Origin of the sequence: Micromonospora noduli, assembly GCF_003264475.1 — a bacterium.
GTDB lineage: Bacteria > Actinomycetota > Actinomycetes > Mycobacteriales > Micromonosporaceae > Micromonospora > Micromonospora noduli.
The window spans coordinates 112,013-341,852 of sequence record NZ_PYAC01000042.1; the positions used below are offsets into that span (position 1 = coordinate 112,013).

Sequence of the window (229,840 nt, forward strand, 5' to 3'; positions counted from 1 at the left end):
CACGGGTCCCCGCCGCTCCCCCGGTCAACCTCGCCCAATTCGGGTGACCCGCCCTGTCCCACCCCCGCCCCGCCCTGCGCCGGTGATCAAGAGCTTTGCGTCATCGCTTCCGGCGTGTCGTGACGCGAAGCTCTTGATCACCGAAGGGGTGGAGACGCCACAGCGCCGGCCCTCCCGGATGGGAGAGCCGGCGCGTGCCGCGGCGGACGGGTCAGTTGTTCGGGTCGTCGGCGCTGATGTCGGCCAGGACCGACTGCGGTTCGCGCTCGACCGCGAGGTCACCCATCGACACCAGGCCGATCAGGCGCCCGTCGTCGATCACCGGAAGTCGGCGTACGGCGTACGTCCGCATCAGGTCCGCGGCGGCCACGGCATCGTCGTACTGACTCACCGTGATCACGTCGCGAGTGGTGATCTGGCTCAACCGGGTCGAGCCCGGGTCCATGTTCTCCGCGACACCTCGGACCGTGATGTCCCGGTCCGTGACGATGCCGACCACACTGTCGCCGTCGGTCACCACCACATCGCCGATCGCACTGTCACGCATCTCCTGCGCGGCGGCGATGAGCGTGTCGTTGCCGTCCATCGTCACCAACCGGGTCGTCATGAACTCTCCGACCGTTGTCATGGTGCTCCCCTCTCGGTGTCGGCACGGCCCGTCTACCCGCCGCCGGGGAGGGGGTAACGCATACGGCCCCGGCCTATCGGCGCGGGTGCCGCAGGCGCCGCAGTTCGTAGAGGCCGCTGCTGGTCAGGCTGTAGAACGCCGGCAGCAGCAGGAAGATCACCAGCGCGAACAGCGGGCCGGTGAAGAATCCGACGAGGATCGCCAGCGCGTAGCCCAGGAGGCCGATCGCGGCCCGGGCCCGTTCGGCCGGGAAGAACCGAAGCGGCACCGTCTGGTCCAGCAGATCGTGGTGCCGGGCGAGGTAGTGGTACAGCCCCAGCCAGCTCACCGAGACCAGGACGCCGACCAGACCGTAGACGACGACGCCGGTCCGCTGGTCCGCCTGGTCGCCGTCCCGCATGGCCTGCGAGACGACCGAGGTGGCGAACGGCAGCAGCGCGGTGCTGAACAGCACTGCGAGGTTGTACCACTGGAGGGCCTTTCCGCTGTTCTCCACCCGGTTGAAGGCGGCTCGGTGGTTCAGCCAGCCCACCGCCACGTACACGTACGACGTGACATAGGCGAGGTACGCCGGCCACTGCTCGACCAGCGCGTGCAGTAGCTGACCGCGGCCGACCCGAGGCGGCTGGAGGTCGAGCACCAGCAGCGTGATGATGATGGCGAAGACCCCGTCGCTGAACGACAGCAGCCGGGAGGTTTCCCGCCGCAGGGTCGGGCCCGCGGGGCCGGTCTCGTCGCTGCTCGTGCCGGCGCCCATCGCCCACCCCCTCCCCGACGTCCCGCAACGGCAAAGCAGGGCGGTATACCCGGCGACGGGCGGCACACCCACCTACCGGCGGCGCGCACCGGCTCCGCTGCCTACCGTGGGCGGATGATGACGGGCGAGGAGGAGCTGCGGGAACTGGTTTCCGGCAGCGATTGGCTGACCCGGGCGCTGACAGTGGTGCGTGATTCCGGGCTGCCGGACGCCTGGATCGGCGCGGGCGCCCTGCGCGACCTGGTGTGGGGCGAGCGGTACGGCGACGGGTTCGACCCGGCGCGGGTCCGCGACGTGGACGTGGTCTTCTTCGACCCGGCGAGGCTGACCCGCGCCGACGACGACCGGGCCACCGCCCGGCTGGCGGGGATGTGGCCGCAGCCGCCGTGGCAGGCGCGCAACCAGGCGGCGGTGCACACCTGGTACGCGGCGAAGTTCGGCGGTGACCCGATCGAGCCGTACCGAAGCGTGGCCGAGGCGGTCGCCACCTGGCCGGAGTACGCGACAGCGGTGGCCGTCCGCCTGGACCCGACCGGCCGGCTCAAGGTCTGCGCCCCGTACGGCCTGACGGACCTGCTGGCCGGGGTGTGGCGACACAACCCGGCCCGGGTGGACGTGGCCCGGTCGCGGCAGCGGTTGGCACGGCACCGGCCGGCGCAGCGTTGGCCCGGCGTGACAGTGATCGAGCCGGGCTGATCGGCTGTGGGCGGGTCAGCCTCGGGGCGGCATCCCGTAGAGCCGCTCGACGTGCAGGCGTAGCACGATCCGCCCCTCGTCGACCATGGCCTGGCGGTACTCGTCCCAGTCGGGGTGTTCGCCGCTCAGCCCCCGGTAGAGCGCCACCAACTCCTCGACAGTCTCGTCGCCGAGTTGGGTGGCCGGCGGGGTCAGTTCGGCGCGACCCTCGACCACCGCGTACGCCCAGCCGTCCTCGCTGCTGACGTGGAAGCTGGCACGCGGGTCGCGGCGCAGGTTGGCGGTCTTGGCCCGGCCGTCGGTGACCGAGACCCGGATCAGGCCCGCGTCCCGGTCGAAGGAGTAGAGCACCGTGGACAGCTGCGGACGCCCGTCCCGCTTGATGGTGGCGAGCACGCCCATCGAGCGGCCGGCCACCAGATCGGTCAACGCCTGCTGGGTGCGGTCATCCGGCATGGTGTCCTCCAGGTTGGACGATCGTCTCCGACCCATCCAAGCACGACCTGCCGGCCGCCGCGGGCGACCACCCGGAACGGCGGGCGACCACCCGGAACGGCACCGAGCCCTCGCCGACGGACGGCGAGGGCTCGGTGAGAATTCGAGTGCCGGTCAGCGGCGCTCGGCGGCGACCAGCTCGGCGAGTTGCACCGCGTTCAGCGCGGCGCCCTTGCGCAGGTTGTCGTTGGAGCAGAACAGCGCCAGCCCGTACTCGACGGTCTCGTCGGCGCGGATCCGGCCCACGTAGGTCGGGTCCTGGCCGGCGGCCTGCAACGGCGTCGGGACGTCGGTCAGTGCCACCCCGGGCGCGTCGGCCAGCAGTTCGTGGGCGCGCTGCGGGGTGAGCGGCCGGGCGAACCGGGCGTTGATCTGGAGCGAGTGGCCGGTGAAGACCGGCACCCGGACACAGGTGCCGGACACCTTCAGGTCGGGGATCTCCAGGATCTTGCGGCTCTCGTTGCGGAGCTTCTGCTCCTCGTCGGTCTCGAACGAGCCGTCGTCGACGATCGAACCGGCCAGCGGGAGGACGTTGAAGGCGATCGGCTGAGTGAACGAGCGGGGCGCGGGGAACTCCACGGCCGACCCGTCGAAAGCAAGCCCGGCGGCGTGCTCGGCCACCTTGCGGACCTGCTCGTCCAGCTCGGCGACGCCGGCCAGCCCGGCGCCGGAGACCGCCTGGTAGGTGGAGACGACCAAGCCGACCAGGCCAGCTTCGGCGTGCAGCGGACGCAGCACCGGCATCGCGGCCATCGTGGTGCAGTTGGGGTTGGCGATGATGCCCTTGGGCCGGTCCAGGGCGGCGTGCGGGTTGACCTCGGCGACCACCAGCGGCACCTGCGGGTCCATCCGGAACGCCGACGAGTTGTCGATCACCACGGCGCCGGCCTCGGCGACCCGTGGCGCCAACTCCCGGGCCGTGCCCTTACCGGCCGAGAAGAGCACGATGTCCAGCTCGGAGTAGTCCGCGGTCGCGGCGTCCTCGACTGTCACCTCACCGTCGCGCCACGGCAGCGTACGCCCGGCGGACCGCGCCGAGGCGAACAACCGCACCTGCTCCGCTGGGAACTCCCGCTCCGCCAGCACCTGCCGCATCACGCCACCGACCTGGCCGGTGGCCCCCACAATGCCGATCCTCATGCCCGCGAGGCTACCGACCCCACCCCCGAAACCGGGACCCCTTTCCCACCCCCCGGGTCCCACCTCACACCCCGCCCTACAGCTGTCGATCAAGAGATCTGCGTCAGAAACCGTGCTCCGGATGACGCAAACCTCTTGATCAACGGCGTTTGTCGGGGGGAGGGTCAGGGGAGGAGATCTCCCAGGGCGGTGGCCTCCAGGTCGTCGCGGATCACTGCGGCGTCGCCCTCGATGACCAGGGTCAGGGCTTCCGGGTGCAGGTGGGTGGCTGCCGCCGCGGAGACCTGGTCCACGTCGGCGGAGAGCAGCGACTCGCGCAACCGCGCGTGGTAGTCGTCCGGCAGGTCGTGCACCACCAGGGTGGTCAGCGCGGAGGCGATCGCCCGAGGGCTCTGCAACTCGACCGAGAGCTGCCCGGCCCGCCAGGAGCGGGCCACCTCAAGCTCCTCCTCGGTCACCCCGGTGGCCTGGGTACGGGTGATCTCGCCCACCGCCTCGACCAGGGCCGGCGCGGTGACCGCCGTCTGCACGCCGGAGCTGACAGCGAACCGACCGAACCGCCGCGACGCGGCGAAATCGCCCCGGATGCCGTAGGTGTAGCCGTGCACCTCCCGCAGCAGGTGGTTGAGTCGGGAGGTGAACGCCCCGCCGAGCACCGTGCCGGCGAGCGTCATCGGCACGTAATCGGGGTGCGCCCGGTGTGGCGACGGGTGGCCCAGCCGCAGCGTGGACTGCACCGAGCCGGGCCGGTCCACCAGGATGATCCGGCGACCGCTGTGCAGCGGCACCTCGATGGGGCCACCCCGCTCGGCGGGGCCACCACCGGTGCCGGCGAACGCCGCGGCGGCCAGCGCGTCCAGGTCGATCCGGTCCAGGTCACCGGCGACGATCAGGGTGCCGGGGCGCAGGAACCACTCCGAGTGGAAGACCGTCACGTCCTCCACGTCCAACCCGGCGACCGACTCCGGGTCGCCGTGCATCGGCCGTCCCCAGCGGTTCTGCGCGCCGAACAGGTCGGCGCGCAACGCGGCGTCGGCCCGCGGGCCGGGGTTGGCCCAGTCCATCCGGAGCGCGGTCGCCTCGTCGTCGCGGACCCGGCGTACGTCGGCGGGGTCGAGCCGGGGCGTCCGGACCGCCTCGGCGAGCAGTTCCACGGCCGCGCTCAGCCGGTCCACCGGGATCACCACGCTGGCCTGGAACGAGTCCCAGTCCAGACCGGTCGACAAAGCGGTGCCGAGCCCTTCGACGGCGAGCGCGTACGCGGCGGCGTCCCGCTGCGCGGTCCCCTCCTCCAACGCCTTGGCCAGCACGCCGGACAGACCCTCCTTGCCGACCGGCTCCTGGCCCGCGCCCACGTCGAGCAGCAGCAGGGCCACGGCGAGGTTCTGCCCCGGCAGGTGCGCGGCGACGACCTGACCACCGGCCGCGGCGCGGCGGACCACCGGCGGGAACCGGTACGGGCGGGCGGCACCCGGGCCGGGACGGTCGGCGATCAGCGTCATGAGGTCTCCTCGGGCAGGTAGGTCAGGGTCACCCGGTCGGTGGCGAGCACGTCGGCGGCTGCCTCGGCGATCTGCTCGGCGGTGACCGCGAGCAGGGCCGGCAACTGCTCGGCGATGCGGGCCGGGTCACCGAACTGCGTGGCGTACCGGCCGAGCAGGTCCGCGCGGCCGTCGACGGTGGACAGCTGACGCCACCACCCGGTGCTGAGCAACGCCTTGGCCCGATCCAGCTCGGCGGCGGTGACCGGCACGGTGGCCAGCTCGTCGACGACCTCGGCCAGCCCCTCGGCCAGCCGCTCGGCGCTCACCCCGGGGCGGGCGGTGGCGGTGGCGATCAGCGGTGCCGGGGCATGGGCGAGGTCCACCCCGTACGCCCCGACCAGGTCCGGTTGCGCGATCCGCTCGCCGTCGGCGAGGCGCTGGTAGAGCCGGCTGCCCCGGCCGCTGCCCAGGATGGTGGCGAGCACGGTGATCACGTTGTATCCCGGGCTGCCGAACGGGTAGCTGCGGTGGGCGATGTAGACCCGTGGCGCGGGCACGTCGGCGCTCACCGACTCGACGGCCGTCTGCCCGGTGGCGGGGACGCTGCGGCCGTCCGGTGCCGGCGGGATGTCGTCGCGGGCGGGCAGCGCGCCGAAGTACTTGTCGGCGAGCGCGAACACGTCGGAGGCGGTGGCGTCGCCGACCACGGTGAGCACCGCGTTGTTCGGCGCGTAGTAGGTCTGGTGGAACGCCTGGAAGGTGGCCAGGTCGGCGGCGTTCAGGTCGGCCATCGAGCCGATCGTCGCGTGGTGGTAGGGGTGCCCCGGCGGGTAGAGCAGCGGCAGCAACCGCAGCCAGGCGTCGCCGTACGGCACGTTCTCGTAGCGCTGCCGGCGCTCGTTCTTCACCACGTCCCGCTGGTTGTCCAGCGTCTCCTGGGTGAGGGCGGGGACCAGGCCGCCCATCCGGTCGGCCTCCAACCAGAGCGCCAGCTCCAGGTGCTCGGCCGGGACCGTCTCGAAGTAGTTGGTCCGGTCCGGGTTGGTGGTGGCGTTGAGCGAGCCGCCGGAGCCCTGGATCAGCTTCATGTGCTCGGTCTTCGCCACGTTCACCGAGCCCTCGAACATCAGGTGCTCGAAGAGGTGGGCGAAACCGGTCTGCCCGGCCGGCTCGTGCCGGGAGCCGACGTCGTACCAGAGGTTGACGGCCACGGCGGGCGCGGTGCGATCCTCACTCACCACCACGCGCAGGCCGTTGTCCAGTCGGGACGTCTGAATGGGCCAGGGGTAACCGCTGTCGGGCATGCCCCCGACGCTATCCGATCTCGGAGGCGGAAAGGTGACGTGCTGTCGGTCGGCGAGCCGACCCGGGCGGCATCGGAGCCGCCGCGTGGGGTACCGGAAAGCAATGACCGTCACCCCGCCTCCGTCCCGGTCCGCCGGCCGGGCCGCCACCGCCGTCGTACGCGCCAGCACCGCACTCGGCCGGCTGCGCCGCGGCCGGTTGCTGCATCCGGCCGGTCGCTCGTTCGTCGGCGAGACGGTGATCTGGGGTACGCCCGGACCGCCCACCGGGGTCGCTCTGCTGGACCACCCCGGCCGGTACCGGACCACCATCCGGCTCTCCAAGGGGACGCCCACGCCCGGCAGTTGGCCCGATGTCCTGGGTCTCGCGCTGCGCCTGCACCGCGACGGCGGCCGGCCGTTCGACCTGCTGGTCAGCTCCAGTGGCGCGGCCCCGGTGCTGCGGAACCTGCCGCTGCCCCGACGTCGCTTCACCGGCACGTACAGCACGATCACGTACTACCGCGCGGGTCGGCGCCGCCTCTGGCTGGCCGCCCTGGCCGACCCCGACTCGGCCGACCTCGGTCGCAGCCTGGCCACGGCGGCCGCCGCGACCCGGACGGACACCCCGCGCCTGGTGCTCGCGGTCGCGTCGGCGGTGGGGCCGTGGCGGCTGGTCGGGCAGGTCAGCCTCGGCACCCAGCTCAGCGCCGCGGAGGACGCGGCGCTCGCGTTCGACCCGGTGCGCAACCTGCCACCCGAACTGCGGGTGGCAGGTCCGCTGGCCTGGCTGCGGGACCAGACCTACCGGGGGTCGCGCCGGGCCCGCGGGGCGACCGCTCAGTCCGGAGGTTCGACCGCCACCACGGTCTGATCCGAGGTACGACGCTCCAGCACCGTGTCCGGTGCGGCGTTCTGGTCCGCTTCGCGGATGTCCGAATCGGCGAGGATGGCCTCCGCCTGCGCCTCCGGGTCGTCGCTGCCCACCGCCTCCTCCTCGGGCAGGAGGTGGTGCGCGCGGGACTCCACCCGCTCCTGATCGCTCTGCTCGTGTGTCATGGCACCCCTGTTACCCCGACCGCGCCCCCGGCACGCGATCTCCCGCTCCGCATCTTGGGACGACAGGACGGGTGACCGCGTCCGGTCGGGTACGCTGGCCCGGTGACGCGTTCCTATCGATGGTTTAGGCAGCCGGCTCGCACGCCGGTGACTTCACCATGAACTGACGTCACCACGGACCGAGCCGGCTGGGCAGGAGCTGTCGTTCCTGCCCTTTTGCGTACGAGCAGCCGGCTCGTCCCGGGCACCGGCCCCGGGCACGGTCGGCGGAAGGATGCCCACCGTGACGACCCCGGAGACCGATCGGGTCAGCGATCAGCGGATCGACCGTGTCGTGCCGCTGACCACGCCCGCCCTGCTGCACCACGAGTTACCCCTGGACGCTCCGCTCGCGTCGGCCGTGTTGACCGGCCGCCGCGCGGTCGGTCGCGTGCTGGACCGCGAGGACGACCGCCTGCTGGTGGTGGTCGGCCCCTGCTCGGTGCATGACCCGGCCGCCGCCCTGGACTACGCGCAGCGTCTTCGGACGGCAGCCGACCGGCTCGCCGACGACCTGCTGATCGTCATGCGGGTCTACTTCGAGAAGCCGCGCTCCACCGTCGGTTGGAAGGGCCTGATCAACGACCCCGGCCTGGACGGCAGCGGGGACGTCAACACCGGTCTGCGGCTGGCCCGGGCGCTGCTGCTCGACGTGCTCCGCCTCGGTCTGCCGGTGGGTTGCGAGTTCCTCGACCCGATCACCCCGCAGTACATCGCGGACACGGTGGCCTGGGGCGCGATCGGTGCCCGCACCGTGGAGAGCCAGGTGCACCGCCAGCTCGCCTCCGGCCTGTCCATGCCGATCGGCATGAAGAACCGCCCGGACGGCAGCATCGGCACGGCCGTGGACGCGATCCGCGCCGCCGGTGTGCCGCACGTCTTCCCCGGCATCGACTTCTCCGGCACTCCGGCGATCATGCACACCCGGGGCAACACCGACGGGCACCTGGTGTTGCGCGGTGGGGGCGGCCGACCGAACTACGACGCCGAGTCGGTCGCCGGGGCACTCGACCTGCTCCGTGCCGCCGACCTGCCGGAGCGGCTGGTGATCGACGCCAGTCACGCCAACAGCGGCAAGGACCACCGCAACCAGCCGCTGGTCGCCGCGGACGTGGCCGCCCAACTGGCCGCCGGCCAGCGGGGGATCACCGGCGTGATGCTGGAGTCGTTCCTGCTGCCCGGTCGGCAGGAGCTCGACCCGACCCGGGAGCTGGAGTACGGCCGGTCGGTCACCGACGCCTGCCTGGGCTGGGACGACACCGCCGAGGTGCTCGACCACCTCGCCTCGGCCGTGCGGGCCCGTCGGGCCACCCTGCCGACGACGGTGTGACCGCCGACACCACCACCTGCGGAACACGAGCGGGGGTCGGCTCGTTGACTGGAGTGTCGGTGTGTCCAGTGTCCCCGGGCCTCACCTAAATAGCCTTCGCGGAATACCGTCCGGCTGGAGCCGCGTAGTGCCACTCGCCGAGAGGCGACCTGCACACCGACACCAGCGCCGCCCCCGGCCCACAAGGCCGGGGGCGGCGCTGTTTGTATTCGGCGAACCCCACGGACCCGACCGAGAGCGCAGGCCGCCGGGGTGACGTTTGACCGATTCCGCCCCGGGTAGCTGATCGACGTGACCGACGACGCATCCGTGGCCGACGAGCCGGACACCCAGGCCCTCGACGACCTGCTCGACGACATCTTCCGGGCGCAGGAGCGGGTCACCCAGGCGGAGATCTATCGCCGGGCGGTGGCCGCCGAGCTTCCACCGGACCTGCTCGCCCGCATCGACGCGCTTCCCGAGGGCGAGTACGCGGTGGACGAGGCCAGCGACCTGCTGGGCGGTTCCATCGGCTGAGCGACCTGGGCGGCACCATCGCGTGAATGACCGCAGGAGGGACACCGACATGACGCACCACGAGGACCACGACGAGAAGGTGCCGGCGCTGGGTCAGCCCCCGAAGGGCAGGGACACCACGCCCGAGCCGGACTTCGCCAACGAGCACGACCGCACGGCGGTGGACCGGGACATCATCACCGGGGCGGACGAGGACGAACGGGAGCCGGAGTCGCCGCACGGTTGGTCCGGCATGCAACGTTGAGGCGTACGCGAAAGGGGGGCCGGTGTCTACCGGCCCCCCTTTTCGCGTCCTGCTCGTCAGTCGTCGTCCTGGTGCCCACCCTCGGCGGCCTGCTGCGCCGTCGCGTACGCCATCTGGAGGAAGTCGGACGCGGCGACCGCCGTCAGCGCGGTGGCCACCAGGCGGGTGAGCCGGGGCGCGAGCACCAGGCCACCGGTCAGCCCGGTGGCCACCCAGACCGCCAGGCAGAACGGGCAGCTCAGCAGCTCGCCGATGGCGTGCCGGGTGGGGCTGCCCGAGTCGCGGACCTGCTCCATCACCTCGCCGCTGCCGATCGGATGGTCGTAGCGGGTGAACGGCGCCCGCAACGGGCTGGTCACCGCGTCCTTGGACAGCAACCGGCTCAGCTTGTGCGTGGCGATGGAGAGCAGCACCACGTCGGACGGCGCGGGACGCTCCGGCACCGGTCGGCCGGTCGCCTTGACCAGGCCGGCGAGAGCTCCGGTCACCCCGGCGTAGGCACCCATCGCCACCAGGTAGCCACCGAGCGGCCGGTGCTCGTGCGGCGCGTACGCCCGGCGCAGCCGGGCCGCCTTCTGTCGCAGGCCAGTGTCGCTCACCCGATCTCCTCACGTGTCGTGGTGGTGCGGGAACGGCGTCCCGCGCGGCCGGCTCAGCCGGCCTGGAGGTTGTCGGCGACCTCGCGTACCAGGTTGGTGAGCGCTTCGTCGGCCAGCTGGTCCGGACCGGGCCCGCCGGACCCGTCGGCCAGGTCGAGCTGAATCCGGGCGCCACCGGAATCGGCCGGCTCCACCCGGATCTCGGCGGACCAGTCGTCGGTGTCGCCGTCGCCCCAGCGGGCGCGCAGCTCCTCGCCGCTGATCTCCGCGGCAGGGCTGCCGTCGCCGCGCAGCGGCTCGGGCAGCCAGGCCGAGGCACGGTCGGGGTCGGTGGCCGTGCTGAAGACCACCTCGGGTGGCGCGGACATGCCGCGCACAGCGCGCGCCGGCATCAGGCGTCCCGCAGACGGCTGGGATCGACCTCGCGACCCGGGTGCCGGGCCAGGTACTCGGTCTCCAGCTCCGCGGTGCGCCGCAGGTGGTTCGCGAGTGCGGAGTCTGCCGCGTGCCGCAGGGTGTCCAGGCGGGTCCGGTGCAGGCTGTGCATCTCGCGGATCAGGTCCTCGTCGGTCAGCTCCGTCGGGTCGATGCCGAGGTCGCCGTCGAGGCCGGGAGCACCGGCCGGGTCGGCGAGCTGATCGCCGCCCCACTCGGGCACCCGCTGCTCCGGGCTCATATCCGCACTGCCGTTGGACGCGAAGCCGTCCTCACGTACCGATCCGGTCATGATCGCCCCCCTTGATCTCGTTTGGGCTGGCGTCTAGACGATTGCCCAGGCGTGGTGATGCCAAACCAAGCCGGCGAGGCGGGGACTACGACACGGTGTCGGAGACCGGTAGCGCCCCCGGTACCCTCAATGTCATGAGGCGGCTCTGGACCCCGGCGTGGATCGCACGCCACGTGGCCATGGTCGTGCTGGTCGTGGGCTTCCTCGGGCTGGGCTGGTGGCAGATCAGCCGGGCCACCGCCGGCAACAGCCTGAGCTGGGGGTACGCGGTCGAGTGGCCGATCTTCGCCGGCTTCGTGGTCTACGTCTGGTGGCGTGAGGTGAAGCTGGCCCGCCGCAAGGCGGCGGAGGCCGACGCGCCGCCCGCGGATCCGGCCGTCGAGCCGGCGCCGGCGGTCACCGCCGGGTCCCGACCGGCGGTACGCCGACCGGTACGGGTGTCCCGGACGCCGGCCACCGGCGATGCCGTCGAGGACACCGACCTGGCCGCCTACAACCACTACCTGTCATGGTTGAACGCCAATCCGGGCGCCCGGCCCGGTGACTATCCCGGCTGAGCCGGGCTCGGAAGGACGGACGAAGGTGGGCGCTGCCCTTACCCGGTACCGCGTGATCGCCTGGATCGTGGGCGTGGTGCTGATCCTGCTGGTCGTGATCGGCATGCCACTGAAGTACGCGTTCGACAACCCGGTCGTCGTGGAGACGATCGGGCCGGCGCACGGCTTCCTCTACATGATCTACCTGGTGGCCGCGTTCGACCTGAGCCGCCGAGCCGACTGGCCGCTGAAGCGGATGCTGCTGGTGATGCTGGCCGGCACGGTGCCGTTCGTCTCGTTCTACGCCGAGCGCCGGGTCAGCGCCTGGGTGGCCGCACCGCAGCAGGAACGGGCTCCGGAGCCGGTCGCCCGCTGAGCTTGCTGAGCGGCCGGTGGGCCGACGCGGCTCCGGCCCACCGGCGCCGGGTCAACGGTTGGGCCGCCACGGGTCCGCTTCCGCGAGCGGGTCGACCCAACTGCCGTAGCGGTTGACCTCCCGGGCCCGCAGCAGCGACCGGGTGACCTGGCCGAACTGCCGTTCGTCGTCGGCGCTGAAGAGCAGCACCTCCGAGCCTTGGTACCACCCCCACAGTTCGTGCGGCGGTGGGCGCCAGCGATCGCCGACCAGGGCGAGAGCGGCCGGGAGCAGGAACACCGCGCCGAGGATCAGGTACGCCTCGGCGGTGAGGCGTTGCAGACCGCCGGTGAAGCCGAGGAGCACCCCCACACCGCTGAGCATGCTGGCGGTGATGACCACGGCCCGGACGGCGATCCGGTCGTGCGGACCCCGGGTGGTACGCAGATGGGTCAGGTCGGCGACCCGGTAACTGTTCCGACCGACCGTGAACCGGTCGACGGTCACGATGATGCCGGGCCGCGCGTACAGCAGGGTCGACCGGGCGCCCGGCACCGTTCGCGGCGGTCGCGTCTTTGCGCCTTCACGATTCACGGTTCCTCCCGAAGGGGACGGTTGGCCGAGTGGACCTGCTGGCGACAGTCATCGCTGCCTGTCGACGGGATTCCCGGCTCCGGACTTCATTGTGTTGCGGCACCGCCAGTCGACCTGGGCATTTACCGGGTCCCGACAGCTCGTCACGACCGGGTGACATCGCCGAGAAACAGCATCCATTTCAGGTTTTATCGGTTATGGCCGCCAGGAATCCGGCGGCATACGCCGGGAACGACGAAAGTCGTATATCAGTCAGTAGGCCGCTAAAAGGGCGATGTTCCCTCGTTCGCAGGTGTCATCAGCCACGATGGCGCCACCCAGCCCAGGGGCCCGAGCCGTAACTCTGCCAACTTTCGCCCCTGCTTCAACTGCGAGCGACATCCGTCCCGGGTTAGGTTGGGCGAGCCGGTCCGGCCCAGTGCCGTCCGCCCGGATGGCCCCGGCCGGTGTCGTCGAGGGCGTCAGCAGCCCCGGCGGCCGTGGGAGAGGGGCCTTCCGCTCTTGTCATCCCTGAGAAATCTGCTGCGCACCGTGGCGCTGGTCGGCATGTCGGCCGCGCTGATCGCCCCGACGGCGGTGGCCCAGGCCGAGCCGTCCCCCGCCGACCTGACCCGCCGGATCGAGACGTCCTCGGCCGAGTTGGAGCGGGTCGTCGAGTCGTACAACAAACTGCGTGAGGAGATCAAGACAAACGAGGCCGCCGTGGCCCGATTACAGACCCGCATCGGCCCGCTCGAACAGCAGGTCGAGCAGAGCCGGGCCGACGTGGCGGAGCTCGCCTCCACCGCGTACAAGAGTGGCGGCCTGCGCACCGCGGACGCCCTGCTGCGCCCGGGCGGCTCGGCCGCGCTGCTGGATCGGCTCGGCACGATCGAGCAGTTGACCCGCCAGCGGCAGGAGCGCATCTCCGGTTTCACTGCCGACCAGCAGCGGCTGCTCGACGAGAAGGCCCGCCTGGGCGCGACCTTGACCCGGCAGGCCGCACAGGCGCGTCAGCTCGCCACGGGTAAGAAGCAGATCGAGCAGGACCTGGCAAAGCTGTACGAGCTGCGCCGGCAGGCGTACGGGGCCGCCACCGAGCGACCCGAGCCCAAGGCGGCGACGACCGAGGCAAAGAACGTGCCCGCCGTGTCCGGCGCTGCCGGCACCGCGGTGCGTTACGCCTTCGGCGCGATCGGCAAGCCGTACGTCTGGGCGGCCGACGGGCCGAACGGCTACGACTGTTCCGGCCTGACCTCGGCGGCCTGGCGGGCGGCCGGGAAGTCCCTTCCGCACAACACCCGGATGCAGTGGAGCGCGGTCGCCCACATCGGGCGGGGCGAACTACGCCCGGGCGACCTGGTCTTCTACAGCGGGCTCGGGCACGTCGCCCTCTACGTGGGCGACGGTCAGGTGATCGACGCGCCCAGCGCCGGTCGCAACGTACTCAAGCGTGGCATGAACATGATGTCCATCCAGGGTTACGGCCGGGTCCGCTAACCACGATCGGAAACGGCGAACGGCCGGCGTCCCCCTATCGGACGCCGGCCGTTCGCCGTCATTACTACCAGGTCAGGCTGCTTGCAGCCCCTCCGCCCGAGCCAGCTCGCGGAGCCGGCCGAGGGCCTGGATCTCCAGCTGCCGGATCCGCTCGCGGGACAGCGAGAACCGGGACGCGACCTCGGTGAGCGAGTGCTCCCGGCCGTCCTCCAGCCCGTAGCGGGCCCGCATGATGCCGGCGGACCGGTCGTCGAGGTGGTTGAGCAGCCCCTCGATGCGCTGCCGCTCCAGGCCGCTGAGGACGATGTCCTCCGGCGACGGCGCGTCACTGTCGGCGACCAGGTCACCGAGGTTCGTGTCGCCGTCGTCGCCCACCGGGGTGTCCAGCGAAACGGTGTCCTGTGACCAGCGGCGCAGCTCGTTCACCCGCTCGACGGTGACGCCGAGGGCGTTGGCGATCTGCTCCGGCTCCGGGTCGCTGCCCAGCTCACGGGTCAACTGCCGGGCCACGTTGCGCATCCGGTTGACGTCCTCCACCAGGTGCACCGGTAGACGGACGGTGCGCTCCTGCTGGGCGATCGCCCGGCTGATCGCCTGCCGAATCCACCAGGTGGCGTAGGTGGAGAACTTGTAGCCACGCTCGTAGTCGAACTTCTCGACCGCCCGGACGAGGCCGGTGTTGCCCTCCTGGATCAGGTCCAGCATGGGCATCCCCGAGCGCACGTAGCGCCGGGCGATCGACACGACCAGTCGGAGGTTGGCGCGGATGAAGAGGTCCTTCGCCCGCTCCCCCTCGACGACCAGCCACTCCAGGTCGGCCCGGTCGACACCGGCGGGAACGGCTTCCTCACCGAGCAGGTGCTCGGCGTAGAGGCCGGCCTCGATCGCCTTGGAGAGATCGACCTCCTTGGCGGCGTCCAGCAGTGGCGTCCGGGAGATCTCGTGCAGGTAGACGCCGACCAGGTCGCGCTCCTCGGCAACCTCGTCGGTTCGCATGCCGATGTTCTTGTCCACGTTGCCCACGGTCCCCTCGCTCGCGCCGGTTGCCCGGTTCCTTGCCATTCCCCACACCTGTCAGCCCCTGGTAACTTCTGCTGTGCCGATCGGTGCTGACACCTACACAACAGATGAGACGTGTCGGGGATTCCTCGTCGTGAGTCGAAAGTGTCACGAATGCCTGAGTAGTAGCTGAGAGCACGGTCCATGTTTGCTGTCAGCACCCCATCGGGTGGCTCGCCACTGGGCACCACGTACGGGTTACCGCACCATGGCAACACCGCCCGCCGTGGGGGCACAGCGACCCGGGTCACCACCGCGATGCGATCCTGGTCACTGCCAGATACGCACCCGTGGACCGGTTGGTTCATTCACGGGGGTGTTATTACCCCCCGGCCAGATGAACAATCCGAGGGCCCGTTCGCTTCCCGGCCCGGGTGGCGCTAGGAGGCGAGCAGGGCGAGGGCGCCGCGCACCTGGTCGGCCGAGCGGGCCAGCGCGGCCCGGGCGGCGTCGATCTCGGCGCCCGAGACGAGGGCGACGAGCGCCGTCTTCAGGTCACCGTCGGCCTCGGTGAGGGCCTGCCGGCAGAGTTCCTCCGAGCAACCGGTGGCCTCGACCAGAATCGAGATCATTCGTCCGCGGAGTTTCGCGTTGGTGGCCACCATATCGATCATGAGGTTCGAGTAGACCCGCCCCAGGCGCACCATGACGGCGGTCGAGAACGTGTTGAGCACCAACTTCTGCGCTGTGCCCGCCTTCATCCGGGTCGACCCCGTGACCACCTCGGGTCCGGTGTCCACCCCGATGAACACGTCGACCGACCGGGCGGCCTCCGCCTCCGGATTGGCGCAGAGCAGCACCGTAGAGGCGCCCTTGGCGCGGGCCGAGGCAAGCGCCCCGAGGACGTACGGGGTGCGTCCGCTGGCCGCCAGACCAACCACCAGGTCCCCGGCCCGTACACAACTGGCCGCTTCGACCGCGCCGCCCCGGTCGTCGTCCTCGGCGTCCTCGACGGCCCGCCACATGGCGTCCGGGCCTCCCGCGAGGTGCGCGCAGAACCAGTGTCGGGGCGAGTTGAAGGTGGGGGCCAGTTCGGCCGCGTCGAGCACACCCAGTCGGCCGGAGGTGCCGGCCCCGAAGTAGTGCACCCGGTGGCCGCCGCGAAGCGCCGCGACCGCCAGGTCGACGGTGGTGGCGATCTCGTCGAGCACCGCGGCGACCGCCGCGGGCACCCGCCGGTCCGCCTCGTTGATCACGGTGAGGACGTCCCGGGTCGACATCAGGTCCAGGTCGACGCTGAGCGGGTTACGCCGTTCGGTGGGGGCACCCACCCGGACCGTGGGGCGAGCGGGTCGTGCGGGCATCTCCGCACCGGCCGTCATGCCCGCCTCCGGTTGGCACCCACCCGGTGCGACTGGACCGCCTCGGCGGTCGCCTCCAGGGCCTTGCGGGCCCGGGCCCGGTTGCGGGCGGCCACCCCGACGAAAAGGCAGTCGACAACGGTGAGCTGGGCCAGCCGGCTGGCCGTCGCGCCGGAGCGGTAGGTGGTCTCCCGGGCCGCCGTGGTCAACACGAAGTCCGCCACGTCGGTGATCGGCGAGCGCGGGAAGTTGGTCAGCGCCACTGTCGCGGCACCGCGGGTACGGGCCTGCTCCAGCACCTCGATCACGTCCGAGGTGGTGCCGGTGTGCGAGATGCCGATCGCCACGTCTCCCCGGCCCAGGAGAGCGGCCGAGGTCAGCGCGGTGTGCACGTCCGGGAAGTAGAAGGCGATCCGGCCGATGCGGTGCAGCTTCTGCTGGAAGTCCGAGGCGACGAACCCACTGGCGCCGGCACCGTAGATGTCGATCCGACCGGCACCGCTGATCGCCTCGACCACCTGCTCGCAGACGGCGGGGTCGAGTTGCTCGGCGGTCTCCTCGACGGCGCGGGCGTCGTTGAACGCGATGGTGGCGATGATCTGGGCGAGGTCGGCGCCGGGCGGGATGTCACCGCCGACCACTCGGGCGTCCGGTGGCTCGATCCGGCGGGCGGCCTCGGCGGCGAGGCGGATGCGCAGTTGGGGGTAACCGTCCATGCCGACCGAACGGCAGAACCGGATGACGGTCGCCTCGGATGTCTCGGCTGCGGTGGCGAGGTCGGTGATTGTCCGACGGGCGGCGGCCGCCGGGTCGGAGACCACCAACCGGGCGACCCGCTGCTCGGCGGGCGACAGCGATGGCAACAGCCCACTGATGTGGACGATCAGCCCACCGGGCTCGTGACTCGCAGAAATCTTCGCACTCTTCGCCACGGATGAAACTTACTTTCACCAGGCGTGAGCGTCAACTATGACTGTCCGAGGTGGGGGAAACTTCGATCGCCGGGATCACCGGTCCCGCACAGCCTGCCACTTCCCCAGGATCGCCGCCTCATCCGCCGGGTCCAGTCCACCCTGCCGGACGGCCGCCGGGTGCGCGGCCATCCAGGACGCTGTCGCCCGAACGGTATCGGCCAGCGGACGGACCGTCAGACCGGCGTCCAGGGCCGGCCGGACGTCCCGGTCCATCAGGCCGGCGGTCTCCGGCAGCCGCACCCAGAGTGGCAGCGCCCGCTCCCCCGACCACTCGCGTACGTCGTTGGACAGCAGGAACTCCTGGTCGACCCAGGTGAAGGCCGGCTCGGCGATGCCCAGCCCGGCGGCCACCCCGGCCAACATTTCGGCCCGGGACATCGCCGGACCGCTGCCGTCGTACGTGCCGCCGAGGCGGGTGCCGGCGGCGTGCAACAGCCAACCGGCCAGATCGGCGACGTCCACGAACTGCACCCGATCGGTCGGGTGCCCGGGGGCCAGCACCTCGCCACCGGCCGACAGCCGCCGCACCCAGTACGGGAAACGATCGCTCGGATCCTCCGCCCCGACGATCAGCCCCGCCCGGCAGATGAACGAACGGTCCACGCCCATCCGCTCCCGGACCAGCTCCTCGATGCTCACCTTGCACTCGCCGTACCAGCGGTGGTCCGGGCCGACCGGACCGTCCACGTCCGGCGGGGCCGGCGCCAGGATCGGCGCGTCCGCAGCGGTCTGGCCCGGGGTGGTGTAGTCCGCGTACACCGAGATCGTCGACACGAACGACCAGTGGCCGACGTGGTCGGCGAGCGCGGACAGGGCGTGCCGGGCGTGGCTGATCTGGCGGGTCACGTCGACCACGGCATCGAAGCCCGCGGCGGCGAGCGGGACGAGCGACTCGGGATCATCGCGGTCGGCCGCCACGAACCGCGCCCCGGCCGGCGCCGCCCCGGACACGCCCCGGGCCGCGCAGGTCACCTCGTGCCCCTGTTCGACGGCGAGCCGTGCCGTCGCCCGACCGAGGAACCGGGTGCCACCGAGAATGAGGATCCGCATCCGCCGATCCTGCGCCCCCAAGGTCCGAACATCCCAACCAATCTGCCGACGGCAGACCTCGATCATGAAGTTGTTGCCACTCAGCTCGGCGTGTCACGGCAACAACTTCATGATCGACGGAGGGGCTCGAAGGGGCGGGGCACTAGCGTGGGGCGTATGGGACAGGGCAGCGTGTTGGTTACCGGGGGTTCCGGCGGGCTCGGCGGGGCGGTCGTGACCGCGTTCGTCGAGGCGGGCTGGCGGGTGGTCGTACCGGAGCGGAAAGCCCGGCCCGGGTCGGAGCCGGCGGCGGCCGGACTGGTCCGGGTGGTCGCGGACCTGGGCGAGCCGGCGGGTGCGGCGCAGGCGGTCGAGGCCGCGGCCGGCGAACCGGCGGCGCCACTGCGCGCGGTGGTAAACCTCGTCGGGGGGTACGCCAGCGGCGGGTTGGTGCACGAGACGCCGGTCGATGAGTTCGAGCGGATGCTCACCGTCAACCTGCGGCCGACCTACCTGGTCACCCAGGCCGCGCTCCCGCACCTGGTGGCGTCCGGCGGCGGCGCGGTGGTCTGCGTCTCGGCCCGCGCGGCGGTCACCCCGTTCCGCGGCGCGGCCGGCTACTCGACGGCCAAGGCGGCGGTTCTGGCCTTCGCCAACGCGGTCGCGGTGGAGTACCGGTCGCAGAACGTGCGCTGCAACACCGTGCTGCCCAGCGTCATCGACACCCCGGCGAACCGGGCGGCCCAGCCCGACGCCGACCATTCCCGCTGGGTTACTCCCGCCGAGATCGCGCCGGTGATCCGGTTCCTCGCGTCGGCCGATTCCGCCCCGACCAGTGGCGCCACAGTGCCGGTCTACGGGCGGGCCTGAACCACCACCGGGCCGACGTCCTCTCCGCCCGAGGCGGACGACGGTAGCCAGGTCTCCAGGTGCGCCTGAATCTGCTCGGTCACCTCCTCGGCCGGGCGGCCCGCGTCCACCAGCACGAAGCTGGGGTACTCGGGCAGTGCCCGGTAGGCGGTGTCGGCGGCCGTCAGCCACCCCATCGTCTCGTGGTCGGTGCCGCGTTCCTCGATGCGCCGGTACGCCTCCGCCGGGTCGACGGCGAGCAGGAAGGTCACCTGCGGCGTCGGGAACAGCCGGTAGCCGGCCCGGGCGAGCCGCTCCCAGCGCTGCCCGCCGTGCGCCCGGATGCTCGCGTACTGGCAGGCCGAGTAGCGGTCCATCACCGCCGTCCGGCCGGTGAGCAGACAGCTGAGCAGGGCGATGGCGATGGCCAGCCAGCGCAGCACCGACTCCACGGCCAGCACGCCGTCGCGACCGACGAGCCGTTGGGCGTCCGGCCGACCGAGGCGTTGGGCGAGCCGGCCGAGCCAGCGGCGGCCACTGGCGTTGCGGCGGTAGGTGGCGGGGCGTCCGGCGGCGGTCAGCGCGTCGGCCAGCCGGTGTGCCTGCGTGGTCTTGCCCGAACCGTCGATCCCGATCAGGGCGACGGTGCGCAATCGGGCCTTGCGTCGTCGCATCCCCGATGATCTGGCCACTCTCCACAGGTTATCCGACCCACGCACCTGGTCCGCGCGGTTTGTGGTGGTTCATCCCTGTTGACGCCCGACCGAGACACCACCAGGTGTGGACGACCGGAATGCCGGGTACCGGAGTTTGAAATCCAACCGCCGGTCCACCAACACGACGACGGAGGAACCAGATGGCTGAGCGCGGAGACGAGAGTCTTGTGCACACCCTCAAGAAGGTCGCCGCCGTGCTCAAGCAGTCTGAGATTCCGTTCGCCCTGGGCGGCAGCTTCGCGGTCTACGCCCACGGGGGCCACTCCAGTGATCACGACGTCGACTTCCTGATCCGGGAGGCCGACGTGGAAGAGGCACTGGAGGCCCTGGTGGCCGCCGGCTTCATCGCCGAGCGTCCGCCGGAGGACTGGTTGGTGAAGGTCTTCGACGACGGCCGGATGGTGGACCTCATCCACCGGCCGATCGAGACTCCGGTGACCGAGGAGACGTTCGCCGACACGGTCATCCGACCGGTGGACGCGATTCACATGCCGGTGCTGTCCGCGACCCAGCTGATGGTGCACAAACTGCTCAGCTTCTCCCAGCACTACTGCGACTTCGCCCGCGGTCTGCCGCTGGCCCGCTCGCTGCGGGAGCAGATCGACTGGGAACGGGTACGCAAGGAGACGCAGCACTCGCCGTACGCCGAGGCGTTCCTGGTGCTGCTGGACCGGCTGGAGGTGGTGCCGGCCGCCGGCACCCAGCCAGGAGAGGGGACATCGTGACCCACCATCGCGACATCGGCGCCGGGCCACCGGACGAATACGTCGAGGCGGAGATCCAACGGTTGCTCGTCGAGGACCCCGCCGTCGCCGAACAGGGGATCACAGTGGTTCGACGGGAACGCGCCCTCGTGCTCTACGGCGAGGTGGAGAGTCCGCACCGGCGGGAGGAGATCCTGCGTCGGGTGTCCGAGCGCTTCCCGGACGTGCCGATCACCAGCGACATCGGGGTGATCCGCGCCCAGGCGCCCACGGAGATCGAGCAACTGCCCTGAGGGAGGTTCCATGGTGATCCGGATTGCCGCTGTGGGCGACGTGCATCTGGACGAGGACGTGGTCGGCCGGTTCCGACCGGCGCTGGAGGAACTGCCGGAGTGCGCCGATGTGCTGCTGCTGGCCGGGGACCTGACCCGGCACGGCACCGAGGCCGAGGCGCGCTGCGTGGCAGAGGAGTTCGGTGGGTTGGCCGTACCGGTGGTGACAGTGCTGGGCAACCACGACCACCAGTGTGACCAGGTGCCACAGGTGGTCAAGGTGCTGGAGGACGCAGGCATCACAGTGCTGGAGGGCAACGGCGTCGTGCTGGACTGCGCGGGTGGCCGGCTCGGCATCGCCGGCGTCAAGGGCTTCGGCGGCGGGTTCGCCGGGCGGTGCGCCAGTGACTTCGGCGAGCCGGAGATGAAGGCCTTCGTGCGGACCACCACCGACAGCGCGGACCGTCTCGGTGCGGCGCTGCGCTCACTGGACTGCGACATGCTGGTCGCGCTCACCCACTACTCGCCGGTGCCGGACACGCTGGCCGGCGAGCCGTTGGAGATCTACCCGTTCCTGGGGTCGTACCAGTTGGGGCAGGCGATCGACTCGGCGCCCACGGCGCTCGCCGTGCACGGGCACGCGCACGCCGGCACCGAGCGCGGCACGACCCCCGGCGGGGTACGCGTCCGCAACGTCGCGCACCCGGTGATCAAGCAGGCGTACAGCGTCTTTCACGTTGGCGATCAACTCGACACCGACCAGGTTTCCCCGATCGGCCAGTCGGGTAGTCAGAGGTCATGGAGCTGATTCTCTGGATTCTCGCAGTCGTACTCGTGGTCGCCGGCATCCTCGCGCTGTTCCGCCGGCAGATCCTGTGGGGCATCGTCCTCATCGTCGTCGGGCTGTTGGTCGGCCCGGGTGGTGTCAGCATCTTCAATTAGCGCTCATACGCCTTAAAACCGGGACCCGCCGGGGTCGCCGCGACCGAAGCTTCGTCCTCCCGACAGAAGCATCGGCCGTGGCGACCCCGGCGCTTTTTCGTGGCTGGCCGGCCTCGTGAACCGCCCTCCCGCTCGGCGGTTTGAGCCGACCCCGAGGGGAAATATCTCGACGATGGAGATATCTCAGGACGCGCCGGCGGCCTCCGGGCGGCGAGCGTGGTGGGCCCTCGCCGGTTTCGCGGCCGCGGTCTTCGTCGCCGCCGCGATCGGCGGGCTGGGCGTGCAGGGCACCACCGCGGAGTACGCGAGCCTGCGGCAGCCGAGCTGGGCCCCGCCCTCGTGGCTGTTCGGCCCGGTCTGGTCGCTGCTCTACGCGCTGATCGCGGTGGCCGGCTGGCTGGTCTGGCGCCGGGTCGGCTTCTCCCCCGCCCTCTGGGCGTGGACCGCCCAACTGGTGCTCAACGCGATCTGGACCCCGCTGTTCTTCGGCGCCGGGCAGTACGGGCTGGCGTTCGCCGAGATCGTGCTGATGTGGCTGGCGATCGGCCTGACGGTGATGCTGTTCGCCCGGGTGTCCCGGGTGGCGACGGCACTGATGCTGCCGTACTGGGCCTGGGTCACCTTCGCCGCCGCGTTGAACCTGTCGATCTGGCAGCTGAACAACTGACCGCACGGTCCCCGGCGGCGGCGTCCGCCGGGGACCGTGGCCGTCACCAGGTCAGCAGCGAGGCACGCCGGGGATGTACCCGTCGGAGCCGGTGTACACGTACGCGTCCGCGATGTAGCGGCCGGAGCCGATCCGGTCCCAGATCGAGCTGGTGCCGTACGTGCCGGTGACCGTGGTGCCGCTGGTCTGGCAGGCGATGGTCACCCGGGTGCCGTCGGCGACGGTGCCCACCGAGGCGTACCCGGTGCCGGGGCCGGAGCGGACGATCAGCGGCGTGCCACTGGTGTCGACAGTGCCGTTGCCGCTGCCCGAAGCGCACCCGTTGTTACTGGTGTAGCTCTTGCTGCCCCAGTACAGCGCGAGGGTGCCGTTGAAGCGCACCTGGATGTCGGCGCCGTTGAGGCGCTGCTCGTAGTGCAGGTGGGGGCCGGTCGAGCCGCCGGTGCTGCCGACCCAACCGAGCACCTTGCCGTACCCGACCGTCTGCCCGACCGAGACGTTGAAGCCGTTGAGGTGCGCGTAGTAGGTGCTGTAACCGCCGCCGTGGTTGATCCGGACGTACTTGCCGTAGCTGGTGCCACCGAGGTCGGTAACCCGGTCGACAGTGCCGGGGGCGCTGGCGACCACCGGGTCGCCGAGATCGTCGGTGCGGTTGAAGTCGACCGCGTACGCCGGGCTGTGGTCCGACCGGGTCTGCCCGGACCAGGACTGGCCGCACGGGAACGGCACCTTGAAGGTCGGCGCGGCCAGGGCCGGGGTCGCCGGCACCAACGCTCCCCCGACGAAGAGACCCGTAACCAGCAGGCTGATCCACCGCTTTCGCATACAGCTCCTCCTATGTCGAAAACCTTCGATCCGAGGGGCCTAGCCTGACAGATATCGTCAATCTTCGAAAGAGTCCCCAGCTTGTCCCGGGAGCGCGCCTACCAGGCAGACCGCAGGTTTCCGGATTGTTACTCGCTCGTGTCTGACAGGGGGTGGACCGGGCCGGATGCAAGCGCTTACATGTGTGCACGCCCAATCGGACCGGCGACAGGTCACCAGCACGACCGCGCCGGCTAGGAAGGAGGACGGCATGGCGGTCTTTACCAGACCACGCCAGGCCTTCGTGATCGCCGGTGTACTCGGGCTGGCGCTCAGCGCCACCGCCTGCGGTACCGGCGACGACAAGAAGAGCAGCAAAGCGGGCTCCGCGGAGTGCGCCGCATACGAGAAGTACCAGGGTCACGACGGCAAGAAGGTCTCCATCTACGCGTCCATCCGTGACGCCGAGGCCGACCTGCTGGAGCGGTCGTGGTCGCAGTTCACCGACTGCACCGGCATCGAGATCGACTACGAGGGCAGCGGCGAGTTCGAGGCGCAGCTCCCCGTTCGGGTCGACGGTGGCAACGCCCCCGACATCGCCTTCGTGCCGCAGCCGGGCCTGGTGAAGCGTTTCGCGGACGCCGGCAAGCTGAAGTCCCTCGGCGCCGACACCAAGGCCCTCGCCGAGCAGAACATGCCGGCCGACTGGCTGAAGTACGGCACCGTGAACGGGACGCTCTACGGCGTGCCCCTCGGCGCCAACGTGAAGTCCTTCGTCTGGTACTCGCCGAAGACGTTCAAGGAGAAGGGCTGGGAGGTCCCGACCACCTGGGACCAGCTCATCGCCCTGAGCGACAAGATCGCCGCCAGCGGCATCAAGCCGTGGTGCGCGGGCGTCGAGTCCGGTGACGCCACCGGCTGGCCGGCCACCGACTGGATCGAGGACGTGGTCCTGCGTACGCAGGGTCCCGAGGTCTACGACCAGTGGACCACCCACACCATCCCGTTCAACGACCCGAAGATCGTCGACGCGGTCGACCGCGCCGGCAGCATCCTCAAGAACGAGAAGTACGTCAACGGCGGCTTCGGCGGCGTCAAGAGCATCACCACCACCGCCTTCCAGGAGGCGGGCCTGCCGGTGACCACCGGCAAGTGCGCGATGCACCGACAGGCGTCGTTCTACGCCAACCAGTTCCCCGAGGGCACCAAGGTGGCCGAGGACGGCGACGCGTTCGCCTTCTACTTCCCGACCATCGACCCGTCCAAGGGCAAGCCGGTGCTGGGCGCAGGCGAGTTCGTCGTCGGCTACGCCGACCGTCCCGAGGTCCAGGCCGTGCAGACCTACCTCGTCTCGGCGGAGTACGTGAACAGCCGCGCGAAGCTCGGCAACTGGGTCACGGCGAACAACAAGCTGGACATCGCCAACGTCGCCAGCCCGATCGACAAGCTCTCCGTCCAGATCCTCCAGGACAAGACGGGCACCTTCCGCTTCGACGGATCCGACCTGATGCCGGCCGGCGTCGGCGCGGGAACGTTCTGGAAGGGCATGGTCGAGTGGCTGAACGGCAAGGCGACCGCCCCGGTGCTCCAGGGCATCGAGAGCAGCTGGCCTAAGTGATCCCCGGCGGTGGCCCGGTCCGTTGACGCGGGCCGGGCCACCGGCCGAGGTGGACCCGGAAGGGAGGGTTGATGGAGTTCGACTTCGCCGATCAGCAGCCGAAGCTCCTCATGCTGATGTACGGACTGGTCGCCTTCGTGCTGGTGGTGGGTGGTCTCCTACTGCTGCTCGACGTGGTGCCGGCCTGGTTCGCCCGGCGACGGGAGGCGCAGCTCGTCGCCGCCTCGGTGGGCGGTGCTCCACTTCCCCGTCGGCCCAAGCAGCGGGAGGGGATTTTCGCGCTCTTCTTCCTGCTGCCGACGCTGTTGCTGCTCACCATCGGTCTGGTCGTGCCGGCCATCCGCACCGTGCTGCTCTCCCTGATGAACAGGACCAGCACGGAGTGGGTCGGGTTGGACAACTTCGGCTGGATGTTCTCTGACGACGCGATCGTCCGGGTTCTGGTCAACACCCTGGTCTGGGTGCTCCTGGTCCCGCTGGTGGCGACCGGCTTCGGCCTGATCTATGCCGTACTGGTGGACAAGGCCCGGTTCGAGGCCGTGGCCAAGTCACTGATCTTCCTGCCGATGGCCATCTCCTTCGTCGGCGCCAGCATCATCTGGAAGTTCGTCTACGCCTACCGAGGTGAGGGCGACCAGATCGGTCTGCTCAACCAGATCGTGGTCAGCCTGGGCGGTGAGCCCAAGCAGTGGCTGCTCGAATCGCCACTGAACACGCTGCTGCTGATCGTCATCATGGTCTGGATCCAGGCCGGCTTCGCCATGGTGGTGCTCTCCGCCGCGATCAAGGCGATCCCCGGTGACATCGTCGAGGCCGCCCGGCTCGACGGGGTCAGCCCGTGGCAGATGTTCTGGCAGATCACCATGCCGAGCATCCGACCGGCGTTGATCGTCGTGATGGTGACCCTCACGATCGCCACGCTCAAGGTCTTCGACATCGTCCGGACCTCGACGAACGGCAACTACGACACCAGCGTGATCGCCAACGAGATGTACAACCAGGCGTTCCGGTACAGCGAGAACGGGCGGGGTTCCGCGCTCGCGGTCTTCCTCTTCATCCTGGTCATCCCGGTCGTGATCTACCAGATCCGTAACCTCCGTCAACAGCGGGAGGGCTGAGATGACCACCGCAACGCCCACCGTCGCCGCCGGCACCCAGAAGACCGACGGCACCCCGACCACCACGGCCGGCCGGGTCCGCAAGCGGTTGAACAGCCGCACCGCGACGCTCGTCTCGATCGTCATCGCGGTGGTCTGGACCATCCCGACCTTCGGCCTGCTCGTCTCCTCCCTCCGCCCGGAGGACGAGATCAAGACCACCGGCTGGTGGACCTCGTTCACCAACCCGCAGTTCACCTTCGAGAACTACGAGCAGGTCCTGTTCGGGCGGTCGGCTTCCTCCGGGCAGCTCGCCGGTTCCTTCATCAACTCCCTGGCGATCACCATCCCGTCGGTGCTCTTCCCGCTCGCCTTCGCGTGCCTCGCCGCGTACGCGCTCGCGTGGATCAACTTCCGCGGCCGGGACTGGGTCTACATCGCGATCTTCGCGTTGCAGATCGTGCCGTTGCAGATGGCCCTGGTGCCGCTGCTGAGGTTCTTCTCCACCGGGGTCACCCTCGGCGGCGTCACGCTGATGCCGGCCTGGGACCTGGTCGACGAGCAGAAGTTCGCCCAGGTGTGGTTCGCCCACACCTGCTTCGCGCTTCCGTTCGCCGTCTTCCTGCTGCACAACTTCATCTCGCAACTGCCGGGGGACCTGATGGAGGCGGCCCGGGTCGACGGGGCCACCCACCCGAAGATCTTCCGCACCATCGTGCTGCCGCTGATCACCCCGGCGCTGGCGGCGTTCGGCATCTTCCAGTTCCTCTGGGTCTGGAACGACCTGCTGGTCGCGCTGATCTTCGCGGGCGGCAGCGACGAGACCGCTCCGCTCACCGTCCGGCTCGCGGAGATGGCCGGCACCCGGGGCAACGAGTGGCAGCGCCTGACGGCCGGTGCGTTCGTCAGCATCGTCATACCGCTCATCGTGTTCCTGTCCCTGCAGCGCTTCTTCGTGCGAGGTCTGCTCGCCGGCAGCGTCAAGGGCTGACCCCCGCGTCCGCCGCCGCCTGACCCCTCGGGCGGCGGCGGACGCTCCGGGCACCGAGCGGGGGAAACCGTGACGAGGATCGATGATGTGGCCCGGCTGGCCGGGGTGTCCACGGCCACCGTCTCGCGGGCGCTGCGCGGACTGCCGACGGTCTCGGCCGCCACCCGGCGCCGGGTACTCGCCGCCGCCGAGCAACTCGACTACGAGGTCTCGCCGAGCGCGTCCCGACTCGCCGGCGGCCGGACCGGCACGGTTGCGGTGGTGGTCCCCCGGATCACCCGCTGGTTCTTCAGCACCGTCGTCGAGGCGGTCGAGGAGTACCTCCACCAGTCCGGCTACGACCTGCTGCTCTACAACCTGGGCGGCCGGGAGCAGGTCCGCCAGCGGGTTCTGCGTACGGCCAACCTGCACAAGCGGGTGGACGCCATGATGCTGGTCGCCACGCCCCTGCGCCCGGCCGACCTGACCGCGCTGGCCACCCTGGAACTGCCCGGAGTCACCATCAGCTCGGGCAGCAGGGTGCCCAACTGGCCGTGCGTACGGATCGACGACGTGGCGGCCGCGCGGGTCGCGACCAAGCATCTGATCGACCTCGGCCATCACCGGATCGCCCACATCTCCGGCGACCCGGACGACGAGTTGGCGTTCACCACCCACCTGGACCGGCGCCGGGGCTACCAGGCGGCGTTACGCTCCGCCGGCCTGCGACCCGACCCCACCCTGGACATCGAGTCCACCTTCACCATCGACGGCGGCAACCGGGCCACCGCCGAGCTGCTGGCCCGCGGCGAGCCACCGACCGCGATCGTCGCCGCCTGCGACGAGATGGCGATGGGCGCGATGACCGCCCTGCGCGACGTCGGACTGCGGGTACCGCAGGACGTCAGCGTGGTCGGCATCGACGACCACGACCTGGCCGGTGTGCTCGGGCTCAGCACCGTCGCCCAGCCCGCCGCCGAGCAGGGCCGGCTGGCCGCCCAGATGCTGCTCGACCCGCTCGGGGCCCGACCGCCGGCCCCCATCGTCAGTCAACGGGGTGCCGGTTGCGACACTCCGGTGGTCCTGCCCACTCGGTTGGTGGTCCGGGATTCGACCGCACCGCCCCGGGCACACTGAAATCCAAACACCGCAACACGGGAGACGACCCTGAACACCGACCCGACGCAGCAGACCCCCTCCGGTCAACCGGCCACCGGCTGGTGGACCGAGGCCGCCATCTACCAGATCTACCCCCGCTCGTTCGCCGACTCGGACGGAGACGGAATCGGTGACCTGCCCGGCATCACCGCCCGCCTCGACCACCTGGTCGAGCTGGGCGTGGACGCGGTGTGGCTCTCCCCGTTCTACCCCTCGCCGCAGGCCGACGCGGGCTACGACGTGGCCGACTACCGCGACATCGACCCGCTGTTCGGCACCCTCGCCGACGCGGACAAGCTGATCGCCGAGGCCCGGTCCCGCAACCTGCGGGTGATCGTCGACCTGGTCCCGAACCACACCTCCTCGGCGCATCGCTGGTTCCGGGCCGCGCTGCCGGCCGCGCCGGGCAGCGCGGAACGGTCGCGCTACATCTTCCGGGACGGCCGCGGCCCGGCCGGCGACCAGCCGCCGAACGACTGGCAGAGCGTCTTCGGTGGTCCGGCCTGGACCCGGACGGTCGACGCCGACGGGCAGCCCGGCCAGTGGTACCTGCACCTGTTCGACACCGGGCAGCCCGACCTCAACTGGGACAACCCGGAGGTGCACGCGGAGTTCCTGGACGTGCTGCGCTTCTGGCTGGACCGCGGCGTGGACGGCTTCCGGGTCGACGTGGCACACGGCCTCATCAAGCAGGCCGACCTGGCCGACTGGCAGGAGCCGCAGGAGATCCTCTCCGGCAACGAGATCGACAAGCCCCGCCCGCCGATGTGGGACCAGGACGGCGTGCACGAGATCTACCGGCAGTGGCGGCAGGTCCTGGACAGCTACCCCGGCGAGCGGGTGCTGGTCGCCGAGGCCTGGGTGGAACCGGCCGAGCGGCTGGCCCGCTACGTCCGCCCGGACGAGATGCACCAGGCGTTCAACTTCGAGTACCTGCTCGCCGCGTGGAGCGCACCGGCCCAGTACGCGGTGATCACCCGTTCGTTGGAGGCGACCGACTCGGTCGGCGCGCCGACCACCTGGGTGCTGTCCAACCACGACGTGGTGCGGCACGCCTCCCGGCTCGGCCTGCCGGTCGGCACCGTACGCCCCAACGGCATCGGCATCGGCGACCCGCAGCCGGACGCCGCACTCGGTCTGCGCCGGGCCCGGGCGGCGACCCTGCTGATGCTGGCGCTGCCCGGCTCGGCCTACCTCTACCAGGGTGAGGAGCTGGGGCTGCCCGAGCACACCACCCTGCCCGACGAGGCCCGGCAGGACCCGACCTGGGTCCGCAGCGGGCACACCCAGCGCGGCCGGGACGGCTGCCGGGTGCCGATCCCGTGGGAGGCCGACGCCCCGTCGTACGGCTTCGGGCCCACCGACGCGAGCTGGTTGCCCCAGCCCGCGCTCTGGGCGGAGTACGCGCTGGACCGCCAACGCGACGTGCCCGGTTCGACGTACGAGCTGTACCGCGCGGCGTTGCGGTTGCGGCGTGCCCACGGGCTGGGTCGCGGCACCCTGGAGTGGTTGTCCTCCGGCGACGAGGTGCTGAGCTTCCGCAATGGTGAGCTGACCGTGCTGACCAACTTCGGTGCCGCCCCGGTGCCGCTGCCGGCCGGCGCCGAGGTGCTCGCCGCCAGCGCGCCCCTGGACGACGACGGCGCGGTCCCGGCCGACGTGACCGTCTGGCTGCGAGGCTGATCTCGCGCCGACCGGCCCGTCCCGCCGAGCGGTACTCGCGGGCGGGCCGGTTGGGGCGGACCAGCCCGCTGTGGAGCTGATGTCGTAAACGATTCACGCCCCGCGCCCGCAGGCGGTGCCCGCACCGCCCGCACCCTCAAGATCGCGCTATTTCCAGGATGTAGTGGCCTCGGCCCACCGGAAGGCAACGAGAACCAGGAAGTAGCGCGATCTTGAGAGGCGCGAGGGCGCGGCCGCGTCAGAGGCGGTCGGCTCGGGTGTGCAGCAGGTCGTGCACGTTGTCGATGTCCGCCGGTGAGGTTCGCGAGGCGAGCCAGTACATGACGCCGGTCGGGATGAAGAAGAGCTGGAACGCGGCCAGCCCGACGGCGAAGTTCAGCGGTGGCGGGAATGCCGCTCGCAGCGCCTGGAAGGCCACCCCGACCAGCCCGTTGCCGGCCGCGCGACCGACCCCGTTGACCAGGTTGCCCAGGCTGTAGACAGTGCCCCGATGCTCCGGTGGGTTGACGTCGGCGATCAACGCGAACCAGTTCGGCGAGTTTGCCGAGGTCAACGCGAGCGCCACGATCGCGGTGAGCAGGCTCAGCCCGACCGACGGCTCGGTGAACACACTGGCCAGTACCGCACCCACCACCGCGCCGCCACCCGCGCCGTCCGGCACGTCGATGGTCACCGGAACGAAGAACAACACCAGGTAGAACGGCAGCGCGGCGAGGATGCCGATCGAGGCGACGAGTGCCCGCCCTCGCGGGGTACGGCGTTGTACTGCGTCACCGATCAGCCCACCCACGATGGACAGCACCCCACCGAGCTGGAACAGGGTGGCGAAGACGCTGCCCACCACCACAGCGGTCGACGTGGAGTAGCCCTGAGCCTCGGCCCGTTCGGCGAAGAGCACCGGCAGCCAGACCAGCGAGCCGAACGCGGCCTGCGCGGTCAGACCCTGCAGGATCAGCCACCGGTTGGTCCGCCGGGCCAGGATGCGCGGCAGGTCGGCGCGGCTGATCCGGTAGTCGTACTCGGCGCCGGCGTCCAACCTGCCGGCCAGTTCCGGCTCGCTCTGGCCACGCCGGATGTCGTACGTGAACAGGTAGGCCAGCGTGGCGACCAGGCCGACGCCGGTCAACAGCAGGAACGGCCGCCGCCAGTCGGCCGCCCCGAGCAGCCCGCCGACGAGCGTGCCCGCGAGGGTGCCGACCCCCTGGGAGAGCCCCCAGAAACTCATCACCAGCCCGCGCCGGGTCGGTGAGATCAGGTCGGTGACCACGGAGAAGCCCACCGAGCCGACCGCGCCGAGGCCGACCGCCGCGACCAGTTGCGCGGCCAGGAACGTCAGGTAGCCGCCGGCGAGCGCGCTACCGCCGGTGCCCGCCGCCCAGAGCAGTGTGCCCACCATGAGCAGCGGTTTGCGGTTGGTGCGGTCCCCGACGTACGCCCAGCCGACCGCCGCTACCGCACTGACCAGGAAACTGACCGCGGTGACCACGCCGAGCAGCCGCCCGGACACGTCGAAGGCGTCGGAGATCGGGCCGTACAGCGGGGGGACCAGCCCGATCGCCACGTTGTCCAGCGAGGCGAGCAGCACGAACACCACGACGCTGTACAACCGGTGGGCCGGCCCACCGCCCCGACCGTGCGGGCGCAGGCCGGGCCCGCCACTGGTCACCGTCATGACCGGCAGCCAACCAGACCGCGTGAAGGAGGTCGTCACGCGGGTGGGTGCCGGTCACCGTCGACCGGCACCCACCCGCGTCGATCCCGACGGTCACCGCCGGTCGAGCACCAACCCGCGCGCCGCGGCGTACTGGTCGCGCACGGCGGGGACGGCCGCCGTCGCGTACTCCTCGGTGCCCTCGACCGCCCAGAGCGGCGGCTCGGCGCCGCCCAGGGCTACCCAGGCGGCCTGCCGGGCGGCGCCGTCGGCGACGTACTCCCCGGCTGGCGGGACAACGACCGGGCAGCCGAAGACCTGCGGCGCGATCTGACGCACCGCGGCCGACCGTGCCCCTCCGCCGACCAGGATGACCCGGCGGGCGGTGGCACCCTGCGCGGTCAACGCGTCCAGCCCGTCGGCGAGCGCGCAGAGCATGCCCTCCACGGCGGCCCGCGCCAGGTGCGCGGGGGTCGACGTGCGCAGAGTAAGGCCGTGCACCGCGCCGGTGGCGAGCGGTCGGTTCGGCGTCCGCTCACCCTCCAGATAGGGCACCATGACCAGCCCGTCCGCTCCGGCTGGCGCGGAGAGCGCCAGCTCGGCCAGCTCGTCCAGGTTGACGCCGAGCATCGCGGCGGCGGCGTCCAGCACCCGGGCCGCGTTGAGCGTGCAGACCAGGGGCAGGAAACGGCCGGACGCGTCGGCGAAGCCCGCGACGGTGCCGCTCTCGTCGGCGGCCGGCACGTCGGCGACGCTGAACACGGTGCCGGAGGTGCCGATCGAGACGACCACGTCACCCGGGCCGGCGCCGACGCCCAGCGCGGCGGCGGCGTTGTCCCCGGTGCCCGCGCCGAGCAGCGCTCCGCCCGGCCCGCCGAGGCCGTCGGCGAGCTTGCCCGCCGACTCGGCCGGACCGAGCACCTCGGGCACCACCAACCGCCGACCGAAGCCGCGCTCCAGCAGGTCCAGTCGGTAGTCGCCGGTAGCCGGCGACCAGTAACCGGTGCCGCTGGCGTCGCCCCGGTCGGTGCGCAGCGCGCCCAACCCCGGTGCGCCGGCCAGCCGCCAGGTCAGCCAGTCGTGTGGCAGGCAGACAGCGGCCACCCGGGCAGCCAGCTCCGGTTCGTGCCTGGCCAGCCATCGCAGTTTGGTGATGGTGAAGCTGGCCACCGGCACGCTGCCGGTGGCCTCGGCCCAGAACCGACTCCCGGCCGAGCCGCCGCCGGCCTCCTCGATGAGGTCGGCGGCGGCGTCGGCGGATCGGGTGTCGTTCCACAGCAGCGCCGGGCGGACCACCCGGCCGTCCTCGTCGAGACACACCATGCCGTGCTGCTGGCCGGCGACGGAGATCGCCGCCACGTCGGCCAACCCGCCGGCCTGGTCGGCGGCGCTACGTAGCGCCTGCCACCAGGCTTCCGGGTCAACCTCCGTGCCGTCCGGGTGCGGTGCCCGGCCCTGCCGGAGCAGGGCGCCGGTCTCCGCGTCCCGGATCACCACCTTGCAGGACTGGGTGGACGAGTCAACGCCTGCGACCAACGGCATGGCGGGGCCTCAGCGGGCGCCGAGCAGGTGCTCGACGGCGAGCTGGTTGAGCCGGACGAAGGCGAAGCCCCGGGCGGCCACCGCGTCCACGTCGACGTCCTCGAACGCGGAGCGGTCGGCCAGGAGCTCCTCGTAGCCCTCGCCGTCGCCGAGCGTCGGCGTGCTCAGCTCGCCGACCTTGCTGGCGGCGAGCGCCTCGACCACCTCGGGGTCGGCACGGAACGCCGCTGCCCGCTCCTTGAGCAGCAGGTAGGTGCTCATGTTGGCCGCCGCGGAGGCCCACACCCCCTCCATGTCCTCGGTGCGGGACGGCTTGTAGTCGAAGTGCCGGGGGCCGTCGTAGGCCGGCCCGCCGTTGGGGCCGCCGTTCTCCAGGAGGTCCACCAGGGCGAACGCGTTCATCAGGTCACCGTGGCCGAAGACCAGGTCCTGGTCGTACTTGATGCCGCGCTGGCCGTTGAGGTCCAGGTGGAACAGCTTGCCCTGCCAGAGCGCCTGGGCGATGCCGTGGGCGTAGTTGAGCCCGGCCATCTGCTCGTGGCCGACCTCCGGGTTGAGGCCGACCAGCTCCGGGTGGGCCAGCTGGGAGATGAAACCGAGCGCGTGCCCGATGGTCGGCAGCAGGATGTCGCCGCGCGGCTCGTTGGGCTTGGGCTCCAGGGCGAACCGCAGGTTGTAGCCCTTGTCGATCGAGTACTGGGTGAGCAGGTCCACGGCCTCGCGGTAGCGGTCCAGGGCGGCCCGGACGTCCTTGGCAAGGTCGTACTCGGAGCCCTCGCGACCACCCCACATGACGAAGGTGCTGGCACCCAGCTCGGCGGCCAGGTCGACCTGACGAAGCACCTTGCGCAGCGCGTAGCGGCGGACGTCGCGGTCGTTGCTGGTGAAGCCGCCGTCCTTGAAGATCGGGTGGGTGAAGAGGTTGGTGGTGACCATCGGCACCACCAGGCCGGTCTCGTCGAGGGCCTTGCGGAACCGGGCGATGTGCTGGTCACGGGTGGCCGCGTCGACGCCGAACGGGATCAGGTCGTCGTCGTGGAAGGTGATGCCGTACGCGCCCAGCTCGGCGAGCCGGTGCACTGCCTCGACCGCATCGAGCTCGGGACGGGTGGCGTCACCGAACGGGTCGCGGGCCTGCCAGCCCACGGTCCAGAGCCCGAAGGAGAACTTGTCGGCGGGGGTGGGACGGGGTGCCATGAGCAACCTCCGGGGTGGTGTTGTCCGCTATTTGTTCAGCGATTGAATTATTTGCCCACCCTATGGCACTGTCAAGGGGTGAGCCTCACCCACGCCCCGGCCGGCGCAGTCCGTCAGGGCAGCCTGCGCGAGCTCAACCTCGCCCTGGTCCTCGGCCGGATCGCCACGGCCGACCGACCTCCCTCCCGCGCCGACCTGGCGACCGCGACCGGCCTGACCAGAGCCACCGTGTCCGCGGTGGTCGAGGACCTGCTCGCCGGCCGGCTGGTCAGCGAGTCCGACCCCGCGCCCCGCTCGGGCGCCGGCCGACCGGCGCGCGGGCTGGTCCTGGCCGATCAGGGGCCGGCCGGGCTCGGCCTGGAGGTCAACGTGGACTACCTGGCGGTCTGCGTGGTGGACCTCGCCGGCCAGGTCCGGCACCGCACGGTGCACCGGGCCGACCTGCGCCCGGTGGCCCCCGCCGACGCCCTGGCCCGCCTGGTCGAGATGGCCGGGGCAGCCCGCGAGGACGCTGCCCGGCACGGCCTCACCCTGGTCGGGGCCGCGCTCGCGGTGCCCGGCCTGGTGGACGACGCCGGGCTGGTCCGGCTCGCGCCGAACCTCGGCTGGCGTGACGTGCCGGTGCCCGCGCTGCTCGCCGAGCACCCTCCGCTGATCGAGCAGGTGCCCGGCGTCCCCGCACTGGTCGTGGACAACGAGGCCAACCTCGCCGCGCTCGGCGAGCTGCACTCGCAGCCACCCGGCCCGTCCAGCTTCCTGCACATCTCCGGAGAGGTGGGCATCGGCGCCGGCATCGTGCTGGACGGCGCGCTGTTTCGCGGCGTACGCGGGTGGAGCGGCGAGATCGGGCACCTTCCGGTGCACCCCGAGGGCCGTCCGTGCCGCTGCGGCGGGCAGGGCTGCCTGGAGCAGTACGCCGGCCAGGAGGCGATCGTGACCGCCGCAGGGCTGGCCCGGGCGGAGCTTCCCGCGGACACCGCGACGGCCCGGTTGGCCGAGTTGGCCGAGGCCGGCGACGCCGACGCGCTGCGGGCGCTGCACGACGCCGGGACGGCGCTCGGCGTCGCGGTGGCCGGCGTCGTCAACCTGCTCGACCTGGACACCGTGGTGCTCGGTGGCGGTTACGCGGCGCTCGCGCCCTGGCTGTGCCCCCCGGTCCTCGCCGAGATCGGTGCCCGGGTGCTCACCGCGGCCTGGTCACCGGTCACGGTCCGCCCGTCGACGCTCGGCGCGGAGGCCGCCGCGGTAGGCGCCGCCGGCTCGGTGGTACGCAGGATCGTCGCCCAGCCCGCCGGCTGGCTGGCCCGCGCCGGCTGATCGCCACCCCGCACCGTGCGCCACTGTCGGAGAGAATCGGTATCCTTGCTCTCAGGCAACGATCCCCGGTGAGGAGTCGAGAAGCAGCATGCGCACACGTCGTCAGACGCGAGCCGGCGTCCGGCGGTGACCACGACCCAGCAACCCGGCGGCATCCCGTTGCCGGCCGACGAACGGTTGGCCCGGGAGCTGCTCGACGGGCTCGCCGAGGCAGTGCTGACAACGGACGGGACCGGTCGGGTCACCCTGGTCAACGCCATGGCGGCCGAGTTGATCCCGGAGATCGACGCCGGCACCGAGCTGGCCGGTTGCTCGGTGGCAGCCCTGGCCCGGGCGGTCGCCAACGGCGCTGACCGCTTCGACGCCGACCACCACGGCCGGCGACTGCGCGGCGTCCGACGGCAACTCGCCGGCTCCCGGTGGGCGTGGTATGTCCGCGACGTCACCGAGGAGCACGCCCGCGCCGACGCCCTGCTCGCCGAACGCTCCCGCACCGCCTTCCTCGCCCAGGCCGGCAGTCGGCTGGCGCTGGCCCTGCACCGGGACCAGGTCCTCCTGGCCACCACCACGCTCGCCGTTCCCTACCTGGCCGACGTCGCCGTGGCACTGCCCCGGCCGACCGTGCCGGCCGAGCCGCACCCCCGATGGATCCGGTACGCCGACGGCGAACCCGCCCCGATCACCGGTCTGGCCAGCCCCGCGCTGACCAGCTCCGTGCCCGGGCTGGCCGAAGCGCTGGCCGGCGACCGGGCCGAGCCGGGCCCCTGGCCGGACGCCCCGCTCGCCGACCTGGCCGACCTGCTGCCGCCCGAGTTCGGCCCCACGGGCATGGTGCTGGTCAGCCCGCTGCTCAGCGCCAGCGGGTCGGCCGGTGCGCTGCTGCTCATCCGTCGGTCCGGGCGGGCCGGCTTCGACCCGCGCGACGTGGAGCTGGCCCGGGAGTTCGCCGCCCGCGCGGGCGCGGCGCTGGCCACGGCCGACCTGCACGGTGAGCAGGCCCACCTGGCCCGGGTCCTGCAAACCAGTCTGCTCCCGCCCGAGCTGCCCGTCGTGCCCGGCGTGAGCATGGCCGGCGGTTACCGGGCAGCGGGCGACAGCCTGCGCATCGGCGGCGACTTCTACGAGGTGTTCCCGCACCCGCGCGGCGCCCTGTTCGCGCTCGGCGACGTGTGCGGCAAGGGCGTGGGCGCGGCGGTGCTGACCGGCCGGGTCCGCCAGTCGTTGCAGACGCTGAGGCTCGTCGAGCAACGCCCGCTGGAGCTGATCCAGCTGCTCAACCAGGCGCTGTTCGACGCGCCGGACGCGGCACGGCGCAACCAGTTCACCACCCTGTTGCTCGGTTCCCTGGACCGGGGGCCGGCCGGGCTGGACGTCCGCATCGCCGGCGGGGGTCACCCGGCGCCACTGCTGGTCACCGCCGACGGCACTGTCACCCCGGTCCCGGTCGGGGGCATGCCGGTGGGGGCGCTGACGGCCGCACGGTTCGCCGAGACCCGGGTGCACCTCGATCCGGGCGATCTGCTGCTCGCGTACACCGATGGGGTGACCGAGGCTCGCGGCCCGCGCGACGCGGCGATGTTCGGCGAGGCCCGGCTGCGGGCCACGCTCGCGTCGGCGGCCGGGCAACCGCCCGCGGCGCTGATCGACCGGGTGCTCCGCGCGGTCGACGACTGGCTGGGCGGGCAGGCCCACGACGACATCGCGATGCTGGCCGTGGGCGCGTCGGCGTCGGCATGACCGGCGGGTGCCGGCCCCGCCGGCTTGATCAGGCGGTACGGGCCACCGGTGGGTCGCCGGCCGGCCATTCCCGGGTGGTGCCGACCGATCGTTCCGGACCGCCCGACGAACCCGTCCACCCCGTTCGGGTCTGCCGACCCGCATCGTCCGACCAGTCCGCCGACCGCCCACCGGGCCGGTCCGGGTCGTTCGGCCAGTCCCCCTGGCCCGTCGACTCATCCGACGTCGGCGCGTTCTGCGTCTGCTGACGGCGGGCGGTCTCGTCGAACTCCCGCATCCCGCTCAGCAGCGCGTCGCGGCCCTCCCGGCTCATCCCGGCCAACACGGCGGCGAGTTGGGCCTGGCGGTCGGTCCGCAGCTGGGCGAGGAGCCGGCGGGCCTCCGGGGTGAGGTGCAGCGAGATCTCCCGCCGGTCGAAGCGGCCCGGCTCGCGCTCCAGCATGCCGGCGGCGACCAGCCGATCGCAGAGGCGGCTGGCGGAGCTGAGCAGCATGTCGAGTCGGGTGGCGAGCCGACGCAGGTTGATCCCGTCGTACTGCTCCACCACCATCACCGCCCGCAACTGGGCACCGGACACGCGGTTGGCGGTCCCCTCCCGGGCAGACTCCCAGATGCCCAGCAGGGCAGCGGCTGCTGCATCCAGCGCGGCAGCCATACTCGTCTCAGGGTCCGTCGGACGGTTCAGTTCGGCCATGGTGGCCCGAGAGTACTCCGAACCTCCTGGTGGTCGAGCTTTCAGTGAAGGACTGACGATGAGCGAACCGGTCAATCGGGCACGGCGTGCCCTGAACGAGACACCAGCTGACCGGCTCGTCGGTGGGATCGGGGACGTGCTCGCCCAGTCGTACGGGATCACCGACGTCGAGCTCTATCAGGTCGACTACCGACTCGCGGAGCTACTGCCTCTCACCGACGGTCACTCGATCACGAACCCCGGGCACCCGGCCTGGCGCGCCTTCGACCACCAGTCGCCGATACTGACCGACGGCACCGCCTGGTTCCCGGTCACCATGCGTGGCGAGCGTCGAGGGGTGCTGTGCCTGTCGCCCGTTCCGGACGACCGGGACGTCGTCGCCGACCTGGCCGACATCGCCACCGCGCTCGCCCACGAGGTGGCGGCGGTCTCCGCCGGCACCGACGTCTATCTGGCGGCCCGGCGCACCCAACGCCTCACCCTGGCCGCCGAGATGCAGTGGGACCTGCTCCCCGGCCGCAGCCGGATCCGTCCCTCGTTCAGCCTGGCCGGGCAGTTGGAGCCGGCGTACGCGGTGCGCGGCGACAGCTTCGACTGGTCCGACGACGGCGAACGGGTCTGGTTGTCCACCATCAACGGCACCGGTGAGGGGGTGGCCGCCTCCCTGCTCACCTCGCTGGCCACCCACGCGCTGCGCAACGCGCGTCGGGCCGGGCTGAGCCTGGCCGACCAGGCCGCCCTCGCCGATCAGGCCATCTACGACCTGTACCGGGGCGAGCAGCACCTCTCCGCGTTGCTGATGGAGTTGGACCTGCGCTCCGGGATGATGACAGTGGTGGACGCCGGGTCACCCCGACTGGTCCTGCTCCGCGACGGGGACGTCACCGAGCAGCCGCTGGAGGCTCAGTTCCCGCTGGGCATGTTCGAGGCGACCGACTACCACGAGCAGAAGTTCCCGCTGGAGCGCGGCGACCGGGTGTTCGTGGTCAGCGACGGGGTTGTGGAGGCCACCGGTCAGGACGTGCGCTACGGCGAGACGGCGCTGGACCGGTTCCTGCGGCGGACCGGGCCGATGGCCCCCCTGGACGCCGTCCGGTCGCTGATCGGTGATCTGCGCGCGTTCGTGGCCGGTGACCTGGTCGACGACGCGGTGGTCGTCTGCCTGGACTGGACCGGCCCGCAGCCGTGAGCGGTGGTCAGTACGCGCCGCGGCCGTTCAGCACCGCGCCGAAGGTCTTCCAGAGGATGGTGAGGTCGGCGGCGAGGGACCAGTTCTCCACGTAGTAGAGGTCGAGCCGGATGCCGTCCTCCCAGCTCAGGTCGGAGCGGCCACTGACCTGCCACAGGCCGGTCATGCCGGGCTTGACCAGCAGCCGCCGGGCCACGTCGCCGTCGTAGCGGGCCACCTCCGAGGGCAGCGGCGGGCGGGGCCCGACGAGGCTCATCTGCCCCAGCAGCACGTTGACCAGTTGCGGCAGCTCGTCCAGTGACCATTTGCGCAGCAGCCGGCCAACACGGGTCACCCGGGGGTCGTGGCGCATCTTGAACATCAGGCCGTCGGTCTCGTTGCGCGCGGTCAACTCGGCGAGCAGCGCATCCGCGTTCACCACCATGGTGCGGAACTTGAACACGCCGAACTCCTGCCCGCCCCGGCCGACCCGGACCTGCCGGAACAGCACCGGGCCCCGGCTGTCCACTTTGATGGCCAGGGCGATGAACGCGATCAGCGGCAGTAGCACCGCCAGCGCCAGCGACGAGACGGACCGGTCGACGAAACCTTTCACCAGCTTGCGGACCCCGCGGAACTCGGGCGCCTCGACGTGGATCAGCGGCAGGCCGGCGACCGGGCGGGTGTGGATGCGCGGGCCGGCGACGTCGGTCAGCGCGGGTGCCACGACCAGGTCGATGCCGGTCCCCTCCAACTGCCAGCCGAGGCGGCGCAGCCGGGTCGCGGTCAGCTCACCGGATGCGGTCACCGCGACCGTGTCCGCGCCGATCGCGGTGGCGGCCTCCGGGATGCCCCGGAACGACCCCACCACCGGCACGTCACCCAGCCGCTGCGCCACCGGCGCGAGCAGCGCGTCCGGGATGCAGGCACCCACCACCTGGTAACCGGCGTACGGCTCACGGCGCAGCGTGTGGACCAGCTCCAACACGTGGGCGGTGTCGCCGACCACCAGCACCTTGCGGGACCAGCCGGCGCCCAGCGAGCGGGCCCGGTGCAGTCGCTTGCGGGCGGCGAACCGCGCCACCTCCAGCCCGACGGTGCCCACCGCGAAGGAGATGCCCAGGAAGCCCCGGGAGACGCCGACGTCGGCGATGTAGCCGATGATGGCGATCGCCCCGGCCAGGCGCAGGCTGGCTGAGCTGACCCGCCGGTACTCGTCCGCCCCGTAGCCGATCACCCGGTCGTCGTAGCAGCCGAGCGCCTTGAGCGAGATCAGCCAGGCCAGCACCAACCCGGGGGCGACCAGCACGTACGGAATCTCCGAGCCGGTCGGCTCGTCGTCACCGAAACGGGCGACGTACCCGATCAGCAACGCGATGATGAGGATTGTGGTGTCCAGCACCACCAGGACCCGGACGTAGGATCGTTCGTCGGCGCGCGCCACCAACCCGGCGCGTCGACCGTCCGGCTCCGCCGACGTGGCGGGGGTCAACAGTGTCGCCACGCTCACCGGCCCTCCCACTCTATACAGGATGGCCCCGGCCGACGTGTCGGACCGAAGGCGGACCGACTATGCCGGAACAGTCGACATCCTGCCTTGACAACTATGACTGCCGATTGCTTCCGACGTATTGCCGTCACTTTTCTTCAACAACCTGATGGCCGAAAAGGGGCCTGCCACACCGAATCGACGGTACGGCAGGCCCCTGGACGTCTGAGTGTCAGCTCAGCGCGGCGCTGGCGGACGCCGTGCGATGGCGCTGAGGAAGATGCTGCCGATCTCGCTCGGGTCCTTGGTGACGAAGACGTCGCCACCGGTGACCTTGGTGATCGACTCCAGCTCTGCCTTGCTGACGCCCTCGCCGATACCGATCATGATGACCTGGACCGGCCGCTCCGGGTCGGCGAGCTGCTTGAGCTTGGCGAGCAGCTGCTGCTGGTTGAGGCCGTTGTTGTCCTCGTTCTTGCCGTCGGTGAACAGCACGATCGAGTTGACCCGGCCGGGCTGCCAGTTCTCCTGGACCGCCTGGTACGCGGCCAGCATCGTGTCGTAGAGGCCGGTGTCGCCGCTGGAAGGCTTGACGGTGGCGAGCGCCCCCTCCAACTGGGCCCGCTGGCCGGAGAGCGGCCCGATCGGGACCAGCTCCCGGTAGTCCCGGTTGCCGACGAGCTGGGTGGAGAAGGTCCACAGACCGATCGACCAGGAGTCGTCGAAGAGGCCGAGGCCGCGGCGGGCCGCGTCGACTGTGACCTCCTCCCGGCTGCGGTTGTTGGCGCTGGGCACCGGGTCCTTCATCGAGCCGGAGACGTCGATGACGGCGAGCATCCGTCCGGACTGGGTGGCGATCGACCAACTGGAGACGACCCGCTGGATGGCGGCCGGGTCGAGGCCACCCGCCGCGGTGCCGCCGTTCGCCGGTGCGGTCGGCGCGCCGCCGGACGGGCTCGGAGCACCCTGCGGCGCCTTGAAACCCTCGCCCCAGTTGCCGTCCGGCGCGCGCAGCGACTGCGCAGCGAGCCGGTCACGGAAGGTCGGGCTGGTGAGCAGCTCGAACAGCACCTTGGCGGCCGACGCCTTGCTCGGCTCGATGCCGGGCAGCACCGCGTACGGGTAGTCCAGCGGCATCGGCGCCGGCTCCATGTAGAGCGCGGCGAGCGGCACCGGCGGCTTCTTGCTGTTGTACGCCATCACGTCTTCTTCGGACAGCGCCGCCGCGCCGAGACCACTGGCGATGGACGTCGCGTCGTTGGCCGTCGGGAAGCGGGCCAGCAGGTCGTTGCGGAGCGAGGAGCGCCCGGTGGCCAGTGCGCGGAGCGCGCCGACGGTGTTGCGCTGGGCGTCGCCGCCGGCGCCGTTGGCAGCGGCGGTCAGCGAGAGCAGACCGGACAGGCCCGCGGCGTCGCGGGTCGGCTCGACGATCCCGGTCCGCAGTGGCGCGCCGGTGTTGGTGACCTGCTTGAGCAGGTCGGTCCAGGTGAACTTCTTGTCCGGCCAGCCCAGCCGGGTGGCGATCGGCTCGGGCATCGCGACGACGATCGGGCTGCGCGCGATGGAGGCGCCGTTGGTCGGAGCGAACGCTGTCGCGTCCTTCTTCAACCGCAGCAGCCAGGTGGAGGAGTCGGGCACCCAGACGTCCGGGCTGACGGCGGTGCCACTGGCCTGCCCCACACCGGCCAGCACAGCGCCGTGCTTGGCCGCCACCACTGCCGCCACGTCGACCGGGTCGGACGCGGACACGTCGACGCGGATGCAGGTCGGGCCCACCGCGGCGCCATCCTTGACCCACTGGGACGCGGCGGCGTCCACCGCTGGCGCGAGTTCGGAGGCGACCGCCACGGCGAGTCGGATCTCTCCCGAGCAGCTGGGCTGAATCAACTCCTGATAGCCGAACCACGCGCCCGTCGTCACGACGAGCACCCCCGCCGTTGCGGCGGCGGCGGCTAGGTGGAGTTTCGAACGCATGCGATGGCGGCCTGCTGACACGGTGACCATCTTGCGTACTAGGTGCCGTCTCTGCCACATCCGTTCGGACTAAAGTTACGGAGGAGAAACAGTTGACCACCTTTTTGCAACACAGAGTGACGTGGCAGCCCCGTGGCGTTGCCAAATCAGTGCAGCGCTCACGTCTCTAAACCATCGTTCAGGGCAGTACGCACGTCGGGCTCGGCACCGGCACCGGCTCGCCGACCGCCTCCGGGACGCCGGTGCCGGTGTCGCGCCGGAACACCCGCACCATGTCCGCCCGCTCGTCGGCGACGTAGAGGTGCTCCCCGATGAGGGCGAAGTGCCGAGGCCACTCCCCGCCGGTGTCCACTTCGGCCACCAGCTCGGGCAGCTCCCCGGCCACTGTGAAGACGGCCACGGTCCCCACCCCACGATTGGCGACGTAGAGGAACCGGCCGTCCGGGGTGACCGCGACCTCCGACGGCTGGACGTGACCGGCGCGCTCGCTCGCCTCGACCCGCCCGCGCTGGTGCAACGCGCCGTCGTCGGTCAGCTCGTAGGCGGTGATCGAGGCGTCCAGCTCCCCGACGAGGTAGCAGCGCCGTCCATCGGGGTGCCGGGCCAGGTGCCGGGGGCCGGTGCCGGGCTTCGTACGCAACCGGGGCGCACGCGGCACCAGTCGTCCGGTCGCCTCGTCCAGGTCGTACCGGTAGACCGAGTCGGTGCCGAGATCCACGCCGAAGATCGGCCCCTGGCCCACCCCGGGCGAGACCATGTGGGCGTGGGCGTGGTCCTGGCGCTCCGGGTCGGGGCCGTGCCCCTCGTGCACCACCAGGTCGGTGCGCTCGCCGGGCACGCCCTGCGGATCGAGTGGGAAGACCGCGATGCTGCCGCTGCCGTAGTTGGCCGCCAGCAGGTGACCCCCGCCGGGCAGCACCGCCAGGTGGCAGGGCTCGGCGCCGCCGGTCGACCGACTGCCGAGCGGGTCCAGCGCGCCGTCCGCCCCGACCTGCCAGGCGCTGATCTCGCCGTCCGTCAGCTCGTTGACCGCGTAGAGCACCGGCTGGCTGGGGTGCCGCACCAGGAAGGAGGGGGACGGGGTGGCTGCCACCGTGCCGAGCGGGGTCAGCGCCCCGGTCCTCGGGTCGCGGCGAGCGGCGACGATGCCGCTGCCCCGCCCGCCGCTCTGCGCGGTGTAACCCCCGATGTGGACGACCTCACCTTGACCGCTCACGCCCAACTCCTCCGCCGGCATCCTTGGTTGATCCAACCAGAGGCTGCCCGCGTTGCCCGCCCGTTAACCGGCTTTCCGGCCCGGATCTCAGGCCGCCGGCACCGGCTCGCCGCGCTGTCGCGCGACGTGCTCCACCAGAGAGATCAAAACCATCTTTCCGGACTGCCGGTCCCGGGCGTCGCAGAGCACCATCGGCACGTCCGGGTCCAGGTCGAGCGCTCGGCGTACGGTCTCCAGGTTGAACCGGCGGGAGTCGTCGAAACAGTTCACGCCCACCACGAACGGGATTCCCCGCTGTTCGAAGTAGTCGATGGAGGGGAAGCAGTCGGCCAACCGCCGGGTGTCGGCGAGCACCACCGCGCCGAGCGCGCCGAAGGCCAGCTCGTCCCAGAGGAACCAGAACCGGTCCTGGCCCGGCGTGCCGAACAGGTAGACCTGAAGGTCGTCGTTGATGGTGATTCGGCCGAAGTCCATCGCCACGGTGGTGGTGGACTTGCCCTCCACGCCGGAGATGTCGTCGGTGCCGATCCCGGCACCGGTGAGCACCTCTTCGGTCTGCAACGGACGGACCTCGCTCAGGGCACTCACCAAGGTCGTCTTGCCAGCCCCGAAGCCTCCCGCGATGAGGATCTTCAGTGCCAGCGGGATGGTGGTGCTGGTGCCCACCTGGTCATAGTGCACGGAGTCCACTGACCACCGCCTTGAGGATGTCGTCGTCGGGAAGGATGCCGGCGGCCGGCGGCTCGTGCACCGCGACCAGGCCCTCGGCGAGGAGATCACCGAGCAGTACCCGGACCACGCCGACCGCGAGGTCCAGTTCGGCTGCCAGTTCGGCCACCGACACCGGCCGGTGGGCCAACGTGACCAGCCGTCGATGCTCAGGCAGCAGATGCGAATGGCTTGTCGCGTCGACGTCCGAACCGGCCAACACGAACGCGACCAGGTTGAAATCGTCGACGGCGGAGCGTACCCGGCCTCCGGTGAGCGTGTACGGGCGCATCACCGGGCCGGCGTCACCGTCCAGCCACTCGTGCTGCGGCCCGGGCGGCTCAGTCCGCATCTCCGGCACCCGCTGCCGATCGGGCCGGCGCGGCGAGGCTCTCTCCCACCCGGATCACCAGCATCGCCATCTCGTAGGCGACCAGCCCGATGTCCGCGTCGGCGTCGCTCACCACGGCCAGGCAGGCACCCTGCCCGGCGGCCGTGACGAAGAGGTACGCCGCCTCCATCTCCACCACTGTCTGCCGGACCGGGCCACCGTCCACGTGCCGGCTGGCGCCTCGGGCGAGGCTGGAGAAACCGGCGGCGAGCGCACAGAGGTGTTCGGCGTCGGAGCGCTCCAGCTCGGCCGAGCAGCCGAGCAGCAGGCCGTCGGCGGAGAGCACCACCGCCTCGCGGGCGGCTGGTACCCGTTGCACCAGTTCGTCGAGCAACCAGTCCAGGCCGGCGCTCTGCTTCGTCGAATGCCGCACTAGGCGTCCCTCTCAGTCACGGTCGGGGGTTCGGGGGTCGTCGGCGGGTCGGTGGGTGCCGCCGGGACCGTCGGACCGGTTGGCGCCGCCGGACCGGTTGGCGCCGTCGGACCGGTTGGCGCCGCCGGACCGGTTGGCGCCGTCGGACCGGTTGGCGCCGTCGGACCGGTTGGCGCCGTCGGACCGGTTGGCGCCGTCGGACCGGTTGGCGCCGTCGGGGTGATGGCGGTGGCGCGTCCGCGCGCCGTGCCGGCCTGGAGCGCCGCCATCACCTGACGGACCTCCTCGGGCGAGCGGGGCGACGGCGTGTCGGTGACGGTGGACCGAGGCTGGACGGCGGGGGTACGACGTCGCACCCGGCGGGGCAGGCCATCCAGCTCGTCGTCTGGCTCGTCAGGAGTCGCCGAGCCCTCGTCGCGCCCATTGGCGGGCGGGATGGCCGAGGTCGGCGCTCCGGTGGGTGGGGCGGGCGGGGCGGTGCTGGCGGACGGGGCCGTCGGCGGGCGGGTACGGGGACGGGTCACGGTGCCCCGGCGCGCCGTCCGAGCCAGCCGCCGGCTCGGGTCGGCCGATGCGGTGCCGAGCGTGGCGGGGTCGGGGCCGGCCGGCGGCTCGGTGGTGACCAGGTCGCCGGGGACCAGCACCACGGCTGTCACGCCACCCTCCCCGGATGGGCGCAACCGCACCCGTACGCCGTGCCGGGCCGCCAGCCGGGCCACCACGAACAGACCGAGTCGGGCGCTCTGCGCCGGGTCGAACTCGGGCGAGCTGGCCAGCCGGGTGTTGGCGGTCTCCAGTGCCGCGTCGGACATGCCCAGCCCCTGATCGGTGATCTCCAGGGCGTACCCGTTGGCCACCTGCGCCCCGGTGACGGTGACCCGGGTGTCCGGCGGGGAGAAGGCGGTGGCGTTCTCGACCAGCTCGGCGAGCAGGTGGATGATGTCGCCGACCGCCCGCCCCAGCACGCCGGCCGGCTGCACGGCCTTGACGTCCACCCGTTCGTACGCCTCGACCTCGGAGATCGCGCCGCGGATCAGGTCGACCATCGCGACCGGGTTCCGCCAACCCCGGCCAGGCGCGGAGCCGGCGAGGATGACCAGATCCTCGGCGTGCCGGCGCAGCCGGGTGGCCAGATGGTCGACCTGGAACAGCTCGGCCAGCTCGTCCGGGTCCTCGCTACGCCGCTCCATCCGGTCCAGCAGATGCAGCTGGCGGTGCACCAGGCTCTGGCTCCGTCGGGCGATGTTGAGGAAGACCTCGTTGAGCCCGCGACGCAGGGTGACCTCGTCCACCGCGGCCTGGACGGCGGTGCGCTGCACCTCGGTGAAGGCGCGCCCGACCTCGCCGATCTCGTCGTGGCCGTACTCCAGCGGCGGCGCCTCCCGGGCGACGTCGACCTGCTCGCCCCGGCGCAGCCGGGCCACCACGTCGGGCAGCCGGTGCTCGGCCAGCTCCAGCGCGGCGGTGCGGACGCCGCTGAGCCGACGGACCAGGGTGCGGCCGACCCGCAGGGCCACCAGCACCGAGACGACCACCGCGACGAGCCCGAGTACGCCGGCGGCGGCCAGCCGCACCAGGATGCGGACCGCCATCGGCACCGAACGGTCGGTGAGAGCGTCGGCCTCGGACAGTTCGAAGTCCCGCAACTGCTGCTGCACCGCGTCCTGGCTGGCCTGCCAGGACGCCGCGTCGACAGTCGGCCGGCCGGACCGGTTGGGTACGACCAGCGCGTCCTGCATGCTGCGCAGCCGGGTGAACGCCTCACTCTCGGTCAACCGTTGGTACGCGACCCGGCTGCTCTCGGGCAGGTCGGCCACGGCGCTCTCGGTGAGCCACCGTTGGTTGCCGATGGCCTGTACGAGCTGGGTGTGCTCCCCCTCGGCGAACCGTCCGGCGGTCAGTGCGCCGGCCAGCAGCGCGTCGCTCTGGCCGAGCAGTTCCCGGGAGCGACCCAGCGCGGTGAGCGCCAAGGCCTGCCGGTTGATGTCGGGGTCGGTCAGGGTCGCCATGCCGGCGAACGCCTGGAAGGCCGCGGAGACCATGCCGCTGTAGAGGCCGATCGCGCCGGCCCGGTCCACCTTGCGCTCGTCGATGAACTTCCGCCCGTCGGGTAGCGCCGCCAGTGCGTTGACCAGCTGGTCGACCCGGGTTTCCAGCAGGTCGTCGGCGGCGTCGCGCAGCGGTTCCCCGTCCACCCGGCGGCGCAGCTCGGCGACCGCCCGATCGGTGCGCCCGCGCTGCTCGGCGAGTGCGGGCAGCTCGGTACTGCCGGCGAGCTGCACCGCCGAGAGTCGGCGTTCCCGTTGCAGCTCGGTGACCACTGTCTCGCCGGGGCGACCCAGGTCGTACAACAGGGTGCGGGCGGAGAGCAGGTTCAGGGCGGGACCGAAGGTCAGCGTGGTCGCGAAGATCCACAGCGCCAGGAGCGCGGTCACCGGCGCGACGACCAACGCGGTCAGCTTCGAGCGGATCGGCCAGTCGCGGGTTTTCATCAGACCTCGCCCGTACAGGGTGGCAGGAGGGGTGCCGGCACCGCCGGGCACCGCGCCTGCCGGCTGCGCGCCCGGCCGCGTCGCCGGGCACCGGCGCGGGCGCCTTGGGCAGGATACGTAATCGGAGGCTGTTTCACTACCGCCCGTGTCTTCACCGTGTCTTCACCGCCCAAGCGCCTCTTCTGGGATGAATCAGGTTCTGGCCGGTGAGTAGTTGGGCCCCTCGTCAGGAAAGTACCTCGGATCGGGATTGGCGATCACTGCGCGGAGGGAATAGCAGATGACGAAGGAGGAGCCCATGTCGCCCACGCAGATAGTCGTCATCGTGCTCGTCGTGCTGGTGATCGTCGCGGTGCTGGCCGTGGCCGCCCGCTCGCTCAACAACCGCCGGGCCCTGCGCAACCGGTTCGGACCGGAGTACGACCGGGTGGTGGCGGAACAGGACAGTCGGTCCGCCGCGGAGCGCGAACTGCGCGACCGGGAACGCCGGCATGCCGAGCTCACACTCACCCCACTCACCCCGGAATCCCGAGCCCGGTACGCCGCCGCCTGGGAGGAACTCCAGGTCCGCTTCATCGACTCCCCGGGCGAGACCGTGGGCGACGCGGACGTTCTGGTCACCCGCCTCATCGAGGAGCAGGGCTATCCGACCGGTGACTTCTCCGACCAGATCGCCCACCTTTCCGTCGAGCACGCCCGCACGCTGACCAACTACCGGGACGCGCACGAGATCCACCTGCGCAACTCCCGGGGCGAGGCCAGCACCGAGGAGCTGCGGCAGGCGGTCGTGCACTACCGCGCACTCTTCGCCGACCTGCTGGGCGAGGAGCCGGTCGGCCACCACACGCCCGAACAGCGCCACCACCCGGACCACGACTCCACGAGCCGCTGAGGAGGCCACCGATGCGCCAGGAAGAGCAGCAGGTGAGCAACGACCACCCGGAGGCCGTCCGGTCCGCGCCCGTGCCGGTACCCCCGGCCGGCGACCGGGCCGGTCGCTCCGACGTCCCGGAGGACGCCCTCGACGACCGGGGCACCTTCGACGACCAGGCCGCCGTCCATGAGCGGGCCGACGACACCGATCGGGACGCCGCGTACGACCCGGCCGACGACGAGCTGACCGACGACTCCGACCCGCGCCACCGGCGCGACGACCGGTCCACCGATGAGGGCGGTTTCCACGAGCCGGGGCCGCTGCCGACGACATTCGGCGCCACCACGGTGGCCGACGCGGTGGCCGCCTCCGCGCTGGCCAGCCCGCACCCACAGGATCAGCCGGACCCGAGGGCCGAGCGGACCGCCCAGCCGGGCGACGGTGCCGAGGACGGTGAGCGGGAGGGTCTGCGCGCCGACCCCACCGCGGAGCTGCACCGCCGCGACGCGTACGTCGACGACAGCGCGGACGTCGACGACCCCACCGACCTGGACGACCGCGCCGACGCCGACACCTCCGCGCGGACCGTCGTCCCGCCGGGGAGCACGAACGGTGACCCGGAGCGGCGCGGCGATCTGACCGGCGACCGGGATGCCGCGGCAGCTGGCGCGGCCGGCTACGGCAGCGCGACACCGGAGATGGTCGACCCGGACGCGGACGGCGAACCGGTCCCCGGCGACGACACCAGCCCCACGCTGGAGTCCGCCGGAACATCCCGACCCGCCGGGTCGACGGTCGCGGCCGAGCCGGCCACGCTCCTCGACACGGACACCGCGCAGGGCTTCCGGGACCGCTGGCGGGACGTGCAGCTGCGTTTCGTCGACGACCCGCAGGCGGCTGCCGGCGAGGCGCAGTCGCTGGTGGAGGAGGCCATCCAGGCCCTCTCCTCGGCGCTGGCCGCCCAGAAGAACACGTTGGGCGGTTGGCAGGACGCCGGCTCGGCCGACACCGAGCAACTGCGGATGGCGGTCCGCAACTACCGGGACTTCCTGGACCGCGTACTCGGTCGCTGAGTCACCCGACGCACACTGGCGCCCCGGCCGGAAACGGCCGGGGCGCCCTCTTGCGTGCCGATCGCCGCAGAGCACACCAGATCGCCCGAAGGGCCCGAACACGGCCGGTTCCGACCCTCCGGGAGTGAAACCGCGCGGACGGGGTAATAGGGCGCCCGCGCGCACCAACGAGCGCGGACGTCGGGAGCGAGGGGTGGACGGGATGGACGGCGACGGTCTTCGGCTCAACATGAACGGCCTGGACTACCTGATCCTGGCGCTGTACTTCGTCACCGTCCTCGGGGTCGGCTTCGCCGCGCGCCGGGCCATCCGGACCAGCGTCGACTTCTTCCTCTCCGGCCGCTCCCTGCCGGCCTGGGTGACCGGTCTCGCCTTCGTCTCGGCGAACCTGGGCGCGTTGGAGATCATCGGAATGGCCGCCAACGGGGCCCAGTACGGCGTGATGACGGTCCACTACTACTGGATCGGCGCGGTCCCGGCGATGGTCTTCCTGGGCATCGTGATGATGCCCTTCTACTACGGCTCCAAGGTCCGCAGCGTGCCCGAATACCTGCGGCTGCGGTTCAACCGCCCCACCCACCTGCTCAACGCGATCAGCTTCGCCGTCGCCCAGGTGCTGATCGCCGGCGTGAACCTGTACGCGCTGGCCCTCGTCATGCAGGCGCTGCTCGGCTGGCCGCTCTGGACGGCGATCGTGGTCGGCGCGGCGATCGTGCTGGCGTACATCACCATCGGCGGCCTGTCCGGGGCGATCTACAACGAGGTGCTGCAGTTCTTCGTCATCCTGGCCGGCCTCATCCCGGTCACCGTGATCGGCCTGGTCAAGGTCGGCGGGTGGAACGGCCTGATGGACGCGGTCGGCGACACCAAACTCGGCGAGGCTGGCCTGCACGCGTGGCAGGACACCGGCAGCACGGCCAACCCGCTGGGCGCGCACTGGATCGGCATCGTTTTCGGCCTCGGCTTCGTGCTGTCGTTCGGCTACTGGACGACGAACTTCGCCGAGGTGCAGCGTGCCCTCTCGGCGAAGAACATGAGCGCCGCCCGGCGTACGCCGATCATCGCCGCGTACCCGAAGCTGTTCATCCCCCTGGTCACCGTCATCCCCGGCCTGGTGGCCCTGGTGACTGTGAAGGGCCTCGGCGCGGAGAGCGGCGACCTGCAGTACAACAACGCCATCCCGCTGCTGATGCGCGACCTGCTCCCCAACGGCGTCCTCGGGGTGGCGGTCACCGGCCTGCTCGCCTCGTTCATGGCCGGCATGGCGGCCAACGTGAGCGGCTTCAACACCGTCTTCACCTACGACATCTGGCAGGCGTACATCCGCCGCGACCGGTCGGACGAGTACTACCTGCGGGTCGGCCGGTGGGCGACGGTCGCCGCCGTGGTGATCGGGATCGGCACCGCGTTCATCGCGGCCGGGTTCAGCAACATCATGAACTACATCCAGGCGCTCTTCTCCGTCTTCAACGCGCCGCTGTTCGCCACCTTCATCATCGGCATGTTCTGGAAGCGGATGACCGCGCTGGCCGGCTTCTGGTCGCTGCTGCTGGGCACCCTGGTGTCGCTGAGCCTCTACCTGCTCTACAAGGGCGGGGTGGTCGATTTCAACTCCGACCTGGAGGAGAGCTTCTGGGGTGCCGGTCTGGCGTTCGTCACGGCGGTGGTGGTCGCCGCGATCGTCACTCCGCTCACCTCACCCAAGCGGGACGAGGAACTGCGCGGGCTGGTGTACGGCATGGGCGGCGTCGACCTGAAGGGCGACCTGCTCGCCGGGGACGCCGCCTGGTACCGCTCCCCGGTGCTGCTCGGTCTGATCGCGGTCGCGCTGGCCGCCCTCTTCTACATCCCGGTCTTCTAAGGAAAGGGGTCGGCAGATGAGCAACGATGGCCAGCCGGCACAGGACCCGCTGATCGACGAGGCGCAGGCGGAGCAGCGGCGCTCCGCAGCGGCCCGGCTGTTCGACATCCGCCGGGTGATCGGCGGCCTCTTCGTCGCGTACGGGGTCATCGTGACGCTGATCGGCGTCTTCGACAGCCGGGCCGAGATCGACAAGGCCGAAGGCGTACGGATCAACCTGTGGGCCGGGCTGACGATGCTCGTGTTCGGTCTGCTCATGCTGCTCTGGCAGTGGTGGCGCCCAGCGGAAGCGCCGGCCCCGAACGAGCAGCAGCCCGACGCCTGACCACCTGACGCACGGCGTGAGCACGGCCCGGCCGGACCGCCGGGCCGTGCGGCATGAGCGCGGCACGAAGGGGTACGTGGGGGAAATCAGGCACCGTGTCGGACACAGGAGGCAGCACCATGACCGATCGCGATCGCCAACCGCCGCTGGAGGACAGCCCCGAGGTGGCCTCGGCGGTGGACGATGACGCCACCGTGCCGCAGTTGCGGACCGGAGGTGGCCCGGACCGGGACACACCGGGCTTCGCCGAGCCTCGCAGTCGACCGGACGACCTCGCACCGGACACCGACGAGCTGATCGGTGACCCCTACGCCGCCGGCACCGGGGCGACCGGGACGGGCACCGGCGCTGGCGGGGACAACATCCGCACCGGGGGCGAACAGCCCTGGGAGCCGGAGGACCTGGTGATGGCCCGGGGGCAGGATCTGACACCGGAGAACCTGGAGAAGGCCCGCCGTGACCTGGCCGAGCAGGGCCGGGCGGCGATCGAACGCACAGTGCCCTGATCGGGGCCGGAAAGGGGGGGTCCCCGGCCCGACCTGTGACGGTCGAGCCGGGGACCCGGGGGGAACCTGCTGCCAACAGTGCCTCACCAACCACCGGCAGCGGGTTGGTGCGTGAGCTACCCGATCAGAGCGCCGGGTAGGCGTTGCGCATGAGCTCCTGGAACTGGGCGGAGAACCAGGCACCGGAGATCGGTGCGTTGGCCAGCGCCCCGGACGGGTTGTTGCCGTTGCGGGCGTTGCCGCCGTACGTCGGGTCGCACATCCGGTCGAAGCCCTTGCCCTCGTTGTTCGGGATCTCCTTGCTGGAGCCGTCCGACTCACCCGGCGGCTTCACCCAGACGTAGGCGTCGATGCCCGTCGCCGGGTTGGCCCGCGGCCGCTCGCCGAGGCCGGCGCCGGCCTGGTTGCACCAGTTGCCGAGGTGGGCCCGACGGTCGATGCGACCCCCGTTGACGTACGTGTCGACGCTGGTCGTGGCGCCCGGCCCGGTGGGCCGCGCGGAGCCACCCCAACCGTTGCGGGACGTGTCGATCAGCATGCCGATGTTGGAGTTGAAGCCGACTGAGACCAGCTTGGTACGGAACGCCTGGGCGAAGGACAGCTCGTCGACGTAGAAGTTCCAGTCGACCCACTTGGACTGCCGCACCGTCTGGCCGTTCACGTTGTCGGTGACCTTGAAGTACGGCTCAGTCAGCGCCGAGTAGTTCGCGGTGTTGGTGATGAACCCGTGCACGTTGTTGACGGTGCTGCCGGAGGCGACCGCAGCGGTCTTCAGGATGTCGGCGGTCGGGCCGAAGTTGGAGTCCCAGCCGAGCCAGCCGTGGTGTCCGGCATCGATGTAGTTGTAGACGTTGCCGATGGCGCCGAGCTTGGCGAGGGCGTAGCCCACACCGTTGACGTACGCGCCGTTGGCCTTGACCGTGTCGCACATGACAGTGCCGCCGGGCTGGCCGGACGTGTTGGTGACCAGGTTCGGCAGCGAGTCGATCTCGATGACGTTGATGATCCGCAGGCTGCTGTACTTCGACTCACCCTGGATCGCGGCGATCGGGTCGATGTACTGGGCCTTGTACTTCGGCAGCTCGTCCGGGCCCAGCTCACCGTTGGAGGCGAGCGCGGAGCAGTCCCGGCCGGGCAGGTTGTAGATCACGAACTGGATGTAGCCCGCGCCCTGGCGCAGCGCCTCGTCCAGGTGCTGACGGACCCCGAAGGCTCCGTTGGAGCTGCTGTCCGGCGTGCCGTTGATCGCGGCGATCCGGTCCAGCCAGACGGCGGTGGGGTTGTTGGAGACCCGGCTTCCGCCGGCCTCGGCGTCCGCCTTGGCCTTCCACTCCGGGTTCACGTAGCCGCGCACCCCGACGTACGGGTTGTCGACCTTGGTGCCGGGCGGCGGCGTGGTGGGCGGGTCGGTCGGCGGATCGGTCGGCGGATCGGTCGGCGGGTCAGTGGGCGGGTCGGTCGGCGGCGTGGTGCCACCGTTGCAGACCACGCCGTTCAGCGTGAACGAGGTCGGCTTCGGGTTGCTGCCGCTCCACGCGCCGTTGAAGCCGATGCTCGTCGAGGCGCCGGTGGCCAGGGTGCCGTTGTAGGACAGGCTCCGGGCGGTGACCTGGCTGCCGGACTGAGTGAACGTGGCCGACCAGCCCTGCTGCACCCGCTGGCTGGAGTTGGCGAAGGTCCAGCCCAACGTCCAGCCGTTCAGCGGGTCGCCGACGTTCTTGATGGTGACGCTCGCGGTGAAACCGCCGGGCCAGTCGTTGCTCGTGTACGCGATGTCGCACTGCGTCGCGGCCTGCGCCGCGGTAACCGGAATCGTTACGAGCCCACCGGCGACCAGGGCACCCGCGCCGGCGAGCGCGAGGGCCCGGCGTGGGCCGGATAGCCTTCTCCACACATTCATGCCACTGATCTCCTTGGGCGAGACCGGGCCCACGTACGGCCCGGCGGGACGGCCCGATGGGCGTCCTGCACGGACGGCCGTCGGCGCCACGGGATTCTTTGGGGGGCGCCCGACCCGGACGGGCGATGGTGGTGGTGGTGCCCGACCGAGGCGTCGGCCGGTCGATCGGCGGCGGGTGCGTCGCCCGGTGACCCGGGTGCCCTCGACTCCCCTGCCTGCACGGTATGGCTCTCTTGAACCGCGTTCGCCGATTCTTGCATGGGAGCGCTTCCATGGCAATGGCTCGATGCGTTGGCGGGGCCGTTTCGGACGATACCTCCGAGCGCGCCCGACTGACACGGGTGGTCCGGACCCGCCGCAACCCGATGGGCGGGCAGGTCGGGCGCAGGGGGCGCGGAACACCGTGCGGGACCCACAAGGTCCCGCGACGCCCGAGACGACGCTGGGCGCGGCGAAAGCCGCGTAGCACCCCTTCGCCTCTTACTTGGATCAAAGGTAAAACGCGAATCTTTCACTTCATAAGTCATGAAACGGTCTAACGTCGGTCTTAGCTCGGTTGTCGCCGAGCTCAGGACAACAGGGATGGAGTGACGCAGGTCATGGCTAAGAAGATGCTCGGGAAGGTCGTTGCGGGCGCCGCGCTCGGCGGCGCGTCGCTCCTGGTGTTCGCACCGGGGATCGCGTTCGCCGACGGCCACGACGACGGCAAGGTCTACGCCAAGCCGCATGTCGTCAAGGCTGGCGACGAGGTCAAGCTCCTCGAGATCTGCCCGGATCGGCAGGAGCACGCGTACGTGTGGTCCAAGGTCACCGGCAAGGTCAAGCTCAAGCCGGCGCATGAAGACCGGGGCGAGGACCGCGAGTGGCGCGAGGAGGAGAACTCCTCCGATCACGACAAGGGCAAGGACGAGAACGGCAAGGACGAGAACGGCAAGGACCACGAGGGCAAGGACGAGAACGGCAAGGACGACAAGGGCAAGGACCACGAGGGCAAGGACGAGAACGGCAAGGACGAGCACGGCAAGGACGACAACGGCAAGGACCACGAGGGCAAGGACGAGAACGGCAAGGGTGGCCAGGGTGGCGGCGCCGCCGCCGACGCCTATGGCGACGAGGGCAGCAAGGACTGGAAGGGCGAGGAGCACGGCCAGGACGCCGAAGAGGGCCGTGACAAGAAGGACTGGGACTCCAAGGACGAAGACAAGAAGGACTGGGAGTCCAAGGACGAGCACGGCTCGGACTACGGCTCGGACAAGGGCTGGGAGTCCAAGGACGAGCACGGCTCCGAGTACGGCTCGGACGAGCGCGGAAGCTACGGCAAGGACGAGCACGGCTCCGAGTACGGCTCGGACAAGGGCTGGGAGTCCAAGGACGAGCACGGCTCCGAGTACGGCTCGGACAAGGGCTGGGAGTCCAAGGACGAGCACGGCTCCGAGTACGGCTCGGACGAGCGCGGCGGCTACGGCAAGGACGAGCGCGGCTCGGACGAGCGTGACGGTTACGGCAAGGACGAGCGTGGCTCGGACGAGCGTGGCCGGGACGAGCGTGGCTCGGACGAGCGTGGCTCGGACGAGCGTGGCCGGCACGAGGAGCGCGAGTTTGTCTACTACGGCGAAGCCAAGGTCGACAAGGACGCCAAGCCGGGTCGCTACGAGCTCAAGGGCTCCTGCGGCGAGGGCGAGCTCGTCGTGCTGCCGCACGGCGGTGTCGACGGCGGTGACGGCGGGGTCAGCACCGGTACCGACCGGGGTCTGGCCACCGGCGGGGCGGGCCTGCTCGGCGCTGCCGCGCTGGGCGGGATCGTGCTGATGCGTCGTCGGCGGACCGATGGTTCGCTCGTCTGACGTGACGGCGACACCGGCCGGCGGCCGCCACGGGAAACCGTGGCGTGCCGCCGGCACGGCCGTCGTCGTCACCATGGCCATGATCGGTGCCGGCATGATCGGCGCTTCCCTGAAGACCACGCCCACTCCGCGACCGCCGCAGCCGCTGGCCCAGGCCGGCCCCGAGGCGACCGCACCGGCGAGCACCGCCGACGATGCCTCGCTCGACGGGCAGGCGGTCGGTCAGGGGGCGGCCGGGTTGGCCCGTTCAGCACCGACCAGCATCGAGATCCCCCGGATCGGCGTCGACGCGACGATCATGTCGTTGGGCACCAACCCGGACGGCACCGTCCAGGTCCCTCCGCTGGACAAGGCCGACCAGGCCGGGTGGTACGAGCCCGGTGCGAGCCCCGGCGAGACGGGTAACGCGGTCATCGTCGGGCACGTGGACTCGGCGGTGCTCGGTCCGGCCGTCTTCTTCGACCTCGGCGCTCTCACCCCCGGCGACACCGTCACCGTGCGCCGCGCCGACGGAGTGCCGGCCACCTTCACTGTCGACTCGGTGAAGTCGTACCCGAAGACGGCCTTTCCCACCGAGTTGGTGTACGGACCGAGTGACCGGCCCAGCCTGCGGGTGGTCACCTGCGGTGGCCAGTTCGACCAGGCCGCGAAGAGCTACCCGGACAACATCGTCGTCTTCGCCACCCTGGCGGCGTGACCTACGACGAACGAGACGCGGTCCGGCCGGTCGGGTCACCCCGACCGGCCGGACCGCGTCCGGTGTACCTGACTCAGGCGGCCGCGGAGGTCCGTACCAGGGTGCGGATCTGGCGCAGCAGCACCGACAGGGCGGCGAGGTCCGCCCGCGACTCGTCGAACTCACCCATCGCCCGCCGGGCCCGGTGGATCGAGGTGGCGTTCGACTGCTCCCACTGCTGCACCCGCTCGTGCGGCGGCAGGTCGCCCGGGGTGGAGTCGAGTACCTCCGCGGTGAGCGCGGCCAGCGCGGCGTACAGGTCGTAACGCAGCGCCATCCGGGCCAACGTCTGCCAGCGGTCCTCCCGCGGCAGCAGGGAGATCTTCGACAGCAGCGAGTCCACCCGGAACAGGTCCGACAGCACGAAGTAGACCGAGGCCACCTCGCTGACGTCCCGCCCACTGGCGTTCGCGGTCTCCACCACGTCCATCAGACCGAAGCTGTACATCAGCCGGGTGGCCCGCTCCGCAAGCTCGCGGGGTAGCCCACGCTCGGTCATCGAGTCCATGTGCGCGGCGAGGCCCTGGCGCTCGTTGCCGTAGAACAGCTCTTCAAGCCCCGGCAGCAGCCGGGTGACCCCGTCGCGCAGCCGGGCGATCTCGGCCGGCACGTCGATCGGCGAACGCCGGTTGGAGACCAGCCACCGCACGGCCCGGTCGAGCAGCCGGCGGGTGTCCAAGTAGACGCTGGTCTGCAGCTCCGGCGCGACCTTGTTGTCCAGCGCCTCGACCGCGTCCCACAGGTCACGCAGGCCGAACACCTCGCTGACCACCACGTACGCCCGGATCACGTCGGCCGCGCTGGCCGCCGTCTCCTCGACCACCCGGAAGATGAACGAGATGCCACCCCGGTTGATCGCCTCGTTGACCAGCACGGTGGTGACGATGTCCCGGCGCAGCCGGTGCCGACCCATCCGGTCGGCGAACCGCTCGCGCATCGGCGTCGGGAAGTAGTTGACCAGGACGTCGGTCGTCCACTCCTCGTCGGCCAACCCCTCGGTGAGGATCTCCCGCTCCAGGACGATCTTCACGTACGCGAGCAGCACGGCGAACTCCGGTGCGGTCAGCCCGGACTCGCTGCGGACCGCCAACTCCTCGTCCGGAGGCAGCGCCTCCAACGCCCGGTCCAACCCGCCCGACCGCTCCAACTCGTTGATCATCCGGCGGTGCACCGGCAGCAGCGAGGCGGCCTGGGCCTGGGCGTTGTTGATCGCCCGAGCCTGGTCGTAGTTGTCCCGCAGCACCAGCTCCGCGACCTCGTCGGTCATCCCGGCCAGCAGCTCGTCCCGCTCGGCCGTGGTCAACTCGCCGTCGGCCACCGCCGTGTTGAGTAGGATCTTGATGTTCACCTCGTGGTCGGAGGTGTCCACCCCGGCCGCGTTGTCGATGAAGTCCGTGTAGATCCGGCCACCGGTCAACGCGTACTCGATCCGGCCGAGCTGGGTCCAGCCCAGGTTGCCGCCCTCGCCGGCCACCCGGCAGCGCAGGTTGCGCCCGTCCACCCGGATCGCGTCGTTGGACTTGTCGCCCACCTCGGCGTTGGTCTGGGTGGAGGCCTTGACGTAGGTGCCGATGCCACCGTTCCAGAACAGGTCAACCGGGGCGGTGACGATCGCCTTCATCAGGTCCTGCGGCGACAACTGCGTGACGTCGTCGTCCAGGCCGATCGCCGCCCGGACCTGCGGCGTGATCGGGATGGACTTCGCGGTACGCGGGAAGATGCCGCCACCTGCCGAGATCAGCTCCGGGTTGTAGTCCTCCCAGGAGGAACGGGGCAGGTCGAACAGCCGTCGACGCTCCGTGTACGAGGTGGCGGCGTCCGGCTCCGGGTCGAGGAAGATGTGCCGGTGGTCGAAGGCGGCCACCAGCCGGATGTGCTCGGAGAGCAGCATTCCGTTGCCGAACACGTCGCCGGACATGTCGCCGACGCCGACCACTGTGAAGTCCTGGGTCTGGGTGTCCAGGCCCAACTCACGGAAGTGCCGCTTGACCGACTCCCAGGCGCCCCGGGCGGTGATGCCCATCTTCTTGTGGTCGTAGCCGGCGGATCCGCCGGACGCGAACGCGTCGCCCATCCAGAAGTTGTGGTTCTTGGAGATCTCGTTGGCGATGTCGGAGAACGTCGCGGTGCCCTTGTCGGCCGCCACGACCAGGTACGGATCGTCGCCGTCGTGCCGGACCACGTCCTCGGGCGGCACGATCTGCCCGCTGACGATGTTGTCGGTGACGTCCAGCATCGCGCCGACGAACTCCTGGTAGCAGGCGACCGCCTCGTCCCGGTCACCCGGCTTCTGCTTCAACACGAAGCCGCCCTTGGCGCCGACCGGCACGATCACGGTGTTCTTCACCATCTGCGCCTTGACCAGGCCCAGCACCTCGGTACGGAAGTCCTCCCGACGGTCGGACCACCGCAACCCGCCCCGGGCCACCGGCCCGAACCGCAGGTGCACACCCTCGAAGCGCGGCGAGTAGACGAAGATCTCGAACTTCGGTCGCGGCGCGGGCAGGTCCGGGATGGCCTGCGGGTCGAGCTTGAACGCCACGTACGCCTTCGGCCGCCCGTCGGCGCGCTTCTGGTAGAAGCTGGTCCGCAGGGTCGCCTCGATCAGCGTCAGGTACGAGCGCAGGATCCGGTCCTGGTCGAGGCTCGCCACGTCGTCCAGCGCGCCCCGGATCGTCTCCACCAGCTCACCGCTGCGCTGCTGCCGCTGCTCGGTGCTCAACTCGCCCGGCGCGAACCGGGTCTCGAAGAGCTCCACCAGCAACGCGGCGAGCTTCGGGTACGCGATGAAGGTCTGCTCCATGTAGTCCTGCGAGAAGACCGTGCCGGCCTGCCGCAGGTACTTCGCGTACGCCCGCAGCACCACCACCTGCCGCCAGGTCAGCCCGCCGCGCAGCACCAGCTCGTTGAACCGGTCCACCTCGGCCTCGCCGCGCCAGGCAGCCGCGAAGGCGTTCTCCACGTGCGGGCGCACCTCGGCCAGCTCGTGATGCCCCTCGGGCAGCATGAGGCCGAAGTCGTACAGGTAGACCCGACCGTCGATCCGGTCCACCTCGTACGGGTGCTCGTCGACCACCCGTACGCCGAGCGAGTGCAGCACCGGCAGCACCGCGGAGAGCATCATCGGCTCGCCGTACCGGTAGACCTTGAACCGGACGTCCATCGCCTCGGCCAGGTCGGCTCCCGGTACCCGGGTGCCCGGCCGGGGCGCCAACTGCTTGCGGAACAGGTGCATCTCCAGCTGGCCGGGCTCCTCCAGCAGCTCCAGCTTCGCCAGGTCCTTCATCGCCTCGTACGGCGTGTGCCCGTCCTTGTAGCCCTCCGGGAACGCGTCGGCGTACCGGGTGAACAGGTGCTTGGCCTGCTCGTCGCCGAGCTTGCGCTCCAGCACCAACCGGTAGTCGTCGTCCCAGAGCCGGGTGGCGTCGGCCAACTCCTCGGCGAGCAGGTCGGCGTCGATGTCGCCGGGTGGCCGCGTCGGGTCGGTACGGACGATGAAGTGCACCCGAGCCAGCATCGACTCGGTGACCCGGGTGGTGTAGTCCACCCCGACACCGTTCAGCTCACGCAGCAGGATGTCCTGCATGCGCAGCCGGTTCTGGGTGGTGAACCGGTCCCGGGGCAGGTAGATCAGGCAGGAGATGAACCGCCCGTACGCGTCCCGCCGCAGGAAGACCCGCAGCTGCCGGCGGCCGGCCATCCGCAGCACGCCGACCACCGCGTGGTACAGGTCGTCGGTCTTGATCTGGAACAGCTCGTCGCGCGGGTAGGTCTCCAGGATCTGGATCAGATCCTTGCCCGAGTGGCTGCGCTGGCTCAGGCCGGAGCGGTCCAGCACCTCGGCCACCTTGCGGCGTACCACCGGCAGCTCGCGGACGCTGGTCCGGTAGGCGGCGGTCGAGAACAGGCCCAGGAAGCGACGCTCACCAATCACGTCACCGTCGGAGTTGAAGATCTTGAAGCCGATGTAGTCCAGGTACGCCGAGCGGTGCACGGTGGCACGCGAGTTGGCCTTGGTGATGATCAACAGGCGCTTCTCCAGCACCTTCTCGTGCGCCTCGGGCGTCATCGAGGCCAGCGACCGCGCGTCCGGCGAATCGGAGCGCAGAATGCCCAGACCAGTGCCGAGCACCGCCTCCAACGCCTTGCCGTCGACCGGGTCGGCGGCGTCGCCGCCGCCGGCGTCCACCAACCGGTACTCGCGGTAACCGAGGAAGGTGAAGTGGTCCTGGGCGAGCCACCGCAGCAGCTCCACCGAGTCGGTGATGTCCTTTTCCGGCACCGGTGGGCGGTTGTCGGAGGTACGGGCGGACGCCAGCTCGTCGGCGAGCGCGAGGGCACGCTGACGCATCTTCGGCCAGTCCTCCACCGCCTCCCGCACGTCGGTGAGCACCCGCTGCAACTCACGGCGCAACCGGTCCCGTTCGGCCGCGTCCCGGACCGGGTCGATCTCGATCCGCATCCAGCTCTCGATGATGTCGCCGGCGATCGCGTCGTCCGGTTCCACATCCGCGGAGACCTCGGTGAGCCGACCCAGCGGCTCCCGCCGCACCACCACCAGCGGGTGCACCAGCAGGTGCACGTCGAGGTGGTACGAGTTGAGCAGCGCCGTCACCGAGTCGACCAGGAACGGCATGTCGTCCGTGACGATCTCGACGACCGTGTGGTGCTGGTCCGCGTGCGGTTCGTGGATTCGCAGCTTCAACTCGCCCGGCACCCGCTGCTGGGCGAGATCCCGGTGTGCCCGGGCCGCGTCGAGCATCTCTTCCGCCGTGAAGCCGACCAGCTCCTCGTCCGGTGCGAACCGCCAGAAACGGCCGACAAGTGTCGCCGCGTCGTGGTCGTCCCCCGCGAGCGCGACGGCCTGGGCCACCAGGCGCTCCGCGTTGGGGACGGGTTCGTCGAGCTCGGCGTCCTCCACGTCGTCGGCCAGCGCCTCGGCTGGCAGACCCAGATCGTAGATGGTGTCGATGCTCGACCCGGTCAGCCCGGTGACTCCCGTGTCGAGTCGGCCGTAGCCGTCCCCGTCGGTCGCCGAATCGAAGCTGTCATCGTCCCGGCCGGAGTCATCCTGCCGGAGGTCGGGTTCCGGTTTGATCGCCGGACGCCGGTCCATCGGTGCCACTCCCCTCGACCCACCGCGTTGTGGGTCACTCTGCCGCCCAGCCTAGGCCCTGCCGCTCTGCGCCTTCGTCGGCGGACCACTGGCCAGACGTCCGGATCGGGACTTTGTCCTTTCACCCGTTGCGGGTCCGAGGTTGGCCGGCTGCGGGATACCCCGCCACGCGATGTTCATCACACGGGCGCGGCCCGTCTTTGAGCGCGGCCGAGCGCCTGGGGGACGTTGGGGACGGCGTTCCCGTACTACCGTGCGAGGGCAGTCCGAGATCGGAAGGACCAGCTTCATGCCCTTGTCGTACCCCCGGCCCCACCGGCCGAACCCCGCCCGCCGGCTCGCCGCCGCCGTCACCACGGCGCTGCTCGCGGCGGGTGTCCTGGTCGGTTGTTCCGGTGACGACGGGCCGCAGCGCACCGTCGACGCCTTCCTCGCGGGCTGGCGCAGCGGTGATCTCCAGGCGGTCGGTCTGATCGACCCGCTCGGCTCGAAACTGCCGTCGGCCGACGTGGCGCGCGAGATCAAGGACCTCTCCGGTGAGCTGGCGTCCACCCCGCCCAAGCTGACGCGTCGCGGCGAGCCGAAGATCACGAAGGACATCGCCACCACGACCGTCCAGGTGGAGTGGACCCTGCCCGGTCAGACCCGTTGGGCGTACGACCGGGAGGTGCGGCTCGCCCACGGCGACGACGACCAGTGGCAGGTGATCTGGGAGCCGAAGGTGGTGCACGAGCAGCTCACCAAGGGCGATCGGTTGGCGCTGCGGCGCGACCCCGGTGCCCGCGCCGCCGTGCTGGACAACGCCGGAAAACCGCTGGTGACCCCGCGCCCGGTGGTCCGGGTGGGTGTGCAGCCCAACGGGGTCACCGACCTCAAGAAGCTCGTCAAGGACCTCGACGCGGCGTTCAAGGCCATCCGCCCGGCGCTGGTCCCCGGCGTCGACCTGGCCGACCTGCCCGACCGGGTGGCCAAGGCCGAGCCGGGCGCATTCGTCGAGGTGGTGTCGCTCCGCGAGGAGGCATACCGGCAGATCAAGCCCCGGATCTACGACCTGCCCGGCACCAAGTTCATCTCCGACAAGATCGACCTGGCGCCCACCCGCGAGTTCGCCCGCGCGCTGCTCGGCACTGTCGACCAGGCGCAGGCCGACGACCTCGCCGCGCACCCCGACCGGTACGTCGTCGGCGATCTGGTGGGGCACGGCGGGCTACAGGGCCGCTACGACGAACGACTGCGCGGCGGGCCCGGGCTGACCGTGGTGGTCGAGCGTCCGGCCGAGGGCGGCAAACTCGAACCCACCGGCGCCGAGCTGTTCCGCCGGGAGCCGCAGCCCGGGCAGGCGCTGAAGACGACGCTGGACGTCGCCGTTCAGAACTCGGCCGACGGGGCACTGCGCGCCGAGCCGCGCCGGTCCGCCCTGGTGGCGATCCGGATCAGCGACGGCGCCGTGCTCGCCGCGGCGAACGGCCCCGGTCCGGCCGGGGAGAATCTGGCCTTCGACGCCCAGGTGCCTCCGGGCTCCACGTTCAAGATGGTCAGCACGCTGGGCCTGCTGGACCGGGGTGCGGTGACGCTGGACGGGCCGGTGGACTGCAAGAAGACCTTCACTGTGGACGGCCGGTCCTTCAAGAACTCCGACAACTTCGAGCTCGGCTCGGTGCCGTTCCGCACCGACTTCGCCAAGTCCTGCAACACGGCGTTCGCCGCGCTGGCCCCGAAGCTCGGCGGCGACGGGCTGGCAGCCGCCGGTCGCTCGCTGGGCCTGGAGGGTCAGTGGGACCTCGGCACGGACGCCTTCACCGGCAAGGTCTCGACGGGCGGCAGCCTGGCCGAGCAGGCCGCCGCGTCGTTCGGGCAGGGCACCACGCTGGTCAGCCCGCTCGCCATGGCCGGCGCCACCGCCGCCGTCGCCCGCGGCCGCTTCGAGCAGCCGAAGCTGCTGATCGACCCGGCGCCGGCCAAGCCGGCCCCGGCAGGCGAGCAGCTCAAGCCGGAGTCCGTCAAGGCGCTGCGCACGATGATGCGCGAGGTGGTCACCGCCGGCACCGGCAGCGCGCTCAAGGATGTGCCGGGCGAGGTGTACGGCAAGACCGGCACCGCCGAGTACGACGACAACCCGGCGCACACCCACGCCTGGTTCGTCGGCTGGCGGGGCGACGTGGCGTTCGCCGTCTTCGTGGAGAAGGGCGGGGCCAGCACCGCCTCGGCCGTCCCGATCGCCGAGCGCTTCCTCCGCGCTCTCCCAACCCCCTGACCCCACCACCCGGGGCTCTGCCGGGCGCCCGCGGGGCCCTGGGCTGTCCGGGGCACCACCGGGCGTCCGGCCATCGCCCCGGGGCCAACGCGCGGCGCCCGGCCTTGATCCACTCGGTTTCGCTGAAACTGCGGTGTCCGAGCCACTCGGACAGTCCGGAGTCACTGAAACCGAGTCGATCAAGGCTAGGGGGCCGAGGGTCGGGTCAGGCGGTGTCGGCTTCGTGCCTTTCGGGCGGGTTCTGCGCCGACGGGGCGGCGGTGCGTCGCAGGAGACCTGGGCCGGCCGACGCCGGCGGGCCGACCGGTTCGCGCTCGACCAGGGGCGCGACACTGGCCGCGACGCCCGATGGCTCGGAGTGGGCCCGTCCGCCCGTGCGGGGCGACTCCCCCTCGGCCGGGACGTCGTACGGCACCGCGGCCACCGGCGAACCGACGCCGGGGACACCAACGCCGGCAGGCCCGACATCGGCAGACCCGAGCCCAGTAGGCCCGACATCGGCGGGGTCGATGTCAGCGGCGTCGGTGTCAGCGGGGAATTCAAGCCTCGCAACCCGCTCAGCACCGTCGAGCCCGTCAAGCCTGACCAGCCCGTCGAGCCGCTCGGCACGGTTGGGACGCTCGGCACGGTCGAGCCGCTCGGCGCGGTCGGAGCGATCCGTGGTGGCGGTCGCGGCCCGGCCGTTGCCGCGCCGCGGGGAGGGCGTGGGCCGGGCCGACAGCAGTCGGGGCGGCACGGCTTCCGGGGCGGTCACCGGTGCCAGACCGGCGACCACCGTGTTGACGATCTCGGCCGCGTACGAGCCGTCCGGGTCGTAGTCGGGGTCGAAGACGGTCAGCTCCACGCCGAGGCAGTGCGGGGTGTCGACCAGGCCGGCGAGCAGGATCTCCAGCTCGGCGAAGGCGATTCCACCCGGGTCGGGGGCGTCCACGGCGGGCATTACCGCCGGGTCGAGCACGTCCACGTCGATGTGCACCCAGTAACCCGCGCAGTCGGCGAGTTGCTCGTGCGCCCACTGGGCCGTCCGGGCGGCTCCTTCGGCGCGCAGCGCCGGCACCGGTCGGGTGGTGATCCCGGCGGCCTGGAGGTCGAGCCGGTATTCGTCCTGGGCGCGAATGCCGAGCACCACCACGTCGATGTCGCGGAAGTAGGGCCGACGGCCCTCCAGCGCGGCCAGGTCGGCCTGCCCTCGCCCGGTGACCAGGGCCAGGTCCTCACCGGCGGCGGCGCCGACGTAGGAGGCGTTGCCGGGGTGCCGGAAGTCGGAGTGCCCGTCGACGAAGACCAGCCCGATCCGCCCGCCGACGGCCTCGCCGAGGCGGTGCATGGCCAGGGCCGAGCCGAGGAGCACGGAGCAGTCGCCCCCGAGCACGACCGGGAACTCACCCCGGTCGATGATCGAGCCGATGCGCTCGGCGAGGGCCAACGAGTAGTCGGCGATCTCCCGGGCGTGGCACACCCCGTCGCCGGGCCGCCAGTCGCCCGGGTCGTAACGGGCGGGAGTGACACAGCCGGCGTCGCGGGCGCGGAGCCGGGCCAGCAGGTCGTGGTCGCGCAGCGCCCCGGGCGCCTTGGCGCAACCCGGGACCGACGTGGGCGTCGGCGGCCGTAGACCGAGATTTGTCGGCGCGTCGAGGACGGCGATCCGGCGCATCATGAGCTCCCGTCCTCGGTGGTCGGGCGGGCCGGCCGGAACGCCGGCCCGCGCTGGCGTGCTACGAACTCAGAACAGGGCGCTGGCCAGGGCCCGACGTGCCGAGGCGACCGCCGGATCGTCCGGGCCGGCGATGGAGAAGAGCGAGACCAGGTGCTGGCGAACCGTCTCACGGTCCTCACCGGCGGTGCGCCGGACCAGACCGACGAGCCGGGCGTACGCCTGCTCGGCCAGCCCGCTGAGCACCTCGATGTCGGCGGCCAGCAGTTGGGCGGCGACGTCGTCGGGGGCGCTCTCGGCGGCGGCCAGCGCGGCGGACGGGTCGGCGCCGGCCACCCGGCGGGCCACCCCGACCTGGGCCAGCCCCGCCGTGGCCGCGGCGTCCGCCGGGGCGTCGGCGAGGATCTTCTTGTACGCCTGCTCGGCGGCGTCCAGATCGCCGCTCATCAGCGCGTCGTCCGCCTCGTCGAGGCGGGGGTCCTCCGGCTCGGCGACGGTCACGCCACCGGCCTTGAGCACGGCCTGGAGCCACTGCCGCAGCTGAGCCTCGGGAACCACTCCGGAGAAGGCGTCGACCGGCTGGCCGCCGACGACCGCGTAGACCATGGGGATGCCCTGCACCCGGAACATCTGGGCGATTCGGGGATTTTCCTGCACGTCGACCCGGGCCAGCACCCAGGCGCCGCCGCCCTCGGCGTTCAGCCGCTCCAGGACCGGGGCGAACTCGTCGCTCTCCGGGAAGCCGGCCGCACCGAAGAACACGACGACGGGCGTGGCCATCGAGCGTTCGAGCACGTCGGACTGAATTGTCGCCTCGGTGACGTCCACGATGGCGGTGTCACCGCCGGCGGTGGGCGCGCCGGGGGCGCCGTTGGACGGGCCGCCCTGCGGGGGCGTGCCGGGGCGGGTACTTGCTGGTGCGGGGCCACGCAGCGTGCTGAGGTCGACCGCGCCGCGGGTGAAGATCGACGAGGTGATCCGTGGGTCGCTCATGGTTACCTAGTCTCGCACGTGAGCCCCCGATCTCAGCTCACCCGCAACCCCGACGTTGCAACTCTCACGCCCCGTCCCCACCCCCCGCGATCTTGCACATTCTGTCGCCGGTACGCCGCATTCATGCCTTATGTCGGCGCACAAACTGCAAGATCGCGGAGGGGTGGTGGTGGGGGGTTAGAAGCGGGCTGGCTCTCGGTAGGTGCCCCACTCGGCGCGCAGGGCGTCGCAGATCTCGCCCAGGGTCGCCTCGGCGCGGACCGCGTCGAGCATGGCGGGGATCATGTTCTCGTCGGTCCGGCTCGCCTCGATCATCCGGGTCACCGCCGCGCGGACCGCTGACTCGTCCCGCGCGCTCTTGCGCTCGGCGAGCACCCGGCGCTGCTCCAGCTCCACCTCGTGCGAGATGCGCAGGATCTCCAGCTCCTTGGCGACCGTGCCGGTGTGGCAGTTGACCCCGACGATCTTCTTGTCACCCTTTTCGAGGGCCTGCTGGTAGACGAAGGCCGACTCGGCGATGTGCCCGGTGAACCAGCCGTCCTCGATACCGCGCAGGATGCCCGAGGTCATCGGGCCGATCTGGTGTGGCCCGTCTCCGCCGAGCTGCCGGATCCGGGCGAAGATCTCCTCCGCCTCGGCCTCGATCTTGTCGGTCAACGCCTCGACGTACCAGGAGCCGCCGAGCGGGTCGGCCACGTTGACCACACCGGTCTCCTCCATCAACACCTGCTGAGTACGCAGGGCGATCTCGGCCGACTCGTCGGTGGGCAGCGCCAGGGTCTCGTCCAGCGCGTTGGTGTGCAGCGAGTTCGTGCCGCCGAGCACCGCCGCGAGAGCCTCGACGGCGGTGCGTACGACGTTGTTGACCGGCTGCTGCGCGGTCAGCGACACCCCGGCGGTCTGGGTGTGGAACCGCAGCCACAGGGCCTTCTCGCTGGTCGCGCCGTAGACGTCACGCAGCCAACGGGCCCAGATCCGGCGGGCGGCGCGGAACTTGGCGATCTCCTCGAAGAAGTCGAGGTGCGAGTCGAAGAAGAAGCTCAGCCCCGGCGCGAAGACGTTCACGTCCAGCCCACGCGAGAGGCCCAGCTCGACGTAGCCGAAGCCGTCCGCCAGGGTGTACGCCAGCTCCTGTGCAGCGGTCGAGCCGGCCTCACGGATGTGGTAGCCGGAGACCGACAGCGGCTTGTAGCGCGGGATCTCCCGGGCGCAGTACTCCATCAGGTCGCCGATCAGGCGCAGGTGCGGCTCCGGGTCGAAGAGCCACTCCTTCTGCGCGATGTACTCCTTGAAGATGTCGGTCTGCAGGGTGCCGTCCAGCTTGGACAGGTCGGCGCCCTGCCGCTCGGCGGCGACCAGGTACATGCAGAACACCGGCACTGCCGGACCGGAGATGGTCATCGAGGTGGTCACGCCGGCCAGGTCGATGCCGTCGAAGAGCGCCTGCATGTCGGTGGCGGTGTCGATGGCCACGCCGCAGTGGCCGACCTCGCCGAGCGCCTGCGGGTCGTCCGAGTCGCGGCCCATCAGCGTCGGCATGTCGAACGCCACGGAGAGGCCGCCGCCGCCGGCGCCGAGGATCATCTTGTAGCGCTCGTTGGTCTGCTGGGCGTTGCCGAAGCCGGCGAACTGCCGGATCGTCCAGGTCCGACCGCGGTAACCGGTGGGATACAAACCCCGGGTGTACGGATACTCGCCCGGCCAACCAATCCGTTCGAAGCCCGGATAGGTGGCGCCCTCCGGCGGCCCGTACACCGGCTCCACCGGCATGCCGGAGAGCGTGGTGAAGTCCGCGTCCCGCTTGCGCGCGGCGTCGTACCGGGCCTGCCAGCGCGCCCGTCCGGCGTCGATCTCGTCGGCGTCCATGAGCAGGGCTCCTCCTCGGGTCCTCGACTGCACGTCGAGTGTAAGGCCCCTACCTGAACGATCGCTAAGTCAGGCCGTACCGGCGAGTAACGTGCGATCTGGACGCCCCGCTACGCGCTACGGGGTCGGTCCACCCATCGCCACGTCGTCGACCCGGATGTTGACCTCGTCGACCCGCAGCCCGAACGCCTCGATCGTCTCCGTCACCTGAGCGCGTACCTGACTGGTGATCTCCGGTACCGGCCGACCTGCCTCAATCACCAACACCAGGTTGACCACGGCGGCGTCCCCCGTGACGTGGGCCGAGCAACCCCGCCGGGCGTCACCCACCTGGTCCAGCCCGACCCGGTCGAGAACCGCGTTGAAGAACCGGGCGACGTCCCCGCCCAGGTCGGCCACGCCGGGCACCGCGCGGGCCGCCGCGACGGCGATCTTCTCGATCACCTCGTCGGCGACCTGCGTCGTCCCGCCAGCCGGCACCGACGCCCTGGTCAGCTCCCGCGTTGCTTCCAGGTCCACAGTCGCTCCCTGCTCCTCGTACCACCGCGTCTGGGCACGTCCGGCCCCGGTGAAGACGGGGCGGTGCGAGCCTACTGGGACGATGCCGTCCCGGGATGTTCCTGGCGGACGGTCCGGCAGCCGTCTGGCCGTCGGGCAGCCACGTCTCAGGCTCCGGCTGCCGCCCCCGGCTGGTTCAGCTCGATGTCGTCCACAGTGACGTTGACCTGGGTGACCGTCAGGCCGTACTTCTCCACCGCCTCGATCACCGCGGCCCGCACCGCCTCGGTCACGTCGGCCACGACGTGACCGGCGTCGATCACCAGGACCACGTTGATGACGGCCGAGCCGCCCTTCACGTCGGCCGACACGCCCCGCCGAGCGTCGCCCACCTCGTCCAGGCCGATCTTGTCCAGCACACTGTTGAAGAACCGGGAAACATCACCGCCGAGATCGGCGACACCGGGCACGGCACGAGCGGCCGTACCGGCGATCTTCTCCACGACCTCGTCGGAAACCGACGTGACACCCCGGGCCGCGCCCGTCACGGGCTGCACTGCGCCGGCGTTCTCCACCGCGTCCGTCATGATCACATCTCCCCTGGTCCCCGTGCACTGTGGACCGACCGGCTCGTCAGCCCGCTTCGCGGAAGCCCCGCTTGCGGCCACGCGCGGCGAGCCTACTAAAACCAGAGCGACCTTCGCTTGCGGGCGTGCGGCGCGCACGGGCGACGGCGACGGTCCGTACCGGACAGTGCCGAGCGGGTCCTCCAGGTGGCCGCGCCGGCCGGCGGTTCCCCGGGTCAGCGCGCGAGCTGGGCGAGCAACTCGTCAGCCGCCGTGTACGGGTCGGTCGCGCCCTCGGCAACCTTGGTGGCGAGCGTGGCCAACTCCGTACCGTCGCGCAGTGAGCCGATCCGCGCGCGGAGGGTGCCGAGCGCGATCGCCTCGATCTCGGCGGCGGCCCGCGCCTCCTGGCGGCGGCGCAGCTCGCCGTGCTCGACCAGCCAGCCCCGGTGCTTGTCGATGGCGGCGGCGATGTCGTCGATGCCCTCGCCCCGGGCGGCGACCGACCGGACCACCTGGGGCCGCCACTGCCCCGGCCCGCGCTCACCGAGTGCGATCATGCCCTGGATGTCACGGACGGTGGCGTCGACGCCGTCCCGGTCCGCCTTGTTGACCACGAACACGTCGGCGATCTCCAGGATGCCGGCCTTGACCGCCTGGATCGCGTCGCCCATCCCGGGTGCGAGCAGCACCAGCGTCGTGTCGGCGAGCGAGGCGACCTCCACCTCGGCCTGCCCGACGCCGACCGTCTCGACAAGCACCACGTCGCAGCCCGCGCCCTCCAGCACCCGGACCGCCTGCGGCGTGGCCGCGGCCAGCCCGCCGAGGTGCCCCCGGCTGGACATCGACCGGATGTAGACGCCCGGATCGGTGGCGTGGTCCTGCATCCGCACCCGGTCACCGAGGATCGCTCCGCCGGTGAACGGGCTGGACGGGTCGACCGCCAGCACGCCCACCCGGTGCCCGCGCGCCCGCAGCGCCCGGACCAGCTCGTTCGTGGTGGTCGACTTGCCCACCCCGGGTGAACCGGTCAGCCCGACCACCTGGGCCTGCCCGGCGTACGGCGCCAGCGCCGCGGCGATCTCCGGCAACAGCGCGTCACCGTTCTCCACCAGCGTGATCAGGCGAGCCACCGCGCGGGGGTCGCCCGCGCGGGCCCGCTCGACCAGCAGCGGTACGTCCCGGCTGCGGCGCACCGACGTGGTGCCCGCTGCCGGGACGTGCTCAGCCTCGCTCACTGCGTCATCCCTGTTCGCGACTGCGGGGCTCGCAGGACCGGCTCACTCCTCGCGCTCACTGGCTGGTCTCGGCCTTGCCCGGCACGTGGATGATCAGCGCGTCGCCCTGGCCACCGCCGCCACACAGCGCGGCCGCGCCGGTGCCACCGCCACGCCGCTTCAACTCCAGGGCGAGGGTGAGCACGAGACGCGCGCCGGACATGCCGATCGGGTGCCCCAGCGCGATCGCGCCGCCGTTGACGTTGACCTTGTCCGGGCTGATCCCGAGGTCCCGGGTGGACTGGACACCGACCTGCGCGAACGCCTCATTGATCTCGATGAGGTCCAGGTCCGCAACGCTCAGGCCACCCTTCTTCAGGGCGTGGTTGATGGCGTTGGACGGCTGCGAGTGCAGGGAGTTGTCCGGGCCCGCCACGTTGCCGTGCGCACCGATCTCGGCCAGCCAGGTCAGCCCCAGCTCCTTCGCCTTGGCCTTGCTCATCACGAGCACCGCGGCGGCGCCGTCGGAGATCGGCGACGAACTGCCGGCGGTGATGGTGCCGTCCTTGGCGAAGGCGGGGCGCAGCTTGGCCAGCGACTCGACTGTGGTGTCCGGGCGGATGCCCTCGTCCTCGCTGATCACCAGCGGGTCACCCTTGCGCTGCGGGATGACCACCGGGGCGATCTCGTCGGCGAAGTGGCCGTTCTTCTGCGCTGCGGCGGCCCGCTGGTGGCTGGCGGCGGCGAAGGCGTCCTGCTCCGCGCGGGAGATGCCGTGCTTGGCACCGAGCCGCTCGGTCGACTCGCCCATCGAGCAGCAGTCCCAGGCGTCGCTGAGCCCGTCGTGTGCCATGTGGTCCTTGACCACCACGTCGCCGTACTTGTAGCCGGTGCGCTGGCCCATCAGCAGGTGCGGGGCGTTGGTCATCGACTCCATGCCACCGGCCACCACGATGTCGAACTCGCCGGCCCGGATCAACTGGTCGGCAAGGGCGATCGCGTCCAGGCCGGAGAGGCAGACCTTGTTGATGGTCAGCGCCGGCACGGACATCGGCACGCCGGCCTCGACCGCCGCCTGCCGAGCCGGGATCTGACCGGTGCCGGCCTGCAACACCTGCCCCATGATCACGTACTGGACCTGGTCCGGGCTGACGCCGGCACGCTCCAGCGCCGCCTTGATGGCGATCCCGCCGAGCTTCGTGGCCGGGAGGTCCTTGAGGTTGCCCAGCAGCCGGCCCATCGGGGTCCGCGCGCCGCTGACGATCACCGAAGCCATGCCTGCCTCCGAAGGGGTGCCGAGCTGTACGCCTTAACGATTGTTCGGCCAGACTAGCGCCATGGCAGAGAACTCCCCCGTCGAGCCCGGTGCGGACTACGTCACAGACATCGGGCTTCGCAAGATTGACCACGTCGGGATCGCCGTGGCCGACCTCGACGCCGCGATCGACTTCTACCAGCGGACGTTCGGGATGCGCTGCGTCCACGTGGAGACCAACACCGAGCAGGGCGTTCGGGAAGCGATGCTGGCCGTCGGGCCCACCACCGAGGGTGGCTGCGTGCAGCTGCTCGCCCCGCTCACCCCGGAGTCGACCATCGCGAAGTTCCTGGACCGCAACGGGCCGGGCGTGCAGCAGGTCGCGTACACCGTGGTGGACATCGACGTGGCCTGCGCGGCGCTACGTGAGCGCGGCATGCGCCTGCTCTACGACGCTCCGAGGCGTGGCACCGCGGACAGCCGGATCAACTTCGTGCACCCCAAGGATGCCGGTGGCGTCCTCGTCGAACTGGTCCAACCCGCCCCCACCCCCCACTGACCCTCCGGCCCCACCCCCACCCCTCGTTGATCAAGAGGTTTGCGTCATCCCGCGCCGCAGAGATGACCGAAAGCTCTTGATCAACGAGAGGCGGCGTCCGGTGCGCGCACGTCAGTGCGCGGTTGGCGGGGTGGTTGGACACCTTCACGCATCGGCGGATGCAGTTTTTCACAGAGGGCTTCCCGGCCTAGCTACCGTTCAGTAACGTCCGGCCCCACAGGAGCGCGACCGGTGCCGGATGTGTCGAATGCCGACATGGCGGTCGTGCCCACCGGCGCCGACGATGGCAGCACCCGGGCCCGTGCGGGTGCGGATGAACCGGAGGTCACCGTGCAGGACATCCTCGAAGCGATCATGGCGGCGGAGGAATCGAACGATCCGGACCGCGAACTCGCCGGCCTCGCCGGGCTGCCCGTACCGGAGAGCTACCGGGGCGTGGTGGTCCGCGCCGAGGAGGCCCGGATGTTCGACGGCATGGCCACCCGGGACAAGGACCCGCGCAAGGCCCTGCACGTGCAGGAGGTGCCGACGCCGGAGCTGGCGCCGGGCGAGGCGCTGGTCGCGGTGATGGCCAGCGCGATCAACTACAACACGGTGTGGACCAGCATCTTCGAGCCGGTGTCCACCTTCAAGTTCCTCCAGCGCTACGGCCGGGTCTCCGAGCTGACCCGTCGGCACGACCTGCCGTACCACGTGGTCGGCTCGGACGCGGCCGGCGTGGTGCTGCGCACCGGCCCGGGGGTGACCCGGTGGGCCGCCGGCGACGAGGTGGTCGCGCACTGCCTCTCCGTGGAGCTGGAGGACGCGGCCGGGCACGACGACACCATGCTCGACCCGCAACAGCGGATCTGGGGCTTCGAGACGAACTTCGGCGGGCTGGCCGAGCTGGCCATCGTCAAGGCCAACCAGCTGATGCCCAAGCCGCGGCACCTGAGCTGGGAGGAGGCGGCCAGCCCGGGGCTGGTCAACTCCACCGCGTACCGGCAGCTCGTCTCGCACCACGGCGCCAACATGAAGCAGGGCGACGTCGTGCTGATCTGGGGTGCCTCTGGCGGCCTCGGCGGTTACGCCACCCAGATGGCGCTCAACGGCGGCGCGATTCCGGTCTGCGTGGTGTCCTCGCCGGAGAAGGCCGAGCTGTGCCGCAAGATGGGCGCGGAGCTGGTCATCGACCGGGCCGCGGAGGGCTTCCGCTTCTGGAAGGACGAGGAGACCCAGGACCCGGACGAGTGGCGGCGCTTCGGCGAACGGATTCGCGAGCTGACCAGCGGCGAGGACCCGGACATCGTGTTCGAGCACCCGGGTCGGGAGACGTTCGGCGCCAGCGTCTACGTGGCCCGGCGCGGTGGGACCATCGTCACCTGCGCCTCCACCAGCGGCTTCCTGCACCAGTACGACAACCGCTACCTGTGGATGCACCTCAAGCGGATCGTGGGCAGCCACTTCGCCAACTACCACGAGGCGTGGCAGGCCAATCGCCTGGTCGCGCTCGGCAAGGTGCACCCCACGGTCTCCCGCACCTACCCGCTGGAGCAGACCGGCCAGGCCGCGTACGAGGTGCACCGCAACGCCCACCAGGGCAAGGTCGGCGTGCGCTGCCTCGCACCGACTGACGGGCTGGGCGTGCGCGACGGGGAGTTGCGGGCCCGGCACGAGGACGCGATCAACCGGTTCCGGGGGCACTGAGCGGCACCGCCGGTCCGGGGTCACTGAGCGGCGCTGCCGGCCCGGGGTCACTGACCGGCGCCGCCGGCCCTCGGGGGCACCGACCGGCGTCCGGAGCGCCGGGGCGGGTCCCGGCCGGACGGTGGAACGCTGGATGACCATTGCGCTGATCGCTCATTGTTCTTCCGCCCCCATTAGCGGATAAGCCACCCGGATCGAACAAAGGGCCTCGGGGTAACCCCGGGGCCCTTTTCCGCGTCACGCTGCGTGGCGTCCGACCCGCCGGGACCTGCCAAGATCGCCGATTGGTCCAACCTGGCCGATCGCGGGAGTTGACCATGTAAAGAGGGCACGAAAGCTTCGCACCGCTCTTGCGAAGCACCCTGGGGCGTCTGCCAGTATGTCCCAATGCCCCAGCAGCAGTCCTCCCCTCTCGCGTTCTTCGATAACGCGAACTCGCAGCCAGATTTCACCGTTGGCCTGCGCGGATACAACACTCATCAGGTCGACGACTTCCTCGGCCGGATGACCGCCGCGCTGACCCAGTCCGAGCAGGCCCGTGCCGAGGCCGAGCAGCGGATGAACGACGCCCAGCGTCGGCTCCGCCAGGCCGAGCAGCGCATGAGTGCGCTGGAGCAGAAGCTCACCGACACGAACAAGCAGCTCGAAGAGAACAGCCGACCCACCCTCTCCGGGCTCGGCACGCGCGTTGAGCAGATCCTCCGGCTCGCCGAGGAGCAGGCCAACGACCACCGCAACGAGGCCAAGCGCGAGTCGGAGGGCATCCTCTCCGCCGCCCGCCTCGAGGCCCGCGAGATCACCGACAAGGCCCGCGCCGAGGCCGCCGCCATGAAGGCGAGCGCCGAGCGCGAGGCGGGCAACCTGCGTACGGCCGCCGAGCGGGAGGCCGCCGAGGTCCGGGTGCAGGCACGCCGCGAGGCCGACACGCTGCGCGCCGACGCCGACCGGGAGACCAAGCAGCTGCGTACGGTCACCGCGCACGAGGTGGCCGAGCTGAAGTCGACAGTCGAGCGGGAGGTCGCCACCCTGCGGGCCACCGCCGAGCGGGAGATCACCCAGCAGCGGGCGAAGGCCGCCCGCGAAGCTGAGGAGAAGCGCGCCGAGGCGACCAAGCTGCTCACCGATGCGCGCGACAAGCGCGACAAGGACCTGCAGGCCCTGGAGCTCCAGCTGGCCGAGCGGCGGGAGAAGGCCGAGCGCGAGGAGTCCGAGCGGCACGCCGCGCAGGTCGCGCAGACCCAGAAGATGGTCAGCGAGGCCGAGCAGCGTGCCCGGGCCGCGCAGGAGCGGGCCAAGGAGATCGAGCAGCGCGCCGAGGCGCGGCGGGTCGAGTCGGAGCGCAACGCCGCCGAGACTGTCGACAAGGCCAAGGCCCACTCGGAGAAGACCCTCAACGAGGCGAAGGCCGAGTCGCAGCGCCTGCTCACCGAGGCCCGCACCGAGGCGGAGCTGACCACGCAGGCCGCCCGCCGCGAGGTCGAGGACCTCACCCGGCAGAAGGACGCTGTCACGTCGCAGCTGGGTCAGATGCTCTCCGGCCTCGCCGGCATCGTTCCGGGAATGCCGGCGCAGGCCGCTCCGGCTGCCAAGCCGGAGGCAGCAAAGAAGACCGATGGCGGTCAGGAGCGGGTGCCCGCGGAGACCGCCGGCTGACGCGAGGGCGTCAGGTCGGGGCATCGACGGCGCGAGGTGACACCGGGTAACCGGTGCCACCTCGCGCCGTATGCGTTTCCTAACCCCTGGTATTCGCTGACCGCAACGGAGTGAAGTAGCTCCCACAAGGCCCGTCCGTATCGCCCCAGCAGGGCCCGTTGCGTGTGAGGATGGGGGCATGTCGCACGGCGAGGAACTGTTCGCTCTCGGCGGGGACGTGACGACGGAGCCCAGCTTCGAGTCCGCTCTGCGGGGGTATGAGAAGAAACAGGTCGACCGTTATGTCGCACGTGCTGAGCACGAGATCGCGACCCTCGCCTCCGAACGGGAACAGGCGTACACACAGATCCACAAGCTCGCCGGCCAGGTCGAGGTTCTCCAGCGCGACCTGACCCAGGTGCGCAAGCAGATGAACGTGGTCGACCGGGCGTCGTTCCGGCACCTCGGCCCGCGGGTCGAGTCGATCCTCACTCTCGCTGAGGAGCAGGCCGAGCAGATCCTCGCCGACGCGAACGGGGAGATCGAGGCGCGTCGTGCCGCGGCCGAGCACATCATCGAGGAGGCCCGCGAGCAGGCCGCGCGGGCTCTGAAGGACTTCGAGATCGCCCTCGCCGCCCGACGCGCGGAGGAGGAGCGGCACAGCGCCGCCCAGCGGGCCGAGGCGGACGCGACCCTGCGGGCGGCCAAGGACGAGTCGGCGCAGTTGCGCAAGGCGGCGCAGGACGCGCTGGCGAAGGCCCAGCAGGAGGCCACCCAGCTGCGGGATTCCGCCAAGGAGATCCACACCCGGGCCCAGCAGGAGGCCACCAAGCTGCGCGAGACGGCCCGCGAGACGCTGGCCAACGCCCGGCAGGAGGCCAGCGATCTGCGGGATGCCGCCAAGGAGGTGCACGCCAAGGCGCTTCAGGAGGCCAAGCGGCTCACCGACACGGCGACCGAGGCCGGTCGGGCCACCCATGCCAAGGCGCAGCAGGAGGCCAAGCAGATCATCGACGACGCGTCGATGGCGGGTCGGGCCACCCGCGCGAAGGCGCAGCAGGAGGCCGAGCGGCTGACGACGCAGGCCACCGAGTCGGCGAAGCGCAGCCGCGCCGAGACCGAGGCGTACGTGCAGCGAATGCGCACCGAGACCGAGGCGTACGTGCAGCACACCCGGGCACAGACCCAGCAGGAGCTGGGCGCGTGGCGGGCCGGGGTGGAGCAGGAGGTCAACTCCCGTCGGGAGGCGGCCGACCGGGAGTTGGCGCAGCGACGGTCCGCGGCCGAGCAGGAGTTCGCCAAGCGCCGCGACGAGCTGGACAAGCAACACGCGGCGCGCCAGCAGGAGCTGGAGGCTGGGCTCGCCAGCCGTCAGCAGGAGCTGGAGAACGGGTTCACCACCCGTCGGGACGAGCTGGAAAACGAATACTCCACCCGGAAGAACGAGCTGGAGACCGAGTACACGGCTCGCAAGAACGAGATCGAGCAGGGCGCGGCCGGCGTCCGCCAGGCGGCCGAGCAGGACGCGGCGGCGCTGCGCCAGCGGTCCGAGGCGGAGGCCGCCGAGCTGCTGAGCCGGGCCGAGACCGAGGCCAGCGACAAGCGCCGCAAGGCCGACGAGCATGTCGCTGCGTCGCGGCGGCAGTTCGAGGAGTACGCGGCCACCACGCAGCAGCACCTTGCCACCACTCAGCAGCACCTGGCGGCGACCCAGCAGGAGTCGGCGGCGGGCCGTCAGCAGTTGGCCCAGGTGATGTTGGAGATCGCCCAGGCCCAGCAGCAGTTGGCGGATCTGCGGCAGGAGACCTGGAAGGCGCGGCAGGAGTCCGACGAGCTCCAGCGTCAGATGTCCGAGCTGCGGTTGCAGAGTGTCGCCGGTCCGATCGACGGGCCGACCGCGCCGGCCGGAGACGCCAGCGCGAACGGAGACGTGCCCGGTGGTGGGGACGACGGCGTGAGCGTTTCCGCCGGCGCGGCCGCGGGTTCGGGTACGGGCACCGGGGGTTCGGGTACGGGCACCGGGCTGAAGACGGAGCCCGCCGACACCAGGCAGCCGGTGAACGCAGGCGCGGAAGAGTCCGGGCAGTCCACGACCCGGCCGGTGGCCGAGCCGGTGACCACCGTGGATGGCGGGACGGCGAGCGCCGGGGTGGACGGGGAGCCGACCGTGGCCGCCGTTCCGGGCGAGGGTGGCCGGGGCGCCAAGCCCACCAAGATCACTAGCACCGGTGAGAACGGCAAGCGACCCAGCAAGCCGACCACCGACGAGCGCAGCGCCAAGCCCAGCAAGGTCACCATCGACAAGGAGTGACGGGCACCCGCCCGCCGAAGCTTCGAAATCTTGGACACTTTCCGTCAACCGCCGACGGAAAGTGTCCAAGATTCATTTCTGCGTCGGGTGGCGTAGGGGCGGGGCGGGGGTCCAGCCGGCTGCGATGAGGGCGCGTCGGACGGTGTCGGCGACCTCGTCCGGGCGGGCGCGGACCAGCCAGGCCGGGAAGCGCAGAATGCGGTCGCCGCTGTTCCAGACGTCGTTCTGTGGACGCATGTCGGCCGCCCACTGCTTGACGTCCATGTGGTGCGCGCCGTCGATCTCCACCTGCACCCGCCACTCCCGCCAGTACGCGTCCAGCCAGCGGTTCCGGCCGGCCGCGTCGACCCGGTGCTCCTGCAGGTCCGGGGCGGGCAGCCGGTGCCGGCGGCACAGCCGCAGGAAGTCGATCTCCGAGAGCGCCTGTGCGCCGCCCGCGATGTCGCTGATGGTCAGCCCGATCAGCCGCCGACGGAGGGCTCGAGGGAGGACGTCGAGCACCGCCTGCAACTCCTCGGGCAGCACCCGGCGTTGCTGGCAACCGGCGGCCAGAACCGACTGCGCCTCGTCCACGCCGGCCGCCCAGCCCGCCGCGTCCACCAGGGCCCGCGCCGTCGTGGTGCGCGGTGGGCGGGCACGTTGGAGATGGGCCTCGGGGAGAACCGTCGTGCGGTGGACCAGGACGGCGGGCATGTCGATCGGAAGTCGACGCAGGGTGGCCCGCGCGGCACGGCGGGCTGCCGGCACCAGCACGTGCAGCGGCTCGCGTCGCAGTCCTCGTACCCCGGCCTCGGCGGCGGCGGACACCCCGGCCAGCACCGCCCCCGGCCCGGCCGCCAGCACCGCCACCCAGAGTTGTTGGTCGCGGGTGAGTCGGCCGTTGCCGGCCAGCAGGATCCCGCGGCAGATCGACCGCCACCGACCGGAGCGAATCCGGCCCCGCACCCGCCCCTCGCTGGGCAACCCGGCGACCTGCGCGGTCGTCAGCACGCCCGCCTGCTCGAAGGCGAGCCAGTCGAGTGCGTCGGCGTCATCGGCGGGCAGCATCCGGACAGCTTTCGCCGTTACGCGCCGCCCCACCACCAGATCTTGGACAGTTTCCGTTACGGCCTAACGGAAACTGTCCAAGATCTGCACGGATTTGGCGGCGTCCGGGGTGGGTGTGGTCCTCGTCGAACTCCGCCTTGAGCAGCAGCCGGGCTTCCGCGCAGGGCCACTGCCGGCCGTTGGCCCGGCAGCACCGCGCAGGTTGCAGCGGGATGTGCGGCGTCCGCGCGCCGCCGGGTCGGGCAACACGGGGTACGGCCCGAGTCGCGCATTGATGGTCGAGCAGATCGGCCGATGGTCGTCTCGATGCCACCACCGGGCTGCCGTCGGCGAGCCGTTGCTCCACGACCGCCCCCACCGGAGACCTTTCCGGACCGTTCAATCCGGCCCGAGATGCCGACAGTGGTTGGGTGGGGCACATGGAGCACCAGATTGACGGTCTCGTGGTCGATGGCGACCATGAGGTGGCTACGCTGCTGGCGCATTGGGAGATGATCAGAAACGGTGCGTTGTCTCGCCGCCAGTCGATCAAGCTGATGAAGGAAGTTGTGACCTGATGGACCTGACCGGCGCGCTCTGGCGCACGTCCAGCCGTAGCGGCAACGGAGAGTGTGTCGAGGTGGCGGACAATCTGCCCGGGGTCGTGGGGGTGCGGGACAGCAAGGACCCGGCCGGTCCGGTGCTGGTGTTCGCGCCCGCCGCGTGGCGGGCGTTCGTGGCCGTCGCCCGTCGTCCGACGGCCTGAGCCGGGAGGTCCCTGGTGCCACAGCACGACCCGTCCGGCGACGAGCCGGACGTGACCCCCGGTCCCCCGCCAGCGGAAACCCCACAGCCGGCGGAGACGCCACCGTCGGCGGAAGCGCAGCCGACGGAGGCGCAGCCGGCATCGTCAGCGGCAACGCCACCCCCGGTGCCGGTCCCCGTCCCGGGGGTCGACCCGGATGAGCCGCCGGCGGTCCCGTCCGGAAAGTTCGGCACACCGGGGCGGCCACTGCGCCGCAGCAGCTTCCTGCTCGGCTTCACCGGTGCGCTGGGCGTGCTGCTGGCGTACACCCTCTATCTGGGGATTCGCAATGCCGGCGGCATCCTCGTGCTGGTGGTGATCGCGCTCTTCCTCGCGGTCGGCCTCAACCCGGCGGTGGTCCGACTGGGCCGGTGGGGTGTGCCGCACGGCCTGGCGGTGGCGGGGGTCGCCCTGACGGTGGTGCTGCTGCTCTGCGGCGGCATCGTGGCGCTGGTCCCGCCGATCGTCACCCAGTCGGGGCAGTTCATCGACCAGATCCCGAGCTTGCTCGACGAGTTGCGCCGCAACCCGACGGTCAATGACCTGGTGGAGCGGTACGACGTGGTGGAGCGGGTGCAGGGCGCGGCCAACGCGGAGACGGTCGGACGGGCGCTCGGCGGCGTGCTGGGCGGCGCACAACTGATCTTCGGCACGGTGTTCCGGACGCTGACCGTGCTGGTGCTGACCATCTACTTCCTGGCCTACTTCGACAAGCTGCGCTCGCTGGGCTACTCGTTGGTGCCCCGGTCGCGGCGGCAGCGGGTGCAGCTGATCGGTGACGAGATACTGGCCAAGGTTGGCGCCTACATGGTCGGCGCGCTGAGCATCGCGGTGCTGGCCGGCGCGACCACCTTCGTCTTCGCGCTGATCGTCGACCTGCCGTACCCGTTCGCGCTGGCCGTGGTGGTCGCGGTGACCGACCTGATCCCGCAGATCGGCGCCACCCTGGGCGCGGTGATCGTGAGTCTGGTCGGCTTCGCCGCCGACCTGCCCACCGGCATCGCCTGCGCGGTCTTCTTCCTCATCTACCAGCAGGTGGAGAACTACCTCATCTACCCGAAGGTGATGCGGCGTTCGGTGGAGGTCAACGAGGTGGCCGCCCTGCTGGCCGCGCTGCTCGGGGTGGCGCTGCTGGGTGTGGTGGGCGCGCTGATCGCCATCCCCACGGTGGCCGCGCTGCAACTGATCCTGCGCGAGGTGGTGCTGCCCCGCCAGGAGCGCCGCTGAGCGTCAGCCCGCCTGACCGGCGGCCAGGCGCCGGCGGACGGGCGGGTCAGTCCGCCTTGGTGGCGGCCGGGCCGGGGACTGGGGTGTCGGCGAAGGCGGCCACCGTCCGGTCGGCGTACGCGCTGACGTCGCCGGCCTCCATCGGGCCGTCCCAGGTTGTCGGCAGCGGCACCTCGACGACCGGGTTGACCCGCCGGACGATCTCGTCGAGCACCGTCTCCGCGTCGCCCACCCACAGGTGCTTGGCACCCGGAACCCCGACCACCTCGGCCTGCGGCACCGCGGCGAACCGCTCCCGCGCCTCGGTGGGGCGCAGGTAGTCGTCGAACTCCGGCACCAGCGCCACCAGCGGTCGACCCGAGTTGGCCCAGGTGGCCAGGTCCTCGGGGGCGGAGAAGCGCAGCGGCGGCGAGAGCAGGATCGCCCCGGCGATCGCCGGGTCGCAGCCGTACTTCAGCGCCAGGTCGGTGCCGAACGACCAGCCGACGAGCCAGATGTTGGGCAGCTCGGCGAACTCCGCGTACTCGATGGCGGCGGCCACGTCGTACCGCTCGCCCACCGCGCCGTCGAAGGCTCCCTCGCTGGTGCCGCGCACGCTGCTGGTGCCCCGGGTGTTGAACCGCAGCACCGCCAGGTCGGCCAGCGCGGGCAGCCGCCAGGCTGCCTTGCGGAACACGTGGCTGTCCATCATTCCGCCGTGGGTCGGTAGCGGGTGCAGGCAGACCAGGGTGGCCACCGGCGGCCGGTCGGCCGGCAGGGCCAGCTCACCGACCAGTCGCAGACCGTCGGCGGTGTGCAGCTCGATGTCCTCCCGGCGGCCGGGCAGGATCGACGACGCGCGGATCGCTGTGCTCACCGCCCAAGTCTGTCGTGAAGTCGCCGCCGCCGCCCGCCCAGGCACGAACAGGGTGACCCAGGTCGCTACCGGGCAGGTCGCCAAGCCCCTTACGCGGCAGCGCTCCGGGCCTGGTCGCTCAGTAGCGCGGGGAGCCCCGGCCACGCTGCACCGCCGGGCCGCGCCGGTCCCGGGCCTGCCAGCAGCCGCTGTGCCAGTGCCGCCGGTCGGTCAGGTCACCCAGGCCGTCCGCAGGCCAGGCCACCAGGTGCGCCACCCCGGGCCGGATCTCCTGGTTACAGCCGGGGCAGCGGTACGTCTTGACCGACGCGCCCGCGCCGATGCCGCGTACCTGCCAGGCACCGTCGGTCCACTGCTGGACCGAGGCGACGCCCTGCCGGACCCGGTCGGCGTCCAGGTTGGCGTTCTCGTCCCGGCGAGGGCGATTGCGACGGGGGCTCACAGTCACCAAGGTTACGGTCACTCCCAGCTCGCCGGCTCGCCACGGTCGTCGGCGACCCGGAGCCCGCCGATAACCGTGCTGACCTCCGCGTCCGTGGGCGACCGCTCCCAGCGGTTCTCGTGCCCCATGGACAGCAGGGTGTTCGGAATGCCGAGCACGTGCCAGAAGTCGCCCATGTCGAACACCGGCCTGCCGGCGATCCTGCGATTGGCCTTGGCCCGGTCGGGCGAGGATGGGCGGGGTAAGTAGGTGAGCCGCACCGGCAAGGTGGCGGCGCCCTGGAGAGCGACAGTCAACGCCGCTTCGGTGTGGTCCGAAGCCGCAACGGCCATCTGGGTCGGCGTCGTCATTCCCCCCACGTTCACGATGCGGGGCCAGGACAGTTGCCGCACCGCCACCTCGCACGCGCTGATCCGGGCACCCGGGGGCAGAGCGGTCAGTTGGATCGGCGCGACACAGCGGCGGGCTTCGTCGAACCGGAGCGCCGCCGCCGCCCGGCGGACCTCGGCGCCGGTCTCCCCGAGAGCCGCGACCCGGACGTACAGGCCCGGGACGGGCTGCCAGCGCAGCACCCAACCCTTCGTGACCCTGTCGAGCTGACGGATCACCCCGTTGTACCTCGATGCGGCGTCGAGGCCCTGGCCGGGCGAGGCAAGGTCCTTGTCGCTGGTGACGGCGCCCGCTTTGTCGGGGCCGATGTCACGAAGCTGGCTCGGATCACCGATCTCGGCGGTCCGTGGGTCCGCGGCAACGATCACCATCGCCTGCACGCCGTCACCCAGGTCCAGTCGCATGCTCTCGACCTGGGCCGCGGAGCGCCAGGCGACCGGCTTCGCCGCTGTCGGATCGACCCCGAAGTGCAGCAACCGTGGGTCCGTGCCGATCAGGGCGGGGCGCTCCGCTGCCCCCGGAACCCCCGGTGCCCGAGGCGGTGTGACCACTACCGGGCTGGGCGTGACGGCCGGCTGCGGCGGCGCGGCCGACGGCGTACGCACTGCCACACCGGCCCCGAGCAGCACCGCGACACCGAGGGCTGCCCCGATGACGGCACGTCGCCGCCGCCGACGGGCCCGTCCCCCGTTCACCGCTGCCGTCAGCAGGCTGTTGGTGTCCACGGGCCCGTCGGCCTGCTCCCGGAGTGCCCTGGCGATCCGCTCGTCGAGGTCGGTCACGGCCGGCTCCCGTTCGTCGTGGGAACGCCGTGGCGCTCCCGCAGCTGGCTGAGCGCCCGCATCGCGTGGGTGCGGACGGTGACCGGGGAACAGCCGAGAATCTGGGCGATCGTCGGGTCGTCGAGGTCCTCGTAGTAGCGCAACACGAGCACCGCGCGCTGCCGGTCGGGCAGGCCGAGGATCAGCCGCCACATCTCGTCCCGGTCGGCCGCATCGCCGCCCAGGTCCCCGCGCCCCGGCCGGTCGGCGAACTCGGCAGTGGCCAACTCCCTGCTGGATCGGCGGCGCCACCAGGAGGTGTTGGCGTTGACCAGCATCCGGCGCACGTAGACGTCCGGGTGGTCGGCGCGGGCGATTTTCCGCCAGTGCACGTAGGCGCGCGCCAACACGTCCTGGGTGAGGTCCTCGGCGCGGTGTTCGTCACCGGTCAGCAGCCGGGCCAGCCGGACGAGCGCCGGCCCGCGCGTGCTGACGTATTCCTCGAAGGTCACACCACTCAGACGCCGTCACCGGCGCCCACTGTTGACACCGGTCAGCGGTGCGAGTGGTCGCGGAAGCCGCGGCGGGTCTTGCGGCCCAGGTAGCCGGCGGTGACCAGGTGCTCCAGCAGCGGCGCGGGCGCGAAGCCCGGCTCGCGCAGTTCCAGGTACAGCTCGCGCTGGATGGCCAGGGAGACGTCCAGCCCGACCACGTCGAGCAGCTCGAACGGGCCCATCGGGTAGCCGCAGCCCAACTTCATGGCGTGGTCGATGTCGTCGGCCGTCGAGTAGCTGGCCTCCAGCATCTTCACCGCGTCGTTCAGGTACGGGAAGAGGAGAGCGTTGACGATGAAGCCGGACCGGTCGCCGCAGACCACACCGGTCTTGCCGAGCGCGGCGCAGACGGCGCGGGCGGTGGCGGTGGCCTCCGGGGAGGTGCGGATGGTGCGGACGACCTCGACCAGCGGCATGACCGGGGCCGGGTTGAAGAAGTGCAGCCCCACCACGTCGGCCGGCCGGTGGGTGGCCATCGCCACGTCGATCACCGGCAGCGACGAGGTGGTGGTGGCCAGCACCACGCCCGGCTTGCAGATCTCGTCGAGGCTGGCGAAGAGTGCCTTCTTGACGCTGAGCTCCTCGACGACCGCCTCGACCACCAGGTCGACGTCGGCGAGATGGTCGAGCGTGGCGGACCAGCTGATCCGGCCCAGGGCGGCGTCCCGGTCGGCCTCGGAGAGCTTGCCGCGCACCACGCCCTTGTTCAGCGAGGTCTTCACCGCCTCGCAGACCTTCGCTGACTTCTCCATGCCACGGGTCACCGAGACGACCTCGTAGCCGGCCTTCGCGAAGACCTCGATGATCCCGGTGGCCATCGTTCCGGAGCCGACCACGCCGACCTTCGCGATGGCGCGCGCGCCGTCGGCGAGCGCGCCGTCCGTGGCCAGCGGCGTCGCCTCATCCGGTACGACCACCGGGGAGCCGGGCCGTTCGTAGGTGTAGAAGCCCCGGCCCGACTTCCGGCCGAGCAGCCCTGCCGTCACCATCTGCTTGAGCAGCGGCACCGGGGCGTGGCGGCGGTCCCGCCCGCCGCGCCGGTACATGGTGTCCAGGATCTCGTACGCGGTGTCCAGGCCGATCAGGTCCATCAACGCCAGCGGGCCCATCGGCAGGCCGCAGCCGAGCTTCATGGCGGCGTCGATGTCCTCCCGGGTCGCGTAGTGCGACTCGAACATGCCGACCGCGTGGTTGAGGTAGCCGAAGAGCAACGCGTTGGCGATGAAGCCGGCCCGGTCGTTGATGGTGACGTCGACCTTGCCGAGCCGGGCGCAGAGCGCCTCCACGTCGGCGACCACCTCGGGTGCGGTGACGACAGTGCGGACCACCTCGACCAGCTTCATGACCGGGGCCGGGTTGAAGAAGTGGATGCCGATCACCTGGTTGGGTCGGCTGGTGGCGACGGAGATCTCGGTGACGCTCAACGACGAGGTGTTGGTGGCGAGGATCGTCTCCGGGCGGCAGACCCGGTCCAGTTCCGCGAAGATCCGCTGCTTGAGGTCCAGGTGCTCGGGCACCGCCTCGATGACCAGGTCGACGGAGTGCAGCGCGTCCAGCCCGACCGCGAAGTGCACCCGCTCGTGCAGGGCGTCGCGGTCCGCCTCGGCGAGCTTGCCCTTGGCGACCGCCCGGTCGGTGGAGCCCTTCAGGGTGGCCCGACCGCGCTCCAGCGCCGGCGCGGAGATTTCCACTGCCACCACGTCGATGCCGTTGCGGGCGAAGACCTCGACGATGCCGGCACCCATGGTGCCCAGCCCCACCACACCCACGGTGCTGAACTCGCGCGCCACGACCGGCCTCCCCAGAGACTCCGCACGGCCACTGAACGGCCGCTAAGGTTATGCGCGCGAGTCTGCCACGTGACGGTGAGTTGTCGAGACGCCGTGGCATATTTCACCCACGGCCCAGCGGCGCAGCTACCCGGCCGACACGCTGGTCAGGGCCAACAACTCCGCGACGAACTCCGCCGGGCGCTCCAGGTGCGGGCTGTGCCCACAACCGGGCAACACCACCTCGTGGTACGCGCCGCCGGCCGCCGCGTACCGGTCGAGCACCGCCCGGGTCTGGCCGACCATCGGCTGCGGTGGGCAGGCGTCAGCGCCGGGCCAGCCGGGCACGAGATCCAGCGAACCCAGGTACGCCAGGTCGAAGAGCGAGGTGTCCGAGACGATGACGTCGACGTCTCCGCGCACCCAGGTGACCGGCGGTTTCTCGGCGACGGCCACCAGCTCGTCGGCGAGCCGGAACCAGGTGGGCGCGAGCGCGTTGAGCACCCCGCGCTCCCCCGGAGCGGTGCCCGGCCAGTTCTCCGACGGCACCGCCGTGCCCGGGTAGTTGTCGTCACCGGTGGCGGTGGAGAGCACGGTGTCCAGCAGCAGTTCCTCGTCCTCGACCAGAGAGGCGGGATCGGCCACATAGGTGGCTCGCAGCACGGCACGCGGGCTGGCCGGCGCGTCCGAGCTCCGGTCACCGGCCGCGAGGCGGGCGACGAAGTCCGGGTTCGCCGTGCCGGCGCCGGTGCCGGCGAAGTCGGGGGTGGTCGGCGTGCCGGTCAGGTCACGGGTGCCACCGAAGCCGTACGGGGAGACCGGTGCGGCGAGCAGCAGCGCCCCCACGCGCTGCGGATGGTCGACCAGCAGGCGCATCGCCACCCCACCGCCGAGGGAGTGCCCGACCACCACCGGGCGCGCGTCGGCGTCGAAGAGCGTCGGGTCGTCCAGCAGGGCCGCCACGTCGTCGGCGAAGTCCCGCAGGCCCCGGGTGGCGTCCACCGGGGCGGTCGCGGAGTCGCCGTACCCCCGCAGGTCGGGGGCGACCACCCGCAGCGTCGGTGGCAGACGGCGGACCAGCGGCTCCCAGAACAGCGCGGACGAGCAGTTGCCGTGGATCAGCAGCACGGGTATGCCGTCCGGCGGGCCGGCCACCCGTACCGCCTGAGTGATGCCGTTCGCCGTCACGGTCCGCTGCTCGGTCTCCATCCGCGGCATGGTGCCACGGGTGTCCCCACCGGTCCAGGTGTCGGGCCGCCACCCAACGGAGCTACCCGGTGTGGCAGGCCGCCAGATCAGCGACGCGAGCCGGGTGGCGCGGCCAGCGGCAGCGGCAGCGTCGGTCGGACGTCGCGCCGGGACGAGCCGAAGCTGAGCCCCACCGGGTCGGTGAGCGCCACCCCGGGGTCGAACAGGCGCAGTTCGGTGCGGCCCAGCCGGATCACGTCGCCGTCGGAGAGTCGTTCCACAGCGGTGATCCGCCGGTCGTTGAGCCAGGTGCCGTTCGTGGAGCCCAGGTCCCGCAGGGACGGGCCCTCCGGTGCCAGCCACACCTCGGCGTGGCGACGGCTCAGGTGTGGGTCGTTGATGACCACCTGACCTGTCGGCGCTCGGCCGATCACCTGTATCTCGGCTCGCATACGAAAGCTCGCGCCGCGCATCGGTCCACCCGCGACCGTCAACAGCGGCATCAGTTCCGGATGTTCCTCCATGGACAGTCAGCCCTCCACCCCACACCGTCACTCCGCGCGTCAGCTTGCCATCAGACGGTAGTCGTCAATACCGACCGGCCGGTCAGCCTCTCGTCACCTCCCGGCCACCTGCCGTTCGACGATTCGGGCGGGCCCCATCCGTCATCAACGCCCTGACCTGCACTGATCAACGATCGGCCGGGCTGATGCGACGCCGGCCCCCCGGCCCCGAATCGGGGACCCTACCGGTGAGTAATCCTCGGGTCTAGACTTCCGCCATGACGGCAGTGCATATCCCGGGCGTTCCGGTCATCGACGCGGGTCAGTTGGTTTCCACCAGCCCGGCGACCGGCGCTGAGGCCGGGCGCCTCCCGGTCGCCACCGACGCCGACGTGCGGCAGGCCGTCGACCGCGCCCGTGCCGCCGGCGACTGGTGGGCGGGTCTCGGCTTCACCGGCCGCCGCCAGCGGATGCTGCGGTGGCGTGCCCTGCTCGCCAAGCGCATCGAGCAGTTGGCCGAGTTGGTGCACGTCGAGGGCGGGAAGCCGACCGCCGACGCCATCGTCGAGATCGTCACCGCGATCGAGCACATCGACTGGGCCGCCCGCAACGCCGGCCGCGTGCTCGGTCCACGTCGGGTGCGGTCCCGGCTCATCCTCGCCGAGTTCTCCGGCCACCTCGAATACCAGCCGCACGGGGTGGTCGGCGTGATCGGGCCGTGGAACTATCCGGTCTTCACGCCGATCGGCTCCGCCGCGTACGCCCTCGCCGCCGGCAACGCCGTAGTGCTCAAGCCGAGCGAGTACACGCCCGCCGTCGGCCAGTGGCTGGTGGACAGCTTCGCCGAGGTGGTGCCCGAGCAGCCGGTGTTCACCGCAGTGCACGGGCTGGGCGACGTGGGTGCGGCACTGTGCCGCTCCGGCGTCAACAAGCTGGCGTTCACCGGCTCCACCGCCACCGCCCGAAAGGTGATGGCCGCCTGCGCCGAGACGCTGACCCCGATGCTCATCGAGGGCGGCGGCAAGGACGCCATGATCGTGGACAGCGACGCCGACCTGGACGCGGCCGCCGAGGCGTGCGTCTGGGGCGGCATGACCAACGCCGGCCAGACCTGCATCGGCATCGAGCGGGTGTACGCGGTCGACGCCGTCTTCGACGCCTTCGTCGACAAGGTGGTGACCCGCGCCGGTCGGCTGACGGTCGGGCCGGAGGGCACCGACATCGGCCCGATCACCATGCCCAGGCAGATCGACGTGATCCGCCGGCACATCGACGCCGCGATCACGTCCGGCGGGCGCGCCGTACTCGGCGGCCCGAGCGCCGTACAGCCGCCGTACGTCCACCCCACAGTGCTGGTGGACGTACCGGAGGAGTCGGCCGCCGTCCGCGAGGAGACCTTCGGTCCCACGCTGACCATCAGCCGGGTCCGCGACGCCGACGAGGCAGTCACCCGCGCCAACGCCCTGTCGTACGGCCTCGGGGGTTCGGTCTTCGGCCGGCGGCGTGCGGTGGCCACCGCCCGGCGACTGCGCTCCGGGATGGCGTCGATCAACTCCACGCTGACCTTCGCCGGCATGTCCACCCTGCCGTTCGGCGGTGTGGGTGACTCCGGCTTCGGGCGGATTCACGGGGAGGACGGCCTGCGTGAGTTCGGTCGGGCCAAGGCGATCACCCGACGTCGTGCCCGGTCACTGCTGCCGTCGATGACCTTCGAGCGCACCCCGGCCGACGTGGCCCGACTCGTCAAGGCCATCAAGGTCATGTACGGAAGGTAAGTGTCGGATAACCGATCATCAACAAGGATCGGTGTATCCACATGTTTATACACCGTGGTCACGGCGGTACATTGCGTTAAATGGGCCCCAATCGATTGCGCTACCGCCTTGTCGACAGTGACCAGTCGTGGAGCGCCCGACGGCGTCGGCACCGCTCGGACTGGTTGGCGCGCACCTTTCCGGACATCGGCGACATGCACGTGGTCGACCTCGGTGGTCGGCTCGGCACCTGGCACCGCGCCACCGTCCGACCGGCCCGGGTGACAGTCGTCAACCTGGAGCAGCCGCCCGCCGTCGTTCCGGAATGGGCCCACGTCGAGCAGGCCGACGCCTGCGACCTGCCCCCGCACCTCACCAAGGGCAGCTACGACCTGGTCTTCTCGAACTCGGTGCTGGAGCATGTGGGCGGGCACGAACGCCGGATCCGCTTCGCCGCCGCCGCCCGCTCACTGGCCGACCGGCACTGGGTGCAGACGCCCTACCGCTACTTCCCCATCGAGCCACACTGGATCGCGCCCGGCATGCAGTTCCTGCCGGTACGACTGCGCACCGCGTTCGCCCGACGTTGGCCGTTGGGGCACAAGCCGACGCGCAGCCACGACGCCGCCATCCACCAGGTGCTCTGGACCGAGTTGTTGGACCGCTCGCAGATGCGCCACTACTTCCCGGACTCGACAATGCTGGTGGAGCGGGTGTTCGGTCTGCCGAAGTCACTGATCGCGGTGCGCAACGGGTAGGACGCCCTCAGAAGAGGGTCAGCTCGTCCTTCACGATGCCGCGCAGCTTGTCGTAGTCCACGACCACACACCGGATGCCCCGGTCGGTGGCGAGCACCCGGGCCTGCGGCTTGATCTCCTGGGCGGCGAAGACCCCGACGACGGGGCTGAGCAGCGGGTCACGGTTCATCAGTTCGAGATAACGGGTCAACTGCTCCACCCCGTCGATGTCGCCACGCCGTTTGACCTCGACGGCGACCGAGCCCGAGTTGGCATCCCGGCACAGCAGGTCGACCGGGCCGATGGCCGTCATGTACTCGCGGCGGACCAGCGTGAACCCCTCACCAAGGGCACCCGGGTTGGCGGCCAGCAACTCCTGCAGGTGCGCCTCCACCCCGTCCTTGCGCAGGCCCGGATCCACACCCAGCTCGTACGAGGTGTCCTGGAAGATCTCCTCCAGGGTGATCCGCAGCTCCTCGCCAGCCTTGTTGACGACCCGCCACACACCGGGGGCCTCCTCCAACCGACACGGCGGGCTCATCCAGTTCAACGGCTTGTACGCACGGTCGTCGGCATGAATGGACACCGACCCGTCCGCCTTCACCATCAGCAACCGGGTGGCCAGCGGCAGGTGAGCCGAGAGCCGTCCGACATAGTCCACCGAGCACTTCGCAATGACCAACCGCACCCGACGAGGGTAGCCGAGCACCCCCCGGTCGCCAGCGAGCGGCACTGGCGCGTCGATGCGATGCTGAGACCGTGTTCGAAGTCCTCACCGGCACCGGTCTCGCCGCCTCGGCGGGGCTGAACGCCTACATACCCCTGCTCATCCTCGGTCTACTCGGCCGTTACACCGACCTGATCGACCTGCCCAGCGGCTGGACCTGGCTCGGCAACGGCTGGGTCATCGCCATCATGGCCGTGCTTCTCGCCGTGGAGATGGTCGCGGACAAGGTGCCAGTGGTCGACCACATCAACGACGTGGTGCAGACCGTGGTCCGACCCACCGCCGGTGGCCTGGCCTTCGGCGCCGGCTCCTCGTCGGAGACGGTGACGGTCAGCGACCCGGGGAGCTTCTTCTCCTCCCACCAGTGGGTGCCGGTCGTCACCGGCGTACTGCTGGCGTTGGGCGTGCACCTGCTCAAGTCCGCGGCCCGCCCGGTGATCAACGCGACCACCGCCGGGATCGGCGCCCCGGTCGCCAGCACCGCCGAGGACGCCACCAGCGTGGTGGTCTCCCTGGTGGCGATCATCCTGCCGGTACTGGTGCTCGTCGTCCTGGTCGGCCTGGTGTTCTTCACCTTCTGGTTCTTCCGTCGTCGATCCGAACGACGCCGCGAACGAGAGGCCGCCCGCGCCGCCGGCTTCCGCGTCTGACGCGGCGGATCGGCGGCCCGCCATACCTCGGCTTCGGGGGTCGACAAAAGCCTAGGATCGGGGCAAGAACCTAGAGGAGGTCGGCATGACCGCAGCGTTGGAGATGCCCCGAGTCCAGGAATGTGTGGTCGCCGCGTGCGCGTACAACCAGTCGGGTGACTGCCACGCCTTCGCGATCACCATCGGCAACATGGATCACGCCCACTGCCACACCTTCGTCGAGTCGCCCGTCCGTGGCGGCGTGGAGAGCCTGATCGCGCAGGTGGGCGCCTGCCAGCGCGCCGACTGCCGGCACAACGAGCAGCTGGAGTGCCACGCGGCGTCGATCAGGGTCGGTCCGGACAACGACATGGCCGACTGCATGACCTACTCCGGCCGCTGACCCACGCCGGCCGACCACCCACGCCGGGCGCTGACCCATGTCGGCCGGCGACCGGCCGGGACAGCGTGCGATCAGGGCAGGTCGTTGGCGTGACGGATGACCGTCACCAGGTCGTCGATGATGCCGGTGAGGGCGAAGTCCTTCGGGGTGAAGACCCGGGCGACCCCGGCCGCCCGGAGGGTGTCCGCGTCACTGGCCGGGATGATGCCGCCCACCACCACCGGCAGGTCCGGCCGGCCGGCGGCGCGTAGCCCGTCGAGCACCGCGGGCACGGCGGCCAGGTGCGACCCGGAGAGCACGGAGAGCCCGACCAGGTCGACGTCCTCCTCGACGGCGGCGGCGACGATCTGCCCTGCGGTCAACCGGATGCCCTGGTAGACGACCTCGAAGCCAGCGTCGCGGGCGCGTACCGCGATCTGCTCCGCGCCGTTGGAGTGCCCGTCCAGGCCCGGCTTGCCGACCAGCAGCCGCAGCCGGCCGCTGCCCAGCTCCCGCGCGGTGGCGGTGACCCGCTCGCGGACCGCCACGAGGCCCGGCTCCCCACCGCCGCCGGTGGCGCCGGCCAGGCCGGTCGGCGCCCGGTACTCGCCGAAGACCTGGCGCAGCGCGCCGGCCCACTCGCCGGTGGTCACTCCGGCCCGCACGCACTCCACTGTGGCCGGCATCAGGTTGGTGGTGGTCGCGGCATCCGCGCGCAGCCGGGCCAGCGCCGCGTCGACGACCGTCGCGTCCCGGTCGGCCCGCCACCGGCGTACGCCGTCCACGGCGGCCGCCTCGACCGCGGGATCGACCTGCTCGACGGCGTCCGCGCCGGCGGCGGTCAGCGGGGAGGGTTCGGTCTCGGTGTACCGGTTGACCCCGACCACCACGTCGGCACCGGACTCCATCCGCCGACGGCGCTCGGCCAGCGACGCGACCAACGCGCTCTTGAGGTAGCCGGTCTCCACGGCGGCAACGACGCCGCCCAGCTCCAACACCTTGTCCAGCTCGACCCGCGCCCCGGCGACGACCTCGTCGACCAGCGCGGTCATCACGTGCGAGCCGGCGAAGAGGTCGGGATATTCGAGCAGATCCGACTCGTACGCCAGGACCTGCTGCATCCGCAGCGACCACTGCTGGTCCCACGGGCGGGGCAGGCCGAGCGCCTCGTTCCAGGCGGGCAGTTGGACAGCGCGGGCCCGGGCGTCGCGGGACATCGTCACGCCGAGCATCTCCAGCACGATGCGCTGGATGTTGTTCTCCGGCTGCGCCTCGGTGAGGCCGAGCGAGTTGACCTGCACCCCGTAGCGGAACCGCCGTTGTCTGGCGTCGGTGACCCCGTACCGGTCCCGGGTGATCTCGTCCCAGAGCACGCCGAACGCGCGCATCTTGGCGATCTCCTCGACGAAGCGCACCCCGGCGTTGACGAAGAACGAGATCCGCTGGACCACGTCACCCATCCGCTCGGCCGGCACCTGGCCGGAGTCCCGGACCGCGTCGAGCACGGCGACCGCGGTGGCCAGCGCGAAGCCGACCTCCTGCACGGGCGTGGCGCCGGCCTCCTGGAGGTGGTACGAGCAGATGTTGACCGGGTTCCACCGGGGCATCTCGCGCAGCGTGTACGCCACCACGTCGGCGGTGAGCCGCAGCGACGCCGCCGGCGGAAAGATGTAGGTACCCCGGGACAGGTACTCCTTGATGATGTCGTTCTGGGTGGTGCCGGCGCAGCGGGCCAGGTCGGCGCCCTGCTCCAGCCCGACGGTGCCGTAGAGGGCGAGCAGCCACATCGCCGGGGCGTTGATGGTCATCGAGGTGTTCGTGTCGGCGAGCGGGAGACAGTCGAAGAGCGCCCGCATGTCGCCGAGGTGAGCCACCGGCACGCCGACCCGCCCGACCTCGCCGGAGGCGAGTTCGTGGTCCGGGTCGTACCCGGTCTGGGTGGGCAGGTCGAAGGCGACCGACAGGCCGGTCTGCCCCTTCGCCAGATTGCGGCGGAAGAGGGCGTTGGTCGCAGCGGCCGACGAGTGGCCGGCGTAGGTGCGCATCACCCACGGGCGGTCCCGCTCGGGCAGTCGCCCCGGGAATGCCGTCTCATCCATGGCCGGAGTCTAAGTTACCGTTCAGTAAAAGGAGCTGTGGAAAACCACACAGGTCCATGTCGGGGACGTCCGGGTGTCACGTACGCGCAGTGGCGCGGACCACCACACCCCGGGCAACAGGCCTTGTGGCCAGGGCGCACACTTGACGCCATGGATGACGAGCTGGCCATCTCCGTTCGGGGGCTGCGCAAGGCGTACGGCGACAACGTGGCGGTGGCGGGCGTGGATCTGGACGTCCACCGCGGCGAGGTGTTCGCGTTGCTCGGCCCGAACGGCGCCGGCAAGACCACCACGGTGGAGATCCTGGAGGGTTACCGCCGCCGGGACGCCGGCGAGGTCTCCGTGCTCGGCACGGACCCGGCCCACCCGGACGCTGACTGGCGGTCCCGGGTCGGCATCGTGCTCCAGGGCACCGGCGAGTTCGACGAGCTGACCGTGGCCGAGGTGATCCGGCACTTCTCCGGCTTCTACCCCGACGCGGACGACCCGGACAAGGTGATCGAGCGGGTCGGGCTGGCCGACAAGGCGAAGGCCCGGACGCACACCCTCTCCGGCGGGCAGAAGCGCCGCCTGGACGTGGCCCTGGGCATCATCGGCCGTCCCGAGCTGCTCTTCCTCGACGAGCCGACCACCGGTTTCGACCCGGAGGCCCGCCGTGAGTTCTGGGAGCTGATCCGCGATCTCGCCGCGGCCGGCACCACCATCGTGCTCACCACCCACTACCTGGACGAGGCCGAGGCCCTCGCCGACCGGGTCGGCGTGATCGCCGACGGCCGGCTGGTCGAGGTCGCCGCGCCCAATCGGCTGGGCAATCGGCAGGAGGCCCTCGCGACGGTCTCCTGGCGTACCCCGGAAGGGACGCTGGAAAGCGCGCAGAGCGCGACGCCGACGGCCTTCGTGGCCGACCTCGCCGCGCGCTACGGCGGCGAGGTCCCCGGGCTCACGGTGACCCGGCCGACCCTGGAGGACGTCTACCTCACCATGATCGGACACGCGCGATGACGACCACGACGAAGCCGGCGACGCCGGTCACCGCGACCCGCGGCCGGCGGCCGGGTGCCGGCGCGCTCGCCCTGCGCCAGGGCCGACTGGAGATCACCCAGTTCCTGCGCAGCCGGGAGTCGGTGGTCTTCACGATGGGCTTCCCCATCATCATGATCCTGATCTTCGCGTCGATCTTCGACGGCACGATCGGCGGCGGGGTCAAGTTCACCCAGTACTTCATCACCGGCATGATCGCGACCGGCCTGATGACGGTGAGCTTCCAGAACCTCGGCATCTGGATCCCGATCGAACGGGACCGGGGCGTGCTCAAGCGCTACCGGGGCACTCCGATGCCGAAGTGGGTCTGGTTCGCCGGCAAAGTGATCATGGTGGTGGCGATCGGGATCGCCGAGACGGTCCTGCTGCTGGCCGTCGCGGTGGCGCTGTTCGACCTCGACCTGCCGGGCACCGCCGCGAAGTGGTTCACCTTCGGCTGGGTCGCCGTGCTCGGGGTGACCGCGTGCACCCTGTGCGGCATCGCGATCTCGTCGCTGGCCCGCACCGCCCGCAGCGGCTCGGCGGTGGTCACCCCGGTGGCCCTGGTGCTCCAGTTCATCTCCGGGGTGTTCTTCGTCTTCACCGACCTGCCCACCTGGATGCAGCAGGTGGCGGCGCTGTTCCCGCTCAAGTGGATGTGCCAGGGGCTGCGGTCGGTGTTCCTGCCGGAGAGCTTCGGCGCCCAGGAGCCGGGCGGCTCGTTCGAGCTGGGCCGGGTGGCGGTGGTGCTGGCCCTGTGGTGCGTGATCGGTGTGGTGCTCTGCCTGACCACCTTCCGCTGGACCACCAAGCGCGACGGCTGACCCCTTTCCGGGGCCACCGATCCGCCCCGGGGCTGCCAGACTCTGACGATGGCCGCTCGACCGACCCGGCGCGGGCTCCTGCTCGCGGGGGCAGGGGCGACGGCGCTGGCGGTCGGGGTCGGCTGGACGGCCCGCGACCTGATCCGCCCGTCGCCGACGCGACCCGTCCCCCCGGACGCGCCAGCCGGCGACGAGCGAGTGGTCAGCCGCCCGTCCACCGCACGTGGCCGCTCGGTCGACTTCTACACCGCCGTCCCGGACGGGCACGGCGACGGTCAGGGGTTGCCGGTCTGCCTGGTGCTGCACGGCGCGTCCACCACCGCACGGGACTTTCCCGGGCTCGGCCTGGGGCGCTTCCTGACCGACGCGGTGCGTCGGGGCGCGCCGCCGTTCGTACTCGCCGGAGCGACCGGCGACCGCCTCTCCTGGCGCCCCACCGGCCGGGACGACCCGCAGCGGATGGTGCGTGAGGAGTTGCCGGCCTGGTGCTCCGAGCGGGGCTTCGACGCCACCCGACTGGCGGCCTGGGGCTGGTCCATGGGGGGCTTCGGCTCGCTGTTGCTCGCCGCCACCTGGCCGGGGCTGCTCCGGGCGGTGGCGGCCTTCTCCCCCGCCGTCGCGCCCGATGATGCCGTCTTCGCCGGTGTCGACCGGCTGCGCGGCACTCCGCTGGGCCTCTGGTGCGGCCGCCAGGACGACTTCCTCGCCGACGTGCAGGCGCTGGAGCGAGCCCTTCCCGAGCCGGCCGCCCGAGCCGAGTACGCCGACGGCGGGCACGACTTCCGGTACTGGGGCTCGGTCATACCCGCTGCCCTCGACTTCGTCGCGGCGGCGCTGGCCGCGCCGCCCGGCCCGAACTGAGCTGACCGCGGGGGCCCGCGAACGGGCCCCCGCAGCTGCCGGTCTCAGTAGGTGTAGAAGCCCTTACCGGTCTTGCGGCCCAGGTCGCCGGCGGTGACCATGCGCTGGAGCAGCTCCGGCGGGAAGAACTTCTCGTCGGCGGTGTCGGTGTAGATGTTCTTCGAGGCGTGCAGCAGCACGTCCACGCCGGTCAGATCGGTGGTGGCCAGCGGACCCATCGCGTGCCCGAAGCCCAGCCGGCAGGCGGTGTCCAGGTCCTCCGCGGACACCACCCCGGACTCGACCAGCTTGACCGCCTCCATCACCAGGGCGGAGATCAGCCGGGTGGTGACGAAGCCGGCGATGTCCCGGTTGACCACGACGACCGTCTTACCGATCTCCTCGGCGAAGGCCCGCGCGGTGTCCAGCGTGGCGTCGCTGGTCTTGTAACCGCGCACCAGCTCGCAGAGCTGCATCATCGGCACCGGGGAGAAGAAATGGGTGCCGACCACCGCCTCGGGCCGCTCGGTCACCGCGGCGATCTGGGTGACCGGGATCGCCGAGGTGTTGGTGGCGAGCACCGCGTCCGACTTGCAGATCTTGTCCAGGGCGCGGAACACCTCGTGCTTGATCTCCAGCCGCTCGAAGACCGCCTCGACCACGATGTCCGCGTCCGCCGCCGCCTCCAGGTCGGTGGTCGGCGTGATCCGAGCCAGCGTCGCCTCGACCTCGGACGCCTCGATCTTGCCCTTCTCGGCGAACTTCTCCAGTGACTTCCGAATGCCGCCCAGACCCCGGGTGGTGGCCGCGTCGTCCAGGTCGCGCAGCGTCACCTGCCAGCCCGCCTGCGCCGCCACCTGGGCGATGCCGGAACCCATCAACCCGGCCCCGACGACCGCGAGTCGACCCGCCATCTGCTTCTCCCTCGCTGCGATTGAGTGCCTGCCTGCACCCTAGTCGGCGAGCCTGAACGATGGCTAAGTGGCGGTCGGGCCGGGTCGTGGGCCCTCAGATCTCCAGTGCCGGCTCCTCCGGCGTGGTGCCCCGCTCGACCGCCACCCCGAGCGCACGCAGGTCGGCCACGAAGTCCGGGTAGCCCCGGTCGACATGATGCACGTGGGAGACCTCGGTGACCCCCTCCGCGCAGAGCCCAGCGATGATCAACCCCGCTCCGGCCCGGATGTCGGTGGCCCGCACCGGGGCACCGGAGAGCCGATGCCGGCCCCGGACCACAGCGTGATGCCCGTCGGTCTTGATGTCCGCGCCGAGCCGCATCATCTCGTTGGCGAACATGAACCGGCCGTCGAAGATGTTCTCGGTGATCAGGGAGGCGCCGTCGCTGACGGCCGCCAGCCCGATCGCCATCGGCAGCAGATCGGTGGCGAAGCCGGGGTACGGCAGCGTCACCACGTCCACCGCCCGGGGCCGCTCGTCCATACGTACGCGGAAGCCGTCTCCCCGGGTTTCCACCAGCGCGCCGGCGGCCACCACCTTGTCCAGGGCGATCTCCAGGAAGGCCGGGTCCAGCCCGGTCACCGTCACGTCGCCCCGGGTCATCGCCGCGCCGAACGCCCAGGTGCCTGCGACGATCCGGTCCCCCACCGTGGCGTGGCGCACCGGACGCAGACCGGGCACACCGGTGATGCGCAACGTCGACGTGCCCGCGCCGACGATGCGCGCGCCCATCTGGTTGAGCATCGTGCAGATGTCGACGATCTCCGGCTCCCGGGCCGCGTTGTCGATCATCGTGGTGCCCTGGGCCAGCACCGCCGCCATCACCAGGTTCTCGGTCGCGCCGACGCTGGGGAAATCCAGCACGATGTCCGCGCCACGCAGCCCGTGCGGGGCGGAGGCGATGACGAACCCGTGCTCACCGGAGATCTCCGCGCCCATCCGGGTCAGCCCGGAGATGTGCATGTCCAACCCCCGCGACCCGATCGCGTCGCCGCCGGGATGGGCCACCCGCACGTACCCCCGACGGGCCAGCAACGGGCCGAGCACGCAGATCGACGCGCGCAACCGTCGGACCAGGTCGTAGTCGGCCTCCGCGCCCGGCTGCTCGGGTACGTCGATCGTCACCGACCGGGACCGGGCCACGCCGCCACGGGCGACCATCGGGTCGACCGGGTCGTCCGCGTCGAACTGGACGTCGCAGCCCAGCCGACGCAGCACCTCTCCCATGATCGCGATGTCGGTGATCCGGGGGACGTTGGTGATCACACTGCGGCCGGGCGCGAGCAGCGCGGCGGCCATCAGCTTCAACGCCGAGTTCTTGGCACCGACCACGTGCACGGTGCCGGACAGTCGGGCGTCACCGCGTACCCGGATGACGTCGACATCGTTGACCGCCGAATCGCCGGCGTCGCCGGGGCCCACCACCACCGGCCAGCCGGCGGTGCTGTCCGGCCGCGCCGGGATCGTCAGGTCGGGAATCCGTAGGCTGTGCGTCATGGCCGTCCACCTCACGCGCATCTACACCAAGGCCGGCGACGCCGGCATGACCAGGCTGAGCAACAACGAGCAGGTGCCGAAGACCGATCCACGGATCGCCGCGTACGCGGATGTCGACGAGTGCAACGCGGCGATCGGCGTCGCGCTCGCGCTGGGGAACCTCGACGAGGAGCTTCGCGGCGTGCTGGGGTCGGTGCAGAACGACCTGTTCGACGTCGGCGCCGACCTGTCAACCCCGGTCGAGCCGGAGCCGAAGTACCCGCCGCTGCGGGTGACCGAGGAGTACGTCGAGCGCCTGGAGGGCTGGTGCGACGAGTACAACGCACGCCTGAGCAAGCTCGACTCCTTCATCCTCCCCGGCGGCACCGCAGGTGCGGCGCTGCTGCACGTGGCGCGGACCGTCGCCCGGCGTGCCGAACGGGCAGCGTGGGCGCTGGTCAGCCACGATCCGGAACGAACCAGCACGCTCCCGGCAAAGTATCTCAACCGGCTCTCCGATCTGCTCTTTATCCTGTCAAGAACGGCAAATCCGGCAGGAGACGTGCTATGGGTGCCGGGCGGCAAGCGCTGAACGTCGGCGCTCCGCACCACGTCGAGGTCTGGTTTCCCACTCTGCCCGCCACCACGCGTAGCCAGGGCCGCCTCCTCCACGAGCCAGGCCGACCAGCACCCTGACTCCTCGGCGAGCCCGGCCGACCAGCGCCTAGATCAACTCCGGTTCCTTGATGTCGGGCCATCCCAGCCACCAGAACACCCCGGCATCAAGAAAACCGAGTCGATCACCAGCCCGGCGCGCTAGCCGCGGAGGCCGGCGCGATGCGCGGAGGCCGGCGCGCTGCGCGAACCGAGGAGGCAGGACCCAGCCGCATCGGTAACGGCAGGTGATCAAAGCCCGCCGCGAGCCAGCGGACAGTGCCCAACGAAGGGTTTCCGGGGGAGCCCGCCCGGCGCAGGGATCAAGCCTGACCGCCCGGAGCCGGGCGGGCTCCCCCGGAAACCCCAAGAGCGACCACAGAAGCCAAGAGCAACCACAGAAGAGCCGATCAGGCAGCCGGCCAGTCCTGGGAGGCCATACGCGGCGAGACCGCCCCCGGAGGGGCGGCCTCGAGCCAGGAGAGAAAACCGGTCACTGTCGATCGCGCCATGGCGATCTCCACCGGTGCGTGGTTACTGGTACAGCGGAGGATCACCCAGTCGGCCGGCATGGAGAACCGTTCCTGACCTTCGGGCAACCGGCGGCGCTCCACGGCCAGCCCTTTGCGGGAGAGCACCCGCTTGGGCCGGATCGCGAAGCTGAACATCCGGTACCAGCGCAGCTCGTCACCGGCGAACCGGCCGAAGCCGGGCGACCAGCCGCGGCCGTCGAGCATGGTGGAGACCCGGACGCTGAGTCGGATGATGCCACCGCTGCGGGTGACCAGAGCTCGCCGGACGAAGAGTGTCAGAAGCGCGCCGAGGATGACGACAACGCCGATTCCGAATCCTTCGACGATCTCCATCCCCGGTGTGGCTCAGCGGCTCTGCGCGGAGACCGGGGTTGCGCTCTCGGCCAGCACGGTGACACCGTCGGCGCTCACCGAGAGGAAGCCGCCGGCCACGTCGTAGGCGACCTGCTCGCCGCCGGCGAGCTTGATGCGTACCTGGCCGGGCTCGGCGAGCTGGCCGAGTAGCGGCGCGTGCCCCGGCAGGACACCGAGCTCGCCTTCGGTCGTCCGGGCGACGACCATCTCGGCGTCACCGGACCAGACCTTCTCCTCGACGGCGACGAGCTCGACGTGAAGCTGCTGTGCCACGCTGTCTCCTTGCTGCGGCTACGGATTGCCGAAAGTCTAGCCTGACGACGCGGCGCGCCCAACGCGGGTGGGGACAACGCCGACCTGACTACTTGGCCTTGTTGACGAATTCCGGGTGCTCCAGCAGGAACGGGTCGAGTTGCTCGTTGTGCAGAGCGGTGAAGAAGTCCGGAACACCTTCCTGGAACTGCTCGCCCAGGTACTTACTACCCTCGAAAACCCCGCCACCGGGCAGCTTGATCATCTCGATGGTGTTCGGGCGGATGTCCTTCAGGGCGAGCCCGAAGTCCACAACGCTGTTGCCCCGGCCGCTGAAGATCAACGACTGGCCGGCGGCGCGGAGCACCTTGTCCAGCTTGATCGGGTTGGACACCACGTCGGCGCTGAACGCCTGACCGACCATGGCCTTGACGAACTGCTGCTGGTGGCGCTGCCGGCCGTAGTCGGAATCCGGAACGCCGTTCTTCGGGTAGCGCTGCCGGACGTAGTCCAGCGCCTGCCACCCACTCAGGTGCCGGTTGCCCTTCTTGTAGAGCGCCTGCGGGCCGACGTAGCCCTCACCACGGGTGTTGCCCGGCCGCGCCTTGCCGTCCGGCTGCTTGTGCTCGGACTTCACGTCGCGCTCGATGTACATGTCGACACCGCCCATGGCGTCGACGATCTTCTGGAAGCCGGTGAAGTTGATGATCGCGCCGGCGTCGAAGCGCTTGATGCCGGTCACGTTCTGCACCGTGGTGGCCAACAGCTCGAAGCCCCGTGCCGCGTCCGGGTTGGCCCCCGGCACCTTGCTGCCGAACGACATCGCGGCGTTGATCTTCGTGGTCTCGCCCGGGAAGTCGGCCCGCTTGAACGCCGGGATCCGCACGTAGAGGTCGCGGGGCAGCGAGAACAGGTAGGCCCGGTCCATCGAGGCCGGCACGTGCAGCACCATGATCGAGTCGGCCAGCGGCGCGGCCGTCGGCGTACGCGGGTCGATGCCGACGAGCAGGATGTTGAGCGGACCCTTGATGTCACTCTTCTTCACCTGGGCGCCCGCCGCCTGGTCGCCGAAGAGGTCGGCCTTGCCGACGGACCCCTCGTAGCGGGCCATGAGCACCTCGGTGCCGACCAGCACGGCGCCGCTGAGCACGGTCAGCACGGTGCCGAACACCGTGCAGATCCTGGCCCACCGCGGCACGCCTCGCCAGATGGACGGCTTGCGGCCACTCTTGCCGGCCTTACCCACGAGCAGCTCCGTTCGTTACGCCCACGACGAGGAAGACGGGCGCACGTCGTCGAAAGGTTGCAAAGATCAACGCTCGTTCACGTGAGCGCGGAACGAACCGTAGCTCGGGACCCTCCGGAGTGACGACCACGAGTAACGGACCGCGACGATGGTAGGACGCGAACATGAACAAAAGACTGCCCCGGCATTGCCGGGGCAGTCTTTTTGCTACGGGTCGGACGAGAGCTGGGTCAGCTCTTCATCAGCTCCTCAGCCTTGCGCTCCAGGTCCTCGAGACCGCCGCACATGAAGAACGCCTGCTCGGGGAAGTGATCGTACTCACCCTCGCTGATCTTGCGGAACGCCTCGATGGTCTCCTTGATCGGGACCGTCGAGCCCGGCACACCGGTGAACTGCTCCGCCGCGTAGGTGTTCTGCGAGAGGAAGCGCTCGATCCGCCGCGCGCGCTGCACGGTGATCTTGTCTTCCTCGGAGAGCTCCTCGATGCCGAGGATGGCGATGATGTCCTGCAGGTCGCGGTAACGCTGCAGGATCCGCTTCACCTCGGTGGCAACCTGGAAGTGCTCGTTGCCGACGAACTCCGGGGCGAGGATCCGGGACGAGGACGCCAGCGGGTCCACGGCCGGGTAGATGCCCTTGTCGGAGATCGACCGCTCCAGGTTGGTGGTCGCGTCCAGGTGGGCGAACGTGGTGGCCGGGGCGGGGTCGGTGTAGTCGTCCGCCGGCACGTAGATCGCCTGCATGGACGTGATGGCCTGGCCCCGGACGGAGGTGATCCGCTCCTGGAGCTCGCCCATCTCGTCGGCCAGGGTCGGCTGGTAACCCACGGCGCTCGGCATACGGCCGAGCAGGGTGGACACCTCCGAACCGGCCTGCGTGAAGCGGAAGATGTTGTCGATGAAGAGCAGCACCTCCTGCTTCTTCACGTCCCGGAAGTACTCGGCCATGGTCAGCGCGGAGAGCGCCACCCGCAGCCGGGTGCCCGGCGGCTCGTCCATCTGGCCGTAGACCAGCGCGGTCTTGTCGATGACGCCGGACTCGGTCATCTCGGCGATGAGGTCGTTGCCCTCACGGGTGCGCTCACCCACGCCGGCGAAGACCGAGGTACCACCGAAGTTGCGGGCGACCCGCGTGATCATCTCCTGGATGAGCACCGTCTTGCCCACGCCCGCGCCGCCGAACAGGCCGATCTTGCCGCCCTTGACGTACGGGGCGAGCAGGTCGATGACCTTGATGCCGGTCTCCAGCATCTCGGTCTTCGGCTCAAGGTCCGCGAAGGCCGGGGCCTTGCGGTGGATGCCCCACCGGTCGTCGGCCTCGAACGTCTCGCCCTCGGCGAGGTTGAGCACCTCGCCGATCGCGTTGAACACCTTGCCCTTGACCGCGTCGCCCACCGGCACCGTGATCGGCTCGCCGCGGTCGCGCACCTCGGCGCCACGGACCAGGCCGTCGGTCGGCTGCATCGAGATGGCACGGACCAGGTTGTCACCCAGGTGCTGGGCAACCTCCAGGGTCAGCGTCTTCTCACCGCCGGACAGGTTCACCTTCACGTTCAAGGCGTTGAACAGGGGCGGCATGGCGTCGCGCGGGAATTCGGCGTCGACGACCGGGCCGATGACCCGGACCACGCGACCCGTGGCCGTCTTGGTCTCTACTGGTGCAGTCATCACACTTCACTTCCCGACGCGGCCAGCGCGTTGGCGCCGCCGACGATCTCGCTGATCTCCTGGGTGATCCCGGCCTGGCGAGCCGAGTTCATCTCGCGCGTGTACTTCTCGATCATCTCTTCGGCGTTGTCGGTGGCGCTCTTCATCGCCCGCCGACGCGACGCCGACTCACTCGCCGCCGACTCGATCAACGCCGCGTAGATCCGCGTGTTGATGTACCTCGGCAGGAGCGCGTCGAGCAGCGCCTCCGCCTCCGGCTCGAACTCGTACGCCGGCAGCAACCCCTCGGAGCGCGGCCGGTCCTCCACCTGCATCGGACCGATGACCTTGGTGACCGGGCTCTGCGTCATGAGCGAGTGGAACTCGGTGTAGACGATGTGCAACTCGTCGACGCCGAGCACCCCGTCCGCTCCGGCACCGCCGTCGACGTCGTCCGCACCGGCGGTGAACGCCTTGATCAGCGTCTCACCAACGGTACGGGCGTCCTCGAACGACGGCTGCTCGCTGAAGCCGGTCCAGTTCGCCTCGATCGGCCGCTCGCGGAACCGGTAGAACCCGACGCCCTTACGCCCGATGACGTAGAGCACCGGCTCCTTGCCGTCCGCCTTGAGCCGCGCGATCAGCGACTCCGCCATCCTGATCGCGTTGGAGCTGTAACCGCCGGCCAGGCCACGGTCGCTGGTGACCAACAGGACGCCGGCCCGCCGCACCCGCTCACGCGGGGTGAGCAGCGGGTGGTCGATCCGCGCGTTGGACGCCAGCGCCGTGAGCACACCGGTGATGGCCTGGGCGTACGGCAGGGACGCCTGCACCCGGGCCTGAGCCTTGGCGATCCGGCTCGTCGCCACGAGCTCCATCGCCTTGGTGATCTTCTTCATCGACTTCGCCGAGCGGATCCGTTGACGAAGAACGCGTACCTGGGCCGCCATGGGATCAGCTCTCGGCCGGGCGGTCGGTCGCGCCGTCGCGGAAGCGGGTCACCGTCTCGCGGTTCTCGTCGCCCTCAAGCGGCGCGGCCGGCGCGTCGTTGACCTTGCGCTCGTCCTCCTTGCCGAGGAAGACCTGCTTGAACTCGGCGATCGCGCTGTCCAGCGAGCCGATGATGTCATCGTTCCACTGGTTGTCGGCGATGCCGGCCAGCACACCCTGGTGCTTGTGCCGCAGGTACTGGAGGAACTCCGACTCGAAGCGCCGGACCTCGCCCACCGGAATGTCGTCCAGCTTGCCCTCGGTGCCGGCCCAGACCGAGACGACCTGCTCCTGCACCGGGAACGGCGAGTAGTTCGGCTGCTTGAGCAGCTCCACCAGGCGCGAACCGCGGTCCAGCTGGGCACGGGAGGCCCGGTCCAGGTCGGAGGCGAAGGCGGCGAACGCCTCCAGCTCGCGGTACTGGGCCAGGTTGAGCCGCAGCGAACCGGCGACCTTCTTCATCGGCTTCACCTGCGCGGCGCCACCGACCCGGGAGACCGAGGTACCGACGTTGATCGCCGGACGGACGCCCTGGTTGAACAGGTCGGTCTCCAGGAAGATCTGGCCGTCGGTGATCGAGATGACGTTGGTCGGGATGAAGGCCGAGATGTCGTTGGCCTTCGTCTCGATGATCGGCAGACCGGTCATCGAGCCGCCACCCAGCTCGTCGGAGAGCTTCGCGCAGCGCTCCAGCAGGCGGGAGTGCAGGTAGAAGACGTCACCCGGGTACGCCTCACGGCCCGGCGGGCGACGCAGCAGCAGCGACACGGCGCGGTACGCCTCGGCCTGCTTGCTCAGGTCGTCGAAGACGATCAGGACGTGCTTGCCGCCGTACATCCAGTGCTGCCCGATGGACGAGCCGGTGTACGGGGCGAGGTACTTGAAGCCAGCCGGGTCGGAGGCCGGCGAGGCGACGATGGTGGTGTACTCCATCGCGCCCGCCTCCTCGAGCTGCCCCTTGATGGAGGCGATCGTGGAGGCCTTCTGGCCGATGGCGACGTAGATGCAGCGAACCTGCTTCTTCGGGTCGCCGGTGCGCCAGTTGTCCCGCTGGTTGAGGATGGCGTCCAGGGCGACGGTCGTCTTACCGGTCTTCCGGTCACCGATGATCAGCTGCCGCTGACCCCGACCGATCGGGGTCATCGCGTCGATGGCCTTGATACCGGTCTGCAGCGGCTCGTCGACGGACTGCCGGGACATCACGTTCGGAGCCTGCAGCTCCAGCTCGCGGAAGCCCTCGTTGGCGATGTCGCCGAGCGCGTCGATCGGCTCACCGAGCGCGTTCACCACGCGGCCGAGGAAGGCGTCGCCGACCGGAACGGAGAGAACCCGCTCGGTGCGCTTGACGCGCTGCCCCTCCTCCAGCTTGGCGGAGTCACCGAGAACGACGACACCGATCTCCCGTACGTCGAGGTTCAACGCCACGCCGAGCGTGCCGTCCTCGAACTCCAGGAGCTCGTTGGTCATGGTCGAGGGCAGGCCCTCGACGTGGGCGATACCGTCACCGGTGTCGGCGACGGTGCCGACCTCCTCGCGGGAGACGTCGGACGAGTAGGAAGAGACGTAGCGCTCCAGGGCGCCGCGGATCTCCTCCGTCGAGATGGTCAGCTCGGCCATCCTCTGCTTCCTTAAAATTCAGGGGCCCGGGATACCTAGTACCGACCGGTCCGAATGGCGTCTGTCAATCCGGGCGCTGAGCGGTCCAGCCACCCCGACGCTGGGCGGCGGAGCCGCTCAGCCGCGGGGCGGCGAAGCCGATCAGCGCTTCGCGAGCGCGTTGCGGGTCTCGTTGAGGCGGCGCAGGACGGTGCCGTCGTACAGGTCGGAGCCGACCCGCACGCTCACGCCACCCAGGACGTGGGGGTCGACCGTCTGCTTGACGGAGACCTCTCGACCGTATATCGCGGCGAGGCTCACACCCAGCCGGCGCTCCTCCTCGTCACTCAACGGGGCCGCCACGGTGACGTACGCCACCTGACGGTCCCGCCGTTCGGCGGCGAGTTCCACGAGCCGGGTCAGCGATCCGCTGAAGGAACGCCCCCCGAAGCCGGCAAGCGCCACCTCGATGAGGCGGACGGTGGCCAGGTGGGCCTTGCCGGAGAGCAGCTCGCCGACCAGGACCCCCCGCCGGTCCACCGGGACCGCGGGGTTGGACAGCACCGCCGAGAGCTCGGGCTGGCCGGCGACGACCTGCCCGAAGCGGAACAACTCGTCCTCGACCTCGCCGAGATCGCCGGAGGCCTCGGTGCTGGCCAGTGCCGCCTCCACGCCGAGCCGCTCGACGCCGTCGAGCAACTCCGACGGCGCCGACCAACGGCCGGAGACCAGCGCGGCGAGCAGGTCGAGCGCGCCGTCACCGATCTTGCCGCGCAGCATCCCGCCGAGCAGTTCGGCGCGGTCAGCGCCGGACCGGGCCGGGTCCGAGAGGGCCCGGCGCAGCCGCGGCTCGCGCCGCAGCAGCCCGGCAACGGCGAGCAGGTCGTTGGCGGTGTGTGCCACCGTGACCGCGTCGGTGCCGCGGACGTACGCGTCGAGGCGCTCGGCCCCGGCCTTGTACGACTCCCGGCTGGCGGCCTGCATCAGCGGGCCCCCGTGCTCTCGAGACCGCTCAGGAACCGGTCGACGGTGCCCTTGCGCCGTGCCTCGTCGGCCAGCGACTCGCCAACGATCTTGCTGGCCAGGTCCACCGCGATCGTGCCGACCTCCGCGCGCAGCTCGCGCACGATGGTGGCCCGCTCGGCGGCGAGCGCGTCCTTGCCCGCCTGGATGACCCGGTCGGACTCTTCCCGCGCCTTGGCGAGGATGTCCTGCCGGATGCCCTCGGCGTCGGCCCGCGCGTCGTCACGGATCTTGGCGGCGTCGGTCCGGGCCTCAGCGAGCTGGGCACGGTACTGCTCGAGCAGCTGGTTCGCCTCGGCCTGGGCGGCCTCGGCGCGCTTGATGCCGCCCTCGATCGCGTCGACCCGAGCCTGGAACGTCTGCTCCATGCGCGGGAAGACGAACTTCATCAGCACGAAGCAGAGCACGGCGAAGGCGACCGTGCCGACCACGATCTCCTGCCAGATCGGAATGATCGGGTTGTGGTCTGACTCACCACCCTCGGCGGCGAGGAGGAACAACATGGGTGACCTCCCGGTCGGAAGGGGCGGGATCAGCCGGCCCAGATGAAGCCGAAGGCGATGCCGAACAGCGCGAGCGCCTCGATGACGGCGAAGCCGATCCAGACGTACGGCAGGGTCATGCGCGACGACTCGGGCTGCCGGGCGGTCGACTGGATGTAGGCGGCGAAGACCAGGCCAACGCCGATGCCCGGGCCGATGGCGGCGAGACCGTAGCCGATGGCAGCGGTGCTACCGGTGACCTCGGCGAGAACGCTAGCGTCCATTGGTGTGGTTCCTCCTGGTTATCACGCGTGACTCTCACGCGGGACGACAACGGTTGGTGCGTGGATCAGTGCTCTTCGGCGAGCGCACCCTGGATGTAGCTGGCGCTCAGCACGGTGAAGACGTATGCCTGCAGGACGATGACCAGCGCCTCGAGGAGGGTCAGCGCCACTGTCATCACCCAGGAGACCACCGAGATCGGCGCCAGCCAGGCGTTGGCGTTGAGCATCGCGAAGCCGCCGAGCGTGAAGACCAGCAGGAGCATGTGGCCGGCGAACATGTTCGCGAAGAGACGAACGGCCAGCGAGAACGGCCGGATGATGAAGGTCGAGAACGCCTCGATCGGGATCAGCAGCGGCAGGATGTACCACGGTGCCGGGGGGATCAGGGCGTGCTTGAAGTATTTACCGAAGCCGTGGTGCCGGATGCCGATGTAGTTGAACAGCACGTAGCTGATCACCGCGAGGATCGCCGGGAAGGCGATGTGCGAGTTCGGCGAGATCTGGAAGAGCGGAATGATCGCGAACGCGTTCGTCACCAACACGAAGCAGAACAGCGTCGTGAAGTAGGGAGCGAAACGCACGCCCTGGTGACCGATCATGTCGACCGAGATGTTGTTCCGGACGAAGCCGTAGATCGACTCGGCGAACCACTGCTTCTTGGTCGGCACCAACTTCGGGTTCCGATAGGTCGCCAGGAAGAAGATGATCAGAAAGCCGACCGCGACCCAGATCATCAGCGTGAACTTGGTGAACCACGGGGCGTTCTCCACACCCCAGGGCACGATCGCGGGCAGGTAGAAGTCGTCCACACTGGGTGGGAATGCCGCCTGGCCCGCTGCCAGAACGTTCGCCTGTCCGAACACCGTGTCCCTTCCTAAGTAGGCGTGCCGAGCCGACGGACGACGAGGATGATCCCCCCGGTCACGCCGAGCACGACGCCGATCCCGGTGGCGACGCCACCGGTATCGAGCCACTGGTCGACCAGCCAGCCGATGAAACCCCACACGAGCATTCCTCCGATGAGGTAGCTGAGCGCGGTCCAACCCTGACCGGCGCCGGACGGATAATCGTCCGGTTCACCGGCGGGACGGGGGGTTTGGTCACCAGCCATGACGGGGCGAACGATATCAGCCGGGAAGACGAGGCTGTGCCTCACCCCCCGCACAACCGTCGTTGTGTGGGCTTCTCGTGGGCGCCGTCGTCTGTGGGCACGCTACTCCCCTTCCGCCCGTCGGAAAATGACCGGAGGCCGACACATTGCGGCGCGTCCGCTGGTTGGGACGACCGCCAGGTCAGCCGCGCGGCCGGCGAGCATGCACCGCGGTCAGCCACCAGAGGTGCACCGCTGTCCACACTGCCACCCCGGCGACGATGCCAAGGCAGAGAGGGATCAAACCGGGCCAACCGGTCGACGCCACCGCCACCAGCACCACGCCCAGCAGGCTGAACTTCAGCACGTACAGGCCCACCCCGAGCGGCAGCAGCAACTGCGGGTTGACCTGGTCGGCCCGGGCCAGCACCACGGTGGTGAGGGTGTAGCTGAGCACCGTGACGCCCACGCCGACCGCCGCGCCGAGCGCGGCCGTCACGCCACCGGTCACCCCGCCCACCACCGCGGCGACCGCGGCGAGCGCCGCCGACGCGCCCAACAGCACCGGCAGGTGCCGCAGCCGCCACCGTCGGTCGGTGTCCGGCTCGACCACCCCGGGCTCAGCCACGGGGGTACGCCGGGAACGCCGCGACCAGCTCGGACACCTCGGCACCGAGCCGGGTCAACTCGTCGGCCCCGCCCGGAGCACCGGGATCGGTGCGCACCGCACGGGCGATCAGCGTCGCCACCTGGCGCAGCTCCCCCTCGCGCATCCCCTGTGTGGTGACACTCGGCGTGCCCACCCGGATGCCGGAGGCCACCATCGGCGGCTGCGGGTCGTACGGGATGGCGTTCTTGTTCAGGGTGATCGACGCGGCGTCGCAGCGACGCTCGGCCTCGGCGCCGGTCACCCCCAGCTCCCGCAGGTCGATCAGGGCGAGGTGGGTGTCGGTGCCACCGGAGACCGGGCGCATCCCCTCGTCGGCCAGCCCGGCGGCGAGCGCCTGGGCGTTGCTGACCACCTGCCGGGCGTACGTCTGGAACTCCGGCTGGGCGGCCTCGCGCAGCGCGACCGCCTTGGCGGCGACCGCGTGCATCAGCGGGCCGCCCTGGGTGAACGGGAAGACGGCCTTGTCGATCCGCTGGGCCAGCGACTCGCGGCACAGGATCATGCCGCCGCGCGGCCCACGCAGCACCTTGTGGGTGGTGGCGCAGACGACATCGGCGTACGGCACCGGGGACGGGATGGCCCGACCGGCGACCAGGCCGATGAAGTGCGCCGCGTCCACCATCAGGTACGCGCCGACCTCGTCGGCGATCTCCCGGAACCGCGCGAAGTCGATCAGGCGCGGGTACGCGGTGGCCCCACAGATGATCATCTTGGGTCGGTGCGCGCGCGCCAGATCCCGTACCTCGTCGTAGTCGATCTGCTCGGTGTCCGGCCGGACCGGGTAGCCGACCGGGTGGAACCACTTGCCGGAGAAGTTCACCCGGCTGCCGTGGGTGAGGTGCCCGCCGTGCGGCAGGTCCATCGCCAGCACCGTGTCCCCCGGCTGCACCAACGCGGCGTACGCGGCCAGGTTGGCGCTCGCCCCGGAGTGCGGCTGGAGGTTGGCGTGCTCGGCCCCGAAGAGCTCCTTGGCCCGGGCGATGCCGATCTCCTCGGCCCGGTCCACCTCGGCGCAGCCGCCGTAGTAGCGCCGACCCGGGTAACCCTCGGCGTACTTGTTGGTCAGCGTCGAACCGAGCGCGGCCAGCACCGCCGGCGAGGTCAGGTTCTCGCTGGCGATGAGCTGCAACCCGCCGCGCAACCGGTCCAACTCGCCGAGGACCACCCCGGCGATCTCCGGGTCGGTGGCCCTGAGCTGCGCGAAATCAGGCCCCCAGAAGGTGCTCGTCTCGGTCTCCACAGCGAACGAGTCTAGGGGGCCCCAGACTGGGACCTGTGAGATGCCTCGTCACCGGAGCGACCGGCTACATCGGCGGGCGGCTGACGCCGCTGTTGCTCGCCGACGGGCACACCGTGCGTTGCCTCGCCCGCAAGGCGGTGCGGCTGCGCGACGTGCCCTGGGCCTCGGCGGCCGAAATCGTCGAAGGAGACCTGAGTCGACCGGAGACGCTGGCCGCCGCGTTCGCCGACGTGGACGTCGCGTACTTCCTGGTGCACTCGTTGGGCCGGTCCGACTTCGAGGCGGTCGACCGGACGGCGGCGACCAACTTCGCGGCGGCGGCGCGCGCGGCCGGCGTACGGCGGATCGTCTACCTGGGCGGTCCGTTGCCGGCGACCGACGCGGTCCCCTCGCCGCACCTGCGCTCCCGGGCCGAGGTGGGCCGGATCCTGCTGGGCAGCGGGGTGCCTACGGCAGTGCTCCGCGCCGCAGTGATCATCGGGTCCGGCTCGGCGTCGTTCGAGATGCTGCGGTACCTGACCGAGCGGCTACCGGCCATGATCACGCCACGCTGGGTAGGCAACCGGATCCAGCCGATCGCGGTCCGCGACGTGCTGAGCTACCTGGTCGGCTGCACCGCCCTGCCGGAGGAGGTCAACCGGGGCTTCGACATCGGCGGACCGGACGTGCTCACCTTCCGCGAGATGATGCAGCGCTACGCCCGGGTGGCCGGGCTGCGCCGGCGGATCATCGTGCCGGTCCGGGTGCTCACCCCGTCGCTCTCCTCGCACTGGGTCGGTCTGATCACCCCGGTGCCGAACAAGATCGCCCGCCCGCTGGTGGAGAGCCTGATCCAGGAGGCGGTAGCGGACGAACACGACATCGCCCGCTACGTCCCGGACCCGCCGGGTGGGCTGACCGGCTTCGACGACGCGGTGGCGCTGGCGCTGACCAAGGTGCGCGACGCCCAGGTGGAGACCCGCTGGTCGACCGCGAGCGGCCCGGACGCACCCGCCGAGCCGCTGCCCACCGACCCGGTGTGGTCCGGTGGCACCGCCTACACCGACGTCCGGGAGCGGACGGTGGACGCGCCACCCGCGGCCCTCTGGCGGGTCGTCGAGGGCGTCGGCGGCGAACACGGCTGGTACTCGTTCCCCCTCGCCTGGTCGATCCGCGGCTGGCTGGACCGGCTGGTCGGCGGGGTCGGGCTGCGCCGGGGCCGACGCGACCCGCACCGCCTCCAGGTCGGCGAGGCGCTGGACTTCTGGCGGGTCGAGGAGATCGTCCCGGGCGAGTTGCTGCGACTGCGCGCCGAGATGCGGCTACCCGGCCGGGCCTGGCTGGAAATGCGGGTACTGCCGGCCGACGACGGCCGCAGCCGCTACCAGCAACGCGCCGTCTTCCTGCCGCGCGGCCTGCCGGGGCACGCCTACTGGAAGTCGGTGGCCCCGTTCCACGCGGTGGTCTTCGGCGGAATGGCCCGCAACATAGCCCGCAACGCCGAACAACCCCGCTGACCGCCGTGGGTCAGTTGCCGGCTTGGGGTTGGGTTTGGAAGGCGGTTCGTTCGCTCGGCGGGACGAAGTCGCGGACCGGTTGGTCGCGCAGGGCGAAGGCGAGCACCTCGCCGACCGCGTTCACCATCTGGGCCTGCACCGCCTGACCGACCGCGTCCCGCGGATCGTCCGGGTTCGCGGCCATCGAGGCGACAGCGAGCTGCGGCGTGAACGCCACCACCGTCTCCGTCTCGTACCGTTCCGAACTGCCGGTCTTGCCCGCCACCGGACGGCCGAGCTTCGCCCGCAACCCGGGTGCGGTGGCGCCGTCGCAGCGTCCGTACATCGACTGGTCGCCGACCGGACAGCGGGCCGCGTCGGTGGCCGCCCGCGCCACGTCGGGGTCGAGCACCTGTCGGCAGTCCGGCTTGGCGGCGTCGACCGGCCGGCCGCCCGAGTCGGTGATCGAGACCACCGGCAGCGGCGCACACCAGGTCCCCTCGGCCGCCACCGTGGCGTACGCGCTGGCCAGGTCCAACGGGGTGGTCGCTGCCACGCCCAGGGTGAACGGACCCCAGTCCTTCGCGCCGTAACGGGCCAGCTTGGCGTCGGACTCGGCCCGCAGCACGATGCCGAGCCGCTCGGCCATCTCCACCACCCGGTCGGCGCCGACCTTCTCGGTGAGCCAGGCGAAGTACGTGTTCACCGAGCGACCGAACGCGCTCCACATGGTGCGGGGCCCGTCCATCGACGACGGGCTGGAGTTCGCCGGGCACCACCGTCCGTCGCAGCTCGCTCCCCCGGTCACCGGGAAGCGGGTGAGCAACTGGGTCGGCGCCACGAAGTCGGTCGACAGCGGCAGGCCGGACTCCAGCGCGGCCAGCAGGGTGAAGAGCTTGAACGTCGAGCCGCCCTGGTACCCCTCGATCGCGCCGCCGCCGGCGATCAACTGGTTGACGGTGTTCGGGCGGTTCTTCTGCCCGACCGGGTTGTCCGCCACGCTGTAGGCGCGGTTCACCGACATCGCCAGCACCCGCCCGGTGCCCGGTTGCACCACTGCGGTGGGCACCGCCTCGGCCCTGGTCGTCGGATAGATCTTCCGCACCTGCTCGGTGGTGGCCCGCTGTACCCCCGGGTCCAGCGACGACACGATGGAGAAGCCGCCCCGGCGCAGCGTGCGCTGCCGCTCGTCGGCGGTCGCCCCGAACGCGGACTGGCTGCTCCACCAGCGGGTGAACCAGTCGCAGAAGAAGCCCCAGTCGTTGTGGGCGTCGGGCACGCCCGTGCAGTCGTTCGGGGTCTCGCTGGGCCGCAGTTGCAGCGGTTCGGCGCGCGCCGCCGCCGCCGCGTCCGCCGGCACCTGCCCCGACTCCACCAGCCGCTCCAACACGTACGACCGACGGGCCACCGCGCTGTCGGCGTCGCCGTTGATCGGATCGTCGCTGTCCGGCGAACGCACCAGACCGGCGAGCAGTGCCGCCTGGGCCAGGGTCAGCTCGGCCGGGGAGCGGGAGAAGTACCGTTTGCTGGCCGCCGCGATGCCGTACGCCCCGGCACCGAAGTAGGCGATGTTGAGGTAGCGGGTCAGGATCTCGTCCTTGTCGAGTTCCCGCTCCAACGCCAGCGCGTACCGCATCTCCTGGAGCTTGCGGACGGTGGTGAGTTCGGTGGCGGCGTCCCGCTGCGCCTCTGTCAGTCGGGGATCGTTGCTGAGCACGTTGCGGACGTACTGCATGGTCAGCGTGGAGGCGCCCTGCCGGGTCCGGCCGTCGCGCTTGTTGACTGTGAACGCGCGCACCACGCCCCGCAGGTCGACCCCGCTGTGCTGGTAGAACCGGACGTCCTCGGCGGCCACGATCGCCTGGCGCATCACGGGAGCCACCTCGTGCAGCGGCACGTCCACGCGGTCCTCCTGGTAGAAGGAGGTGATCACTGTGGTGCCGTCGTTGGCGTAGAGGTTGGAGCGCTGCGCGGTGGGCGGCGTCCGGAGTGTGTTCGGCAGCTCCGAGTACGGCGTCGACAGGGCGCTGAAGCCGATCCCGAGGACCAGGGCCGCGGGTAGGGCGGCGGCGGCCAGCACCAGACCGGCCAGCACTCCGGCGATCACCACGGTCAGCAGTTTGTCGAGTTGGGCCCGGATCATCAGCTCTCCCCGCAGGAGCCGGTCACGCTAGGACCCGTTCAGAATGACCCGGAACGCCCCTTTAGCCCTGGGTTTTCCCCAAACCCGGAGGAAACTCGCGCCACGCTCAGGGCAGCAGCGCGCCGGCCAGCGGGTGGACCGTCTCCTCGATCTCGTCGGCGACCCGGCTGAAGCACTGGTCGCCACGACCCCACGGGTCGTCCAGATCATCGGTGGCCAGCGCCGAGGCGCCCAGCCGCGCGTCGTGCGCCGCCGCCACCAGCGCCACCCCCCGGGCGTACACGGCCTCCGGGGTGGCGTCACCCGGCGGCAGCGCGGCGGCGTCCACCGCGGCCAGCAGCCGGCCGAACTCGCCCAGCACGAACGTGCGGGCCGCCGCGTCCGGACGAAGCGCCACCACGTACTCCTGCTGGTCGGCGGTGGCGGTCAGGACCAGGTCGGCGGCGTCGATGTGGTCCGAGCGCAGCTTGCGCGCGGCGAACCCGGCCACGTCCCCACCACGGCCGGTGACCTGCCGTGCCGCCGGCGGGTTCATCTCCTCGCCAGCGTGCCAGCCACCCGTGCCGGCGCTGTGGCTGTGCACCAACTCCTCGGCCTGGGCCGGGTCCTGCGAACGCCGGGTCAGCCGCTCCCGCACCGCCAGGGCGAGCAGCCGCTCCGCCATCGGCGAGCGGCAGATGTTGCCCATGCAGACGTGCAGAACAGTGAACGGGGGCACTCAGACCGCCCGACCGTCGACGAGATCCGGAACCACGTCACGCAGCTTCTCCAGCGGGATCGCCCCGGCCCGCAGCAGCTGCGGCACCTCACCGGTCAGATCCACGATCGTGCTGGGCACCGGGTCCGGGCAGGGGCCGGCCTCCAGATAGGCCCGCACCGAGTAGCTGAGCTGGTCACGCGCCTCGTCGGCGGTGACCGCGGCCGGCTGGCCGGTCTTGTTGGCCGACGAGACCGCCATCGGGCCGGTCTCGCGCAGCACCTCCAACGCCACCGGGTGCAGCGGCATCCGCACCGCCACCGTGCCGGTCTTGTCGCCCAGGTCCCACTGCAGGCTCGGCGAGTGCTCGACCACGATCGTCAGGGCACCCGGCCAGAACGCCTCCACGAGGTCCCGTGCGGCAGTGGGCAGCGAGAAGACCAACCCGTCCAGGGTGTGCCGCGAGCCGATCAGCACCGGCGGCGGCATCTGCCGGCCCCGGCCCTTGGCATCGAGCAGCGCCTTCACCGCGTACGGGGTGAACGCGTCCGCGCCGATCCCATACACGGTGTCCGTCGGAAGAACGACCAGCTCGCCGTTCTTGACCGCCTCGATCGCCGCAGCGATGCCGCGGTCCCGATCGGCGGGCGACCGGCAGTCGTAGAGCATCACGAGGAGTCAGTCTGCCACGCCGCCCCGATCGGGGCGTGCTGGCCGTCCGCCCGTCGGGACGCGGTCGCGTAGCGGGGACGCCCGGTGAGGTCCAGATGCTCCGCCACGGCGGTGAAGCCGCCGTCCCGGGCGAGCAGCTCGGGCACCGCCGCGCCGTGGGTGTCATCGTGCTCGACGCCGAACACGCCCCCCGGGCGCAACAGCACCGCCGCCCGGGCGACGACCGGCCGGATCACCACCAGACCGTCCGCGCCGCCGAAGACCGCCTCCGCCGGGTCGTGACCGGCCACCTCCGGCGGGACCACCACGTCGTCCGGCACGTACGGCGGGTTGCACAGCAGCACGTCCACCCGGCCCACCAGCTCGGCCAGCAGGTCCGGCGCTGTCACATCGGCCTCGACGACCTCGATCGGCCGGTCTCCCGCCGCGGCGCGCTCCGCCGCGTTGCGCCGCAACCAGGCCAGCGCCGCCGGGGACCGCTCCACCGCGATCACCCGCGCTCCCGGCAGCTCCTGAGCCAACGCCAGGGCGATCGCGCCCGAGCCGCTGCACAGGTCCACCACCACCGGGTCGGGCCGGCCCTGCGCCTGCTCGACACCCCAGCCGGCCAACAGCTCGGTCTCCGGCCGGGGCACGAAGACACCCGGGCCGACCGACAGCTCCAGGTGCCGGAACCCGGCCCGACCGGTCAGGTGCTGCAACGGCTCGCGCGCGGCGCGGCGGCGCGTCAACTCGTCGAGCCGCACCAGCTGGTCGTCGTTGAGGTCGTCGGCGAGAGCCAACCGACCCCGGGGAACCCCGAGCACGTACGCCGCCAGCAACTCGGCCTCCACCCGGGCGGAGCCGACCCCGGCGGCGGCGAGCGCGCGGGCCGCTCGGGTCACCGCGGCGGACGGCCGGGTGGGGCCTGTCCCTTCGGGGGGGTGTTGCGGCAAAGTACTCACGACATAATCATGAAGCGTCGCGGGCGGCGTGACGAACAGGTGCGCCCAGGCGCGCACGACAGGAGGTTGGCGGGTGGGCTGGCTCGACCGGGTCGATGACCAGGTTGACGCCCTGACGCACGCCCGGGCGTTGCAGGAGGCCAGCCGCTCCGCGGAGGCGTACGTCCTGCTGGAGCGTGTGATCCGCACCACCAACGACCCGGCAGCGCGAGCGGACGCGATGGTGCAGCGCCTCTCCGCGCTGATCAATCTCGGTCGGACAGCGGAGTTCACCCGGGCCATCGAGGAGGCGTCGGCGGCGGTCCGCGACCTCGCCGAGCCCTATCTGCACGGTCACCTCAACGCGCTGGCCGCGCTCGCCGCGCACCACCAGGGCGCACTGGACCGCTGTGTCATGCACCTCGTCCGGGCGGCCCGGGCGCTGGGCGCCGTCGCCGACCCGGACCGGGACACCGCCTGGGGCTGGCACGACCTGGCCATGGCCTACAGCTACCTCAGCTTCCACGGGTACGCCCTGGGGGCCATCGAGCGGGCCCGGCAGCTCGGGCTGACCGCCGGGATCCCGGAGGAGACGTTCGCCGCGCCGGGCATCCGGCTGCGCAACGCCGTGGCCCTGGACCACAACGGCGACAGCGACGGTTGTCTGCGGGTGCTCCGGGACGTGGCCGCCGACCTCACCCGCTTCGTCCGAGCCGGCCGGGCCAGCCAGCTACGCCCGAGCAGCCTCGCCGCGTACGGCTACGCGGCGGCCCGACAGGCCGCGCTCGGCGACCAGGTGGCGACCGAAGGCCCCGAGCCGGCCCGGTTGATCACCCACGGCGGGGACAGCGCCCGCGCCCGTGACCTGCGTCAGCTCGGGCAGGTGTGCCTCGCCGTCGCCGACGGTCGGCCGATCGAGGCGGTCGCCCGACTGGACACCGTCCAGGTCTCCAACGAGACGCTCGGGGCGGCCGAGCCGGCCCGGCTGCGCAGCATCGCGTTGACCCGCGCCGGGGACCACCTGGCGGCGCACCGGGCCGACCGATTGGCGTTCCGGCTCGCCGCGCAACGCAACGACCGGCTGCGCGACGTCTACATCGACGGCATCGCCGCCCGCATCGACCACGAGGAGATGCGCCGCGAGGCGGCACGCTTCGAGGGTGAGGCGTTGACCGACCCGCTCACCGGGCTGCCCAACCGCCGCCGGTTGGAGCGCTACATCACGGCCGTGGTCACCCGCGGCGATCGGGTGGTGATCGGCGTCTGCGACTTGGACGGCTTCAAGGCGGTCAACACCCGGCACGGGCACCACTCGGGCGACCTGGTGCTGCAACGCATCGCCGGTGTGATCAACCGGGTGATGCGTCGGGGCGACTTCGTGGCCCGCTACGGCGGTGACGAATTCGTGGTGGTGCTGCCGGACACCGGCATGACCGAGGCCGCCGAGGTGGCCCGCCGGATCGAGGCCGCGGTCCGCCTGGAGGACTGGGAGTCGTTGGTCCCCGGCACCCCGGTCGGGGTCAGCATCGGCTTCGCCGAGGTCTCCGGTGGCAGCGGGCTACGCGACGCGCTCAGCGTCGCGTTCGAGCAGGCCGACCGCGAAATGCTCCGCGCCAAGACCCGCCCCCGCGCGAGCTGACCCTCCGGGCTGGCATCGAGACGCGCTGCGGCTCGACGCCGCGGTCAGCGGCGGGTCAGCTCGGTGTCGCCGGCGAGCCGGGCGGCGCGGTCGGCCTCGGTGAGGGCGTCCAGCACCCCGTCCAGCTCGCCGCCGAGTGCCAGATCCAGGTTGTACGCGGTGTAGCCGATCCGGTGATCGGTGATCCGGTTCTGCGGGAAGTTGTAGGTGCGGATCCGCTCCGAGCGGTCCACGGTGCGCACCTGCGCCTTGCGCGCGTCCGAGGCGGCGGCGTCGGCCTGCTCCTGGGCGGCCGCGAGCAGCCGGGCCCGCAGGATCCGCATCGCCTGCTCCCGGTTCTGCAACTGGGACTTCTCGTTCTGGCAGGAGACGACGATGCCGGTCGGCAGGTGGGTGATCCGCACCGCCGAGTCGGTGGTGTTCACCGACTGGCCACCCGGACCGGACGAGCGGAACACGTCGATGCGCAGTTCGTTCTGGTCGATCGTGACGTCGACGTCCTCGGCCTCCGGCAGCACCAGCACCCCGGCGGCGCTGGTGTGGATCCGGCCCTGCGACTCGGTCACCGGGACACGCTGCACCCGGTGCACGCCGCCCTCCCACTTGAGCCGCGACCAGACGCCGTTGCCGCCGTCCGGCACACCCTTGGTCTTGATCGCCAGGGAGACGTCCTTGACCCCGCCGAGGTCGGAATCCTGTGCGTCGATCACCTCGGTGACCCAGCCGTGCCGCTCGGCGTACCGGGTGTACATCCGCAGCAGGTCACCGGCGAACAGCGCCGACTCCTCACCGCCCTCACCGGCCTTGATCTCGACGATCACGTCCTTGGCGTCGTGCGGGTCGCGCGGAATGAGCAGCTCGGCGAGCCGCTCCTCCAGCACCGGCAGGGAGCCGGCGATGGCGTCCGCCTCAGCCGCGAAGGACGGGTCCTCGGCGGCCAGCTCGCGAGCCGCGACCAGATCGGCGCGGGCCTGCTCCAACTCGTCGGCGGCCTTGTGCAGCGGCACGAGCTCGGCGTACCGGCGACCGACCCTGCGCGCGGTGGCCTGGTCGGCGTGGATGGCCGGATCGGCCAACCGCTTCTCCAGCTCCGCGTACTCGTCGAGAAGGCCGGCCAGACGCTCGCTGCTCATGCTGCGGATGCTCCTTCGACGGTGCGCGACGACCCGGGCCGGGGCCGGGGGGCCAGCGGCCGGGCGAAAACGGAGGAAAATGCGGACGGCGCCCGCATCCGGCGAAAAACCGGACGCGGGCGCCGAACGAGGAGTTACTTGGCCTTCTTGGCCTGAACCTTGGCGTACTTCTGCTGGAACTTCGCGACCCGGCCGGCGGTGTCGAGAACGCGCTGCTTACCGGTGTAGAACGGGTGGCAGGCGCTGCAGGTCTCGGCGTGGATCGCCCCGCCCTTGGCGGTGCTGCGGGTCGTGAACGTGTTGCCACAGGAGCAGCTGACCTCGGTGGTCACGTACTCCGGGTGGATGTTTGCCTTCATCTCGCCTCGGTCCTCTCGTTGGTGGTCGCCGGGTCGCCGTCATCGCTCGTCGCGCCGTACGCGACGGGCTCGGGCGTGAACCGGAACCGGTGGCCGATTGACCAGTGTGCCATGGGCCTGAGCCGACCCGGTAGTCGGGCCGCACACCTCGTCCGGCATCGTCAACACGTGCCTACCCGTCCGCATTCCCGCCGGCCAACGGGGCATTCGCGCACCCGGCGGATCGCCGCCAGGTACCCCGGCCGGGGTACGCCCGTCGAGCCGGAGGTGCGTCGTTGACCCGCCTGATCGCCACCCGGGGACTGCCCGCCTCGGGCAAGACGACGTTCGCCCGCACGCTCCAGCCCTCAGTGGTCCGGGTCAACCGGGACGACCTGCGCCGGATGCTGCACGGCGAGCGGCTCTTCACCCAGTGGGCCGAGGCCCAGGTGACCGTCGTCCAACGGGCCCAGGTCGAGGCGTTGCTGCGGGCCCGCGCGGACGTCTGCGTGGACGACACCAACCTGCGCTCACGGACGCTGCGTGACTGGGCCGAGTTGGCCGCCCGCCACGGCGCGGACTTCGAGGTGCACGACTTCACCGACGTGCCGCTGGACGAGTGTCTGCGCCGCGACGCCGCCCGGCCGGCCGCCGACCAGGTCGGCGCGGACGCGATCCGCCGGCTGCACGAGCGGTACCTGGAGGGTCGGGAGTTGCCGTTGCCGGTGCCGCAGGCCCGTACCGGACGCCCCGCCGTGGTGCACCCGCCGTCGACCGAGCCACCGGAGATCGTCCTGGTGGACATCGACGGCACCGTCGCGCTGGCCGTCTCCCGCAGCCCGTACGACATGACCCGGGTGGGCCAGGACGAGCCGAACACGGCGGTGATCGCGGCGGTCCGGGCGATGCACGCCGCCGGGTACGGGGTGGTCTTCTGCTCCGGGCGGGACGCCTCCGCCCGCGCGGCCACCGAGGCGTGGCTGGCCCGGCACGTACGAGTGCCCTACCTGGGCCTGCACCTGCGGGCCGTCGGCGACTCCCGGAAGGACTCGATCGTCAAGCGGGAGATCTACGACCGGGAGATCCGGGACCGTTACCGGGTGGCGGGTGTCTTCGACGACCGCGTCCAGGTGGTCCAGATGTGGCGATCCCTCGGTCTCACCGTCTTTCAGGTGGCCGACGGCGACTTCTGAGGTGTCCGGACGGGCCCCTCGCGTGGGGGCCCGTCCGGACAGTTCACCCGGTGACGGTGATGGTGGCCTCGGCACGGGCGCCGTTGACCTCGACCGTCAGGCGTATCGGCGCGCCGGGCCGCAGTGCCGTCAGGGTGCCGGTGGCCGGATCGAATCGGGCGGTGTGCCAGGGGCGCACCCCGGCCGCCGAGCCGACGTGCACTCCCGGCGAGGCCGACCAGTCGGCGCTGACCGGTGCGGCCACCGGGACCGTACGCCCGCCGGGCTGGGTCAGCGTGGCGGTGACCGCCGCGGGGGTGCCGACCGTGACGCTGGCCGGGGCGGCCACCGTGAGGCGGTCGGCGTGCGCGTGGAACTCAGCGTCCACCCAGCGCGGGCCCTCGGCGAGCGGGTTACGACGGGCCCGGTCGGCCTCGGCCGCGGTCACCGGGTCCACGCCGAACTCCGTCCAGCCGGTGAAGCCGCCCTGGTCGGCAGGGGTGGACGGCGTCTTGCCCGCGTTGCCGTTGATCACGTACGGCACCCCGTCCACCCGGTCGGCGTGGAAGGTGCCGACGTGCCCGCCCACGAACAGCGCGCCCTTGCCGGTGCGGTGCTGGAAGTCGGCCAGCCACTGCTCCAGCAGCGCCGCCTCCTTGCGGTCGCCGAGCTGGCTGGCCTGCGCCGGGCTGGGGTCGCGCGGCGGGTGGTGGTGCAGGACGACGACCGAACCCACGCGCCGGTCGGTGGCCGCCGCGTCCAGCGTCTCGCGCAGCATCCGTACCTGGTCGAAGCCTCCGCCGCGCAGCGTCCCGGTGGACGAGTTCAACGTGACGAACCGGGTGCCGTTGTGGTCGAACACCCGGGAGGTGGCACCGAACACGGCCGCGAAGTTGCTGATCGGGGCGCCCATGATCTCGTGGTTGCCGGGCACGTAGTACCAGGGCAGCGCGTCGCCCAACTCCTCGTCGAGGATCCGCCGGGCCAGCGCGAAGTCGGCCGGGTAGGCGGTGTCCACGAAGTCGCCGTTGATCAGGAGGAAGTCCGGCCGGGCCGCCCGCACCTCGCGCAACGTCCGCCGGGCCTGGGCGACCAGGTCGCTGTCCGGGTCGGCGGCGACGAACTGGGCGTCGGAGAGCACCGCGAACCGCCACGGCGCGCCGTCCACAGTGCCGTCGCGGACCACCACCCGATCGGTACGCGGGGCCACCTCCGGCACGTCGACAGTCGGGGGCACCTTCGCCACCAGGTCGTCGATGATCACCTCGCTGGTGTACTGCGCCGCGGCGTTCGTCTCGGCCACGTAGAAACGGCGTACCCGCACCGGGTACTGCACCCCGGCCGGCACCGCGAACTCCACGTACCGCCAGCCGGTCCAGGTGATCAGCGGGCCACGCAGCACGTGTTGGGTGTCCTGGGCGTCGTGCAGGTGCAGGCTGGGCCACTCCCCGGTGCCGTTGCCGTGGATCCACATCCCGAAGGCCTGCGGCTGACCGGGCACCTCGATCCAGTCGGGCGGGTCGGCGTACGCGGCCCGCGTGCCGGTGGACTGGCTGAAGTCGTACGACATTCGGAGGCCGGTGCCGGTGTGCCCGGGCGCCGGCGCGACCGAACCGCTGGCGCGGGCCTGACTGAACCGCCAGGTCGCGGCGTCGTCGAAACCGGCGACCGGCACGTCGGTCAGCCCGACGGTGACCGGCAGGACAGCGCTCGTGCGTCCGACGTGAACGGTCACCAGGCCCGAGCCGGTGTCCCGCAACGCGGCGATGGACAGGTTGCCGTCCCCGGTGGGGGTGATCCGCAGCAGGTCCCGGTCGTAGTCGACTGTGAGGTCGGCCGGCTCGATCGGTGCGGTGTTGCCTTCGGCGTCGTACCCGACCACACCGACCACCGCGTTACCGTCCCGGCCGGTCAGCCCGACCCGCGGCGCGGTGGTGCCGATCCGGGCCAGCGGGCCGAGCACCGTGAGGTTCAGCGAGCCGGTGACGTGCCCCCGTGCGGCGATGACCGTGCTGGCCCCCGGTACGCCGGCGCGGAACACGCCGTCACGGCCGACCCGGCCGCGTACCGCCGGGGTCGCCCGCCAGGTGGGGGCGCCGGCCGCCGGGCCGTACGTCTCGTCGTAGCCGGATGCGGTGAGGGTGCGGGTCAGCCCCGGGAAGACCCGGTCGGGCCGCCCACCTCGCACCGGTGATACGCCGGGGGCGGCGGTGGGGTCGCTGGCCGTCTCGACCCAGTAGCCGGTGAGTCGCCCGCTCCCCTTCGGGGCATAGATGGCCAGGCCGTTGGGCACGGCCCGCTCGCTGCCGTCGGAGGGGCCGTTCTCCAGCTGCACTGCGGGTGCGCCCGGCTCCCGGGCCAGCAGTGTGGACGATCCGCCACCATCCAGGTTGAGCGCGTGGTGGGCGCCCAGCTCGGCCATCATCCGGCCCATCTCGGTCTGCGTCACGCCGCGGCTGTCGACCTGGCGGCCGTCCACCGTCAGCATGATCATCTTTTGACCGTCAGAGCTGAACCCGACGGCGGTGCGGGGGGCGAGGGTCGGGTCGGCGATGCTCTGCACGACGCCGTCGCGGACCAGGACGTTGCCGCCCCCGACCGCCGCGTGCAGGGTGCTGCCGTCGGAAGGCTTCGGCCGCCAGGCCACCGCCACCGGGTCACCGGGGCGCAGGGCGGCCAGCGCGTCCGCGCCGAGGTCTCGGCCGAGCAGCACGGTGCTGCCTGCGACGATCGGGCCGCTACCGGCCACGCTTCCCACCGCGGCCACCCGACCGCCGGTCACTGTGACCTCGACCACCCGGGCCGCGCCCTCCACGGCACGCTGCCGGGAGTACGTCCCCCACAGCTCGGTGAAGGCGCCGATGCCGTCGGCCTGCACCATGTTGTTGAACTGGGTCAGCGGGACCGCCCCGGTGGGCAGTGTGGCGCTGCCGTCGAAGTTCACCTCGATCACCCGCCCGAGCCCGTTGGTGGTGACCGCCACCGCGTTGCGGTGACCGCTGACCCCCGACTGGATCAGCTCGCCGTTCCGGACGCCGACGCCCTGGGCGGCGCCGGAGTTGTTGATGTCGAAGAAGTCACCGTTGACCGCGGCGACCGCGTGCGACTGGTCCACCGCCTTTCGCAGCGGCTCGGCTCGGCTGACCGCGCCGGAGTTGACGTAGTCGACGGTGGAGCCGCCGGCCAGGTCGGTGGTGAGCGCGTCGGCGCGCAGCCAGCCCTCGGCGTCGTACCTGTCGAAGGACGTCAGCTGGACCCCCGGCGCGACCGGCCGGGTGGCCTTCGTGGTCTCCAGCCCGCCGGCCGGCTCCACACCGCCAGCGTCGGCGGTCGGGGCGGTCGCGACTGTCGGGGCGGCGGCCAGGCTGACCGAGCCGGCCGGGCGGGAGGACGCGGGCGGCGCGTCCTCGGCGATGGTGGGTGAGGCCACTGACGATGAGGCCACGGTGGGCAGGTCGATGGTGGGCGCGGCGGTGGCCGGCGGCGACAGGGCCAGGGCGAGCAGCGGCGTCAGCAGCAGGACGCCGGTGCGGCGGGCGGATCGTCTGCGGGTACGCATGGACGACAGTCAACCCGGATATGAATAGAAGTTTCAATACCTGTCGACTGAACCGAAGGAAAATTCCAACAACTCGGCGCGCGGGCATCGGTTCCGTTGGCGTCGTCCCCGGCCCGTTGCGACTCCCACCGATCGCAGGCGCCGGGCCGGCCACCCCCTCCCGGGCAAAGGCGACGAGGTACATGACGAAGGGGCACGGCCGCGATGGCCGTGCCCCTACGTCGTCACCCCGGGATGGTTACTCCCCCGGCGTCGACTTCGCGATCTGCATCAGGAACTCGATGTTCGTGCGGGACTGCTTGAGCCGGTCCAGCAGGAGATCCATCGCGGCCTGCGAGTCCAGCGAGTGCAGCACCTTCCGGAGCTTGTGGATGATGGCCAGCTCTTCCGGTGCGAGCAGGACCTCTTCCTTACGCGTACCGGACGGGTTGATGTCGATGGCCGGGAAGGTCCGCTTGTCGGCGATCTTCCGGTCCAGCTTCAACTCGGCGTTGCCGGTGCCCTTGAACTCCTCGAAGATGACCGTGTCCGCCATGGACCCGGTCTCCACCAGCGCCGTGGCGATGATGGTCAGCGACCCGCCGTTCTCGATGTTGCGGGCCGCGCCGAGGAAGCGCTTCGGCGGGTAGAGCGCGGTGGAGTCGATACCACCCGACATGATCCGGCCGCTGGCCGGCGCCGCCAGGTTGTACGACCGACCGAGCCGGGTCACCGAGTCGAGCAGCACGACGACGTCGTGCCCAAGCTCGACGAGGCGCTTGGCCCGCTCGATGGCCAACTCCGCCACCGTGGTGTGGTCCTGCGGCGGACGGTCGAACGTGGCCGCGATGACCTCGCCCTTGATCGACCGCTGCATGTCGGTGACCTCTTCAGGCCGCTCGTCCACCAGCACCACCATCAGGTGGCACTCCGGGTTGTTGCGGGTGATCGCGTTCGCGATCGCCTGCAGCACCATCGTCTTACCCGCCTTGGGCGGAGACTGGATGAGTGCCCGCTGGCCCTTGCCGATCGGCATGACCAGGTCGATGACCCGGGTGGTCAGGATGTGCGGCTCGGTCTCCAGCCGCAGGCGCTCCTGCGGGTAGAGCGGGGTGAGCTTGTAGAACTCCGGACGACGCCGGGCCTCCTCCGGCTCCATCCCGTTGATCGTGTCCAGCCGCATCAGCGGGTTGTACTTGTCGCGCCGCTGGTCGCCGCTGTTGCCGCCCTCTCGGGCCGCCCGCACCGCACCGGTGATCGCGTCACCGCGGCGCAGGCCGTACTTCTTGATCTGGGACATCGAGACGTACACGTCGTTCGGGCCGGCCAGGTAACCGGTCGTCCGCACGAAGGCGTAGTTGTCGAGCACGTCGATGATGCCGGCCACCGGGACGAGCACGTCGTCCTCGTTGACCTGCGGCTCACGCCCGCCGGTGTCGGCACCGGTCTCGGTGCGCTCGCCGCGCCCACGGCGACGGTCCCGGAAACGGCTGCGCCGGCCGCGCCGGCCGCCGCCCTCGTCGTCGTCGTCGCTGTCCCGCTCGACACGCTGACCACGGTCGTTGCGGTCGTTGCGGTCACCGCGATCGGGTCGGTCGTTGCGCTCGGCACGCTCGCCCCGGTCGGAACGCTCGCCCCGGTCGTTGCGCTCGGCACGCTCGCCACGCTCACCACGATCGGAACGCTCGCCCCGGTCGTTGCGCTCGCCACGATCGGCACGCTCGCCCCGGTCAGCACGCTCGGTACGGTCGGCACGCTCGGTACGGTCGGCACGCTCGGTCCGCTCGCCCCGGTCGGCACGCTCGCCCCGGTCGGCACGCTCGGTCCGCTCGCCCCGGTCGGCACGCTCGGTCCGCTCGCCCCGGTCGGCACGCTCGGTCCGCTCGCCCCGGTCGGCACGCTCGGTCCGCTCGCCCCGGTCGGCACGCTCGCCCCGGTCAGCACGCTCGGCGCGCTCCGGACGCTCGGCCCGCTCGCGGCGGTTCTCGCCACGGTCGGCCCGCTCGCCGGCTTCCGCCTCGTCGGTCCGAGCCTCGGTCGCCCGCGCCTCGGTCGCCCGTGCCTCAGCGGGGCGAGCCTCGGTGGTACGGGCCTCTGCCGTTGCGGTCCGGCTCCGCCGGGTGCGGCTACGGCCCTCGGTCTCGGCGGCCGGCTCGGCCGGCGCCTGCTCGGCACCGCGTCCTTCGGCTGCCGGCCGGTCGGCGGTCTCCCGCACCTCGGCGCGCACCCCCTCGCGGGTCGGGGCGGCCGCGGCCGCGACCTCGGCCCGTGGTCGAGGGGTCCCGGCGGCGTTGCCGCCCTGCCGCTCGGAAATCGCGGCGATCAGCTCGCCCTTGCGCATGCGAGCCGTGCCGGAGATGCCGAGCGACGCAGCCAGGCTCTGCAGCTCTGGCAGCAGCATCGCCGACAGACCGGTGCCGCTACGCCGACGACGGGCGGGAGCGGCGGCGGTGGCATCGCCAGCGACGTTGGAAACATCCGACGTCACGTCGGTGGTGTCGCTCAATGGATTCCTTCCCTCGATAAGGCCGGGACTGCCCGGAGTCGGAGCTCAGGTGGCCGGGCGGCCTCGGTGCACCCGCCTCGCAAGGACGCGTCGCGGGAGTCTGTGACACAGCAGCCGGTCGGTATCCCGACTCACCAACGTCGGTGAGCAGGTCTCGCCGTCTGCGGCGACCTGTGGAAACTGCGGTGCGGCGTGGGCCTTTGGCAGGGGTAGACGGGCTGACCGCCGAGAGCTTCGGGGGTGCGCCGCCCCGCAGGAGATCGCGTGCTTCGCGGCTGTGCTAGGTCTAGAGCGTAATCAACTCTTCCGACCTGCGGCAACAGGGTCCCGCTCGGCGTGTCCAAGTCTACCCCGCGCGACCCGCGCGCCGCTGACGTCTATCGGTAACTGCCAGATCTCCCAGTCTGTTCCCACTGGGAAGCCCGCTGGAGGCTGGCTGAGCGCCAGCACAGTCGGCCCCGCCCCACTGACCACAGCTGCCACATCGGCCGCTCGTAACGCGCTGACCAGGGCAGACGTGCCTGGCATCCCGGCTGCGCGGTAATCCTGATGGAGCCGGTCGACGGTGGCCGGCAGCAGCAGGGTCGGATCCGTGGTGAGCGCGTGCACCAGCAGTGCTGCCCGCCCGGCGGTCAACGCGGCGTCACCGTGCGGCACGGTTGCCGGCAGAGCGGCCCGCGCGGTCGCGGTCAACCCGCGTTCCGCCGGAACGAAAACAGTGGGCCGCACCGCGGCGGCGACCGGCAGGGAGACCGCCCGGGCGCCGCCCGGCTCGGACCAGGCCACTGTGAAACCGCCGAGCAGGCACGGCGCCACATTGTCGGGGTGGCCCTCGATCTCGGCGGCCAGCCGCAGCGCGCCGGCGTCGTCGAGGCGGTGCTCCCCATCAACGACCAGGGCACGGGCCAGCAGCACCCCGGCGACGATCGCGGCCGACGAGGAGCCCAGCCCGCGTGCCTGGGGGATCCGGTTGACGCACTCCACGCTCAGCCCCGCGGGGTGGGCCCCGAGCACGTCGAACGCGGCGCGCATGGCCCGCACCACCAGGTGCCGGTCGTCGTCGGGCAGCTCACCGGCGCCCTGCCCGGTCACTGTCACCCGGACACCACCCGAGGCGACCTCGGCCGCCACGTCGTCGTAGAGCCCGAGGGCGAGACCCAGCGCGTCGAAGCCCGGGCCCAGGTTGGCGCTGGTCGCCGGGACGCGGACCCGGACCGGCTCGGCGGTGAAGTTCGTCGGCACGCGCTCATGCTAGGGCTCGGGACCGACGAACCGGTTCCGAGCCCGCTGCCTGGGACCGCAGAGTTCAGCCGGCGGGGTCCGGGACCGGCTCGACGGCCGGATCGGTGAGCGACAGCCGGCGGGTGGCGATCCGCCAGCCCACCGCGTACACGAGGGTGATCAGACCGCAGCCGGCGAGCACCACCCGTTCGTCGACCGAGTCCACCACCAGGGCCACCGCCAGTTGACTCACCGAGATCGCCAGCGTCGCCAGCATCATGTCGGTGGCGAAGACGCGGCCCCGCAGCCGGTCCGGAACCTCACCCTGAAGGGCGAAGTTCGACATCACCCAGTTGCTGCCTCCCGCGAAGTGCGCCACGAAGACCAGCAGCAGCACCAGCGGAAACCATCGCACCACCGAGGTGCCCAGGTAGGACAGGCCGTAGAGCGACATGGACAGCGCGAGCCCGGGCAGTAGCCAGGCCCGGTTGGTCAACACCCGGCGCATCAGGATCGGGCCCACCAACGCTCCCGCGCCGCGTACCGCGAAGAGCAGTCCGGCACCGAGAGGGCCGACACCGTACACGCCGGCCAGCAGCGGAAACACGGTCAACACGCCATTGCCCAGGCCCACCGCGGACTTGACGGTGACCAGCGCGAGCACGCGGGGCCGGTGACCGATGTAGCCGAGCGCCTCGCGGACCGCCGACCAGGTCCGCTGGGCCGGTTGGTCGGCGTCCCGGGGCGCCTGCAACGGCCGGCGGATCCGGGTGGCGAGGGCCGCAGCCGCCGCGAGGCCCGCCGCCGCGACCCAGAAGCAGACGTACGGGCCGGCAGCGGTGCTGAGCACGCCACCGAGCGACGCACCGACCACTGTCATGGTGCCCCAGGCCGAGCCGGCGACGGCGTTGCCAGCGGCGAGTTCGTGCGGCTCCAGAACGTTGGGCAGGGCGGCCTGGGCGGCCGGCGAGTAGAACGCCTTCGCGACCGCCACCACGCCGATCGCGACCAGCGCCAGCCACGCCGTTCCGGCGTTGCGCACACCGAGCAGCAGCAGCACGCCCGCCAGCGCGGCCACGTTCGCGGCGATCATGATCTTCCGGCGGTCGAAGCGGTCGGCGATCGTGCCGGTGTACGGCAGCAGCAACGCCACGATGCCGGTGTCGACCGCCAACACCAGCGCGCCCCAGACGCCGCTGCCGGTCAGGTGCGGCAGCAGCACCAGCAGCGGCACCATGACGAACCAGTCGGCGCCGAAGACCACCAGCTCGGCGAGGAAGAGGTTGCGGAAGCTCCGATTGCCGGTCAGAACCGAGAGGGTGGACGCCACGGAGCGCGACCCTACCTGGTCGTCGTCGAAGCCATACCCGCTCCCAGCAGCGCCGAGACCGTGACGAAGGTGTAGCCGCGCGACCGTAGCCCGTTGATCATGTCGGTCAGCCCTCGCAGTGCGACCAGCCGTCGGCGCGCCCCCACATCGTGGCCGAGCACGATCGTTCCCGGTCGGACCGCGGCCACGATCCGTCGGGCGTGACCGGCCGGATCGTCGGGGAACTCGCGCTCCACCATCTGCAACGACCAGAGCACCAGGCGATAGTCCAGCCGGGCCGCCGCGTGCAGCACCGCCCCGCCCAGGTGGCCGTACGGCGGGCGGAGGAGCGCCGGCGGCAGCCCGGTCAGGTCGGCGATCGCGTCGTGGCTGCGGCGCAGGTCGTCGTACGCCTCGGCGGCGTCCAGTGCGGCCAGGTCCCGGTGCTCCCAGCTGTGGTTTCCCACCTCGTGCCCGGCGAGCCGGTCGCGGACGACGTCGGCGTGCCGGCGGACCTGCGCCCCGACCATGAAGAAGGTGGCCGGAACCCGGTGCTGGGCCAGAGTGTCGAGCACCATGGGAGTCCACTGTGGTGCCGGGCCGTCGTCGAAGGTGAGGGCCACCAGGCGCTGGTTGGTCCGCCCCGACCAGACGACCTCCAGCGCGCCGCTGCCGACGTCCTGCTGGCCGTTACCGAGGGTGGTGCCGGCAGGGCCGCCGGCGATCGGCGTCCGGCGATGGGTGATCCGCCACGCCTCCGACGTCCCGGCACCGATGGCCACGCCGCCCACCACCAGCAGGCCACGGCGCAGCAGATCGCGCCGTCCCCACCCGCGCGCGCCCTCGGCCATCCGCCCGCCCTCGCTTCACCCACACCCCCACCTGCCTACGAGGAGTATGCAAGAAGTTACACAAAGTGTGGGGTCGTCGAGTCGGAGTGTTTTCGGTCGAATGAACCTGGAACGCCCCCGGCGAAAAATCCGCCGGGGGCGTTCCGAACCACGCTGCGACCTACTCGGTCGGCTCCGCCGGAGGCAGCGGCGAGGTACGGCTACGCGGCAGCCGCAGCACCTCGAACTGGTCCGTGCCCTCCACCAACGCGGCCGACGGCGCGGGCCGCCCGGCCGGCTGCACACCCTCGGCCGCGACCGGGGCGGGCGCGCCGCTCGGCACCGCGACCTGGTTCGGCGCTGGCACCTCGTCGGCCTCCGTCGTGGTCACCGCCGACCCTCCGGAGCGCCGCCGTGCGCGCCGAGCCCGCAGCGACTCCTTGGTGTGCTCCACCATCGTGTACAGCGTCGGCACCAGGATCAGCGTGAGCAGCGTCGAGCTGAGCAGACCACCGATCACCACGACCGCCAGCGGCTGAGAGATGAAGCCGCCCTCACCGGTCAACCCGAACGCCATCGGCAGCAGCGCGAAGATGGTCGCCACCGCCGTCATCAGGATCGGGCGCAGCCGGCGACGGCCGCCTTCGACCACCGCCTCCCGGACCCCCATGCCCTGTGCTCGGTACTGGTTGATCAGGTCGAGCAACACGATCGCGTTGGTCACCACGATGCCGACCAGCATCAGCACGCCGATCAGCGCCGGCACACCGAGCGGCGTCCCGGTGATCAACAGCAGACCGATCGCACCGGTCGCCGCGAACGGGATGGAGATCAGCAGGATCAGCGCCTGGGTGAGGCTGCGGAACGTGGCCACCATGATCAGGAAGACGATGGCGATCGCGGCCAGCACCGCCAGGCCCAGGTCCGCGAAGGCATCCGCCTGATCCGCGCTGACACCGCCGATGGTGAAGCTCGCACCCGGCACATTGATGCCGTCCAGACGCTTCTGCAACTCCTGGCTGGTCGCGCCCAGGTTCGAGCCGGTCGCCGCGCCGGTCACCGACACGCTGCGCTCACCGTCGATCCGGGTGACCTGCTGTGGGCCTTCGCCCTGAGTGACCTTCGCGATGTCGCCCAGCTTCACCGGACCAACCGGCAGTGCCCGCAGCTCCTCCACGGTCACCGGCGGCTGCGTGCCCAACCGCAGCACCACGTTCTGCTGCTGGCCGTCGAGCGCGACCTGGCCCAGCGGCGCTCCCCGGAACGCCTGCGACACGAGCTGCCCCACGGCGGCCTCGGTGAGCCCGACCCGACCGGCGGCGACCCGGTCGACCACCACGTCGACCCGCGGCACCCGCGCGGCAAGGCTGGTGGACACGTCCTCGACGTCCGGGACCCCCGCCATCGCGGCCCGCGCCTCCTCGGCGGCCCGGGTCAGCGCCTCCGGGTCGCTGGCCTGGACGATCACCTCCAGCTGGCTGGTCGACGCCTCCTGCCCGCCACCGAAGCTGATCTCACCCACACCGGCGCCGAGCTTGTCGAACTCCTTGCGCAGCACCTCACGCATCTGCTTCGCGTCGGTGTCACCGTCGAGCGCCAGCGACCAGCTGGCGACGTTGTTGCCGCCGCCGCCCGCCCACGGGTTGTCCCCGCCGCCCGCGGTCACCTGGTACGTCTCGACACCGTCGGTGCGGGACAGCACCGACTCGACCTGCTTGGCCGCCGCGTCGGTGGCCGCCAGGCCACTGCCGGCCGGCAGCTCCTGGCTCATGTTGAGGGTGTCCTGGCCGGAGTCGTCCAGGAAGTTGGTCTCCAACTTCTGCGCCAGACCGAAGGTGCCGAAGAGCACCAGCAGGCCGAGCCCGACGGTGATCCAACGGGTCGACCGCTTGCGAGTGGCGAACCCGATCACCGGCAGGTACGCCCGCTGCAACGGGCTGCGCAGCTCCTTCTCCTCCGCGGCGTGCCGTACCGCCTCGTCGTCCGCGGTGCCGCCGCGCGGCTTGAGGAACCAGTACGCGAGGACCGGGATCACGGTCAGCGACACCAGCAGCGAGGCGAGCAGGGCCACCGTCACAGTGATCGCGAACGGCGCGAAGAGCTGACCCACGAACCCGCCGACCAGCGCGATCGGCGCGAACACCGCCACCGTGGTGAGGGTGGACGCGGTCACCGCACCGGCGACCTCGCGGACGCCGGTGATGATGGCGTGCCGTTTCTCCTCGCCGTACTCCAGGTGTCGTTTGATGTTCTCCAACACCACGATCGAGTCGTCGACCACCCGACCCACCGCGATGGTCAACGCGCCGAGGGTGAGCAGGTTGAGCGAGTAGTCACCGATCCACAGGGCGATCAGCGCCACCAGCACGGAGAGCGGGATGGAGACCGCGGTGACCACCGTCGAGCGCACCGACAGCAGGAAGACCAGGATGACGATGACCGCCATCACGAGGCCCAGCAGACCCTCCGTGGTCAGCGACTCGATCGACTTCTCGACGAACGGCGCCTGGTCGAAGACCACTGTCAGCTCCGCGCCGGAGGCGTCCTTCAGGTCGTCGAGCCGGTCCCGGATCTCGTGCGAGATCTCCACGGCGTTGCCGTCCGGTGCCGCGGTGACCGCGATACCGAGGCTGTCCTTGCCGTTGGTCCGGGTGATTGCCGTGGCCGGGGCGAGCTGCTGCTCGACCGTCGCCACGTCACCGAGGCGAACGGGTGCCGCAGCCGGGACGACCACGATGCCGCGCAGCTCCTCCAGGGTGGAGATCGGGGTGCCGACCTGCACCGGGAGGGCCAGCGCGCCGTCGGTCACCGCGCCGGCCGGAACCGCCACGCCGTTGGTCTTCAGCGCCGCGCCGATCGCCGTCGGCTGAATCTTCGCGGCGGCCATCTTCGCCGGGTCCGGGGTGACCACCACGACGTCGTCGCGGGTGCCGGTCACCTCGACCGTGCGTACCCCCTCGATGCCCTCCAGCTCCGGCACCACTGTCGCGCGCAGCTTCTCGGCGAGTGCCCGCTCGTCCGCTGTGCCGGCCGCGGCCAGCACCACCGCCGGAAGGTCGTCGGTACTACCCGCGATGACCTGCGGGTCGACGCCCTCCGGCAGTTGGGCGTCGATCCGGCTCAACGCGGTCTGCATCTTGTTGACCACGTCGTCGAGGTCGGTGCCGAACTCGTACGTCACCTGGACGGTGGCCGCCCCCTCGCGGGAGGTGGAGGTGACCTGGTCCAGCCCCGGGATGCCCTGGAGGGCGTTCTCGATCGGCTCGGTCACCTGCGACTCGACGATCTCGGGGCCGGCGCCGGGGTAGGGAGCCACGATGAACGCGGCCGGGAACTCGAGCGACGGCAGCAGTTGCTGCTTCAGCGACGGCACGGCGAACACTCCGAACACCGTGGTCACCACCGCGATGAGGGCAATCAGCCCTCGGTTGGCGAGGCTGAATCTGGCGAGCAGCGACATCGGCCTGGCTCACTCCTGAACGAGAATGCGGGCGGGGATACCCGAAAGTGTGCCGGACTCGCATACCCCGACCCCCGCCGCCCCCGGGCCGCACCGCCGTCCAGCTACCCGCCGTCGGTCACCACCCGGACGGCGGCGCGCTCAGGCCAGGTCGAGGGCGCGCGCCGCGGCCAGCGGGTCGTTCGCGATGGTCACCGGCGCCGGCGCGGTGGAGATCGCCCACTCCGGGTCCTTCAGCCCGTGGCCGGTCACCGTGCAGACCACCGTGGAACCGGGCGGCACCGCGCCCGCCGCGGCCTGCTGCAGCAGGCCGGCCACGCTGGCCGCGCTGCCCAGCTCGACGAAGACCCCCACCTCACGGGCGAGCAGACGGTACGCGGAGAGGATCTCCCGGTCGGTCACCGACTCGATCAGGCCACCGGAGGCGTCCCGGGCATCCAACGCCTTGGTCCAGCTCGCCGGGTTGCCGATCCGGATCGCGGTGGCGATGGTCGACGGCTCCGGCACCACCTGACCGGTCACGATCGGGGCCGCCCCGGCGGCCTGGAAGCCGTACATCTTCGGGGTGCGGGTGGTGGCGCCGGCGGCCAACTCCTCCGCGTATCCCATCCAGTACGCGGAGATGTTGCCGGCGTTGCCGACCGGCAGGCAGTGGATGTCGGGCGCGTCACCGAGCGCCTCGACGATCTCGAAGGCGGCGGTCTTCTGGCCGTGCAGCCGGTCGATGTTGACCGAGTTGACCAACGCGACCGGGTAGTCCTGGGCGAGCTTGGCGGCAGTCGCGAGGCAGTCGTCGAAGTTGCCGTTCACCTGGAGCAGCTTCGCGCCGTGCACCAGCGCCTGGGCCAGCTTGCCCAGCGCGATCTTGCCTTGCGGCACCAGCACGGCGCAGGTCAATCCGGCCCGGGCCGCGTACGCCGCGGCGGAGGCGCTGGTGTTGCCGGTGGAGGCGCAGATGATGGCCTTGTTGCCGGCCTCGACCGCCTTGGACACCGCGAGGGTCATCCCCCGGTCCTTGAAGGAGCCGGTCGGGTTGGCGCCCTCCACCTTGAGGTGCACGTCGCAACCGAGCCGGGCGGACAGCACCGGCGCCGGCAACAGCGGGGTGTTGCCCTCGTGCAGCGTCACGACCGGCGTGGCCGCGGTGACCGGCAGCCGATCCCGGTACGCCTCGATCAGACCCCGCCACATGTCGCTCTCCTCGCCTCTACCGCCGCGCCCACCCGATTGTCAGGGCCACCTTGGACCAGCCCGCTGGAGTGGTCAATGGCACACCCCGGCTTACCCACCTGGCGGGACGCGCGAGCCACCCCGTCGATGATGCAACGACTCAGGCGCCGCCCTCGACCCGCAGCACACTGGTCACCGAACGGACAATGTCCAGACCGCGCAGCTCACCGACGGTCGCGGCGAGCGCGGCGTCCGGTGCCACATGCGTGACGATGACCAACTCGGCGTCGCCGTCGCGGCCCGCCGGCCCGCCCGCCGAACCCTGCCGCACCGTCGCGATCGACACGTCGTGCCGGGCGAACACGCTCGCCACCGAGGCCAGCACACCCGGGCGGTCGGCCACGTCGAGGCTCACGTGGTAGCGGGTCAACGCCTCACCCATCGGCCGGACCGCGAGGTCCGCGTACGCGCTCTCGCTGGCCGCGCGCACCCCGGCGAGCCGGTTGCGGGACACCGCGACCACGTCACCGAGCACCGCGCTGGCGGTGGGCGCGCCACCGGCGCCCCGACCGTAGAACATCAACTGCCCGGCCGCGTCCGCCTCCACGAAGACCGCGTTGAACGCGTCCCCGACGCTGGCCAGCGGGTGGCTGCGCGGGATCATCGCCGGGTGCACCCGGACGCTGACCGTCTCCCGGCCGGTGGGGTCGACACCCCGGGCCGCGATGCAGAGCAGTTTGATCGTGCAGCCCATCGCCTGGGCGCTGGCCATGTCCGCGGCGGTCACCTCGGTGATGCCCTCACGGTGCACGTCGGCGGCGCCGACCCGGGTGTGGAACGCCAGCGAGGCGAGGATCGCCGCCTTCGCCGCCGCGTCGAAGCCCTCCACGTCGGCGGTCGGATCGGCCTCCGCGTACCCCAGGGCGGTGGCCTCTTCAAGAGCCTCGGCGAAGCCGGCGCCGGTCGCGTCCATCGCGGAGAGGATGAAGTTGGTGGTGCCGTTGACGATGCCGGTGACCCGGTTGATCCGATCGCCGTGCAGCGACTCCCGTAGCGGACGCAGCAGCGGGATGGCCCCGGCCACTGACGCCTCGTAGTAGAGGTCGCCGCCGCCCTCGGCCGCCGCCTCGTGCAGGGCCACGCCGTCCTCGGCGAGCAGCGCCTTGTTGGCGGTGACCACGCTCTTGCCGGCGCGCAGCGCCTCGACCAGCCAACTCCGGGCCGGCTCGATGCCACCGATCACCTCGATCACCACGTCCACGTCGTCGCGCTTGATCAGGCCAAGCGCGTCGGTGGTGAACAGGTCCTCGTCGACCGGCAGGTCACCTCGGTCGCGGCCGAGCCGACGGACGGCGATGCCGGCGATCTCCAGCGGAGCGCCGATCCGTGCCGTGAGGTCGGCCGACTGCTCGTGCAGCAGCCGGACCACCTCCTGGCCGACAGTGCCACAGCCGAGCAGCGCCAAGCGCACAGGTGACGTCATCCAACATCCAATGCGAGCAGGTCCTCTTCGGTTTCCCGCCGGACGATCAGGCGCGCCTGGCCGTCGCGCACCGCGACCACCGGTGGCCGGGGCACATGGTTGTAGTTGCTGGCCATGCTTCGGCAGTACGCACCAGTGCCGGGCACTGCGACAAGATCTCCGGGCTGCACGTCGGCGGGCAGGAATTCATCCTTCACCACGATGTCCCCGGACTCACAATGCTTTCCCACCACGCGGGCGAGCAACGGCTGCGCGGTCGAGGCCCGCGAGGCCAGCGTCGCCGAGTAGGACGCGTCGTAGAGGGCGGTGCGGATGTTGTCGCTCATCCCGCCGTCGACGCTGACGTACGTCCGGAGGCCGTCGAGGTCCTTGACCGTGCCGACCTCGTAGAGGGTGAACACGGCCGGCCCGACGATGGCCCGGCCCGGCTCGATCGACAGGTGCGGCACGGCCAGGTTCTCCGCCGCGCACTCCGAATCAACGATCTTGCGAAGCCGCTTGGCCAGATCCTGCGGGGTCGCCGGGTCGTCCTGGGTGGTGTACGCGATGCCGAAGCCGCCGCCCAGGTCCAGCTCGGGCAGCTCCACTCCGCGCGCGTCGCGGATCTGCGCCTGAAGGGCGAGCACCCGCCGGGCCGAGACCTCGAAGCCGCTGGCGTCGAAGATCTGCGAGCCGATGTGCGAGTGCAGCCCGCGCAGCTCCAGCACGCCCTCGTCGAGGATCTTGAACGCGGCGTTGGCGGCGGCACCGCCGGCCAGCGAGAAGCCGAACTTCTGGTCCTCGTGGGCGGTGGCGATGAACTCGTGGGTGTGCGCCTCGACGCCCACAGTGACCCGCACCAGCACCCGGGGCCGGACCCCGCGCTCGCGGGCCAGCGCGGTGAGCCGGTCGATCTCGGTGAACGAGTCGACGATGATCCGGCCCACCCCGGCGTCCAGCGCCCGGCCCAGCTCGGCGACCGACTTGTTGTTGCCGTGAAAGCCGATCCGCTCCGGCGGCATTCCGGCCGACAGCGCGGTGGCCAGCTCGCCACCGGTGCAGACGTCCAGGTGCAGCCCCTCCTCGGCGATCATCCGGACCACCGCCCGGCAGAGGAACGCCTTGCCCGCGTAGAACACGTCCTCGGTCGGGAAGGCCGCCCGGAAGTCGCGGCAGCGCGAGCGCAGGTCGGCCTCGTCGAGGACGTACACCGGGGTGCCGAACTCGGCCGCGATGTCGCGGACGCTCAGGCCCGCGACGGCGACCGCGCCGTCGGCGCCACGCGTCACCGACCGCGGCCACAGCGCCGGCACGAGGGCGTTGACGTCGGCCGGGGTACGCAGCCAGGCCGGCCCCTGGTTGCTGATGTCCGCGTGCAGCGCACCGGCCTCATGAGCCCTCATGTCACATCCTCTCGGGTGCGGAGACGCCGAGCAGGTGCAGGCCGTTGGCGATCACCGTGCGGGTGGCGTTGTTGAGCCAAAGCCGAGCGCGGTGCAGGTCGGTGATCTCCTCGTCGCCCAGCGGCAGCACCCGGCAGTTGTCGTAGAACCGGTGGTAGGAGGCGGCGACGCTCTCCTCCAGGTAGCGGGCCACCCGGTGCGGCTCCCGCAGCTCGGCGGCCGTCGCCACCACCGCGGGGAACTGGGCGAGGGCCTTGAGCAGCTCGTTCTCCTTCTCGTGGTCGAGCAGCTCGGGGCGGAACGCGTCGGCGTCGCCCGGAACCAGCCCCACCTCGGCGGCGTTGCGGGCCACGCCCGCCGTCCGGGCTGCCACGTACTGCACGTAGTAGACCGGGTTGTCGCGGGTCGCCCGGGTCCACAGCTCGATGTCGATGTCGATCGGGGAGTCGCTGGAGTAACGGGCCAACGCGTAGCGGGAGGCGTCCACGCCGATCGCGTCGACCAGGTCCTCCAGGGTGATCACGGTGCCGGCCCGCTTGCTCATCCGCATCGGGGCGCCGTCGCGCAGCAGGTTGACCAGCTGCCCGATGAGGATCTCCAGGTTGCGCTCCGGGTCGTCGCCGAAGCAGGCGGACATCGCCTTCATCCGGCCGATGTAGCCGTGGTGGTCGGCGCCCAGCATGATCACGACCCGATCGAAGCCGCGCTCGCGCTTGTCCAGGTAGTAGGCGCAGTCCGCGGCGAAGTACGTCCACTCGCCGTTGGACTTGCGCAGCACCCGGTCCTTGTCGTCGCCGAAGTCGGTGGTGCGCAGCCAGGTGGCGCCCTCGGACTCGTAGAGGTGCCCCTGCTGGCGCAGCCGGTTCAACGCCAGGTCGAGCTCACCCCGGTCGTGCAGGTCCTTCTCGTTGAAGTAGGTGTCGAACTCCACCCCGAAGTCGCGCAGCGAGGTGCGGATCTCGTCGAACATCAGCGCGACGCCCTCGACCCGGAAGACCTCCTGGGCGGCGTCGTCGTCGAGCGAGCGCACCTCCGGCCGGCGGGCCTGCACCTCGCTGGCGATCTCGGCGATGTACGCCCCGCCGTAGCCGTCCTCCGGCGCCGACTCACCCTTCGCGGCGGCGAGCAGCGACCGGGCGAACCGGTCGATCTGCGAACCGGCGTCGTTGAAGTAGTACTCCGTGCCGACATCGGCGCCGGTGGCCCGCAGCAGCCGGCTCAGCGCGTCACCGACGGCCGCCCAGCGGACCCCGCCGATGTGCACCGGCCCGGTCGGGTTGGCCGAGACGAACTCCAGGTTGATCCTCTCGCCGGCGAGCCGGTCGCTGCGGCCGTACTCCGCGCCGGTCTCGACGATCACCCGCGCGAGCTGACCGGCCGCGGCGGCGTCGAGGCGGATGTTCAGGAAGCCAGGCCCGGCGATTTCCACCGATTTGACCCCCGGTGCCCGGCCCAGCTCGTCGGCCAGGGCCGTCGCCAGTTCCCGGGGCGGAACGCCCACCTTCTTGCTCAACTGCAGCGCGAGCGTCGAGGCGTAGTCGCCGTGCTCGGGGTTGCGCGGTCGCTCCACCACCGTGCTCGCCGGCAGCGCGGCGCGGTCCAGCCCACGCTGCTCGAAGACGGCGTGGGCGGCGGCAAGGACGACCGAGGCTAGTTCTGCAGGAGTCACCCAACCATGTTATCGGGGGTAGACTCGGGCACTCGGCGGCTCCCCTGCGCGTCATCCGGCCCGCCACTCCCCTGACCGACCGACTTGACGAGGCACGATGAGCATCAGCACCCCGGGTGGCCCTGAGCGCCGCCCGACCGTGGTCAGCACCGGCAAGAAGCCGGCCGCGGGCCGGCCGGCGTCCGGCGCCAAGGCCGGTTCCGGCAAGCCGACGGGCTCCCCCCGGGCCGGGGGCAAGGGCCCGCGCAAGCCGGTCACCCCGGTCAAGGTGAGCCAGGGCCGCGCGTGGGGGCCGATCGCGCTCTTCGTCGCGGTTGGCGTGCTCGCGGCCGGCATCATCGGTTACGGCGCCTGGGCGTCGTTCCAGGGCTCCAAGCCGTGGGACAAGCGGGCCAACGCCATCGACGGCATCGCCAACATCCGCAAGTCCGACCCGGACAGCCTGAAGTACGAGTCGCACAAGTCGGGCCCTCTGACCTGGAACTACTCGCCGCCGGTGGGCGGGGTGCACAACGCCGCCTGGCAGAACTGCATGGGCGACGTGTACGACGCCCCCATCGCCAACGAGCACGCGGTGCACAGCCTGGAGCACGGCGCGGTGTGGATCACCTACCGCCCGGACCTGCCCAAGGACCAGGTCGACAAGCTCGCCAGCAAGGTGCGCGGCGTCGAGAAGACGCTGATGAGCCCGTACGAGGGCCTGGACAAGCCGATCTCACTTCAGGCCTGGGGCTACCAGCTCAAGGTCGACAACGCTGACGACTCGCGGATCGACGAGTTCATCAAGGACCTGCGGGTGAACGCCTCCGTCGAGGGCCCGACGGCGCTCTGCAACACCGGCATCACCGCCACCGGCACCACGCCGCGTGAACTCCAGCAGCAGCCCACCCAGTAAGGACGGCAATGACCGCTCCGGCAACCACCGACAGCGAGTACGACGAGATCCCGGCCGCCCCGGACGAGGGCGGCCGGGCCCCGGCGTCGCGCTACGGCGTGCTGGCGCTCGCCATCATGCTGGTGGTGGGGCTCCTCCTCGGGTACGCGGGCGGTCTGCTCACCCCACGGATCACCCGACCCGGTGACGCCTCGGTCGAGGCGGGCTTCGCCCGGGACATGACGACCCACCACGCGCAGGCGGTGGAGATGAGCCTGATCGCGTACCGGTCGGCCACCCTCCCCGAGGTGCGGCAGATCGCCGTCGACATCGCCACCGGGCAGCAGGGCGAGATCGGCGCGATGCAGACCTGGCTGCGCGAATGGGGCCTCAGCCCGACCGGGTCCAAGCCGCCGATGTCGTGGATGTCCGACGGGGCCACCGTCAAGGACGGTCTGATGCCGGGCATGGCCACGCCGCAACAGATGACCGCCCTGCGCAACGCTCAGGGCATCGAGGTCGACCGGCAGTTCCTGACCCTGATGTACGACCACCACCTGGGCGGCATCCACATGATCGACGCGGCGCTCGGCGCGACCGACAACGCCGAGGTGCTGCGGGTGGCGAACACCATGAAGGCCACCCAGCAGACCGAGTTGAACAACCTCCGGCAGCTCCAGGCGCAGGCCAAGGGCTGACCGACCGGACGGCGCACCCGGCCCGCGTCCCCGCTGCTCCGTGGCGGTGACGCGGGCCGCACCGTGCCGACACAACGCACCACGCCGCTCGACCTGCGCCGCCCGCCACCGACGCGAGCCCTCGCCCCCGCCGGGGCCCCAGCGCAAGCCCCGGCCTTGATCGACTCGGCTTTCAGGAAACCGGGCGGTCGACGCCATCGGGACACCCCGGTTTCCAAGAACCCGAGTCGATCAAGGCGGCCACCCGTCGTGTATGACCTGAACACCCCTCTCGTCCCTTGTGGGCGTTTTGCGTGGCACAGGCGATTACGTTGCTTAGAGAGTTTTCTCCCCACATATCGTGACCAGTTGCGATTCGGGCTCGTTGCCCAAGACGTGGGGGTTGCACTCAGAGACGCACGGCGCTCGGTCACCAGTTGGTGCCGACGCCACACCATCGGTGGTGACGGGGCGGTGGCAGCCGTCCGTCGCGGACAGCGGCAGGGCGAGCCGGGAATGCTCAGCCGCGAACAGGAACTCGAGTTGATCGACACGCTGCGGGGCGTCCATCCCGACGAGTTCGGCCTGGACGAGGAGCTGTGGACGCGGCAGAGCCTCACCACGCTCATCCAGCGGCGCTTCGAGCTGCCACTGGACACCGGCGCGGTCGGGGCGTACCTGCGGGCCTGGGGGTTGGGTCCGCGGGAGCCGCGCGAGCGGGCCTGCGGGCTCTGCGTCAGCGCGGTCGAGCGTTGGGTCCGCAGCGAGTACCCGGGGATCACCCGGGCCGCCCAGGAGCACCTCGCGGAGGTCTACTGGATCGGCCGGGTCCGGCTGCGCGGCACGATGCCGGCCGCCGACGTGATCTCCGCTGTCTCGTCCCGCGGTCGGGTGCGCTTCATGATCACTACGCCGACGGTGGACCCGCCGCTCCCCCGCGACTTCGTGCTGCGGCTCAGTGGCGAGGAGCAGCGCACCGTCCACCTGATCGTGGACGGCTCCTGGCCGCGCAACGAGTGGCCGCGCCGGCTCCCTCGGCGAATCGTCCTGCACCCGCTGCCCAGCTGCGGGCGGGTGGTAGCCGCCTGAGCACCGGGTGGGCCGGTCCGACACGATCGGCTCACCCGATACCGATTCGGCGTACGCAGGGGAGGTTTGCTAGTCTTCTCCAGTCGCTGAGCCCCCGTAGCTCAGGGGATAGAGCACCGCCCTCCGGAGGCGGGGGCGCAGGTTCGAATCCTGCCGGGGGCACACTTGCTAAAAAGTTCGACCAGCACCAGGGGCTCCTGACCAGAAATTCGGTCAGGGGCCTTCATCGTGTTGGTGGAACATCCGCCAGAATGTCGATCATGCTGTTTCTCGGTCTGCTCCTCGCCGCGCTGGCTGGGGCGGTCATCGCGACCGTCCTCACCGTCCGTGGCTTCCGCGCGATGCTCAGGAACAGCGAACGATCGGGTCGCGTGCGCACCGCCGCGCTGCTCGTCGGCGCGGGTGCCGTCGCCCTGTACGCCTGGGGTCTGCTCCACCTCGGCTACGCGGTGATGCAGGCCGAGGACGGTGGCGCCGGATCCGCCCCGGTCGGACCCTGTCGCCAGGCCGGACCACAGGTGGCGAGCCGGGTCGTCGATTACGACATCAGCTTCCTACCGCTCCACTTCGAGTGCCGCCTCAGCGGTGGCGGCACGTACGTCACCTCGTCCGTGCCCGGATACGTCAACCCGGGCACGGCCGGCCTCGGTCTGGTCGCCGCCACCTGCGGAGTCCTCGCCACCACGACGGCTCGGCGCGCCCGACAAGCGGTGACGTGAGCGCGGCCGGAGGCGGCCGGTCAGGTGCCGACGTACGCCGCCAGGTGCTCGCCGGTGAGGGTGGAGCGGGCGGCGACGAGGTCCGCAGGTGTGCCCTCGAAGACGATCCGGCCACCGTCGTGGCCGGCGCCGGGACCGATATCGATGATCCAGTCGGCGTGCGCCATGACCGCCTGGTGGTGTTCGATGACGATCACTGACTTGCCGGCGTCGACCAGGCGGTCGAGCAGGCCGAGCAGTTGCTCGACGTCGGCCAGGTGCAGGCCGGTGGTCGGCTCGTCGAGGACGTAGACGCCGCCCTTCTCAGCCATGTGAGTGGCCAGCTTGAGCCGTTGCCGCTCCCCGCCGGAGAGAGTCGTGAGCGGCTGCCCCAGGCTCAGGTAACCGAGCCCGACGTCGGCGAGCCGGTCGAGGATGGCGTGCGCTGCCGGCGTACGCGCCTCGCCGGCGCCGAAGAACTTCTCGGCCTCCGTCACCGACATCGCAAGCACCTCGCTGATGTCGCGACCGCCGAAGCGGTATTCCAGCACTGATGCCTGGAACCGCTTGCCCTCGCAGTCCTCGCAGGGTGCGGCGACGCCCGCCATCATCCCCAGGTCGGTGTAGATGACGCCAGCGCCGTTGCAGCTCGGGCAGGCACCCTCGGAGTTGGCGCTGAACAACGCCGGCTTCACCCCGTTGGCCTTCGCGAACGCCTTACGGATCGGGTCGAGCAACCCGGTGTACGTGGCCGGGTTGCTGCGCCGTGAACCGCGGATCGCACCCTGGTCGATCGAAACGACGCCCGCGCCGGCTGGAATCGAGGAGTGCACGAGCGAACTCTTGCCGGAGCCGGCGACGCCGGTCACGACGACGAGCACCCCGAGGGGTACGTCGACGTTCACGTCCTGGAGGTTGTTGGCCGTGGCGCCCCGGATCTCCAGCTTGCCGGTGGGCGTCCGCACCGTCTCCTTGAGAGCCGCCCGGTCGTCGAGGTGGCGACCGGTGATGGTGCCGCTGGCCCGCAGACCTTCCACGGTGCCCTCGTAGCAGACGGTCCCGCCCTCCGTGCCCGCGCCGGGCCCGAGGTCGACGACGTGGTCGGCGATGGCGATGGCCTCCGGCTTGTGCTCCACGACCAACACGGTGTTGCCCTTGTCGCGCAGCTGGAGCAACAGCTCGTTCATCCGTTGGATGTCGTGCGGGTGCAGCCCGATCGTCGGCTCGTCGAAGACGTAGGTGACGTCGGTGAGCGAGGAGCCGAGGTGGCGGATCATCTTGGTGCGCTGCGCCTCACCGCCGGAGAGGGTGCCCGACGGTCGATCGAGCGACAGGTAGCCCAGCCCGATCTCCTCGAACGAGTCGAGGAGGTGTTGCAGGCCGGCCAGCAACGGGGTCACCGACGGCTCTTCGATCCCGCGCACCCAGGCGGCCAGGTCGCTGATCTGCATCGCGCACGCGTCGGCGATGTTCTTGCCCTTGATCTTCGACGACCGGGCCTCCTTGCTGAGCCGGGTGCCGGCACACTCGGGGCAGGTAGTGAAGGTCACCGCGCGCTCCACGAAGGCGCGGATGTGCGGCTGCAACGCGTCGATGTCCTTGGCGAGGAAGGACTTCTGGATCGACGGGATCAGGCCCGCGTACGTCAGGTTGATCCCGTCGATTTTGATCTTGGTGGGCTCCCGGTGGAGCAGGTCTTGCAGTTCCCGCTTGTTGAACTTGGCGATCGGCTTGTCCGGGTCGAAGTAGCCGCAGCCCCGGAAGATCCGGCCGTACCAGCCCTCCATGCTGTAACCCGGGATGGTGATCGCGCCCTCGTTGAGCGAGAGGTTGTCGTCGTAGAGCGCCGACAGGTCGATGTCGGTCACCGCACCCATGCCCTCGCACCGCGGGCACATGCCGCCGAGACGGTTGAAGGTCGCCTTTTCGGTCTTCGTCTTGCCGGCGCCGCGATCGACGGTGATCGCCCCGGTCGCCTTCACCGAGGGAACATTGAAGGAGTACGCGTTGGGCGAGCCGATGTGCGGCTGCCCGAGCCGGCTGAACAGGATGCGCAGCATCGCGTTGGCGTCGGTGGCGGTGCCGACGGTGGAGCGGGAGTTGGCACCCATCCGCTCCTGGTCCACGATGATCGCCGTGGTCAGGCCATCCAGCAGGTCGACCTCCGGCCGCGCCAACGTCGGCATGAAGCCCTGCACGAAGGCGCTGTAGGTCTCGTTGATCATCCGCTGCGACTCGGCCGCGATGGTGCCGAACACCAGCGAACTCTTGCCGGAGCCGGAGACACCAGTGAACACCGTCAGTCGCCGCTTCGGGATCTCGACGCTGACGTCCTTGAGGTTGTTCACCCGCGCGCCCTGCACCCGGATCAGGTCGTGGCTGTCGGCGACGTGCGGCGCGGACGGCTGGCTGGCCGTGCTCATCGTGACTCCATCTGTCGGTCGCGCAGGACTCAGCGCACTTCCTGGATGCGGACCATGTTGCCCGACGGGTCCCGGAAGGCGCAGTCGCGCACGCCGTACGGCTGCTCGGTCGGCTCCTGGACGACCTCGGCGTCGCTGGCCTCCAGCTTGGCGAAGGTGGCGTCGAGGTCGGTGGTGGCGAGGTTGACGCCGAAGTAGCTGCCCTTGGCCATCAGCTCAAGGATGGTCTGCCGCTCGTCGTCGGTGATGCCCGGATTGGCGGCCGGCGGGTGCAGGACGATGGCCGTGCTGGGCTGGCCGGGCGGCCCCACCGTGATCCACCGCATCCCCTCGTACCCGACGTCGAGGCGGACCTCGAAGCCGAGGATGTCGCGGTAGAAGACCATCGAGGCCTCCGGATCGGTGTGCGGAAGAAAACTCGAGTGAATGGTGATGTCCATGCTGGTCACGCTAGTTGCGGCTCGGTGGCCCGCGCTTCTCGATTCCTGACCGGTCTGGTCACCTGCTTCGCCACGCACGACGGTATCCCTGCCGTCGCCTGCGCCGCCTGCCGCCGGTAGACGCTGGGCGGCACGCCGACCAGCTCGGTGAAGCGGGTGCTGAAGGTGCCCAACGACGAACAACCGACCGCGAAACAGACGTCGGTGACGCTCAGGTCGCCACGGCGCAACAGGGCCATCGCCCGCTCGATCCGTCGGGTCATCAGGTAGCTGTACGGAGATTCGCCATAGGCGAGGCGGAACTCGCGGCTGAGGTGCCCGGCCGACATGTGCGCGCCACGGGCGAGCGCCTCGACGTCCAACGGCTTCGCGTACTCCCGGTCGATCCGGTCGCGGACCCGGCGCAGCCGCGCCAGGTCGGCCAGTCGCTGGGTCGCGTCGGCTTTGCTGCTCACCTGCGAAATCGTGCCACAACCCACCGACAATCGGCCGCCCGCCGGGCGCGAGCGGGGTCGATCCGGGGCCGAGCACGGGCCGAGCCGGGGGCCGACGCGCCGGTCAGCCGGCCTCGCGGCGGGCGCGGGCCCGGCGCTTCCCCTCATGCATGGCCTGCACCCTGGCCACTGGGATGGTCCGGCCCTCGGCAACCAGGTCGGCGGGGAGCGACTGCGGGGCCGGCATCAGCGCGGCCCACGGGTCGCCGTCGGCGAGCAGTGCGGGCGCGGTCCGGATGGTGAAGTCGGCGGGGGTCACCTCGGTCAGGTCGGCCCAGTCGACGGGGAACGAGACCGGCATCCCCGGGCGCAGGCGAGGGCTGTACGCGGCTGCCACTGTCGCCCCGCCCGCCCGGGTGGCGTCCACGAAGACCCGGCCACCCCGGTCCTCCTTGATGTACGCCGTGGTGGCCAGCGCCGGGTCGAGCCGCTCGGCGCGGACGGCGAGCGCCCGGGTGGCGGCGGCCAACTCCTCGGCCGTCGGTTCGTCCGTCACCGGCACGAAGACGTGCACACCCTTGGCGCCGCTGGTCTTGACGGCACCGGCCAGGCCGGCATCGGCGAGCGCCTGACGGACCAGCAGGGCGGCGGCGACCGCCGCGCGGAACCCGTCGCCGTCCGGCGGGTCCAGGTCGAGGACCAGGTGGGTCGGGCGGTGCAGATCCGCCACGGTGGCCAGCGTCGGGTGGTACTCCACCGCCCGCTGGTTGGCGAACCAGAGCAGGGTGCGGCGGTCGTCGCAGAGGGCGTACGAGATCTCCCGATGCGACGCCTCCGCCCAGACCGGCGCCCGGCCGACCCAGTCCGGGGTGTAGCGGGGCAGGTTCTTCTGCATGAACGGCGGCTGGCCGGGGCGGACCCTGATCACCGAGAGCGGTCGGCCCCGCAGCTGCGGGAGGAGCCGGTCCCGGACCGCGTCGAGGTAGTCCACCAGGTCACGCTTTGTCGCGTCATCGCGGTCGGACAACGGCTGGTCCAGGTTGGTCAGGGCCACGCCGTCCCGGGTCTCGTCAGCCTCGCTCACCCGACCACCCTCCCGGCCTGAGTGCCGTCGGTCAACCGGACGTGCCGATCGGTTCCGGCGGGCCGGGTACCAGGCAACCTGCTCAGCGCCACCAGCAACCGCCGGCCATCCCGAAGACCAGCATCGCCGGGAACACGTCGACGAGGTAGGCGCCGTCGGTGGGCAGCCAGCAAGAAACGCCTTGCTCTGCCATTTCCATTTGTGATCATGTGCCCAATGAGATTCTTTCCCGCTACTGCGGACTCCACCGCCCTGGACCGTGCCGCCGCGTACCCGGCCGACGGTCCCATCACCGCCCTGACCGCTGAGAAGATCCGCGAGGAGCTCGGTGCCAACCAGTTCCGCCCGGAATGGGTCTGGCTTGCCGAGGACGAGAACGGGTACATCCTTGCCCGTGCACTCTGGTGGGGTCGTGCCGACAGCGAGCGCCCCATAGCGCTCGATTGCCTCCAGGTCCGTTCCACCGTTGGCGATCCGGTCGCCGTCGCCACCAGGCTCCTTGACGCCGCGCATGCCGCCTTCGGCGCGCGGCCGCTGTACAACATCTCCCTCCCAACGGACTGGAGCAGCCGACCGGAACTGAGCGAGGCAGTGGCCTGGCGTCGCGAGGCGGGCCTGCGCACCGGGCTGAGCCGGGAGATTCAGCGCCTGCGCTACGAGTGGACTCCGGCGGCGGGACTGCCCGGGGCCGGCGGTCGGCTGACGTTCCGCGAGGGCAGCGACGAGGAGTTCCTGGAGGCCTTCGTCCGGGTGTCGGGCGACAGCCTCGACGAGGCCACCCGTGACGAGCTGCGCAGAAAGAGCGCCAGGCAGCTGGCCGAGGAGGACATGAAGTTCTACCTCGACTGCCCGGGTGAGCGCTCCTGGTGGAGGCTTGCGGAGCTGCCCGACGGCACTCTCGCTGGCCTGGCCGTCCCGTCAGCGACCCCGTACAACCGCAACGTCGGGTATCTCGGTGTCGTACCCGAGCAGCGCGGCAAGGGACTGATCGACGAGATCCTCGCCGAGATCACCCGCTTCCACGCGACCGAACGCGCCGAGCGCATCACCGCGACCACGGACACTACGAACATCCCGATGGCCGCCGCCTTCGACCGCGCCAACTACGAGGTGACGGAGATCCGTATGGTTCTGGAGGCTTCGGGGGCCGAATGACGTGCCGACGGGAACGGCGTTCCACCACCACGAGCCGCAATTCGTCATTAGCCCCGTCAGCGGCAGGACAAGGCATGACGCCGCCGGTGTCGTCCCCCTGCCTGGGTCGTCCCAGGCGGTAGCCGAGGCGTTGCTGAACGTGTTCAACTCGCGGCGACGCCGTCGGTCAACCGGACGCGGCGCTCGGGTACGGATCGGTTTCGGCGCCCACCGTGGCCGGCCCCGACGGATCAGTGTCCGGCCCGGGGTGGACTGGGCGTCGGGGCAGTGCCGTCACGGCGACAAGTGACGCGGTGACCACCAGACCGGCGGCCACGGCGAACGCGGTCCGGTATCCGCCGGCGAGCGCGGCGGTCTCGGCCCAGCCGGCGGCCCGCAGCCCGTCGCTGCGGGTGGCGGCCAGGGTGGCCAGCGCGGCCAGGCCGACCGCTCCGCCGACCTGTTGGGTGGTGTTGGCCAGGCCGGAGGCGAGCCCGGCGTCGGTGTCGGTCGCGCCGGCCATGGCGACTGTGGTGACCGCCGGCAGGGTCAGGCCGCCGGCCACCCCGAAGATCAACATCGCGGGGAGTACGTCCGCGACGTAGGCGCCGTCGGCGGGCAGCCGGGCGAGCAGGAGGAAACCGACGGTCGCCAGGCCGAGCCCGACCAGCAGAACCATCCGGGCACCGAAGCGGGCGATCAGCCGACCGGCCAGGCCGAGCGAGACCACGGCGATCACGACCGGGGTGGGCAGGAAGGCCCAGCCGGTCGCGGCGGCGTCCAGCCCCAGCACCAGTTGCAGCTCCACGGCGAGCAGGAACTGGAACCCGAAGTACGCGCAGACCATGAGGAACTGGACGGCGTTCGCCGCCACCAGGCCCGGGACGCGCAGCACCCGGGACGGCACCAGCGGGGCCGCCGCCACGCGTTGGCGCAGCGCGAACCCGCCGAGCAGCAGCGCCGCGAGGGCCACCGCGCCGAGCGTCCGAGGGCTGGTCCAGCCGTGCTCTCCCGTTCCGACGATGCCCAACACGGCGGCCATCAGACCGGCGGTGGCGAGAAGCGCGCCGGGCAGGTCCAGGCCGGCGCGCAGGCCGACCCCTCGTTCGGCCGGGAGCCGGCGGACGGCAGCGATGAGGATGGCCGCCCCGATCGGCACGTTGACCAGGAAGATCGTCCGCCACCCGGCGGCCTGGGTGAGCACCCCTCCGGCGACCGTGCCGACCGACGCACCGGCCGCGCCGGTGAAGCTGAAGACGGCGATGGCGCGGGCCCGCTCGGCCGCTTCGGGGTAGAGCCGGACGATCATGCCGAGGCTGACCGCCATGGCCAACGCGCCGCCGACGCCCTGCCCGAACCGTGCGCCCACCAGCAGGGCCGGCCCGGTGGCGACCGCGCAGGCCAGCGAGGCCACTGTGAACAGCGCGACGCCGGCCAGGAAGACCCTGCGCCGGCCCAGCAGGTCACCGAGCCGGCCGGCGAGCAGCAGCAGCCCGCCGAACGCGACCAGGTAGGCGTTCACCACCCAGGCCAGGCCGGCGGCGCTGAAGCCCAGGTCGCGTTGGATGGCGGGCAGCGCCACCGCGACGACGGTGCCATCCAGGATGATCATCAGGCTGCCGGCGCAGAGCACCAGCAACGCCGGCCAACGGGATGGGACGACACGCTCCACGAGACCCTCCTTGGTGCACGGTTTGTTACCGAGGTCATCGTCTGTGACCATGAACCGGAGCGGAAGGAGGCACTTTGATGTCCCAGAGGAACAGCGATGTGTCCGCGCTGGTCGAGGCCGAGCTGACCTGCGCGGCCGAGAACGTGCCGTTCACCCCGGGTCAGGCCCGGGCGTGCACCGTCCGCGAGGTGCTCGACCGGGTCGGCGGCAAGTGGAGCATTGGCATCCTGGTCGCCGCCTCGCACGGGCCGGTGCGCTTCACCGAGCTGGAGCGGCACATCGAGGGCATCAGCCGCCGGATGCTCACGCTGACGCTGCGCAACCTGGAACGGGACGGCCTGCTGCACCGCACGGTCTACCCGACCGTTCCGCCCAAGGTCGAGTACACCGCCACCCCGATGGCGCTGGAGCTATACGAGTCGCTGGTCGCGCTGACCAGCTGGGCCGAGCGGCACCGCCGGGCCATCGCCGAGGCGCGGACCAGGTACGACGCCCAGCACGCGGGATAAACCGACCAGTGGTGTGGTGAACGCCACCGCTTCCATCTGACCGATCGGTCAGGGTCTGACCGATCGGTCAGGCATGCTGGTCTGCGGGAGGTGGACCGGCCATGGTCAGAGCGGTGTCCGACACGCACGGTGAGATTCTCGCCGCGGCGGCTCGGCAGTTCACGGTGACCGGCTACCGGGGCACCTCTCTGCAGGACATCGCCCGTGAGGTCGGCTGTTCCAAGGCGACAGTGCTCTACCACTTCGCCAACAAGGAAGCCCTGCTCGCCGAGCTGATGGCCCCCGCGATCGAGGTGCTCCGCAGCCTCGACGAGCAGCTCACCGGCCTGACCGGAGCGGCCGCCCAGGAGGTCGCCGCACAGGGCTTCGTCGACCTCGCAGTCCGGTTCCGGCAGGAGATCGCGGTACTGCGCGGCGAGTTCCCGGAGCTGCTGTGCCAGCCGGCCTTCGCGCACATCCAGGAGATCTCCGACCGGCTGCGCGACGCGTTGGCCGGGCACTCCGACCGGCCGGGCGCCCGGATCGCCGCGCTGGTGCTGCTCGCCGGCATCTCCGAGGCGTGCGGCGAGTTCGCCGACATCACCGACGACGAACTGCGCCTCGCCCTGCTCACCCTCGTCCGACGGGCCGTCGAACCCGTCGACGCACTCCCGCCCCAACAACCCACGACCGAGGACAAGGACTCCTGATGGCCACCCTGCTCTACCGGCTCGGCCGGGGCGCGTTGCGCCGGCGACGGCTCGTCGTCGCGCTCTGGCTCGTCGTACTCGTCGTCGCCGGCCTGGCCGCGGCGACCCTGCGCGGCCCGACGGCGAGCAACTTCACCATGCCCGGCACCGAGAGCCAGCGCGCCCTCGACCTGCTGGCCAACCAGTTCCCCGCGGCCAGCGGCGCCACCGGCACCATCGCGGTAAAGGCGCCCGCCGACGGCCAACTGGCCACCCCGCAGGGTCAGGCAGTGGTGCAGGAGCTCGTCCAGGAGGCCTCGACACTGCCCGGCGTGGTCGGCGCGGTCAACCCGCTCCAGGTCGGCGCGGTCTCACCCAACGGCCGGTACGCGCTGGTCCAGGTTCAGTTCGCCACCGGCGGCGACGAGGTGACCGACGAGCAGCGCACCGCGTACGAGGAGGTCGGCGCCTCCGCCGAGGCGAAGGGTTGGCAGGTCGCCCCGGGCGGCGAGGTGCTGGGTGGTGAGCCGGAGATCGGCTCGACCGAGGCGCTCGGCGTGCTGGTCGCCGCGATCGTCCTGATCATCACGTTCGGTTCCCTGGTCGCCGCCGGCATGACGATGCTCAACGCGCTGATCGGCGTGGGCGTCGGCATGGCCGGTCTGTTCGCGCTGAGCGGTGTCGTCGAGTTGACCAGCACCGCGCCGATCCTGGCGCTGATGCTCGGCCTCGCCGTCGGCATCGACTACTCGTTGTTCATCACCTCCCGGCACCGACAGAACCTGCTCGAAGGCCTGTCTCCGGAGGAGGCGGTCGGCCGGGCCGTGGGCACCGCCGGCTCCGCTGTCGTCTTCGCGGGCGCCACAGTGGTCATCGCCCTCGCCGGCCTGGCCGTGGTGAACATTCCGTTCCTCACCGTGATGGGTCTCGCCGCCGCCGGTACGGTCACCATCGCCGTGCTCGTGGCGATCACCCTCCAGCCCGCACTGCTCGGCTTCGCCGGCAACCGGGTGCTCCCGCGCCGGCTGCGCTCCACTGTCGCCTCCGCCGCGCCGGGTGAGCCGGTGGGCGAAGAGACGCTGCCGGTCGAGGACCGCTCCGGGTTCGGCTTCCGCTGGGCGCGGTTCGTCACCCGCTTCCGGGTGCCGGTCATCCTGGTCTCGCTGCTCGGCCTGGGGCTGCTCGCGCTGCCCACGCCGGACATGCGGCTGGCCCTGCCGGACGCCAGCACGGCGACCGTGGGCTCCCCGGCCCGGGTGGCGAGCGACCTCACCACCGAGGGCTTCGGTCCCGGCTTCACCGGCCGGCTCGCGGTGGTCGTGGCGGGCGACGACGCGCAGGCGACCGCAGCCGCGGTGCCGCAGGTGACCGCGATGATCCAGCGCACCGAGAACGTCCTCGCGGTGGCGCCACCGCAGCTGAGTCCCGACGGTCGGACCGCTCTGCTCGGCGTGGTGCCGAAGACCGGCCCGACCGACGAGGCCACCGAGACCCTGGTGCACGACGTCCGCGACGCGGTCGGCGGGGTCAAGGGCGCCGAGGTGCTGCTCACCGGCGCCACGGCGATCGGAATCGACGTCTCGGAGAAGCTCTCCGACGCGCTGCCGATCTACCTGCTGCTGGTCGTCGGGCTCTCGGTACTGCTGCTGATGCTGGTGTTCCGCTCGCTGCTGGTGCCGCTCAAGGCGGCGCTGGGCTTCCTGCTCACCGTGGCCGCCACGTTCGGCATCACGGTGGCGATCTTCCAGCAGGGCCACCTCGCCGACCTGGTCGGCCTGGACAGCCCGGCCCCGCTGGTCAGCTTCCTGCCCATCCTGCTGATCGGCATCCTGTTCGGCCTGGCCATGGACTACGAGGTGTTCCTGGTCTCCCGGATGCGGGAGGACTTCGTGCACGGCGAGACCGCCCGTGAGGCCACGATCAGCGGCATGGGCCACGGTGCCCGGGTGGTCACCGCCGCCGCGCTGATCATGATGTCCGTCTTCGGCGGCTTCGTGTTCCTCGACGACCCGATCATCAAGTCGATGGGCTTCGCGCTCGCCATCGGCGTGGCAATCGACGCGTTCGTGGTCCGGATGACCATCGTCCCGGCGGTGATGTCCCTGCTCGGCGACCGTGCCTGGTGGCTCCCCCGCTGGCTCAACCGCGCCCTGCCCAACGTGGACATCGAGGGCGAGGGCCTGCGCGAACACCTGGAGGACCGGACCCCCACGAGGGTCTGACCCACCCGAAGGTGGAGGTGTGGTGCCCGGTGGGCACCACACCTCCACTGCGTCAGACGCCCGCCGGGTAGGTTTCCATCTCGCCGGGGGCCGCTGGCACCGGTAGCGGGTGCAGGGCCGTGGTGTCGTCGCACCAGATGAAGGCGTCATAGCGGTCGCCGAGCCGGGTGGGCACGTAGTTGCCCCAGGACTCGAACGACGGGTCGTAGACGACCCCGATCGCCCGGTGGTCAACGGTCTCGGTGACCCAGCCCGGCTGGTCGTCACCGCCGAAGATCAGCACCGCCCGCTCCGGCATCAACTCGTGCAACCGCCGCTCGATCGAGCCCTCCCGAGCCGGGGGCACCACCATCGCCTCGGGCGGCGAGCCCCAGCGGGGCGCGGCGATCACCGTGCCGCGGTAGCTGCCGAAGCCGACCAGGGCCACCGCGTCCTCGCCGTGCCGCTCCCGGGCCAACTGACCAATGTTGATCATCCCGTCGGCGGCCATGTCCGTGGCCCGCGCATCCCCGACGTGCGTGTTGTGCGCCCAGACGATGCCCCGGGCGTCGGGACCGTAGCGGTCCAGCAGCCGGTCCAGGGTGTCCTGCATGTGGGTGTCGCGGATGTTCCACGAGTCCGGCCCGCCGGCCACCATCGCCCGGTAGTACCGCTCGGCGCCGGCCACCACCTCCGCGTTCTGCCAGGCCGAGAAGCGGTCCGGCCCGTCGGAGAGGGCGTGTTCGCGGGTCCGGGCGAGCAACCGGACAACCTCCTCCTCGCACCGGGCGGAGACGAACCGGCTGGCCGCGCCGTACTCCTCGACCCTCTTGCCGTACGGCTCGAAACACCGGTACGCGTCCTGCGCCGCCTCCAGCGACTTCGGGTCCTCCTCCCCCAGGTAGTCGAAGATCGCCTGCATCGACTCCCAGAGGCTGTACACGTCGAGGCCGTGGAACCCGGACCGTTGCTCCTCCGGCCGCTCCACGTTCCAGGCCCGCAGCCAACTGGCGAACCGGGCCACCTCGGCATTGGCCCACATCCAGGTCGGCCATCGCTCAAACTGGTTGAGTGCGACCTGCGGTTCGAGCGCGCCGCCCGGCGCAGCCGTCACCGACCGGTGCACCCGGTCGCAGTCGGGCCAGTCACCCTCCACGGCGACGAAGGAGAAACCGCACTCCGCGATCAACCGGCGGGTGAGCTGCTCGCGCAACCGGTAGTAGTCGTAACTGCCGTGGGTGGACTCACCGATCATCACCACCCTGGCGTTCCGGACGCGCTCCAGCAACGGGTCGAAATCGCTCGGCGCGCCGAGCCGCTGAACCAGCATGTCAGCGGCTACCCGGCCGCCGTTGCGGCAAACCGCGCGCGCGTCGCGGGCGACACGCCGGCCGCCGGGCCGTCGTGGGCCCCAACCAAGCCGGTGTACGACCACCGCGAGCGGGTAGCCGGCCGACATGACCGTCACCGGGGTTCAGTTGCAGGAGTACCTCGCCGGGCTCGACTACCCGGTCTCCCGCGAGGACCTGATCCGCTGGGGTCAGGAGAACGGGGCCAGCACGGCGATGTTGCAGATGCTCCAGGCCCTACCACCCGAGCAGTTCAACTCCCCCGACGAGCTGAACGCCGCCCTCTCCACCCCCACCTGACCGGCCCAACCCCGCCCGGCCCCGGCCCGGCCCGAGCCTGGCCCGGGGATCAAGAGGTTTGCGTCATGCCGAGCGGTGTGCCGTGACGCAAACCTCTTGATCAACCTGGGCTGGCGGGGTGGGGGTGGGGTGGGGTTAGGGGATCTGGATTGTGCGGGCTTCTGCTCGGGCGGTTTCGGCGGCGGCGAGGATGGCGACGACCTCGCGGCCGAAGCGGACGTCGCAACGGTGGTCCCGGGTGCCGGCCTGAACCTGCTCGACGAGCTGGTCGATGGCGACGCCGAACGCGGTGGCGGCGTCGTTCTCGCCGAACGGGACGTTCTCGATGCCGTTCTCGCCGTAGAACACGAACTCCCGGGCCATCGACTCGGTCGGGGCATCCAGGGAGAGCGAGGCGCTGCTCGTGGCACCGCCCTCGTGGGTGAGCAGCAGATGCACCATCCCGCTCGGGCCGTCCATCGCCGCCACCTGCGTCACGCGGCCCAGCACCGGCAGGAGGATGGAGAGCGCGTGCGGGGCAATGTCCCAGAGCGCCCCGTGCTCCCGACGCCACAACGAGCCGCCGTACGGGCTGCCGTCCTGGAAGATCGAGGCGAACGCGGTGGTCCGGCCGTGCTGCCAGCCCCCGGCGGCGGCGGTCGCGGCGAGGAACGCGGTCACGTTCGGCTGGAACCGCTGGGTGAAGAAGACGACCGAGGCGACCCCGGACTCCTCGGCGGCGGCCACGACCCGGTCGGCGTCGGCCACGCTGAGCGCCAGCGGCTTGTCCAGCAGCAGGTGTCGACCGGCGCGGGCGGCCCGGACGGCGATGTCGGCCTGGATGTCCGGCGGCAGCGCGACGGCGATCGCCTCGCACTGCTCGATCAGCGCGTCGACGTCGGCGTAGGCGGGCACCCCGTACCGTTCGGCCAGCGCGGAGGCCCGCTCCGGGTTGCGACCCCACACACCGACGAGCTCCGCGTCGGGATGTGCGTGCAGCGCCTTCCCGTGCGTCTCGATCGCCCAGTGACCGGTGCCGAACAAGCCGAACCGCAGCACGTGTACCTCCGCTGTTTCCCCGCACCGCGGCAACGCCACGGACGTGATCCACGCTAGTCGCCCGGGCGGCCATGACGGCGGCGGGTTCGACCAATCGAAGCAGCTCACCTTCATTTCCGGGTCGGTGGTCGAGCTACCGCCCGGCTGTCGGCGCAGCGGTCCGCCCGTGGTCTGCCGGCACCGCCTGCACCGCTCTCGGTAGCGTCAGGTCCGATCGCCGCCAGACGCACCAGGTGCGGCGAGGCAGTCTCGACGGCATGCAGAGCACGAATCCAGCGACCACCAGCGGTGTCGCGACGTTCGACCACTGGTACGACTTCACCGAGGGCGGCCCGGTGCACCGCGCGCTGCTGCCGTTTCCGTCGACAGCGCCCGCCCCGTTCGAGGTCGCTCGCTGGTCGGTGGCCCCGAACACCTCAAACGACCTCGACGTCCATCGGTCTCGTGAGGTGTGGATCATCGTGTCCGGGACGGGAACCTTGACGTTCGCCGACCAGACGGGCGTCCTGCGGGCCGGCGACGTCGCGGCGTTCGACAGCAGGGTGCCGCACCAGATTCGGAACGACGGACCGGACCCGCTCGTTGCCATCTCCGTCTACTGGCTGCAAACAGACGACTGACGCCCACCCGAGAGGCGTGGGCACCGGGACTGCGGGCACCTCGACGGGCGCGCGTCACACGCGGAGAGGCAGGGCACCCCTTTACTACGACGGTTAGTAGGCTGTGCCGGTGACCGAGGCAACGACCGGGTGGTGCCGGTGACCAGCGTGGGCGCCGACTCTCCGGTGAACGGGATCGTCGCGACCGTGCCGATCGTGCTGTCGCTGCTCGTGGCGGTGTGGGCACTGGTGGCGGCGGTACGCCACCGGCCGCCGGACCGGGTGCAGTTCGTCGGTCTGGCCGTACTCGAAGTGGCGTTGCTGGTGTTGAGCGTGCTGGCGCTCGTCGCGGTCGGCGGCGGGGATCGGCCCGGCGAGCCCGGCGCCTTCTTCGGCTACCTGGTCACGCTGGTGTGCCTGCCGCCACTGGCCTGGGTGCTGGCCCGGATGGAACCGACCCGCTGGGGCTCGGCGATCGTGTGCGCGGTCTGCCTGGTGGCCCCGGTGGTGGTGGTCCGGTTGCAGCAGACCTGGGAGGTGCTCGGTGGTTGAGACAGGATCGGCTCGGCAGCGTACGAACTCCGGCCCGGGTCGGCTGTTGATCGCGGTCTACCTGCTCTTCGCGATCGCGGCGACGAGTCGGGCGGGTCTGCAGCTCGCCACCAAGTTCGACGAGGCGCCGGTGGCGTACCTGCTCTCCGGGGTGGCCGCGCTCATCTACATCGTGGCGGCGGTGGGGTTGGCCCGCGCCGGGCACACCGGCCGTCGGGTAGCGCTGGCGTGCTGCTCGGTCGAGCTGGTCGGTGTGGTCGCGGTCGGCATCCTGAGCCTGGTCGACAAGGACCTCTTCCCGGACGAGACGGTCTGGTCGCAGTTCGGCAGCGGGTACGGCTACATCCCACTGGTGCTGCCGGTGCTCGGCCTGATCTGGCTCTGGCGCACCCGCCGCGCACCCGCCTGATCCGCCGCACCCGCTGACCCGCCGCGCACCTGCGCCCGATCGGGCGCAGACCGGCGACGAGGGCGCCGGCTCACCTGCCGGAGCGCCCTCGTCGAAAGTACGGGTCAGTCCCGTGGGCCACCCGCGACGTAGATGACCTGACCGGAGACGAAGCCTGCGCCCTCGCTCGCCAGGAACGAGATGGTGTGCGCGACGTCCTCCGGCCGGCCCGGGCGACGTACCGGGATCTCGGCGGCGGCGTGCTTCTGGAAGTCCTCGAAGTCGACCTTCATGCGGGCCGCGGTGGCCGCGGTCATGTCGGTGACGATGAAGCCGGGCGCGACCGCGTTCACTGTCACCCCGAACGGGCCCAGCTCGATGGCGAGCGTCTTGGTGAAGCCCTGCAGACCGGCCTTGGCGGCGGCGTAGTTCGCCTGGCCCCGGTTGCCCAGCGCGGAGGTGCTGGAGAGGTTGACGATCCGCCCCCACTTCCGGTCCACCATGTGCTTCTGGGCGGCCTGGCTGAACAGGAACGCGCCGCGCAGGTGCACGCCCATCACCGTGTCCCAGTCGGCGTTGGTCATCTTGAACAGCAGGTTGTCGCGGAGCACACCGGCGTTGTTGACCAGCACTGTGGGTGCGCCCAGCTCGGCGGCGACCCGGCTCACCGCCGCCTCGACCTGGTCCCGGTCGGACACGTCGGCGCCCACCCCGAGCGCCCGGCCACCGGCACCGGCGATGGCGTCCACCGTCTCCTTGGTGGCCGCCTCCTCGATGTCGACCACGGCGACAGCCATTCCGTCGGCGGCCAGCCGTCGGGCGGTGGCCGCGCCGATGCCGCGTGCGGCTCCGGTGACGATGGCGACGCGGGACTCCTCCGACATGATTACCTCCCGGTAACTTGGGGTCGATCGGAGGAGCTTAACCTCAACAGGCCGACCCTCGGCATAGGCGAATCCACCGGTATCCGTAGCCGGAGACCTTCACCGCACCGAGCTTGCCCAACTCTCCGTAGCCACGGTCGGCGAGCACGTCGATCGGCAGGTCGGCCTCCGGTTCGAGGCTGCTGAGATCCACCTCGACGTCGTCGGTGCCCAGGTTGTGCACGAAGACCATCGTCCCGGTCGGCCCGTCCGCCCGGTGCGTCAGCACGCCGGGCGGCACCGGCACGTCGATATGGCTGGTCGAGCCGGAGCCGATCTCCGGCGCCTCCCGCAGCGTACGGATCATGCGCTCGAACCAGGCGAGCAGCGACTTGGCGTCGCTGCGCTGGGCGGTGACGTTGACGTTCTGGTAGCCGAACTCACCCTTGTCGATCACCGGGCGGACCAGCTTCTCCGGGTCCGCCGTGGAGAAGCCGGCATTCGGCTGGTACGACCACTGCATCGGCGTACGGATCGCGTCCCGACCGCGCAGCGACAGGTCCTCGCCCATCCCGATCTCCTCGCCGTAGCGCAGAACCGGCGTGCCGCGCATCGAGAACTGCAGGGCGTACGCCAGCTCGATGCGCCGTCGGTCGTTGCCGAGCATCGGGGCGAGCCGGCGACGGATGCCCCGGTCGTAGATGCGCATGTTCTCGTCCGGGCCGAACTCGGCGTACACCTGGTTGCGCTGTTCGGTCGTCAGCCGGGACAGGTCGATCTCGTCGTGGTTGCGCAGGAAGGTGGCCCACTGCCCGCCGACCGGCAGCTTCGGGGTGTCGTGCAACGCGTCGATCAGCTGCTCCGGGTCCTGCCGGGCCAGGGAGAGCATGAGTCGACCGTTGAGCATGAAGTCGAAGAGCATGTGGATCCGGTTGCCGGAACCGCTGGCGTCGCCGAAGAACGTCGGTAGCTGGTCCGGCTCGACGTTCGCCTCGGCCAGCAGGACGGCGTCGCCGCGACGCCACTGGATGTGCTGGCGCATCTCGGTGAGGAACTCGAAGTCCTTCGGGGAGTTCGGGTTGCCCGGCTCGGTCAGCTCGATGATGAACGGCACCGCGTCCATCCGGAAGCCGGAGACGCCGAGCTGGAGCCAGAACGACATGATCTTCTTGATCTCGTCCCGGACCTGCGGATTGGCGAAGTTGAGGTCCGGCTGGAACTTGTAGAACCGGTGGTAGAACCACGCCTTGGCGGTCCGGTCGTAGCTCCAGGTCTCGTTCTGCTCGCCGGGGAAGACCATGCCCTGGTGCCGGTCGTCCGGTTCGGTGTCGGACCAGACGTACCAGTCCCGGTAGGGCGAGTCCGGCGAGGAGCGGGCGGACTGGAACCACGGGTGCTCGTCGGAGGTGTGGTTGACCACCAGGTCGATGATCACGCGGATGCCCCGGTTCTGCGCCTGGTGCAGCAGCTCGGCGAAGTCGCCCAGCGTGCCGAAGCGCGGGTCCACGTTGTAGAAGTCGGTGGCGTCGTAGCCGTCGTCGCGGTTGGGCGACGGGTGGATCGGGTGCAGCCACAGGCAGGTCACCCCGAGTCGGGCCAGGTAGTCCAGCCTCCCGATCAGCCCACGGATGTCACCGACCCCGTCGCCGTCGGAGTCGGCGTACGTGTCGATGTCGAGGCAGTAGACGACGGCTTCGGAATACCAACGGTCACCCATGCCGAAGGAACATCTCCGTTCGATCACCGCGGCAAACCCGTCCGGCGGGCGCCGGGCGGCGCGCGGCGTTAGTTACCGTGCCGGTCATGGAGAACGACCTCGTACCGCCGAGCGAACTGTTGGACTGGTCCCGGGGCAGCTGGCTGCACCCGCCGGTACGCGTCGAGGAGGGCCCGGCCGGCGAGTTGGTCGTCGAGCCGGCCGCGGACAGCGACTTCTGGCGTCGGACCAGCTACGGCTTCGTGCACGACAACGGCCCGGCCCTGCTGGCGCCGCTGCCGGTGGGAGCCGCCATGGAGGTGAGCTTCCGGCTCGACTTCTCGGCGCAGTTCGACCAGGCCGGTGCGTTCGTCCGCGTCGACGAACGGACCTGGACCAAGGCCGGTGTGGAGATCAGCGACGGCGAGGTGCAGCTCGGCGCGGTGGTGACCCGGGAGTTCTCCGACTGGTCGGTGGGGCCGGTGCCGGAGTGGGCGGGCCGGGAGGTGACAGTCCGGGTCAGCCGGGCCGGCGACGCGCTGACCATCCGCGCCCGGGTCGACGACGAGCCGTGGCAACTGGTCCGGCTCGCCCCGCTGGACCCGACGGCCGAGGCCGTCGCCGGCCCGTTCTGCTGCGCGCCGTCCCGCGCCGGTCTGACAGTGGTGTTCACCGGTTGGCGGCAGGGACCGGCGGACACCGCACTGCACCCGGAGCACTGAGTGCAGGTGTAGTTCGGGGCCCGCTGGGTATGACCCTCCGATCCCCGACAGCCGACCGGAAGGACGACCATGGCGTACGCCCAGGCTGGCGACCCGTCCGAGTTCACCGGGTTGACCGGCTGGGTGGCCTCGGTGATCGAGGTGATGGGCCCGGTCGGCGTGGCGCTGCTGGTGGCGCTGGAGAGCATTGTTCCGCCGATCCCCAGCGAGATCGTGCTGGCGCTCGCCGGTTTCCTGGCCCACGAGGGCAAGTTCAACGTCGTCGTCGTGGTGCTGGCCGCGACGGTCGGCTCGCTGGTCGGCGCGTTGGTGCTCTACTGGCTGGGCGCGGCGCTGGGCGAGGAGCGGCTCAAGCGCTGGCTGGACCACATCCCGTTGGTGGACAGCGACGACCTGGAGAAGGCCGACAAGTGGTTCGAGCGGCACGGTCGGTGGGCGGTGCTGATCGGCCGGGTGGTGCCGGTGGTCCGCAGCCTGGTTTCCGTGCCGGCCGGGGCCAACCGGATGCCGCTGGGTGAGTTCATCCTGCTCACCACCATCGGCAGCGGGGTGTGGAACGGTCTCATCGTGGGCGCGGGTTACGCGCTCGGGAGCCGTTGGCAGGACGTCGAGCGCTACAGCGACTGGTTCAACTACGCGATCGTCGCCGTCTTCGTCGTGATGGTGGCCAGTTGGGTGATCCGCAAGGTTCGCAAGCGTCGGGCACGCGACGACCGGCGGTCGGTGACCGCCGGTCGCTGATCCGCGTCCCGCTCAGCCGAACTGGGCGCTGATCGACGTGAACTCCCACGTGTTCTGTGCGATGCCGGAGCAGTTGGAGACGACGCCCCCGCCCGGACACGGCCGGTCCCGGTTGACCGACCAGAACGTGAACCGGCTCAGCCCGCGTGCCTTCGCCCAGTCACGGACCTGGGTCCAGGTGGCCGGTGAGGTCAGCTCCTGCTGGTCGGAGAGCCCGTTCATCCCGGAGATGCCCATGTGGGCGTACGCCGTCGCGTCGGACCAACCGAAGGCCGTCTTCAGCGTGTTCTTCAGCCCCTCGGCGGCGTTGACGGTGCTCTGGTACATGTTGGCCCCGCCACCAAAGTCGAACGGCATGATCGTGAAGGTGTCGATGTTGACGCCCAGCGCGGCGGCCTGGTTGATCAGCCGGGTGCCGTAGTACGACGGGCCGGTGGTCGTGGTGCCGAACGTGATGATGGTCTTCAGCCCCGGGTTGTTCTGCTTGACGATCTTCAGCGCGCCGAGGATCCGGTCCTGCACGACCTCGTTCTCGAACTCGTCGCTGTTCTCGATGTCGATGTCGATCGCCTTGAGCCCGAACGCGTTGATCACCTGCTGGTACGCCCCGGCCAGGGCACTGGCCGATGAGCAGTTCGGGCCGAGCTTGTTGCCGCTCCAACCGCCGATGGACGGGATCACGTCGCCGCCGGCCGCCCGGATGGCCGCGATGGTGTTGGCGTGCGCGCCCCCCGTGAGCGGGCCACCGCCGTCCCAGGCCGGGGTGCAGCCACCGCCGGAGAGCACGAACGCGATGGTGAACCACTTCACGCCGGTCGCCGACATGACCGTCGCCGGGGCGGGCGGGTCACCCCAGCCCGGGTAGAGGTAGGGGGCGACGGCCATCGAACCGCCGCCACCGGTGCACCCGGTGGTGCTCGCGGCGACCGCCGTCGACCGCGCCGACTCCCCCGCGGAGTTGTACGCGGCGACCGTGTAGCTGTGCGCCGAGCAGGCGGCCAGGCCGGAGACGGTCGTCGAGGTGCCGGTGACGGTGGCGCGGACCGTCGAGCCCTCGTACACGCGGTAGCCGGTCACCGTGCCGCCGACGGCGTTCCAGGCCAGCGAGACCGCCGAAGCGGTGGTGCCGGTGACGCGCAGGCCGCCCGGAGTGCCGGGGGCACCTGGTGGGGTGGTCGGGCCGCCCGCGCAGGGCGAACCGTTGACAGTGCAGTTGGTGGGGTCACCGGTGCCGGCGACGATGAAGCCGAACGAGGTGCTCGCGCCAGCCCCCAGCGCGCCGTTCCAGGACTGGTTTCGGGCGGTCACGTGCTGACCCGAACTGCTCACCAGGGCGTCCCACGCCGACCCGACCGTGCTGCCGGCGGGCAGGTCGAACTGAACGTCCCAGGAGGTGATTGCCGTGGACGTGTTGTTGGTGACGGTGAACTTCGCCTCGTACCCGCTGCTCCAGCTGCTGGTGCGGGCGAAGGCGGCGGTGGCGGCGGACGCGGCCTGCGGTGCCACGACGGTGGCCGCCACAAGTGCGGCGGCCAGCGCGACGGCGAAGGTCGCCGCGCGGGGGGATCGGAGTTTCATGGTGGCCTCCAGGGACCGGTGTGGTGGGGGGTTTCGCCTGCGTCGTCGAGCGGCGCTCGGCGCGGGCGGATGGTGCCGATGCCCTGCGCGGCCGGGCGGGGTGCCGGCCGCGCAGGTGGTGGCGCCGACGCCGGTGCGGGCGTCGGCACTGCTCAGGGCAGGGTGTCCAGGTGCGGGGCCACAGTGCGGGCGAAGCCGTTGCCGTTGCTGACGTCCCAGTTCACCGACCAGGTCATCGCGCCCCGGATGCCGGGATAGGTGCGCGGCGGCCGGAAGCTGCCGCAGTTGGTGCCCCGGGCCAGGCAGTCCAGGGCGGCGTTGACCACGCTGGGCGCGACGATGCCACCGCCGGCCGCCCCCGCTCCGGCGGGCAGGCCGAGACCGACCTGGTCGGGGCGCAGCCCGGCCTCCAACTGGATGCAGGCCAACGCGACGATGAAGTTCACGGTGCCCTGGCCGTACGCGGCGTTCTGGTCGCAGCCGAGCATCGCGCCAGAGTTGTAGTACTGGGTGTTGACGACGGTGAGGATGTCCTTGATGTCGAGCGCCAGCTTGAAGTAGCCACCGGCCGGGTTCTGCATGTCGATGGTCTGCGGCGCCATCGCGATGATCAGCCCCGACCCGACAGTGGCCCGCAGCGCGCGTAGCGCCTGCGCCATGTATGTGGGGTTGAGCCCGTTCTCCAGGTCGATGTCGATCCCGTCGAAGCCGTAGCGGGCGATCAACGCGGCGGCCGTGTCGGCGAACGCGGTGGCCGAGGCGGCGTTGTTCACGGTGACCCGGCCGGTCTCGCCACCGACGGAGAGGATGACCCGCTTGCCCCGGCTGTGCAGGGTGCGCACGTCGGCGGTGAAGTCCGCGTCGGTGTAGCCGCCCAGCGCGGCGGCCAGGCCGGGGTCGATGCCGAAGGTGAGCGCTCCCGGCGTCGCGGTGGCCTCGGCGAAGGCGACCGCCACCAGGTCGTACTCGGCGGGCACGTCGCGTAGCCGCAGCTCGACGGCGGGGTTGTCGAAGTTGTGCCAGTAACCGGTGAGCAGGTGCTTCGGCAGTCCACCGGTGGGCGGGTCGGTCGGCGGGGTCGTCGGGGGCGGCGTGGTGGGCGGTGGGGTGGTGGGCGGCGGCGTGGTGGGCGGGGTGCCGCCGCCGCAGGACGCGCCGTTGAGCTGGCAGCCGCCCGGTGAGCCGGAGCCGCTGGCCAGGAAGCCGAAGGAGACCGACGCGCCCGGGGCGATCGTGCCGTTCCAGGACCTGTTGGTGAAGGTGTGCCGCTGGCCGGACGAGCTGAGCAACGCGTCCCAGTAGCTGCCGAGGGTGGTGCCGGACGGCAGGTCGAAGGCGAGGCTCCAGCCGTTGATGGTCGAGCTGCCGCCGTTGGTGATGGTGTACTTCCCCTCCCAGCCGGAGCCCCAGTCGGCGGTCTTGACGAAGCCGGCGGTGGCCCCGGCGGCGTACGCGGGCAGCGCCACCCAGGCCGCGCCGAGTGTCGCCGCCAGGGCGGCGACGAGGGACAGGACAAGGGATCTGGCAGGCTTCATGCGACCCTCCACGCCCGGCAACGGGCATCCATGGACGTCAACGTCACTGCTAATTATTAAGACAGTTAACTGTTTCTGTCCAGGGGTGGCCCGGGTGAGCGGACCTCCCGTCGCGCGGGCGGCGCGACGGGAGGCCGCAGGGCGTCCGCCTCAGCGGCGGAAGGTGAACCAGTTGACGTTGACGAAGTCGTTGGGCTGGCCGCTGGTGAAGGTGAGATAGACGGTGTGCCGGCCCGTCACCCCGCCGCCGACGTTGCCGGGCACCGAGCGCCAGCTCTGCCAGCCGCCGGTGTTGCCGACCGCGAAGCTGCCGATGGGAGCCGCGGTCGGGCTGTCCAGCCGCACCTCCACCAGACCGCTCACCCCGCCCGCCGCGCCGGACGCGACCCGGGCCACGAAGTCGCGAGGCCCGCTGGAGCCGAACTCGACGCCGTCGTAGCGCGCCCAGTCCCCGTTACGCAGGGCGGCGATGTTCTGCCCGCCCTCGGCGCACGCCTCGACAGCCACCCCGTTCTGGGCGTTGAACGACTCGGCCTGGAGCTGCCCGTACGCGTCCCTCGTCCCGCCCGGCGGCGGGGTGGTCGGCGGCGGCGTGGTCCCGCCACCCCGGCGGTACACGGCCACGTAGTCGACCAGCATCGGTCGACCCGGGATGGTCGCCGCGGTCGGCGTGCCGCTGCCGGCCACCCCGTTCGGGAAGGCGCCGCCCATCGCCACGTTGAGCAGCAGGAAGTAGCCGGCGTGCGAGGTCATCTGCGACCAGGCTGACGCACCGACCTGACTCTGCGTCACGGTGTGGTAGAGCTGCCCGTCGACGTACCAGCGCAGTTGCTGGGGACTGATCGAGGCGTCCCACTCGAACCGGTACGTGTGGAACGCCGACTGGCAGCTGGCGCCCGGGCAGGCCCGGGACGCACCGAGGCCGTTCGACTCGTTGCAGGGTCCGCCCGGGGCCACGCCGCAGTGCAGCACGCCCCAGACGGAGTTGATGCCGTTGACGTTCTCCATCACGTCGAACTCGCCGATGCCCGGCCAGTTCTGGTAGTTGCCCCGGTAGGGCGCGCCCAGCGCCCAGAACGCCGGCCAGTAGCCGGACGCCGCCGCACCTGTGACGTTCGGCATCTGGATCCGGCCCTCGATCGCCAGCACGCCGCCAGCCGGGGCCTTGAAATCGCTGCGCACGGTCTCGATCCGGGCGGAGGTCCAGCCTCCCCCTCCGTCGCGCAGCGGCGTGATCCGCAGGTTGCCGCCGCCGTCGTGGCTCACGTTGGCGGTGCTGGCGGTGTAGTTCTGGATCTCGCCGGTGCCCCAGTTGCCCGGGCCGCCCGGGTAGTTGTGCCCCGTGTCGATGATCCAGTTGGCGGCCGACGGCAGGGTGCCGGCCGCGCCGGTGAAGTCGTCGCTCCAGACCGTGCTCCAGCCGGCGGGCGGTGGCGGGACGGCGGCCTGCGCGGTCATGGTGACGCCGGCCAGGGCGATGGTGGTAGCTGCGAGCAGGACGGACGCCAACAGTCGGCGGCGGACGGGTGGGGCGGCGGTGACCGCCAGGGGAGGTGGCATTGACATGCCTCTCTGCGGGGGACGGATCGAGAGAGCGCTCTCTCAGAGTTGTACGTCCCGTCAACACAGTTGTCAACGTCGATCTGTGTCGGCCGCTGGAGTTGCCTGCGGGCGGCGGAGCACCGCCTGCTCAAGGGCCGACCACACGCTCGTGGTCACCAGGTAGATCACCGCGGCGAGCGGCAGCACCAGCGCCACCAGCACGGTCGTGAACGGCAGCAGGGGCAGCAGCCGGCCGAGCGTGGCCGCCCCCGGCCCCTCGGTCGGCGTACCGGCCACCGTGCCCACCGCCGCCGACGCCCGGCGGGCCCGCCGGGACGACCACCAGGCCACCACCAGCAACACCAATAGCAGTACGCCGAACAGCGGTCCGGCCGCACCGGCCAGCCCGTCGCTGAGATGGTGACCCAGTGGCACGCCGGCCAACCGCTCGTCCAGCAACCCGGTGCCGCCCTCACTGGTGCTGAACAACCGGTACAGCACCAGCAGGAACGGTGCCTGGATGAGCAGCGGCAGGCAGCCGGCGATCGGGTTCGCGCCGGCCTCGCGGTACAACGTGAACACCTCGCGCTGAAGCGTCGCCGGGTCGTCCGCGTACCGCTTCTGAAGGTCACGCACCTGTGGGGCGAGCGCCGCGCGGCGCCGCTCGCCACGGACCTGCGCGACGGTCAGCGGCGAGATCAGCAGGCGGACGGCGACGGTGAAGAGCACGATGGCGGCGGCGGTCGCTCCGCCGCCGGCCAGTGGTTCGAGCAACTCGGTGAGCCAGGACAACGCGCTGCCGGCAGCGGCGACAGTGTCGTGCAGTGGTGCGAAGGCAAGCATGGGAAACCCCTCGGTCCGATTCCGGTGAGGCCCTCCCCCCGGCGGTATCCGCTCAGCAAGGGGGGCCGGTGACGGCGGGATCGGCCGCGCGGCGGCGAGGCGCTACGCGGCCGAGGGGCGCCCCGGGGCACGGGGACGAGGACGACCGGCCGCATCCGGGTCGATCTGGCGAGGCATTCGGCGACTTCGGGAGCGGGCCCGCAGGCCGGCCCACCGCGGCCCGGCACCGGGCGCGCCCGCCCGGTCGTGCACCCGGGCCGCCAGCACCACCGCGAGCAGCACCAGTGCGGTCAACGCGGCGCCCGCCAGCAGGTCGGCCGGTCGGCCCGCGAGCACTGTGAGCTGGGCGTACGCGGACATCCACGCGACCCCGACATAGCCCAGCAGCACCGGCACGGGCTCAGCATAGGACCCGCTGTCACGTCATCCAGCCGAATCCGGCGGCCCGCCCCGAGTACGACCCGCCGCCGCCACGTTTCCCGGCATCGCCACGTTGGGTAACCAACGGCGGACCAACGCGGACGGACCGCGGACGGCAGGAACGGACGGGTGATGTCGATGACCGGTCAGGTGGCGGAGGCGCCCAGCGACATGGCTGCGGCGACCGGGTTGCTCACCGTGGGTGTCGAGGAGGAGTTTTTGCTCGTCGACCCGCACACCGGGGCCGCGGTTCCGGCCGTGGACCTGGTCATGGAGCAGGTGCCGGCCGAACTTCGCGGGCAGGTCGAGCGGGAGTTCCAGACCAGTCAGATCGAGATCGGCAGCCCGCCCGGCCTGGAGCTCTCGTCGATCCGGCACTCCCTCGGGGTCCTGCGTCGGGCGCTCTCCGACGCCGCCGAGAAGGCCGGCGTACGCCTGCTCGCCATCGGCACCGGCCCGGTGGACGGCCCGGTGCCGCCGGTGGTGGACAAGCCCCGCTTCGACCGGATGATCGAGCGCTTCCGGCTGCTCGTCCCCGGCCCCGGCAACAACGGCATGCACGTACACGTCGGGGTGCCCGACCCGGACACCGGCGTGCAGGTGCTCAACCACGTACGGCCGTGGCTGCCGATGCTGCACGCGGTGACCACCAACTCACCGTTCTCCCGGGGCGAGGACACCGGCTACGCCAGTTGGCGCTCGGTGGAGTGGGAGCGCTGGCCGTCGGTGGCGCCGACGCCGTTCCTGGAGTCGCACGAGCACTACCAGCGACTGATCCGCCAGTTGATCTCCAGCGGGGTGATGCTCGACGAGGGGATGCTCTACTGGTACGCCCGCCTGTCGGCGAAGTACCCGACGGTGGAGCTGCGGATCGGCGACGTCTGCCCGTCGGTGGACGACGCGGTGCTGGTCGCCGCGCTGGTCCGGGCGCTGGTGGCCACCGCCATGGCGGATGTCGAGGCCGGCCGGCCGGCGTTGCAGACCGACCACCACCTGCTGGTCGGCGCGCACTGGCGGGCCGCCCATGACGGGCTGGAAGGCGAGGCCGTCGACGTCACCAACGGCGAGCTGCGCCCGGCGTGGGAACTGTTGGACCGGTTCGTGGAGCGGATGCGGCCGGCGCTGGAGCAGCACGGCGACTGGGCCGAGGTGACCGACCTGCTGGGTGGGTTGCGCCGGCACGGCAGCGGCGCGGCGCGGCAGCGCGCGGTGTTCGAGCGCACCGGCCGACTCACCGACGTGGTGCAGGACGTCGCACGGCAGACCCGCGGCTGATCACCGCGTGACAGGATGAACCCGTGGCGCAACGGCTGATCGTCATCGGCGGGGACGCCGCCGGAATGTCGGCGGCGTCCCAGGCCCGACGCCGCCGTGACCGCGGCGACCTGGAGATCGTGGTCTTCGAGCGGGGCCACTTCACCTCCTACTCGGCGTGCGGCATCCCGTACTGGATCAGCGGCCTGGTGCCCGGCCCCGAGGCGTTGATCGCCCGGGGCCCGGAGACGTTCCGCACCGAGTACGCGATGGACGTCCGGATGCGCCACGAGGTCACGGCCATCGACCTGGAACGCCGCGAGGTCGTGGCACGGGACCTGAAGGGCGGCGGCGAGGTCCGCGAACGCTTCGACGACCTGATGTACGCCACCGGCGCGGTGCCGGTGAAACCGTCGTGGGCGATCACCGACGCGGGCGGCGTGTTCGGCATGCAGACCCTCGACGACGGTGCGGCGCTACGCGACTGGTTGGACGCCGACCCGCAGCCGCGCCGGGCCGTGGTGGTCGGCGGCGGGTACATCGGCGTCGAGATCGCCGAAGCCCTGATCCAACGCGGCCTCTCGGTGACCCTGGTCGAAGCCGGCGAGCAGCCCATGTCGACTGTCGACAGCGACATGGGCGAGCTGGTCGCCGAGGCGATGCGCGGCCTCGGCATCACAATCCGCGGCAGCCTGCCGGTGAGCGGCCTGGAGGAGCGGGACGGCCGGGTGTCCGCCGTGGTCACCGCCGAGGGGCCGATTCCGACCGACGTCGTGGTCATGGGTCTGGGCGTACGCCCCAACACCGCGCTCGCGGAAGCGGCCGGGCTGCCCCTCGGGCCGACCGGCGCGATCCGGGTGGACCGCCGGATGCGGGTGCCCGGGCACCCCGGGGTCTGGGCGGCCGGTGACTGCGTGGAGACCCTGCACCGGGTCAGCGGATTGCCGGTGCACGTGCCGCTCGGCACGCACGCCAACAAGCAGGGCCGGGTCGCCGGAATCAACATCGGTGGCGGGTACGCCACCTTCACGGGCGTGATCGGCACGGCGGTGACAAAGGTCTGCGACCTGGAGGTGGGTCGGACGGGTCTGCGCGAGCGCGACGCCACGGCTGCCGGTTTCGAATTCGTGTCGGTGATCGCCGAGTCGACCAACCGGGCCGGCTACTACCCGGGTGCCCGGCCGATGACGGTCAAGCTGATCGCCGAGCGTCCCAGCGGCCGGTTGCTCGGCGCGCAGATCGTCGGTTGGTCCGAGGCTGCCAAACGGATCGACTCGCTGGCCGTGGCGCTGTGGAACGGCATGACGGTGGACGATATGACGCAGCTGGACCTGGGCTACGCTCCGCCGTACGCGCCGGTGTGGGATCCGGTGCTCATCGCCGCCCGAAAAGCGGTCGACGCGCTCGCCGCCCTCGACCGTTGACCCGCGCCCGCCGTGGAGGACCACCCCGTGACCCAGACCCCGACCCGGCCGACCGTGCGTCGGCGTCCCACGATGGTCGACGTGGCCCGGCGGGCCGACGTCAGCCTGAAGACGGTCTCCCGGGTCGTCAACGACGAGCCGGTGGGGCAGGAGTTGGTCGGCCGGGTGCTGGCCGCGATCGCCGAGCTGGGCTTCCGGCGCAACGACATCGCTCGTAACCTGCGCTCCCGGCAGCTCAACGCCACCGTCGGGCTGCTGATCGAGGAGATCGCCAACCCGTTCTACGCGACCATCGCCAGCGTCGCCGCCGAGATCGCCGCCGCCCACGGCACCATGCTGATCACCGCGTCGTCGGAGGAGGACCCGGAGCGGGAACGCGCCCTGCTCCAGGACTTCACCCAGCGTCGGGTCGACGGCCTGCTTGTGGTGCCGGCGGGGCTCGACCACTCGTTCCTGCGTCGCGAGGTCGAGCTGGGCATGCCTGTGGTGTTTTTGGACCGGCCGCCGCAGGGGCTGCAGGCCGACGCCGTGCTGTTGGACAACCGGGGCGGCAGCCACGCCGGGGTGAGCGCGCTGCTCGACGAGGGGCACCGACGGGTGGGGCTGCTGCTGGGCGCTCCGAGCGTGCCCACGATGCGGGAGCGGCTGGCCGGGGCACGGGCGGCGCTGGACGCTGCCGGGGTCGAGCCGGACGAGTCGTTGATCCGTGAGCGGCTCATCGCTCCCGAGGAGGCCGGCCGGGCGGTCGCCGCGCTGCTCGACCTTCCGGAGCCGCCCACCGCGTTCTTCTGCGCCAACAACCGGCTCACCGTCGGCGCGCTCCAGGAGCTGCACCGGAGGGGCAGTGACGCCGCGCTGGTCGGCTTCGACGACTTCGAGCTGGCCCACCTGATGCCCCGACCGCTGACCGTCGTCGCGTACGACACCCGGGAGCTGGCGAGGGTCGCCACCGAGCGACTGTTCCAACGAGTAGCCGGCGACGACACCCCACCCTCCACCACGGTCCTGCCCACCAGACTGCTGAAGCGCGGCCTGGCCTAAGCGGCCTCGAGCAGTGCTTCCACCTCGGCGCGGGTCGGTGGGTTGGCGCCTCGGCGGGCGCAGGTCAGCGCGGCCACAGTGGCGGCCTGTCGGAGCACCGCACCCCACTGCGGCCCGGTCACTGCGGCGAGCCGGTCGGCCGGGCGGTCGCCGAGCGCGTCGAGGTCGGCCAGTGCGGCCAGCAGGCCACCGGTGAACGAGTCGCCGGCACCGACGGTGTCGACCACCGTGGTGCGGACCGCCGGCTCCTCGTGCAGCGAGCCGTCCGGCGCGAGCAGCCAGGCGCCATCCCCGCCCCGGGTCACCACGGCGCAGGACACACCGGCCGTACGCCATTCGGTCATCACGTCGGCCACCGAACGGTCCGGGTAGAGCCAGGCCAGGTCCTCGTCGCTGGCCTTGACCAGGTGCGCGAGGCGAATCTGCCGGCGTACCCGCTCCTGCTCCGCCGCCCGGTCGGTGACGATGCTCGGGCGCAGGTTGAGGTCGATGGAGACGGTGAGCCCGTCGCGCTGACGTTCCCGGGCGAGCAGGCCCTCCAGCGCCTCCGCGCCGGGTGCCAACGCGAGCGCCAGGGAGCCGCTGTGCAGCGCGATCGCCGGTGACCCGGCCAGCTCGGGCAGCTCCTGCGGCGTCCACTGCCAGTCCGCGGCACCGGCCAGCCGGAACTCGTAGCTGGCCTGCCCGGCGGCGTTCAGAGTGGCCACCGCCACCGACGTGGGCTCCTCGGCGCGCACCGCCCACTCCAGGTCCACCCGGTTGGCGCTCAGATGCTCGACGAGTTGCCGACCGTAGTCGTCGCTGGCGAGCCGGGCCAGCAGCCGTACCGGCTGGTCGAGCCGGGCCAGGGTGACCGCGACGTTCGCCGGGGAGCCACCGGGCACGGCCCGCTGCCCCTCGGCGGTGACGACCAGGTCGATCAGCGCCTCACCCGCGACGACGATCACGCGGTCACCTCCCCCGGTGCGAGCGGGCCGGGGCCCCCGAGCCCGTCGGCCGCGCGGGACAGCAGTACCGCCTGGTAGGCGTGGTAGACGTCCGGTCGGCCGTGCCAGACCGTGTCGGCGGGCAGGTTCTGCGCGTCCAACTCGTGCCGCCATCCGGTCTGGTCGATGAGACTGCGGCGGGCGTACGCCCAGAAGACCCGGTACCAGTCGAGGTAGACCGTGTCCCCGGTACGGCGGTGCAGAGTGATCGCCGCGCCGATGGCCTCGGCGAGAACCCAGTGCATCCGGGAGCGCACCACCGGCCGGTCGTCCCAGTCGATGGTGTAGACGAAGCCGTCCGCGCCGTCGACCGCCCAGCCGCGCCGCACGGCCGCGGCGAACAGGGCGCGGGCGTCGGTGAGCAGCCAGCGGGGTGGCTGCGGCAGCACCGCCTCCAACTCCAGCAGCAGCCGGGCCCACTCCAGCCAGTGCCCGATCGTGGAGCCGTACGGTCGGAACGGGTCGGCGGGCTGGTCCCGGTTGTAGTCGGGCAGCGGCGTCCAGTCGGTGGTGAAGTGCTCGGGCAGCCGCCAGTCGTGTCGGGCCGCCTCACCGTGCACGAGGTGGGTGGCGATCCGCAGGGCCCGGTCGGCCCAGCTCGCGTCGCCGGTGGCGGCGGCAGCGGCGAGGAAAGCCTCGACCATGTGCATGCTGCTGTTGGCGCCCCGGTAGTCCTCGGTGACCGTCCAGTCCCGGTTCCACGATTCGCGGACCGCGCCGGCGTCGTCGTCCCAGAACCGGTCCCGCACGACGGTCAGCACGTCGGCGAGCAGCCGGTCCGCGCCGGGCCGTCCGGCGCGCGCGGCGCTGGAGGCGGCGAGCAGCACGAACGCGTGGTCGTAGCCGGCCTTGCGGTCGTTGACTGGCACTTCCTGCTGGTCCACCGCGCCGAACCAGCCGCCGTACCTGTCGTCACGCAGCAGCGTGCTGAGCGCGGCGATCCCGTGGTCGACCAGGGCGGCGGCGTCCGGATCGCCGTTGCGGTGGGCGAGGGCGGCCACGTGGGTCATCCGGCAGGTGATCCAGGTGTGGATCGGTTCGCCGCGATCCGGGGTGCGGTCGTCGGTGAGCCACCAGAAGCCGCCCTCGGGCCGGACCGAGCGGCGGGCGGTGTCGAGCAGCGTCCGGGTCTGGTCGACGAGGAACTCGTCCAGATCGGGCAGGTCTGGTGACCCCACCGGAGCAGGGGTCGTTGCGGCGTCGGATCGGGGCACGTCGGTCATTTCAGCTGGTCACCGTCGGGTAGGAAAGGGACATACGGCCAGGATCGGCGGACGGACCGGGTCCGCGCCGCAAAACCGCCAACGGTACGCCACGAATCGACTGGCCAGGGTCGGCACGCGGCGGGAGGCTTTTCCTCCCATTTGCCCGTTGACATCGTTGTCACCGTTCAACCCTGCTCTGGCAGCCGGCCGACTGTCAATTCCGGCTGCGTCACACCGCGACGGGGACGGCCGCCCGGCTGTTGCGACGTCCGCGCCCCCACATCCATCAGGCGCCCCCGAGGTCGACCAGGCCGATCTCGGCGGGGGGAAGGTCTTGGACGTCCGGGCCAGCACGCAGGCCATCGAGCATGAGGGTCAGATAGCGGTCCACGCTGCGCTGGGTGAGCTCGGCGCGTAGGCCGGGTAGTGGCCGCAGCAGCAGCGCCATCATGAGGGTCAGGTCGCCGGCGTCCACGTCGGGACGCAGGTCGCCGTCGGCTTGGGCGCGGCGGACGAGCCGGTCGAGGATCTTCAGCAGGGCTTGACGGAGCCGCTGCTCCTCGGGCTCGGCGTGCAGCTCTTCCCAGGTGCTGGTGAACCAGATCGACAGCCAGGTGGCCAGCCTCAGCTCGGCGGCTGCGCGGCGGACGAAGCGTGCGAGCGCCTGCCACGCGTCCGGCTCCTCGTCTTCGGCGTCGCGAGCGATGGCGACTACGCGGTCGAAGCCGTCCAGCGCGACCCCGCGCACCAGAGCCTCACGGTCGGGGAATCGGCGATAGAGGGTGGCGGCCCCGACACCGGCGCGGCGGGCCACCTCCTCCATCGGCACTTCGACACCGCGTTCGGCGATGAGTGCGCGGGCCGCCTCGATGATCTGCTCGCGGTTGTGCCTGGCGTCCGCCCGGAGCCTGGGGCTCTCGTTCTCCACCTGACCAGTATACGGATGCGACTCTCTCACTTACACTTCCTAAACGGAGGAACTTCCCTCACTTAGGAGGCCGATGATGGACATAAGGGCAGCGATGAGGCAGACGTTGCACAGAATCGGGCACCACGGGCGCGTCGCAGCCGACGTGGAGACGCTGTTCGCACTGCATCAGGCCTGGCGGCACGCCGTGCCGTACGAGAACCTCGACATCCAGCTCGGCCGGCCGATCGGTCTCGATGCGGAGGCGCTCTTCGACAAGCTCGTGCGGCGGCGGCGCGGCGGTTACTGCTACGAGCAGAACGCCGGCCTGGCCATGCTGCTACGTCTGGCCGGCTTCCAGGTGACGATGGTGGAGGCCGCAGTCACGCGCGCTACCCGCGGCGAGGCGATGTGGGGCAACCACAACGCTCTGCTGGTCGACCTCGGTGGCCGAGGCTGGCTGGCCGACGCCGGCATCGGCGACGGATTCGTCCAGCCGCTGCCGATGCGGGAGGGGCCCCACATTCAGGGAAGCCTGACCTACCGGCTTGAGCGGCTCGATCCGGATACCTGGCGCTTCCACCACCACCCCGGCGGAACCATCGCCTCCTACGACTTCCGCTTGCGGCCACGGGAGATCGGCGACTTCGCCGCCCACTCCCGGGAGATGTCCACGTCCCCCGCCTCGGCGTACGTCACCACGCTCATGGCCGCTCGGCCGAGCGCGGACCACACACTGGTCCTGCTGTCCCGGACGCTGCGCCGGTTGGGCGCCGACGCCAGCACCCCCCACACGATCGCCGACGTCGACGAGTTCGCCAGAACGCTGTCCACTGACTTCCTCGTACCCCTCGACGACCTCGGCCCGGACGGCATCGCCCACCTCTGGCACAAGACAGGCACCCAGGACGACCTGTGGCGCACACGCGTCCGCAACACCACCTGAGCAACCGGGACGGCCCTCGACGTCGGCGCAGCCGGGTGTCGTGACGGTCGTTCCCCCTCACCTACCCGGCACCTCGGCCGGGCTGTGTTCAGTAGTAGTCGTCGATCGGCTGGCGTGCCTCGTCGAACAGCGCCGGCCCCTCGTAGCGGACCGGGGGCAGCGGTGGGGTGGCCGGCTTGACCTCCTCGAACTGCTCGGTGGACAGCGCGTACACCACCCGCCCGAGGCCGGACCGGTCGATCGCCGTCGCGCACATCGCGCAGGGCTGGCAACTGGTGAACATGGTGGTGCCGGCGGCGACCTCGGGGGAGAGTTCCCGAGCCGCCCAGCGGGCCAGCTTCAACTCCGGATGGGCGCTGATGTCCGCGTCGGAGACCACTGTGTTGTGGTCCTCGATCAGGACGACGCCGGCCGCGTCGACCAGCAAAGAGCCGAACGGCCGTTCGCCGGAAGCCCCCGCCCGCCTCGCGATTTCCACTGCGTGGCGGAGAAACTTCTCGTCGTCGGGGGTCATCGGTCCTCCTGGGTTGCGTGATGTGCGGCCACGGCCGCAAGGGTCCGCCAGGCGCGTTCGGGCTGGCGGATCTCGGTCAGGTCGCCGTTGAACGGGTCCAGCACCACCGTCTCCGCGCCGAGCGCACGAAGCTGGTCGAGGTCGGCGACGATCTGATCGATGGTGCCGACACCGGCGAGCCGGTCCGGGTCGGTGATCGGTTCCCGGGTCTCCTGAAGCGCGATCCGCGGCACCAACGCGGGCACCGGACGACCCAACTCGTCAGCGATGTCCGTCAGCCGTCCGACAGCCTCGGCCAGCCGTGCCGGCGTGACCCGCAGCGGGTGCCAGGCGTCACCGAGCAGTACCGCGCGCCGCATGCCGGCCTCGCTGTTGCCACCGACCCAGATCGGGATCGCAGCCGTGTCGTAGTCGTCGGTGTCCTGCCATGCCTCGCGCATGGTGTGCAGGTACTCGTCGGTCAGCGCCCCGCGCTGCCGGAACGGCACGCCGAGCGCCTCGAACTCCTGCCGGGCCCAGCCGACGCCGACACCGAGAACGAGCCGGCCGCCGCTGAGCCGGTTGAGGTTCGCCGCCATCCGGGCGGTGAGCAGCGGGTGCCGGTACGGGACGATGAGCACAGTGGTGCCCAGCCGAACCCGGCTGGTCACCCCGGCCAGCCAGGACAGCGTGGTGAACGGCTCGTAGAACGGCGCCGGATACTGCTCGGCCACGTCTGCGGTCACCACGATGTGATCGGAGACCATCAACAGGTCGAAACCGAGACCCTCCACCGTCTGCGCCCACCGACGCAGGACGTCGGGGTCGGTGCCCGGGGCGAAGTTCGGTACGTTCACGCCAATCTGCACCCGTCCACGCTAGCCACTGTGGACCGGTGTGTGAACGCCGTGGCCCGGCTGAATCACCTGGCAGCCGACACGAATCGCCGTACGACTCAGGAGCGCCGGATGGATCTGCCCGAGGGACTCGACTGGGTACGCCGATCACCGGCCGGTCGCGCCTGGCTAGCCGCACTCCCGACGTGGCTGACGGAGTGCGCCGAACGGTGGTCGCTGCGGGTCGGCCCGCCCTTCCGGCAGGCGTACGCGTCACTGGCGCTCCCCGCCCACCTGCCCGACGGTACGACGGCGGTGCTGAAACTCCAGTACCCCGACGAGGAAAGCCGGCACGAGGCCGACGCCCTGGCCCACTGGGACGGCGACGCGGCGATCCGCCTGCTCGCCCACGACCCCGGGCGGCGTGCCCTGCTGCTCGAACGCTGCCAGCCCGGCACTCCCCTGCACGACCTTCCGCCGGACCGAGCGCTGGACGTGGTGATCGGACTGCTCCCCCGGCTCTGGCGACCGGCCGGCGCGCCGTTCACCCCGCTGGCACAGGAGGCCGCCGGTTGGATCAACCGGATGCCCAGGGCCTGGGAACGGGCCGGCCGACCGTACGAGCGACGGCTGCTCGACGCGGCGCTCGACCTGCTCACCGGCCTGGCGTCGAGCCAGGGCGAGCAGGTGCTGGTCAACCAGGACCTGCACGCCGGCAACATCCTCGCCGCCGACGCGCTCGCCGCCGACCGAGGGCCGTGGCTGGCGATCGACCCGAAGCCGCTGACCGGGGAACGGGAGTTCTCGGTCGTACCGATGGTGCGCGGCCCGGAGTTGGGCCACTCACCGGCCGCCGTCCGGCATCGGCTGCACCGGCTCAGCACCGGACTGGGGCTGGACCCCGAACGGGTCCGAGGTTGGACGATCGGGCACACGCTGGCCTGGAGCGTCGCCGACGACACAGTCTTCCCCGAGAAGATCGAAGTGGTCCGCTGGCTGCTCGACACCGACTGAGCTCCGGCTCGGCCCGACCCAGCTCCGCGATCTTGCACTCGCTGTCCCGACCCAAGGTGCATATCCACCCATGCCAACAACAGAAACTGCAAGATCGCCGCGAGGCGGGCACCGGGGCGCGGGACGGGCAGGGCGGTTCAGCCGGCCTGGCAGGTACGGCACCAGTACAGGTTGCGGCCCGCCAACTCGCCGCGACTGACCTCGGTGCCGCAGACGTGGCAGGGCGCTCCCGGGCGGCGGTAGGCGTACACCTCGCCGCCGTGCCGGTCCACCCGCGCCGGCCGGCCCATCGCCTCCGGCAGGTGCGCGTCGCGGACCGTGTCGATCCGGCCGTGCTCGACCGCGAGCCGCATCAAGCCGACCAGGTCGCCCCAGAGCGCGTCCCAGCCGGTCCGGGTCAACTGTCGGCCGGGCATCGTCGGCGGCAGCCCCGCCCGGAACAGCGCCTCGGTCACGAAGATCAAACCGGTGCCGGCCACCACCGACTGGTCCAGCAGCAGCGCGGCGAGAGGGGTGGGGCTGCGGGCGATCCGGGCGTACGCCCGCTCCGGGTCGGCGTCGGCGCGCAACGGGTCCGGCCCGAGGCGGTCCCGCAGCGCGGCCACCTCGGGTGGGGTGAGCAGCTCACAGGCCGTCGGCCCGCGCAGGTCGAGCCAGTGCCGGTCGCTGGCCAGCCGTAGTCGCACCTGCCCGATCGGTTCCGGCGGCTCCCCCGGCCCGTCGGTGAACTTGCCGTACAACCCGAGGTGTACGTGCAACGTCAGCTCGCCGGCGTAGTGGTGCAGCAGGTGCTTCCCGTACGCCTCGGTGCCTTCCAGCACCGTCCCGGAGAGCCGGGCGGCACCCTCGGCGAAGCGGCCCTGCGGGCTGGCGACGTGCAGCTTGTCCCCGGCGAACAACTCGGCGTGCCGGGCCGCCAGGCGATGGATCGTGTGTCCCTCTGGCACAGGTGCCAAGGATAGCCAGCCCCGCCCGAGGGGAGCGCGCTGCTCGGCTCGGGCCTGCCGCCGCCTCGACCGACCCAGTCCTCGCCACGTCGATCCACTCGGTCCCTGCGGCGTTGATCGACTCGGGCTCCAGGACACCGCGGTGTTGCAAAGAGCGGGACACCCCGACTTCCAGGAAGGCGAGTCGATCAAGGCCGGACCCAACCGGGACCAGGGCCGGTCAAGGCCGGTCTCGGCGGCCGTACCCAGGATTGGTGTCAGGAAACGCCCAGGTGGGTATTTGAGGGCCGACACCGCGTGGGTGCCACCCTTTCCGTCGGCCACCACGCATTCATCAGGAGGTGTGTAGTGGTCAGGATTCCTTCGCTGTCCCGCCGGTCCGAGCCGGCACCGACGCGGGACGAGAACCTCGACGGCCGCGTTGACGGCCGCGACACCCCGGTCACCGAGACCGGTCAGTCCGACGACAGCGTCGGCCGCCCGGTGGTCACCGACCGGGACGCCGACCAGACGACGTACCGCAGCGCTGGCGCGACCGGCGGCCAGACCAGCGAGGCCGAGCGGCGGGCCAACGAGCGGGCGGCGGTGGCCCGAGCCGCCACCGCGCGACCGGTGGAGACCGAGTCGCGGGGCACCGCTTCCCGCCCGGTCGCACCCGAGCCCGTGAACGGCGGCACGGCACGGCCGGTCGCACCCGAGCCGGTGAACGGCACGACCAGCCCGGTCACACCCGAGCCCCGCACCGGCACCGCCAACAAGGTGGAGACCGGGTCCCGGCCCACCGTCGCCCCGACCACGGCGCGCGCCGCCGAGCGGGATGCCGACCTCGACAGCACCACCCGTCGGCCCGACACCACCGACCGGGTCACCACCGACCGCCCGGTCGACCCGACCCCGGGCGTGAGCACGCCCGAGCCGCCGGTGACGCGTGGCCCGAAGCCGCGGGCCAGCCTGCTCGCCACCCTCGGCCTGATCGTGTCGGTCGCCGGCGCGATGTTCGTGCTGACCGGCACCTTGGCCGGGTACGGCATCGGGCTCGGCGCGTTCGGTGCGGTGCTCGCGGTGCTCGGCCTGATGGCCACCCGCCGTCGGCATGTCGCCGGCAAGACCGACGCGCTCTTCGGCGTGCTGATCGGGCTGGCCGCGGTCGTGATCGGGGTGCTCGCGATGACCGGCCAGTTCGACTGGCCAACCACCGACGGCGACTGGGTGCCGCGCTTCCGAGAGTGGCTTGACTCACAGTTTGTGGATCGTTTCTAGCGGGCACTGTTCCGCTCGCCGGTGATGCACCGGCGAACAGCCGGCGGTTCGCCGGCAGCCCGATCTCATCCGGTGGTTCACCGGCCGGGCGACACCCTTTCAGGGGCGGCGGTTCGCCGCCCCTGAAGTGTTTCCGGGGCCAGGCCCGAAACACAACTCCCGCCCCAGATGGGCCCCCAACGCAATGATTCACAGTTGGAGAGCGCCCAGACGCAACGAATATTCGGTCTGCGCAACTCTCGGTGGTGGATCCTGCCGCTGACGCCGCATACCGTTGAGCAACGGCGCCAGCCCGTGGGCCACGGTGGCCGGGCGCGCCCGACCCCTGGGAGCAGGACAATGACGATGGACGCCACCAGCCAGCGCCTGTTGATGTGCCGGCCGACGTACTTCGCCGTCGATTACGCGATCAACCCCTGGATGGACCCGAGCGCGCCGGTCGACGCCGCGCTGGCCGTCCGGCAGTGGGAGCAGCTGCGCCAGACGTACCTTGACCTGGGCCACACCGTCGAGGAGATCACTCCGGTGCCCGGCCTGCCCGACATGGTCTTCGCCGCCAACGGCGGCACCGTGATCGACGGCAAGGCGATGGCCGTGCAGTTCCGCGACCCGCAGCGCGCCGACGAGGCGCCGGCGTACCGGGCCTGGTTCGAGGCCGCCGGCTTCGAGATGTACGACCCGAAGCACGTCAACGAGGGCGAGGGCGACGTCCTGCTGGCCGGTGACCACCTGCTGGCCGGCACCGGCTTCCGCACGGCGCACGCCGCACACGCCCAGTTGCAGGAGGTCTTCGGCTACCCGGTGATCACCATGCAGCTTGTCGACCCGCGCTTCTACCACCTGGACACCGCGTTGACAGTGCTCGACGAGCGGACCGTGGCGTACCTGCCGGAGGCGTTCTCCCCGGGCAGCCAGGCTGTGCTGCGCCGGCTCTTCCCCGACGCGGTGCACGCCACCATGGCCGACGCCGAGGTGCTGGGGCTGAACGCGGTCAGCGACGGGCGGCACGTGGTGCTGCCCGCGCAGGCCACCGACCTGGCCGCCAAGCTGCGCGACCGGGGCTACGAGACCATCGGGGTCGACCTGTCCGAGCTACGTAAGGCCGGCGGCGGACCGAAGTGCTGCACGCTGCGACTCCGTCAGGGAAAGGCAAGCAAGTGATAGTGGATGACAAGCTGCGTACGCCGGGAGCGGTCCGGGACGCCGAGCGCTGGACTGCGCACAACTACCACCCGCTGCCGGTGGTTATCTCGTCCGCCGAGGGCGCCTGGCTCACCGACGTGGACGGCCGCCGCTACCTGGACTGCCTGGCCGGCTACTCGGCGCTGAACTTCGGCCACCGGCATCCGCAGCTGATCGCCGCCGCGCACGCCCAACTGGACCGGCTGACGCTGACCAGCCGGGCGTTCATCCACGACCAGTTCGCCGACTTCTGCCGGGAGCTGGCCGAGCTGTGCGGCAAGGACCTCGTGCTGCCGATGAACACCGGCGCCGAGGCGGTGGAGACCGGGATCAAGGTGGCCCGCAAGTGGGGCTACCAGGTCAAGGGCGTGGCCGCCGGGCAGGCCAACATCGTGGTCGCCGAGGGCAACTTCCACGGGCGGACCACCACCATCGTGAGCTTCTCCACCGACGAGGACGCCCGCGCCGACTTCGGGCCGTACACCCCGGGGTTCACTGTCGTGCCGTATGGCGACCTGGACGCGCTGACCGCCGCGATCGACGAGAACACAGTGGCCGTGCTGCTGGAGCCGATCCAGGGCGAGCAGGGTGTGGTGGTGCCGCCGGAGGGTTACCTGCCGGGTGTACGCCAGGTCTGCACCGAGCGCAACGTGCTGTTCATCGCCGACGAGATCCAGTCGGGTCTGGGACGTACCGGCGCGACCTTCGCCTGTGACCACGAGGGCGTCGTGCCGGACATGTACCTGCTCGGCAAGGCGCTCGGCGGCGGCATCGTGCCGGTCTCCGCGGTGGCCGCGAACGCCGACGTGCTCGGCGTGCTCAAGCCCGGCCAGCACGGCTCCACCTTCGGCGGCAACCCGCTCGCCTGCGCGGTGGCGATCGAGGTGGTCCGGCTGCTGGCCACCGGCGAGTTCCAGCGCCGCTCGGCCGAGCTGGGTGAGCGGCTGCGGGCCGGCCTGGAAGGGCTGGTCGGCAAGGGCCTCGTGGGGGTACGCGTCCGTGGCCTGTGGGCCGGTCTGGACATCGACCCGGCGCTGATGAGCGGTCGGGAGGCGTGTGAGCGGCTCGCCGCGCGCGGAGTCCTCGCCAAGGACACCCACGGCTCCACCATCCGGCTCGCCCCGCCGCTGGTGATCACCGAGGAGGAGATCGACCTGGCGGTGACCCAGCTGGCCGAGGTGCTGGCCGGCTGACCCGGGAACGTGGTGAAAGGCGGGCGTCGGGGTTCCGGCGCCCGCCTTTCGTGTCAGGGGCGGGGTAGGCGCATGGCCATGGTCGGGGCCTCGGCCATCACCGAGGTGGGGGTGAACGGGGCGCCGGTGGGCAACTCCTCGGCCCGACCGATCTGCACCCCCGGATACAGCTCCACCATGTCGTTCTCGCCCAGCACCCGGGACTGCTGCGGGGCCAGCGGGATCCGGTCGGACTCGGCCATCGAACCGGCCGGGCGGATGCCGGAGCCGTTGGTGCTGACGTCGGTCACGATGACCTCGCCGACCCGCAGCTCGAAGCGGACGTGACCACGACTGATCCAGCGACGGGCCTCGTCGTTGAGCCACTGCCCGAGCATGATCCCGCCGTCCTGCTCCGGAGCCCGACCGGCCACGATCGGCTGCTCCTCGCTGAGCACGAACCGCCGCCGGACCAGGCCGCCGACGCGCACCGCGAGCACCTCGGTACGCGGACGCGGGCCGCCGTCACCGAGCCGTACGCCGTGCCGCGGGCAGGTCGGCACGCCGTTGCGCAGGGCGGGCGGCGGCTGCGCGGCGGGGCTGCGGTCTGCGCCCCCGGCCAGGTCGGCGAACGCGCCACCCCCACCACCGCCGCCGAACAGCGCGCAGCCCGACTCCGGGCAGCGCCACTGGCGGGCCAGCAGCTTGACGCCGGTCGGCGACCGCTTGCCGGCCACCGGCGAGTGCCCTCCACCGACGTGCGCGATGAACACCGGCCCGCCGGCGCCCGGCACCGGCGCGACCACCCGACCGGGCTGCTCGACCAGCCACGGGAACCGCCCGCGCAACCCGTCGAAGCGGACCCGGCTGAGCACCGGCAGACCGAGCAGGTCGGCGACCTCCAACATCCGGTCACCCGGGTTGTCGAGCACCTCGACGAGCCCGTCGTCGGCCCAGCGGCGGACGACCATCCGCTCGTTCGAGGTGAGGTCGGCGTCGGAGAGCAACGCCCGGTGTACCACCGCGTAGACCTGGACGCTGTCCTCCTCCAACTCGCGGGAGAGCGCGTCGATGACCATGCCGAGGCGGAGCAGGCTAGCCGGCCGACCACCGTCGATGTCCTGGTAGCGGATCACCTCGGCCAGATCGACCACGGCTCGGGCCAGTGACGGGTCCGTGCAGACCCGACCCTCGATGGCATCCAGAACCTTGCTGATCTCGAATCTCATGCCGCACTCCGGACGATGTCGTCAATTCGCCGGGCCAGCTCGATGTCCCGGTGGGTGACCCCACCGGCCGAGTGCGTGACACAGCGGAAGGTCAGGGTCCGCCATCGGATGTCGATGTCGGGATGGTGGTCGAGCTCCTCGGCCACCGTCGCCACCCGGTCCACCACCGCGATGGCCGCCGGGAAACTGCCGAGCTGCGCGGTACGACCGATGCCGGTCGGGTCACCCGACCAGTCGGGCAACCGGCTCAGCTCTTCTCGCACCGCGTCCGCGGTGAGCAGGTCTGCCATGACCAGACCCTACCGGTGGGACGGCTGGCTGACCGGACGTGCTCCCTCGAGCCCAGGGTCTCCTGCCGGCGGTGCCGGCCAGAAACGCGACGGCGGGGCGGCATCATCAGATGCCGCCCCGCCGATCAGTATCGCGTCAGCCGCGCAGCGGCCGTGCTGTTCAGCCGCGCAGCGGCCGCCCCACCTCGTGCAGGTGACCGAGCGCCTGCCGGTACGACTCGACCAGCCCGGTCTCGGCGTACGGGATGCCCTGCTCGACGCAGTAGGCCCGCACGATCGGCTGGGCCCGGCGCAGGTTGGCGCGCGGCATGTTCGGGAAGAGGTGGTGCTCGATCTGGTAGTTGAGACCGCCGAGCGTGGTGTCCACCAGCCGGCTGCCGCGCACGTTGCGGGAGGTCAGCACCTGCTTACGCAGGAAGTCCAGCTCGTCCTCGGCGGTCGGCATCGGCATGCCCTTGTGGTTCGGCGCGAACGCGCAGCCCATGTAGAGGCCCCACAGCGCCTGGTGCACGACGGCAAAGAGCAGCGCCTTGACCGGGGACATGACCGCCAACAGCAGCGCCACGTAGGCGGCGGTGTGCGCGACGAGCAACGCCGCCTCGACCGCCCGGTGCCGCATCGGGACGGCGTACTTGCCGTCCTCCCGGCCGACGATCGCCTTGATGCTCGCCACGTGCAGGCTCAGACCCTCGAGCAGCAGCATCGGGAAGAAGAAGTACGCCTGCCGCTGAGCCATCCAACGGCCGAACCCCCTGGTCTCCAACGCCTGCTCGGGCGTCCACACCAGGGCCCCCGCGCCGACGTCCGGATCCTCGTCCTCGTGGTTCGGGTTGGCGTGGTGCCGGTTGTGCTTGTCGACCCACCAGCCGTAGCTGATCCCCACCGCCACGTTGCCGGCGAACAGCCCCACCACCTCGCTCGGGCCACGCCGACGGAACATCTGGCGGTGCCCGGCGTCGTGACCGAGGAACGCGACCTGGGTGGTGGCCACGGCCATCAGGGCCGCGAGCGGAAGCTGCCACCAGGAGTCACCGAGCAGGAACACGGCCACCCAGCCGGCCACGAACGCACCGAGGGTGAGCACGATGCGGGTGACATACCAGCCGGGGCGCCGCTCCAGCAGGCCCGCCTGGCTGATCCGTCGGGACAACTGTGCGTAGTCACTACCTCGCCGTCGTACCGGCGGTTCCGCCACCGCTCCGAGCGCCATCGCTGCTCCCGTTCCGCTTGCGCCCGTACCGGGGTGGTTCGGGCTTAATGTCAAGTCTCCCGATCGCAGTAGCGGTGAGTAACCCCGACAACCCCCGAATGGGGGGTAGGGCAGGCCCTACCCCCCATTGGTTCGACTCAGCTCAGTCGACCCACCGCGGCGCGCAGTCGAGCCAGGTCACGTCGCCGCCGCTCGTAGGTTGCGGCGAGCCCGACCAGCGCCAGCCCGCCGACTCCCAGGTAGATCCACCGGGGCAGCAGATCCCACCCCCGGGCCAGCTCGTGCAGCGCCAACAGCGTCAGCACCCCGCCGCCGAGCAGCACCGGCGCCTGCCACCGGCGGGTCGCGCCGGCCAGCACCGCGCCGGTCGCCGCCGCGCCGAGGAGCAGTCGCCGCCACGGCTGCGGGTCCGCCCCGGCCAGCACCGACACGAGGCTGGGCAGCAACGCCGCGACCAGCCCCGGGCCGAGGGCCGGCCAGCTGGTCAGCCCCGGCCGGGTACGCAGCGCCAACAGACCCCCTCCGACGGCGAGCGCTGCGGCCGGCAGGGTGTACGCCTCCAGCACTGTCACCCCACCGGCGGCCAGCAGCACCCAGGCCCCGAGCAACTCGCTGCCGGCGGCGATCCCGGCGAACGTCCACCGCCGACCGGCGGGTTCGCCCCGGCGCAGCAGTCGCAGCGCCACTGCGACACCCCAGAGCACGCAGACGGTGGCGAGGTGCCGGGCCGCCTCGACGGCGAGCACCGCCGCCACCAGCGCGACGGCCTGCGCGGTAGCGTCCAGCACCCGTCCCAGCCGGACCCGCGCCGGGATGACCGCCGCGGCGGCAAGCACCAACGCGGCCACCGCCAACAGCGGGTACGTGGCAGCCCGCAACGGCAGCCCAGCGGCGAGCGGGGCGGTCACCGCCAACGCGGACGCCGCGCCCACGGCGGCAAGACAACCGGCGACCCGTACCTCGAACCGGCGCGCCCCGGCGGCGACCGCTACCGCCGCCACCAGCAACGCCCCCTCGGCCGCGAGCGTCCCGGCGCGGGTGGCCAGCAGACCGAGCACACCGGAGGCCACCAGCACCACGCCCACCGGCACCGCGACCGGTGCGAGCGCCGGGCGGGCCGCCGCCAGCGCGGTGAACAGCAACGCCGCCAGGCCGGCGAGCAGAACGGCGGCCGGCAGCACCGGCCACGGCGCGCCGATCGCGATGAGCAGCACCGGCAGCGCCGCCGCGACGAACGGCAGCGCGGGCGGCACCGGCCGGCCGACCCGCCGACCGGCCAGCGCGCCGGCCAGCGCCAACACGACCAGCGCGAACCCGACCGGGAGCACCGACGGGTCGGCGACGACAGTGGGCACCCCCGACCACACCCGGTTCCCGCCGCCGTAGGGCGACCCGAGCGCGGTCAGCACCGTCGGCAGGGCCGCCAGGACGGCGACCACCGCCAGCGTTCCGCCGGCCGCCAGCAACAGCGCCGACCGGGCCGACTCGCGCCCGTCGGCCGCCGGCCGGTCCCCGAGGGCCGACTGGTCGGCGGCGCTCGCCGACGGCAGCAGGTAGACGACGAACGCGACACCCAGCGCAGCCAGCGCCGCGTACAGAACGAGCGGCTCGTCACCCGCCCCGACCAGCGGCGCGAGGCCGGGCACGGTCACCGCGGCGACGGCGCCGATCACCGCGTACCCGATCAGCTCCACCCGGTGGCGGCGGGCCGCGAGCGCCGCGACCAGCGACAGCCCGGCGACGGCCAGCGCGAGCCGGGCCTGCCACCACGGCGGCCCGCCCGCAGCGAACATCGCCACCGCCGCGATCCCGGGCAGCGCGAGCTGCCCGAACAGCAGACCCACACCGGCCACCTCCCGGTACGCGCCGGCCCCCCGTCGGACGGCCAGTGCCAGCCCGACCACGGCGAGCACGCCGAGCGCCACCAGGGCACCGGTCGGGGCGGCCAGGGCGACCACCAGCCCGTGCCCGAGCAGGACGGCACCGCCGAGGGCACGGGTGCGCAGGGCGACCGGTGGGGTGCTCGGGCGGGCCAGCACGGCGAGCAGCAGCGCGACCCCGCCGACCAGGTCGACGGCCACCACCTGAGGCCAGGAGGCCGACCAGCCGGCGGGTACGGCGAACAGCACCGCCACCGCGCCGGCCGTGGCGAGCACCGCCCGCGCGCCACGGGGCAGCAGGAGCGCCGTCGCGCCGATCGCCAGCGCAACCGCGGGTGCCAGCTGCCAACCCCAGCGCAGGTCCGGCCCTGTCCCAGCCCCGCCCCAGGGCGGCAGCGACCGGCCGACGGCGGCGACCGCCAGCCCAATGGTGATCAACACGGTGACCTGCGCCGTGCCCGCCGCGACGAACAGCGCGCCGGCCCGTGGGCCGGTCCGCCAACCGCCGCCACCGTCCACCGCCGCCACCGCCGGCAGGAGCCGCACGGCGGCGGCCATCCCGAGCGCCACCGTCGCCGTCGCGAGCAGCAGCACTGACGGCCGCAGCTCCGCCACCGGACGCAGCAGGGCGGCGGCGAGCACCGGCACCAGCAGCCCGGCCGCCACCGCCCGCAGCGCCCGCCCCCCGACGAGCCAGGCCGCACCGAACCCGGTCAGCGCGACCAGCAAGAGCGGCACCCCGGCCAGCAGTGGCGAGCCCCCCGCCCGCCCACCGACCAGCGGCACCACCGCGCACGCCGAGGCGCCCACCAGCGCGCCGACGTGACCGGCGCCGGCCAGGACCCGGCCGACGAGCTGCGCCGCCCCTCCCCGGCCACGCAGCGCGACCAGCACCGCCAGGTTCAGCGACGCCACCCCGAGCACTACCAACGCCCACCCCGCCGCACCCAGCCCGGCCTCGGCGGCGAGCAGCGGCAACACCGGCTGAGCGGCCACCAGGGCGGCGAACCAGGGCCCCGTCAACCCGCTCCACCGGCCGTACGCCACGGCGACCGCCGCGCTGGCCCCCCCGACCAGCGCGGCGTACCGGCTGCCCGGCCAGCCGGTCACTTCGACCAGGTCCACCGACCAGGCCGCGTAACCGTCCAGCACCACCAGCAGCAACCCCACCGCGGCGAACGTCTCCGCCGTACCGCGCAGCCCTCGGCGGACCGCCAGCAGCGGTACGCCCAGCGCGAGCGCTGTGAACGCCACCAGGATCAACGCCCGCCCGGCGACCCCCACCGCCGCCCAGGCGACAGCTGTGAACACCACCGCCGCGGTGCCCAGCAGGAGTCCACCGAGGACGAAGAGCAGACCTTGGACCGTCCGGGTCGAGGTCTCCGCCGCACCCGGCCGCGTATCCGTCGCGACCCCGGGACCCGGGCCGATGAACGGCGTCGGACCGACGACAGGCGCCGGGCGCGCCACGACCGAGGCCGCCAACCCTGCGCGGACGACCGAGGCCAGTTCGGCCCGCCGCCCGGACACTGTCGACAGCCGTCCGGCCAGCTCGGTGTACGCGCGGCGAGCCCGCTCCACCTGCGGCTCAAGCTCGGCGACCTCCCGGCTCAGCCGAACCACCTCAGCGGCAATCGGGTCGGGCGCGCGATGGCAGCCGGAGCAACCGGCGCTCAGATCGGCCGGCGCACCGCAGGCGGGGCAGGGGTAACGGGTGTCGTCCACCGGGTCATCATCGACAACCGACCGGCGTGCGACCCAGAGTGCGCGTACTCAGGATCGGGTGTGCTCGTACACCCAGGTGGCGTAGTCGGGGTTGCCGCTCTCCACCCTGGACACCAGGATCTCCGGCACCTCGTACGGGTGGCTGACCCGGATCTGGTCCAGCAACGCGGTGAGCCGATCCGGTGCGGTCTTGAACTGCACCGACCACTCGGTGCTCGTCTCCATCCCGGACCGCCACCAGTAGGTGCTGTCCACCTGACCACCCACCTGGGCGCAGGCGGCGAGCCTGCCGGCGACGGCCGCAGCCGCCAGCACGTCGGCGACCGAACGCGCATCCACCACCGTTGTCACCACGCAGATCTCGTCCACGCCCGCACCCTACGCGGACATCTACCGATTAGCGGCGATCCAGGCATCAATCTGCGCCCACCAATCGAAGAGCCAGTCGATGCGTTGCTGCCGTCCGGTCGGTACGTCCTCCGGCGGCACGGACCAGAACCGCATCACGATCCGCTTGTCCATCGGCAGTTCCCGCCACACGTCGGCGACGGTCAGCATCCGGTCCAGCCCGGTGTGGGCGACGAAGATGACCCCGGCGTCCGGTGCGGCGTCCAGCGCGGCGAGCATCCCACCGGGCTGCGGGGCGAGCACGTGGCGCATCCGCTCGGCGCGCAGGGCCATCCATTCCAGGCCGAGGGAGCGCAGCCGGGCGATGGCGCGCAGCCGTCGCCGGGGGGTGAAGTTGCCGCCCTCGGGGAAGATCACGAACGCGTCGTTGTCGTCCAGGCCGGTGGCGAGGTGCCCGATCTGGCGTACCGTCTCCTCGCCGCGCTCCGGAGTCGGCGCGATGAACCGGTTGGGCAGCCGGTTGAGCAGCACGTCGATCGCCGGATCCCACTGGAGGCTGTCCTTGAGGACGATCCGTGGCTCGCGGTGGAACCAGTTGACCAGCCCGTGGATCAGGATGAACGAGTCGCCCGGCCCGGCGTGCCGACAGAGCACCAGCTCGGGCCGGCCGGGCAGCGCGGTGTCCGGGTCGGTGCCCACGACGTCGATGCGCAACCGCAGTGTCCAACGTGCCTGCCAGAACAGCACCCGCAGGAACCAGCCGGCCAGCACGTAGTGCGCGCGCTGGAAGGCCGGCGACCGGGTCCGCCAGCCGAAGCCGGAGACGACCCAGAGCAGGAAGAGCGCGAGCAGCGCGGCGGCGTCCCAGACCAGGTAGAAGCAGCCGATCCAGAGCAGTCGCAGCGGGCGCAACCGGCCCGGGACCAGCGGGGACGCGGCTGCGGCGAGCAGCGCCCAGATCGGCAACGTGGTGACCACGAGGAAGGCGAGCAGCACGACGGCGGGGGCGATCAGCAGCCGACGCAGCCACCGGGGAGGCAGCGGCATCAACGCTCCAGGTGGGTGGCGAGGTAGCGCCGGGAGGCGGTGTACGCGCGGCTGATCCGCCGTCCCACCGCCGCCATGTCGCGGTACGCCCAGGGTGTGTCGTCGCGTGGGTTGAGCCCGCCGGTCGGCAGGACGTGCACCTCCACCCCCTCCGGCAGAGCCGCCATCTCCCGGAAGAAGCGGTGCCGGCGGGAGATCTCGAACGCGACCTGCGCGATCTCCCACGGCCGACGGGGCGGGGTCAGGTCCCGTTCGATCCGACCCACCTGGAGGACGTAGATCCGGCGGGCGCCGACGGCCACCGCCTCGCCGATGGGGATGGAGTTGACAATGCCGCCGTCCACGTAGTGCGCGCCGTCGATCTGCATCGGCGGGAGCAGGCCCGGCACCGAGGCCGACGCCATCACCGCCGGCACCACCGGGCCGCTGTCGAACCAGTGCTCGGCGGCCCGCTCGATGTGTGCGGCGCAGCACCGGAACGGAACCCGCAGATCGGCGAAGGTGGTGTCCACCCCCAGCTCGTTCTCCAACAGGCGGCGCAGCGGCCGGGGTGAGTGCAGGTGGGTGCGGGCGGCGAAGCGGCGCAACTGCCGGGCGACCGAGTCGCCGTACACCTCGCTCGCCTCCGGTGAGGCCCAGAGCCGGACCAGCCGGTCGGTCACCGCCTCGGACGGATCGGCGGCGACCAGCGCGCCGTTGACCGCGCCGATCGAGGTGCCGAGGACCATGTCGGGTTGGATGCCGGCCCGGAACAGGGCACGCAACATGCCGACCTCGACCGCGCCGAGCACTCCCCCGCCGCCGAGCACGAACGCCACCGGTCCCCCCGCCATGTCTCTCATCCTGGCACGGGCCCGCCGCCGACCGGTGGGCCGCTGTCGACCGGCGGTCAGCGCACGGCAGGCACCGTCCGTCGACGGCTGGTGGCTACGGCGTTGACAGGCAGGACGCATTCGCGCAACCTGATACCGCTCCCACCCCTGAGGCAGGTGCGATCCGTGAAGGCAGCACTGCATCCGGGCCGGTTGCTGGCTCGCAGATACCGACTTCTGGACCAGATCGGCGCCGGCGGCATGTCGGTCATCTGGCGTGCCCGGGACGAGGTACTGGACCGGGTGGTCGCGCTGAAGGTGCTCGCCCCGTCACTCGCCGCCGACGCGCGGTTCCGGGGCATGGTGCGCGAGGAGGCACGGGCTGCCGCCCAGTTGGTGCACCCGCACCTGACCTCCGTGCACGACTACGGCGAGACGGTCGACCCGGACGGCTCGATCACCTCGTTCGTGGTGATGGAGCTGCTCAGCGGCGAGGAGTTGAAGCTGCGGCTCACCGAGGGGCCGTTGCCGTGGACCGAGGCGGTCCAGGTGGGCGCGCAGGTGGCGGACGCGTTGGCCGCCGCGCACCGGCTCGGCATCGTGCACCGGGACATCACCCCGGCCAACGTGATGATGACCGGGACGGGCGTCAAGGTCCTCGACTTCGGCATCGCCACCCGGATCGGCGCACCCGATGAGGACGAGGACGGCGAGACCTTCGGCACCCCGGCGTACGTCGCCCCGGAACGCCTCGACGGCGCGCCGGCCCAACCGTCCACCGACGTCTACTCGCTCGGCGTGCTGCTGCACGAGGCGCTCACCGGCCGGGTCCCGTATCCGGCGGACACCTGGGAGCAGCTCAGCGCAGCCTTGGCCAGTGGTCCGCCGCCGACGCTGGCCGACCTACCGGACCTGCCCGCACCGGTGGCCCAGATCTGCCTGCGCAGCCTCGCCCGGAACCCTGCCGATCGGCCGACCGCCCGGCAGGTCGCCACCGCGCTCCGCGACCACTCGCTGCCCGCCGAGCCCCCGACGGCGACCATCCGGGTGCCCACCCAGCCCCTGCCACCACAGTCGCCCGTCATCGCGGCGGCCAGCCCTCCGGCGGCGGCACGACTGGATCCAGACACCTCGGACGGCGGGACCTCCTCCGGCCTGGGCGAGCCGGCGACCGGGTCCGGCTGGTCGCGGCGGCGGCTGGTGTTGCTGCTGGTGCTGGCCGTCGGGGTGACGCTGGCCGGGGTGGCCCTGCTGCCCGAACAGCAGCCGACCCGCCGGGCGCAGCCCTCCGCCGGGCCGGTGACGGCCCCGTCGACCGACCCGCCGGCCCCCGAGTCGTCCGCGCCGATCACGTCGACCCCGCCGACCGCGGCGCCGACGACGAAGCCGACCACCGGGGCGCCCACCTCGAACCCAGGCACCCTGACCGAGGTCGCGAACCGGGTCGACGGGTTGATCGGCGCCGGCCTGAGCGCCGGCGAGATCCGCGACGACGTTGCCCTCGACCTGCGAAACGAGCTGCGCAACCTGACCGTGGCGGTCAGCTCCGGCCGCGAAGAGCTGGCACCGCCGGTGGCCCGACTGCGCGCGAAGGTCGCCGTCCGTCTCGGTGAGGGCGGCATCAGCCCGGCGTACGCCTCTCGGCTCGACGCCGCCATCGCCGAGCTGGGCGCGACCGGAGCCTGACCCGGCGGAGACCGGTGGGTCAGCGCACCGGCACCCGGGCCGGTTCACGGACGTCGTGCCGGCCGAGGGCGAAGCGCCGATAGACCTCCGCGTAGCCGCTCGCCATCCGCTCGACCGAGAAGTTCCGCGCGACGTGCGCCACGCAGTCCTCCGGGTCGAGTCGCTCCGCCGCGAGCAACGCCGCGGGTAGCTCCTCCGACCGTTCGACGACGAGCCCGGTCAGCCCCGGCCGCACCAGCTCCGGCACCGCACCTCGGTTGAGCGCGACCACCGGCGTGCCGGTGGCCATCGCCTCCAGCATCACCATGCCGAACGGCTCGTCCCACTGGATGGGCATGATCAGGCAGCGCGCGTCGACAAGCATCCGCAGCGTCGTCGCGCGGTCCGCGTTGAGCACGACTGTCACGTCGTCGTCGACCATCGGCGCGACGACCTGCTCGTAGTAGCGACGCTCGGCCGGCTCATTGCACTTGCCGGCCAACAGCAGGGGCAGTCCGGCCGCCCGGCACGCCCGGATGGCGGTGTCCGGGCCCTTGTCCGGGCTGAACCGGGCCAGCCACAGCACCGGCCCCGCGCCGGGCGTGTGCTTGCGCGGGAAGCCGCGGATGTCGAGCGCGTTGTGCACCGTGCCGGCCCAGGGCAGGTTCGGGTTCAGCCGGCGCTGAGCGTGCGAGATGGCCACCAGTGCGACGCCCGCGTCGATGTCGCTCAGCACGTCGCCGTACTCCCCCACGGGGTTGCCGTGCACGGTCGCGACCGTCGGCACGGCCCGGCGGCCGGCGACCAGCGGACCGATCGTGGTGTGGTCGTGGATCACGTCGAAGTCGGCCGGGCTGATCAGCCGATTCACCCGGGCCAGATGTGCCAGCTCGGGCAGTGACTCGCCGAGCCGCTCGTACTGGACCTCGGCCACCGTGGAGACGAAGCCGCCGGCCGCCGTGCCGTGGTCATCTCCGGCGCCGAACAGGGTCACCGAGTGCCCCTGCTCGCAGAGTGCGTCCACCAGGGCGGCGACGACCTGTTCAAGGCCGCCGTAGCCGGGCGGCGGTACGGACAACCACGGCGGAACCACCATCGCGATGCGCAGCGACCGCTCCTCAGGGCGGCCCGCAGGCGGGTGGTTCACGGCCACGAGTCCTCCCCGTTGCTCCCCCGGTGCGGCGGCACCGCCGGTCGGCGGCGGTTTCCCGATGGCGTCCCGGGTAAACCGGACATGGCGGACGATCACCCGCCCACCAGGAGTTGGTCGTGGACCACCCGCACCCCGGGCGCGGACCACGCCACCCGCTCGACCTGATCGCGTTCCCACCAGGAACGGACCACGCCGGCGAGGACCAGCGTGTCGCCGTCCACCTCGACGGTCACCCGCTCGCCGCCGAGCGTGCGCAGCAGCGCCCGCTGGACGTCCCGCCGCAACCGCTCGGCAGCCGGTGGCGCCGCGGGTCGTACCTCGATCAGGTTGGTGATCCCCCGTACGCCGTCGAGCCGGCGCACCTCGCCCTCGGCGGCCCGCCGCTGCCACCCGAACTCGACCTCACCGCGCAGCATCAGCCAGCCGTTGGCCACTGTCACGTCCAGCCGTTCGGCGGGCACGAAGCTGTCCCACTCCAAGGCGCGGGTGGCGGCGTTGGCGACCTCGGCGTCGGTACGCCCAGGAGTGCCGGGAAGCCGCACCTCCATCTCGTCGGCCACCGCCCGTACGCCGCGAACCCGCTGTGCGCACCGCGTCGCGGCCCAGCCGCGGGCGGCACCGTCCACGAATCCGGTCAGGGTGACCACTCCCTGGTCGACTGTCACCCCGATCTCGTTCGGTTGCAGCCGGGCGTCCCAGGCCAGCTCGGCCAGAACGTCGCGTTGGATCCGCTGGTCGTCGCGGACACCCACCATCTCGGTCATGGCACCCCACCCCCGGTTCCGGTCGTCGCCCTCCGAACCTGCCGGGCGGACGGGTGACGGCGGTTCACCCGATCCGGGTGAACCGCCGTCCGGGCGGAAAGAAGCGGCGGGTGACGGAGCCGACCCCCTCGGCCCCGCCACCCGCCGCCGGAGGGAGGAAGCAGGTTCAGATAACTGGTCAGGACGTTTCGGCGAGCGTCACGGTCGCCGACTTCTCGACACCGTTGCGCTTGAACTGCACCTCGACCCGGTCGCCGACCTTGCCGGCCTGCACCGCGCCAACCAGGTCGTCCGAGTCGTTGACGGGCTTGTCGCCGAACTTGGTGACGACGTCGCCGCGCTGGAGGCCGGCCTTCTCCGCCGGGCTGCCCGGGGTGACCGACGCGACGAGGGCGCCGCCGCCCTCGGCCTGGTTGACGCCGACTCCGAGGGACGGGTGGCTGACCTTCTCGCCCCGCTGGAGCTTGCCCGCGACGTCCTTGGCCTTGTTGCTGGGGATGGCGAACCCGACACCGATGTTGCCGGTGCTCTGCCCGGAGGTCGCGATGGCGGTGTTGACGCCGATCACCTCACCCCGGGTGTTGACCAGCGCACCACCGGAGTTGCCGGGGTTGATCGGCGCGTCCGTCTGGAGCAGGCCGGAGATCGAGCTGACCGGCTGGCTCTGCTGCTGGGTCGGGTCCTGCGGCTGCCCCTCACCGGCCCGGATGGTGCGGTCCCGGGCGCTGAGGATGCCCGAGGTCACCGAACCCTGCAGACCGAGCGGGCTGCCCAGGGCCAGCACCTGGTCGCCGACCTGCATGGCGTCGCTGTCGCCGAACTTGGCCGGCTTGAGGTCGTTCACCCCGTTGGCCTTCACCACGGCCAGGTCGGTCTTCGGGTCGGTGCCGATGATCTTCGCGTCGGCGGTCTTGCCGTCGGCGAAGACCACCCGCACGGCGTCGCCGGCGGCGGACGCGACCACGTGGTTGTTGGTCAGCACGTACCCGTCGGCGCTGAGCACCACTCCGGAGCCCTCACCGCTGTCGGTGGTGATCGAGACGACGCTGTCCTGCACCGACGCGGCGATCTTCGGCAGGTCGGCGCCATTGATCACGGGAGCCGCGGAGTAGGTGCGGGTGATGCCACCGCCGTCGCCGTCGAGGGCGAGCGCGAGCGCCCCACCGGCAACACCGGAACCGAGCATCAGGGCGAACACCGCGACACCGGCACCGGCGAACTTGGCGATCCGACCCGGCCGGGGGCCGCTGCCGGGCGGCGCGACCTGCGGGCCCCACGGCGGGACCGGCTGGCCCGGGTGGTGCGGGTGCTGTCCGGGGTGCTGGGCGTGCTGCCCGGGGTGCTGCTGGTGCTGGGCGTACGGCATCCCCGGCTGGCCCCCGCCGGCCCAGCCGGACTGCTGGCCCGGGTACCAGGGAGCACCGGGGTAGTGGCCGGCGGCCGGCTGTGGGTAGCCGGGCTGGCCGGGCGCCGGGTGACCGGAGACCGGGTACGGCGGCGCGGAAGGGGTGGCGGCCGGGCGCTCGTAGCCGGTCGACGGCTCGTACCCGGTCGGCTGAGCGGCGGCCGGCGGGCCGGCGGGCGCGGAGGAGCCGGTGTACCCGGCCGGGGTGACGGCGGTGGTCTCGGCGTCACCGGTGGGGGCGGCGACCGTCGGGTCGCCGCCGGTCGAGACGACCGGTACGGGAGTGGTCGGGGAGTCGGACTGCACGCGCTCGTCGCGCGGCAGCTCGGCGGTGGGGTGCGACGGCTCGGCGTCGGTGGGGGCCGGCCGGCGCTGCGGGTCGGACTCGAACTCGGTCATGGCACTACCTTCTCCCCCGGCACTGCAATCAACCTGGAACCGTCCTGGAAGTTGGCTGAAAGTCACTCGCCCGCTCCGTCGACCTGCGGCAGCAGCGGCAGCCGAACCCGGAAGGTGGCCCCGCCGCCGGGCGTCTCGGCCACCTCGACCGAGCCGTGGTGGGCGGCGACCAGCGCCGCCACGATGGCCAGGCCGAGGCCGGTGCCGGTGTTGCCGTCGGCCCGTCGGGTACGGGCCGCGTCGGCCCGGTAGAACCGCTCGAAGACGCGTTCCGCCTGCTCGGCCGAGAGGCCGGGGCCGGTGTCGGCCACCTCCACGATGGCGAAGCCACCCGGTTCGGCGCGCAGCCGTACCCGGATCTCGGCCTCCGGTGGGGTGTGGGTGAGCGCGTTGGTGACCAGGTTGCCGATCACCTGCCGTAGTCGCGCGTCGTCGGCGGAGACGACGAGTGGGCCCGATTCGGGCGCGATCTCCAGCTCGATCCGCCGGTCCGGTGCCATCGCCCGGGCGGCCTGCACCGCGTCGGAGGCGAGCACCGGCAGCTCCACCGGGGTGAGCGAGAGCGGCCGTTCCATGTCCAACCGGGCGAGCAGCAGCAGGTCCTCCACCAGCAGCCCCATCCGGGCCGCCTCGTCCTCGATGCGGCGCAGCAGACCGGCGGTCTGCTCCGGCGCACGGGCGGCACCCTGCCGGTACAGCTCGGCGAAGCCACGGATGGTGGTGAGCGGAGTCCGCAGCTCGTGGGAGGCGTCGGCGACGAACTGCCGCATCCGCTCCTCGGAGCGGATGGCCCGCGCCTCGGACGCCTGAGCGGCGGCGGCGGCGTCCCGGGCGGCGCTCTCCGCCCACCGGGCCGAGGTCTCCGACGCGGCTCGGGCGGTGAACGCCGCCTCGATCTGGGTGAGCATCGCGTTCAGCGCACGGGAGAGCCGGCCCAGCTCCGAGGTCGGCTCGGCCTGGCCCTCCTCCGGGTCGGGCACCCGGCGGGTCAGGTCACCGCCGGCGATCGCGGCGGCGGTCTGTTCGATCTCGACGAGGGGCTTGAGGCTGGTCCGGACGATCGCCGCGCCGACCGAGGCCAGCATGATCAGCACTGCGCCACCGACCAGGAGGTCTATCCAGACGAGCTGCTTCACCGCCCGGTCCACGTCGGTGAGCGGCTGACCCACGGCCAGCACCGAGCCGTCCGGTTGAGCCGCGTAGTAGACCCGCCACCGGGTGAGGCGATCGTGTGAGATGACGGTGCGCGGCTCGCCCTCCGCCGCCTCGAAGTCCTTGCGGCTGGCAGGAAACGTGGGCAGCTGTTCAGGGTCGAAGTTTCGCTTGTCGTACTGGGGGTCGTACACCCGCTGCTCGTCGGCCACGATCACGACGTAGTCGCTGGGCAGCATCGCGTTGACCTCACCGCTGCGCAACTTCAGAAGCAGCTGGCCGAGGCCCTGGGCTGTCGACCGGACCTGCCCGTCGACCTGGCCCTCCAGGTAGTTGCGGAGGAAGTAGGCGGTCAGCGAGCTGATCACCAGAAGCGCGACGGCGACCAGTGCGAGCACCGAGGTGACCAGTTTCACCCGCAGCGGAACGCTGCGGACCCGCCCTTTCGCCTGCTGGACCGCGTTCACGCCGCCGGCTTGCGCAGCACGTAGCCGACGCCGCGAAGAGTGTGGATCAGCCGGGGTTGGGTGGTGTCGACCTTGCGCCGCAGGTACGAGATGTAGGACTCGACGATGTTGTCGTCGCCCCGGAAGTCGTAGTTCCAGACGTGGTCGAGGATCTGCGCCTTGGAGAGCACTCGGTTGGCGTTGAGCATCAGGTACCGCAGCAGCTTGAACTCGGTCGGCGAGAGCTGCACCCGCTGGCCGGCGCGGTGCACCTCGTGGGTCTCCTCGTCCAACTCCAGGTCCGCGAAGGTGAGCCGGGACGGGGCCTGCTCGCCGGTAGTGGTGCGGCGCAGCACGGCGCGGATCCGGGCGGTCAGTTCCTCCAGGCTGAACGGCTTCGTGACGTAGTCGTCGCCGCCCAGGGTCAGCCCACGGATCTTGTCGTCGGTGGCGTCCCGGGCGGTCAGGAACACCACCGGGGTACGCGTGCCGCCCTCGCGGAGCATCCGGATGACCTCGAAGCCGTCAAGGTCGGGGAGCATCACGTCGAGCACCACCAGGTCGGGCCGGTGATCCTTGGCGGCGTTGAGCGCGGCGCTCCCACTTGTCGCGGTGGCCACGTCGAAGCCCGCGAACCGCAGGCTCGCGGAGAGCAGTTCGAGGATGTTGGGGTCGTCCTCGACGACGAGCAGTCGCGCCTCGGTCTGGGTAGCGGGCATGCGCCCATCATCGGTGACTTCACTGCGCCAGCGCTGGACGCTTCCTGCAAAAAGGCTGTGAGTCGCCGGCCGTCCGGCGACGCCGGTCAGCGCAGCAGGCGACGCAGCCCGTCGAGGGCGCCGTCGAGAAGCCGGATCGCGGTGCGCAACTGGGTGTCGCTGAACTGTCGGGCGCGCATCAGCCGGCCCACCTCGGCGGTGAACGCGGCCAGCCGCTGGTTCAACTCGTCGAGCAGCTCGGCCTGCGGCCCTCCGGTCGCCGCCGGGCGGGGCGGCGGCGCGGGCGCCTCCCACCGGGCCCGCCGGGTCTGCCGGGTGGCCTCGCTCAGCTCCCGCTTGAGGTCGCGTGCCGACCCGCGTACCTCGCTGCGGATCTCGCCGGCCAGGCTGGAGAGGTCCGCCACGGAGGCCGCGATGTCCGTTTCCAACGCGGTCAACTCGCCGGCCCGCTGGCGCAGCTCCGCCCGACCGGCATCGGTGATGTCGTACGTCTTGCGGCCGCCGGCCGCGGTGTGGCTGACCAGACCCTCGACCTCCAGCCGTTGCAGGCGGGGGTAGATGGTGCCGGCGCTGGGCGCGTACAGCCCGAGGAAGCGGTCCTCCAGCAGGCGGATCAGCTCGTAGCCGTGCTTCGGGCCGTCGTCGAGGAGCTTGAGCAGGTAGAGCCGGAGCCGCCCGTGGCTGAACACGGCGGTCACGGCAGCTCCTCTGCATCGTCGTCGACGGCTCGGGCGAGCAGGGCGATGCTCCCCGAGGTCGCGGAAGCCCAGAGCTTACCGTCGCCGGCGCCGAGCACCCCCTCGCTGCTGGGCAGTGGGAACGTCGAGGTGCGTAGCTGCGGAAAGCCGCTGGTGATCCGGCCGGAGGCGGTGTTCAGCTGGACGGCGAGGTCGCTGTCCGCGCGGACCCGGACGGTGATGCTGCCCGAGATGGTGGTCAACCGGATCTCGCTGCGCCGGGGGTTGTCCAGATCGCAGGTGATGGCGCCGGAGACGGTCTGTGCCCGTACCCGGTCGGCGGCGCTGTCGGCGAGGATCACCTCCCCGGAGACCGTCTCCACTGTGAGGTCGCCGCGGACGCCGAGCGCCTCGACCGGCCCCGAGGTGAGCTTCGCGGAGGTGCTGCCGCGCAGCCCCATCAGGGTGATCTGGCCGGCGACGACGTTGGCGGTGGTCTGCCGGCGCAGGCCGGAGGCGACCAGCGAGCCCGCGACCAGGCCCAGATCGGCGAGGACGTCGGCGGGCACGGCGATGGAGACGTCCACCCGGGGATAGCGGTGGATCATCCGGAACCAGCGCAGGACGTCCGACCAGCCCCGACCGCGTTCCTGGCGGATGCTGAGCCGACCGTCGGTGTGGTCGATCAGGACCGGCCGACGGCCGACCTGGGTCACGTCGATCCGGGTCGGCCCGTCGGTGGCGACCACGTTGAGCCGCCCACTGATCAGTCGAACGTCCAGCCGGACGACCGGAGCGTCAACTGTGAGCCGTTGTGGGCTCTCGATCGTCCATCCGGCCATGGCGTTCCCCTCTCGACGACGCGCGGAAGGCACGCCGAACAGGAGGAGAATGTAACGCGATATATCGCGATACCACAAGACAGGTCGCGAGTTGGTCGCCGGCCCGGCGGTCGGCGTGCTCTCCTCAGGCCGCCAGGCCCAGCTCGCGATCAGCAGGCAGAGCCGGCGCGGGAACGGCCGGGGTCACCGCCGGCACCGGCCGCAGCCGGGCCCGCGCCACGGCCCCCGCCGTCGGCACCAGGTGTACGGCCGACTCGGCGGCCCGGGCCAGCAACCGCCGATCGGCGTCACGGGCCGGGTGCAGCGCGGCGGCGATCGTCACCGATACCACCAGCTCCCGCGCCGCGACCACCCGTGCCACCGAGCGCAGCAGGGTGTCCGCACCGATGAAGGCGGCTGCCGTGGTGGTAGACCCGGTGGTCGCACAGCAATAGGTGAGCCGCAGCGGAACCACCGGGCTGCCCGTGTCGATGGCCGCCTGGAACATCGCGGGCCGGAACCCACCGCCGGGGCGGCAGTCGGTGGCACCGTTCCCGGCACACCACGTCGTACCCTCCGGAAAGACCGCCACCGACCGCCCGGCGCGCAGCGTGTCGGCGACCCGGGCGACGGTCCTCGGCAGCGTCAGCGGCCGGGCCCGGTCCACGAAGACCGTGCCCGCCGCCGCGGCCAGCAGACCGACCACCGGCCAGGACCGGATCTCCCGTTTCGCCACCATCCGGGTGGGCGCGACCGCCAGCACCGCGAGGATGTCCAGCCAGGAGACATGGTTGGCGACCAGCAGCGCGCGCCGCCGGGGCAACCGACCCCGGACCACGAGGCGGACGCCGAAGGCGCGCGCGGTGGCCCGCGCCCAGCCGCTGACCAGCGCCTGCCGTTCCCGAGTGGGAAGCACGGGCAGCAGCAGCACCACCGGGATCCCGGTCAGCAACATGCCGAGCGCGGCGACCAGCCGGAGCACCCGGCGGGCCACCGGCACCGTGGGCACCTCGCCGGCCGTCGGCAGGCAGTCGTCGTCGCAACCCGAGGCGGGGCGCCACAGGTCGCGCGGCACGGCGGTCACCGCTGCTCCCCGCCGAGGAAGTGCCGCAGGTAGCGCGGGTTCATCCGGTCCAGAGAGAAGAGGACGTAGAAGTCCGCGCACCCGAAGTCGCTGTCGTACGACGGCTCGCCGCAGATCCACGCGCCGAGCCGGAGGTAGCCACGCAGCAGCGGCGGAACCGCCACCCGCCCGGCCGGGGCGACGGCGACCGGGCCGGCGGCAGCCGCCTCGGTGAACCAGGGCCGCAAGGGGCGGACCCGCAGCGGCGGCGGTGACAGGTGCCGGGCCCGGGCCTGCGTCCACACCTCGGCCACCGTCCGCCCACCGTCAGCCACCGGCACCGAGGCGCAGCCGCCGAGCCAGCGGGAGCCGCGCAGGTGCAGGTACCGGATGATGCCGGCCCACATCAGGTTGATCACCGCGCCGGAGCGGTGGTCCGGGTGCACGCAGGACCGACCCGCCTCGACCAGGTCGTCGCGGAGCGGGTCGAGCGGGCTCAGGTCGAACTCGTCCTCGGCGTAGCGCCGGGTGGTGCGCCCCGGCGGCAGCAGCCGGTACGTGCCGACCACCTCGCCGGTGCTGTCCTCGCGGACGATCAGGTGGTCGCAGTACGCGTCGAAGGGGTCGACGTCCAACCCGGCCTCGCCGGGGAGGGTGGCGCCGAGCTCGGTGGCGAACACCTCGTGGCGCAGGCGTTGCGCGGCCGCGACCTGGGTGGGGTCGTCGGCGATCAGCAGGGTGTATCCGCTGGTCTTCAGGGGTGTGCCAGCGGCATGCAGAACGGCCATGGGATCTGTGTAGGTGCCCGGGTTGCCATCCACGGGGACCACTGGTGTCGATCGGATGAACGCCGGCAGGCGAGACCGCTAGCGACCCCCGGCGCGGACCGTGCGAGGCTGCCGGACCAGGCCGGCGAAGGCGCCGACACGCACCACCGGAGGTCGACGATGCGCATCGAAACCCGCTACAACGGGCCCGCCGGTTCCGGCAACGGCGGCTGGAGCGCGGGGATCTTCGCCGCCGAGGCGGGCGGCAGCGGGCCGGTCGAGGTGACGCTGCGCCGGCCACCACCGCTCGAGACCGAGCTGACAGTGGTCGACGGCGAGGTCCGGGACCCGGCTGGCGAACTGGTGGCCGAGGTGCGCCCGGCCGGGGTGATCGATGCCGTCGTACCCCCGGTCGACCTGGAGACGGCGGTGGCCGCCGCGGCCCGCTACCCCGGCCTGGTCGAGCATCCGTTCCCCAGCTGTTACGTCTGCGGGCCGCAGCGGGCCGACGGGCTGCGGATCTTCCCCGGCCGGCTGCCCGATGGCCGGACCGCCGCACCCTTCCGCGCGCCCGCAGAGGTCAGCGCGGCCACGATCTGGGCTGCGCTGGACTGCCCCGGTGGTTGGGCGGTGCTCGCGCCGGGCCGCCCGTACCTGCTGGGCCGGATCGCCGCCGTGGTCGCGGCGCTGCCCGGGCCGGGCGACGAGTGCGTGGTGACCGGGGCGTTGCTGCGCGTCGATGGGCGCAAGGCGCTCGTGCACACCAGCCTGTACGGCCCGGACGGGTCGTTGCTCGGCGCGGCGCGGGCAACCTGGATCGCCCGCTGAACCCCTGCCGTAGTCCGCAGGGATGAGTCGCATCCACCCCGCGACGGAGGCAAACGTACTGACCGCGCCTGATTGACCTTGTTGCCACGGGCCGTCACGCTGTGCCACGGCGTACCTCGACGCCACACACGGGAGGAGAACGATGACTGACGGGCAGCGAAGCCCCACCAGCGACGGTCAGATCGTGGTGTCCGGTCTGACAAAGCAGTACAAGAACGTCCGGGCGGTGAACAACCTGTCCTTCACCGTGGCGCCGGGACGGGTGACCGGCTTCCTCGGCCCGAACGGCGCAGGCAAGACCACCACGCTGCGCATGCTGCTGAATCTGGTCACGCCGACCGCCGGCACGGCCACCATCAGCGGCCAGCGGTACGCCGACCTCGCCAACCCGCTGCGGCAGGTCGGCGCGGTGCTGGAGGCGTCCAGCGCGCACAAGGGCCGCACCGGCATCAACCACCTCCGGGTCATCTGCGCGGCGGCCGGGCTGCCCAAGCAGCGGGCCGACGAGGCGTTGGCCCTGGTCGGGCTCACCCCGGCGGCGAAGCGCAAGTTCAAGGGTTACTCGCTGGGCATGAAGCAGCGGCTCGGCATCGCCGCCGCGATGCTCGGTGACCCCCGCGTGCTGATCCTCGACGAGCCTGCCAACGGGCTGGACCCGGAGGGCATCCGGTGGATGCGTGGGTTCCTCAAGAACCTCGCCCACGAGGGTCGTACGGTGCTGGTCTCCAGCCACCTGTTGTCGGAGATGCAGCTCCTCGCCGACGACGTGGTGATCATCGCGGCCGGGCAGTTGGTCCGGCAGGGTCCGGTCGACCAGGTGCTCGGGTCGATGGCCCAGGGCGCCCGGGTCCGGGTCCGCACCCCGCAGGCCGAGGCGTTGACCGCCGCCCTCAAGGCGCAGTCGGCGACCATCGAGACCGACGAGCAGGGCGTGCTGCTGGTCGGCGGGGTGGACGCCCCGACGATCGGCCGGTCCGCCCTCGCGGCCGGGGTCGAGCTGCACGAACTGACCACCGAACGGCCCGATCTGGAACGGGTCTTCCTGGAGCTGACGGCCGGAAAGGCGGGCATCCGATGAACCTGGTCCGATCCGAGCTACTCAAGATCCGTACCACCAGCACCTGGTGGTGGCTGGCCCTCGGCGCGTTCCTCTCGATCGCCCTGGCGTTCGCGATCAACGCGTGGCTGTTCGTCACGACGCTCGGCGGCGACGCCGAAGAGATCGGCGTCAGCGCCGAGCAGGCGACCGCGCCGGCGCAGGCGGCGAACCTCTACACCTCGGGCCAGTACCTCGGGCTGATGTTCGTGATGCTCATCGGCATCCTGATGGTCACCAACGAGTTCTTCCACCAGACCGCGACCACGACGTTCCTGACGACTCCCCGGCGAACGTCGGTCATCGTCAGCAAGCTCGTCGCGGCCAGCCTGCTCGGCTTCATGTTCTGGCTGGCGACCACGCTCATCGACCTGGCCGCCGGCGCGATCTTCCTGTCCGCGAACGACTACGGCACTCAGCTCGGTGAGTGGCCGGTGCAGCGGGCGCTGTTGTTCAACCTGCTGGCCTACGCCATCTGGACGATCCTCGGGGTGGGCATCGGCACGCTGATCACCAACCAGCTCGGTGCGGTGATCACGGCGGCGGTGCTCTATCTGATCGGCACCCAGGTGGTGGGTCTGCTGTTCCTGCTCCTGTCGAACGTGCTCGACAGCCAGGCGGTGCTCAAGTGGCAGGTGATCTGGCCCGCTGTGGCGTCCCAGGTCATGATCACGGAGGGCACCTCGGAGTTCACACCGTCCTGGTGGGTCGGTGCCCTGGTGCTGATCGGCTACGCGCTGGTCAGCGGAATCGCCGGAGTTCTGCTCACCCGGCGGCGCGACATCGCCTGATGGCGTCTGCGACCCCGGAGCGGCGCCGACAGGCTGGCCGCTCCGGGGTCGGGCGTCACCCTCGGCGACCGGCCGCGCGAGGCCGGGTGTTACCAGTTCGACACGGTGCGCGCAGGCGTTGCTGAACTTCTGGCATCTTCTGTGAAACCGGCCACGGGACCGAGGCGGAAATGCCTGCGGGATCGGTACGGCGTAGCCTGGGAGCCGTCTAGTCCGTGCTCCTAATCGGGCGCGACGGACCCACCGCGTGCCACACAAACCCGCGTGAAAGAGGCGATTACCGGCCGTGTCGACCCAGCAGACTTCGCAGGAGAACCCACTGGCGGGTTTCGGCCCGAATGAGTGGATCGTCGAGGAGATGTACCAGCGTTACCTCGCCGACCCATCGAGCGTCGATTCGGCCTGGCACGACTTCTTCGCCGACTACCGACCGGCACCGGGCGCGGGCACCCCGCGCGGCGCCGAATCCTCGGACAAGCCGGCCGCCGCCCCGGAGCCGGACGGTCAGCCGGAGGCAGCCGCCACGGTTGCCCAGCCGAGCGCCCCGGCCAAGCCGGCGACCGCTAGCAAGCCGGCCGCCGCCCAGCCGGCGCCGGCCAAGCCCGCCGCTGCGGCCACACCGAAGGCCACGCCGGAGAAGACCGCTCCGGCCAAGCCGGCCGCCAAGGCCGCCGCGCCGAGTGCCGACGGCCCGCAGACCACGCCGTTGCGGGGCGTCGCGGCGAAGATCGTCCAGAACATGGACGCGTCGCTGAGCGTGCCCACCGCGACCAGCGTGCGCGCGGTCCCGGCCAAGCTGCTGGTGGACAACCGCATCGTGATCAACAACCACCTCGCCCGTGGGCGGGGCGGCAAGGTCAGCTTCACCCACCTGGTCGGCTACGCGCTGGTGCGCGCGCTGGTCCAGCACCCCGAGATGAACAACTCCTTCACCGAGGCCAACGGCAAGCCGGCGGTGCTCCGCCCGGCACACGTCAACCTCGGCATCGCGATCGACCTCGCCAAGCCGGACGGCAGCCGCAACCTGGTGGTCCCCTCCATCAAGGGCTGCGAGCAGATGGACTTCCGGCAGTTCTGGCAGGCGTACGAGGACGTGGTCCGACGGGCGCGGCGCAACGAGCTGACCATGGAGGACTACTCCGGCACCACGATCTCCCTGACCAACCCGGGCGGCATCGGCACCGTGCACTCGATGCCGCGGCTCATGCAGGGGCAGAGCGCGATCATCGGCGTCGGCGCGATGGAGTACCCGGCCCCCTACCAGGGGATGTCCGAGGCCACCCTGGCCGAGCTGGCGGTCAGCAAGATCATCACGCTGACCAGCACGTACGACCACCGGATCATCCAGGGCGCGCAGTCCGGCGAGTTCCTCAAGGTGATGCACGAGCTGATCCTGGGCGAGCACGGCTTCTACGACCAGATCTTCACCGCGCTGCGCATTCCGTACGAGCCGGTGCGCTGGATGCGCGATGTCGCTGTCAACTCCGAGGGTCAGATCAACAAGACCGCCCGGGTGCACGAGCTGATCCACGCGTACCGGGTGCGCGGTCACCTGATGGCCGACACCGACCCGCTGGAATTCAAGATCCGCAAGCACCCCGACCTGGACGTCCTCCAGCACGGGCTCACCCTGTGGGACCTGGACCGCGAGTTCCCGGTCAACGGCTTCGCCGGCCGGCAGCGGATGAAGCTGCGCGAGATCCTCGGCGTGCTGCGCGACTCGTACTGCCGCCGCGTCGGCATCGAGTACATGCACATCCAGGACCCGGAGGAGCGGCGCTGGGTCCAGGAACGGATCGAGCGCAAGTACGAGAAGCCGTCCGCCGACGAGCAGAAGCACGTGCTCAACCGGCTCAACGCCGCCGAGGCGTTCGAGACCTTCCTGCAGACGAAGTACGTCGGCCAGAAGCGCTTCTCGCTGGAGGGCGGCGAGTCGCTGATCCCGCTGCTCGGCGAGGTGCTGGAGTCATCCGCCGAGAACGGGCTGGACGAGGTCGTCATCGGCATGGCCCACCGGGGTCGGCTCAACGTGCTGGCCAACATCGTCGGCAAGCCGTACGAGAAGATCTTCTCGGAGTTCGAGGGTCACCTGGACCCGCGCTCGACGCAGGGCTCCGGCGACGTGAAGTACCACCTGGGTCAGAACGGCAAGTTCACCACCCCCGACGGCGAGCACGCGGTCAAGGTGTCGGTGGTGGCCAACCCGTCGCACCTGGAGGCCGTCGACCCGGTGCTGGAGGGCATCGTCCGGGCCAAGCAGGACCGGATCGACCTCAAGCTGGAGGGCTACACCGTGCTGCCGCTGGCGGTGCACGGTGACGCCGCCTTCGCCGGGCAGGGCGTGGTCGCCGAGACCCTCAACCTGTCGCAGCTGCGCGGCTACCGCACCGGCGGCACCGTGCACGTGGTGGTGAACAACCAGGTCGGCTTCACCACCGCCCCGGAGTACAGCCGGTCCAGCCTCTACAGCACCGACGTGGCCCGGATGATCCAGGCGCCGATCTTCCACGTCAACGGCGACGACCCGGAGGCCGTGGTCCGGGTGGCCCGGCTGGCGTTCGAATACCGGCAGACGTTCAACAAGGACGTTGTGATCGACATGGTCTGCTACCGCCGGCGCGGGCACAACGAGGGCGACGACCCGTCGATGTCCAACCCCCAGATGTACAAGATCATTGACTCGAAGCGCTCGGTCCGCAAGCTCTACACCGAGGAGCTGATCGGTCGCGGTGACATCACCGTGGAGGACGCGGAGGAGCTGCTGCGCGACTACCAGGCGCAGCTGGAGAAGGTCTTCAAGGCCACCCGGGACGCCGCCTCGGCACCGCGCCAGCTCAACCGGCCGCGCCGCGAGGAGGAGCCGGAGCCGCAGGTCGACACCGCCACCGACGCGTCAGTGGTCAAGGCCATCGGCGAGGCGCACATCAACCTGCCGGAGGGCTTCACCCCGCACAAGCGGATCCAGCAGCTGCTGGACCGGCGGGCCAAGATGTCCGTCGAGGGCAACATCGACTGGGGCTTCGGCGAGATCATCGCGCTCGGGGCGTTGCTGCACGACGGGGTCACCGTCCGGCTCGCCGGACAGGACTCTCGTCGCGGCACGTTCGTCCAGCGGCACGCCTCGGTGGTCGACTCCCGCACCGGCGACGACTACCTGCCGCTGAAGTCGCTCACCGGCGACGGCGACCGCTCCCGGTTCTTCGTGCACGACTCGCTGCTCAGCGAGTACGCGGCGATGGGCTTCGAGTACGGCTACTCGGTGGAGAACATCAACGCCCTCGTCGCCTGGGAGGCCCAGTTCGGCGACTTCGTCAACGGCGCCCAGTCGGTGATCGACGAGTTCATCTCGTCCGGTGAGGTGAAGTGGGGCCAGCGCTCCGCCATCACCCTGCTGCTGCCGCACGGCCACGAGGGTCAGGGCCCGGACCACACCTCCGGTCGGCCGGAGCGGTTCCTGCAGATGTGCGCCGAGGACAACATGCGGGTGTCCATCCCGACGACCCCGGCGAACTACTTCCACCTGCTGCGCCGCCAGGCCCTGTCGCCCAAGCGCAAGCCGCTGGTGGTGTTCACGCCGAAGTCGCTGCTGCGGCACAAGCTCTGCGTCTCGTCGGTGGAGGACTTCACCACCGGCACCTTCCAGCCGGTGCTGCGCGACACTGCCGCCCCGGCGCCGGAGGCGGTGAAGCGGGTGCTGCTCTGCTCCGGCAAGGTCTACTACGACCTGTTCCAGGCCCGGCAGGAGCGCGGCGTCACCGACACCGCGATCCTCCGGCTGGAGCAGCTGTACCCGCTGCCGGTGGAGGAGATCCGGGCCGCCCTCGCGCAGTTCCCGAACGCCGAGGACTTCGCCTGGGTGCAGGAGGAGCCGGCCAACCAGGGTGGCTGGTCGTTCGTCGCGCTCAACCTGCTGGAGCACCTCACGGACGTTCGGCTGCGGCGGATCTCCCGCCCGGCCGCGGCCGCCCCGGCGGTCGGCTCGGCCAAGACCCACGAGGTCGAGCAGAACGCGCTGATCGAGGCGGCTCTCCCCCGCCCGTGACCTGACCTGAGCACGGAAACCGGGGCAGGGCCGTTTCACCACGGTCCTGCCCCGGCTCTCGTAGGTCCGCTGGTCCACCCACCGGCCGGTTGACCATCCACCCACCACCCGCCCGGCCCGAGCCGGGCCGAGCACGAGGACGTACCCCATGTACTTCACCGACCGTGGCATCGAGGAGCTGGTCGAGCGCCGGGGCGAGGAGCAGGTGACCCTGGAGTGGCTCGGCGAGCGCCTGCGCGACTTCGTCGACCTCAACCCCGACTTCGAAACCCCCATCGAGCGTCTGGCCACCTACCTGGCCCGCCTAGACGATCCCGACGACGAAGACGCCTAACCCCCACCCCACCCCACCCCCGGCCCCCACCCCCGCGCGTTGATCATGAAGTTGTCCGCGCGTGTCGTCGGCGTGTCGGGCGATAACTCCATGATCACCGGGGCGGGGGGTCGGGGCCGCAGGACCGCAGGGGCCGGGGGCGGAGGGGCGGGGGGCGGGGGCAGGGTCGGACGGCCCGGGTGGGGGGCCTCGCGATCTTCTAGGGTGGGTACGTGGCTCGCAGCGTGTATCTGACCAGCGTCGGTTCGGGTGGAGGCAAGTCGACGATCGCCCTCGGGCTCGCCGAGTTGCTGTCCCGCCAGGTCGGACGGATCGGCGTGTTCCGGCCGTTGGTGGTCGACACCGGCCAGGACCCGATCCTCGCCCTGCTGAGCGAGCGTTACCGGGTCGAGGTGCCGCTGTCCGAACTGGCCGGGGCGAGCTACGCCGAGGCTTCGGCGCTGGTCGCCGACGGCCGACGGGAGCAGCTCATCTCCGCCATCGTCGAGCGCTACCGGGCGGTGGAGCGGCAGTGCCCGGCGGTGGTCGTGGTGGGCAGTGACTTCGACGAGCCGGGCGACCCGGCCCACCCCCGGGAACTGGCCTTCAACGCCCGGCTGGCCACCGAGTTCGGCAGCGTGGTGGTGCCGGTGGTGGACGGCTTCGGGCAGGAGCCGGCGGCGGTCGCGTCGGCGATGCGGGGGGCGTACCACGATCTGGCCGACCTCGGCGCGACGGTGCTCGCGGTGATCGCCAACCGGGTGACCGAGCCGATGACGCTGCCCGACCTGCCGGTCCCCGCGTACGCCATCCCGGAGGTGCCGAGCGTGTCCGCGCCGACGGTGGCCGAGGTGGCGGCGGCGCTCGGTGCCACCCTGCTGGCCGGGGACGACGCCGCGCTCGGTCGCGACGTGCTGGACTTCGTGGTCGGCGCGGCGCACGTGCCGACCCTGCTGGGCCACCTCACCGAGGGCGCCCTGGTGATCACCCCTGGGGACCGGGCCGACCTGCTCGTCGCCGCGAGCGCCGCGCACGTGGCCGGGCAGGTGTCGGTGGCCGGGCTGGTGCTCACCCTCGGCGAACAGCCCGACCCCAGGGTGATGCGGCTGGTGGAGGGCCTCAACACCGGGTTGGCGGTGCTCTCCGTGCGTCTCGACAGCTACGACACGGTGGCCGCGTCCAGTCGCATCGAGGGCCGGCCCAGCGCGTCCAATCCCCGCAAGGTGGAGGCCGCGCTCGGCGCGTTCGAGCGCTGTGTGGACACCGACGACCTGGCCCGTCGGCTGCGGGTCAGCCGGTCGGCGCGGGTCACCCCACTGATGTTCGAGAACGAGCTGATCGACCGTGCCCGCTCGAAGCCCCGGCCCCTGGTGTTGCCGGAGGGCACCGACGAGCGGATCCTGCGCGCGGCGGAGATCCTGCTACGGCGTGGAGTGGCCGAGCTGACGGTGCTCGGCCGGCCGGACGACATCGCCCGGCGCACCCGGGAGCTGGGCATCGACCTCGGCGACATGCGGGTGGTCGACCCGGGCACCAGCGAGTGGCGCGACGACTTCGCCGCCGAGTACGCCCGGCTGCGCGCCCACCGGGGCGTCACCGCCGAGTTGGCGCACGACATCGTTGCGCAGCCCAACTACTTCGGCACCCTGATGGTGGCCACCGGCCGAGCCGACGGCATGGTCTCCGGCGCCACGCACACCACCGCCGCGACCATCCGGCCGGCGTTCGAGATCATCCGTACGCTCCCGGACGTCTCGGTGGCCTCCAGCGTCTTCTTCATGCTGCTCGCCGACCGGGTGCTGGTCTACGGCGACTGCGCGGTCAACCGCGACCCGGACGCGGCCCAGCTCGCCGACATCGCGATCTCGTCGGCCGACACCGCCGCCCGGTTCGGCATCGAACCCCGGGTGGCGATGCTGTCGTACTCGACCGGCAGCTCCGGCGCGGGCGCCGACGTGGAGAAGGTCGCCGCGGCCACCGCGCTGGTCCGGGAGCGCCGGCCCGACCTGCTTGTCGAGGGGCCCATCCAGTACGACGCGGCGATCGACCCGGCGGTGGCGGCCACGAAGCTGCCCGACAGTCCCGTCGCCGGGCACGCCACCGTCTTCATCTTCCCGGACCTGAACACCGGCAACAACACGTACAAGGCGGTGCAGCGCTCCGCCGGGGCGGTCGCCGTCGGCCCGGTCATGCAGGGCCTGCGGCGGCCGGTGAACGACCTGTCGCGGGGCGCCACGGTGCCGGACATCGTCAACACGGTGGCGATCACCGCCATCCAGGCGGCCACCGAGGAGGCGTCGTGAGTCAGGTGCTGGTGCTCAACTGCGGGTCGTCGTCGGTGAAGTGGCGCCGCTACGACGGTGACCGGGCACTCGACCACGGCACCGTCGAGCGGATCGGTGAGCCCGGTGGCGGCCCGGCGGACCACACCGAGGCGGTCCGGCAGATCCTGGACGGGCTCGACCTGACCGGGCTGGCGGCGGTCGGACACCGGGTGGTGCACGGTGGCCGGACGTTCAGCGCACCGGTACTGGTCGACGACGCGGTGCTGGCCGCGATCAAGGATCTGGTGCCGCTCGCCCCACTGCACAACCCGGCCAACCTGGCCGGCATCGAGGTGGCCCGCGCGGCGCTGCCGGACGTCCCGCAGGTCGCCGTCTTCGACACCGCGTTCCACCACACCCTGCCGGAGGCCGCCGCGACGTACGCGATCGACCGGGACACCGCCGAGCGGTACGACATCCGCCGGTACGGCTTTCACGGCACCTCACACGCGTACGTGTCCCGGCGCACCGCGGAGCTGCTGGGCCGCCCGTACGAACAGGTCAACACGATCACCCTGCACCTGGGCAACGGGGCCAGCGCCTGCGCGGTGGCGAACGGTCGCAGCGTCGCCACCTCGATGGGCATGTCCCCGTTGCAGGGGCTGGTGATGGGCACCCGCAGCGGCGACGTGGACCCGACCGTGATCTTCCACCTGCGCCGCGAGGGCGGGCTGTCGGTGGACGACATCGACGACCTGCTCAACCACCGCAGTGGCCTGCTCGGGCTGACCGGGGTCAACGACATGCGCGAGGTGCTCCAACGCCGGGCGGCCGGTGACCGGGCGGCGGCGCTGGCCTTCGACGTGTACTGCCGGCGGATCACCGAGTACGTCGGGGCGTACTACGCGCTGCTCGGCCGGGTCGACGCGATCACCTTCACCGCCGGGGTCGGCGAGCACGCCGCGCCGGTGCGGGCCGCCGCGTTGGCCGGGCTGGGCCGGCTCGGCATCGCCGTGGACGAAGCCCGCAACAACGGCGAGGGCGACCGGCTGATCTCCCCCGATGGCGCCGAGGTGAGCGTCTGCGTCATCCGCACCGACGAGGAGCGGGAAATCGCCAGGCAGACCCGGGACGTGGTCGGGGCGGCCTGACGCCACTGAGGCGCGCACCCCCGGGAGGCCCGAGGGTGCGCGCGAGTCGGTGAAGCCCGTTCAGTACGGCCGCAGCCAGGCGACCTGATCGGTGCGGCGCCAGCCAGGCGACTCGGTCAGCCGGTCGCCAGCCAGGCGACGAGTGCCACCAGCACCACGACGACCACCGCCGCACCGATGATGAGCGGCAGACGGGACGGGGCCTCCGTCGGCGCCGCAGTCTCCGGCGTCTGGTTGAAGGCGCGGAACGCCTCGGTGTTGCCGCTGGGGTCCGTGTAGTTCTCAGGCATGCCGGTGACCCTAGCGAAGCTGGTGACGCGGCACCGTCCCCGGCCGGCGGCGTCCCAGGGGTGGACCCGGCCGGCGGAGGTGACCCGACCGGGTGGCGGATGCACCCGAGCCGGACGGCGGGGCCGCTACGCCCGCCCGGGCACCTACCGTGGAACGATGGGGGCGGGCCGGCTGATGGCCGTACTGGTGACAGCGCTGCTTGCCGGTTGTGCGCCGGCCACGGCCACGGCCGGCGGGGCCACCGGGCCGGTGTCGGCGCGTCGGGCGCCCGAGGGGTCGTACGCCGTCGGCGTGCGTACGCTCACCCTCGATCCGCGCTCGGCGCGCCCCCTGCCGGTGACGATCTGGTACCCGGCGTCGACCGATCAGGTGGCGGCCGGACGGTTCCCGGTGGTGATCTACAGCCACGGGCTGGGCAGCCTGCCCGAGCTGCACGCCGGCCTGACCACCCGCTGGGCGGGGGCCGGTTTCGTGGTGGCCGCACCGGCGTACCCGCACACCCGGCAGGGCGCCGCGAACTTCACCCGGGCCGACGTACGCCACCAGCCGGCCGACGCCTGGCGACTGATCCGGTTTCTGGGCGGCCTCGACCGGAGCCCTGTCGATCCCCTCGCCGGGCACCTCGACCTGACCTCGGTCGCCGCCGCCGGCCACTCGGCGGGCGGCTTCACCACCTCCGGCATGTTCAGCGAGGGCCACCCGGCCCGGCTACGCGCCGGCATCGTGATCGCCGGCGGTGGGCTGCCGGGCAGCTTCGCCGGACCGGCCGCGCCGGTGCTCTTCGTGCACGGCACGGCCGACCCGGTGGTGCCGGTGACGGTCGGCCGGGCCGCGTACGCGCGCACCCCCGGGCCGGCCGCGTTCCTCAGCCTGCTCGGCCAGGACCACGGCGCGTACCTCACACCGGGCCATCCGGGCTTCGCCCCGGTCCTCGCCACCACCACCGACTTCCTGCGCTGGACCCTCTACGGCGACCGGGCCGCCGGTGCCCGCCTCCCCGCCGACGCCCACTCCCCCACAGTGACCCGTTACGAGTCCCGCCCGGCCCACTGACCCGGCCGACACCGGTACGGTCTTGCGGTGGACGAGCTTGCGCGCCGGCAGTTGGCGAGCATCGCCGAGGTGCTCGCGGTGGCAGGGGCGGTCGGCATCCCGGTGTGGTTGCGCGGCGGCTGGGCGATGGACTTCCAGCTCGGTACGGTGACCCGCCCGCACCTGGACGTCGACTGGTACTGCTGGCGCGACGACGCGGACCGGCTGGCCGACCTGCTGCTGGCCCGGGGCTGGCTTCCCGACCCGCGAATGCCGGTGGAGTCGCAGCTCGACCTGTTCGCCGCCGACGTGGAGGTCAGCTTCGCGTACCTGGGTCGCGACGCCGCCGGCCGACCGACGGTCGGTGCCGGATCCTGGGCCGGCACCCCGCTGCCGGCCGGGATGCTGGACGCCCCACCCGGCCGGATCGGCCCGCTCACCGCGCCGACCATATCGGTGGCGGCCCAGATCGAGTTCAAGCAGATGTACCCGGTCTGGATGCCGGAACGTCCCCGCCGCCCGAAGGACGCCGACGACCTGGCCCGGCTGCGCGCCGGTCCTGCTCAAGCAGATCCTCGTAGAGCCCGACCTTGAAGGTGATCAGATCCAGGCTCTGGGTGAGCCTGTCGATCTGGGAGGTGACGCGACCGTGGTGCTCGCGCAGGAGCGCGAGCCGTTCCTCCTCGTTACCGGTGCCTTCCCGGACGAGGTCGGTGTACCGGCGGAGCGCGGGCAGGGGCATGCCGGAGGCGCGGAGGATGATGCAGACGGTCAGCCAGTCCACGTCGTCCTGGGTGTAGCTGCGACGCCCGCCCGGCCCCCGGCGTACGGGACTGACGAAGAGGCCCTCCTGCTCGTAGAAGCGGAGGGTGTGCACGCTCAAGCCGGTGCGTTCGGCGATCTGCCCGATGCTCAGACTCGCGGTGACCTCAGCCATGCCGAGCAGGGTAACGAGGGGTTGACCTAGAGCCGACTCAAGCTCCTAGGGTGCGTGCCAGCTGATCATTACTGAATCACCCAAGGGAGCATCGGCATGCGCTATCGCACGCTCGGCGGCACCGGCATCGAGGTCAGCACCCACTGCCTCGGGACCATGATGTTCGGTGCCGTCGGCAACCCCGACCACGACGACTGCGTCCGCATCATCCACACCGCCCTCGACCAGGGCATCAACGTCGTCGACACCGCCGACATGTACGGCCGGGGTGAGTCCGAGGAGATCGTGGGCAAGGCGCTGCGGGGGCGCCGGGACGACGTCGTGCTGGCCACCAAGGTGCACTTTCCGATGGGCGAGGGGCCCAATCAGGGTGGCAACTCGCGGCGGTGGATCCTCAAGGCCGTCGAGGGCAGCCTGCGACGGTTGAACACCGACTGGATCGACCTCTACCAGATCCACCGTCCCGACCCCTCGACCGACATCGAGGAGACCCTCTCGGTGCTCACCGACCTGGTCCGCGACGGAAAGATCCGCGCCTTCGGCTGCTCGACCTTCCCGGCCGAGGAGATCGTCGAGGCGCACCAGGTGTCCGAGCGTCGTGGCCTCGGACGCCTGCGCACCGAGCAGCCGCCGTACTCGATCCTGGCCCGCGGCGTCGAGGCGTCGACCCTCCCGGTCTGCCAGCGCTACGGCATGGGGGTGCTGGTCTGGAGCCCGCTCGCCTTCGGGTTCCTCAGCGGCAAGTACCGCAGGGACCAGCCCATCGACCTGTCGACCGGGCGGGCCGTGCTCCGGCCGGCGCAGTTCGACCCCACGATCGCCGAGAACGCCGCCAAGCTCGACATCGTGGAACAGCTCGTCGACCTCGCGGCGAGCATCGGCTGCACGCTTCCGCAGCTCGCCATCGCCTTCACCGTGGCCCATCCGGCCGTCAGCTCGGCAATCATCGGACCGCGAACCATGCCGCAACTGGAGGACCTACTCAAGGGCGCCACGCTCACCCTGGACGACGCGACCCTCGACCGGATCGACGAGATCGTTCCGCCCGGAACGAACCGGTACAACCCCAACGCCGCCTTTCCTCTGCGCGCGCTGACCGACACCGCACGACGGCGACGCCCGCTCGCCGAACGTGCTGCGGCCTGATACCGGCCGCCGGGCAGCGCTAGGTGAGTCGACGGGCACACCGCGTTGAAGTCCACCGGGCACGTCAGCGGGGCAGGGCACAATTGGATTCATGCCACGTCGCGTCACCCCCGCCCTGCTGGCCAGCGCCGTGCTCATGGCCGGTCTGGTCGGCTGCTCGGCGGACGCCAGGAAGACCGAGGGCCAGCAGGCGCCCGTCGAACCACCACCCGCAGCCACACCGACACCGCAGGTGCCCGCGGGCAAGGCCCCGCAGCGCGCCTTCGCGGTCGGCGTACGCCAGCTCAAGCTGAACCGGGACGGCCGCGCGCTGCCGACGACGCTCTGGTACCCGGCGGCCGGGCAGTCCGGCGGCGCGGCCAAGCGGTCGGCGACCGCGGCGGAGGGCCGGTTTCCGGTGGTGATGTTCAGTCACGGCCTGGGTGGGCGGCCGGACGACTACGCCACGCTGCTGACCCGCTGGGCGGCGGCGGGTTTCGTGGTGGCCGCGCCGACGTTCCCGCACACCTCGCGGGGCGCTGACAACAACGTCCTCGACGTGCTCAACCAGCCCGCCGATGTGTCGTACGCGTTGGACCAGGTGCTGGCGTTGAACGGCAAGGCCGACGACGCGTTGCGCGGCCGGTTGGACAGCGAGCGGGTGGCTGCGGCTGGGCACTCGGCGGGCGGGGTGACCACCATCGGCCTGTTCACCGCGAGCCGCGACGAGCGACTGGACGCGGGTGTGGTGTTCGCGGGCACGGCGCTCGGCGTGGGCACCGCGTTCGCCGGCGCTGCCGCACCGCAACTGTTCGTGCACGGCGAGTTGGACGAGGTGGTCGAGTACGCGGCGGGCAGGGCCGCGTACGACAAGGTGCCCTGGCCGAAGGCGATGCTGAGCCTGCCCAAGGGCGACCACGGGCGGGCGCTGCTCAGCGACGGCGCGACGCTGCGGGTCGTCTCGGACACGTCTGTCGAGTTCCTGCGCTGGTCGCTCTACGGCGACGCGGACGCCAGGAAGCGCATCCCCACCGACGCGACGCGCGGCGACATCGCCACCTTCGACGACCACCTCTGAGGCCCGCCCGCGCCGTGCGCCTTAGCCGCTCCGGCCGCCACAAGATCGTGCAGTAACCAGGAAATAGTGGCCTCCCACGACGCGGAGGCCACTATTTCCATGATGTTGCGCGATCTTGCGGCGGGGCCAGGCCGCGCCAGGTCAGACAAGGCCGGGCGGCGGCGATGCGGTGCGCGTCAGGCGGTGTGGTCGATGACGACCTTGCCGAAGGCGTCGCCGGAGTGCAGTCGGGCGAAGGCGTCCTCGACCCGGCTGAACGGGATGACGCTGTCCACCACCGGGCGCACCTCGTTGTCGGAGCAGAACGCCAGCAGCTCGTACAGCTCGCCGGGCGTGCCCATCGAGGTGCCCAGGATCTCCAGCTGCATGGCGAAGACCCGGCGCAGGTTGACCGACGGCTCGTGCCCGGCGGTCGCGCCGGAGACCACGATCCGGGCCATCGGCGCGGCCGACTTCAGCGAGTGGTCGAAGGTGGCCGCGCCGACCGTCTCGATCACCACGTCCACCCGCTCCGGCAGCCGGGCACCGGGCTCCACGGCGATGGCGCCGAGGGCCGAGATCCGGTCCCGCTTTACGGCGTCGCGGCTGGTCGCGTACACCCGCTTGCCCATCGCGACGGCGAGCGCGACGGCCGCGGTGGCCACGCCACCGCCCGCGCCCTGGACCAGCACGCTGTCGGCGTCCGCGACGCGGCCCTTGGTGGTCAACATCCGCCACGCGGTCAGCCAGGCCGTGGGCAGGCACGCCGCGTCGGTCGCCGCCATGCCATCGGGCAGCGGGATCAGATTCGAGCGGGGTACGGCCACCCGCTCGGCGAGCGTCCCGGCGAAGTGCTCGGAGAGGATGGACACCCCGCGCGGGTCACCCGGCGTGACGACCACCGGGTACACGACCACCGGGCGTCCCTCCGGGTCCAGCCCGACCGCGTCGCAGCCGAGGATCATCGGCAGCTGGGCCTCGGTGAGACCCACCCCGCGCAGCGACCAGAGGTCGTGGTGGTTGAGCGAGGTGGCCCGCAACTGCACGGTCACCCAGTCGTCGGCCGGAGGGGTCGGCTCGGGCCGCTCACCGACGGTGAGCGCGGCGAGCGGATCGGCATCGTCGAAACGGGAGGCAAAGGCAGCACGCATGATCGGCACGGTAACAAGCTGAGGGCTCGTTAAGAAGCTGTGCGCGCAGGCCGGCGGCGCATGCTGCGCCGGAGCGCCCCCGGCCCACGCGTGCGCACAGGCCGGCGGCGCAGAGCGCCCCCGGTCATGTGCGCTTACCGGCGGGCGACGCCGTCGCGGCGGGCGGCTTCGGCGACCGCCTCGGCCACGGCCGGCGCGACGCGCGGGTCGAGCGGGGACGGAACGATCGCGTCGGCGGTCAGGGAATCGGCCACCACGCCGGCGATGGCGTCCGCGGCGGCGACCTTCATCGCCTCGGTGATCCGCGTGGCACCGGCATCGAGCGCACCGCGGAACACACCGGGGAAGGCCAGCACGTTGTTGATCTGGTTGGGGTAGTCGCTGCGCCCGGTGGCGACCACCGCGACGTGCCGGGCGGCCACCTCGGGGTGCACCTCGGGGGTCGGGTTCGCCAGCGCGAACACGATCCCGCCGGGCGCCATCCCGGCCACCGCCGCTTCGGGGATCTGCCCGCCGGAGACCCCGACCAGCACGTCCGCGCCGCGCAACGCCTCGGTGATGTCGCCTTGGCGGCCGTCGGCGTTGGTGCTCGCCGCCAGCTCAGCCTTGGTGCCGGTGAGCTCGGTGCGGTGCCGGCCGATGATCCCCTTGGAGTCACAGACCACCACCTGGTCGGGGTTGACGCCCCCGGCGATCAGCATCTTCGTCACGGCCACGCCGGCCGCGCCCGCGCCGCTCACCGCCACCCGCAGATCACCGAGCTTGCGGTCGAGCAACGTCGCGGCGTTGCGCAGCGCGGCGAGCACCACGATGGCGGTGCCGTGCTGGTCGTCGTGGAAGACCGGGATGTCCAGCGCCTCGTCGAGCCGACGCTCGATCTCGAAGCAGCGCGGCGCGCTGATGTCCTCCAGGTTGATCCCACCGAACGAGGGCGCCAGCGCCCGCACCACCGCGACGATCTCGTCCACGTCCTGGGTGTCCAGGCACACCGGCACCGCGTCCACCCCGGCGAACTGCTTGAACAGCACCGCCTTGCCCTCCATCACCGGCAGCGCGGCCCGGGGACCGATGTTGCCCAGCCCGAGCACCGCCGAGCCGTCGGTGACCACCGCGACCGTGTGCGACACCCAGGTGTAGTCGTCCACCAGGGCGGGGTCGGCGGCGATCGCCTCACACACCCGGGCCACCCCCGGGGTGTACGCCAGGGAGAGGTCCTCCCGGCTGGTGAGCGGCACGGTCGAGGTGACGGCCATCTTGCCGCCCCGGTGCAGCAGGAAGACGGGATCAGCGGGGTCCACGGTGGACGAAGGCATGGTGGTGACTCCAGGATCTGTCGAGCAGATGTGAGGCGGCCGGCCCCGCCGCGAGGTGGGCGGCGAGCGGTGGCACGCGGTGCGGGGGGTCACCCGGGCACTTTCCGAGCATAGTGTCGACACCACCCCTCGGATGTGAGCAGGGTCATAACTGACGACGGGGTACCCGCCCGGGGCGCGGCCAGTAGCGGGCCACCACGCGTCCTCGTACGTCGGCCACCCCGTACGCCCGGGAGTCGTCGGTGATCAGGTCGTTGTCGCCGCGCAGCCACCAGCCGCCGTCCTGCGGCCGGACCGCACGCTTCACCACCAGCAGATCGGGGCGGGTCCGGAAGACCGCGACCACCACGTCGCCGGCTCGGATCGGGCGGCCACCGGGACGAACCAGTACCGCGTCACCGTGCCGCAGGGTCGGGGCCATGGACGGCCCGGTCACCAGAACGGCGGTCAGCGGCCTCCGCAGCCGGGGCACCTCAGCCGGGTGATCGGCGGCCACTGGTTTCACCTCCACCCGGTTCGGGGAGCATTCCCAGGAGTAATGTCGCCTTTGATCATCGCAAACTTCCCATGGAGGATCCCGATGCGACTTCCGCGCATCCTTGCGCCCCGCGTCACCGCGAGCGCTCACTGCGACCTGCCGTGCGGTGTCTACGACCCGGCTCAGGCCCGGATCGAGGCCGAATCGGTCAAAATGATCTGCGAGAAGTACCAGGCGAACACCGACCCGGAGTTCCGCACCCGCGCCATCATCATCAAGGAGCAGCGCGCCGAGCTGGTCAAGCACCACCTCTGGGTGCTGTGGACCGACTACTTCAAGCCGCCGCACTTCGAGAAGTACCCGAACCTGCACAGCCTGTTCAACGAGGCCACCAAGCTCGCCGGCGCCGGTGGCGTCAAGGGCAGCCTCGACCCGGCCACCGCCGACAAGCTGCTCGCGAAGATCGACGAGATCTCGAAGATCTTCTGGGAGACCAAGAAGGCGTGACCTCCCCGGTCATCCCGACGATCCGGCCGGCACGTCCCGAGGACGTGCCGGCCGTCGTCGCCATGGTGCACGAGTTGGCCGAGTACGAGCGTGCCGCGGAGCAGTGCCACCTCACCGCCGAGCAACTGACCTCGGCGCTGTTCACGACTGCTCCGGCGCTCTTCGGTCACGTCGCGGTGGACGAGCGCGACGAGCCGGTCGGCTTCGCGTTGTGGTTCCTCAACTTCTCCACCTGGGCCGGCGTGCACGGCATACACCTGGAGGACCTCTATGTCCGGCCGGCCGCCCGGGGCACCGGAGCCGGTCGACTTCTGCTCGCCGCGCTGGCCGACATCTGCGTACGGCGCGGCTACCAGCGGCTGGAGTGGTCGATGATCGACTGGAATCCGGCCGCCGGTTTCTACGCCTCGATCGGCGCCGAGCAGATGAGCGAGTGGGTTCCCTACCGACTCAGCGGCGCCGCGCTCCGCGAGCTGGCCGGGCACGCCACCACCGCCGGCACGCGTATGGACGGCTGACCGGGTAGAGTCCCCGACCGGGGGGATGAGGCGTGACTCAACTGACTGGCCAGCCAGCAATCGACGACGACGTGGTGCACCTCACGGTGCCCGCCGACGGCGGTTACCTCGGCGTGCTCCGCACCGCCACCGCCGGTCTCGCGGCCCGGTTGCAGTTCGCGCTCGACGAGATCGAGGATCTGCGGATCGCTGTCGACGAGGCGTGCGCCATGCTGCTCGCCATCGCCACCCGCGACGCCGAGTTGGAGTGCCGCTTCGCGGTCACCGAGGACGCGCTGACAGTCGAGGTGACAGTGCCGACCGTGCGCGGTGCCACCCTGCCCGCCGAGTCGTCCTTCGCCTGGAAGGTGCTCACCGCGCTGACCACCTCGGCGTCCGCCACCTCCGCCGACGATCGGGCCACGATCGCGCTGCTCACCCGCCGCTCCGGCGGCTACTGACCGGTCCGACGCACCGGCGCGGTCACTCGAAGCCGAGGGCGCGGGTCGTCGGAGGGCAGATCAGCAGCCAGGCCACGCCCAGGCCGAGCGCCATCAGCGGCACGCCCAGCCAGCCCAGGCCAGCCTGGATCATGAACCACCCGATCGGCAGCAGCATCAGCTGAAGCACGATCGCGGGAGCTCGTGCGCCCGCCTGACGGCGCAGCAGCGCGCGACCCAGGGCCCAGAGCACGACGGCCGCCCCGATGGCGAACGCGGTCACCAGCAACGCCGCCAGCAGGTCGGTACGGGTGGCCGTGAGGTCGGCCCAGACCAACCAGACGGCGATCAGCCCGACGACGGCCGCCTCCGCCCACAGCAGCCGGACCGCCCAGCGGAGCGTGACGGGGATCGGGTCCGAGTCGATGGTCACGCGCGCCACGATACCCGGGCTGCCGGAAGGTACAGTGCCGCCCATGCGGGCCGTCCTGGTGGTCAATCCGAAGGCCACCACCACCAGCGAACGCAGCCGGGACGTGCTCGTCCGGGCGCTGCGCAGCGAAGTCGATCTCAGCGTGCGCTACACCCGTCGGCGTGGGCACGCCGTGGCGCTGGCCCGGGAGGCAGCCGCTGAGGGCGTCGACCTGGTCGTCACCCTGGGTGGCGATGGCACCGTGAACGAGGTGGTGAACGGCCTGATGACGGCCGAACCGCCGACTCGCGCCGGCGACGCGCCGATGGCCGAGCGACTGCCCGCGCTGGCGACCGTTCCCGGTGGCTCGACAAACGTGTTCGCCCGTGCGGTGGGCCTGCCCCGGGAGTGGCCGGAGGCGACCAGCATGATCCTGGAAGGACTGCGGCTGGGCCGGAGCCGGACGGTGGGGCTGGGCCTCGCCGACGACCGCTACTTCACCTTCTGCGCCGGCTTCGGCCTGGATGCCGCGGTGATCCACCGGGTGGAGCAGGCCCGGCGGAAGGGGCGGGTCTCCACACCGTCGCTCTATCTGCGTTCGATCATGAATCAGTACTTCTTCGCCTCGGACCGGCGGCACCCGGCGATCGTGCTGGAGCGTCCGGGGGAGCCTGCGGAGGCCGAGCTGGCCACCGTCATCATCCAGAACACGGCCCCCTGGACGTACCTGGGCGACCGGGAGGTCAACCCGAACCCGGCGGCGTCGTTCGATCTCGGGCTGGATGTGCTGGCGTTGCGTCAGCTCCGGGTGGCTAGCACAACACGGACAGTGACGCAGTTCCTGTCCCGGCAACCGGATCCACGCGGTCGGCAGGTGTTACGACTCCATGACACGGCGGAGTTCACGCTGGTCTCCAGCCGTCCACAGGCGTTCCAGCTGGACGGGGACTATCTCGGCGAGCGGGAGAAAGTCAGATTCACCTCCGTTCCGGCCGCACTGAGAGTAATCTGCTAGGTCTCGGGTACTGCCCTTGGTCGACACGGTGGCCACAACCGATCGACCTGGTCGCCGCCACACCGAGGGGCAGGTGCCGGAAATGTCAGCAATGTCACGCGGACTGTACTATATTGATCCTCGGCTGTGGCACGGCGGGTAACCAGGAAAGCACTGGAACCCGGACAAAGGGGTTGTGGGCTTGCTCACCGACCGGAGTTTTTCCGAGCGTCACCCTTGACATCGCGACTGTTCGTGAAAGTATTCACAAGCGAACTTGAGTTACCGGGACATTGCCTGGATATGCTCGTCAGGTTGAGCTGTTCCAGCAGGTCCCCGGCGCTGAACGCCTGCTCACGCACTGCCGAATGGACGGACGCTAACTGTCACCATCGGCACTGCGGATGCATATAGGAAAAGCACGACCAAGCAATTGTTCGCCACCCATCCAGAATGAGGAGTGTTGCCGCCATGGACTGGCGTCACCATAGTGTCTGCCGCGACGAAGACCCGGAGCTGTTCTTCCCGATCGGGACGTCTGGACCGGCTCTGCTGCAGGTCGAGCAGGCCAAGGCCGTCTGCAGGCGCTGCTCCGTGACCGACCAGTGCCTTCAGTGGGCACTCGAGTCTGGTCAGGACGCCGGCGTCTGGGGCGGAATGAGCGAGGAGGAGCGGCGCGCCGTCAAGCGGCGTGGCGGTCTCCGGGTGCTGCGCGCTCACTCCGCCTGATCCCCAACACACAGCTGTACGCCCCGGTGGGTTCGCCCACCGGGGCGTTCTGCTGTCCGGCACCGGATCACACAGTGCCAGCACGGGTTATCAGCCCGTAGACGCCAGCACGGGCCGGTCGTCGACCCGACGCAGCACCAGCTCGACCAACTCCGGTGCGTCGGTCAGCGGCGCGGCGACCGCCACCGCACCCGCCGCCCCGGCCGCCTCGGTCACCGCGTCGTGGAACAGCCCCGGCGCCAGGAAGTACGCGGCCACCGCGACCCGGCGCGCGCCGGACGCCCGCAGCCGGGACACCGCCACACCGGTCGCCGGTGGAGCCGCCGAGGCGTACGCCACCCGGCAGGGCACCCCGAACTCCACGCCGAGCGCGTCGGCGACCCGGCCCACCGATCGTCGCGCCCGCGCGTCCCGGGTGCCCGCCGCGGCCAGCACCAACGCGTCGAAGCGGCCCGGACGCGTCTCACCCAGCCGCCGGCACAACCCGGCCAGCAGCGCAGGATCGGGCGTGTCGTCCGCCGGGCCGAGCACATCGGTCACCCGTACCGACAGCGGTGGCCCGGACCGCGCCGCTGCGGCGACCGCCGCCGGGATGTCCACCCGATGGTGGTAGGCGGCGGTCAGCAGCAGCGGCACCAGCACCGCCCGGCGATGGCCGGCCACGGCCAGGTCGCGCAGCACCTGGGTCGGCCCCGGCTCGGTGTGGTCCAGCCAACTCGCCCACACCGGTGTGCCCGGCCGGGCCGCCGACACCGCCCGAGCCAGCGCCCGGGTGGCATCGGCCGCCCGCGGGTCACGGCTGCCGTGCGCGACCAGCACCACCGGGGCCGCCCCGCCAGCGGCACCGGAGCCGGTCAGGGTCGCCGCCGGGGAGGTCAGACGTGCAGCCCGCACTCGGTCTTCTCGAACATGGCCCACCGGCCGGCCCGCGCGTCCTCGCCGGCCTTGGTACGGCGGGTGCACGGCCAGCAGCCGATCGACCCGTAACCCTGCTTGAACAGCTCGTTGACCGGCACGTTGAAACGGGCGATGTAGGAGTCCACATCCTTCTGCGACCAGGCCGCGATCGGGTTGACCTTGACCTTGCCCCGACGCGCGTCGAAGGTCACCACCGGTGTGTTGGCCCGGCTCGGCGACTCGTCCCGACGCAGGCCGGCAGCCCAGGCGTCGTACCCGGTCAGAGCCCGTTCCAGCGGCTCCACCTTGCGCAACTGGCAGCAGTCGTCCGGCGACTTGTTGAACAGCCGGGGCCCGTACTGGCCGTCCTGCTGGCCGACGGTGAGCCGGGGCCGGATCGACCTGACGTTCACCGGCAGCGTCCGGGCGACCTCGTCGCGTACCCGCAGCGTCTCGGGGAAGTGCAGGCCGGTGTCGAGGAAGACCACGTCCACCCCGGGGGCCACCCGGGAGACCAGGTGCGCCAGCACGGCGTCGGCCATCGAGCTGGTCACGCAGAACCGCTCACCGAAGGTCTGCGCCGCCCAGCGGGCGATCTCCAGTGCCGGGGCGCCCTCCAGGTCCCGAGCGGCCTGCTCGGCCAGGGCCCGCAGCTCCTCCGGGTCGCGCCGGGCCGGGTCGGCCGGCGTCGAGCCGCCCGGGCCCACCAGTCGCAGGCTCGCGGCCGAGACGAGACTCATGAGGTCACCGCCCGACTCAGCAACCCGGTGAACTTCACCGAGAAGACCCGGGTGCAGGCGTGGCACTCCCAGGCGCCGTGACCCGCCTCGTGCGGCCGCAGGTCCTCCTCGCCGCAGTACGGGCAGTACAGAGGTGCCGCTCGGTTCTCGCTGCTCACCGCAGTTCCTCCTCGTCGACTCTGATCACCCAGTTGGCGAACGTCTCGCCCTCGCTCCGACCGGCCAGGTAGCGACGGGCCAGCCGTTCCACGTACTCCGGAAGTTCGTCGGCGGTGGTCTTCAGGCCGCGAAGCTTGCGGCCGAAACCGGCGGTCTGCCCCTGGGCCATGCCCAGCCCGCCGCCCAGGTGCACCTGGAAACCCTCGACCTGCCGGCCGTCCGGGCCGACCACCAGTTGACCCTTGAGCCCGATGTCGGCCACCTGGGTGCGTGCGCACGCGTTCGGGCAGCCGTTGATGTGGATCGAAATGTCCGCGTCGAAGTCGCGCAGCCGCTGCTCCAACCGGGCCACCAACTCCTCGCCGCGGGCCTTCGTCTCGACGATGGCGAGCTTGCAGTACTCGATGCCGGTGCACGCCATCGTGCCGCGCCGCCAGGCCGACGGCCGGGCCTCCAGACCGATCCCGCGCAGCGCGTCGATCAGTGACTCCGTCCGCTCCGACGGCACGTCGAGCACCAGCAGCTTCTGGTACGGGGTGAGCCGCACCCGATCGCTGCCGTGCGCCTCGACCACGTCGGCCAGCTGGCTGAGCTGCGCGCCGGAGACCCGCCCCACCACGGGAGCGGCGCCCACGTAGTGCCGCCCGTCGGACTGCTCGTGCACGCCCACGTGGTCGACCGGCTTCGACGGCAGGACCGGCGGCGGGCCGTCGAGCAGCGTACGACCGAGGTAGTCCTTCTCCAGGACCTCGCGGAAGCGCTCCACGCCCCAGTCGGCCACCAGGAACTTCAACCGGGCCCGGTTGCGCAGTCGGCGGTAGCCGTAGTCGCGGAAGATCCCGACCACCCCGGCCCACACGTCCGGCACCTCGGCCAGCGGCACCCAGACGCCGAGCCGCTTGGCGAGCATCGGGTTCGTGGAGAGGCCCCCACCGACCCAGACGTCGAAGCCGGGCCCGTGCTCCGGGTGGTCGACACCGAGGAAGGCGATGTCGTTCGACTCGTACGGGGTGTCCACCAGCCAGGAGATCGACGTCTTGAACTTGCGGGGCAGGTTGGAGAACTGCTTGTCGCCGACGTACCGGGAGACGATCTCGTCGATCGCCGGAGTCGGGTCGAGCAGCTCGTCGCGGGCCACCCCGGCGACCGGGCTGCCCAGCACGATCCGCGGGCAGTCGCCGCACGCCTCGGTGGTCTGCAAACCGACCGACTCCAGCCGACGCCAGATCTCCGGCATGTCCTCGACCCGGATCCAGTGGTACTGGATGTTCTGCCGGTCGGTGATGTCGGCGGTGTCCCGCGCGAACTCCCGGGAGATGTCCGCGATCACGCGCAGCTGGGCAAGGCTGAGCTGCCCGCCGTCGATGCGGACCCGGAGCATGAAGAACTCGTCCTCCAGCTCGTGCGGCTCCAGCACGGCGGTACGCCCGCCGTCGATGCCCGCCTTGCGCTGGGTGTAGAGGCCCCACCAGCGGAACCGGCCCCGCAGGTCCTGCGGGTCGATCGAGGCGAAGCCGCGGTGCGCGTAAATGGTCTCGATGCGGGCCCGGACGTTGAGCGGGTCGTCGTCCTTCTTGATCCGCTCGTTGGGGTTGAGCGGCTCGCGGTGGCCGAGCGCCCACTGACCCTCACCCCGTGGCCGGCGCGGCGCTCGGGTCGGGCGAGCCGTCGGGTCCTCGGAACGGGCCGGGATGCTGCTGACCGCCATCGCGGCGTCCTCCGTTGTCTGCTGTGCCTCGGGATACGCGGGGCGCGGCGGCCGGCCCGGCGAAGCGGGCGGGACAACGGTGTCTTCAGACAGCCGGCGCGGAGCGCGCCCGAGACAGAATGGTCGGGCGTCGTCAGTAGGCCGGACAGATCGCGCTGCGCACGCGGCCGTAATCGACGTGGCGACGTGCCACGAAGCGGCGGACGACTGCGGCGGTCATGGGCCCATGCTGCCACACCCCAAGGGGGCCGGCCAATGTCCGCGTGCTGGATCCCACATCACGGGCCGCGGCTCAGCCGACCAGCTGGTCACCAAGGACAGTTCGGGCATAACGCACCACCCGCCCCTGTCGTACGCCGACGATCAGGCCGTTGTCCCGCAGCGTGGTGAGGTGGTGCGACGCCGTCGCCGGCGCGAGACCCAGCATCGCGGCCAGCTCCCCGGTGCTCAGCGGCGAGTCGAGCAGGGAGAGCGCCGCCGCCCGGGTACCGCCGAGCAGGGCGCCGAGCGCCGCGCTGGGCGCCGGCGAATCCCACAGCCCGCCCAGCCCGGTCGGTGGATAGCAGAGGGCGGGCCCGGCGTCGCCCTCCATGATCGCGTGCACCGTCGGCCCGGAGAAAGCGGTGGGCAGCAGCGTCCACGGGCGTCCGTCCAGGGCGGCCGGCACTGTAGTGCCGACGGCGACCCGCAGCGCCGCGCCGTCCCACCGGATCAACGGGTGCACCTCGCGAAGCAGGGTCCGCCCGCCCTGCTCTGCGGCGAGCAGCGTCCGCCGCCGGATGTCGGCCAGCGCGAGCGCCCGCAGCCGGGGCCAGTCCGGTGCGATCAGCACTGTGAAGTACCTGTGGAGTTGCGTGACCAACTCGTCCGGGGACAGCCGGGGTGCGCCGGCCCGCTCCAGTTGCCGGCGCATCCGGGACGGATCGGTGCCGGCGACCGCCCGCAGCTCAGCGGCCAGGTTCGGTGCCACTCCGATCGGGGTGAGGAAATCCGGCACGTAACCGTTGGACGACCTGAGCACCGCCAACAGCGGTTCCAGGCCGGCATCCGGCAGCAACCGCTCCGCACGCTCCCGCCATGGCCGGTGCATCCAGTACTTCGCCGGCTTGCGTAACGCCCAGGAGCTGGCCACCAACTCGGCCAGGGGCGAGTGCACGAACCTGACCCGGCTCAGGTCGTCGGGCGAGAACCGGACCTCGATCACCCACCGATTCGACCACGTTCGAACGGTTCGGCGACAGCGCCGGGCGGCCCGACGATTCTCGCCATGGAGTACAGGCAACTGGGCCGGTCGGGCCTGCGCGTCAGCGCGGTCGCGTACGGCAACTGGGTCACCCACGGCAACCAGCTCGACGACGACGCCGCGGCCGCGTGCGTGACCGCTGCCCTGGACGCGGGCATCACCACGTTCGACACCGCCGACCGGTACGCCCAGGGGCGGGCCGAGCAGGCGTTGGGCAAGGCGCTGAGGGGCGTCCGGCGCAGCTCGATCGAGCTGTGCACGAAGGTGTGCCTGCCGGTCGGGCCGGGGGCCAACGACGCCGGGCTGTCCCGCAAGCACATCATCGAGGGCTGTCACGCCTCGCTGAGCCGGCTGGGCACCGACTACCTCGACCTCTATCAGGCGCACCGGTACGACGACACCGTGCCGCTGGCGGAGACGATGCTCGCCTTCGCCGACCTGGTCCGCCAGGGCAAGGTGCTCTACGTCGGCGCCTCCGAGTGGACCGCCCCGCAGCTGCGCGCGGGCCTCCGGCTCGCCGCCGAGCTGCACATCCCGTTCATCGCCAACCAGCCGCAGTACTCCATGCTGTGGCGGGTGGTGGAGGCCGAGGTGTCGCCCGCCTGCGCCGACCTCGGCCTGGGCCAGCTCGCCTGGTCGCCGCTCGCGATGGGCGTGCTGACCGGTCGGTACGAACCTGGCCGACGCCCGCCCGCCGGCTCCCGGGCCACCGACGGTTTCGGTGGCTCGTTCATCGCCCGCTACTCGTCGGATCTGCTGCTCTCCCGGGTACGCCAGCTCCGGCCGATCGCCCAGGCCGCCGGCTGCACGATGGCCCAGTTGGCGGTGGCGTGGGTGCTGCGCCGGCCGACCGTGGCGGGCGCGATCGTCGGCGCGTCACGGCCCGAACAGCTCGCCGAGACGGCCAAGGCGGCCACGGTACGGCTCGACGACGAGCTGATGGCCGAAATCGACGCCGTTCTCGACGAACTCGTGGAGCGTGATCCGGCGAAGACCGCCCGGCCGAACGACGTGATGCCCGCCTGGCGCCCGCCACCTGCCGCCGGCTGACGCCCACGGAGGGGGTGGCCGTGGC

General features: G+C 71.4%; 211 protein-coding genes, 1 tRNA gene and 2 pseudogenes. 89 read left to right on the forward strand and 125 right to left on the reverse strand.

The features are described from left to right. Positions 1-211 precede the first annotated feature (211 nt). Positions 212-628, reverse strand: a complete 417-nt coding sequence (locus MED15_RS29495; protein ID WP_091405600.1) for a CBS domain-containing protein — start codon at positions 626-628, stop codon at positions 212-214. Positions 629-701: 73 nt separating this feature from the next. Then, positions 702-1,385 carry a TMEM175 family protein gene (locus MED15_RS29500; protein ID WP_112584098.1) on the reverse strand — a complete coding sequence of 228 codons (684 nt, stop codon included), beginning with the start codon at positions 1,383-1,385 and terminating at the stop codon, positions 702-704. A gap of 114 nt (positions 1,386-1,499) precedes the next feature. Here MED15_RS29500 and MED15_RS29505 point away from each other — a divergent pair, with 114 nt between their 5' ends. After that, positions 1,500-2,081, forward strand: coding sequence for a nucleotidyltransferase family protein (locus tag MED15_RS29505; RefSeq protein WP_112697970.1), 582 nt, complete (start codon positions 1,500-1,502; stop codon positions 2,079-2,081). A gap of 15 nt (positions 2,082-2,096) precedes the next feature. On the opposite strand, the gene MED15_RS29510 is transcribed toward MED15_RS29505, so the two are convergent. From MED15_RS29510 to MED15_RS29525, 4 genes are all read right to left on the reverse strand, one after another. Next, positions 2,097-2,537, reverse strand: coding sequence for a PPOX class F420-dependent oxidoreductase (locus MED15_RS29510; RefSeq protein ID WP_030488140.1), 441 nt, complete (start codon positions 2,535-2,537; stop codon positions 2,097-2,099). Positions 2,538-2,690: 153 nt separating this feature from the next. Beyond that, a complete protein-coding gene (locus tag MED15_RS29515; RefSeq protein ID WP_112726432.1) occupies positions 2,691-3,716 on the reverse strand; it encodes an aspartate-semialdehyde dehydrogenase in 1,026 nt (341 codons plus the stop codon). Positions 3,717-3,880: 164 nt separating this feature from the next. Further along, the gene (locus MED15_RS29520) at positions 3,881-5,218 is read right to left on the reverse strand and encodes a M16 family metallopeptidase (RefSeq protein WP_112584094.1); all 1,338 of its coding nucleotides are present in this window, start codon (positions 5,216-5,218) and stop codon (positions 3,881-3,883) included. Then, a complete protein-coding gene (locus MED15_RS29525) occupies positions 5,215-6,504 on the reverse strand; it encodes a M16 family metallopeptidase (RefSeq protein WP_112584093.1) in 1,290 nt (429 codons plus the stop codon). The genes MED15_RS29520 and MED15_RS29525 overlap by 4 nt, the downstream gene beginning before the upstream one ends. 103 nt (positions 6,505-6,607) lie before the next feature. On the opposite strand from MED15_RS29525, the gene MED15_RS29530 reads away from it, so the two are divergent. Continuing rightward, positions 6,608-7,357, forward strand: a complete 750-nt coding sequence (locus tag MED15_RS29530; RefSeq protein WP_112584092.1) for a phosphodiesterase — start codon at positions 6,608-6,610, stop codon at positions 7,355-7,357. On the opposite strand, the gene MED15_RS29535 is transcribed toward MED15_RS29530, so the two are convergent. After that, positions 7,324-7,542, reverse strand: a complete 219-nt coding sequence (locus MED15_RS29535) for a hypothetical protein (protein ID WP_091405628.1) — start codon at positions 7,540-7,542, stop codon at positions 7,324-7,326. The two genes, MED15_RS29530 and MED15_RS29535, sit on opposite strands and share 34 nt — an antisense overlap. Positions 7,543-7,816: 274 nt before the next feature. Here MED15_RS29535 and MED15_RS29540 point away from each other — a divergent pair, with 274 nt between their 5' ends. The 3 genes from MED15_RS29540 to MED15_RS29550 all read left to right on the forward strand — a co-directional run bounded on the left by MED15_RS29540 (position 7,817) and on the right by MED15_RS29550 (position 9,671). After that, positions 7,817-8,911 carry a 3-deoxy-7-phosphoheptulonate synthase gene (locus MED15_RS29540; protein WP_091405633.1) on the forward strand — a complete coding sequence of 365 codons (1,095 nt, stop codon included), beginning with the start codon at positions 7,817-7,819 and terminating at the stop codon, positions 8,909-8,911. 282 nt (positions 8,912-9,193) lie between these two features. Further along, entirely contained in the window at positions 9,194-9,427 is a 234-nt protein-coding gene (locus tag MED15_RS29545; RefSeq protein ID WP_238410902.1) for a hypothetical protein, read from the forward strand. Positions 9,428-9,476: 49 nt separating this feature from the next. Then, the gene (locus MED15_RS29550) at positions 9,477-9,671 is read left to right on the forward strand and encodes a hypothetical protein (RefSeq protein ID WP_091405645.1); all 195 of its coding nucleotides are present in this window, start codon (positions 9,477-9,479) and stop codon (positions 9,669-9,671) included. Positions 9,672-9,727: 56 nt separating this feature from the next. Here MED15_RS29550 and MED15_RS29555 read toward each other — a convergent pair whose 3' ends face one another. From MED15_RS29555 to MED15_RS29565, 3 genes are read right to left on the reverse strand one after another with little or no spacing between them, the layout of a single operon-like run. Then, positions 9,728-10,270 carry a DUF1360 domain-containing protein gene (locus MED15_RS29555; protein ID WP_112584089.1) on the reverse strand — a complete coding sequence of 181 codons (543 nt, stop codon included), beginning with the start codon at positions 10,268-10,270 and terminating at the stop codon, positions 9,728-9,730. A gap of 53 nt (positions 10,271-10,323) precedes the next feature. Beyond that, entirely contained in the window at positions 10,324-10,662 is a 339-nt protein-coding gene (locus tag MED15_RS29560) for an SRPBCC family protein (protein WP_112584088.1), read from the reverse strand. Continuing rightward, positions 10,662-11,000 (reverse strand): DUF6158 family protein, encoded by a 339-nt coding sequence (locus MED15_RS29565; protein ID WP_373861061.1) that lies wholly within the window; start codon positions 10,998-11,000, stop codon positions 10,662-10,664. Before MED15_RS29565 ends, MED15_RS29560 begins: the two co-directional genes overlap by 1 nt. Positions 11,001-11,131: 131 nt before the next feature. On the opposite strand from MED15_RS29565, the gene MED15_RS29570 reads away from it, so the two are divergent. Together MED15_RS29570 and MED15_RS29575 are read left to right on the forward strand one after the other, a co-directional pair. After that, the gene (locus MED15_RS29570; RefSeq protein WP_181518418.1) at positions 11,132-11,554 is read left to right on the forward strand and encodes a hypothetical protein; all 423 of its coding nucleotides are present in this window, start codon (positions 11,132-11,134) and stop codon (positions 11,552-11,554) included. A 25-nt stretch (positions 11,555-11,579) separates the two neighbouring features. Beyond that, positions 11,580-11,909 (forward strand): DUF3817 domain-containing protein, encoded by a 330-nt coding sequence (locus tag MED15_RS29575; RefSeq protein WP_091405661.1) that lies wholly within the window; start codon positions 11,580-11,582, stop codon positions 11,907-11,909. 51 nt (positions 11,910-11,960) lie between these two features. Here MED15_RS29575 and MED15_RS29580 read toward each other — a convergent pair whose 3' ends face one another. Further along, positions 11,961-12,482, reverse strand: a complete 522-nt coding sequence (locus tag MED15_RS29580) for a DUF6232 family protein (protein ID WP_112584086.1) — start codon at positions 12,480-12,482, stop codon at positions 11,961-11,963. Positions 12,483-12,983: 501 nt separating this feature from the next. Here MED15_RS29580 and MED15_RS29585 point away from each other — a divergent pair. Next, complete coding sequence (locus MED15_RS29585; protein WP_112584085.1) at positions 12,984-13,961, forward strand: C40 family peptidase; 978 nt, start codon at positions 12,984-12,986, stop codon at positions 13,959-13,961. Positions 13,962-14,033: 72 nt separating this feature from the next. On the opposite strand, the gene MED15_RS29590 is transcribed toward MED15_RS29585, so the two are convergent. The 4 genes from MED15_RS29590 to MED15_RS34600 all read right to left on the reverse strand — a co-directional run bounded on the left by MED15_RS29590 (position 14,034) and on the right by MED15_RS34600 (position 18,345). Further along, a complete protein-coding gene (locus MED15_RS29590) occupies positions 14,034-15,023 on the reverse strand; it encodes a sigma-70 family RNA polymerase sigma factor (RefSeq protein WP_091405669.1) in 990 nt (329 codons plus the stop codon). Positions 15,024-15,400: 377 nt separating this feature from the next. After that, a complete protein-coding gene (gene murQ, locus MED15_RS29595) occupies positions 15,401-16,342 on the reverse strand; it encodes an N-acetylmuramic acid 6-phosphate etherase (protein ID WP_112584084.1) in 942 nt (313 codons plus the stop codon). Beyond that, positions 16,339-17,253 (reverse strand): MurR/RpiR family transcriptional regulator, encoded by a 915-nt coding sequence (locus MED15_RS29600; RefSeq protein ID WP_091405675.1) that lies wholly within the window; start codon positions 17,251-17,253, stop codon positions 16,339-16,341. Before MED15_RS29600 ends, murQ begins: the two co-directional genes overlap by 4 nt. A 75-nt stretch (positions 17,254-17,328) precedes the next feature. Next, a complete protein-coding gene (locus MED15_RS34600; RefSeq protein WP_112584083.1) occupies positions 17,329-18,345 on the reverse strand; it encodes an NAD-dependent epimerase/dehydratase family protein in 1,017 nt (338 codons plus the stop codon). 156 nt (positions 18,346-18,501) lie between these two features. Here MED15_RS34600 and MED15_RS29610 point away from each other — a divergent pair, with 156 nt between their 5' ends. Beyond that, positions 18,502-19,194 (forward strand): SDR family NAD(P)-dependent oxidoreductase, encoded by a 693-nt coding sequence (locus tag MED15_RS29610; RefSeq protein ID WP_112737527.1) that lies wholly within the window; start codon positions 18,502-18,504, stop codon positions 19,192-19,194. Here MED15_RS29610 and MED15_RS29615 read toward each other — a convergent pair. Beyond that, positions 19,179-19,847: a dTMP kinase gene (locus MED15_RS29615; RefSeq protein WP_112584081.1), complete on the reverse strand. Its 669-nt coding sequence runs from the start codon at positions 19,845-19,847 to the stop codon at positions 19,179-19,181. The two genes, MED15_RS29610 and MED15_RS29615, sit on opposite strands and share 16 nt — an antisense overlap. 179 nt (positions 19,848-20,026) lie before the next feature. Between MED15_RS29615 and MED15_RS29620 the strand changes: the two are divergent. From MED15_RS29620 to MED15_RS29635, 5 genes and pseudogenes are all read left to right on the forward strand, one after another. Further along, positions 20,027-20,614 (forward strand): annotated as a pseudogene (locus tag MED15_RS29620) (nucleotidyltransferase family protein); the annotation flags it as partial. Further along, a complete protein-coding gene (locus MED15_RS29625) occupies positions 20,611-20,886 on the forward strand; it encodes a hypothetical protein (protein WP_091405686.1) in 276 nt (91 codons plus the stop codon). The pseudogene MED15_RS29620 and the gene MED15_RS29625, both read left to right, overlap by 4 nt. A gap of 10 nt (positions 20,887-20,896) precedes the next feature. Continuing rightward, positions 20,897-21,673: a metallophosphoesterase family protein gene (locus MED15_RS29630; RefSeq protein ID WP_091405690.1), complete on the forward strand. Its 777-nt coding sequence runs from the start codon at positions 20,897-20,899 to the stop codon at positions 21,671-21,673. Then, entirely contained in the window at positions 21,664-21,807 is a 144-nt protein-coding gene (locus tag MED15_RS33680; protein WP_007464364.1) for a GPGG-motif small membrane protein, read from the forward strand. The genes MED15_RS29630 and MED15_RS33680 overlap by 10 nt, the downstream gene beginning before the upstream one ends. Positions 21,808-21,979: 172 nt before the next feature. Then, the gene (locus MED15_RS29635) at positions 21,980-22,474 is read left to right on the forward strand and encodes a TspO/MBR family protein (protein ID WP_112584079.1); all 495 of its coding nucleotides are present in this window, start codon (positions 21,980-21,982) and stop codon (positions 22,472-22,474) included. Between the two features lie 51 nt (positions 22,475-22,525). Here the strand turns inward: MED15_RS29635 and MED15_RS29640 are convergent, their stop codons facing one another. Continuing rightward, positions 22,526-23,299, reverse strand: a complete 774-nt coding sequence (locus tag MED15_RS29640) for a M23 family metallopeptidase (RefSeq protein ID WP_112737529.1) — start codon at positions 23,297-23,299, stop codon at positions 22,526-22,528. Between the two features lie 250 nt (positions 23,300-23,549). On the opposite strand from MED15_RS29640, the gene MED15_RS29645 reads away from it, so the two are divergent. The 5 genes from MED15_RS29645 (at position 23,550) to MED15_RS29665 (ending at position 29,804) form a co-directional block, all read left to right on the forward strand. After that, the gene (locus MED15_RS29645) at positions 23,550-24,896 is read left to right on the forward strand and encodes an ABC transporter substrate-binding protein (protein WP_112584077.1); all 1,347 of its coding nucleotides are present in this window, start codon (positions 23,550-23,552) and stop codon (positions 24,894-24,896) included. 71 nt (positions 24,897-24,967) lie between these two features. Beyond that, positions 24,968-26,014 (forward strand): carbohydrate ABC transporter permease, encoded by a 1,047-nt coding sequence (locus MED15_RS29650; protein ID WP_112584076.1) that lies wholly within the window; start codon positions 24,968-24,970, stop codon positions 26,012-26,014. A 1-nt stretch (position 26,015) separates the two neighbouring features. Then, positions 26,016-26,984: a carbohydrate ABC transporter permease gene (locus MED15_RS29655; protein ID WP_112584075.1), complete on the forward strand. Its 969-nt coding sequence runs from the start codon at positions 26,016-26,018 to the stop codon at positions 26,982-26,984. A gap of 69 nt (positions 26,985-27,053) precedes the next feature. Beyond that, positions 27,054-28,100 (forward strand): LacI family DNA-binding transcriptional regulator, encoded by a 1,047-nt coding sequence (locus tag MED15_RS29660; RefSeq protein WP_112584074.1) that lies wholly within the window; start codon positions 27,054-27,056, stop codon positions 28,098-28,100. Between the two features lie 30 nt (positions 28,101-28,130). Then, the gene (locus tag MED15_RS29665; RefSeq protein WP_112697975.1) at positions 28,131-29,804 is read left to right on the forward strand and encodes a glycoside hydrolase family 13 protein; all 1,674 of its coding nucleotides are present in this window, start codon (positions 28,131-28,133) and stop codon (positions 29,802-29,804) included. Between the two features lie 238 nt (positions 29,805-30,042). Here MED15_RS29665 and MED15_RS29670 read toward each other — a convergent pair whose 3' ends face one another. The 3 genes from MED15_RS29670 to xylA form a co-directional block, all read right to left on the reverse strand. Then, positions 30,043-31,476 (reverse strand): MFS transporter, encoded by a 1,434-nt coding sequence (locus MED15_RS29670; RefSeq protein ID WP_112584072.1) that lies wholly within the window; start codon positions 31,474-31,476, stop codon positions 30,043-30,045. A gap of 93 nt (positions 31,477-31,569) precedes the next feature. Next, positions 31,570-32,997, reverse strand: coding sequence for a xylulokinase (xylB, locus tag MED15_RS29675; protein ID WP_112584071.1), 1,428 nt, complete (start codon positions 32,995-32,997; stop codon positions 31,570-31,572). Positions 32,998-33,006: 9 nt separating this feature from the next. After that, complete coding sequence (gene xylA, locus MED15_RS29680) at positions 33,007-34,194, reverse strand: xylose isomerase (RefSeq protein ID WP_091405721.1); 1,188 nt, start codon at positions 34,192-34,194, stop codon at positions 33,007-33,009. Positions 34,195-34,272: 78 nt separating this feature from the next. Here xylA and MED15_RS29685 point away from each other — a divergent pair, with 78 nt between their 5' ends. Together MED15_RS29685 and MED15_RS29690 are read left to right on the forward strand one after the other, a co-directional pair. Continuing rightward, positions 34,273-35,511, forward strand: a complete 1,239-nt coding sequence (locus MED15_RS29685; RefSeq protein WP_181518417.1) for an ROK family transcriptional regulator — start codon at positions 34,273-34,275, stop codon at positions 35,509-35,511. A 126-nt stretch (positions 35,512-35,637) separates the two neighbouring features. Beyond that, on the forward strand, positions 35,638-37,248 hold the full coding sequence (locus MED15_RS29690) for a PP2C family protein-serine/threonine phosphatase (protein WP_244220635.1): 1,611 nt from the start codon (positions 35,638-35,640) through the stop codon (positions 37,246-37,248). A gap of 28 nt (positions 37,249-37,276) precedes the next feature. Here the strand turns inward: MED15_RS29690 and MED15_RS29695 are convergent, their stop codons facing one another. Beyond that, entirely contained in the window at positions 37,277-37,903 is a 627-nt protein-coding gene (locus MED15_RS29695; RefSeq protein ID WP_112584069.1) for a MarR family winged helix-turn-helix transcriptional regulator, read from the reverse strand. Positions 37,904-38,000: 97 nt separating this feature from the next. On the opposite strand from MED15_RS29695, the gene MED15_RS29700 reads away from it, so the two are divergent. Beyond that, positions 38,001-39,131 (forward strand): PP2C family protein-serine/threonine phosphatase, encoded by a 1,131-nt coding sequence (locus MED15_RS29700; protein WP_112697977.1) that lies wholly within the window; start codon positions 38,001-38,003, stop codon positions 39,129-39,131. 7 nt (positions 39,132-39,138) lie between these two features. Here MED15_RS29700 and MED15_RS29705 read toward each other — a convergent pair whose 3' ends face one another. The 7 genes from MED15_RS29705 to MED15_RS29735 all read right to left on the reverse strand — a co-directional run bounded on the left by MED15_RS29705 (position 39,139) and on the right by MED15_RS29735 (position 47,753). After that, positions 39,139-40,620: a sugar transferase gene (locus MED15_RS29705; protein WP_112601390.1), complete on the reverse strand. Its 1,482-nt coding sequence runs from the start codon at positions 40,618-40,620 to the stop codon at positions 39,139-39,141. 216 nt (positions 40,621-40,836) lie between these two features. Continuing rightward, positions 40,837-42,594, reverse strand: coding sequence for a substrate-binding domain-containing protein (locus MED15_RS29710; protein ID WP_112584166.1), 1,758 nt, complete (start codon positions 42,592-42,594; stop codon positions 40,837-40,839). Positions 42,595-42,751: 157 nt separating this feature from the next. Further along, positions 42,752-43,789, reverse strand: a complete 1,038-nt coding sequence (locus tag MED15_RS29715) for a lactonase family protein (RefSeq protein WP_208646749.1) — start codon at positions 43,787-43,789, stop codon at positions 42,752-42,754. Between the two features lie 87 nt (positions 43,790-43,876). Then, positions 43,877-44,479 carry a GTP-binding protein gene (locus tag MED15_RS29720; RefSeq protein WP_112737532.1) on the reverse strand — a complete coding sequence of 201 codons (603 nt, stop codon included), beginning with the start codon at positions 44,477-44,479 and terminating at the stop codon, positions 43,877-43,879. Beyond that, positions 44,460-44,849: a DUF742 domain-containing protein gene (locus MED15_RS29725; RefSeq protein WP_112698029.1), complete on the reverse strand. Its 390-nt coding sequence runs from the start codon at positions 44,847-44,849 to the stop codon at positions 44,460-44,462. Before MED15_RS29725 ends, MED15_RS29720 begins: the two co-directional genes overlap by 20 nt. Then, positions 44,839-45,261, reverse strand: a complete 423-nt coding sequence (locus MED15_RS29730; RefSeq protein WP_112584065.1) for a roadblock/LC7 domain-containing protein — start codon at positions 45,259-45,261, stop codon at positions 44,839-44,841. The genes MED15_RS29725 and MED15_RS29730 overlap by 11 nt, the downstream gene beginning before the upstream one ends. Continuing rightward, positions 45,261-47,753 carry a sensor histidine kinase gene (locus MED15_RS29735; RefSeq protein WP_112737534.1) on the reverse strand — a complete coding sequence of 831 codons (2,493 nt, stop codon included), beginning with the start codon at positions 47,751-47,753 and terminating at the stop codon, positions 45,261-45,263. The genes MED15_RS29730 and MED15_RS29735 overlap by 1 nt, the downstream gene beginning before the upstream one ends. 298 nt (positions 47,754-48,051) lie before the next feature. On the opposite strand from MED15_RS29735, the gene MED15_RS29740 reads away from it, so the two are divergent. The 5 genes from MED15_RS29740 (at position 48,052) to MED15_RS29760 (ending at position 52,392) form a co-directional block, all read left to right on the forward strand. Then, the gene (locus MED15_RS29740) at positions 48,052-48,645 is read left to right on the forward strand and encodes a hypothetical protein (protein ID WP_112601435.1); all 594 of its coding nucleotides are present in this window, start codon (positions 48,052-48,054) and stop codon (positions 48,643-48,645) included. Positions 48,646-48,656: 11 nt separating this feature from the next. Beyond that, entirely contained in the window at positions 48,657-49,700 is a 1,044-nt protein-coding gene (locus tag MED15_RS29745; RefSeq protein WP_112584062.1) for a hypothetical protein, read from the forward strand. 202 nt (positions 49,701-49,902) lie between these two features. Continuing rightward, positions 49,903-51,561 carry a sodium:solute symporter family protein gene (locus tag MED15_RS29750; protein WP_112737536.1) on the forward strand — a complete coding sequence of 553 codons (1,659 nt, stop codon included), beginning with the start codon at positions 49,903-49,905 and terminating at the stop codon, positions 51,559-51,561. A 16-nt stretch (positions 51,562-51,577) separates the two neighbouring features. Beyond that, positions 51,578-51,886: a hypothetical protein gene (locus tag MED15_RS29755; protein ID WP_112584060.1), complete on the forward strand. Its 309-nt coding sequence runs from the start codon at positions 51,578-51,580 to the stop codon at positions 51,884-51,886. Positions 51,887-52,005: 119 nt separating this feature from the next. After that, positions 52,006-52,392 carry a hypothetical protein gene (locus MED15_RS29760; RefSeq protein ID WP_091405768.1) on the forward strand — a complete coding sequence of 129 codons (387 nt, stop codon included), beginning with the start codon at positions 52,006-52,008 and terminating at the stop codon, positions 52,390-52,392. A gap of 124 nt (positions 52,393-52,516) precedes the next feature. On the opposite strand, the gene MED15_RS29765 is transcribed toward MED15_RS29760, so the two are convergent. After that, the gene (locus MED15_RS29765) at positions 52,517-54,292 is read right to left on the reverse strand and encodes a glycoside hydrolase family 6 protein (RefSeq protein ID WP_112731476.1); all 1,776 of its coding nucleotides are present in this window, start codon (positions 54,290-54,292) and stop codon (positions 52,517-52,519) included. Between the two features lie 599 nt (positions 54,293-54,891). On the opposite strand from MED15_RS29765, the gene MED15_RS29770 reads away from it, so the two are divergent. Both MED15_RS29770 and MED15_RS29775 read left to right on the forward strand, forming a co-directional pair. Continuing rightward, on the forward strand, positions 54,892-56,136 hold the full coding sequence (locus tag MED15_RS29770; RefSeq protein ID WP_146754568.1) for a putative sodium/potassium/calcium exchanger: 1,245 nt from the start codon (positions 54,892-54,894) through the stop codon (positions 56,134-56,136). Position 56,137: 1 nt separating this feature from the next. Then, on the forward strand, positions 56,138-56,833 hold the full coding sequence (locus MED15_RS29775; RefSeq protein WP_112584051.1) for a class F sortase: 696 nt from the start codon (positions 56,138-56,140) through the stop codon (positions 56,831-56,833). A 73-nt stretch (positions 56,834-56,906) separates the two neighbouring features. Here MED15_RS29775 and MED15_RS29780 read toward each other — a convergent pair whose 3' ends face one another. After that, positions 56,907-61,988 (reverse strand): NAD-glutamate dehydrogenase, encoded by a 5,082-nt coding sequence (locus MED15_RS29780; protein WP_112737538.1) that lies wholly within the window; start codon positions 61,986-61,988, stop codon positions 56,907-56,909. Between the two features lie 289 nt (positions 61,989-62,277). Here MED15_RS29780 and MED15_RS29785 point away from each other — a divergent pair, with 289 nt between their 5' ends. Next, entirely contained in the window at positions 62,278-64,242 is a 1,965-nt protein-coding gene (locus MED15_RS29785) for a penicillin-binding transpeptidase domain-containing protein (protein WP_112737540.1), read from the forward strand. 688 nt (positions 64,243-64,930) lie between these two features. Here MED15_RS29785 and MED15_RS29790 read toward each other — a convergent pair. From MED15_RS29790 to MED15_RS29820, 7 genes and pseudogenes are all read right to left on the reverse strand, one after another. Next, positions 64,931-65,899, reverse strand: a pseudogene (locus tag MED15_RS29790) (arginase family protein); the annotation flags it as partial. Between the two features lie 66 nt (positions 65,900-65,965). Next, a complete protein-coding gene (locus MED15_RS29795) occupies positions 65,966-66,889 on the reverse strand; it encodes a tetratricopeptide repeat protein (RefSeq protein ID WP_112584048.1) in 924 nt (307 codons plus the stop codon). 177 nt (positions 66,890-67,066) lie between these two features. After that, a complete protein-coding gene (icmA, locus tag MED15_RS29800) occupies positions 67,067-68,755 on the reverse strand; it encodes a coenzyme B12-dependent isobutyryl-CoA mutase large subunit (protein ID WP_091405796.1) in 1,689 nt (562 codons plus the stop codon). Between the two features lie 117 nt (positions 68,756-68,872). After that, entirely contained in the window at positions 68,873-69,274 is a 402-nt protein-coding gene (locus tag MED15_RS29805; protein WP_112584047.1) for an Asp23/Gls24 family envelope stress response protein, read from the reverse strand. A gap of 146 nt (positions 69,275-69,420) precedes the next feature. Further along, positions 69,421-69,840 carry an Asp23/Gls24 family envelope stress response protein gene (locus MED15_RS29810; protein ID WP_112737673.1) on the reverse strand — a complete coding sequence of 140 codons (420 nt, stop codon included), beginning with the start codon at positions 69,838-69,840 and terminating at the stop codon, positions 69,421-69,423. Positions 69,841-70,055: 215 nt separating this feature from the next. Further along, a complete protein-coding gene (gene meaB, locus MED15_RS29815; RefSeq protein WP_112584046.1) occupies positions 70,056-71,057 on the reverse strand; it encodes a methylmalonyl Co-A mutase-associated GTPase MeaB in 1,002 nt (333 codons plus the stop codon). Between the two features lie 55 nt (positions 71,058-71,112). Further along, positions 71,113-72,312, reverse strand: a complete 1,200-nt coding sequence (locus MED15_RS29820; protein ID WP_112737544.1) for an acetyl-CoA C-acetyltransferase — start codon at positions 72,310-72,312, stop codon at positions 71,113-71,115. Positions 72,313-72,373: 61 nt separating this feature from the next. Between MED15_RS29820 and mce the strand changes: the two genes are divergently transcribed. The 4 genes from mce (at position 72,374) to MED15_RS29840 (ending at position 78,479) form a co-directional block, all read left to right on the forward strand. Beyond that, a complete protein-coding gene (mce, locus tag MED15_RS29825; RefSeq protein ID WP_091405814.1) occupies positions 72,374-72,850 on the forward strand; it encodes a methylmalonyl-CoA epimerase in 477 nt (158 codons plus the stop codon). A 330-nt stretch (positions 72,851-73,180) separates the two neighbouring features. Then, positions 73,181-74,536: a crotonyl-CoA carboxylase/reductase gene (gene ccrA, locus MED15_RS29830; protein ID WP_112584057.1), complete on the forward strand. Its 1,356-nt coding sequence runs from the start codon at positions 73,181-73,183 to the stop codon at positions 74,534-74,536. Positions 74,537-74,923: 387 nt separating this feature from the next. Then, on the forward strand, positions 74,924-76,189 hold the full coding sequence (locus MED15_RS29835; protein ID WP_091405818.1) for a DivIVA domain-containing protein: 1,266 nt from the start codon (positions 74,924-74,926) through the stop codon (positions 76,187-76,189). Between the two features lie 178 nt (positions 76,190-76,367). Then, positions 76,368-78,479, forward strand: a complete 2,112-nt coding sequence (locus tag MED15_RS29840; protein WP_112697988.1) for a coiled-coil domain-containing protein — start codon at positions 76,368-76,370, stop codon at positions 78,477-78,479. A 72-nt stretch (positions 78,480-78,551) separates the two neighbouring features. Here MED15_RS29840 and MED15_RS29845 read toward each other — a convergent pair whose 3' ends face one another. Then, on the reverse strand, positions 78,552-79,526 hold the full coding sequence (locus tag MED15_RS29845; protein ID WP_112697989.1) for a PDDEXK family nuclease: 975 nt from the start codon (positions 79,524-79,526) through the stop codon (positions 78,552-78,554). A 419-nt stretch (positions 79,527-79,945) separates the two neighbouring features. Between MED15_RS29845 and MED15_RS29855 the strand changes: the two genes are divergently transcribed. The 3 genes from MED15_RS29855 to MED15_RS29865 all read left to right on the forward strand — a co-directional run bounded on the left by MED15_RS29855 (position 79,946) and on the right by MED15_RS29865 (position 81,537). After that, positions 79,946-80,083, forward strand: a complete 138-nt coding sequence (locus tag MED15_RS29855) for a hypothetical protein (RefSeq protein WP_181518391.1) — start codon at positions 79,946-79,948, stop codon at positions 80,081-80,083. Beyond that, positions 80,083-80,271, forward strand: a complete 189-nt coding sequence (locus tag MED15_RS29860) for a DUF397 domain-containing protein (RefSeq protein ID WP_112584043.1) — start codon at positions 80,083-80,085, stop codon at positions 80,269-80,271. The genes MED15_RS29855 and MED15_RS29860 overlap by 1 nt, the downstream gene beginning before the upstream one ends. Before the next feature lie 165 nt (positions 80,272-80,436). Further along, the gene (locus MED15_RS29865; protein WP_112601161.1) at positions 80,437-81,537 is read left to right on the forward strand and encodes an AI-2E family transporter; all 1,101 of its coding nucleotides are present in this window, start codon (positions 80,437-80,439) and stop codon (positions 81,535-81,537) included. 46 nt (positions 81,538-81,583) lie between these two features. Here the strand turns inward: MED15_RS29865 and MED15_RS29870 are convergent, their stop codons facing one another. From MED15_RS29870 to MED15_RS29900, 7 genes are all read right to left on the reverse strand, one after another. Then, entirely contained in the window at positions 81,584-82,393 is an 810-nt protein-coding gene (locus MED15_RS29870) for an alpha/beta hydrolase (protein ID WP_112737546.1), read from the reverse strand. Positions 82,394-82,511: 118 nt separating this feature from the next. Next, positions 82,512-82,841: an ATP/GTP-binding protein gene (locus MED15_RS29875; RefSeq protein ID WP_112584055.1), complete on the reverse strand. Its 330-nt coding sequence runs from the start codon at positions 82,839-82,841 to the stop codon at positions 82,512-82,514. An 11-nt stretch (positions 82,842-82,852) separates the two neighbouring features. After that, a complete protein-coding gene (locus MED15_RS29880; protein ID WP_112601159.1) occupies positions 82,853-84,007 on the reverse strand; it encodes a hypothetical protein in 1,155 nt (384 codons plus the stop codon). Beyond that, on the reverse strand, positions 84,004-84,498 hold the full coding sequence (locus tag MED15_RS29885; RefSeq protein WP_112584039.1) for a SigE family RNA polymerase sigma factor: 495 nt from the start codon (positions 84,496-84,498) through the stop codon (positions 84,004-84,006). The genes MED15_RS29880 and MED15_RS29885 overlap by 4 nt, the downstream gene beginning before the upstream one ends. A 41-nt stretch (positions 84,499-84,539) precedes the next feature. Next, entirely contained in the window at positions 84,540-86,330 is a 1,791-nt protein-coding gene (locus MED15_RS29890) for a 3-hydroxyacyl-CoA dehydrogenase family protein (protein ID WP_112737548.1), read from the reverse strand. A 126-nt stretch (positions 86,331-86,456) separates the two neighbouring features. Next, on the reverse strand, positions 86,457-87,527 hold the full coding sequence (locus MED15_RS29895; RefSeq protein ID WP_373861292.1) for an alpha/beta hydrolase: 1,071 nt from the start codon (positions 87,525-87,527) through the stop codon (positions 86,457-86,459). A gap of 77 nt (positions 87,528-87,604) precedes the next feature. After that, entirely contained in the window at positions 87,605-88,021 is a 417-nt protein-coding gene (locus tag MED15_RS29900) for an FHA domain-containing protein (protein WP_112731452.1), read from the reverse strand. Positions 88,022-88,278: 257 nt separating this feature from the next. Here MED15_RS29900 and MED15_RS29905 point away from each other — a divergent pair, with 257 nt between their 5' ends. Both MED15_RS29905 and MED15_RS29910 read left to right on the forward strand, forming a co-directional pair. After that, positions 88,279-89,775: an aldehyde dehydrogenase family protein gene (locus MED15_RS29905; protein WP_112731450.1), complete on the forward strand. Its 1,497-nt coding sequence runs from the start codon at positions 88,279-88,281 to the stop codon at positions 89,773-89,775. Between the two features lie 80 nt (positions 89,776-89,855). Continuing rightward, entirely contained in the window at positions 89,856-90,512 is a 657-nt protein-coding gene (locus MED15_RS29910; protein ID WP_112584034.1) for a methyltransferase domain-containing protein, read from the forward strand. Positions 90,513-90,519: 7 nt separating this feature from the next. On the opposite strand, the gene nucS is transcribed toward MED15_RS29910, so the two are convergent. After that, on the reverse strand, positions 90,520-91,179 hold the full coding sequence (gene nucS / locus MED15_RS29915; RefSeq protein WP_112584054.1) for an endonuclease NucS: 660 nt from the start codon (positions 91,177-91,179) through the stop codon (positions 90,520-90,522). Between the two features lie 71 nt (positions 91,180-91,250). On the opposite strand from nucS, the gene MED15_RS29920 reads away from it, so the two are divergent. Both MED15_RS29920 and MED15_RS29925 read left to right on the forward strand, forming a co-directional pair. Continuing rightward, entirely contained in the window at positions 91,251-91,868 is a 618-nt protein-coding gene (locus tag MED15_RS29920; RefSeq protein WP_112584033.1) for a DUF4126 domain-containing protein, read from the forward strand. An 85-nt stretch (positions 91,869-91,953) separates the two neighbouring features. Further along, positions 91,954-92,250 carry a DUF1540 domain-containing protein gene (locus MED15_RS29925; RefSeq protein WP_112737550.1) on the forward strand — a complete coding sequence of 99 codons (297 nt, stop codon included), beginning with the start codon at positions 91,954-91,956 and terminating at the stop codon, positions 92,248-92,250. Positions 92,251-92,321: 71 nt separating this feature from the next. Here MED15_RS29925 and MED15_RS29930 read toward each other — a convergent pair whose 3' ends face one another. Further along, positions 92,322-94,328, reverse strand: coding sequence for a protein meaA (locus MED15_RS29930; protein WP_112697994.1), 2,007 nt, complete (start codon positions 94,326-94,328; stop codon positions 92,322-92,324). Between the two features lie 150 nt (positions 94,329-94,478). Here MED15_RS29930 and MED15_RS29935 point away from each other — a divergent pair, with 150 nt between their 5' ends. From MED15_RS29935 to MED15_RS29945, 3 genes are read left to right on the forward strand one after another with little or no spacing between them, the layout of a single operon-like run. Further along, the gene (locus tag MED15_RS29935; RefSeq protein WP_112601154.1) at positions 94,479-95,330 is read left to right on the forward strand and encodes an ABC transporter ATP-binding protein; all 852 of its coding nucleotides are present in this window, start codon (positions 94,479-94,481) and stop codon (positions 95,328-95,330) included. Further along, positions 95,327-96,172 (forward strand): ABC transporter permease, encoded by an 846-nt coding sequence (locus MED15_RS29940; protein WP_112584029.1) that lies wholly within the window; start codon positions 95,327-95,329, stop codon positions 96,170-96,172. The genes MED15_RS29935 and MED15_RS29940 overlap by 4 nt, the downstream gene beginning before the upstream one ends. 48 nt (positions 96,173-96,220) lie before the next feature. Then, on the forward strand, positions 96,221-97,033 hold the full coding sequence (locus tag MED15_RS29945; protein WP_112584028.1) for an alpha/beta hydrolase: 813 nt from the start codon (positions 96,221-96,223) through the stop codon (positions 97,031-97,033). Positions 97,034-97,077: 44 nt separating this feature from the next. Here the strand turns inward: MED15_RS29945 and MED15_RS29950 are convergent, their stop codons facing one another. Both MED15_RS29950 and murA read right to left on the reverse strand, forming a co-directional pair. After that, the gene (locus MED15_RS29950; RefSeq protein WP_110561611.1) at positions 97,078-97,926 is read right to left on the reverse strand and encodes a 3-hydroxyacyl-CoA dehydrogenase family protein; all 849 of its coding nucleotides are present in this window, start codon (positions 97,924-97,926) and stop codon (positions 97,078-97,080) included. 94 nt (positions 97,927-98,020) lie between these two features. Beyond that, complete coding sequence (gene murA / locus MED15_RS29955) at positions 98,021-99,463, reverse strand: UDP-N-acetylglucosamine 1-carboxyvinyltransferase (protein WP_112584027.1); 1,443 nt, start codon at positions 99,461-99,463, stop codon at positions 98,021-98,023. Here murA and MED15_RS29960 point away from each other — a divergent pair. Then, a complete protein-coding gene (locus tag MED15_RS29960; protein ID WP_091405871.1) occupies positions 99,462-100,034 on the forward strand; it encodes a cob(I)yrinic acid a,c-diamide adenosyltransferase in 573 nt (190 codons plus the stop codon). The genes murA and MED15_RS29960 overlap by 2 nt on opposite strands. Before the next feature lie 472 nt (positions 100,035-100,506). On the opposite strand, the gene MED15_RS29965 is transcribed toward MED15_RS29960, so the two are convergent. The 13 genes from MED15_RS29965 to MED15_RS30025 all read right to left on the reverse strand — a co-directional run bounded on the left by MED15_RS29965 (position 100,507) and on the right by MED15_RS30025 (position 111,502). After that, the gene (locus MED15_RS29965; protein WP_112584026.1) at positions 100,507-100,962 is read right to left on the reverse strand and encodes a DUF2550 domain-containing protein; all 456 of its coding nucleotides are present in this window, start codon (positions 100,960-100,962) and stop codon (positions 100,507-100,509) included. A gap of 12 nt (positions 100,963-100,974) precedes the next feature. Continuing rightward, on the reverse strand, positions 100,975-101,256 hold the full coding sequence (locus MED15_RS29970) for a F0F1 ATP synthase subunit epsilon (protein ID WP_112584025.1): 282 nt from the start codon (positions 101,254-101,256) through the stop codon (positions 100,975-100,977). A gap of 88 nt (positions 101,257-101,344) precedes the next feature. Beyond that, entirely contained in the window at positions 101,345-102,487 is a 1,143-nt protein-coding gene (locus MED15_RS29975) for an LCP family protein (RefSeq protein WP_112601150.1), read from the reverse strand. Positions 102,488-102,711: 224 nt separating this feature from the next. Continuing rightward, positions 102,712-104,148 (reverse strand): F0F1 ATP synthase subunit beta, encoded by a 1,437-nt coding sequence (gene atpD, locus MED15_RS29980; protein ID WP_112584023.1) that lies wholly within the window; start codon positions 104,146-104,148, stop codon positions 102,712-102,714. Continuing rightward, entirely contained in the window at positions 104,148-105,077 is a 930-nt protein-coding gene (locus MED15_RS29985; protein ID WP_112584022.1) for a F0F1 ATP synthase subunit gamma, read from the reverse strand. The genes atpD and MED15_RS29985 overlap by 1 nt, the downstream gene beginning before the upstream one ends. 4 nt (positions 105,078-105,081) lie before the next feature. Beyond that, positions 105,082-106,734 carry a F0F1 ATP synthase subunit alpha gene (gene atpA / locus MED15_RS29990; protein ID WP_091405887.1) on the reverse strand — a complete coding sequence of 551 codons (1,653 nt, stop codon included), beginning with the start codon at positions 106,732-106,734 and terminating at the stop codon, positions 105,082-105,084. A 141-nt stretch (positions 106,735-106,875) separates the two neighbouring features. Further along, positions 106,876-107,697 carry a F0F1 ATP synthase subunit delta gene (locus tag MED15_RS29995; protein ID WP_112601149.1) on the reverse strand — a complete coding sequence of 274 codons (822 nt, stop codon included), beginning with the start codon at positions 107,695-107,697 and terminating at the stop codon, positions 106,876-106,878. Beyond that, on the reverse strand, positions 107,697-108,236 hold the full coding sequence (locus MED15_RS30000) for a F0F1 ATP synthase subunit B (protein ID WP_112584053.1): 540 nt from the start codon (positions 108,234-108,236) through the stop codon (positions 107,697-107,699). Before MED15_RS30000 ends, MED15_RS29995 begins: the two co-directional genes overlap by 1 nt. Before the next feature lie 32 nt (positions 108,237-108,268). Continuing rightward, positions 108,269-108,502: an ATP synthase F0 subunit C gene (locus MED15_RS30005; protein WP_091405890.1), complete on the reverse strand. Its 234-nt coding sequence runs from the start codon at positions 108,500-108,502 to the stop codon at positions 108,269-108,271. Positions 108,503-108,567: 65 nt separating this feature from the next. Beyond that, a complete protein-coding gene (gene atpB, locus MED15_RS30010) occupies positions 108,568-109,365 on the reverse strand; it encodes a F0F1 ATP synthase subunit A (protein WP_112584020.1) in 798 nt (265 codons plus the stop codon). Positions 109,366-109,376: 11 nt separating this feature from the next. Next, complete coding sequence (locus MED15_RS30015) at positions 109,377-109,613, reverse strand: AtpZ/AtpI family protein (RefSeq protein ID WP_091405894.1); 237 nt, start codon at positions 109,611-109,613, stop codon at positions 109,377-109,379. Positions 109,614-109,794: 181 nt separating this feature from the next. Further along, positions 109,795-110,220: an ATP synthase subunit I gene (locus tag MED15_RS30020; RefSeq protein WP_181549278.1), complete on the reverse strand. Its 426-nt coding sequence runs from the start codon at positions 110,218-110,220 to the stop codon at positions 109,795-109,797. Then, positions 110,213-111,502: a serine hydroxymethyltransferase gene (locus MED15_RS30025; RefSeq protein WP_112584019.1), complete on the reverse strand. Its 1,290-nt coding sequence runs from the start codon at positions 111,500-111,502 to the stop codon at positions 110,213-110,215. Before MED15_RS30025 ends, MED15_RS30020 begins: the two co-directional genes overlap by 8 nt. Positions 111,503-111,537: 35 nt before the next feature. Here MED15_RS30025 and MED15_RS30030 point away from each other — a divergent pair, with 35 nt between their 5' ends. Then, complete coding sequence (locus tag MED15_RS30030) at positions 111,538-112,998, forward strand: SDR family oxidoreductase (protein ID WP_112601148.1); 1,461 nt, start codon at positions 111,538-111,540, stop codon at positions 112,996-112,998. Positions 112,999-113,008: 10 nt separating this feature from the next. Here MED15_RS30030 and MED15_RS30035 read toward each other — a convergent pair whose 3' ends face one another. The 4 genes from MED15_RS30035 to prmC all read right to left on the reverse strand — a co-directional run bounded on the left by MED15_RS30035 (position 113,009) and on the right by prmC (position 117,433). Beyond that, positions 113,009-115,120: a transglycosylase domain-containing protein gene (locus tag MED15_RS30035; RefSeq protein ID WP_112697998.1), complete on the reverse strand. Its 2,112-nt coding sequence runs from the start codon at positions 115,118-115,120 to the stop codon at positions 113,009-113,011. A gap of 106 nt (positions 115,121-115,226) precedes the next feature. Continuing rightward, complete coding sequence (locus MED15_RS30040) at positions 115,227-115,838, reverse strand: arsenate reductase/protein-tyrosine-phosphatase family protein (RefSeq protein WP_112583592.1); 612 nt, start codon at positions 115,836-115,838, stop codon at positions 115,227-115,229. Beyond that, entirely contained in the window at positions 115,839-116,486 is a 648-nt protein-coding gene (locus MED15_RS30045; RefSeq protein ID WP_091406475.1) for an L-threonylcarbamoyladenylate synthase, read from the reverse strand. It lies immediately after the preceding gene. After that, positions 116,486-117,433 carry a peptide chain release factor N(5)-glutamine methyltransferase gene (prmC, locus tag MED15_RS30050; RefSeq protein WP_112737552.1) on the reverse strand — a complete coding sequence of 316 codons (948 nt, stop codon included), beginning with the start codon at positions 117,431-117,433 and terminating at the stop codon, positions 116,486-116,488. Before prmC ends, MED15_RS30045 begins: the two co-directional genes overlap by 1 nt. 73 nt (positions 117,434-117,506) lie before the next feature. On the opposite strand from prmC, the gene MED15_RS30055 reads away from it, so the two are divergent. After that, positions 117,507-119,051: a GGDEF domain-containing protein gene (locus MED15_RS30055; protein ID WP_112583594.1), complete on the forward strand. Its 1,545-nt coding sequence runs from the start codon at positions 117,507-117,509 to the stop codon at positions 119,049-119,051. A gap of 44 nt (positions 119,052-119,095) precedes the next feature. Here the strand turns inward: MED15_RS30055 and prfA are convergent, their stop codons facing one another. Next, on the reverse strand, positions 119,096-120,184 hold the full coding sequence (prfA, locus tag MED15_RS30060; protein ID WP_112583595.1) for a peptide chain release factor 1: 1,089 nt from the start codon (positions 120,182-120,184) through the stop codon (positions 119,096-119,098). A 134-nt stretch (positions 120,185-120,318) separates the two neighbouring features. Then, complete coding sequence (gene rpmE / locus MED15_RS30065; RefSeq protein WP_030333150.1) at positions 120,319-120,543, reverse strand: 50S ribosomal protein L31; 225 nt, start codon at positions 120,541-120,543, stop codon at positions 120,319-120,321. Positions 120,544-120,818: 275 nt separating this feature from the next. Between rpmE and MED15_RS30070 the strand changes: the two genes are divergently transcribed. After that, the gene (locus MED15_RS30070; protein ID WP_112583596.1) at positions 120,819-121,715 is read left to right on the forward strand and encodes a phosphatase domain-containing protein; all 897 of its coding nucleotides are present in this window, start codon (positions 120,819-120,821) and stop codon (positions 121,713-121,715) included. A 43-nt stretch (positions 121,716-121,758) separates the two neighbouring features. On the opposite strand, the gene MED15_RS30075 is transcribed toward MED15_RS30070, so the two are convergent. The 10 genes from MED15_RS30075 to argS form a co-directional block, all read right to left on the reverse strand. Then, positions 121,759-125,253: a phosphodiester glycosidase family protein gene (locus MED15_RS30075; protein WP_112737554.1), complete on the reverse strand. Its 3,495-nt coding sequence runs from the start codon at positions 125,251-125,253 to the stop codon at positions 121,759-121,761. A 238-nt stretch (positions 125,254-125,491) separates the two neighbouring features. Next, on the reverse strand, positions 125,492-127,738 hold the full coding sequence (rho, locus tag MED15_RS30080) for a transcription termination factor Rho (protein WP_112737555.1): 2,247 nt from the start codon (positions 127,736-127,738) through the stop codon (positions 125,492-125,494). A 297-nt stretch (positions 127,739-128,035) separates the two neighbouring features. Next, positions 128,036-128,980, reverse strand: a complete 945-nt coding sequence (gene thrB / locus MED15_RS30085) for a homoserine kinase (protein WP_112737557.1) — start codon at positions 128,978-128,980, stop codon at positions 128,036-128,038. 64 nt (positions 128,981-129,044) lie between these two features. After that, positions 129,045-130,289 (reverse strand): MFS transporter, encoded by a 1,245-nt coding sequence (locus MED15_RS30090; protein WP_112583600.1) that lies wholly within the window; start codon positions 130,287-130,289, stop codon positions 129,045-129,047. 11 nt (positions 130,290-130,300) lie between these two features. Then, positions 130,301-131,119: a polysaccharide deacetylase family protein gene (locus MED15_RS30095; protein ID WP_112737559.1), complete on the reverse strand. Its 819-nt coding sequence runs from the start codon at positions 131,117-131,119 to the stop codon at positions 130,301-130,303. Between the two features lie 160 nt (positions 131,120-131,279). Then, on the reverse strand, positions 131,280-134,558 hold the full coding sequence (locus tag MED15_RS30100) for an efflux RND transporter permease subunit (protein ID WP_112725371.1): 3,279 nt from the start codon (positions 134,556-134,558) through the stop codon (positions 131,280-131,282). A gap of 141 nt (positions 134,559-134,699) precedes the next feature. Next, on the reverse strand, positions 134,700-135,749 hold the full coding sequence (gene thrC, locus MED15_RS30105; protein WP_112583603.1) for a threonine synthase: 1,050 nt from the start codon (positions 135,747-135,749) through the stop codon (positions 134,700-134,702). Positions 135,750-135,888: 139 nt separating this feature from the next. Further along, a complete protein-coding gene (locus MED15_RS30110) occupies positions 135,889-137,199 on the reverse strand; it encodes a homoserine dehydrogenase (RefSeq protein WP_181541704.1) in 1,311 nt (436 codons plus the stop codon). Between the two features lie 8 nt (positions 137,200-137,207). Continuing rightward, positions 137,208-138,593: a diaminopimelate decarboxylase gene (gene lysA, locus MED15_RS30115; protein WP_112583605.1), complete on the reverse strand. Its 1,386-nt coding sequence runs from the start codon at positions 138,591-138,593 to the stop codon at positions 137,208-137,210. 1 nt (position 138,594) lies between these two features. Next, positions 138,595-140,262: an arginine--tRNA ligase gene (argS, locus tag MED15_RS30120; protein ID WP_112583606.1), complete on the reverse strand. Its 1,668-nt coding sequence runs from the start codon at positions 140,260-140,262 to the stop codon at positions 138,595-138,597. A gap of 97 nt (positions 140,263-140,359) precedes the next feature. Here argS and MED15_RS30125 point away from each other — a divergent pair, with 97 nt between their 5' ends. The 5 genes from MED15_RS30125 (at position 140,360) to MED15_RS30150 (ending at position 143,621) form a co-directional block, all read left to right on the forward strand. Continuing rightward, entirely contained in the window at positions 140,360-141,157 is a 798-nt protein-coding gene (locus MED15_RS30125) for a DUF3105 domain-containing protein (protein WP_112583607.1), read from the forward strand. A gap of 8 nt (positions 141,158-141,165) precedes the next feature. After that, on the forward strand, positions 141,166-141,834 hold the full coding sequence (locus MED15_RS30130; RefSeq protein WP_112583608.1) for a DUF305 domain-containing protein: 669 nt from the start codon (positions 141,166-141,168) through the stop codon (positions 141,832-141,834). A gap of 375 nt (positions 141,835-142,209) precedes the next feature. Then, complete coding sequence (locus MED15_RS30140; RefSeq protein ID WP_112583609.1) at positions 142,210-142,902, forward strand: winged helix-turn-helix domain-containing protein; 693 nt, start codon at positions 142,210-142,212, stop codon at positions 142,900-142,902. A gap of 90 nt (positions 142,903-142,992) precedes the next feature. After that, positions 142,993-143,064 (forward strand) — tRNA-Arg (locus tag MED15_RS30145). Positions 143,065-143,162: 98 nt separating this feature from the next. Beyond that, positions 143,163-143,621, forward strand: a complete 459-nt coding sequence (locus MED15_RS30150) for a hypothetical protein (RefSeq protein ID WP_146754483.1) — start codon at positions 143,163-143,165, stop codon at positions 143,619-143,621. Positions 143,622-143,641: 20 nt separating this feature from the next. On the opposite strand, the gene MED15_RS30155 is transcribed toward MED15_RS30150, so the two are convergent. The 4 genes from MED15_RS30155 to MED15_RS30170 all read right to left on the reverse strand — a co-directional run bounded on the left by MED15_RS30155 (position 143,642) and on the right by MED15_RS30170 (position 147,981). Further along, entirely contained in the window at positions 143,642-146,023 is a 2,382-nt protein-coding gene (locus MED15_RS30155) for an ATP-binding cassette domain-containing protein (RefSeq protein ID WP_112583612.1), read from the reverse strand. Between the two features lie 29 nt (positions 146,024-146,052). Further along, complete coding sequence (locus tag MED15_RS30160) at positions 146,053-146,463, reverse strand: VOC family protein (RefSeq protein WP_208646750.1); 411 nt, start codon at positions 146,461-146,463, stop codon at positions 146,053-146,055. A 5-nt stretch (positions 146,464-146,468) separates the two neighbouring features. Continuing rightward, positions 146,469-146,918: a helix-turn-helix transcriptional regulator gene (locus tag MED15_RS30165; RefSeq protein ID WP_112583614.1), complete on the reverse strand. Its 450-nt coding sequence runs from the start codon at positions 146,916-146,918 to the stop codon at positions 146,469-146,471. Between the two features lie 103 nt (positions 146,919-147,021). Continuing rightward, positions 147,022-147,981 (reverse strand): DNA polymerase domain-containing protein, encoded by a 960-nt coding sequence (locus MED15_RS30170; RefSeq protein ID WP_112583615.1) that lies wholly within the window; start codon positions 147,979-147,981, stop codon positions 147,022-147,024. Positions 147,982-148,197: 216 nt separating this feature from the next. Between MED15_RS30170 and MED15_RS30175 the strand changes: the two genes are divergently transcribed. After that, positions 148,198-149,136 carry a GNAT family N-acetyltransferase gene (locus MED15_RS30175; RefSeq protein WP_112737563.1) on the forward strand — a complete coding sequence of 313 codons (939 nt, stop codon included), beginning with the start codon at positions 148,198-148,200 and terminating at the stop codon, positions 149,134-149,136. 166 nt (positions 149,137-149,302) lie between these two features. Here the strand turns inward: MED15_RS30175 and MED15_RS30180 are convergent, their stop codons facing one another. Continuing rightward, on the reverse strand, positions 149,303-150,787 hold the full coding sequence (locus tag MED15_RS30180) for an MFS transporter (protein ID WP_225855117.1): 1,485 nt from the start codon (positions 150,785-150,787) through the stop codon (positions 149,303-149,305). Between the two features lie 74 nt (positions 150,788-150,861). Between MED15_RS30180 and MED15_RS30185 the strand changes: the two genes are divergently transcribed. The 3 genes from MED15_RS30185 to MED15_RS30195 all read left to right on the forward strand — a co-directional run bounded on the left by MED15_RS30185 (position 150,862) and on the right by MED15_RS30195 (position 154,186). Beyond that, positions 150,862-151,296 (forward strand): winged helix-turn-helix transcriptional regulator, encoded by a 435-nt coding sequence (locus MED15_RS30185; RefSeq protein ID WP_225855116.1) that lies wholly within the window; start codon positions 150,862-150,864, stop codon positions 151,294-151,296. 101 nt (positions 151,297-151,397) lie between these two features. Continuing rightward, on the forward strand, positions 151,398-151,985 hold the full coding sequence (locus MED15_RS30190) for a TetR/AcrR family transcriptional regulator (RefSeq protein ID WP_112583618.1): 588 nt from the start codon (positions 151,398-151,400) through the stop codon (positions 151,983-151,985). Next, positions 151,985-154,186 carry an MMPL family transporter gene (locus MED15_RS30195; RefSeq protein ID WP_112583619.1) on the forward strand — a complete coding sequence of 734 codons (2,202 nt, stop codon included), beginning with the start codon at positions 151,985-151,987 and terminating at the stop codon, positions 154,184-154,186. Before MED15_RS30190 ends, MED15_RS30195 begins: the two co-directional genes overlap by 1 nt. A 52-nt stretch (positions 154,187-154,238) precedes the next feature. Here MED15_RS30195 and MED15_RS30200 read toward each other — a convergent pair whose 3' ends face one another. Then, a complete protein-coding gene (locus MED15_RS30200) occupies positions 154,239-155,495 on the reverse strand; it encodes an erythromycin esterase family protein (RefSeq protein ID WP_112737675.1) in 1,257 nt (418 codons plus the stop codon). A 127-nt stretch (positions 155,496-155,622) separates the two neighbouring features. Here MED15_RS30200 and MED15_RS30205 point away from each other — a divergent pair, with 127 nt between their 5' ends. Continuing rightward, the gene (locus MED15_RS30205; RefSeq protein ID WP_091405965.1) at positions 155,623-155,814 is read left to right on the forward strand and encodes a DUF2795 domain-containing protein; all 192 of its coding nucleotides are present in this window, start codon (positions 155,623-155,625) and stop codon (positions 155,812-155,814) included. Positions 155,815-155,949: 135 nt separating this feature from the next. On the opposite strand, the gene MED15_RS30210 is transcribed toward MED15_RS30205, so the two are convergent. Then, positions 155,950-156,852, reverse strand: coding sequence for a Gfo/Idh/MocA family protein (locus MED15_RS30210; protein ID WP_167457764.1), 903 nt, complete (start codon positions 156,850-156,852; stop codon positions 155,950-155,952). 257 nt (positions 156,853-157,109) lie between these two features. Here MED15_RS30210 and MED15_RS30215 point away from each other — a divergent pair, with 257 nt between their 5' ends. The 3 genes from MED15_RS30215 (at position 157,110) to MED15_RS30225 (ending at position 158,412) form a co-directional block, all read left to right on the forward strand. Beyond that, positions 157,110-157,472 carry a cupin domain-containing protein gene (locus MED15_RS30215; RefSeq protein ID WP_112725368.1) on the forward strand — a complete coding sequence of 121 codons (363 nt, stop codon included), beginning with the start codon at positions 157,110-157,112 and terminating at the stop codon, positions 157,470-157,472. A 138-nt stretch (positions 157,473-157,610) separates the two neighbouring features. Continuing rightward, positions 157,611-158,003, forward strand: coding sequence for a hypothetical protein (locus MED15_RS30220; protein ID WP_208646751.1), 393 nt, complete (start codon positions 157,611-157,613; stop codon positions 158,001-158,003). Continuing rightward, the gene (locus MED15_RS30225) at positions 157,996-158,412 is read left to right on the forward strand and encodes a hypothetical protein (protein WP_091405972.1); all 417 of its coding nucleotides are present in this window, start codon (positions 157,996-157,998) and stop codon (positions 158,410-158,412) included. The genes MED15_RS30220 and MED15_RS30225 overlap by 8 nt, the downstream gene beginning before the upstream one ends. Positions 158,413-158,516: 104 nt before the next feature. Here the strand turns inward: MED15_RS30225 and fabG are convergent, their stop codons facing one another. Together fabG and MED15_RS30235 are read right to left on the reverse strand one after the other, a co-directional pair. Beyond that, positions 158,517-159,275: a 3-oxoacyl-ACP reductase FabG gene (gene fabG / locus MED15_RS30230; protein ID WP_112583623.1), complete on the reverse strand. Its 759-nt coding sequence runs from the start codon at positions 159,273-159,275 to the stop codon at positions 158,517-158,519. A gap of 43 nt (positions 159,276-159,318) precedes the next feature. Further along, a complete protein-coding gene (locus MED15_RS30235; RefSeq protein WP_112583624.1) occupies positions 159,319-160,971 on the reverse strand; it encodes an alpha-amylase family protein in 1,653 nt (550 codons plus the stop codon). Between the two features lie 86 nt (positions 160,972-161,057). Between MED15_RS30235 and MED15_RS30240 the strand changes: the two genes are divergently transcribed. Continuing rightward, a complete protein-coding gene (locus MED15_RS30240) occupies positions 161,058-161,672 on the forward strand; it encodes a DUF1349 domain-containing protein (RefSeq protein ID WP_112583625.1) in 615 nt (204 codons plus the stop codon). Between the two features lie 69 nt (positions 161,673-161,741). Continuing rightward, on the forward strand, positions 161,742-162,413 hold the full coding sequence (locus tag MED15_RS30245) for a DedA family protein (protein WP_112583626.1): 672 nt from the start codon (positions 161,742-161,744) through the stop codon (positions 162,411-162,413). A gap of 12 nt (positions 162,414-162,425) precedes the next feature. Here MED15_RS30245 and MED15_RS30250 read toward each other — a convergent pair whose 3' ends face one another. From MED15_RS30250 to MED15_RS30270, 5 genes are all read right to left on the reverse strand, one after another. After that, complete coding sequence (locus MED15_RS30250; RefSeq protein WP_112737567.1) at positions 162,426-163,991, reverse strand: cellulose binding domain-containing protein; 1,566 nt, start codon at positions 163,989-163,991, stop codon at positions 162,426-162,428. A gap of 152 nt (positions 163,992-164,143) precedes the next feature. Next, positions 164,144-165,526, reverse strand: coding sequence for a chitinase (locus MED15_RS30255; protein WP_112737569.1), 1,383 nt, complete (start codon positions 165,524-165,526; stop codon positions 164,144-164,146). 150 nt (positions 165,527-165,676) lie between these two features. Then, entirely contained in the window at positions 165,677-167,092 is a 1,416-nt protein-coding gene (locus MED15_RS30260) for a carbohydrate-binding protein (protein ID WP_373861050.1), read from the reverse strand. 66 nt (positions 167,093-167,158) lie between these two features. Then, positions 167,159-167,911, reverse strand: coding sequence for a YidC/Oxa1 family membrane protein insertase (locus MED15_RS30265; RefSeq protein WP_112730231.1), 753 nt, complete (start codon positions 167,909-167,911; stop codon positions 167,159-167,161). A gap of 102 nt (positions 167,912-168,013) precedes the next feature. Further along, entirely contained in the window at positions 168,014-168,307 is a 294-nt protein-coding gene (locus MED15_RS30270; RefSeq protein WP_244220637.1) for a DUF6412 domain-containing protein, read from the reverse strand. A gap of 156 nt (positions 168,308-168,463) precedes the next feature. Here MED15_RS30270 and MED15_RS30275 point away from each other — a divergent pair, with 156 nt between their 5' ends. The 3 genes from MED15_RS30275 to MED15_RS30285 all read left to right on the forward strand — a co-directional run bounded on the left by MED15_RS30275 (position 168,464) and on the right by MED15_RS30285 (position 172,050). Further along, entirely contained in the window at positions 168,464-169,606 is a 1,143-nt protein-coding gene (locus MED15_RS30275) for a carboxylate-amine ligase (protein WP_373861176.1), read from the forward strand. Between the two features lie 23 nt (positions 169,607-169,629). Next, positions 169,630-171,009 carry an FAD-dependent oxidoreductase gene (locus MED15_RS30280; RefSeq protein ID WP_112583631.1) on the forward strand — a complete coding sequence of 460 codons (1,380 nt, stop codon included), beginning with the start codon at positions 169,630-169,632 and terminating at the stop codon, positions 171,007-171,009. Positions 171,010-171,081: 72 nt separating this feature from the next. Then, the gene (locus MED15_RS30285) at positions 171,082-172,050 is read left to right on the forward strand and encodes a LacI family DNA-binding transcriptional regulator (RefSeq protein ID WP_112583783.1); all 969 of its coding nucleotides are present in this window, start codon (positions 171,082-171,084) and stop codon (positions 172,048-172,050) included. On the opposite strand, the gene MED15_RS30290 is transcribed toward MED15_RS30285, so the two are convergent. The 3 genes from MED15_RS30290 to MED15_RS30300 all read right to left on the reverse strand — a co-directional run bounded on the left by MED15_RS30290 (position 172,047) and on the right by MED15_RS30300 (position 175,169). Continuing rightward, positions 172,047-172,997 carry a carbohydrate kinase family protein gene (locus tag MED15_RS30290; protein ID WP_112725363.1) on the reverse strand — a complete coding sequence of 317 codons (951 nt, stop codon included), beginning with the start codon at positions 172,995-172,997 and terminating at the stop codon, positions 172,047-172,049. The two genes, MED15_RS30285 and MED15_RS30290, sit on opposite strands and share 4 nt — an antisense overlap. Continuing rightward, positions 172,994-174,259 (reverse strand): AGE family epimerase/isomerase, encoded by a 1,266-nt coding sequence (locus tag MED15_RS30295; protein WP_112583633.1) that lies wholly within the window; start codon positions 174,257-174,259, stop codon positions 172,994-172,996. The genes MED15_RS30290 and MED15_RS30295 overlap by 4 nt, the downstream gene beginning before the upstream one ends. A gap of 268 nt (positions 174,260-174,527) precedes the next feature. Further along, positions 174,528-175,169 carry a TetR/AcrR family transcriptional regulator gene (locus MED15_RS30300; protein ID WP_208646752.1) on the reverse strand — a complete coding sequence of 214 codons (642 nt, stop codon included), beginning with the start codon at positions 175,167-175,169 and terminating at the stop codon, positions 174,528-174,530. Between the two features lie 145 nt (positions 175,170-175,314). Between MED15_RS30300 and MED15_RS30305 the strand changes: the two genes are divergently transcribed. After that, a complete protein-coding gene (locus tag MED15_RS30305) occupies positions 175,315-176,094 on the forward strand; it encodes an arylamine N-acetyltransferase family protein (RefSeq protein WP_167457765.1) in 780 nt (259 codons plus the stop codon). A gap of 88 nt (positions 176,095-176,182) precedes the next feature. Here the strand turns inward: MED15_RS30305 and MED15_RS30310 are convergent, their stop codons facing one another. Continuing rightward, on the reverse strand, positions 176,183-176,608 hold the full coding sequence (locus MED15_RS30310) for a nucleoside deaminase (RefSeq protein ID WP_091405997.1): 426 nt from the start codon (positions 176,606-176,608) through the stop codon (positions 176,183-176,185). Then, positions 176,605-177,456, reverse strand: coding sequence for an LLM class flavin-dependent oxidoreductase (locus MED15_RS30315; protein ID WP_112583634.1), 852 nt, complete (start codon positions 177,454-177,456; stop codon positions 176,605-176,607). Before MED15_RS30315 ends, MED15_RS30310 begins: the two co-directional genes overlap by 4 nt. 99 nt (positions 177,457-177,555) lie before the next feature. Here MED15_RS30315 and MED15_RS30320 point away from each other — a divergent pair, with 99 nt between their 5' ends. Continuing rightward, the gene (locus MED15_RS30320) at positions 177,556-178,437 is read left to right on the forward strand and encodes an aminoglycoside phosphotransferase family protein (RefSeq protein WP_112601461.1); all 882 of its coding nucleotides are present in this window, start codon (positions 177,556-177,558) and stop codon (positions 178,435-178,437) included. Between the two features lie 137 nt (positions 178,438-178,574). On the opposite strand, the gene MED15_RS30325 is transcribed toward MED15_RS30320, so the two are convergent. Then, complete coding sequence (locus MED15_RS30325; RefSeq protein ID WP_112732316.1) at positions 178,575-179,384, reverse strand: Fpg/Nei family DNA glycosylase; 810 nt, start codon at positions 179,382-179,384, stop codon at positions 178,575-178,577. 348 nt (positions 179,385-179,732) lie between these two features. Between MED15_RS30325 and MED15_RS30330 the strand changes: the two genes are divergently transcribed. The 3 genes from MED15_RS30330 (at position 179,733) to rocD (ending at position 183,019) form a co-directional block, all read left to right on the forward strand. Then, entirely contained in the window at positions 179,733-180,644 is a 912-nt protein-coding gene (locus tag MED15_RS30330; RefSeq protein WP_225855406.1) for a DMT family transporter, read from the forward strand. A 345-nt stretch (positions 180,645-180,989) separates the two neighbouring features. Then, the gene (gene ddaH, locus MED15_RS30335) at positions 180,990-181,805 is read left to right on the forward strand and encodes a dimethylargininase (RefSeq protein ID WP_181518433.1); all 816 of its coding nucleotides are present in this window, start codon (positions 180,990-180,992) and stop codon (positions 181,803-181,805) included. Continuing rightward, positions 181,805-183,019, forward strand: a complete 1,215-nt coding sequence (gene rocD, locus MED15_RS30340; protein ID WP_181541702.1) for an ornithine--oxo-acid transaminase — start codon at positions 181,805-181,807, stop codon at positions 183,017-183,019. The genes ddaH and rocD overlap by 1 nt, the downstream gene beginning before the upstream one ends. A 53-nt stretch (positions 183,020-183,072) precedes the next feature. Here the strand turns inward: rocD and MED15_RS30345 are convergent, their stop codons facing one another. The 7 genes from MED15_RS30345 to MED15_RS30370 form a co-directional block, all read right to left on the reverse strand. Further along, positions 183,073-184,227, reverse strand: coding sequence for an FHA domain-containing protein (locus MED15_RS30345; protein ID WP_181541694.1), 1,155 nt, complete (start codon positions 184,225-184,227; stop codon positions 183,073-183,075). Beyond that, positions 184,224-184,517, reverse strand: a complete 294-nt coding sequence (locus MED15_RS33890) for a 4a-hydroxytetrahydrobiopterin dehydratase (RefSeq protein ID WP_112676987.1) — start codon at positions 184,515-184,517, stop codon at positions 184,224-184,226. The genes MED15_RS30345 and MED15_RS33890 overlap by 4 nt, the downstream gene beginning before the upstream one ends. Positions 184,518-184,677: 160 nt before the next feature. Beyond that, the gene (locus tag MED15_RS30350; protein WP_112583637.1) at positions 184,678-185,727 is read right to left on the reverse strand and encodes a fatty acid desaturase family protein; all 1,050 of its coding nucleotides are present in this window, start codon (positions 185,725-185,727) and stop codon (positions 184,678-184,680) included. A 137-nt stretch (positions 185,728-185,864) separates the two neighbouring features. Continuing rightward, positions 185,865-189,332, reverse strand: coding sequence for an SCO7613 C-terminal domain-containing membrane protein (locus MED15_RS30355; RefSeq protein WP_112737574.1), 3,468 nt, complete (start codon positions 189,330-189,332; stop codon positions 185,865-185,867). Positions 189,333-189,380: 48 nt separating this feature from the next. Then, positions 189,381-189,701, reverse strand: a complete 321-nt coding sequence (gene cutA / locus MED15_RS30360; RefSeq protein ID WP_091406014.1) for a divalent-cation tolerance protein CutA — start codon at positions 189,699-189,701, stop codon at positions 189,381-189,383. Positions 189,702-189,722: 21 nt separating this feature from the next. After that, complete coding sequence (locus tag MED15_RS30365) at positions 189,723-190,727, reverse strand: 1-acyl-sn-glycerol-3-phosphate acyltransferase (RefSeq protein WP_112583639.1); 1,005 nt, start codon at positions 190,725-190,727, stop codon at positions 189,723-189,725. Further along, positions 190,727-191,560, reverse strand: a complete 834-nt coding sequence (locus tag MED15_RS30370; RefSeq protein ID WP_112583640.1) for a patatin-like phospholipase family protein — start codon at positions 191,558-191,560, stop codon at positions 190,727-190,729. Before MED15_RS30370 ends, MED15_RS30365 begins: the two co-directional genes overlap by 1 nt. Before the next feature lie 165 nt (positions 191,561-191,725). Between MED15_RS30370 and MED15_RS30375 the strand changes: the two genes are divergently transcribed. After that, positions 191,726-193,225, forward strand: coding sequence for a serine/threonine-protein kinase (locus tag MED15_RS30375; RefSeq protein WP_112725358.1), 1,500 nt, complete (start codon positions 191,726-191,728; stop codon positions 193,223-193,225). 19 nt (positions 193,226-193,244) lie between these two features. Here the strand turns inward: MED15_RS30375 and MED15_RS30380 are convergent, their stop codons facing one another. From MED15_RS30380 to MED15_RS30420, 9 genes are all read right to left on the reverse strand, one after another. Further along, on the reverse strand, positions 193,245-194,300 hold the full coding sequence (locus tag MED15_RS30380) for a glycosyltransferase family 4 protein (protein ID WP_112725357.1): 1,056 nt from the start codon (positions 194,298-194,300) through the stop codon (positions 193,245-193,247). A 149-nt stretch (positions 194,301-194,449) separates the two neighbouring features. Next, positions 194,450-195,121, reverse strand: coding sequence for a BON domain-containing protein (locus tag MED15_RS30385; RefSeq protein WP_167457766.1), 672 nt, complete (start codon positions 195,119-195,121; stop codon positions 194,450-194,452). Positions 195,122-195,299: 178 nt separating this feature from the next. After that, positions 195,300-196,925: a trypsin-like peptidase domain-containing protein gene (locus MED15_RS30390; protein ID WP_112725356.1), complete on the reverse strand. Its 1,626-nt coding sequence runs from the start codon at positions 196,923-196,925 to the stop codon at positions 195,300-195,302. Positions 196,926-196,987: 62 nt separating this feature from the next. After that, the gene (locus tag MED15_RS30395) at positions 196,988-198,544 is read right to left on the reverse strand and encodes a sensor histidine kinase (protein ID WP_112583643.1); all 1,557 of its coding nucleotides are present in this window, start codon (positions 198,542-198,544) and stop codon (positions 196,988-196,990) included. Next, entirely contained in the window at positions 198,541-199,242 is a 702-nt protein-coding gene (locus MED15_RS30400; protein WP_030336721.1) for a response regulator transcription factor, read from the reverse strand. Before MED15_RS30400 ends, MED15_RS30395 begins: the two co-directional genes overlap by 4 nt. A gap of 86 nt (positions 199,243-199,328) precedes the next feature. Continuing rightward, positions 199,329-199,940, reverse strand: a complete 612-nt coding sequence (locus MED15_RS30405) for a PadR family transcriptional regulator (RefSeq protein ID WP_112583644.1) — start codon at positions 199,938-199,940, stop codon at positions 199,329-199,331. Beyond that, positions 199,937-200,761: a DUF4097 family beta strand repeat-containing protein gene (locus MED15_RS30410; protein ID WP_112600976.1), complete on the reverse strand. Its 825-nt coding sequence runs from the start codon at positions 200,759-200,761 to the stop codon at positions 199,937-199,939. Before MED15_RS30410 ends, MED15_RS30405 begins: the two co-directional genes overlap by 4 nt. 124 nt (positions 200,762-200,885) lie before the next feature. After that, a complete protein-coding gene (locus MED15_RS30415) occupies positions 200,886-201,824 on the reverse strand; it encodes a lysophospholipid acyltransferase family protein (protein WP_112737576.1) in 939 nt (312 codons plus the stop codon). Next, the gene (locus MED15_RS30420; protein WP_112583647.1) at positions 201,821-202,591 is read right to left on the reverse strand and encodes a GNAT family N-acetyltransferase; all 771 of its coding nucleotides are present in this window, start codon (positions 202,589-202,591) and stop codon (positions 201,821-201,823) included. Before MED15_RS30420 ends, MED15_RS30415 begins: the two co-directional genes overlap by 4 nt. Before the next feature lie 159 nt (positions 202,592-202,750). On the opposite strand from MED15_RS30420, the gene MED15_RS30425 reads away from it, so the two are divergent. The 7 genes from MED15_RS30425 (at position 202,751) to MED15_RS30455 (ending at position 213,055) form a co-directional block, all read left to right on the forward strand. Next, complete coding sequence (locus MED15_RS30425) at positions 202,751-203,398, forward strand: hypothetical protein (protein ID WP_112583648.1); 648 nt, start codon at positions 202,751-202,753, stop codon at positions 203,396-203,398. A gap of 142 nt (positions 203,399-203,540) precedes the next feature. Further along, complete coding sequence (locus tag MED15_RS30430; protein ID WP_112737578.1) at positions 203,541-204,476, forward strand: ABC transporter ATP-binding protein; 936 nt, start codon at positions 203,541-203,543, stop codon at positions 204,474-204,476. Then, positions 204,473-205,285 (forward strand): ABC transporter permease, encoded by an 813-nt coding sequence (locus tag MED15_RS30435; RefSeq protein WP_112737579.1) that lies wholly within the window; start codon positions 204,473-204,475, stop codon positions 205,283-205,285. The genes MED15_RS30430 and MED15_RS30435 overlap by 4 nt, the downstream gene beginning before the upstream one ends. Before the next feature lie 286 nt (positions 205,286-205,571). After that, the gene (locus tag MED15_RS30440) at positions 205,572-209,327 is read left to right on the forward strand and encodes a multifunctional oxoglutarate decarboxylase/oxoglutarate dehydrogenase thiamine pyrophosphate-binding subunit/dihydrolipoyllysine-residue succinyltransferase subunit (RefSeq protein ID WP_112600972.1); all 3,756 of its coding nucleotides are present in this window, start codon (positions 205,572-205,574) and stop codon (positions 209,325-209,327) included. Between the two features lie 148 nt (positions 209,328-209,475). Then, positions 209,476-209,661, forward strand: a complete 186-nt coding sequence (locus tag MED15_RS30445; RefSeq protein WP_030490374.1) for a DUF6104 family protein — start codon at positions 209,476-209,478, stop codon at positions 209,659-209,661. A gap of 212 nt (positions 209,662-209,873) precedes the next feature. Beyond that, the gene (gene pta / locus MED15_RS30450) at positions 209,874-211,943 is read left to right on the forward strand and encodes a phosphate acetyltransferase (protein WP_112737581.1); all 2,070 of its coding nucleotides are present in this window, start codon (positions 209,874-209,876) and stop codon (positions 211,941-211,943) included. Beyond that, the gene (locus MED15_RS30455; RefSeq protein WP_112737583.1) at positions 211,940-213,055 is read left to right on the forward strand and encodes an acetate/propionate family kinase; all 1,116 of its coding nucleotides are present in this window, start codon (positions 211,940-211,942) and stop codon (positions 213,053-213,055) included. The genes pta and MED15_RS30455 overlap by 4 nt, the downstream gene beginning before the upstream one ends. A gap of 116 nt (positions 213,056-213,171) precedes the next feature. Here the strand turns inward: MED15_RS30455 and MED15_RS33685 are convergent, their stop codons facing one another. Beyond that, the gene (locus MED15_RS33685) at positions 213,172-213,345 is read right to left on the reverse strand and encodes a hypothetical protein (protein WP_167362491.1); all 174 of its coding nucleotides are present in this window, start codon (positions 213,343-213,345) and stop codon (positions 213,172-213,174) included. A 157-nt stretch (positions 213,346-213,502) separates the two neighbouring features. On the opposite strand from MED15_RS33685, the gene MED15_RS30465 reads away from it, so the two are divergent. Together MED15_RS30465 and MED15_RS30470 are read left to right on the forward strand one after the other, a co-directional pair. After that, complete coding sequence (locus MED15_RS30465; RefSeq protein WP_112733687.1) at positions 213,503-214,399, forward strand: alpha/beta hydrolase family protein; 897 nt, start codon at positions 213,503-213,505, stop codon at positions 214,397-214,399. 27 nt (positions 214,400-214,426) lie between these two features. Next, positions 214,427-214,972 (forward strand): nucleotidyltransferase domain-containing protein, encoded by a 546-nt coding sequence (locus MED15_RS30470; RefSeq protein ID WP_146766761.1) that lies wholly within the window; start codon positions 214,427-214,429, stop codon positions 214,970-214,972. Here MED15_RS30470 and MED15_RS30475 read toward each other — a convergent pair. Continuing rightward, positions 214,854-215,315, reverse strand: coding sequence for a MerR family transcriptional regulator (locus tag MED15_RS30475; RefSeq protein ID WP_112583656.1), 462 nt, complete (start codon positions 215,313-215,315; stop codon positions 214,854-214,856). The two genes, MED15_RS30470 and MED15_RS30475, sit on opposite strands and share 119 nt — an antisense overlap. 96 nt (positions 215,316-215,411) lie before the next feature. Between MED15_RS30475 and MED15_RS30480 the strand changes: the two genes are divergently transcribed. Then, on the forward strand, positions 215,412-216,461 hold the full coding sequence (locus MED15_RS30480; RefSeq protein WP_112600969.1) for an aldo/keto reductase: 1,050 nt from the start codon (positions 215,412-215,414) through the stop codon (positions 216,459-216,461). A gap of 91 nt (positions 216,462-216,552) precedes the next feature. Then, positions 216,553-217,518, forward strand: coding sequence for an alpha/beta hydrolase family protein (locus MED15_RS30485; RefSeq protein WP_112600968.1), 966 nt, complete (start codon positions 216,553-216,555; stop codon positions 217,516-217,518). Positions 217,519-217,694: 176 nt separating this feature from the next. Here MED15_RS30485 and MED15_RS30490 read toward each other — a convergent pair whose 3' ends face one another. The 3 genes from MED15_RS30490 to MED15_RS30500 form a co-directional block, all read right to left on the reverse strand. Continuing rightward, positions 217,695-218,657 carry a zinc-binding dehydrogenase gene (locus MED15_RS30490; protein ID WP_112583659.1) on the reverse strand — a complete coding sequence of 321 codons (963 nt, stop codon included), beginning with the start codon at positions 218,655-218,657 and terminating at the stop codon, positions 217,695-217,697. Between the two features lie 125 nt (positions 218,658-218,782). Then, positions 218,783-219,961, reverse strand: a complete 1,179-nt coding sequence (locus MED15_RS30495; RefSeq protein WP_112698557.1) for an NAD(P)-dependent malic enzyme — start codon at positions 219,959-219,961, stop codon at positions 218,783-218,785. A 145-nt stretch (positions 219,962-220,106) separates the two neighbouring features. Then, entirely contained in the window at positions 220,107-220,457 is a 351-nt protein-coding gene (locus MED15_RS30500; RefSeq protein WP_220090464.1) for a S24/S26 family peptidase, read from the reverse strand. Positions 220,458-220,541: 84 nt separating this feature from the next. Between MED15_RS30500 and sodN the strand changes: the two genes are divergently transcribed. From sodN to MED15_RS30515, 3 genes are read left to right on the forward strand one after another with little or no spacing between them, the layout of a single operon-like run. Next, complete coding sequence (gene sodN / locus MED15_RS30505; RefSeq protein WP_112583661.1) at positions 220,542-220,946, forward strand: superoxide dismutase, Ni; 405 nt, start codon at positions 220,542-220,544, stop codon at positions 220,944-220,946. Then, positions 220,943-221,464 carry a GNAT family N-acetyltransferase gene (locus MED15_RS30510; RefSeq protein WP_112583662.1) on the forward strand — a complete coding sequence of 174 codons (522 nt, stop codon included), beginning with the start codon at positions 220,943-220,945 and terminating at the stop codon, positions 221,462-221,464. The genes sodN and MED15_RS30510 overlap by 4 nt, the downstream gene beginning before the upstream one ends. 32 nt (positions 221,465-221,496) lie before the next feature. After that, entirely contained in the window at positions 221,497-221,904 is a 408-nt protein-coding gene (locus MED15_RS30515) for an ATP-binding protein (RefSeq protein WP_091406059.1), read from the forward strand. A 22-nt stretch (positions 221,905-221,926) separates the two neighbouring features. Here MED15_RS30515 and MED15_RS30520 read toward each other — a convergent pair whose 3' ends face one another. Beyond that, the gene (locus MED15_RS30520) at positions 221,927-222,316 is read right to left on the reverse strand and encodes a hypothetical protein (RefSeq protein WP_112583663.1); all 390 of its coding nucleotides are present in this window, start codon (positions 222,314-222,316) and stop codon (positions 221,927-221,929) included. A gap of 43 nt (positions 222,317-222,359) precedes the next feature. Between MED15_RS30520 and MED15_RS30525 the strand changes: the two genes are divergently transcribed. Beyond that, positions 222,360-223,310: a diacylglycerol/lipid kinase family protein gene (locus tag MED15_RS30525; RefSeq protein WP_091406065.1), complete on the forward strand. Its 951-nt coding sequence runs from the start codon at positions 222,360-222,362 to the stop codon at positions 223,308-223,310. A 450-nt stretch (positions 223,311-223,760) separates the two neighbouring features. Beyond that, on the forward strand, positions 223,761-224,018 hold the full coding sequence (locus MED15_RS30530) for a WhiB family transcriptional regulator (protein ID WP_088950012.1): 258 nt from the start codon (positions 223,761-223,763) through the stop codon (positions 224,016-224,018). 90 nt (positions 224,019-224,108) lie between these two features. Here MED15_RS30530 and MED15_RS30535 read toward each other — a convergent pair whose 3' ends face one another. The 5 genes from MED15_RS30535 to MED15_RS30550 form a co-directional block, all read right to left on the reverse strand. Further along, positions 224,109-224,912: a sirohydrochlorin chelatase gene (locus tag MED15_RS30535; RefSeq protein ID WP_425271095.1), complete on the reverse strand. Its 804-nt coding sequence runs from the start codon at positions 224,910-224,912 to the stop codon at positions 224,109-224,111. Further along, the gene (locus MED15_RS30540; protein WP_112600967.1) at positions 224,894-225,655 is read right to left on the reverse strand and encodes a phosphoadenylyl-sulfate reductase; all 762 of its coding nucleotides are present in this window, start codon (positions 225,653-225,655) and stop codon (positions 224,894-224,896) included. The genes MED15_RS30535 and MED15_RS30540 overlap by 19 nt, the downstream gene beginning before the upstream one ends. Beyond that, positions 225,652-225,813, reverse strand: a complete 162-nt coding sequence (locus MED15_RS33690; RefSeq protein WP_165435836.1) for a hypothetical protein — start codon at positions 225,811-225,813, stop codon at positions 225,652-225,654. The genes MED15_RS30540 and MED15_RS33690 overlap by 4 nt, the downstream gene beginning before the upstream one ends. Then, positions 225,810-227,522, reverse strand: coding sequence for a nitrite/sulfite reductase (locus MED15_RS30545; RefSeq protein ID WP_112583665.1), 1,713 nt, complete (start codon positions 227,520-227,522; stop codon positions 225,810-225,812). The genes MED15_RS33690 and MED15_RS30545 overlap by 4 nt, the downstream gene beginning before the upstream one ends. 292 nt (positions 227,523-227,814) lie before the next feature. Beyond that, positions 227,815-228,726 (reverse strand): ArsR/SmtB family transcription factor, encoded by a 912-nt coding sequence (locus MED15_RS30550; RefSeq protein ID WP_112737585.1) that lies wholly within the window; start codon positions 228,724-228,726, stop codon positions 227,815-227,817. 63 nt (positions 228,727-228,789) lie between these two features. Here MED15_RS30550 and MED15_RS30555 point away from each other — a divergent pair, with 63 nt between their 5' ends. Next, positions 228,790-229,815: an aldo/keto reductase family protein gene (locus tag MED15_RS30555; protein WP_112725342.1), complete on the forward strand. Its 1,026-nt coding sequence runs from the start codon at positions 228,790-228,792 to the stop codon at positions 229,813-229,815. The last annotated feature ends 25 nt before the right edge of the window (positions 229,816-229,840 follow it).

Excerpts from the sequence above, each read along its gene's own strand:
- MED15_RS29860 (WP_112584043.1), top strand. The coding sequence starts at position 80,083 with ATGGACCTGACCGGCGCGCTCTGGCGCACGTCCAGCCGTAGCGGCAAC.
- MED15_RS30320 (WP_112601461.1), top strand. The coding sequence starts at position 177,556 with ATGGATCTGCCCGAGGGACTCGACTGGGTACGCCGATCACCGGCCGGT.
- MED15_RS29695 (WP_112584069.1), bottom strand. The coding sequence starts at position 37,903 with ATGGCTGCCGCGCTGGATGCAGCAGCCGCTGCCCTGCTGGGCATCTGG.
- MED15_RS30260 (WP_373861050.1), bottom strand. The coding sequence starts at position 167,092 with ATGTCAATGCCACCTCCCCTGGCGGTCACCGCCGCCCCACCCGTCCGC.
- MED15_RS29570 (WP_181518418.1), top strand. The coding sequence starts at position 11,132 with ATGAGGCGGCTCTGGACCCCGGCGTGGATCGCACGCCACGTGGCCATG.
- MED15_RS29965 (WP_112584026.1), bottom strand. The coding sequence starts at position 100,962 with ATGGAGATCGTCGAAGGATTCGGAATCGGCGTTGTCGTCATCCTCGGC.
- MED15_RS30445 (WP_030490374.1), top strand. The coding sequence starts at position 209,476 with ATGTACTTCACCGACCGTGGCATCGAGGAGCTGGTCGAGCGCCGGGGC.
- MED15_RS29725 (WP_112698029.1), bottom strand. The coding sequence starts at position 44,849 with ATGCGGACTGAGCCGCCCGGGCCGCAGCACGAGTGGCTGGACGGTGAC.
- MED15_RS29505 (WP_112697970.1), top strand. The coding sequence starts at position 1,500 with ATGATGACGGGCGAGGAGGAGCTGCGGGAACTGGTTTCCGGCAGCGAT.
- sodN (WP_112583661.1), top strand. The coding sequence starts at position 220,542 with ATGCGACTTCCGCGCATCCTTGCGCCCCGCGTCACCGCGAGCGCTCAC.
- MED15_RS33890 (WP_112676987.1), bottom strand. The coding sequence starts at position 184,517 with ATGGCAGACCTGCTCACCGCGGACGCGGTGCGAGAAGAGCTGAGCCGG.
- MED15_RS30150 (WP_146754483.1), top strand. The coding sequence starts at position 143,163 with ATGCTGTTTCTCGGTCTGCTCCTCGCCGCGCTGGCTGGGGCGGTCATC.
- MED15_RS29925 (WP_112737550.1), top strand. The coding sequence starts at position 91,954 with ATGACCGCAGCGTTGGAGATGCCCCGAGTCCAGGAATGTGTGGTCGCC.
- MED15_RS29750 (WP_112737536.1), top strand. The coding sequence starts at position 49,903 with ATGGACGGCGACGGTCTTCGGCTCAACATGAACGGCCTGGACTACCTG.
- MED15_RS29985 (WP_112584022.1), bottom strand. The coding sequence starts at position 105,077 with ATGGCGGCCCAGGTACGCGTTCTTCGTCAACGGATCCGCTCGGCGAAG.
- MED15_RS30540 (WP_112600967.1), bottom strand. The coding sequence starts at position 225,655 with ATGAGTCTCGTCTCGGCCGCGAGCCTGCGACTGGTGGGCCCGGGCGGC.
- thrC (WP_112583603.1), bottom strand. The coding sequence starts at position 135,749 with ATGTGGCGGGGTCTGATCGAGGCGTACCGGGATCGGCTGCCGGTCACC.
- MED15_RS29515 (WP_112726432.1), bottom strand. The coding sequence starts at position 3,716 with ATGAGGATCGGCATTGTGGGGGCCACCGGCCAGGTCGGTGGCGTGATG.
- MED15_RS30385 (WP_167457766.1), bottom strand. The coding sequence starts at position 195,121 with ATGACCGAGATGGTGGGTGTCCGCGACGACCAGCGGATCCAACGCGAC.
- ddaH (WP_181518433.1), top strand. The coding sequence starts at position 180,990 with ATGGACGCCACCAGCCAGCGCCTGTTGATGTGCCGGCCGACGTACTTC.
- MED15_RS30555 (WP_112725342.1), top strand. The coding sequence starts at position 228,790 with ATGGAGTACAGGCAACTGGGCCGGTCGGGCCTGCGCGTCAGCGCGGTC.
- MED15_RS30345 (WP_181541694.1), bottom strand. The coding sequence starts at position 184,227 with ATGAGATTCGAGATCAGCAAGGTTCTGGATGCCATCGAGGGTCGGGTC.
- MED15_RS30005 (WP_091405890.1), bottom strand. The coding sequence starts at position 108,502 with ATGGACGCTAGCGTTCTCGCCGAGGTCACCGGTAGCACCGCTGCCATC.
- MED15_RS29930 (WP_112697994.1), bottom strand. The coding sequence starts at position 94,328 with ATGGATGAGACGGCATTCCCGGGGCGACTGCCCGAGCGGGACCGCCCG.
- rpmE (WP_030333150.1), bottom strand. The coding sequence starts at position 120,543 with ATGAAGGCAAACATCCACCCGGAGTACGTGACCACCGAGGTCAGCTGC.
- MED15_RS29995 (WP_112601149.1), bottom strand. The coding sequence starts at position 107,697 with ATGCAGGCCGCCAGCCGGGAGTCGTACAAGGCCGGGGCCGAGCGCCTC.
- MED15_RS33685 (WP_167362491.1), bottom strand. The coding sequence starts at position 213,345 with ATGCCTGAGAACTACACGGACCCCAGCGGCAACACCGAGGCGTTCCGC.
- MED15_RS29770 (WP_146754568.1), top strand. The coding sequence starts at position 54,892 with ATGGCTAAGAAGATGCTCGGGAAGGTCGTTGCGGGCGCCGCGCTCGGC.
- xylB (WP_112584071.1), bottom strand. The coding sequence starts at position 32,997 with ATGCCGTTGGTCGCAGGCGTTGACTCGTCCACCCAGTCCTGCAAGGTG.
- MED15_RS29950 (WP_110561611.1), bottom strand. The coding sequence starts at position 97,926 with ATGGCGGGTCGACTCGCGGTCGTCGGGGCCGGGTTGATGGGTTCCGGC.
- prfA (WP_112583595.1), bottom strand. The coding sequence starts at position 120,184 with ATGAGCAGCGAGCGTCTGGCCGGCCTTCTCGACGAGTACGCGGAGCTG.
- MED15_RS29640 (WP_112737529.1), bottom strand. The coding sequence starts at position 23,299 with ATGCGAAAGCGGTGGATCAGCCTGCTGGTTACGGGTCTCTTCGTCGGG.
- lysA (WP_112583605.1), bottom strand. The coding sequence starts at position 138,593 with ATGAGGGCTCATGAGGCCGGTGCGCTGCACGCGGACATCAGCAACCAG.
- MED15_RS29525 (WP_112584093.1), bottom strand. The coding sequence starts at position 6,504 with ATGCCCGACAGCGGTTACCCCTGGCCCATTCAGACGTCCCGACTGGAC.
- MED15_RS29550 (WP_091405645.1), top strand. The coding sequence starts at position 9,477 with ATGACGCACCACGAGGACCACGACGAGAAGGTGCCGGCGCTGGGTCAG.
- MED15_RS29655 (WP_112584075.1), top strand. The coding sequence starts at position 26,016 with ATGACCACCGCAACGCCCACCGTCGCCGCCGGCACCCAGAAGACCGAC.
- MED15_RS30250 (WP_112737567.1), bottom strand. The coding sequence starts at position 163,991 with ATGAAACTCCGATCCCCCCGCGCGGCGACCTTCGCCGTCGCGCTGGCC.
- mce (WP_091405814.1), top strand. The coding sequence starts at position 72,374 with ATGGCAGAGAACTCCCCCGTCGAGCCCGGTGCGGACTACGTCACAGAC.
- MED15_RS30160 (WP_208646750.1), bottom strand. The coding sequence starts at position 146,463 with ATGGACATCACCATTCACTCGAGTTTTCTTCCGCACACCGATCCGGAG.
- MED15_RS30495 (WP_112698557.1), bottom strand. The coding sequence starts at position 219,961 with ATGCCTTCGTCCACCGTGGACCCCGCTGATCCCGTCTTCCTGCTGCAC.
- atpA (WP_091405887.1), bottom strand. The coding sequence starts at position 106,734 with ATGGCCGAGCTGACCATCTCGACGGAGGAGATCCGCGGCGCCCTGGAG.
- fabG (WP_112583623.1), bottom strand. The coding sequence starts at position 159,275 with ATGTCGGAGGAGTCCCGCGTCGCCATCGTCACCGGAGCCGCACGCGGC.
- MED15_RS29670 (WP_112584072.1), bottom strand. The coding sequence starts at position 31,476 with ATGACGGTGACCAGTGGCGGGCCCGGCCTGCGCCCGCACGGTCGGGGC.
- MED15_RS29740 (WP_112601435.1), top strand. The coding sequence starts at position 48,052 with ATGTCGCCCACGCAGATAGTCGTCATCGTGCTCGTCGTGCTGGTGATC.
- MED15_RS30390 (WP_112725356.1), bottom strand. The coding sequence starts at position 196,925 with ATGACCGAGTTCGAGTCCGACCCGCAGCGCCGGCCGGCCCCCACCGAC.
- MED15_RS30410 (WP_112600976.1), bottom strand. The coding sequence starts at position 200,761 with ATGGCCGGATGGACGATCGAGAGCCCACAACGGCTCACAGTTGACGCT.
- MED15_RS29610 (WP_112737527.1), top strand. The coding sequence starts at position 18,502 with ATGGGACAGGGCAGCGTGTTGGTTACCGGGGGTTCCGGCGGGCTCGGC.
- MED15_RS29855 (WP_181518391.1), top strand. The coding sequence starts at position 79,946 with ATGGAGCACCAGATTGACGGTCTCGTGGTCGATGGCGACCATGAGGTG.
- MED15_RS29780 (WP_112737538.1), bottom strand. The coding sequence starts at position 61,988 with ATGGACCGGCGTCCGGCGATCAAACCGGAACCCGACCTCCGGCAGGAT.
- MED15_RS30200 (WP_112737675.1), bottom strand. The coding sequence starts at position 155,495 with ATGCTGGTTCAGCGGCTCGGCGCGCCGAGCGATTTCGACCCGTTGCTG.
- MED15_RS29900 (WP_112731452.1), bottom strand. The coding sequence starts at position 88,021 with ATGGAGGAACATCCGGAACTGATGCCGCTGTTGACGGTCGCGGGTGGA.
- MED15_RS29510 (WP_030488140.1), bottom strand. The coding sequence starts at position 2,537 with ATGCCGGATGACCGCACCCAGCAGGCGTTGACCGATCTGGTGGCCGGC.
- xylA (WP_091405721.1), bottom strand. The coding sequence starts at position 34,194 with ATGGCACCCCGTCCCACCCCCGCCGACAAGTTCTCCTTCGGGCTCTGG.
- icmA (WP_091405796.1), bottom strand. The coding sequence starts at position 68,755 with ATGGACGCCGACGAGATCGACGCCGGACGGGCGCGCTGGCAGGCCCGG.
- murQ (WP_112584084.1), bottom strand. The coding sequence starts at position 16,342 with ATGACGGCCGGTGCGGAGATGCCCGCACGACCCGCTCGCCCCACGGTC.
- MED15_RS30195 (WP_112583619.1), top strand. The coding sequence starts at position 151,985 with ATGGCCACCCTGCTCTACCGGCTCGGCCGGGGCGCGTTGCGCCGGCGA.
- MED15_RS30380 (WP_112725357.1), bottom strand. The coding sequence starts at position 194,300 with ATGGTGGTTCCGCCGTGGTTGTCCGTACCGCCGCCCGGCTACGGCGGC.
- MED15_RS30480 (WP_112600969.1), top strand. The coding sequence starts at position 215,412 with ATGCGCTATCGCACGCTCGGCGGCACCGGCATCGAGGTCAGCACCCAC.
- MED15_RS30190 (WP_112583618.1), top strand. The coding sequence starts at position 151,398 with ATGGTCAGAGCGGTGTCCGACACGCACGGTGAGATTCTCGCCGCGGCG.
- MED15_RS30215 (WP_112725368.1), top strand. The coding sequence starts at position 157,110 with ATGCAGAGCACGAATCCAGCGACCACCAGCGGTGTCGCGACGTTCGAC.
- MED15_RS30310 (WP_091405997.1), bottom strand. The coding sequence starts at position 176,608 with ATGACCCCCGACGACGAGAAGTTTCTCCGCCACGCAGTGGAAATCGCG.
- MED15_RS30175 (WP_112737563.1), top strand. The coding sequence starts at position 148,198 with ATGAGATTCTTTCCCGCTACTGCGGACTCCACCGCCCTGGACCGTGCC.
- MED15_RS29820 (WP_112737544.1), bottom strand. The coding sequence starts at position 72,312 with ATGGCTTCGGTGATCGTCAGCGGCGCGCGGACCCCGATGGGCCGGCTG.
- MED15_RS30485 (WP_112600968.1), top strand. The coding sequence starts at position 216,553 with ATGCCACGTCGCGTCACCCCCGCCCTGCTGGCCAGCGCCGTGCTCATG.
- MED15_RS30350 (WP_112583637.1), bottom strand. The coding sequence starts at position 185,727 with ATGGCGCTCGGAGCGGTGGCGGAACCGCCGGTACGACGGCGAGGTAGT.
- MED15_RS29845 (WP_112697989.1), bottom strand. The coding sequence starts at position 79,526 with ATGCTGCCCGCCGATGACGCCGACGCACTCGACTGGCTCGCCTTCGAG.
- MED15_RS29520 (WP_112584094.1), bottom strand. The coding sequence starts at position 5,218 with ATGACGCTGATCGCCGACCGTCCCGGCCCGGGTGCCGCCCGCCCGTAC.
- MED15_RS29635 (WP_112584079.1), top strand. The coding sequence starts at position 21,980 with ATGGAGATATCTCAGGACGCGCCGGCGGCCTCCGGGCGGCGAGCGTGG.
- MED15_RS29795 (WP_112584048.1), bottom strand. The coding sequence starts at position 66,889 with ATGAGCGACCCACGGATCACCTCGTCGATCTTCACCCGCGGCGCGGTC.
- MED15_RS29895 (WP_373861292.1), bottom strand. The coding sequence starts at position 87,527 with ATGCCGCGGATGGAGACCGAGCAGCGGACCGTGACGGCGAACGGCATC.
- MED15_RS29840 (WP_112697988.1), top strand. The coding sequence starts at position 76,368 with ATGTCGCACGGCGAGGAACTGTTCGCTCTCGGCGGGGACGTGACGACG.
- MED15_RS30015 (WP_091405894.1), bottom strand. The coding sequence starts at position 109,613 with ATGGCTGGTGACCAAACCCCCCGTCCCGCCGGTGAACCGGACGATTAT.
- MED15_RS29905 (WP_112731450.1), top strand. The coding sequence starts at position 88,279 with ATGACGGCAGTGCATATCCCGGGCGTTCCGGTCATCGACGCGGGTCAG.
- MED15_RS29745 (WP_112584062.1), top strand. The coding sequence starts at position 48,657 with ATGCGCCAGGAAGAGCAGCAGGTGAGCAACGACCACCCGGAGGCCGTC.
- MED15_RS30255 (WP_112737569.1), bottom strand. The coding sequence starts at position 165,526 with ATGAAGCCTGCCAGATCCCTTGTCCTGTCCCTCGTCGCCGCCCTGGCG.
- MED15_RS33680 (WP_007464364.1), top strand. The coding sequence starts at position 21,664 with ATGGAGCTGATTCTCTGGATTCTCGCAGTCGTACTCGTGGTCGCCGGC.
- MED15_RS29590 (WP_091405669.1), bottom strand. The coding sequence starts at position 15,023 with ATGGCAAGGAACCGGGCAACCGGCGCGAGCGAGGGGACCGTGGGCAAC.
- MED15_RS30430 (WP_112737578.1), top strand. The coding sequence starts at position 203,541 with ATGACTGACGGGCAGCGAAGCCCCACCAGCGACGGTCAGATCGTGGTG.
- MED15_RS30530 (WP_088950012.1), top strand. The coding sequence starts at position 223,761 with ATGGACTGGCGTCACCATAGTGTCTGCCGCGACGAAGACCCGGAGCTG.
- MED15_RS29785 (WP_112737540.1), top strand. The coding sequence starts at position 62,278 with ATGCCCTTGTCGTACCCCCGGCCCCACCGGCCGAACCCCGCCCGCCGG.
- MED15_RS29645 (WP_112584077.1), top strand. The coding sequence starts at position 23,550 with ATGGCGGTCTTTACCAGACCACGCCAGGCCTTCGTGATCGCCGGTGTA.
- atpD (WP_112584023.1), bottom strand. The coding sequence starts at position 104,148 with ATGACTGCACCAGTAGAGACCAAGACGGCCACGGGTCGCGTGGTCCGG.
- MED15_RS29755 (WP_112584060.1), top strand. The coding sequence starts at position 51,578 with ATGAGCAACGATGGCCAGCCGGCACAGGACCCGCTGATCGACGAGGCG.
- MED15_RS30035 (WP_112697998.1), bottom strand. The coding sequence starts at position 115,120 with ATGATCCGGGCCCAACTCGACAAACTGCTGACCGTGGTGATCGCCGGA.
- MED15_RS29810 (WP_112737673.1), bottom strand. The coding sequence starts at position 69,840 with ATGACGGACGCGGTGGAGAACGCCGGCGCAGTGCAGCCCGTGACGGGC.
- murA (WP_112584027.1), bottom strand. The coding sequence starts at position 99,463 with ATGACGCACAGCCTACGGATTCCCGACCTGACGATCCCGGCGCGGCCG.
- MED15_RS30240 (WP_112583625.1), top strand. The coding sequence starts at position 161,058 with ATGGAGAACGACCTCGTACCGCCGAGCGAACTGTTGGACTGGTCCCGG.
- MED15_RS30475 (WP_112583656.1), bottom strand. The coding sequence starts at position 215,315 with ATGGCTGAGGTCACCGCGAGTCTGAGCATCGGGCAGATCGCCGAACGC.
- MED15_RS30075 (WP_112737554.1), bottom strand. The coding sequence starts at position 125,253 with ATGCGTACCCGCAGACGATCCGCCCGCCGCACCGGCGTCCTGCTGCTG.
- MED15_RS30365 (WP_112583639.1), bottom strand. The coding sequence starts at position 190,727 with ATGCCGCTGCCTCCCCGGTGGCTGCGTCGGCTGCTGATCGCCCCCGCC.
- MED15_RS30045 (WP_091406475.1), bottom strand. The coding sequence starts at position 116,486 with ATGCTCTACGACTGCCGGTCGCCCGCCGATCGGGACCGCGGCATCGCT.
- MED15_RS30545 (WP_112583665.1), bottom strand. The coding sequence starts at position 227,522 with ATGGCGGTCAGCAGCATCCCGGCCCGTTCCGAGGACCCGACGGCTCGC.
- MED15_RS29960 (WP_091405871.1), top strand. The coding sequence starts at position 99,462 with ATGGCCGTCCACCTCACGCGCATCTACACCAAGGCCGGCGACGCCGGC.
- MED15_RS30525 (WP_091406065.1), top strand. The coding sequence starts at position 222,360 with ATGCGGGCCGTCCTGGTGGTCAATCCGAAGGCCACCACCACCAGCGAA.
- MED15_RS30295 (WP_112583633.1), bottom strand. The coding sequence starts at position 174,259 with ATGACCGACGTGCCCCGATCCGACGCCGCAACGACCCCTGCTCCGGTG.
- MED15_RS29540 (WP_091405633.1), top strand. The coding sequence starts at position 7,817 with ATGCCCACCGTGACGACCCCGGAGACCGATCGGGTCAGCGATCAGCGG.
- MED15_RS29650 (WP_112584076.1), top strand. The coding sequence starts at position 24,968 with ATGGAGTTCGACTTCGCCGATCAGCAGCCGAAGCTCCTCATGCTGATG.
- MED15_RS34600 (WP_112584083.1), bottom strand. The coding sequence starts at position 18,345 with ATGCGGATCCTCATTCTCGGTGGCACCCGGTTCCTCGGTCGGGCGACG.
- MED15_RS30285 (WP_112583783.1), top strand. The coding sequence starts at position 171,082 with ATGGTCGACGTGGCCCGGCGGGCCGACGTCAGCCTGAAGACGGTCTCC.
- MED15_RS29940 (WP_112584029.1), top strand. The coding sequence starts at position 95,327 with ATGACGACCACGACGAAGCCGGCGACGCCGGTCACCGCGACCCGCGGC.
- MED15_RS30095 (WP_112737559.1), bottom strand. The coding sequence starts at position 131,119 with ATGGCCGAGGGCGCGCGCGGGTGGGGACGGCGCGATCTGCTGCGCCGT.
- MED15_RS29735 (WP_112737534.1), bottom strand. The coding sequence starts at position 47,753 with ATGAAAACCCGCGACTGGCCGATCCGCTCGAAGCTGACCGCGTTGGTC.
- MED15_RS30400 (WP_030336721.1), bottom strand. The coding sequence starts at position 199,242 with ATGCCCGCTACCCAGACCGAGGCGCGACTGCTCGTCGTCGAGGACGAC.
- MED15_RS30155 (WP_112583612.1), bottom strand. The coding sequence starts at position 146,023 with ATGAGCACGGCCAGCCAGCCGTCCGCGCCGCACGTCGCCGACAGCCAC.
- MED15_RS30130 (WP_112583608.1), top strand. The coding sequence starts at position 141,166 with ATGACCGCTCCGGCAACCACCGACAGCGAGTACGACGAGATCCCGGCC.
- MED15_RS29630 (WP_091405690.1), top strand. The coding sequence starts at position 20,897 with ATGGTGATCCGGATTGCCGCTGTGGGCGACGTGCATCTGGACGAGGAC.
- MED15_RS29495 (WP_091405600.1), bottom strand. The coding sequence starts at position 628 with ATGACAACGGTCGGAGAGTTCATGACGACCCGGTTGGTGACGATGGAC.
- MED15_RS30420 (WP_112583647.1), bottom strand. The coding sequence starts at position 202,591 with ATGGCCGTTCTGCATGCCGCTGGCACACCCCTGAAGACCAGCGGATAC.
- MED15_RS30425 (WP_112583648.1), top strand. The coding sequence starts at position 202,751 with ATGCGCATCGAAACCCGCTACAACGGGCCCGCCGGTTCCGGCAACGGC.
- MED15_RS29910 (WP_112584034.1), top strand. The coding sequence starts at position 89,856 with ATGGGCCCCAATCGATTGCGCTACCGCCTTGTCGACAGTGACCAGTCG.
- MED15_RS30245 (WP_112583626.1), top strand. The coding sequence starts at position 161,742 with ATGGCGTACGCCCAGGCTGGCGACCCGTCCGAGTTCACCGGGTTGACC.
- MED15_RS29530 (WP_112584092.1), top strand. The coding sequence starts at position 6,608 with ATGACCGTCACCCCGCCTCCGTCCCGGTCCGCCGGCCGGGCCGCCACC.
- MED15_RS29500 (WP_112584098.1), bottom strand. The coding sequence starts at position 1,385 with ATGGGCGCCGGCACGAGCAGCGACGAGACCGGCCCCGCGGGCCCGACC.
- MED15_RS30100 (WP_112725371.1), bottom strand. The coding sequence starts at position 134,558 with ATGTCGCTGCTCGCCAGATTCAGCCTCGCCAACCGAGGGCTGATTGCC.
- MED15_RS30465 (WP_112733687.1), top strand. The coding sequence starts at position 213,503 with ATGGGGGCGGGCCGGCTGATGGCCGTACTGGTGACAGCGCTGCTTGCC.
- MED15_RS29760 (WP_091405768.1), top strand. The coding sequence starts at position 52,006 with ATGACCGATCGCGATCGCCAACCGCCGCTGGAGGACAGCCCCGAGGTG.
- MED15_RS29560 (WP_112584088.1), bottom strand. The coding sequence starts at position 10,662 with ATGCCGGCGCGCGCTGTGCGCGGCATGTCCGCGCCACCCGAGGTGGTC.
- MED15_RS29765 (WP_112731476.1), bottom strand. The coding sequence starts at position 54,292 with ATGAATGTGTGGAGAAGGCTATCCGGCCCACGCCGGGCCCTCGCGCTC.
- MED15_RS30435 (WP_112737579.1), top strand. The coding sequence starts at position 204,473 with ATGAACCTGGTCCGATCCGAGCTACTCAAGATCCGTACCACCAGCACC.
- MED15_RS29835 (WP_091405818.1), top strand. The coding sequence starts at position 74,924 with ATGCCCCAGCAGCAGTCCTCCCCTCTCGCGTTCTTCGATAACGCGAAC.
- MED15_RS29935 (WP_112601154.1), top strand. The coding sequence starts at position 94,479 with ATGGATGACGAGCTGGCCATCTCCGTTCGGGGGCTGCGCAAGGCGTAC.
- MED15_RS29945 (WP_112584028.1), top strand. The coding sequence starts at position 96,221 with ATGGCCGCTCGACCGACCCGGCGCGGGCTCCTGCTCGCGGGGGCAGGG.
- MED15_RS29615 (WP_112584081.1), bottom strand. The coding sequence starts at position 19,847 with ATGCGACGACGCAAGGCCCGATTGCGCACCGTCGCCCTGATCGGGATC.
- MED15_RS30125 (WP_112583607.1), top strand. The coding sequence starts at position 140,360 with ATGAGCATCAGCACCCCGGGTGGCCCTGAGCGCCGCCCGACCGTGGTC.
- MED15_RS29535 (WP_091405628.1), bottom strand. The coding sequence starts at position 7,542 with ATGACACACGAGCAGAGCGATCAGGAGCGGGTGGAGTCCCGCGCGCAC.
- MED15_RS29700 (WP_112697977.1), top strand. The coding sequence starts at position 38,001 with ATGAGCGAACCGGTCAATCGGGCACGGCGTGCCCTGAACGAGACACCA.
- MED15_RS30205 (WP_091405965.1), top strand. The coding sequence starts at position 155,623 with ATGACCGTCACCGGGGTTCAGTTGCAGGAGTACCTCGCCGGGCTCGAC.
- MED15_RS30370 (WP_112583640.1), bottom strand. The coding sequence starts at position 191,560 with ATGGCGGGGGGACCGGTGGCGTTCGTGCTCGGCGGCGGGGGAGTGCTC.
- MED15_RS30275 (WP_373861176.1), top strand. The coding sequence starts at position 168,464 with ATGTCGATGACCGGTCAGGTGGCGGAGGCGCCCAGCGACATGGCTGCG.
- MED15_RS30265 (WP_112730231.1), bottom strand. The coding sequence starts at position 167,911 with ATGCTTGCCTTCGCACCACTGCACGACACTGTCGCCGCTGCCGGCAGC.
- MED15_RS30235 (WP_112583624.1), bottom strand. The coding sequence starts at position 160,971 with ATGGGTGACCGTTGGTATTCCGAAGCCGTCGTCTACTGCCTCGACATC.